The organism is Ruegeria sp. C5, from assembly GCF_056537605.1.
Window position 1 is genome coordinate 112,082 of the sequence record NZ_JBQFRX010000002.1, and the last position, 230,686, is coordinate 342,767.

Annotated in this window: 205 protein-coding genes, 1 tRNA gene, 1 pseudogene and 2 riboswitches (2 of these 209 cut by a window edge); of the genes and pseudogenes, 112 read left to right on the forward strand and 95 right to left on the reverse strand. The window is 56.0% G+C overall.

Annotation, left to right across the window (positions count from 1 at the left end):
• On the forward strand, positions 1-270 hold the 3' portion of the coding sequence (locus tag ACR0AW_RS08515) for an LOG family protein (RefSeq protein ID WP_170732575.1). The gene continues 573 nt to the left of window position 1, outside the view; only the last 270 of its 843 coding nucleotides appear in the window; its start codon lies beyond the left edge, outside the window; it ends in the stop codon at positions 268-270.
• 3 nt (positions 271-273) lie between these two features.
• A complete protein-coding gene (locus ACR0AW_RS08520; RefSeq protein WP_170732576.1) occupies positions 274-1,371 on the forward strand; it encodes a cystathionine gamma-lyase in 1,098 nt (365 codons plus the stop codon).
• Here ACR0AW_RS08520 and ACR0AW_RS08525 read toward each other — a convergent pair whose 3' ends face one another.
• Positions 1,372-1,755 (reverse strand): hypothetical protein, encoded by a 384-nt coding sequence (locus ACR0AW_RS08525; RefSeq protein ID WP_170399056.1) that lies wholly within the window; start codon positions 1,753-1,755, stop codon positions 1,372-1,374.
• 159 nt (positions 1,756-1,914) lie between these two features.
• Between ACR0AW_RS08525 and ACR0AW_RS08530 the strand changes: the two genes are divergently transcribed.
• The 3 genes from ACR0AW_RS08530 (at position 1,915) to ACR0AW_RS08540 (ending at position 4,895) form a co-directional block, all read left to right on the forward strand.
• A complete protein-coding gene (locus ACR0AW_RS08530) occupies positions 1,915-2,832 on the forward strand; it encodes a J domain-containing protein (protein WP_170732577.1) in 918 nt (305 codons plus the stop codon).
• Entirely contained in the window at positions 2,829-3,173 is a 345-nt protein-coding gene (locus ACR0AW_RS08535) for a hypothetical protein (RefSeq protein ID WP_170732578.1), read from the forward strand. Before ACR0AW_RS08530 ends, ACR0AW_RS08535 begins: the two co-directional genes overlap by 4 nt.
• Before the next feature lie 63 nt (positions 3,174-3,236).
• Entirely contained in the window at positions 3,237-4,895 is a 1,659-nt protein-coding gene (locus ACR0AW_RS08540; protein WP_170732579.1) for a U32 family peptidase, read from the forward strand.
• A gap of 3 nt (positions 4,896-4,898) precedes the next feature.
• Here ACR0AW_RS08540 and ACR0AW_RS08545 read toward each other — a convergent pair whose 3' ends face one another.
• The 5 genes from ACR0AW_RS08545 to ACR0AW_RS08565 form a co-directional block, all read right to left on the reverse strand.
• Entirely contained in the window at positions 4,899-5,522 is a 624-nt protein-coding gene (locus ACR0AW_RS08545) for a cytochrome P460 family protein (protein WP_170425939.1), read from the reverse strand.
• Between the two features lie 225 nt (positions 5,523-5,747).
• On the reverse strand, positions 5,748-6,935 hold the full coding sequence (gene rlmN / locus ACR0AW_RS08550; RefSeq protein ID WP_170732580.1) for a dual-specificity RNA methyltransferase RlmN: 1,188 nt from the start codon (positions 6,933-6,935) through the stop codon (positions 5,748-5,750).
• Between the two features lie 77 nt (positions 6,936-7,012).
• Entirely contained in the window at positions 7,013-7,333 is a 321-nt protein-coding gene (locus ACR0AW_RS08555; RefSeq protein WP_480438911.1) for a lysozyme inhibitor LprI family protein, read from the reverse strand.
• Positions 7,334-7,490: 157 nt separating this feature from the next.
• Positions 7,491-7,661, reverse strand: a complete 171-nt coding sequence (locus ACR0AW_RS08560) for a hypothetical protein (protein ID WP_170399076.1) — start codon at positions 7,659-7,661, stop codon at positions 7,491-7,493.
• 176 nt (positions 7,662-7,837) lie between these two features.
• Positions 7,838-8,371 carry an invasion associated locus B family protein gene (locus tag ACR0AW_RS08565; protein WP_170399079.1) on the reverse strand — a complete coding sequence of 178 codons (534 nt, stop codon included), beginning with the start codon at positions 8,369-8,371 and terminating at the stop codon, positions 7,838-7,840.
• A gap of 179 nt (positions 8,372-8,550) precedes the next feature.
• On the opposite strand from ACR0AW_RS08565, the gene ACR0AW_RS08570 reads away from it, so the two are divergent.
• The gene (locus ACR0AW_RS08570) at positions 8,551-9,549 is read left to right on the forward strand and encodes an asparaginase (protein WP_170732581.1); all 999 of its coding nucleotides are present in this window, start codon (positions 8,551-8,553) and stop codon (positions 9,547-9,549) included.
• Positions 9,550-9,552: 3 nt separating this feature from the next.
• Here ACR0AW_RS08570 and ACR0AW_RS08575 read toward each other — a convergent pair whose 3' ends face one another.
• The 8 genes from ACR0AW_RS08575 to hutI all read right to left on the reverse strand — a co-directional run bounded on the left by ACR0AW_RS08575 (position 9,553) and on the right by hutI (position 16,840).
• A complete protein-coding gene (locus tag ACR0AW_RS08575) occupies positions 9,553-9,873 on the reverse strand; it encodes a YciI family protein (RefSeq protein ID WP_170732582.1) in 321 nt (106 codons plus the stop codon).
• A gap of 22 nt (positions 9,874-9,895) precedes the next feature.
• Entirely contained in the window at positions 9,896-10,324 is a 429-nt protein-coding gene (locus ACR0AW_RS08580) for an SRPBCC family protein (RefSeq protein WP_170399086.1), read from the reverse strand.
• The gene (locus ACR0AW_RS08585) at positions 10,312-10,641 is read right to left on the reverse strand and encodes a metalloregulator ArsR/SmtB family transcription factor (protein WP_170732583.1); all 330 of its coding nucleotides are present in this window, start codon (positions 10,639-10,641) and stop codon (positions 10,312-10,314) included. The genes ACR0AW_RS08580 and ACR0AW_RS08585 overlap by 13 nt, the downstream gene beginning before the upstream one ends.
• A gap of 39 nt (positions 10,642-10,680) precedes the next feature.
• A complete protein-coding gene (gene serB / locus ACR0AW_RS08590; protein ID WP_170732584.1) occupies positions 10,681-11,559 on the reverse strand; it encodes a phosphoserine phosphatase SerB in 879 nt (292 codons plus the stop codon).
• 68 nt (positions 11,560-11,627) lie between these two features.
• Entirely contained in the window at positions 11,628-13,310 is a 1,683-nt protein-coding gene (hutU, locus tag ACR0AW_RS08595; protein WP_170399092.1) for a urocanate hydratase, read from the reverse strand.
• Position 13,311: 1 nt separating this feature from the next.
• On the reverse strand, positions 13,312-14,103 hold the full coding sequence (gene hutG, locus ACR0AW_RS08600; protein ID WP_170732585.1) for an N-formylglutamate deformylase: 792 nt from the start codon (positions 14,101-14,103) through the stop codon (positions 13,312-13,314).
• Positions 14,103-15,638 carry a histidine ammonia-lyase gene (hutH, locus tag ACR0AW_RS08605; protein ID WP_170732586.1) on the reverse strand — a complete coding sequence of 512 codons (1,536 nt, stop codon included), beginning with the start codon at positions 15,636-15,638 and terminating at the stop codon, positions 14,103-14,105. Before hutH ends, hutG begins: the two co-directional genes overlap by 1 nt.
• On the reverse strand, positions 15,635-16,840 hold the full coding sequence (gene hutI / locus ACR0AW_RS08610) for an imidazolonepropionase (protein WP_170732587.1): 1,206 nt from the start codon (positions 16,838-16,840) through the stop codon (positions 15,635-15,637). Before hutI ends, hutH begins: the two co-directional genes overlap by 4 nt.
• A gap of 81 nt (positions 16,841-16,921) precedes the next feature.
• On the opposite strand from hutI, the gene ACR0AW_RS08615 reads away from it, so the two are divergent.
• The 3 genes from ACR0AW_RS08615 to ACR0AW_RS08625 all read left to right on the forward strand — a co-directional run bounded on the left by ACR0AW_RS08615 (position 16,922) and on the right by ACR0AW_RS08625 (position 20,584).
• The gene (locus tag ACR0AW_RS08615) at positions 16,922-18,277 is read left to right on the forward strand and encodes a formimidoylglutamate deiminase (protein ID WP_170732588.1); all 1,356 of its coding nucleotides are present in this window, start codon (positions 16,922-16,924) and stop codon (positions 18,275-18,277) included.
• 6 nt (positions 18,278-18,283) lie between these two features.
• The gene (locus tag ACR0AW_RS08620; RefSeq protein ID WP_170732589.1) at positions 18,284-18,988 is read left to right on the forward strand and encodes a GntR family transcriptional regulator; all 705 of its coding nucleotides are present in this window, start codon (positions 18,284-18,286) and stop codon (positions 18,986-18,988) included.
• A gap of 78 nt (positions 18,989-19,066) precedes the next feature.
• Positions 19,067-20,584: a malonate--CoA ligase gene (locus ACR0AW_RS08625; RefSeq protein WP_170732590.1), complete on the forward strand. Its 1,518-nt coding sequence runs from the start codon at positions 19,067-19,069 to the stop codon at positions 20,582-20,584.
• A gap of 3 nt (positions 20,585-20,587) precedes the next feature.
• Here the strand turns inward: ACR0AW_RS08625 and ACR0AW_RS08630 are convergent, their stop codons facing one another.
• The 11 genes from ACR0AW_RS08630 to glyA all read right to left on the reverse strand — a co-directional run bounded on the left by ACR0AW_RS08630 (position 20,588) and on the right by glyA (position 34,409).
• Complete coding sequence (locus ACR0AW_RS08630) at positions 20,588-21,316, reverse strand: metallophosphoesterase family protein (RefSeq protein WP_170732591.1); 729 nt, start codon at positions 21,314-21,316, stop codon at positions 20,588-20,590.
• 124 nt (positions 21,317-21,440) lie between these two features.
• A complete protein-coding gene (gene serA, locus ACR0AW_RS08635; protein ID WP_170399107.1) occupies positions 21,441-23,036 on the reverse strand; it encodes a phosphoglycerate dehydrogenase in 1,596 nt (531 codons plus the stop codon).
• A gap of 58 nt (positions 23,037-23,094) precedes the next feature.
• The gene (locus ACR0AW_RS08640; RefSeq protein ID WP_170732592.1) at positions 23,095-24,249 is read right to left on the reverse strand and encodes a phosphoserine transaminase; all 1,155 of its coding nucleotides are present in this window, start codon (positions 24,247-24,249) and stop codon (positions 23,095-23,097) included.
• Positions 24,250-24,447: 198 nt separating this feature from the next.
• Positions 24,448-27,303: an aminomethyl-transferring glycine dehydrogenase gene (gene gcvP / locus ACR0AW_RS08645; protein ID WP_170776273.1), complete on the reverse strand. Its 2,856-nt coding sequence runs from the start codon at positions 27,301-27,303 to the stop codon at positions 24,448-24,450.
• 111 nt (positions 27,304-27,414) lie between these two features.
• Complete coding sequence (gcvH, locus tag ACR0AW_RS08650) at positions 27,415-27,780, reverse strand: glycine cleavage system protein GcvH (RefSeq protein ID WP_170393732.1); 366 nt, start codon at positions 27,778-27,780, stop codon at positions 27,415-27,417.
• A 17-nt stretch (positions 27,781-27,797) separates the two neighbouring features.
• Positions 27,798-28,892, reverse strand: coding sequence for a glycine cleavage system aminomethyltransferase GcvT (gene gcvT / locus ACR0AW_RS08655; RefSeq protein WP_170732594.1), 1,095 nt, complete (start codon positions 28,890-28,892; stop codon positions 27,798-27,800).
• A 16-nt stretch (positions 28,893-28,908) separates the two neighbouring features.
• Positions 28,909-29,331, reverse strand: coding sequence for a universal stress protein (locus tag ACR0AW_RS08660; RefSeq protein WP_170776276.1), 423 nt, complete (start codon positions 29,329-29,331; stop codon positions 28,909-28,911).
• A gap of 75 nt (positions 29,332-29,406) precedes the next feature.
• Positions 29,407-30,780 (reverse strand): alanine/glycine:cation symporter family protein, encoded by a 1,374-nt coding sequence (locus tag ACR0AW_RS08665; protein ID WP_170393738.1) that lies wholly within the window; start codon positions 30,778-30,780, stop codon positions 29,407-29,409.
• A gap of 25 nt (positions 30,781-30,805) precedes the next feature.
• Positions 30,806-31,750, reverse strand: coding sequence for a lipoyl synthase (lipA, locus tag ACR0AW_RS08670; RefSeq protein ID WP_170732596.1), 945 nt, complete (start codon positions 31,748-31,750; stop codon positions 30,806-30,808).
• Between the two features lie 14 nt (positions 31,751-31,764).
• The gene (lpdA, locus tag ACR0AW_RS08675) at positions 31,765-33,144 is read right to left on the reverse strand and encodes a dihydrolipoyl dehydrogenase (protein ID WP_170732597.1); all 1,380 of its coding nucleotides are present in this window, start codon (positions 33,142-33,144) and stop codon (positions 31,765-31,767) included.
• A gap of 11 nt (positions 33,145-33,155) precedes the next feature.
• Positions 33,156-34,409 (reverse strand): serine hydroxymethyltransferase, encoded by a 1,254-nt coding sequence (gene glyA / locus ACR0AW_RS08680; RefSeq protein WP_170732598.1) that lies wholly within the window; start codon positions 34,407-34,409, stop codon positions 33,156-33,158.
• Positions 34,410-34,556: 147 nt separating this feature from the next.
• Here glyA and ACR0AW_RS08685 point away from each other — a divergent pair, with 147 nt between their 5' ends.
• The 4 genes from ACR0AW_RS08685 to ACR0AW_RS08700 all read left to right on the forward strand — a co-directional run bounded on the left by ACR0AW_RS08685 (position 34,557) and on the right by ACR0AW_RS08700 (position 37,619).
• Positions 34,557-35,159 carry an XRE family transcriptional regulator gene (locus tag ACR0AW_RS08685; protein ID WP_170732599.1) on the forward strand — a complete coding sequence of 201 codons (603 nt, stop codon included), beginning with the start codon at positions 34,557-34,559 and terminating at the stop codon, positions 35,157-35,159.
• Between the two features lie 62 nt (positions 35,160-35,221).
• Positions 35,222-36,181 (forward strand): dihydrodipicolinate synthase family protein, encoded by a 960-nt coding sequence (locus tag ACR0AW_RS08690; RefSeq protein WP_480438916.1) that lies wholly within the window; start codon positions 35,222-35,224, stop codon positions 36,179-36,181.
• A complete protein-coding gene (locus ACR0AW_RS08695; protein WP_170732601.1) occupies positions 36,172-37,104 on the forward strand; it encodes a 4-hydroxyproline epimerase in 933 nt (310 codons plus the stop codon). Before ACR0AW_RS08690 ends, ACR0AW_RS08695 begins: the two co-directional genes overlap by 10 nt.
• A complete protein-coding gene (locus tag ACR0AW_RS08700; RefSeq protein ID WP_170732602.1) occupies positions 37,101-37,619 on the forward strand; it encodes a putative molybdenum carrier protein in 519 nt (172 codons plus the stop codon). The genes ACR0AW_RS08695 and ACR0AW_RS08700 overlap by 4 nt, the downstream gene beginning before the upstream one ends.
• Here the strand turns inward: ACR0AW_RS08700 and ACR0AW_RS08705 are convergent.
• From ACR0AW_RS08705 to thiB, 3 genes are read right to left on the reverse strand one after another with little or no spacing between them, the layout of a single operon-like run.
• Complete coding sequence (locus tag ACR0AW_RS08705) at positions 37,607-38,299, reverse strand: ATP-binding cassette domain-containing protein (RefSeq protein ID WP_170732603.1); 693 nt, start codon at positions 38,297-38,299, stop codon at positions 37,607-37,609. The two genes, ACR0AW_RS08700 and ACR0AW_RS08705, sit on opposite strands and share 13 nt — an antisense overlap.
• The gene (locus ACR0AW_RS08710; protein ID WP_170732604.1) at positions 38,286-39,833 is read right to left on the reverse strand and encodes a thiamine/thiamine pyrophosphate ABC transporter permease ThiP; all 1,548 of its coding nucleotides are present in this window, start codon (positions 39,831-39,833) and stop codon (positions 38,286-38,288) included. Before ACR0AW_RS08710 ends, ACR0AW_RS08705 begins: the two co-directional genes overlap by 14 nt.
• On the reverse strand, positions 39,809-40,789 hold the full coding sequence (thiB, locus tag ACR0AW_RS08715; RefSeq protein ID WP_170732605.1) for a thiamine ABC transporter substrate binding subunit: 981 nt from the start codon (positions 40,787-40,789) through the stop codon (positions 39,809-39,811). Before thiB ends, ACR0AW_RS08710 begins: the two co-directional genes overlap by 25 nt.
• Positions 40,790-40,821: 32 nt before the next feature.
• Positions 40,822-40,927, reverse strand: a riboswitch (TPP riboswitch).
• A 179-nt stretch (positions 40,928-41,106) separates the two neighbouring features.
• Between thiB and ACR0AW_RS08720 the strand changes: the two genes are divergently transcribed.
• Together ACR0AW_RS08720 and ACR0AW_RS08725 are read left to right on the forward strand one after the other, a co-directional pair.
• Positions 41,107-41,337, forward strand: a complete 231-nt coding sequence (locus ACR0AW_RS08720) for a type II toxin-antitoxin system CcdA family antitoxin (protein ID WP_170406922.1) — start codon at positions 41,107-41,109, stop codon at positions 41,335-41,337.
• Entirely contained in the window at positions 41,337-41,636 is a 300-nt protein-coding gene (locus ACR0AW_RS08725) for a CcdB family protein (protein ID WP_170509040.1), read from the forward strand. Before ACR0AW_RS08720 ends, ACR0AW_RS08725 begins: the two co-directional genes overlap by 1 nt.
• Positions 41,637-41,706: 70 nt before the next feature.
• Here the strand turns inward: ACR0AW_RS08725 and ACR0AW_RS08730 are convergent, their stop codons facing one another.
• The 4 genes from ACR0AW_RS08730 to ACR0AW_RS08745 all read right to left on the reverse strand — a co-directional run bounded on the left by ACR0AW_RS08730 (position 41,707) and on the right by ACR0AW_RS08745 (position 45,217).
• Positions 41,707-42,117, reverse strand: coding sequence for a universal stress protein (locus ACR0AW_RS08730; protein WP_170393765.1), 411 nt, complete (start codon positions 42,115-42,117; stop codon positions 41,707-41,709).
• 13 nt (positions 42,118-42,130) lie between these two features.
• On the reverse strand, positions 42,131-43,438 hold the full coding sequence (locus ACR0AW_RS08735) for a TRAP transporter large permease (RefSeq protein WP_170393768.1): 1,308 nt from the start codon (positions 43,436-43,438) through the stop codon (positions 42,131-42,133).
• Between the two features lie 160 nt (positions 43,439-43,598).
• The gene (locus tag ACR0AW_RS08740; protein ID WP_170625728.1) at positions 43,599-44,597 is read right to left on the reverse strand and encodes a TRAP transporter substrate-binding protein DctP; all 999 of its coding nucleotides are present in this window, start codon (positions 44,595-44,597) and stop codon (positions 43,599-43,601) included.
• Positions 44,598-44,716: 119 nt separating this feature from the next.
• Positions 44,717-45,217, reverse strand: coding sequence for a TRAP transporter small permease subunit (locus ACR0AW_RS08745; RefSeq protein ID WP_170393772.1), 501 nt, complete (start codon positions 45,215-45,217; stop codon positions 44,717-44,719).
• Between the two features lie 616 nt (positions 45,218-45,833).
• Between ACR0AW_RS08745 and ACR0AW_RS08750 the strand changes: the two genes are divergently transcribed.
• Positions 45,834-47,315 (forward strand): aminotransferase-like domain-containing protein, encoded by a 1,482-nt coding sequence (locus ACR0AW_RS08750; RefSeq protein ID WP_170732606.1) that lies wholly within the window; start codon positions 45,834-45,836, stop codon positions 47,313-47,315.
• 58 nt (positions 47,316-47,373) lie between these two features.
• Here ACR0AW_RS08750 and ACR0AW_RS08755 read toward each other — a convergent pair whose 3' ends face one another.
• The 8 genes from ACR0AW_RS08755 to ACR0AW_RS08790 form a co-directional block, all read right to left on the reverse strand.
• Positions 47,374-47,589, reverse strand: a complete 216-nt coding sequence (locus ACR0AW_RS08755) for a hypothetical protein (protein ID WP_170732607.1) — start codon at positions 47,587-47,589, stop codon at positions 47,374-47,376.
• Between the two features lie 36 nt (positions 47,590-47,625).
• On the reverse strand, positions 47,626-48,900 hold the full coding sequence (locus ACR0AW_RS08760) for a hypothetical protein (RefSeq protein ID WP_170406931.1): 1,275 nt from the start codon (positions 48,898-48,900) through the stop codon (positions 47,626-47,628).
• 46 nt (positions 48,901-48,946) lie between these two features.
• Complete coding sequence (locus ACR0AW_RS08765) at positions 48,947-49,189, reverse strand: hypothetical protein (protein ID WP_170393778.1); 243 nt, start codon at positions 49,187-49,189, stop codon at positions 48,947-48,949.
• Positions 49,190-49,335: 146 nt separating this feature from the next.
• On the reverse strand, positions 49,336-50,565 hold the full coding sequence (locus ACR0AW_RS08770; RefSeq protein ID WP_170732608.1) for an AGE family epimerase/isomerase: 1,230 nt from the start codon (positions 50,563-50,565) through the stop codon (positions 49,336-49,338).
• A 170-nt stretch (positions 50,566-50,735) separates the two neighbouring features.
• Entirely contained in the window at positions 50,736-51,767 is a 1,032-nt protein-coding gene (locus tag ACR0AW_RS08775; RefSeq protein ID WP_170732609.1) for a putative sulfate exporter family transporter, read from the reverse strand.
• Positions 51,768-51,836: 69 nt separating this feature from the next.
• Complete coding sequence (pta, locus tag ACR0AW_RS08780) at positions 51,837-52,844, reverse strand: phosphate acetyltransferase (protein ID WP_170732610.1); 1,008 nt, start codon at positions 52,842-52,844, stop codon at positions 51,837-51,839.
• 193 nt (positions 52,845-53,037) lie between these two features.
• The gene (locus ACR0AW_RS08785) at positions 53,038-53,748 is read right to left on the reverse strand and encodes an aspartate/glutamate racemase family protein (protein WP_170732611.1); all 711 of its coding nucleotides are present in this window, start codon (positions 53,746-53,748) and stop codon (positions 53,038-53,040) included.
• Positions 53,745-54,449, reverse strand: coding sequence for a GntR family transcriptional regulator (locus tag ACR0AW_RS08790; protein WP_170562158.1), 705 nt, complete (start codon positions 54,447-54,449; stop codon positions 53,745-53,747). The genes ACR0AW_RS08785 and ACR0AW_RS08790 overlap by 4 nt, the downstream gene beginning before the upstream one ends.
• A gap of 111 nt (positions 54,450-54,560) precedes the next feature.
• Between ACR0AW_RS08790 and ACR0AW_RS08795 the strand changes: the two genes are divergently transcribed.
• Entirely contained in the window at positions 54,561-56,255 is a 1,695-nt protein-coding gene (locus ACR0AW_RS08795) for a thiamine pyrophosphate-binding protein (protein ID WP_170732612.1), read from the forward strand.
• Here the strand turns inward: ACR0AW_RS08795 and ACR0AW_RS08800 are convergent.
• On the reverse strand, positions 56,216-57,136 hold the full coding sequence (locus ACR0AW_RS08800) for a LysR family transcriptional regulator (protein WP_170732613.1): 921 nt from the start codon (positions 57,134-57,136) through the stop codon (positions 56,216-56,218). The two genes, ACR0AW_RS08795 and ACR0AW_RS08800, sit on opposite strands and share 40 nt — an antisense overlap.
• A gap of 96 nt (positions 57,137-57,232) precedes the next feature.
• Between ACR0AW_RS08800 and ACR0AW_RS08805 the strand changes: the two genes are divergently transcribed.
• The 6 genes from ACR0AW_RS08805 to ACR0AW_RS08830 all read left to right on the forward strand — a co-directional run bounded on the left by ACR0AW_RS08805 (position 57,233) and on the right by ACR0AW_RS08830 (position 63,501).
• Entirely contained in the window at positions 57,233-58,366 is a 1,134-nt protein-coding gene (locus tag ACR0AW_RS08805; protein ID WP_170732614.1) for an enolase C-terminal domain-like protein, read from the forward strand.
• Positions 58,363-59,613, forward strand: coding sequence for an NAD(P)/FAD-dependent oxidoreductase (locus tag ACR0AW_RS08810; protein ID WP_170732615.1), 1,251 nt, complete (start codon positions 58,363-58,365; stop codon positions 59,611-59,613). The genes ACR0AW_RS08805 and ACR0AW_RS08810 overlap by 4 nt, the downstream gene beginning before the upstream one ends.
• A gap of 52 nt (positions 59,614-59,665) precedes the next feature.
• The gene (locus ACR0AW_RS08815; protein ID WP_170732616.1) at positions 59,666-60,640 is read left to right on the forward strand and encodes a TRAP transporter substrate-binding protein; all 975 of its coding nucleotides are present in this window, start codon (positions 59,666-59,668) and stop codon (positions 60,638-60,640) included.
• 70 nt (positions 60,641-60,710) lie between these two features.
• A complete protein-coding gene (locus ACR0AW_RS08820; RefSeq protein WP_170732617.1) occupies positions 60,711-61,244 on the forward strand; it encodes a TRAP transporter small permease subunit in 534 nt (177 codons plus the stop codon).
• A gap of 4 nt (positions 61,245-61,248) precedes the next feature.
• Positions 61,249-62,562: a TRAP transporter large permease subunit gene (locus tag ACR0AW_RS08825; protein ID WP_170393803.1), complete on the forward strand. Its 1,314-nt coding sequence runs from the start codon at positions 61,249-61,251 to the stop codon at positions 62,560-62,562.
• Positions 62,563-62,688: 126 nt separating this feature from the next.
• Complete coding sequence (locus ACR0AW_RS08830) at positions 62,689-63,501, forward strand: hypothetical protein (RefSeq protein WP_480776497.1); 813 nt, start codon at positions 62,689-62,691, stop codon at positions 63,499-63,501.
• A gap of 30 nt (positions 63,502-63,531) precedes the next feature.
• On the opposite strand, the gene ACR0AW_RS08835 is transcribed toward ACR0AW_RS08830, so the two are convergent.
• Positions 63,532-64,848, reverse strand: coding sequence for a UDP-glucose dehydrogenase family protein (locus ACR0AW_RS08835; RefSeq protein WP_170732618.1), 1,317 nt, complete (start codon positions 64,846-64,848; stop codon positions 63,532-63,534).
• A gap of 581 nt (positions 64,849-65,429) precedes the next feature.
• Here ACR0AW_RS08835 and ACR0AW_RS08840 point away from each other — a divergent pair.
• Entirely contained in the window at positions 65,430-68,432 is a 3,003-nt protein-coding gene (locus ACR0AW_RS08840) for an AAA family ATPase (RefSeq protein WP_170732619.1), read from the forward strand.
• On the opposite strand, the gene ACR0AW_RS08845 is transcribed toward ACR0AW_RS08840, so the two are convergent.
• Together ACR0AW_RS08845 and ACR0AW_RS08850 are read right to left on the reverse strand one after the other, a co-directional pair.
• Positions 68,429-70,090: a peroxidase family protein gene (locus tag ACR0AW_RS08845; protein ID WP_170732620.1), complete on the reverse strand. Its 1,662-nt coding sequence runs from the start codon at positions 70,088-70,090 to the stop codon at positions 68,429-68,431. The genes ACR0AW_RS08840 and ACR0AW_RS08845 overlap by 4 nt on opposite strands.
• An 18-nt stretch (positions 70,091-70,108) precedes the next feature.
• Positions 70,109-71,176, reverse strand: a complete 1,068-nt coding sequence (locus ACR0AW_RS08850; RefSeq protein ID WP_170776281.1) for a catalase family protein — start codon at positions 71,174-71,176, stop codon at positions 70,109-70,111.
• A gap of 258 nt (positions 71,177-71,434) precedes the next feature.
• Positions 71,435-71,642: riboswitch (cobalamin riboswitch) on the forward strand.
• A gap of 102 nt (positions 71,643-71,744) precedes the next feature.
• Here ACR0AW_RS08850 and ACR0AW_RS08855 point away from each other — a divergent pair.
• The 4 genes from ACR0AW_RS08855 to ACR0AW_RS08870 are packed head-to-tail and all read left to right on the forward strand — an operon-like array spanning position 71,745 to position 74,864.
• A complete protein-coding gene (locus tag ACR0AW_RS08855) occupies positions 71,745-72,101 on the forward strand; it encodes a DUF1636 family protein (protein WP_170406981.1) in 357 nt (118 codons plus the stop codon).
• The gene (locus tag ACR0AW_RS08860; protein WP_170732622.1) at positions 72,098-72,883 is read left to right on the forward strand and encodes an ABC transporter ATP-binding protein; all 786 of its coding nucleotides are present in this window, start codon (positions 72,098-72,100) and stop codon (positions 72,881-72,883) included. Before ACR0AW_RS08855 ends, ACR0AW_RS08860 begins: the two co-directional genes overlap by 4 nt.
• An 18-nt stretch (positions 72,884-72,901) precedes the next feature.
• The gene (locus ACR0AW_RS08865) at positions 72,902-73,849 is read left to right on the forward strand and encodes an ABC transporter substrate-binding protein (RefSeq protein WP_170732623.1); all 948 of its coding nucleotides are present in this window, start codon (positions 72,902-72,904) and stop codon (positions 73,847-73,849) included.
• 1 nt (position 73,850) lies between these two features.
• Positions 73,851-74,864, forward strand: a complete 1,014-nt coding sequence (locus tag ACR0AW_RS08870) for an iron ABC transporter permease (RefSeq protein WP_170732624.1) — start codon at positions 73,851-73,853, stop codon at positions 74,862-74,864.
• 54 nt (positions 74,865-74,918) lie between these two features.
• On the opposite strand, the gene ACR0AW_RS08875 is transcribed toward ACR0AW_RS08870, so the two are convergent.
• Positions 74,919-75,812 (reverse strand): LysR substrate-binding domain-containing protein, encoded by an 894-nt coding sequence (locus ACR0AW_RS08875; RefSeq protein ID WP_170732625.1) that lies wholly within the window; start codon positions 75,810-75,812, stop codon positions 74,919-74,921.
• Between the two features lie 255 nt (positions 75,813-76,067).
• Here ACR0AW_RS08875 and ACR0AW_RS08880 point away from each other — a divergent pair, with 255 nt between their 5' ends.
• Genes ACR0AW_RS08880 through ACR0AW_RS08895 form a run of 4 tightly spaced genes read left to right on the forward strand, consistent with a single transcriptional unit; the run spans position 76,068 to position 82,387 of the window.
• A complete protein-coding gene (locus ACR0AW_RS08880) occupies positions 76,068-78,521 on the forward strand; it encodes a GcvT family protein (RefSeq protein WP_170732626.1) in 2,454 nt (817 codons plus the stop codon).
• 15 nt (positions 78,522-78,536) lie between these two features.
• Complete coding sequence (locus tag ACR0AW_RS08885) at positions 78,537-80,057, forward strand: trimethylamine methyltransferase family protein (RefSeq protein ID WP_170732627.1); 1,521 nt, start codon at positions 78,537-78,539, stop codon at positions 80,055-80,057.
• A 60-nt stretch (positions 80,058-80,117) separates the two neighbouring features.
• Positions 80,118-81,131: an Ldh family oxidoreductase gene (locus ACR0AW_RS08890; protein ID WP_170732628.1), complete on the forward strand. Its 1,014-nt coding sequence runs from the start codon at positions 80,118-80,120 to the stop codon at positions 81,129-81,131.
• Between the two features lie 11 nt (positions 81,132-81,142).
• Positions 81,143-82,387: an NAD(P)/FAD-dependent oxidoreductase gene (locus ACR0AW_RS08895; protein WP_170732629.1), complete on the forward strand. Its 1,245-nt coding sequence runs from the start codon at positions 81,143-81,145 to the stop codon at positions 82,385-82,387.
• On the opposite strand, the gene ACR0AW_RS08900 is transcribed toward ACR0AW_RS08895, so the two are convergent.
• Genes ACR0AW_RS08900 through ACR0AW_RS08910 form a run of 3 tightly spaced genes read right to left on the reverse strand, consistent with a single transcriptional unit; the run spans position 82,362 to position 84,940 of the window.
• Positions 82,362-83,750, reverse strand: a complete 1,389-nt coding sequence (locus ACR0AW_RS08900) for an MATE family efflux transporter (protein WP_170732630.1) — start codon at positions 83,748-83,750, stop codon at positions 82,362-82,364. The two genes, ACR0AW_RS08895 and ACR0AW_RS08900, sit on opposite strands and share 26 nt — an antisense overlap.
• 12 nt (positions 83,751-83,762) lie before the next feature.
• Positions 83,763-84,350 carry a helix-turn-helix transcriptional regulator gene (locus ACR0AW_RS08905; protein ID WP_170393837.1) on the reverse strand — a complete coding sequence of 196 codons (588 nt, stop codon included), beginning with the start codon at positions 84,348-84,350 and terminating at the stop codon, positions 83,763-83,765.
• An 11-nt stretch (positions 84,351-84,361) separates the two neighbouring features.
• On the reverse strand, positions 84,362-84,940 hold the full coding sequence (locus tag ACR0AW_RS08910; RefSeq protein ID WP_170393839.1) for a carboxymuconolactone decarboxylase family protein: 579 nt from the start codon (positions 84,938-84,940) through the stop codon (positions 84,362-84,364).
• Positions 84,941-85,209: 269 nt separating this feature from the next.
• On the opposite strand from ACR0AW_RS08910, the gene ACR0AW_RS08915 reads away from it, so the two are divergent.
• The 4 genes from ACR0AW_RS08915 to ACR0AW_RS08930 are packed head-to-tail and all read left to right on the forward strand — an operon-like array spanning position 85,210 to position 88,605.
• Positions 85,210-85,956, forward strand: a complete 747-nt coding sequence (locus tag ACR0AW_RS08915; protein ID WP_304621969.1) for an amino acid ABC transporter ATP-binding protein — start codon at positions 85,210-85,212, stop codon at positions 85,954-85,956.
• A gap of 1 nt (position 85,957) precedes the next feature.
• The gene (locus ACR0AW_RS08920; RefSeq protein WP_170393841.1) at positions 85,958-86,800 is read left to right on the forward strand and encodes an amino acid ABC transporter permease; all 843 of its coding nucleotides are present in this window, start codon (positions 85,958-85,960) and stop codon (positions 86,798-86,800) included.
• A 36-nt stretch (positions 86,801-86,836) separates the two neighbouring features.
• Positions 86,837-87,670, forward strand: coding sequence for a transporter substrate-binding domain-containing protein (locus tag ACR0AW_RS08925; protein ID WP_170393843.1), 834 nt, complete (start codon positions 86,837-86,839; stop codon positions 87,668-87,670).
• 53 nt (positions 87,671-87,723) lie between these two features.
• Positions 87,724-88,605 (forward strand): amino acid ABC transporter permease, encoded by an 882-nt coding sequence (locus tag ACR0AW_RS08930; RefSeq protein WP_170732631.1) that lies wholly within the window; start codon positions 87,724-87,726, stop codon positions 88,603-88,605.
• Positions 88,606-88,612: 7 nt separating this feature from the next.
• On the opposite strand, the gene ACR0AW_RS08935 is transcribed toward ACR0AW_RS08930, so the two are convergent.
• From ACR0AW_RS08935 to ACR0AW_RS08945, 3 genes are all read right to left on the reverse strand, one after another.
• Positions 88,613-88,930 (reverse strand): non-heme iron oxygenase ferredoxin subunit, encoded by a 318-nt coding sequence (locus ACR0AW_RS08935; protein ID WP_170646826.1) that lies wholly within the window; start codon positions 88,928-88,930, stop codon positions 88,613-88,615.
• A gap of 3 nt (positions 88,931-88,933) precedes the next feature.
• A complete protein-coding gene (locus tag ACR0AW_RS08940; RefSeq protein WP_170646827.1) occupies positions 88,934-89,878 on the reverse strand; it encodes a fatty acid desaturase family protein in 945 nt (314 codons plus the stop codon).
• A gap of 154 nt (positions 89,879-90,032) precedes the next feature.
• Positions 90,033-91,142 carry a hypothetical protein gene (locus ACR0AW_RS08945; protein WP_480444187.1) on the reverse strand — a complete coding sequence of 370 codons (1,110 nt, stop codon included), beginning with the start codon at positions 91,140-91,142 and terminating at the stop codon, positions 90,033-90,035.
• A gap of 71 nt (positions 91,143-91,213) precedes the next feature.
• Between ACR0AW_RS08945 and ACR0AW_RS08950 the strand changes: the two genes are divergently transcribed.
• Both ACR0AW_RS08950 and ACR0AW_RS08955 read left to right on the forward strand, forming a co-directional pair.
• Positions 91,214-92,143, forward strand: coding sequence for a LysR substrate-binding domain-containing protein (locus tag ACR0AW_RS08950; RefSeq protein WP_170732632.1), 930 nt, complete (start codon positions 91,214-91,216; stop codon positions 92,141-92,143).
• A gap of 96 nt (positions 92,144-92,239) precedes the next feature.
• A complete protein-coding gene (locus ACR0AW_RS08955; protein ID WP_170732633.1) occupies positions 92,240-93,289 on the forward strand; it encodes an aromatic ring-hydroxylating oxygenase subunit alpha in 1,050 nt (349 codons plus the stop codon).
• A gap of 136 nt (positions 93,290-93,425) precedes the next feature.
• Here ACR0AW_RS08955 and ACR0AW_RS08960 read toward each other — a convergent pair whose 3' ends face one another.
• Complete coding sequence (locus tag ACR0AW_RS08960) at positions 93,426-94,127, reverse strand: phytanoyl-CoA dioxygenase family protein (RefSeq protein WP_480438930.1); 702 nt, start codon at positions 94,125-94,127, stop codon at positions 93,426-93,428.
• A 273-nt stretch (positions 94,128-94,400) separates the two neighbouring features.
• Between ACR0AW_RS08960 and ACR0AW_RS08965 the strand changes: the two genes are divergently transcribed.
• From ACR0AW_RS08965 to ACR0AW_RS08985, 5 genes are all read left to right on the forward strand, one after another.
• On the forward strand, positions 94,401-95,651 hold the full coding sequence (locus tag ACR0AW_RS08965; RefSeq protein WP_170732634.1) for an FAD-dependent oxidoreductase: 1,251 nt from the start codon (positions 94,401-94,403) through the stop codon (positions 95,649-95,651).
• 14 nt (positions 95,652-95,665) lie between these two features.
• Positions 95,666-95,923, forward strand: coding sequence for a sarcosine oxidase subunit delta (locus ACR0AW_RS08970; RefSeq protein WP_170393857.1), 258 nt, complete (start codon positions 95,666-95,668; stop codon positions 95,921-95,923).
• Positions 95,910-98,780: a 2Fe-2S iron-sulfur cluster-binding protein gene (locus ACR0AW_RS08975; RefSeq protein ID WP_170732635.1), complete on the forward strand. Its 2,871-nt coding sequence runs from the start codon at positions 95,910-95,912 to the stop codon at positions 98,778-98,780. Before ACR0AW_RS08970 ends, ACR0AW_RS08975 begins: the two co-directional genes overlap by 14 nt.
• Before the next feature lies 1 nt (position 98,781).
• The gene (locus tag ACR0AW_RS08980) at positions 98,782-99,270 is read left to right on the forward strand and encodes an aminomethyltransferase family protein (RefSeq protein WP_170393861.1); all 489 of its coding nucleotides are present in this window, start codon (positions 98,782-98,784) and stop codon (positions 99,268-99,270) included.
• Positions 99,271-99,561: 291 nt separating this feature from the next.
• Positions 99,562-102,354: a bifunctional aconitate hydratase 2/2-methylisocitrate dehydratase gene (locus ACR0AW_RS08985; protein ID WP_170732636.1), complete on the forward strand. Its 2,793-nt coding sequence runs from the start codon at positions 99,562-99,564 to the stop codon at positions 102,352-102,354.
• A 272-nt stretch (positions 102,355-102,626) separates the two neighbouring features.
• On the opposite strand, the gene ACR0AW_RS08990 is transcribed toward ACR0AW_RS08985, so the two are convergent.
• Positions 102,627-103,388, reverse strand: a complete 762-nt coding sequence (locus ACR0AW_RS08990; RefSeq protein ID WP_170611464.1) for an aldolase/citrate lyase family protein — start codon at positions 103,386-103,388, stop codon at positions 102,627-102,629.
• 201 nt (positions 103,389-103,589) lie between these two features.
• On the opposite strand from ACR0AW_RS08990, the gene ACR0AW_RS08995 reads away from it, so the two are divergent.
• On the forward strand, positions 103,590-104,480 hold the full coding sequence (locus ACR0AW_RS08995; RefSeq protein WP_170732637.1) for an SMP-30/gluconolactonase/LRE family protein: 891 nt from the start codon (positions 103,590-103,592) through the stop codon (positions 104,478-104,480).
• Here ACR0AW_RS08995 and ACR0AW_RS09000 read toward each other — a convergent pair.
• Positions 104,477-105,475 (reverse strand): ester cyclase, encoded by a 999-nt coding sequence (locus tag ACR0AW_RS09000; protein ID WP_170732845.1) that lies wholly within the window; start codon positions 105,473-105,475, stop codon positions 104,477-104,479. The two genes, ACR0AW_RS08995 and ACR0AW_RS09000, sit on opposite strands and share 4 nt — an antisense overlap.
• A gap of 157 nt (positions 105,476-105,632) precedes the next feature.
• Here ACR0AW_RS09000 and ACR0AW_RS09005 point away from each other — a divergent pair, with 157 nt between their 5' ends.
• From ACR0AW_RS09005 to ACR0AW_RS09075, 15 genes are all read left to right on the forward strand, one after another.
• Positions 105,633-106,682, forward strand: a complete 1,050-nt coding sequence (locus ACR0AW_RS09005; RefSeq protein ID WP_170394099.1) for an ABC transporter ATP-binding protein — start codon at positions 105,633-105,635, stop codon at positions 106,680-106,682.
• Between the two features lie 84 nt (positions 106,683-106,766).
• The gene (locus ACR0AW_RS09010; protein ID WP_170394097.1) at positions 106,767-107,993 is read left to right on the forward strand and encodes an extracellular solute-binding protein; all 1,227 of its coding nucleotides are present in this window, start codon (positions 106,767-106,769) and stop codon (positions 107,991-107,993) included.
• Positions 107,994-108,056: 63 nt separating this feature from the next.
• The gene (locus ACR0AW_RS09015) at positions 108,057-109,085 is read left to right on the forward strand and encodes a carbohydrate ABC transporter permease (RefSeq protein ID WP_170394095.1); all 1,029 of its coding nucleotides are present in this window, start codon (positions 108,057-108,059) and stop codon (positions 109,083-109,085) included.
• A gap of 1 nt (position 109,086) precedes the next feature.
• On the forward strand, positions 109,087-109,968 hold the full coding sequence (locus ACR0AW_RS09020; protein WP_170394093.1) for a carbohydrate ABC transporter permease: 882 nt from the start codon (positions 109,087-109,089) through the stop codon (positions 109,966-109,968).
• Positions 109,969-110,146: 178 nt separating this feature from the next.
• Positions 110,147-111,136 carry a nuclear transport factor 2 family protein gene (locus ACR0AW_RS09025; RefSeq protein WP_170732638.1) on the forward strand — a complete coding sequence of 330 codons (990 nt, stop codon included), beginning with the start codon at positions 110,147-110,149 and terminating at the stop codon, positions 111,134-111,136.
• A 132-nt stretch (positions 111,137-111,268) separates the two neighbouring features.
• The gene (locus tag ACR0AW_RS09030; RefSeq protein WP_170732639.1) at positions 111,269-111,805 is read left to right on the forward strand and encodes an ester cyclase; all 537 of its coding nucleotides are present in this window, start codon (positions 111,269-111,271) and stop codon (positions 111,803-111,805) included.
• Between the two features lie 4 nt (positions 111,806-111,809).
• A complete protein-coding gene (gene hisD, locus ACR0AW_RS09035; protein WP_170407060.1) occupies positions 111,810-113,141 on the forward strand; it encodes a histidinol dehydrogenase in 1,332 nt (443 codons plus the stop codon).
• Entirely contained in the window at positions 113,138-114,190 is a 1,053-nt protein-coding gene (locus ACR0AW_RS09040) for an ester cyclase (protein WP_170732640.1), read from the forward strand. Before hisD ends, ACR0AW_RS09040 begins: the two co-directional genes overlap by 4 nt.
• 1 nt (position 114,191) lies before the next feature.
• Entirely contained in the window at positions 114,192-114,959 is a 768-nt protein-coding gene (locus tag ACR0AW_RS09045) for an SDR family oxidoreductase (protein ID WP_170732641.1), read from the forward strand.
• Positions 114,959-115,978, forward strand: a complete 1,020-nt coding sequence (locus tag ACR0AW_RS09050; protein ID WP_170465610.1) for a LacI family DNA-binding transcriptional regulator — start codon at positions 114,959-114,961, stop codon at positions 115,976-115,978. The genes ACR0AW_RS09045 and ACR0AW_RS09050 overlap by 1 nt, the downstream gene beginning before the upstream one ends.
• Positions 115,975-116,964: a nuclear transport factor 2 family protein gene (locus ACR0AW_RS09055; protein ID WP_170611474.1), complete on the forward strand. Its 990-nt coding sequence runs from the start codon at positions 115,975-115,977 to the stop codon at positions 116,962-116,964. The genes ACR0AW_RS09050 and ACR0AW_RS09055 overlap by 4 nt, the downstream gene beginning before the upstream one ends.
• A 152-nt stretch (positions 116,965-117,116) precedes the next feature.
• Positions 117,117-118,079: a cupin domain-containing protein gene (locus ACR0AW_RS09060; protein ID WP_170663400.1), complete on the forward strand. Its 963-nt coding sequence runs from the start codon at positions 117,117-117,119 to the stop codon at positions 118,077-118,079.
• Positions 118,080-118,181: 102 nt separating this feature from the next.
• Positions 118,182-119,306, forward strand: coding sequence for a cobalamin-independent methionine synthase II family protein (locus tag ACR0AW_RS09065; RefSeq protein WP_170732642.1), 1,125 nt, complete (start codon positions 118,182-118,184; stop codon positions 119,304-119,306).
• The gene (locus ACR0AW_RS09070) at positions 119,303-120,007 is read left to right on the forward strand and encodes an alpha/beta fold hydrolase (RefSeq protein WP_170732643.1); all 705 of its coding nucleotides are present in this window, start codon (positions 119,303-119,305) and stop codon (positions 120,005-120,007) included. The genes ACR0AW_RS09065 and ACR0AW_RS09070 overlap by 4 nt, the downstream gene beginning before the upstream one ends.
• A gap of 463 nt (positions 120,008-120,470) precedes the next feature.
• Positions 120,471-121,193, forward strand: coding sequence for a response regulator (locus tag ACR0AW_RS09075; protein ID WP_170561885.1), 723 nt, complete (start codon positions 120,471-120,473; stop codon positions 121,191-121,193).
• Here the strand turns inward: ACR0AW_RS09075 and ACR0AW_RS09080 are convergent.
• Positions 121,172-122,548 carry an ATP-binding protein gene (locus tag ACR0AW_RS09080; protein WP_170732644.1) on the reverse strand — a complete coding sequence of 459 codons (1,377 nt, stop codon included), beginning with the start codon at positions 122,546-122,548 and terminating at the stop codon, positions 121,172-121,174. The two genes, ACR0AW_RS09075 and ACR0AW_RS09080, sit on opposite strands and share 22 nt — an antisense overlap.
• A 300-nt stretch (positions 122,549-122,848) precedes the next feature.
• On the opposite strand from ACR0AW_RS09080, the gene ACR0AW_RS09085 reads away from it, so the two are divergent.
• The 6 genes from ACR0AW_RS09085 to ACR0AW_RS09110 all read left to right on the forward strand — a co-directional run bounded on the left by ACR0AW_RS09085 (position 122,849) and on the right by ACR0AW_RS09110 (position 135,478).
• Positions 122,849-124,624, forward strand: a complete 1,776-nt coding sequence (locus tag ACR0AW_RS09085; protein WP_170732645.1) for a type I secretion system permease/ATPase — start codon at positions 122,849-122,851, stop codon at positions 124,622-124,624.
• Positions 124,625-124,663: 39 nt separating this feature from the next.
• Positions 124,664-125,995, forward strand: coding sequence for an HlyD family type I secretion periplasmic adaptor subunit (locus ACR0AW_RS09090; RefSeq protein ID WP_170732646.1), 1,332 nt, complete (start codon positions 124,664-124,666; stop codon positions 125,993-125,995).
• Positions 125,996-126,316: 321 nt separating this feature from the next.
• On the forward strand, positions 126,317-126,979 hold the full coding sequence (locus ACR0AW_RS09095) for a hypothetical protein (protein WP_170732647.1): 663 nt from the start codon (positions 126,317-126,319) through the stop codon (positions 126,977-126,979).
• Positions 126,980-127,287: 308 nt separating this feature from the next.
• Positions 127,288-130,182, forward strand: coding sequence for a hypothetical protein (locus tag ACR0AW_RS09100; protein WP_170732648.1), 2,895 nt, complete (start codon positions 127,288-127,290; stop codon positions 130,180-130,182).
• A gap of 355 nt (positions 130,183-130,537) precedes the next feature.
• Positions 130,538-133,132, forward strand: a complete 2,595-nt coding sequence (locus ACR0AW_RS09105; RefSeq protein ID WP_480438937.1) for a hypothetical protein — start codon at positions 130,538-130,540, stop codon at positions 133,130-133,132.
• Between the two features lie 432 nt (positions 133,133-133,564).
• Positions 133,565-135,478, forward strand: coding sequence for a heparinase II/III domain-containing protein (locus tag ACR0AW_RS09110; protein WP_480444191.1), 1,914 nt, complete (start codon positions 133,565-133,567; stop codon positions 135,476-135,478).
• Positions 135,479-135,682: 204 nt separating this feature from the next.
• On the opposite strand, the gene ACR0AW_RS09115 is transcribed toward ACR0AW_RS09110, so the two are convergent.
• The 6 genes from ACR0AW_RS09115 to ACR0AW_RS09140 all read right to left on the reverse strand — a co-directional run bounded on the left by ACR0AW_RS09115 (position 135,683) and on the right by ACR0AW_RS09140 (position 142,511).
• Positions 135,683-136,600, reverse strand: a complete 918-nt coding sequence (locus ACR0AW_RS09115; RefSeq protein WP_170732651.1) for a lysylphosphatidylglycerol synthase domain-containing protein — start codon at positions 136,598-136,600, stop codon at positions 135,683-135,685.
• Between the two features lie 4 nt (positions 136,601-136,604).
• Complete coding sequence (locus ACR0AW_RS09120; protein WP_170509141.1) at positions 136,605-137,438, reverse strand: class I SAM-dependent methyltransferase; 834 nt, start codon at positions 137,436-137,438, stop codon at positions 136,605-136,607.
• A gap of 13 nt (positions 137,439-137,451) precedes the next feature.
• On the reverse strand, positions 137,452-138,423 hold the full coding sequence (locus ACR0AW_RS09125; protein WP_170732652.1) for a glycosyltransferase: 972 nt from the start codon (positions 138,421-138,423) through the stop codon (positions 137,452-137,454).
• Between the two features lie 209 nt (positions 138,424-138,632).
• Positions 138,633-140,309: a glycosyltransferase family protein gene (locus ACR0AW_RS09130; protein WP_170732653.1), complete on the reverse strand. Its 1,677-nt coding sequence runs from the start codon at positions 140,307-140,309 to the stop codon at positions 138,633-138,635.
• On the reverse strand, positions 140,302-141,288 hold the full coding sequence (locus tag ACR0AW_RS09135) for a glycosyltransferase family 2 protein (RefSeq protein ID WP_480444193.1): 987 nt from the start codon (positions 141,286-141,288) through the stop codon (positions 140,302-140,304). The genes ACR0AW_RS09130 and ACR0AW_RS09135 overlap by 8 nt, the downstream gene beginning before the upstream one ends.
• A gap of 281 nt (positions 141,289-141,569) precedes the next feature.
• Positions 141,570-142,511 (reverse strand): LysR family transcriptional regulator, encoded by a 942-nt coding sequence (locus tag ACR0AW_RS09140; protein WP_480438941.1) that lies wholly within the window; start codon positions 142,509-142,511, stop codon positions 141,570-141,572.
• A gap of 148 nt (positions 142,512-142,659) precedes the next feature.
• Between ACR0AW_RS09140 and ACR0AW_RS09145 the strand changes: the two genes are divergently transcribed.
• From ACR0AW_RS09145 to ACR0AW_RS09175, 7 genes are all read left to right on the forward strand, one after another.
• Complete coding sequence (locus ACR0AW_RS09145) at positions 142,660-143,667, forward strand: TAXI family TRAP transporter solute-binding subunit (protein WP_170732654.1); 1,008 nt, start codon at positions 142,660-142,662, stop codon at positions 143,665-143,667.
• A gap of 80 nt (positions 143,668-143,747) precedes the next feature.
• A complete protein-coding gene (locus ACR0AW_RS09150; RefSeq protein WP_170732655.1) occupies positions 143,748-145,961 on the forward strand; it encodes a TRAP transporter fused permease subunit in 2,214 nt (737 codons plus the stop codon).
• 4 nt (positions 145,962-145,965) lie between these two features.
• A complete protein-coding gene (locus ACR0AW_RS09155) occupies positions 145,966-147,204 on the forward strand; it encodes an NAD(P)/FAD-dependent oxidoreductase (RefSeq protein ID WP_170732656.1) in 1,239 nt (412 codons plus the stop codon).
• A gap of 24 nt (positions 147,205-147,228) precedes the next feature.
• Complete coding sequence (locus tag ACR0AW_RS09160; protein WP_480438944.1) at positions 147,229-147,978, forward strand: aspartate/glutamate racemase family protein; 750 nt, start codon at positions 147,229-147,231, stop codon at positions 147,976-147,978.
• Positions 147,979-148,054: 76 nt separating this feature from the next.
• On the forward strand, positions 148,055-148,807 hold the full coding sequence (locus tag ACR0AW_RS09165) for a TSUP family transporter (protein WP_170732657.1): 753 nt from the start codon (positions 148,055-148,057) through the stop codon (positions 148,805-148,807).
• Positions 148,808-148,823: 16 nt separating this feature from the next.
• Entirely contained in the window at positions 148,824-149,840 is a 1,017-nt protein-coding gene (locus tag ACR0AW_RS09170; RefSeq protein ID WP_170422665.1) for a D-cysteine desulfhydrase family protein, read from the forward strand.
• A 116-nt stretch (positions 149,841-149,956) separates the two neighbouring features.
• Entirely contained in the window at positions 149,957-150,301 is a 345-nt protein-coding gene (locus ACR0AW_RS09175; protein ID WP_170394035.1) for a RidA family protein, read from the forward strand.
• Positions 150,302-150,747: 446 nt separating this feature from the next.
• On the opposite strand, the gene ACR0AW_RS09180 is transcribed toward ACR0AW_RS09175, so the two are convergent.
• The 11 genes from ACR0AW_RS09180 to ACR0AW_RS09230 all read right to left on the reverse strand — a co-directional run bounded on the left by ACR0AW_RS09180 (position 150,748) and on the right by ACR0AW_RS09230 (position 165,317).
• Positions 150,748-151,836: a ferritin-like domain-containing protein gene (locus tag ACR0AW_RS09180; RefSeq protein ID WP_170732658.1), complete on the reverse strand. Its 1,089-nt coding sequence runs from the start codon at positions 151,834-151,836 to the stop codon at positions 150,748-150,750.
• Positions 151,833-153,737 carry a GMC family oxidoreductase gene (locus ACR0AW_RS09185; protein ID WP_170732659.1) on the reverse strand — a complete coding sequence of 635 codons (1,905 nt, stop codon included), beginning with the start codon at positions 153,735-153,737 and terminating at the stop codon, positions 151,833-151,835. The genes ACR0AW_RS09180 and ACR0AW_RS09185 overlap by 4 nt, the downstream gene beginning before the upstream one ends.
• Positions 153,734-154,210: a hypothetical protein gene (locus ACR0AW_RS09190; RefSeq protein ID WP_170732660.1), complete on the reverse strand. Its 477-nt coding sequence runs from the start codon at positions 154,208-154,210 to the stop codon at positions 153,734-153,736. Before ACR0AW_RS09190 ends, ACR0AW_RS09185 begins: the two co-directional genes overlap by 4 nt.
• Positions 154,197-155,138, reverse strand: coding sequence for a hypothetical protein (locus ACR0AW_RS09195; protein WP_170732661.1), 942 nt, complete (start codon positions 155,136-155,138; stop codon positions 154,197-154,199). Before ACR0AW_RS09195 ends, ACR0AW_RS09190 begins: the two co-directional genes overlap by 14 nt.
• Positions 155,139-155,181: 43 nt before the next feature.
• Entirely contained in the window at positions 155,182-158,541 is a 3,360-nt protein-coding gene (locus tag ACR0AW_RS09200) for an adenylate/guanylate cyclase domain-containing protein (RefSeq protein WP_170732662.1), read from the reverse strand.
• Positions 158,542-158,749: 208 nt separating this feature from the next.
• A complete protein-coding gene (locus tag ACR0AW_RS09205) occupies positions 158,750-159,118 on the reverse strand; it encodes a putative quinol monooxygenase (RefSeq protein WP_170561940.1) in 369 nt (122 codons plus the stop codon).
• Positions 159,119-159,449: 331 nt separating this feature from the next.
• Positions 159,450-160,682, reverse strand: coding sequence for a Tm-1-like ATP-binding domain-containing protein (locus ACR0AW_RS09210; protein ID WP_170732663.1), 1,233 nt, complete (start codon positions 160,680-160,682; stop codon positions 159,450-159,452).
• A 73-nt stretch (positions 160,683-160,755) separates the two neighbouring features.
• The gene (locus ACR0AW_RS09215; RefSeq protein WP_170732664.1) at positions 160,756-162,240 is read right to left on the reverse strand and encodes an aldehyde dehydrogenase; all 1,485 of its coding nucleotides are present in this window, start codon (positions 162,238-162,240) and stop codon (positions 160,756-160,758) included.
• 5 nt (positions 162,241-162,245) lie between these two features.
• Positions 162,246-163,778 (reverse strand): tripartite tricarboxylate transporter permease, encoded by a 1,533-nt coding sequence (locus tag ACR0AW_RS09220; protein ID WP_170407148.1) that lies wholly within the window; start codon positions 163,776-163,778, stop codon positions 162,246-162,248.
• 10 nt (positions 163,779-163,788) lie between these two features.
• Positions 163,789-164,325 (reverse strand): tripartite tricarboxylate transporter TctB family protein, encoded by a 537-nt coding sequence (locus tag ACR0AW_RS09225; protein WP_170732665.1) that lies wholly within the window; start codon positions 164,323-164,325, stop codon positions 163,789-163,791.
• Between the two features lie 62 nt (positions 164,326-164,387).
• The gene (locus tag ACR0AW_RS09230) at positions 164,388-165,317 is read right to left on the reverse strand and encodes a tripartite tricarboxylate transporter substrate binding protein (protein ID WP_170732666.1); all 930 of its coding nucleotides are present in this window, start codon (positions 165,315-165,317) and stop codon (positions 164,388-164,390) included.
• 109 nt (positions 165,318-165,426) lie between these two features.
• Between ACR0AW_RS09230 and ACR0AW_RS09235 the strand changes: the two genes are divergently transcribed.
• Positions 165,427-166,206, forward strand: a complete 780-nt coding sequence (locus ACR0AW_RS09235; RefSeq protein ID WP_170596484.1) for an IclR family transcriptional regulator — start codon at positions 165,427-165,429, stop codon at positions 166,204-166,206.
• Between the two features lie 31 nt (positions 166,207-166,237).
• Positions 166,238-167,590 carry an aminotransferase class III-fold pyridoxal phosphate-dependent enzyme gene (locus ACR0AW_RS09240; RefSeq protein ID WP_170732667.1) on the forward strand — a complete coding sequence of 451 codons (1,353 nt, stop codon included), beginning with the start codon at positions 166,238-166,240 and terminating at the stop codon, positions 167,588-167,590.
• A gap of 34 nt (positions 167,591-167,624) precedes the next feature.
• On the opposite strand, the gene hpaR is transcribed toward ACR0AW_RS09240, so the two are convergent.
• Positions 167,625-168,065, reverse strand: coding sequence for a homoprotocatechuate degradation operon regulator HpaR (gene hpaR / locus ACR0AW_RS09245; RefSeq protein WP_170394006.1), 441 nt, complete (start codon positions 168,063-168,065; stop codon positions 167,625-167,627).
• Positions 168,066-168,187: 122 nt separating this feature from the next.
• Here hpaR and ACR0AW_RS09250 point away from each other — a divergent pair, with 122 nt between their 5' ends.
• The 8 genes and pseudogenes from ACR0AW_RS09250 to ACR0AW_RS09285 all read left to right on the forward strand — a co-directional run.
• On the forward strand, positions 168,188-168,571 hold the full coding sequence (locus tag ACR0AW_RS09250; protein ID WP_170422680.1) for a 5-carboxymethyl-2-hydroxymuconate Delta-isomerase: 384 nt from the start codon (positions 168,188-168,190) through the stop codon (positions 168,569-168,571).
• Positions 168,572-168,573: 2 nt separating this feature from the next.
• A complete protein-coding gene (hpaE, locus tag ACR0AW_RS09255; RefSeq protein ID WP_170422682.1) occupies positions 168,574-170,085 on the forward strand; it encodes a 5-carboxymethyl-2-hydroxymuconate semialdehyde dehydrogenase in 1,512 nt (503 codons plus the stop codon).
• A 51-nt stretch (positions 170,086-170,136) separates the two neighbouring features.
• Complete coding sequence (gene hpaD, locus ACR0AW_RS09260) at positions 170,137-170,988, forward strand: 3,4-dihydroxyphenylacetate 2,3-dioxygenase (RefSeq protein ID WP_170509180.1); 852 nt, start codon at positions 170,137-170,139, stop codon at positions 170,986-170,988.
• Positions 170,989-171,000: 12 nt separating this feature from the next.
• The gene (gene hpaD, locus ACR0AW_RS09265) at positions 171,001-171,984 is read left to right on the forward strand and encodes a 3,4-dihydroxyphenylacetate 2,3-dioxygenase (RefSeq protein ID WP_170625660.1); all 984 of its coding nucleotides are present in this window, start codon (positions 171,001-171,003) and stop codon (positions 171,982-171,984) included.
• 63 nt (positions 171,985-172,047) lie between these two features.
• Entirely contained in the window at positions 172,048-172,902 is an 855-nt protein-coding gene (locus ACR0AW_RS09270) for a fumarylacetoacetate hydrolase family protein (RefSeq protein WP_170393996.1), read from the forward strand.
• Positions 172,899-173,699, forward strand: coding sequence for a 2-oxo-hept-4-ene-1,7-dioate hydratase (gene hpaH, locus ACR0AW_RS09275; RefSeq protein WP_170732668.1), 801 nt, complete (start codon positions 172,899-172,901; stop codon positions 173,697-173,699). Before ACR0AW_RS09270 ends, hpaH begins: the two co-directional genes overlap by 4 nt.
• 12 nt (positions 173,700-173,711) lie before the next feature.
• Positions 173,712-174,770, forward strand: coding sequence for an aldolase/citrate lyase family protein (locus ACR0AW_RS09280; RefSeq protein WP_170732669.1), 1,059 nt, complete (start codon positions 173,712-173,714; stop codon positions 174,768-174,770).
• Between the two features lie 419 nt (positions 174,771-175,189).
• A pseudogene (locus tag ACR0AW_RS09285) lies at positions 175,190-175,360 on the forward strand (IS5/IS1182 family transposase); the annotation flags it as partial.
• A gap of 249 nt (positions 175,361-175,609) precedes the next feature.
• Here ACR0AW_RS09285 and lhgO read toward each other — a convergent pair.
• From lhgO to ACR0AW_RS09310, 5 genes are all read right to left on the reverse strand, one after another.
• Entirely contained in the window at positions 175,610-176,809 is a 1,200-nt protein-coding gene (gene lhgO / locus ACR0AW_RS09290) for an L-2-hydroxyglutarate oxidase (protein WP_170732670.1), read from the reverse strand.
• A 2,200-nt stretch (positions 176,810-179,009) separates the two neighbouring features.
• Complete coding sequence (locus ACR0AW_RS09295; protein ID WP_170732671.1) at positions 179,010-179,792, reverse strand: arginine deiminase family protein; 783 nt, start codon at positions 179,790-179,792, stop codon at positions 179,010-179,012.
• A gap of 3 nt (positions 179,793-179,795) precedes the next feature.
• Positions 179,796-181,400 (reverse strand): 5-guanidino-2-oxopentanoate decarboxylase, encoded by a 1,605-nt coding sequence (locus ACR0AW_RS09300; protein ID WP_170732672.1) that lies wholly within the window; start codon positions 181,398-181,400, stop codon positions 179,796-179,798.
• A complete protein-coding gene (locus tag ACR0AW_RS09305; RefSeq protein WP_170732673.1) occupies positions 181,397-182,581 on the reverse strand; it encodes a pyridoxal phosphate-dependent aminotransferase in 1,185 nt (394 codons plus the stop codon). Before ACR0AW_RS09305 ends, ACR0AW_RS09300 begins: the two co-directional genes overlap by 4 nt.
• A complete protein-coding gene (locus tag ACR0AW_RS09310; protein WP_480438950.1) occupies positions 182,578-183,234 on the reverse strand; it encodes a TetR/AcrR family transcriptional regulator in 657 nt (218 codons plus the stop codon). The genes ACR0AW_RS09305 and ACR0AW_RS09310 overlap by 4 nt, the downstream gene beginning before the upstream one ends.
• A gap of 77 nt (positions 183,235-183,311) precedes the next feature.
• Here ACR0AW_RS09310 and ACR0AW_RS09315 point away from each other — a divergent pair, with 77 nt between their 5' ends.
• The 4 genes from ACR0AW_RS09315 to ACR0AW_RS09330 are packed head-to-tail and all read left to right on the forward strand — an operon-like array spanning position 183,312 to position 186,472.
• Complete coding sequence (locus tag ACR0AW_RS09315) at positions 183,312-184,109, forward strand: ATP-binding cassette domain-containing protein (protein WP_170407522.1); 798 nt, start codon at positions 183,312-183,314, stop codon at positions 184,107-184,109.
• A gap of 42 nt (positions 184,110-184,151) precedes the next feature.
• A complete protein-coding gene (locus ACR0AW_RS09320; protein ID WP_170394204.1) occupies positions 184,152-184,916 on the forward strand; it encodes a transporter substrate-binding domain-containing protein in 765 nt (254 codons plus the stop codon).
• A 9-nt stretch (positions 184,917-184,925) separates the two neighbouring features.
• Positions 184,926-185,678: an ABC transporter permease gene (locus tag ACR0AW_RS09325; protein ID WP_170423024.1), complete on the forward strand. Its 753-nt coding sequence runs from the start codon at positions 184,926-184,928 to the stop codon at positions 185,676-185,678.
• Positions 185,675-186,472 (forward strand): ABC transporter permease, encoded by a 798-nt coding sequence (locus tag ACR0AW_RS09330; protein ID WP_170625582.1) that lies wholly within the window; start codon positions 185,675-185,677, stop codon positions 186,470-186,472. The genes ACR0AW_RS09325 and ACR0AW_RS09330 overlap by 4 nt, the downstream gene beginning before the upstream one ends.
• Before the next feature lie 185 nt (positions 186,473-186,657).
• Here the strand turns inward: ACR0AW_RS09330 and ACR0AW_RS09335 are convergent, their stop codons facing one another.
• From ACR0AW_RS09335 to ACR0AW_RS09355, 5 genes are all read right to left on the reverse strand, one after another.
• The gene (locus ACR0AW_RS09335) at positions 186,658-187,644 is read right to left on the reverse strand and encodes a zinc-dependent alcohol dehydrogenase family protein (RefSeq protein ID WP_170732674.1); all 987 of its coding nucleotides are present in this window, start codon (positions 187,642-187,644) and stop codon (positions 186,658-186,660) included.
• Positions 187,645-187,726: 82 nt separating this feature from the next.
• Entirely contained in the window at positions 187,727-188,572 is an 846-nt protein-coding gene (locus ACR0AW_RS09340) for an enoyl-CoA hydratase/isomerase family protein (protein WP_170394211.1), read from the reverse strand.
• A gap of 91 nt (positions 188,573-188,663) precedes the next feature.
• On the reverse strand, positions 188,664-189,452 hold the full coding sequence (locus tag ACR0AW_RS09345) for an SDR family NAD(P)-dependent oxidoreductase (RefSeq protein ID WP_170509410.1): 789 nt from the start codon (positions 189,450-189,452) through the stop codon (positions 188,664-188,666).
• A 12-nt stretch (positions 189,453-189,464) separates the two neighbouring features.
• Positions 189,465-190,430 (reverse strand): LLM class oxidoreductase, encoded by a 966-nt coding sequence (locus ACR0AW_RS09350; protein WP_170732675.1) that lies wholly within the window; start codon positions 190,428-190,430, stop codon positions 189,465-189,467.
• Positions 190,431-190,443: 13 nt separating this feature from the next.
• Positions 190,444-191,220, reverse strand: a complete 777-nt coding sequence (locus tag ACR0AW_RS09355; protein ID WP_170732676.1) for a CmcJ/NvfI family oxidoreductase — start codon at positions 191,218-191,220, stop codon at positions 190,444-190,446.
• A 107-nt stretch (positions 191,221-191,327) separates the two neighbouring features.
• Between ACR0AW_RS09355 and ACR0AW_RS09360 the strand changes: the two genes are divergently transcribed.
• On the forward strand, positions 191,328-192,239 hold the full coding sequence (locus tag ACR0AW_RS09360; RefSeq protein WP_170509419.1) for a LysR family transcriptional regulator: 912 nt from the start codon (positions 191,328-191,330) through the stop codon (positions 192,237-192,239).
• Between the two features lie 328 nt (positions 192,240-192,567).
• On the opposite strand, the gene ACR0AW_RS09365 is transcribed toward ACR0AW_RS09360, so the two are convergent.
• A tRNA-Pro gene (locus ACR0AW_RS09365) sits at positions 192,568-192,644 on the reverse strand.
• Positions 192,645-192,770: 126 nt separating this feature from the next.
• Positions 192,771-193,886: a THUMP domain-containing protein gene (locus ACR0AW_RS09370; RefSeq protein ID WP_170732677.1), complete on the reverse strand. Its 1,116-nt coding sequence runs from the start codon at positions 193,884-193,886 to the stop codon at positions 192,771-192,773.
• A gap of 299 nt (positions 193,887-194,185) precedes the next feature.
• Between ACR0AW_RS09370 and ACR0AW_RS09375 the strand changes: the two genes are divergently transcribed.
• From ACR0AW_RS09375 to ACR0AW_RS09405, 7 genes are all read left to right on the forward strand, one after another.
• The gene (locus ACR0AW_RS09375; protein ID WP_170732678.1) at positions 194,186-195,529 is read left to right on the forward strand and encodes a Na(+)-translocating NADH-quinone reductase subunit A; all 1,344 of its coding nucleotides are present in this window, start codon (positions 194,186-194,188) and stop codon (positions 195,527-195,529) included.
• A 5-nt stretch (positions 195,530-195,534) separates the two neighbouring features.
• Positions 195,535-196,743: an NADH:ubiquinone reductase (Na(+)-transporting) subunit B gene (locus ACR0AW_RS09380; RefSeq protein WP_170393985.1), complete on the forward strand. Its 1,209-nt coding sequence runs from the start codon at positions 195,535-195,537 to the stop codon at positions 196,741-196,743.
• A complete protein-coding gene (locus ACR0AW_RS09385; RefSeq protein WP_170732679.1) occupies positions 196,736-197,551 on the forward strand; it encodes a Na(+)-translocating NADH-quinone reductase subunit C in 816 nt (271 codons plus the stop codon). Before ACR0AW_RS09380 ends, ACR0AW_RS09385 begins: the two co-directional genes overlap by 8 nt.
• Positions 197,551-198,204 (forward strand): NADH:ubiquinone reductase (Na(+)-transporting) subunit D, encoded by a 654-nt coding sequence (locus ACR0AW_RS09390; protein ID WP_152460184.1) that lies wholly within the window; start codon positions 197,551-197,553, stop codon positions 198,202-198,204. The genes ACR0AW_RS09385 and ACR0AW_RS09390 overlap by 1 nt, the downstream gene beginning before the upstream one ends.
• Positions 198,204-198,812: an NADH:ubiquinone reductase (Na(+)-transporting) subunit E gene (gene nqrE / locus ACR0AW_RS09395; protein WP_050603817.1), complete on the forward strand. Its 609-nt coding sequence runs from the start codon at positions 198,204-198,206 to the stop codon at positions 198,810-198,812. The genes ACR0AW_RS09390 and nqrE overlap by 1 nt, the downstream gene beginning before the upstream one ends.
• A 10-nt stretch (positions 198,813-198,822) precedes the next feature.
• Entirely contained in the window at positions 198,823-200,046 is a 1,224-nt protein-coding gene (gene nqrF / locus ACR0AW_RS09400; protein WP_170393981.1) for an NADH:ubiquinone reductase (Na(+)-transporting) subunit F, read from the forward strand.
• A 134-nt stretch (positions 200,047-200,180) separates the two neighbouring features.
• Positions 200,181-200,960, forward strand: a complete 780-nt coding sequence (locus tag ACR0AW_RS09405) for a metallophosphoesterase (protein ID WP_170732680.1) — start codon at positions 200,181-200,183, stop codon at positions 200,958-200,960.
• A 4-nt stretch (positions 200,961-200,964) separates the two neighbouring features.
• On the opposite strand, the gene ACR0AW_RS09410 is transcribed toward ACR0AW_RS09405, so the two are convergent.
• Positions 200,965-201,489 carry a CBS domain-containing protein gene (locus ACR0AW_RS09410; protein ID WP_170393976.1) on the reverse strand — a complete coding sequence of 175 codons (525 nt, stop codon included), beginning with the start codon at positions 201,487-201,489 and terminating at the stop codon, positions 200,965-200,967.
• Between the two features lie 120 nt (positions 201,490-201,609).
• On the opposite strand from ACR0AW_RS09410, the gene ACR0AW_RS09415 reads away from it, so the two are divergent.
• From ACR0AW_RS09415 to ACR0AW_RS09445, 7 genes are all read left to right on the forward strand, one after another.
• Positions 201,610-201,795: a hypothetical protein gene (locus ACR0AW_RS09415; protein WP_170393974.1), complete on the forward strand. Its 186-nt coding sequence runs from the start codon at positions 201,610-201,612 to the stop codon at positions 201,793-201,795.
• 67 nt (positions 201,796-201,862) lie between these two features.
• On the forward strand, positions 201,863-202,888 hold the full coding sequence (locus tag ACR0AW_RS09420; protein WP_170732681.1) for an FAD:protein FMN transferase: 1,026 nt from the start codon (positions 201,863-201,865) through the stop codon (positions 202,886-202,888).
• A gap of 15 nt (positions 202,889-202,903) precedes the next feature.
• Positions 202,904-203,134, forward strand: coding sequence for a (Na+)-NQR maturation NqrM (gene nqrM / locus ACR0AW_RS09425; protein ID WP_170393970.1), 231 nt, complete (start codon positions 202,904-202,906; stop codon positions 203,132-203,134).
• A 15-nt stretch (positions 203,135-203,149) separates the two neighbouring features.
• The gene (locus ACR0AW_RS09430) at positions 203,150-204,820 is read left to right on the forward strand and encodes a sulfatase-like hydrolase/transferase (RefSeq protein ID WP_170732682.1); all 1,671 of its coding nucleotides are present in this window, start codon (positions 203,150-203,152) and stop codon (positions 204,818-204,820) included.
• Between the two features lie 86 nt (positions 204,821-204,906).
• Positions 204,907-206,424 (forward strand): 2,3-bisphosphoglycerate-independent phosphoglycerate mutase, encoded by a 1,518-nt coding sequence (gene gpmI, locus ACR0AW_RS09435; protein ID WP_170732683.1) that lies wholly within the window; start codon positions 204,907-204,909, stop codon positions 206,422-206,424.
• Positions 206,421-207,554, forward strand: coding sequence for a peptidase M23 (locus tag ACR0AW_RS09440; RefSeq protein WP_170732684.1), 1,134 nt, complete (start codon positions 206,421-206,423; stop codon positions 207,552-207,554). The genes gpmI and ACR0AW_RS09440 overlap by 4 nt, the downstream gene beginning before the upstream one ends.
• Before the next feature lie 6 nt (positions 207,555-207,560).
• Positions 207,561-208,904 (forward strand): S41 family peptidase, encoded by a 1,344-nt coding sequence (locus tag ACR0AW_RS09445; protein ID WP_170393963.1) that lies wholly within the window; start codon positions 207,561-207,563, stop codon positions 208,902-208,904.
• Between the two features lie 48 nt (positions 208,905-208,952).
• Here the strand turns inward: ACR0AW_RS09445 and ACR0AW_RS09450 are convergent, their stop codons facing one another.
• The 3 genes from ACR0AW_RS09450 to ACR0AW_RS09460 all read right to left on the reverse strand — a co-directional run bounded on the left by ACR0AW_RS09450 (position 208,953) and on the right by ACR0AW_RS09460 (position 211,680).
• Positions 208,953-210,479 (reverse strand): MFS transporter, encoded by a 1,527-nt coding sequence (locus ACR0AW_RS09450; RefSeq protein ID WP_170732685.1) that lies wholly within the window; start codon positions 210,477-210,479, stop codon positions 208,953-208,955.
• Positions 210,480-210,542: 63 nt separating this feature from the next.
• Positions 210,543-210,908, reverse strand: coding sequence for a hypothetical protein (locus ACR0AW_RS09455; protein ID WP_170732686.1), 366 nt, complete (start codon positions 210,906-210,908; stop codon positions 210,543-210,545).
• Between the two features lie 10 nt (positions 210,909-210,918).
• Complete coding sequence (locus tag ACR0AW_RS09460; RefSeq protein ID WP_170511855.1) at positions 210,919-211,680, reverse strand: DUF6478 family protein; 762 nt, start codon at positions 211,678-211,680, stop codon at positions 210,919-210,921.
• Between the two features lie 233 nt (positions 211,681-211,913).
• On the opposite strand from ACR0AW_RS09460, the gene ACR0AW_RS09465 reads away from it, so the two are divergent.
• The 4 genes from ACR0AW_RS09465 to ACR0AW_RS09480 are packed head-to-tail and all read left to right on the forward strand — an operon-like array spanning position 211,914 to position 218,161.
• Entirely contained in the window at positions 211,914-215,009 is a 3,096-nt protein-coding gene (locus tag ACR0AW_RS09465; protein ID WP_170732687.1) for an ABC transporter transmembrane domain-containing protein, read from the forward strand.
• Positions 214,999-215,898: a type II CAAX endopeptidase family protein gene (locus tag ACR0AW_RS09470; protein WP_170732688.1), complete on the forward strand. Its 900-nt coding sequence runs from the start codon at positions 214,999-215,001 to the stop codon at positions 215,896-215,898. The genes ACR0AW_RS09465 and ACR0AW_RS09470 overlap by 11 nt, the downstream gene beginning before the upstream one ends.
• A gap of 59 nt (positions 215,899-215,957) precedes the next feature.
• A complete protein-coding gene (gene accD / locus ACR0AW_RS09475; protein ID WP_170393952.1) occupies positions 215,958-216,890 on the forward strand; it encodes an acetyl-CoA carboxylase, carboxyltransferase subunit beta in 933 nt (310 codons plus the stop codon).
• Positions 216,887-218,161, forward strand: a complete 1,275-nt coding sequence (locus ACR0AW_RS09480) for a bifunctional folylpolyglutamate synthase/dihydrofolate synthase (protein WP_170732689.1) — start codon at positions 216,887-216,889, stop codon at positions 218,159-218,161. The genes accD and ACR0AW_RS09480 overlap by 4 nt, the downstream gene beginning before the upstream one ends.
• Before the next feature lie 42 nt (positions 218,162-218,203).
• Here ACR0AW_RS09480 and zapE read toward each other — a convergent pair whose 3' ends face one another.
• Positions 218,204-219,262, reverse strand: a complete 1,059-nt coding sequence (gene zapE, locus ACR0AW_RS09485; RefSeq protein ID WP_170732690.1) for a cell division protein ZapE — start codon at positions 219,260-219,262, stop codon at positions 218,204-218,206.
• Between the two features lie 148 nt (positions 219,263-219,410).
• On the opposite strand from zapE, the gene ACR0AW_RS09490 reads away from it, so the two are divergent.
• On the forward strand, positions 219,411-220,652 hold the full coding sequence (locus ACR0AW_RS09490) for an MFS transporter (RefSeq protein ID WP_170732691.1): 1,242 nt from the start codon (positions 219,411-219,413) through the stop codon (positions 220,650-220,652).
• 1 nt (position 220,653) lies between these two features.
• Here ACR0AW_RS09490 and ACR0AW_RS09495 read toward each other — a convergent pair whose 3' ends face one another.
• From ACR0AW_RS09495 to ACR0AW_RS09515, 5 genes are all read right to left on the reverse strand, one after another.
• Entirely contained in the window at positions 220,654-221,274 is a 621-nt protein-coding gene (locus ACR0AW_RS09495; RefSeq protein WP_170596569.1) for an HAD family hydrolase, read from the reverse strand.
• Between the two features lie 142 nt (positions 221,275-221,416).
• Positions 221,417-221,872, reverse strand: coding sequence for a YaiI/YqxD family protein (locus ACR0AW_RS09500; protein ID WP_170511868.1), 456 nt, complete (start codon positions 221,870-221,872; stop codon positions 221,417-221,419).
• Positions 221,869-223,329, reverse strand: coding sequence for a Si-specific NAD(P)(+) transhydrogenase (sthA, locus tag ACR0AW_RS09505; protein ID WP_170407278.1), 1,461 nt, complete (start codon positions 223,327-223,329; stop codon positions 221,869-221,871). The genes ACR0AW_RS09500 and sthA overlap by 4 nt, the downstream gene beginning before the upstream one ends.
• A 3-nt stretch (positions 223,330-223,332) precedes the next feature.
• Positions 223,333-224,166 carry an S-formylglutathione hydrolase gene (gene fghA / locus ACR0AW_RS09510; protein ID WP_170422726.1) on the reverse strand — a complete coding sequence of 278 codons (834 nt, stop codon included), beginning with the start codon at positions 224,164-224,166 and terminating at the stop codon, positions 223,333-223,335.
• A gap of 102 nt (positions 224,167-224,268) precedes the next feature.
• On the reverse strand, positions 224,269-225,198 hold the full coding sequence (locus ACR0AW_RS09515) for an AEC family transporter (RefSeq protein WP_170732692.1): 930 nt from the start codon (positions 225,196-225,198) through the stop codon (positions 224,269-224,271).
• 161 nt (positions 225,199-225,359) lie between these two features.
• On the opposite strand from ACR0AW_RS09515, the gene ACR0AW_RS09520 reads away from it, so the two are divergent.
• The 6 genes from ACR0AW_RS09520 to ACR0AW_RS09545 form a co-directional block, all read left to right on the forward strand.
• The gene (locus ACR0AW_RS09520; protein ID WP_170732693.1) at positions 225,360-225,977 is read left to right on the forward strand and encodes a TetR/AcrR family transcriptional regulator; all 618 of its coding nucleotides are present in this window, start codon (positions 225,360-225,362) and stop codon (positions 225,975-225,977) included.
• 331 nt (positions 225,978-226,308) lie between these two features.
• Complete coding sequence (locus ACR0AW_RS09525) at positions 226,309-227,724, forward strand: AAA family ATPase (RefSeq protein WP_480776498.1); 1,416 nt, start codon at positions 226,309-226,311, stop codon at positions 227,722-227,724.
• 195 nt (positions 227,725-227,919) lie between these two features.
• On the forward strand, positions 227,920-228,297 hold the full coding sequence (locus ACR0AW_RS09530) for a hypothetical protein (RefSeq protein WP_480438961.1): 378 nt from the start codon (positions 227,920-227,922) through the stop codon (positions 228,295-228,297).
• A 10-nt stretch (positions 228,298-228,307) separates the two neighbouring features.
• Complete coding sequence (locus ACR0AW_RS09535; RefSeq protein WP_480438963.1) at positions 228,308-228,547, forward strand: hypothetical protein; 240 nt, start codon at positions 228,308-228,310, stop codon at positions 228,545-228,547.
• A 209-nt stretch (positions 228,548-228,756) separates the two neighbouring features.
• The gene (locus ACR0AW_RS09540; protein WP_480438965.1) at positions 228,757-229,998 is read left to right on the forward strand and encodes a phage major capsid protein; all 1,242 of its coding nucleotides are present in this window, start codon (positions 228,757-228,759) and stop codon (positions 229,996-229,998) included.
• A 229-nt stretch (positions 229,999-230,227) separates the two neighbouring features.
• Positions 230,228-230,686: the 5' portion of a hypothetical protein gene (locus ACR0AW_RS09545; RefSeq protein WP_480438967.1), read on the forward strand. The gene runs 1,383 nt beyond the window's last position; the window shows 459 of its 1,842 coding nt (coding positions 1-459); its start codon is at positions 230,228-230,230; its stop codon lies off the right edge, out of view.

The window sequence follows — 230,686 nt, forward strand, 5'->3', positions numbered from 1 at the left end:
ACCATCTTCCCCGGCGGCTTCGGCACCATGGATGAGCTCTTCGAATCCCTGACTTTGATCCAGACCGGCCGCATGGATCGCGTCCCTTTCCTGCTGTTCGGGCGTGAGTTCTGGGAGAAGGTCATCAACTGGGAAGCGCTGGCCGATGCAGGCACCATCTCGGACGAGGATCTGGACCTGTTCCGCTTTGTCGACACTGCGCAAGAGGCGGTCGAGATCATCGAGAATTGGGAACCCGCGCCCCCACGCGATGAAATACCGGGGCGCTGAGCCATGAGCCCGAAGACCGGAGAAATGTTGCACTTGCGCGGGAATGCTCTGAACAAGGGCGAGCCTGTGGCCCTGCCGTTGACCCAAAGCAGCATGTACCATCTGCCCGGCGCGCCGGATGGGCATGCCAGCTATGGCCGGGTCGACAACCCGACCTGGGTGCATCTGGAACACGTTCTGTCGCATCTCGAAGATGCACCCTGCCTCAGCTTTCCTTCGGGTATGGGTGCGATTTCGGCGGCCTTGTTTGCGACGGTCCAAGCCGGGTCACGGCTGCTGATCCCGTCCGACGGGTATTATGTGACGCGCCTTTTGGCTGATCGGTTCCTGTCAAATCTGGGCGTCTCGGTTATCGAACGCCCAACCACCGACTTTGCCGAAGGTGGCTTTGATGAATTCGATGTGGTGTTTCTGGAAAGCCCCTCGAACCCCGGTTTGGACATGCTTGATCTGCCAGTAATCGCCGAGGCCGTGCGCGAGGCCGGCGGCATCACCATCGCCGACAACACAACGATGACCCCATTGGGCCAGCGCCCACTGGACCTTGGCGTCGATGTGGTTGTGAGTTCAGATACCAAAGCGATGGGTGGGCATTCGGACCTGTTGATGGGTCATTTAGCCAGCCGCGATCCGCAAATCATGGAGCGAGTTGAGGAATGGCGCCGCGTCTCCGGTGCGATCCCGGGGCCACATGAAGCGTGGTTGCTACATCGGGGTTTGGAGACTCTGGATGTGCGGTTTGATCGGATGTGTAGCTCAGCACAAATACTGGCTGAACGGCTGGCGGCGCACCCGGCCGTGAAACAGATCCGCTATCCCGGACTGACCGATGATCCGGCGCACACATTGGCGACGGCTCAAACCACGCGCTTCGGGTTTCTGCTAAGCATCACGCTTGAGACCGAGACCAAAGCCGAACAGTTCATCAACAGCTGCCCACTGCTGCGTCCGGCTACATCCTTCGGCGGCGTCCACAGTTCGGCCGAGCGGCGCGCCCGTTGGGGGGATGCTGTCGATCCTGCTTTCATCCGCCTGTCCGTGGGGTGCGAACCGGTGGACGAGTTGTGGCAGGCCATCGAGGCCAGTTTAGACGCGATATGACTATTTCTTAGGGTCGCGCAGTTCGGGAAACACGTAGATCGGCAGCACAATACTGCCGATCAGAGCGCCCAACCATACCAGCAAGGTTGCGGCCAACAGATTTGAGATACCGCCAATGGTCAGACCGGATGTGATCAGATCGGTGACCAGAAGGCCAACAAAGGTCACGATCAAGGCAATTCCGCCCTTCAGCGCCGGTGCCTTCTTTTCCCCCAGCTTCAGGATCAGCGGTTCGGCTATCACCTGGACCAGGGTGAACACGACTACCACCACGATGAAGGAAATCGGTCGGATCGCAAACTCTGACAGCAGCAAACTGGCCAACAACAGCCCGATGGCGTTCCCAGCCAGCAATGCCAGCACCGATTTGAGCCTGCGCGTCATGGGGTGATCTCCGTCAATGATCAATCTGAAACATCTTAATATTAGCAGAGCTTGACAGATTTACGAGACAATTTAGCCGCCTCTTCTTTTTTTGACCTGTTGAAATCAATTGATAAAATACCTTCATCAAGGCCAAACCCCACATCGACGAGAGGCAAGATGAGCGACGACCCCTATTCCGTACTTGGCGTCGCCAAAGACGCCAGCGATGCCGAGATCAAGAAAGCCTACCGGAAGATCGCCAAAGAATGCCACCCGGACCTCAAGCCGGGCGATGCCGAGGCAGAGGCCAAGTTCAAAGCCGCTGCTGCTGCTTATGACCTGCTGAAAGACCCCGAGACGCGCCAACGCTACGACAATGGCGAAATTGATGCGTCGGGTCAGGAACGTCCGCAGCAGCAGTATTATCGCGAATATGCCGAGGCTGCTGGCAACCCTTATCGCGGTCACGCGGCTGAACAGGACGATATGTCCGACATCTTTGCCGAATTCATGCGCGGGCGGGGTGGATATGGACAGCGCACGCAGGAGTTCCATGCACCGGGCCACAACCTGAACTACTCGCTGCAGATCAGCTTTCTTGACGCCGTTTTCGGAGCCAGCCAGAAATTGACCCTGCCAGATGGGAACCGGATTGAAGTGAAGATACCTGCGGGTATCACGACCGGGCAAACCATCCGCCTGCGTGGCAAAGGGGCCCCGGGGTACGGCGATGGGCCTCCCGGCGATGCGCTTGTGACGATCTCGGTTGCGGATCACCCGGTGTTCGACCGTCAGGGCGATGACATCCACATCACGCTGCCCATCACCATTGATGAGGCCGTTCTGGGTGGCAAGGTTCCCGCCCCCACCATCGACGGTGGCGTCAATGTCAGTGTCCCAGCGGGGACCAGCAGCGGCAAAACCCTGCGCCTGCGTGGCAAAGGGGTCAAGAAACGCGGCTCGTCCGAGCGGGGCGATCAGTTCATAGAACTGACCGTCGCAATGCCAGACAAGGTAGACGATGAATTGAAGCACTTCATGGAGACATGGCGCGAAACCCACGGCTATGATCCGCGCAAAGGAATGCCGTCATGAGCCGCGCATTGACCGAAGCCGAACTGATCGACGCCATCGCCCGCCTGACTTCGGATCGCCTGACCGAATATCTGGCCGCTGAGATCGTGATCCCCGAGCAATCGGAGCAAGGTCTGCGATATCAGCGCATCGACGTTGCTCGTCTGGAACTGGCATGCGAACTGCATGACCAGTACGACATGGAGGCCGATGCACTGTCGATGATGATCTCTCTGATCGACCAGATGCATGGGCTGCGCGCCGAACTGCGCGAAGTTTTGAACGCGGTCGAGGCGCAACCGGAACCGGTTCGCCAACAACTGATCGAAGTGATCGGAACAGCGCGATTCCGTCGCAGTTAACGGGGTTTTGGGAGCCGGGATTTTGGCGTAGAAGGCGCCCTTGATCCTTAGCCCGGTATCCCCATGACCCAGTCCAGATCCGAATTGCTGATGCCTGCGGGCAATCTGCGTAAGTTGAAACTCGCCATCCTCTATGGCGCGGATGCGGTCTATTTGGGCACACCGGATATGTCGCTGCGCACTAAATCCGAGTTCTCGCTGGAAGAGGTGATAGAGGGAGTCGAGTTTTGCCACAACCATGGCCGGCGCGCGTACCTGACGCTGAACCTGTTCTCGCACAATAAGGACATTCCGAAGCTGGACGAATACATCGACACTGTCCGCAAGGTGAAACCTGACGGGCTGATCATCGCCGACCCCGGAGTGTTCCAATACGTCCGCGAACGCGCGCCGGAACTGCCGCTGCATATCTCGACGCAAGCCAATATCTGTTCGTGGTTGTCGGTGAAGTTCTGGCAGGATCAGGGGGCCGAGCTTGTGGTTCTGGCCCGCGAAGTCTCATACCCCGAATTGGTCGAGATTCGCGAGAAATGCCCCGATATCAAGCTTGAGGCGTTTGTGCACGGGGCCATGTGCATGACCTATTCGGGCCGCTGCCTACTGTCGAACTTCATGGCCGAACGCGGGGCCAATCAGGGCAACTGCGCCAATTCCTGCCGCTGGAACTATGGTCTGAAACTGCGTCTGAAAGATGGAACGCATCAGGAGCTGCGCATTACCGATGAAAACGCCGACCTATTCGAATTCCTGCTGGAAGAAGGCTGTCGCCCCGGTGATTTGATGCCCATCGAAGAGGATGATCGGGGATCCTACATCCTCAATTCCCGCGACCTGTGCATCATGCCCAAGCTGGATGAATACTTGAAGATCGGTGTCGACAGTCTGAAAGTCGAAGGGCGCGGTAAATCGGAGTATTATGCCGCCATCGTCGCGCGCGCCTATCGTATGGCCATCGACGACTATCACGCCGACCCCGAGAACTGGGACCCGAAGCCCTATATGCGTGAACTCGAAACAGTCGGGAACCGCGGCTACACGCTGGCTTTCCACGAAGGCCGCCTGACCAATTATGCACATGATTACGAACACACAGCCTCGATTGCGCAGTGGGAATATGCCGGGATCGTCACCGAGGTAACTGAGGATGCCTTTCTGGTCGAGGTGAAAAACAAGCTGGAACCGGGGGATGTATTGGATTTCGTCTCTCCGATTTCGCGCGAGACGGTTCTGCTGCGGGTCTATGACTTTGAACGCGCTCATGATGGGGCGCGGCTGGACGTTGTGCATGGCAGTACCAAAACCATCATCCGCCTTCCCTTCACCCTGTTCGATCACGAGCATATCGACGATCTGCGCGCCCGTTTCCCGGTCTACTCCGTCCTGCGCAAAGAACGTGCCCTGACCGACGAACACTGGAGTCGCATTCGGTTTGACAAGCTGGTGCAGGGGCTGGAAACCTCAGGTCGCGACAACCCTAAGGCCTATACCCGCCGTCGTGACGAGCTGGTCGAGAAAATCGGCGAAGACGGCAATGAGCGCCGCTTCAAAACCAATCGTATCGGAACCGAGGGATGTTGCGGCAAAGGCTGCAACGGCTGTTTGATCTTCTGGCAGGATGAGAAATACGCGCTCGCCCGCGAGGTCCTATCCAAACGCAAACACGGTGAGCAACTCAGTCGTCAGGAAGCGACCGAGCTGAAGCTGCCTGACCCGGCGGCCTGAAGATCACTCTGCGACACGATACTCTTCGGGTACGTAAAACGTATAGTCCCGGTCCGCGACGGCCTCGTGGCAGACATGGCAGTAATCGACCTCTGACGCGCGAAAGCCCATCGTATCACCGAACAGCGAACCGTCCGGCATCACCATGATATAACGCCAGTCGGCTGTTTCCGGGTTGGTGCCTTCTGGCAGTTTCTCCATCACGAACAGGGCACCGGGATGGATATTGCCCTCATCTGTGACAGTCATACTGTCTTTGGCCAGGACCGAGCCCGCAGGCAGCTCTTCGCCTTCTTGCAATGTGCCGTAATTGTGGGCCATGCGGTTCGCATAGCTGTTGACATAGCGCTGCCCATGCGTGGCCGAGATGTAGGGCGCATCGTTGAACAACGGCCAGTTCTGATAGTTTCGGATCAAGTCCATCTGTGCCGCCGCATAACCCCGCGACATGCGTCGTATCAATGACTGATAGTGTTTCTGCGCTTGCTCCTTGGTCAGATCGGCTGGGTTTTCAATCGCCAAATGCGCATCCTGATCTTTGGTCTGAGCAGATGCCGCGTGGAGAACAAATCCCGAGATCGCCAGAACAGCCGCGATACCCAAGACTTGCCGGTGACTTACAATCATATTGTGGCCTCCCTGACTGATCAGTTCGCCTAAATGCCGCTTTGCTTCAGAAAAATGGTAGCGGCCTTAATTGGTGTTACCAGCACCGCCCCGGCAATCTCACCACCTTGTGTCTGTCGGTGAGTTCCCCATCCAGAGCGGGTCTGCGCCGAAGATACCAAATTTTGAACAAGGAAACAGCACTCAATTCATTAAGTTTTTCGCGTGAAGCCACGGCGCATGCCCTTAGCGGTTTAGCCCGGCTTCAGCCTCGATCTGCTTTCGCGATTTCCGGGCCCGTTCGGTGGCCGATTTTAACTGGCCGCAGGCCGCCATGATATCCTCACCCCGCGTTTTGCGGATGGGTGAGGCATAGCCCGCCTGATAGATGATGTTGGCAAAGGCCCGGATGCGATTGTTCGAGCTGCGCTTGTAGGGCGCGCCCGGCCATTCGTTGAACGGGATCAGGTTGATCTTGGCCGGGATGTTATGGCGCTTGATATGAGCGATCAGACGATGAGCGTCTTCGTCGCTGTCGTTCACGCCATCCAGCATCACGTATTCGAACGTGATCCGTTCAGAATTCGACGCGTTGGGATAGCTGGCCAACGCCTGCAGCAGTTCCTCGATATTCCAGCGCTTGTTGATCGGAACAAGTACGTCGCGAGTTTCATCAGTGGTGGCGTGGAACGAGATCGCCAACAGGCATCCAATTTCTTCAGCCGTGCGCGCGATCTCGGGTACCACACCCGAGGTCGACAGCGTGATGCGGCGACGGGACAGAGAAATCCCCTCGGGGTCCATCGCGATCTTCATTGCGTCACGGACGTTTTCAAAGTTGTAAAGCGGCTCGCCCATACCCATCAGCACGATATTTGACAGCAGGCGTGTTTCATCTTTGGGCGCACCCGGTGTTGGCCATTCCTCAAGGTCGTCACGCGCCATCATGACCTGCCCGACAATTTCGGCCGCTGCCAGGTTGCGCACCAATTTCTGCGTGCCCGTGTGGCAGAAGGAGCAGGTCAGAGTACAGCCCACCTGAGATGAAATGCATAGAGTTCCGCGATCATCTTCAGGGATATAGACAACCTCAACCTCATGCCCGCCCGCGATGCGGCACAGATACTTGCGGGTGCCGTCCTCTGAAACCTGGCGGGTCACGACTTCGGGGATTTCGATTACGAACTGCTCGGCCAGTTGCGTGCGATAGGCCTTGGCCAGATTGGTCATCTCACCAAAATCACGCACACCCCATTGGTAGATCCATTGCCAAATCTGCCCCGTGCGCATCTTCGCCTGCTTTTCGGGCGTGCCGTGTTCAATTAGCGCCTCACGCAATTGATCGCGGGTCAAACCGACAAGGTTCATCTTCCCCTCGGGCAGTTTGCGGGGGATGGTCATGACGTCTTGAGTGATCGGCGCTTTGGGCGACATTGGCGTATCTCGGTGGATTCTGGCTTGGGATGCGCCTCTATATAGGAACACACGTAAAGATCAAAAGAATTCGTGCTTCAATTTGCGTAACGCAACAATTCGTCAACCCGCGCCCGGCCAAGGTCAACCCGACAGGCTGTGATGGCGATCCCCGTACCCGATCCTCCGCCGAACGAAGCACCTACCGCTTCGCACTGCGCATCGCGATAGGCCACCCACGCGTTTTGCGAGGCCTCCAGCGCAGGCACAGCAACGACCCGTCCAGTGACCTCGTCCAGTTCTTGTGCGGAGCCAAGCGCCAGCGAATAGCTGGAGTCTATCGCAGCGTTTACCCGCAATTCCATATCCGAAACACAAGATCCAATTTCCACCTGCGAACCGGCGTCAATACACTCCATAGTTGGATCCGCAATTGCGGATATCGGAAACATCAAAAAAACAAATGCCCATCGCATCCATCAATCCTCCAGACAGAGATATCTGTCTATCACGGATCAAGATGCGCGCCCAATCAAGATGGGCCACTAAAGCAGAAACTTAAGCGGCCCACTGTTGTTAGTTTACTGCGGGCGGGATGTAGCAATCTTCTGCATCCAGGGTCTTTACGGGATCTTCCGGACCACATTGCTCACCCGTTATCGGATAGGTTTCCGATCCTTTCTCACAACCTGCAAGGATCACCGCAGACGCCATCAAGAGCACTGCCAGGTTTTTGCTTAAGTTCATTGCCGACTCCTCAACAAATTCTGAACTAATTAGTTCAGAAAACGGGGACACAGGCTTTGACACGGATCAAGAAACACCGCTCTACGTGGCGTAAATTTCTGAAAACACACTGGATCGGACCAAACAAATAAAACCCCGCCGGAAAGCGGGGTTTCGGAATTTGATCTGCTTGTGGCTTAGTTCGTGCAGCGCGTTTCCGCGTCTTCAATCGCGGCCGTAAAGCCCAGCAACGAGAAGGTGTCTTTGGTCTGCGTACCACGTTCCGAACGGGCGGTCAGCACCGCCTCACTTCCGCGCTTCATCGCTGTGACGATCTTGGCATCGTCCGAGGCGGTCGCAGGCCATGCCCACTCACCATCGGTGAACAGCTCGAACTCGCTGCCATCGACAACCAGATTGACAGTAGAACCAGACGCAAACGGATAGCCGCCGGTAAAGGTCACCTGCCCTTTAACCTCGGCATTCGGACGATAGAACACAAACAGCAGGATATCGCTGCGCCGAACGGAAACGACCCGGCCACCGCGTGTGTTCACGGTCTCTTTCGGGGCAGATACGCTCCAGCATTCGGTTGGGTCGTCCTCGACAAACACGCTCCAGTCCGTTTTTGCAGCGACGCGATTGGTACTGGTTGCCTGCTGAGCAATTGCCGTTGTCGCCATTCCTGCCATGCACAGGCCCGCGATCACGCGGACGAGCTTTAATCCCATCGGTTCAGCCTCCTAGCCCGACCTATTACCTCATACCCATCGGAAATACGTGCGAACTCTGCCGGTTCGTCTGTTCAGTTGCGTATTCCGATGATTGTCGACATACACACACTAACGCAGGTTTCGCCACAGGCGAAAGGGCGATTGGCAGATTTTTGCGCATGATTGATGGGGTGGACATGACACAAGCCGTACCAATGACAGAACTCTGGCGCGGGTCACTGTTAGAAAGCCTGCATATGGGCCATGCAGTGATCTGTGACGATAGTGGTCAGATCGTGCGCAGCTGGGGTGATCCAAACGCGGTGATCTATCCCCGCTCCTCGGCCAAAATGATCCAGGCCCTACCGCTGATCACCTCGGGAGCAGCTGCAAAATACGGTTTGAACAGCGAACATCTGGCCTTGGCCTGCGCTTCACATAACGGGGCGCATATCCATACTGACCGCGTGTCCGCCTGGCTCGATCACCTCGGCCTGTCCGAGCCCGATCTGCGCTGCGGCCCGCAGGAACCTGCCGACATGGCGGCCCGTGACGGGCTGATACTGGCAGATGACACGCCTTGCCAGATTCACAACAACTGCTCAGGCAAGCATTGCGGCTTCCTGACTTTGGCGCAGCATATGGGGGCCGGGCCGGAATACCTGGAAATAGATCATCCTGTTCAGCAGGCCTGCCTGTCTGCCATCGAAGAAACCACAAGCGAAACCAGTCCCACCTACGGAATCGACGGGTGCTCCGCCCCAAATTTTGCGACATCACTGGTAGGGCTTGCGCGATCAATGGCTTGGTTTGCCTCTGCCGCAGACCGTTCGGACCGCTCCAGCGAAGCAGCGGTGCAGCTCACAGAAGCGATGGTGAAACATCCCGAACTTGTCGCAGGTGAAACTCGCGCTTGTACCGAGTTGATGCGAGCGATGAACGGGCGCGTTGCAATCAAGACAGGGGCCGAGGCCGTCTTTGTTGCCATCATCCCTGAAAAGCGCATGGGCGTTGCGCTAAAAATCACTGACGGCACTACCCGCGCCAGCGAATGCGCCATCGCCGCGATTCTAGTGCATTTAGGTGTGCTAGAGGCCGATCACCCGGCCACCCGCAAATTCATGAACGCCACGCAATACAGCCGCCGCGGGCTGGAATGTGGTGTAATCAAACCCTCACCGGGATTCCCCGGCTGAGGCTTACATCTCGATCTCGTGCACCTCGGCCACTTCGACCGAGCCCGAGCCATTCACGACCATCGGGCAGCCTTTGGCCAATTCGGTTGCAGTCTCAATGCTGTCGGCCTTCACCACCGTGAAACCTGAGGCCGGATTTGATCCGCCATTGTCTTCAACCCCTCCGCTGCTGACCGTGTAGGACTGGCCTACAGGATTTCCCGGAATCTCTAATGAGCCGCCGATTTCCTGAAACCAAGCGCCCCAAGCGGCCATGGTCGCCTCGATCTCGGCGGGATCGGTTGGGGTGTGACCCCCGTGATAAACAAACAAATATTGGGGCATATCGCTCCTCCCTGATGAAAACCTATTTGCAAAGTGCTTCGAGTTTGCGCAGCGACGATGTCCAGCCTTCGTTGTGGTTCGTGGCCGATTCGGCATCGACAAGTTCACGGTGATCAACCACCAGCCGTGATCCGCTGTTGGTCGCGGTAACCGAAAAGGTCACATGGCTTTCCGCACCGCGCTGGTCCTGATCGTCATGCCAAGCCCACGTAAATCCAACAGATTTTGGTCGATCGATATGGGTAACGTGACCCGAGACTTTGAACTGCTGACCCTCGCCATTCTGCATAACCGAATACCAGGGACCAATGCGCGAAAAGTCGAGATCATGTTCCGGTACATGCAACCCTTCGGGCCCCCACCACTGCAGAAGCTTCGCACCATCGCTGACCCATGCGAACAGGACCTCGGGACTAACGGGAAAATCTCGTTCCAGTTTCAGGTCGGCCATGAATTTTCCCTTTCAATAAGCTCTTCCAAACGGTCGAGGCTGCTTTCCCAGAACTGCCGTTTGGAAATCGTCCATTCGGCTATCGCGCGCAGCCCCTCGGGCTGCACCGAATACATCCGTTGCGTGCCGTGTACCCGCTGTTGCACCAACCCGGCCTCGCGCAAAACCTTCAAATGGCGCGAGATCGCGGCCCCTGACATGCCCTTGCCTTCTATCAAATTACCGACGGGCAGTTCGCCTTCGTCCATCAGTTGCTCGACAATCGAGAACCGAGTGGCATCAGACAAAGCGGAGAATGTTACCAGAAGCGTATTCATGGCTTTATTTAACACAATAGTTAAATTAAAGGAAGCCCCCTAGAGGCCTTGAAATTCTGACCTGCCATAGCCCTGCAGATACAACAACGCTGTCAGATCGCCGTGATTTATGCGGACATCACATTCGGCAGCGACCGAAGGCTTAGCGTGCAACGCGACACCCGTCCCCGCCCGACCCAACATTCCCAGATCATTCGCTCCATCGCCGACGGCAATCACGTCAACCTCGGAGATACCTAGGCCTGTTGTGATCTGCTCCAATGCCTCTATTTTGGCCTGTCGCCCAAGAATGGGCCGCTTCACGTCGCCGGTAAGCTTGCCATCCTCAGCTAGCAATGTATTCGCCCGGTTCTCATCAAACCCAAGCGCTTCGGCGACCTTAGCCGTAAAAGCCGTGAACCCACCCGACACCAGCGCTGCATAGGCCCCATTCGCGCGCATCGTGGCAAGTAGCACCTTACCACCGGGCATCAATGTGATCCGTTCATCCAGAACCTTGCCGATCACGCTTTCATCCAGCCCTTTCAATAAGCCCACACGCTCAGCCAGCGCACCTTCGAAATCCAGCTCGCCGTTCATTGCGCGCGCGGTGATGTCCTTGACCCGATCACCGACACCAGCCTCATCCGCCAGTTCATCGATGCATTCCTGTTGGATCATGGTGCTGTCCATATCGGCCAGCAGCATCTTTTTCCGGCGACCGTCGGCTTTTTGCACGACCAGGTCCACGCCCATCTGTTGCAACTCGTCCCAGACGTCCCAGCGATTGTCGGGAGTTTCTGGCAGGGAAAACTCGGCCGCCTCATCGAGGCTCAGCCAGTTCGCATCACCCCCGCCCCATGCATTCCGCAACGACTCAACCAGCGTCGCCTCTAAAGAAGGGGCCGCAGGGTTGGTCAGCAGAGTAGCTACATACATGTCAGGCCTCCGATTAGCGCACCTGCGGGATATCGCAGGTGCAGCATTTTCACCAGAGGCAGATTGATCTAACCGAGAATACCAGGCAGGCGCAGCCCATGTTCGCGAGCGCAGTCTTTCGCGATCTCATACCCCGCATCTGCGTGACGCCAGACGCCTGAGGCAGGGTCGTTCCACAGAACGCGCTCCAATCGCCGCGCGGCATCATCGGTCCCATCGGCGCAGATCACAACACCCGCGTGCTGACTAAAGCCCATGCCCACGCCGCCGCCATGATGCAGCGAGACCCAGGTCGCACCGCTGGCCGTATTGATCAGAGCGTTCAACAGCGGCCAATCCGACACTGCATCCGAGCCGTCCAGCATCGCCTCGGTCTCGCGGTTCGGGCTGGCGACCGAGCCCGAGTCCAGATGGTCTCGGCCAATGACAACAGGCGCTTTCAACTCGCCATTGGCAACCATTTCGTTGAAGGCCAACCCCGCGCGGTGGCGATCTCCAAGGCCGATCCAACATATACGTGCGGGCAGACCCTGAAACGCAATGCGTTCCTGCGCCATATCCAGCCAACGATGCAGATGCTCGTTCTCGGGGAACAGCTCCTTCATCTTGGCGTCGGTCTTGTAGATATCCTCGGGGTCACCCGACAATGCACACCAGCGGAACGGGCCGATGCCCTTGCAGAACAGCGGCCGGATATAGGCGGGCACAAAGCCGGGGAAGGCAAAGGCATTCTCCAAGCCTTCATCCTGCGCCACCTGACGGATGTTGTTGCCGTAATCCAGCGTCGGAACGCCCGCGTTCCAGAAATCGACCATTGCAGCGACATGCTGTTTCATTGAGGCACGGGCGGCCTTTTCAACCGCTTTAGGATCAGTTTCGCGCTTGTCCTTCCACTGCGCCATGCTCCAGCCAATCGGCAGATACCCATTGATCGGGTCATGGGCGCTGGTTTGGTCAGTGACGATATCGGGGCGCATGCCACCGGCCTGCATCCGCGCATAAATTTCGGGGAACACCTCAGCCGCATTGCCTAGCAGACCCACAGATTTCGCCTCGCCCGCCTTGGTCCAGCGGTCGATCATCTCAAGCGCTTCGTCGAGAGTCTCGGCTTTTTCGTCCAGATACTTGGTGCGCAGGCGGAAATCGATAGAATCCGGATTGCACTCGACCGCCAAACAACTGGCCCCGGCGAACACTGCCGCCAAAGGCTGTGCGCCACCCATGCCGCCCAGACCGCCAGTCAGAATCCACTTGCCAGTCAAGTCGCCGCCATAGTGCTGACGGCCAGCCTCGGCAAAGGTTTCATAGGTGCCCTGTACGATGCCCTGCGTACCGATATAGATCCACGAACCGGCCGTCATCTGGCCGTACATCATCAGCCCCTTCTTATCGAGCTCGTTGAAGTGATCCCAATTGGCCCAATGAGGCACGATGTTTGAGTTGGCGATCAGAACCCGAGGCGCATCCTTATGGGTGCGGATGATCGCCACCGGTTTGCCCGACTGGACGATCAGGGTTTCATCCTCTTCCAGATCTTTCAGCCCCGCGACGATCCGGTCGAAATCGTTCCATGTCCGCGCCGCGCGACCGATGCCGCCATAAACCACCAGCTCGTGCGGGTTTTCGGCCACATCCGGATGCAGGTTGTTCATCATCATCCGCAACGGCGCTTCGGTCACCCAGCTTTTTGCGTTCAGTTCGGGGCCGGTGGGCGGATAGATATCGCGGGTATTCTTGCGAGGATCGGTCATGTCAAAGCTCCAATGCAGTGTCTTGGATGGCGTCGAGAATATCCACCAACCAGCGACGCAGGCGCTTGGCTTTCGCCTCGTCAAACGCCCACGGAGGGGTTTCGGTGGACAGATAGGTAGATTGCGCCAGCTCCATCTGGATCGCGTGTTGGCCTTCATCAGGACGGCCATAGTGGCGGGTCGTCCAACCCCCTCGGAATCGCCCGTTCAGGACGGTGCTGTAAGGGGAGGAATGCGAAAATTCATAGGCCGCGGCCTCAATGCCGGGGGCACAGGTCGCGCCACCATCGGTGCCGATGTTCATATCTGGCAGGGTGCCTTCAAAGAGGAACGGAATCTTGCTTCGGATCGAGTGGCAGTCAAACAGGATCGCAACACCGTGTATTGCCCGCACCCTTTCAAGCTCTTGCTCAAGCGCGTTGTGATAGGGCGCGTGGTAGGCGGTTCGACGTACCTCGATCTCATCGACTGAGGGCTCCTGCCCCTCGGCCCAGATCGGCTGACCGTCAAAATCGGTCAACGGCACCAGAGTTGTTGTGTTCTGCCCAGGATACAATGATACACCCGCAGGGTCTCGATTAGCGTCAATGACATAGCGGTGGATATGGGATTGCACGACTGTCGCATTGGCCAAGAGCTCATCGTAGAGCTGATTGATATGCCAATCCGTATCCGCCAGAACCTGCCCATTCGCATTCAGTCGCTCGGCAATGTCGTCGGGCACATACGTGCCGCCATGCGGCTGCCCCAGCACGATGGGCCCATCGCCACGCTGAACACTGAAAACCTGCATCACGACAGCTCCGGCATGGGCATTGCAGCTGCCTGCAGAATAGTTCCGCTTTCGACTAGGGACTTCGCGGTTTCCAATTCGGGCGCCAGATAGCGATCATCGCCTAGCGACGGGATATCGTTGCGCAAACGCCCAACCACGCTGGTCAGCGCTTTGCTGGTCGCAAGAGGTGCGCGGAATTCGATGCCTTGCGCGGCGCAGAGCAGTTCGATCCCCAGAATATAGTTCAAATTATCAACCATCCGGCCTAAACGCCGCGCCCCGTGCGCCGCCATCGAGACGTGGTCTTCCTGATTGGCCGATGTAGGTGTGCTGTCGGTCACACATGGGTTGGCCAGATGTTTGTTCTCGCTCATCAACGCAGCCGTCGTGACCTCGGCGATCATCAGACCCGAGTTCAGCCCCGGCTCGGGCGTCAGGAAGGGCGGCAGATCAAAGCTAAGCGCCGGGTCGACCATTAATGCGATCCGACGCTGTGCGATCGCCCCGATCTCTGACAGGGCCAAAGCAATCATATCGGCGGCAAAGCCTACCGGCTCGGCGTGGAAATTCCCGCCCGAGACGATTGCATCCGGATCGGTCAGAACCAGCGGATTATCAGTGGCCGCGTTGGCCTCAGTTACAAGAGTTGCGGACGCCTGCCGGATCACATCCATCGCTGCGCCGGTCACCTGTGGTTGGCAGCGGATGCAATATGGATCCTGCACTCGCGTATCCCCATCACGGTGACTTTCGCGGATCTCAGAGCCCTCCAGAGTGGCCCGCATCGCCGCCGCCGCTTCGATCTGCCCACGATGCCCGCGCAGCGCGTGAATCTCGGGTTGCAGAGGGGCGGTGGATCCCATGATCGCATCAGTTGAAGCCGCCGAAATCACCAGCGCATTTTGTGCTGAACGCCAACCTTCAAACAATCCGGCCAGAGCAAAGGCAGTCGAAAATTGCGTCCCGTTGATGAACGCAAGGCCCTCCTTTGGACCAAGTTGAATCGGCTCTAGCCCAGCTGTTTTCAGAGCCTCTGCACCCGGCATAACAACACCGTTCACCTCTGCCTCGCCCTCACCGATCACCACAGCGGTCATATGGGCCAGTGGCGCAAGATCGCCAGACGCGCCGACTGAACCCTGTGCCGGGATCACAGGTGTCACACCACACGCCAGCATCTGTTGCAGCAATTCGACAAGTTCCCAGCGGACACCCGAAGCACCTCGGCCGAATGACAGCAACTTCAGTGACATCATCAGCCGCGCCAGACGACGCGGCACTGCCGGACCCACCCCGCAACAATGGCTGAGGATCAGATTGCGCTGCAGGGTTGAGGTATCTTTGGCCGCAATCTTGTGACTCGCCAGTTTGCCAAAGCCGGTGTTGACGCCATAGACGGGCTCGGTCCCCTCGGCAGCCTGCGCAATGCGGGCAGCAGCGACCTCAACCTTGGGTCGGCAGGCGGCGTCCAGCGAAATGGCGGCTTCGGTCCAGTAGATCTGGGCAAGCTGATCCAGCGAAACCTGACCGGGGACAAGCAACAGAGGTGTCATTCCTGACCTCCAAAAATACGTTTATGCAGAGGGTTGAAACCGATGCGATAGGACAGTTCTGCAGGGTGAGTAGCATCCCAGACGGCCAGATCAGCGCACAATCCGGGCGCGATCACGCCGGTATCATCCAGACCCAAAGCACGGGCCGCGACGCGGGTAACACCTGCCAATGCTTCCTCAGGCGTCATGCGAAACAAAGTGCACCCCATGTTCATTGTTAGCAGCAGAGAAGTCAGGGGTGAGGACCCCGGATTGCAATCGGTCGCCAGTGCCATGGGAACATTCTTCTGGCGCAACAATTCAATCGGCGGAGCTTGCGTTTCATGCAGCGTATAAAACGCGCCGGGCAGCAGGACCGCGACCGTTCCGGCCCCAGCCATGGCGGTAACGCCGTCGGCGTCCAAATATTCGATATGATCAGCGGATAGCGCTCCGTAAGCTGCCGCCAGCTTAGCCCCACCTAGATTCGAAAGTTGCTCAGCATGCAGCTTCACCGGTAGGCCAAGCTCTTGCGCGACAACAAAAACCCGTTCGATCTGTGTGGGATCAAATGCAATGCCTTCGCAGAACCCATCCACCGCGTCCACCAGCCCTTCGGCATGGGCCGCGCGCAGTGTCGGAATGCAGACCTCGTCAATATAGGCGTCATCCCGACCCGCATATTCTGGCGGAACGGCATGTGCGCCAAGAAAACTGGTATTGACCCGAATAGGGCGCTCCCGCGCAATACGGCGCGCCGCGCGCAACATACGCAGTTCGGTTTCGGCATCGAGCCCATAACCCGACTTCACCTCGATGCAGGACACACCTTCGGCCAGCAATGCGTCCACGCGCGAAAGCGCGCCTGCAAGCAGCTCTTCTTCTGTTGCTGCCCGCGTGCCGTTTACGGTCGACAGGATGCCTCCACCCGCGCGAGCAATTTCTTCGTAGGTCGCGCCCTTCAGGCGCATTTCGAACTCAACCGCACGGTTGCCGCCAAACACAACATGAGTATGAGCATCAATCAGAGCGGGCGTGATCAAGCGGTCACCATAGTCGTTCTGCGGCCACTCGGCATATGACGGCGGCATTGCCGACCGAGCGCCAACCCAAACTATTTCCGACCCATCGATGGCAATCGCACCATCCTCGATCATCCCATAAGGTTGGTCGCCCTCCATGGTGGCTACATGTTTGCTACGAAGAACAGTTTTTTTCGTCATGGCGATTCTTTTGGGCTCCCCCTGCGCTTGATTTTTTCGTATACGGCTAAAAATATAAAGTCTACACAAAATGGAATTACGATGACGGTTCATGCCAAAACGGCCCTGTTAGGCTCTGAGTGGGTGCACAACCTACGAGTCGAAATCGAGGACGGTCGGATCGCTGCGCTGAAATCAGGGACCGAGCCAAAACCCGAAGACACTCGGGTCGACGTGTTGCTGCCCGCTTTGGCGAACCTGCACAGCCATGCCTTTCAACGCGCCATGGCGGGCATGACCGAAACGCGCGTAGCAGGGCGCGAAAGCTTCTGGACCTGGCGTACCTTGATGTACCGATTTCTGGACCGCCTCACTCCTGCACAGATCGAGTCCATTGCTGCATTGGTCTATATGGAGATGCAGGAAGCCGGGTATGCTGCGGTCGGGGAATTCCACTACGTCCACCACCAACCCGGCGGCACGCCTTATGCGCAGTTGTCTGAGCTGAGTCAGCGCATCTTCTTGGCAGTCAGCCAAACCGGGATTGGATTGACACATCTACCGGTGCTCTACACCTATGGCGGCGTCGCGCAAGAGCCTCTGACCGGTGGTCAATTGCGGTTCGGCAATGATGTGGAAAGGTTCCTGCAGCTTGTCGAGGACTGTAAGCCGCTGATGCCTTATGCAGACAGCCAGATTGGCATCGCGCCGCACTCTCTGCGTGCGACCTCGCCTGATGATCTACGGCAAGTGCTGAACGCTACCCCACGAGGCCCGGTGCACATCCACATCTCTGAACAAGAGAAGGAGGTCACGGATGTAGAAGCCGCTCTGGGTCAGCGACCGGTAGATTGGCTGCTGAGCAACGTGGATGTGAACGAACGATGGTGCCTGATCCATGCCACTCATATGACAGACGATGAAACCCGCGCTCTTGCCCGATCCGGGGCTGTGGCCGGTCTGTGCCCGATCACAGAGGCCAATCTGGGGGATGGTATTTTCAATGGTGCCGTCTACAACGAGCAGGGCGGTGCCTTTGGTGTCGGTTCAGACTCGAATGTGCGCATTTCACTGCCCGAGGAATTGCGTACGCTGGAGTATTCTCAACGTCTGCGCGACAAGGCCCGCACTGTGCTGGTACGTGGCGAAGGCTCGGTCGGTCAAACGCTGTATACCGGAGCCGCCCGCGGTGGCGCACAGGCGCTGGGGCGCGACGCCGGAGAGATCGCAGTAGGTCATCTGGCCGATCTGGTTGCGATCGATCGATGTCACCCCACCCTGTGTACTTTGCGCGACGATCAATTGATTGACGGCCTGAGCTTTGCCGCGCCTGACGGAACAGTGACCGACCTTTGGTCTGCCGGGCGACATCAGGTGCGCGGCGGGCGGCATATCGCCCGCGATGCGATCCTGAGCAATTATCGTGCCGCGATAAATGACCTTTTGGAAGACATCTGAGCTGATATGACCCAAACCAGCGACACAACCAGCTACAAAGACATTAAGCAAACCGTCCTGCGCCGCATCCGCTCGGGCGAGTTGCAGCCCGACGCTCTGCTTCCCAATGAGCAAGAATTAGCGGTCGAGTTTTCGTGCACCCGCACCACAGTCAACAGAGCACTGCGGGAACTGGCGGATGAAGGGTTTCTTGAACGGCGCCGAAAGGCAGGCACCCGGGTCCTTAGCGCACCGCAGCGACAGGCGCGCTTCACAATTCCACTGGTCCGAGATGAAATCGAAGCGGCGGGCGGAACCTATCGCTACGCTCTTGTGTCATGTGAAACGCAGATCGCCCCAGACTGGCTGGCGGCCCGGTTGGCCCTACGTGCTGATCAAAGTGTGATGCACGTGCGATGCATGCATTTCTCCGGCAATTCGCCGTTTCAGTTCGAAGACCGCTGGATCGTGATAGACAGCGTACCTCAGGTCACGCAGGCAGATTTCTCTAGCGTCGGACCCAATGACTGGCTGGTGCAAACTGTCCCGTTCACCAATGTCGAGTTGACCTTTCTGGCCAGCCGCGCCGATACCACTTTGGCCGGTTTTCTGGACATTCCCGAGGGTGAACCCGTTTTTACGGCCGAGCGTATCACATGGCTGCAGGGTCAGCCGGTAACGTTTGCCAAGATGTATTTTGCGGCCGGATATCGGATGACGACCGAGTTCTGATTGTCCGGGCTTTACGCTTCCCCAATTCCACGACAGATTTGCCGCAGAATGTGCGCGTCTGCTGGAAAGGATATCGGGATGGGCAACCCGCTTTATGATCGTTTGCTGGGCATCCATGCAGGCAAGGATACGCCATTTTTGCGCCTTCCGGATGGTCAGACTCTGACCCATGCCGCGTTTCTGGACACGGCGGCCCGTCTGGCGAACGCCCTGACTGGTCTTGAGCTGGAACCGGGTGATCGCGTGGCTGTGCAGGTAGAGAAGTCCGCCGAAGCACTGGCGCTTTATGCTGCCTGCGCGCAAGCCGGGCTGATCTTTCTTCCGCTGAACACTGGCTATACGACGCTAGAGCTGAGCTATTTCATAGAAAACAGCGGCGCTTCACTAGTGGTGTGCGATGAGGCAAACGAGGCAGGGCTTGCCGAGATCGTGCAAAAGAACAATGCCCGGCTTGAAACGCTGAACGCCGACGGTTCAGGCAGCCTGATGCGACGCGCCCTAGGCATGCTTCCGGCCTTTCAGCCGGCCCACCGATCCGAAGATGATCTGGCTGCGTTTCTATATACTTCAGGCACGACGGGGCGTTCGAAAGGGGCAATGCTGACGCAGGCGAATCTGCTGTCGAACGCGGAGACCCTTGTGCAGGAATGGCGATTCACAGATGATGACGTGCTGTTGCACGCGCTGCCGATCTTTCACACGCATGGACTGTTTGTTGCGACAAATGTCGTCCTCGCATCGGGCGGGTCGATGATATTTCTGCCGAAGTTCGACCTGGAAGATATGTTACGCCTGATGCCACAGGCAACGGCGATGATGGGGGTGCCGACGTTTTACACCCGCCTGCTAAGCGACGACCGCTTCGCCCAAGATCTGACTCAGGATATGCGGCTGTTCATCTCAGGTTCAGCGCCTTTGCTGGCAGATACCCACGTTCAATTTGAAGACCGCACAGGTCATCGCATTCTGGAACGCTATGGCATGACCGAGACGAACATGAACACTTCTAACCCCTATGACGGCGAACGCCGGGCGGGAACGGTCGGATTTCCCCTGCCGGATGTTGAACTGAAGGTCACAGACCCCAAAACAGGTCAAACCCTAGCAGATGGTGAGATCGGCATCATCGAGGTGCGCGGTCCCAATGTGTTTCAGGGCTACTGGCAAATGCCCGACAAAACCGCCGCAGAACTGCGCGAAGACGGGTTCTTCATCACCGGTGATCTGGGGCGGATCGATGAAGATGGCTATGTCCATATCGTCGGGCGTGGCAAAGACCTGATCATCTCGGGCGGGTATAATATCTACCCCAAAGAGATCGAGCTGCTGCTAGACGAACAACCCGGCGTGCTGGAAAGCGCGGTAATTGGCGTCCCGCATCCGGATTTCGGAGAAACCCCGGTTGGCATTCTGGTCCCTACCCCCGGTCATACGCCAGATATCGAGGCCATCATGGGTGCGGTTCGGGACGCGCTCGCCCGGTTCAAACATCCCCGCCAGTTGATCCTGCTGGACGAGCTCCCCCGCAACACAATGGGCAAGGTGCAAAAGAACATCCTACGTGACCGCTGCAAAGACCTTTTCACCAAGACCTGATCTTCAAGGCAAAAGCGCAACGCGACCCTTGTCCGTCAACAACCAGCAATCCTGTCCTTCGAGCACCGCAACGCCAACCGGACGGCCATACCCTGCGCCGCTATCCAGGTTGATGCGATTGCCGTAATGCGTTGATTGATCCACCGGCGTATGCCCATGGACGATCAGTTTCGGATGCGGACCTCGGTGGTTGTGAAAGGTTTGCCTGATCCAGACCAGATCATTTTCCCGTTGTTCGCTCAGCGGAATACCGGGCCGAATGCCCGCATGGACAAAAGCAATCTCGCGCGTTTGATGCATGGCGATGAGCCCTTGCAGAAATATCCGATGCGCATCGGGAACCGCACCCCGCGCTGTTGCATGCAGATCCTCGAGCCGTGTCTGCTGATCGAAGAACACGCCATAGCTTTGTAGTGTTTCGACACCACCCAACCGCTCGTGCAGCCAATGATACCCGACCAACATATGCGGGTCGTGACGTGGGACATCTTCGAGGAACCATGAAAACATCCGGTCATGGTTGCCCAGCAGAGTGATCCACCGCTTGCCCGCATCGCGACCAGCGATCAGCCTATCCAGAACGCCCCGGCTGTCGGGGCCCCGATCAACGTAATCGCCCAGATACACGATCTCGACATCGGCGCCGCCATCGCGTTCGATCAGCGCCAAGGAGCGCTCGAACTCATCCACGCGGCCGTGCAAATCTCCAATTGCGTAGATCGGATTGGTCATCAGCTTCCCCTCGGGCAATGGTGATTGCCGCACTTCTGGCGCAAAATCAGCACTTTGAAAAGGCGATGCCCACGCTTTGGACAAGCGCGGGCATCAATCTGTCACAGAAGTTCAACAGCGACCGTTAGGCCACGTCGAACTCCAACGGTTTGATCTGAGTAAACAGACCTGTCTCGGCGAGTTTGGCGCGCGCCTCAGCTGGTACCGGTTCATCAACATAAAGCAACGCAATCGCCTCACCGCCGGCTTCGGATCGTCCAAGAGTAAAGTTCGCGATGTTCACATCGTTCTCGCCCATGGTCTGTCCCAAAGCACCAATGATGCCCGGCACGTCTTCGTTAGTCGTATAGAGCATATGCGCCCCGATCTCGGCATCGATATTGATGCCCTTGATCTGAATAAACCGCGGCTTGCCGTCGCTGAACACCGTGCCACCGATTGAGCGTTCACGCTTTTCAGTCACCACAGTGACCTTGATATAGCCTTCGAATGCACCCGATTTGTCCTGATTGGTGGTCGAGATCTGTATACCACGCTCTCGCGCGACAACCGGGGCCGAGACCATGTTCACCTCGGGATTGAATTTCTTCATGATTCCGGCAACGACCGAACAATTCAACGCAGCCAGGTTCATGTTCGCAGCGACACCGTCATAGAGGATGTTGATTGCCTTGATCGGCTCATCCGTCATCTGACCAATGAAGCTGCCCAGATGCCCGGCCAGCTTGATCCACGGCCCCATGACCTTGGCCTCCTCTGCCGTCACACTGGGCATGTTCAGTGCGTTCTCGACCGCTCCGGTCAGCAGGTAATTCGAGATCTGCTCGGCCACTTGCAGCGCCACGTTCTCCTGCGCCTCAGTCGTGGCCGCACCCAAGTGCGGTGTGCAAACCACATTGGGTAGGTTGAACAGGGCGTTCTCCTTGGCCGGTTCCTCACTGAACACGTCAAAGGCCGCACCGGCGACATGACCCGATTGCAACGCCTCGGCCAGCGCGTCCTCGTCGACCAGACCGCCACGGGCGCAGTTGACAATGCGCACGCCTTTCTTGGTCTTGGCCAGATTCTCACGGCTGAGGATATTGCGCGTCTGATCGGTCAGCGGCACGTGCAGAGTGATAAAGTCAGCGCGGGCCAGAAGCTCGTCCAGTTCGACCTTTTCCACACCCATCTGCGCGGCTTTCTCTTCGCCAAGGTAGGGATCATAGGCGACGACCTTCATCTTCAGACCCAAAGCACGCTCGCATACGATGCCACCAATGTTGCCCGCGCCGATCACGCCCAGGGTCTTGTTGGTCAGCTCAATCCCCATGAACTTGGACTTTTCCCACTTACCCGCATGGGTCGAGGTGCTGGCTTCGGGGATCTGCCGCGCCACGGCAAACATCATCGCGATGGCATGCTCGGCGGTGGTGATCATATTGCCGAACGGTGTGTTCATCACGATCACGCCTTTTTTCGAGGCCGCATCCTTGTCGATATTGTCGGTGCCGATCCCGGCACGACCAATGACTTTTAACTTGTCTGCCTTCTCCAGAATGGTTGGCGTGACTTTGGTGGCAGAACGGATGGCGAGGCCGTCATACTGACCGATCACCTCGGCCAGCTTGTCTTTGTCCTTTCCCAGATCGGGCATGAAATCCACGTCGATGCCACGGTCGCGGAAGATTTGTACGGCGGTTTCGCTCAGCTTGTCAGAGACGAGTACTTTGGGAGCCATATTTTTGGTCCTTGAACATTGTGGAAGGTCCGGGCCGGATGCGGCCCGGTAGAAAAGGTCAGGCAGCTTCGGTTTGCGCTGCAATCTCGGCTTCAAAAGCCCATGCAAGCCAGGGCAGCATCGCCTCGATATCTGATGTCTCAACCGTGCCGCCGCACCAGATGCGCAGACCCGCAGGGGCGTCGCGATAGGCACCGATATCAAGCGCAATGTTTTCGGCCTCAAGCCGTTTGGCGACGGCTTTGGCAAAAACGGCACCATCTTGAATGCGCGTATCGGTGAACTTCAGACAGACCGACGTATTTGATTGAGTCGTCGAGTCTTCGGCCAGATTGGCGATCCAGTCATTTTGGTGGCAGAACGCATGAACCGCGCCAGCATTGGCATTCGCACGAGCAATCAGCCCCTGCAAGCCTCCGACTGAACGCGCCCAATCCAACGCGAAAAGGTAATCCTCAACCGCAAGCATTGAGGGTGTGTTGATCGTCGCGCCGGTGAATACCCCATCAATCAGCTTGCCACCTTTGGTCAGGCGGAAGATCTTCGGCAAAGGCCATGACGGGGTGTAACTCTCCAAGCGCTCGACCGCGCGCGGAGACAGGATCAGCATCCCATGAGCCGCCTCTCCGCCTAGAACCTTCTGCCAGCTGAACGTTGTCACATCCAACTTGTCCCATGGCAAGTCCATCGCGAACGCAGCGGATGTCGCGTCACAGATCGTCAGACCCTGACGATCATCAGCAATCCAGTCGCCATCTGGGACCCGCACACCCGAAGTCGTTCCGTTCCATGTGAACACCACATCGTTGGCGAAATCGACGGACGCGAGATCAACGATCTGCCCGTACTCGGCGGTTTTCACTTCAGCGTCGATTTTCAGTTGCTTGACCACATCAGTCACCCAACCCGCGCCAAAGCTTTCCCAGGCCAGCATTTCAACTTTGCGCTCACCTAGCAAAGACCAAAGCGCCATCTCAACCGCACCGGTGTCCGAGGCTGGTACAATGCCGATGCGATAATCCGCCGGTATGCTTAGAATCTCTCGCGTGCCTTCAATGGCCGCCTTCAGCTTGTCCTTGCCGACAGCAGCCCGATGCGAGCGGCCCAAGGCGGCATCCGCCAGTTTGGTCAGATCAAATGTGGGGGGTTTGGCACAGGGGCCCGAGGAAAAACGCGGGTTGGCCGGCCGCGTCGCCGGTTGTTCGATAGTCATGTGTATTACCCTTCCAGATACACGCCCCTCGTTGGGGAGGGGTGTCCCACGCACAGAGGTATGGGTCGTTTGCACCTGCAGCAAGCGTAAAAGACGCTTCATCAGCGGAAAACGACACTGGAAATGGGCTCAGATCGGAACACAGGTTTCCGATGGGCGAAAACCCCCGCCAGTTGGCGGGGGTTTATTGATTGAGGTTTATTCAGCTGCGTCCATGTATTCGGTCATTGGAGGGCATGTGCAGATGAGGTTTCTGTCGCCATATGCGTTGTCGACGCGGTTGACGGGGGACCAGTATTTGTCGACGCCCATGGAGCCTGGGGGGAAGCAGGCCTGTTCACGAGTGTAGGGGCGGTCCCAGTCGCCGACCAGATCGCGCACCGTGTGGGGGGCGTTTTTCAGCGGGTTGTTTTCCGCGTCGATCTTGCCGTCGATGATGTCCTGTGCCTCGGAGCGGATGGACAGCATGGCGTCGCAGAAGCGGTCCAGCTCGTCCATGGGTTCCGATTCCGTGGGCTCGACCATCAGGGTGCCGGCCACCGGCCAGGACATGGTGGGCGCGTGGAAGCCGCTGTCCACCAGACGTTTGGCAATATCATCGACGCTGACATGGGCCGCCTCGTCCAGCGGGCGGGTGTCGAGGATGCATTCATGCGCTACGCGACCCGTTTCCGAGGTGTAGAGGATCGGGTAGGCATCCTTGAGCCGCGCCGCGATGTAGTTAGCGTTCAGGATCGCCACTTTCGTGGCCTGGGTCAGACCCGCGCCGCCCATCAGCAGCACATAGGCCCAGCTAACCGGCAAGATCGAGGGCGACCCAAAGGGCGCCGCCGAGACCGGACCCACGGCAGTGCCGTATTCCGGGTGGCCGGGCAGATGTTCCTCCAGATGCGCCTTGACGCCGATCGGACCCATGCCGGGGCCGCCGCCGCCATGGGGGATGCAGAAGGTCTTGTGCAGGTTCAGGTGGCTGACGTCACCGCCGATGTCTCCGGGACGCGACAGGCCGACCATGGCGTTCATGTTGGCGCCGTCGATATAGACCTGACCGCCGTGATCATGAGTGATCTGGCAGACCTCCTGCACGGTGGTCTCAAACACGCCATGGGTCGAGGGGTAGGTGATCATGCAGGCGGCCAGATGATCGGAGTGCTTTTCAGCCTTGGCGCGGAAGTCATTCAGATCAATGTTGCCATTCTCATCCGCCTGCACAGGCACAACCTGCCAGCCCACCATCTGGGCCGAGGCCGGGTTGGTCCCATGCGCCGAGGTCGGGATCAGGCAGACATTGCGCTGCCCTTCGCCCCGGGCGAAGTGATAGTTGCGGATGGTCAAGAGGCCTGCGTATTCACCCTGCGCGCCCGAGTTGGGCTGCTGGCTGATCGCGTCATAGCCGGTGATCTGGCACAGCTTGTCGTTCAGATCATCGATCATCTCATGATAGCCCTGCGCCTGATCTTCGGGGCAGAACGGGTGCAGGTTGCCGAACTCGGGCCAGGTGACCGGGATCATCTCGATCGTGGCGTTCAGCTTCATGGTGCACGAGCCCAGCGGGATCATCGCCCGGTCCAGCGCCAGGTCGCGGTCGGCCAGACGGCGCATGTAGCGCGTGATCTCGGCCTCGGCCCGGTTCTTGTGGAAGATCGGGTGGGTCAGGTACTCGCTTTCGCGCAGCGCGTAATCCGGCAGGCGATAGGCCACGTTCGAGCTGTCATCCTTGCGGTCGATGCCGAAGGCCCCCCAGACCGCCTCGATGGTCTCGGGGCGGGTCTGTTCGTCCAGGCTGATGCCCACTTTCGTGTCGCCGACCTTACGCAGGTTGACGCCCCGGGCCACAGCGGCCTCCATGACCGTTTTCTGCAGATGGCCAACCTCAACCGTGATCGTGTCGAAGAACACTTCCGGCTCCACAGCAAAGCCTGCCTCTTCCAGACCGGCAGCCATACGCGAGGTCTTGCGGTGCACCGATTGCGCGATGGCCTTGATGCCGTCGGGGCCGTGATACACGGCATACATCGAGGCAATCACCGCCAGCAGCGCCTGCGCGGTGCAAACGTTCGAGTTGGCTTTCTCACGCCGGATGTGCTGTTCGCGGGTCTGCAGCGCCAGGCGGTAAGCCTTGTTGCCCCGGCTGTCGATGCTGACACCGATGATCCGGCCCGGCATCGAGCGCTTCAGCTTGTCGGTGGTCGCCATATACGCGGCGTGCGGGCCACCATAGCCCATCGGCACACCAAAGCGCTGGGTCGAGCCGATGGCGATATCCGCGCCCATCTCACCGGGCGACTTCAGCAGCGCCAGCGACAGGATATCGGCGGCGACGATGGCAATCGCCTTGTGTTCATGCAGCGCCGCAATCTCGGCGGTGAAGTCGCGCACATGGCCATGGGTGCCGGGGTACTGGAAGATGGCGCCAAAGACCGCGCCCGCATCCAGCGTGTCCGGATCAGCCACCTGCACCTCGATGCCCAGAGGCTCGGCGCGCGTTTTAATCACCGCGATGGTCTGCGGGTGGCAGTTCTTGTCGACAAAGAAGGCCGCGTTGTTGGCCTTGGACCGACCGCCGCGCTTGGCCATGGCCATCGCTTCGGCGGCAGCTGTGGCTTCGTCCAGCAAGGACGCGTTGGCCACGTCCAGCCCGGTCAGGTCGCTGACCATGGTCTGGAAGTTCAACAGTGCCTCAAGTCGGCCCTGGCTGATCTCGGGCTGATAAGGCGTGTAGGCCGTGTACCAGGCCGGGTTCTCCAGAATGTTGCGCAGGATCGGCGCCGGCGTGGTGGTGCCATAATAGCCCTGACCGATCAGCGAAGTCAGAACCTTGTTCTTGCTCGCCACTTCTTTCATGTGAAAGAGCGCATCGCGCTCGGTCATCGCCGGACCCCAGTCCAGCGGCTCTTTCTGCCGGATCGCGGGCGGGACGGTGGCGTCGATCAGCTCGTCTAGCGTCTTGAAGCCGATCACCTTGAGCATGTCGCGCATCTCGGTCGGGCTGGGCCCGATATGGCGGCGGTTGGCGAAGTCATAGGCTTCGTAATCGGTCAGTTTGAAGGCCATGTGTGCGCTCCTCAAGGATAGGTCAGGCCCGGCGGAGACGGCAGGAGCCTCCGGCGGAAGTATTTGGAAACAGATGAAGGGGCGGGGCCGCGCACGGACCCGCCGCCTGAGTTAACCGATGAAGGCCTTGTAGCCGGCCTCGTCCATCAGGTCTTCGAGCTGCGAGGCGTCCGCGATCTTGATCTTGTAGATCCAGGCCTCGCCTTCGGGGTCTTCGTTCAGCGCGCCGGGATTGTCGGCCAGCGCCTCGTTCACCTCGGTGATCTCGCCGTCGACCGGTGCGTAAAGCTCGGACGCCGCCTTGACGGATTCAATCACGCCGATCTCGCCGCCTTTTTCGAACTCGTCGCCTGCTTCCTGCTGTTCCACGAACACCACGTCACCCAACTGCTCGGCGGCGTGTTTGGTGATGCCCAGCGTGGCGGTGTCGCCGTCAACGCTCAGCCATTCATGCTCTTCGGAATAATAGGTTGCCATGTCTCTCTCTCCTGACTTCAACGCTTGTAATTCTGTTTGACGAAGGGCAGCGCCACGATCTCAGCCGGTTGCGGCTTGCCCCGGATGATCAGGTTCACCTTCTCGCCCGGCTCGCCATGGCCTTTGCTCACATAGCCCATCGCCACCGGTCCACCCACCGTGGGGCCAAACACGCCCGAGGTGATCTGACCGATGCTGTTGCCCTCAAGGCACCGCACTTCCACACCCTGACGCGCAGGCGCACGGCCTTCGGGCTTGATGCCCACCAGCTTGCGCGCGGGACCTTCGGCCAGTTCCTTTTGCACGCGGGCCGCGCCCGGGAAACCGCCCTCTTCCTTGCGGCGCTTTTGCATCGCCCAGCCCAGCGAGGCCTCGACCGGCGAGGTGCTCTGGTCGATGTCATTGCCATAAAGGCACAGACCTGCCTCAAGCCGCAGGCTGTCGCGCGCGCCCAGACCGGCCGGCTCGCAATCCTCATGCGCCAGAAAGGCTTTGGTGATCTCGATCGCCTTGTCCTCGGGGATCGAGATCTCGTAGCCATCCTCGCCGGTATAGCCCAGCCGCGAGATACGGCACTCAACACCGTTGATATCGGCAACCGTGGTTTCCATGAACTTTAGATCACGCGCGGCGGGGCACAGTTCGCCCACAACGTTTTCCGCCGCAGGGCCCTGAACCGCCACCAGCGCGCGGTCGAAAATCTCGATCACTTCAACGCCTTCAAGGTGCTCACGCATATGCGGAATGTCCTGATGCCGCAGCGCCGCGTTCACCACCACAAAGTAATGATCGCCCGCATTCGACACGATCAGGTCATCCATGATCCCGCCTTCTGCGTTCGTAAAGAACCCGTACCGCGCCTTGCCTTCCTTCAGCGTCGCATAGGCCTGCGGGCAAAGCGCTTCCAGCTTCTCACCCACATTCTCGCCCCGCAAAATCACCTGACCCATATGAGACACATCAAACACCGCCGCCTTCTCACGACACTGCTTATGCTCCCCCATAATCCCCAAAGGATATTGAACAGGCATCTCCCATCCCGCAAAATCAACCAACTTACCCCCCAACTCAACATGCAAAGCGTGAAGAGGCGTGCGTTTTAATTCGGTCATCAACTTAACCTTTCAATCAGCGGGACTGGTCGCGAACAACCGTGACGGTGCAATGCGCGTTGCGTACGACACGGGCCAGGTTCGGGCCAATCTCATAGTTCGGAAAATCGCCTTTGGTCGAAGCCATGACGATCAGATCAAAACCCTCTTTGTAGGCGAGCTTCAGTATCTCACGATAGACGCTGCCTTCTTCGATATGGATCGCCACATCAGATGCACCGTTGTGATCCAGTATGGCCTGCACCGCATTGCGCACGTGGTCTTTTGCGCCTGCGCCATAGTTGGCGGGCAGGTTCGGCAACTGGATGATCTCAGGAATGACGGCAATCGCGTGCAATTCGGCACTGTAGAACTTTGCTTGTTCTTGTGCGAGCGGCAGGGCGTTCTTCCACGAACGGTCGTCGGTGTGATCAATCGGCAGCAGGATTTTCGTGGCCATCACGTCTCTCCTCGAGAAATGGAATTCTGTTTGAAGCCGGGGGGCCGGGATGGCCCCCCGTATTTTCATCCGAGATTATTCGGCGGGTGTGCCGCCTGGCTCTTCGGACTTGCCACCTGAGGCAAAGAACTCTTTCGTCAGTTTGAAGACGATCGGGCTCAGCAGCGCCAGGGCGATCAGGTTCGGAATGGCCATCATCGCGTTCAGCGTATCGGCCAGCAGCCAGATGAAGCCCAGATCCGCTGTTGCGCCAAAATAGATCATGACGATCCACAGGACGCGGTAGGGCATCAGGGATTTCACGCCCAGCAGGAACTCAACACATTTCTCGCCATAGAAGGACCAGCCTAGAATGGTGGTAAAGGCAAAGATCGACAGAGCGATGGCGATCAGATACCCACCGATACCCGGCAGCGACAGTTCGAACGCGTGACTGGTTAATGCTGCACCGGATTCACCCGATGTCCAGGCACCCGACGAGATGATAGCAAGACCGGTGATGGTGCAGACGATGATCGTGTCGATGAACGTACCCAACATCGCGATCAGGCCCTGGTTGACCGGACCTTTGGTCTCGGCTGCGGCGTGTGCGATCGGAGCGGAACCCAGACCGGCTTCGTTCGAGAAGACACCACGTGCCACACCAAAGCGGATCGCGGCCCAAACGGCAGCACCCGCGAAACCACCTTCGGCGGCCGACGGGGTGAAGGCGTAGGTGAAAACAAGCGACAGAGCGGAGCCGATGTTACCGATGTTGATCAGTAGAACCAGCAGGCCTGCGACGATGTAGGCAATCGCCATGAACGGAACCAGTTTACCTGCAACCGCACCGATGCGGGTGATGCCGCCCAGGATCACGGCCGCGGTCAGAACCATCAGGACAACGCCGGTAACCGAAGTGTTCAGGCCGAAGTTCGACTCCAGAACCTGTGCAACACCATTGGCCTGTACACCGTTGCCGATGCCGAACGCCGCGATTGCGCCGAACAGGGCAAATGCAACACCCAGCCAGGCCCATTTCGCGCCGAGGCCGTTTTTGATGTAGTACATCGGGCCGCCGACATAGTTACCAAGCTCGTCTTTTTCGCGGTATTTCACCGCGCAGACAGCTTCGGCATATTTGGTGGCCATGCCCACCAGGGCGGTCATCCACATCCAGAACAAGGCGCCCGGACCGCCCAGGAAGACAGCAGTGGCCACACCAGCGATGTTGCCCGTACCGATAGTCGCAGATAGCGAGGTCATCAGCGCGTTGAACGGGCTGATCTGGCCCTCGCCCTGACCTTCGCGGCCTTTGAACAGCAGGCTGAAGCCTGTTCCAATGCGCAGGATCGGCATGAACTTCAGGCCGACCTGCAGGAAGAAGCCAACGCCGAGAATGAGAACCAGCATCAGCGGCCCCCACACGACGCCATTGATGGCCCCTACGATTGAATTTAACGCTTCCATGGTTTCCCTCCCATTTGCGTTAGGTTTATGCCCTGTTCGCCAAAGCCCGCTGGCGGGCCTGCTTGAGGGCGGCAAAGTCTTCGTCCGCGTGGAACGATGATCGGGTCAGCGGTGTTGCCGACACGTGCAAAAAGCCCTTAGAACGCGCGATCTGTTCCAGTTGGGCAAAATCTTCCGGTGTCCAAAACCGGTCAATCGGATGGTGTTTAGGGGTCGGTTGCAGATATTGGCCGACGGTTAGGAAATCGACATTGGCCGCGCGCAGGTCGTCCATGACCTGACGGACATCGTCCAGACTTTCGCCAAGCCCGACCATCAGGCCAGATTTGGTAAAAAGCTCCGGGTTCGCGCGTTTGGCATCATCCAGCAGACGCAGCGAGGTGTAATAGCGTGCACCAGGTCGCACAGTTGGATAAAGGTGCGGCACAGTTTCCAGATTGTGGTTGAAAACGTCCGGCGCCGCTTCAAATACGACCTCTGAGGCAGTGCCTTTTCCAAGAAAATCGGGTGTCAGAACCTCGACAGTCGTACCGGGGTTCTGATGGCGCACGGCACGGATGGTCTGAGCGATATGCTCGGCCCCGCCATCTGCCAGATCATCACGGTCGACCGATGTGACAACCACATGGCGCAGGCCTAGCTTCTTGACCGCTGCCGCAACACGGCCAGGTTCATACACATCCAGAGCATCCGGGCGACCCGTTGAGACATTGCAGAACGAACAACCCCGCGTGCAAACCTCACCCATGATCATCATGGTGGCGTGGCGCTTGGACCAGCATTCGCCGATATTGGGGCAGGCGGCTTCTTCGCAGACCGTCGCCAGATCATGCTCGCGCATGAGGCGTCGAGTTTCATAGTATTCAGCGCTGTCGCCCTTTTTCTTGCGAATCCACTTGGGCTTGCGCGGGATGACACTGTCGGCCTTTTTGGCTTTTTCCGGGTGGCGAGGACGAAGCTGGATGGTCATCTGGCTGGTCTTCCTTATGCGTGGATCGCGCGGCCCAGGGCGTCGAGGCAGGCTTCTTTGACGGCCTCGCCCATGGCCGGGTGCGCATGGCAGGTTGCAGCGACTTCGGACACCGTTGCGCCCTTTGTCATCGCCAGAACCAGTTCAGCGATCAGATCGCCGCCATGGGCTCCGCAAATATGCGCACCCAGGATCTGGCCGTTCGGGTCTGCCAGAACCTTCACTGCACCGTCTGTTTCACCGGTCGAACGCGCGCGCGAGTTCGCCATGAAGGCGAATTTGCCGACCGAATACTCGGCACCGGATTCTTTCAGTGCTTCTTCGGTCAAACCAACCGAGGCGACTTCGGGGTCGGTGTACACCACGCCGGGAACAGTGTTGTAATCGACGTGGCCAGCTTCGCCTGCCAGCATTTCTACACAGGCGACACCATCTTCTTCGGCCTTGTGCGCCAGCATAGGTCCGGGAACGCAATCACCGATGGCGTAGATGCCCGGGACAGATGTCTGAAATGCGCCATCAACTTCAATGAAACCGCGTTGGTTCACGGCCACGCCCAGCTCTTCCAAACCAAGGCCACGTGTGACTGGGCGGCGACCCACGGCGATCAACACCTTGTCGGCCTCGATCACATCTTCTTTGTCCTTGCCGACGCGGTCCACAGTTAGTGTCAGGCCAGTATCCGTTTTGTCGACGGATTTCAGTGCCCGGCCCAGCTGGAATTTCAGGCCACGTTTTGACAGCGCGCGTTGCGCCAGTTTGGTAATTTCACCATCCATGCCGGGCAGCACGCGGTCTAGATATTCGACGACCGTAACTTTGGCTCCGAGACGCGCCCAAACTTGCCCAAGTTCCAGTCCGATGACACCGGCACCGATCACCACCAGATGCTCGGGCACACTCTCTAGCGCAATCGCGCCCGTCGAACTGAGGATATCTTGCTCGTCAATCTCAATTCCTGGCAACGGAGTAGGTTCGGAACCAGTGGCAATGAGGATGTTCTTGGCCTCATGGACTTCGTTACCCACCTTGACCTGACCAGCGGCCGGAATACTGGCCCACCCTTCGATCAGATCAACGCCGTTTTTCTTGAACAAAAACACAATGCCCTTGGTCAGGTCGCCTACGATCTTGTCCTTGCGTCCCATCATTGCGGGCACATCGATGCTGGCCCCCTCGACCGCAATACCGTGGGAGGAGAGATGTGCAAGTTCGGCATATTTGGCCGAGGAGGTCAGCAACGCTTTGGAGGGTATGCACCCCACATTCAAACAGGTCCCGCCAAGTGCACTGCGGCCTTCAACGCAAGCGACTTTCAGGCCCAGCTGTGCCGCGCGGATCGCGGCGACATAGCCGCCCGGACCGCCCCCGATGACAATAAGATCGTAAGTCATTTGGTCTTCTTTCAGTAGATCGGGTGGCTTGCGCAGAGCGCGCGGACCTTTTCACGGGTTTCCTTTTCGACGGTCTCGTCACCGTCAGACGATTGTGCCAGCGCGTCCAACACATCACCGATCATGTGGCCAATCTGTTTGAACTCTTCTGGTCCAAACCCACGGCTGCAGCCTGCGGCAGTACCAAGACGGATGCCGCTGGTGACAGTGGGCTTTTCGGGATCACCCGGAACGCTGTTTTTGTTGCAGGTGAATCCTGCACGCTCTAGCGCCGCTTCGGCGTCTTTGCCGGTTACGCCGACTGGGCGCAGATCAACCAGCATAAGGTGGTTTTCAGTGCCGCCCGAAACGATGTCGCACCCGCGCGCCATCATCACGTTGGCCAGTGCCGAGGCACTGTCGACAACGCGCTGCATATATTCTTTGAATTCAGGCTGCAGCGCTTCACCAAATGCGACTGCCTTGCCTGCGATCACATGCATCAGGGGGCCGCCCTGCAGACCCGGGAAAACAGCCGAGTTGATCTTTTTTGCCAGCGCTTCATCGTTTGTAAGAATAATCCCACCGCGCGGACCGCGCAGCGTCTTGTGCGTAGTCGACGTAACAATGTGTGCGTGCCCGATGGGCGAGGGGTGCAGGCCGGTCGCAACCAAGCCCGCGATGTGGGCCATGTCTGCCAGAAGCCACGCGCCAACTTCATTGGCAATGGCGCGGAAGCGTTCGAAATCGATCTTTTGCGAATAGGCCGATGCGCCTGCAATGATCAGTTTGGGCTTTTCGGCTTTCGCCAATTCTTCAACCTGATCATAGTCAATCAGCCCGGCCTGGGTCAGGCCATATTGAACCGGACGGAACCACTTGCCGGACTGGGCAGGTTTTGCGCCATGGGTCAGGTGACCCCCAGCATCCAACGACATACCAAGAATCGTGTCACCCGGGCTGAGTAGTGCCAGCTTAACCGCCCCGTTGGCTTGCGCGCCCGAGTGCGGCTGCACGTTTGCATATTCGCAGCCAAACAGCTTCTTCAATCGATCAATGGCTTCGGCCTCAACCTCATCCACATATTCACACCCGCCATAATAGCGGCGACCCGGATAGCCCTCGGCGTATTTGTTTGTAAGTACGGAACCCTGCGCATCGATCACTGCCTGAGAGACGATGTTCTCGGAAGCGATCAGTTCGATCTGTTCAGCCTGGCGTGTGCCCTCGCGTGCGATCGATGCTGCGATGACGGGATCAGCCTCGGTGAGCGGTTTTGTGAACATGATCTCCTCCTGTAATCTCGTTTCCAGTGTACGAAATTTTGTTTCCTATAGTGGAATTAGTGTACGCAAGGCAACAAAAATTTCATCACAGTAAAGTTGTTTGGCTCGGGGGAAATGAGTAAGCTTTGATAAAACAAGGAGATTCCCATGTCTGAGGACAACCTGAAAGATGGTGCCGGACCGGAAGAACAGGACGAGGGGGCGGCTTTGGGTCGGTCGATCCGGGATGCACGCCGCGCAAAAGGCTGGACATTGGAGGAGGCCGGGCGCGAAGCGGGAATCGGTCGATCAACACTTTCAAAGATCGAAAACAACCAGACACGTCCAAGTTTCGAGATCGTGCGGCGGCTGACACAGGCCTTGGACATGAATACGCCACAGCTGTTCTTGCAGTCCGCCCAATCGGGAATTTCGGGGCGACGTGATTTTACGCCGAAAGGGCAAGGCGAGATAAGAACTACGCCGACCTACATGCACGAATTGCTGTGCTCGGACCTGACCAGTAAGCGAATGCTTCCTTATATCGCGACGATAAAAGCGCGTGACATATCAGAATATGAGAACTGGATCAGGCACACAGGCGAAGAATTCATGTACGTTATCAGTGGCGAGTTGATATTCGTATCCGAGCATTACCGCCCCTTACCGATGAAACCCGGAGATTCTCTGTACTACGATAGCGGTATGGGGCATGGCTGTATTTCTACGAGTAAGGAAGACGCCAGGGTCCTGTGGGTTTCGCTGGAATGACACGTCAGGCCACGGCGCTTTCGCGCAGAATACCAATACCAACCTGAGCAAACGGATATCTCATGGACCGGACTATTTTCACTGGAACTATGCCTGCCCTTATGACGCCGTGTAAGGCCGACAGGACACCTGACTTTGACGCGCTGGTCGAAAAGGGCAAAGAGATGATCGCGGCCGGCATGTCCGCTGTCGTCTATTGTGGCTCGATGGGGGATTGGCCGCTTCTGACGGATGCCCAACGGATGGAGGGCGTGGAACGACTGGTCGACGCTGGCTTGCCGGTTGTCGTGGGGACGGGTGCCATCAACTCGAATTCCGCTGTGGCGCACGCAGCACATGCACAGAAGGTCGGCGCGGCAGGGTTGATGGTTATCCCTCGGGTTCTGTCACGAGGCTCATCGGTTGCCGCGCAAAAGAACCACTTCAAGGCTATTCTTTCTGCGGCACCGGACGTGCCTGCGATCATCTACAACAGCCCTGTCTATGGGTTTGCCACCCGTGCGGATTTGTTTTTTGCACTGCGGGCCGAGCATCCGAATTTGGTTGGCTTTAAGGAGTTCGGGGGCAAGAGCGACCTGCGCTATGCCGCCGAACATATTACATCGCAGGACGATCAGGTCACTTTGATGGTAGGCGTCGATACTGAAGTCTACCATGGGTTTGTGAATTGCGGCGCCACCGGATCGATCACCGGGATAGGAACGGCACTGCCCAAAGAGGCATTGTTGCTTGCGGCGCTTTCGAAAAAGGCAGCAGAGGGACATGCAGAAGCACGGTTGCGTGCGCGCGAACTGGACGAGGCATTTGGCGTTCTGGCAAGTTTTGACGAGGGCACAGACCTTGTTCTTTATTACAAGCATTTGCTGGTGCTGAACGGCGAAGAGGAATACCGCCTGCATTTCAATGAAACCGACGTGTTATCCGACGCCCAAAGAAATTACTGCGAGCAACAGTACAATTTGTTTAAGTCGTGGTTTACCGATTGGGTTCGTCAGGGTGGGGTCATTGCGGAATGCATGTGATTGACAGCCATACCGGTGGAATGCCCACACGGGTCATTCTGGAAGGGGGGCCTGATCTGGGTTCAGGATCACTGGCTGAACGCGCCAAGCGACTGGCAACGGAACATGAGCGGTTCTACAAGTCTGTTCTACTGGAGCCGCGCGGCCAGCCCGGCATGGTCGGGGCGCTCCTTGTCGAACCGGTCAGTGCTGAATGCAAAGCGGGCGTGATCTACTTTGACGCGGATGCGGTACTGGGCATGTGCGGCCATGGGACGATCGGGTTGGGCGTAACATTGGCGCATCTTGGACAGATCGAGGTTGGCGCGCACCGAATCGAAACTCCGGTAGGTGAGGTTAAGATTGATCTGCTGGACGCCAACACCGTGCAGGTCACCAACATTGAAAGCCGCCGCGTTCTTCATTCCGTGACGGTCGAGACTGCAGGGTATGGCCCCATCACCGGCGATGTTGCTTATGGCGGCAATTGGTTCTTCATTGTTGAACCAAGCCCGATCCCGATTGCGCCTGAGAACATTCGCCCGCTGACCGACATGGCTATCGCAATTCGCGAAGCCTGCATTGCGCAAGAAGTTGGCGGGGAAAATGGCGAGCCGGTTGATCATGTGATCTTTCAGGGCACCTCACCGAATGCATGTATCCATAGCAGAAACTTTGTTCTGTGCCCCGACGATGACTATGACCGTTCGCCATGCGGCACCGGCAGCTCGGCCCGGCTGGCCTGCCTCGCGGCCAGTCGGCGCTTGTCCGCTGGAGAAGAAATCGTTCAGGAAAGCATCATCGGAAGTTCGTACAGGCTGTCCTATCAGCCGGGGCAGGGCGGAGGCATTGTCCCCAAGCTAACTGGCCAGGCGCATGTGATGGCAGAGGGTAAGCTCTTCTTTGCGCAGAATGATCCGTTTCAATTTGGTATTGCGCGTTGACGCAGGGAGACGAGCAAGACGGAATCCCATTCGGGCGTTGTGTTCAGAAAATCGTATCAGGTGGACAAACCGGCGTAGACACTGCCGCATTGGAGTTTGCCCGCGCAAACGGCATCCCTTACGGCGGCTGGGTGCCGAAGGGCCGAACCAATGAGGATGGGCTGATTCCGGCGCATCTCAGCGGGCTTGTTGAAACGAAGTCTGAAGATGTCGCTGAACGGACAAGGCTCAACGTCTTTGCGAGTGACGCCACGCTTGTTTTTATCGACGGATCAGACAGTCCCGGCACACTGAAAACGGTTGAGTTTGCGGTTGATGCTGAAAAACCGCATCTGGTGGTGGACATCAGAAAAGGAGAGGCCAATTGCGCGCTACAGGTGCGGGATTGGCTGAGCGCCAACCCTGTTACTGTTCTGAACATTGCAGGCCCGCGCGCTTCGGAGGCCCCCGAGATTGGTCCGCGTGTGCACGAGGTGCTGGACGCTTGTCTGGATCAGTTCATTCAGCCCAAATAATCGCGCAGCGCTGGCGGAGGATTGTTGAAGAGTGTCTCGGTCTCAGCAGGTGGATGTGCGATTTGATCCGCAACCAATACGGTTTGGTCGGTTATCCGAAGCGCATCCCGTGGGTCGTGGCTGACCATAAGCAGGGTGGTTTTGGTCTCGGCGACTAATTCAGCGACCAGATCGAGCATCTCTGTTTTCAGGGCAGGGCCAAGGGCGGCGAAAGGTTCGTCGAGCAATAACACCTGACGCTTTTGCACAAGGATCCTCGCCAGCGCCACGCGGCTTTGCTGACCACCTGACAATTCGGCGGGCTTTCTGGCCGCCATTCCCTGCAGGCCAACTCGGCCGAGGGCCGATTGAATGTGGTGTTGGTCGTCTGCGGTCAAACCTCCATTGGGCCTTAGGCCCAGGGCGACATTCTGTTTGGCGCTCAGGTGAGGAAACAGGTTTCCGTCCTGAAACAGCATTGCCATCGGTCGACTGCCTGGTGGTAATGTCGATAGGTCATGATCCTTCCAGTGGATGTGCCCACTTCTCAGGTCTCGAAAACCCGCGATAGTTTCAAGAAGTGTTGATTTTCCTGCCCCCGACGGACCGATGATCGCAACGCTGGATCCGGCCTTGACTTCAAAGTCAGCGCTTAATTGGAAGTCGCCATTTGCAATGATGCAATTGTCAAGCTTCAGCATGCCAGCGACCCCCTCGATCCAGAACCCAGAAAACACTCATCGATAGTATAAGCAGCAGCAGCGCGCCTCCTGCTGCGGCCTGCATCTGGTAGGCGCCCATCAGGCGGTAGATTTGCAGGGGCAGCGTTGCGATCTGCGCATCTGCAAACAGGGCGATCACACCCAGATCACCCATGGACAGTGCCGCCGTCAGGCCCGCGGCAAAACCGATCTGGGGCCGCAGGCGCGGAAGCATGACACGCAGGAAGAAGGACCAGTTGTTCATGTTCAGGGCCAACGCCAACCGCCCGTGCCGTTCCAACACATCGCGCGCTGCGGGAACCAAAATTCGAAGGGCGAAGGGCAAGGCCATGACCGCATTCACAAGCGCGGTTACCGGCAACGCAAGAGTTGTAGGATTGGCCAGCGGGCGGATCAGAATAAAGAGACCCGTACCAATGACCAAGGGCGAGGCGGCGAGGCCAAGAAGTCCGCCAAGTTCGACGATGCCGAACCGGCCTGTCGCGACGGCTGTCGCCATGGGCAGTGCCAGCAGTAATAGGAGCATGGTACTGGCGGCGGCAACACAGATTGAAATTATAGCGGCACGGAACACCAAAACCGGCATCTCAAACAGTCCAGCGATACCCGAAATCGTGACGGATGCCAGAGGTAGCAGCAGGAACGCGGCGGCGGTGATAATCCAAAACGCATCCAGCAGTGGTCCTCGGCCATCCCAGCGCCGGATCTCACGATTCAGGCCGGTACCGAACCCGTCGCCGCGCGAGAACTTTAAGGCTGCCAACGCAGCCGCTGCAGTCAGGACAAGTTGCAAAGCGGATAATAAGGCGGCGCGCCCTAAGTCAAAATCATATGTAAAGGCCTGATAGATCGCGAGTTCAATCGTGGTGGCGCGCGGCCCTCCACCCAGCGTCAGGGCGACCGCAAAACTGGTCAGGCAAATGGCGAAGATCACGGCCAACACTCCGGGCAGAATGCGGCGTAGCATTGGCAGTTCGATCAAACGGAACATTGCCATTCCTTCGCACCCAAGTTGGGCCGTTAGCCGGAAACGCTCGGCAGGGATCTCCTGCCAACCCTGCAAGATCAGGCGTGTTGCCAGAGGTAGATTGAAAAATACGTGGGCCAGAACGACACCGTGCAGCCCATAGATTCGAATGGGCGGCAGACCGAAATAGCCCAACGCGTCCGAGATCCATCCTGCCCGGCCAAAGACCTGAAGCAATCCCAGAATGGCGACGATGACCGGCAGGATGAAAGGTGCGCCCAACAGCGTGATAAGGACGCGCCTACCGGTGAACCGGCGGCGGGCCAGCGCGCGGGCGACCGGAATAGCCAGACCAGCGCTGAACACTGCAGAGAGTGTTGCTTGCAACAGGGTGAAGCGTAAGGCTGCCCAGTCGGCTGGACCAAACCCGCCGCCTGCATCTGCCCGCACCGCCACCATGAACAACGTGCCCAATATCAGTGCGGCAACGATGGCCGCCGCACTGACACCGGGAAGTGGGTTTACTGGCTGAGTGCGCCCAACCATTCCGAAAGCGCCTGTTCCCGCGCAATGGCGGCTTGGTCCTGATCAAACAGCAGAGACTTCTGAGGGATCGTTAGAGTTTCAAAACCTTCGGGCAGACCGGAAGATGGAGTTACGGCAGGGTACATCCAGTTGGTCGTTGGAATGATCGTCTGAAACGCGTCAGACACCATGAATTTCAGAAACTGATCTGCCAGCTCGGGCTGATCGGAATTGGCTAGCTTGGCCGCAACCTCGACCTGCATATAATGGCCTTCGTCAAAGGCTGCCGCTGCTTTGTTGGCATCTTCCTCGGCAATCAGGTGATAGGCTGGCGAGGTCGTATAGCTTAGAACCATGTCGGCCTCACCTTCAAGGAACAAGCCATATGACTCGGACCAGCCCTTGGTCACCGTCACGATATTGTCAGCAAGGTCAGCCCAGATTTCTTGGGCTTCATCGCGATACGCGGCCTTGACCCACAGCAGAAGACCCAGCCCCGGTGTCGATGAACGCGGATCCTGAATGATGATCTTGATGTCACTATCTGCCAACTCTCGGAAGCTGGTAGGAGCGGCAAAATCTGCATTGTGAACAAATGCAAAGTAACCCCAGTCGTAGGGGGCAAAAACTGTGTCGGTCCACTCGATGGGCAGTGCATACTCGGCAGTGACTGAATGAGGTGCAAACAGGCCGGTTTCTTTAGCTGCCGATATCAAGTTGGTATCCAAACCCAATACAATATCGGCGTCGCTGTTTTCGCCTTCCAGCCGGATGCGTGACAGCAGTGCCGCGCCATCTTCGACGCCGACAAGGTTCAGGTCGCATTCGCATTGCGCTTCAAACGCCTCTTCGACCTTCGGGCCGGGGCCCCAGTCCGAAACGAAGCTGTCGTAAGTATATACGGTCAACGTGGGCTTATCGGCTGCCACAGCCGAAGTCGCAGTCAGTATTCCCGCAGCAATTGCCAGATGTTTCATATCATCCTCCAATGCGGCGAGAGGGCAAGGATGGATGAAACCTGTACCTTTCCCTCCGCCGGTTCTAGCCGGTTCAGGTTCAACGGGTTTGCCAATTGGCATCTCAGCGCGGTCTTTAGCGCACCCCGAGGTAGGGTCGTGATTAGGGGGATGAGAGGACGATTTCAACCGAAATCGTTAGGTTCTCGTTCAATAAGCATTGAATGAAATACCATAAGAACGAGCCACGAAGCCAGAGAAGTCCTTTAGGAGATATGCGCATATTTGACGCGCATATAGTATATTGATATTCTCGGGCACATGGAGGCTAAGACAGAATGAACGCTCAACCACGCAAGCCGACCAATCTATCACTTGATAGCGCTTTACTCACCGAGGCCAGAGCGCTGAACGTGAACCTGTCGCGTGCCGCCGAAGAAGGAGTGCGTGCCGCCGTTGCCGCTGCGAAGGCCGCACAGTGGAGGGCCGAAAACGCGGAGGCACTGCAAAGCTCAAACTCGTATGTTGAACGGCACGGGTTGCCCTTGGACCGCTTTCGTCAGTTCTGATGCCAAAATACGATGTGTTCCCCAACCCATCCGGCGATGGCTATCTTCTGGATGTGCAAACCGATCTTCTGAGCGATCTGAATACCCGCATAGTGGTGCCGCTTTTGTCAAAAGCACGTGCGCCGAAACCAGCGACCCGCCTCAACCCTGAGTTCCTGATAGATGGTGAGCAGGTTGTAATGGTGACCCAGTTCATGGCTGCTGTTCCTGTGGGACTCCTCAAATCACCCGTGGGTCATCTGAAAGATGATTTCGAGCAGATCACCGTGGCCGTAGACATGCTGATGCAAGGGTTCTGAACGACAATGGCTGGCCTCATTGGCCAGCCATCTTGCACGCATAACACCTGTCAGGTGTTATGCTTCTGCTCTACTTGTCGCGCAGTACCACGACACTGCAATGTGCATGGCGGACAACACGTGCAGCCGTTGAACCGATCAGATAGTCCGAAAGGCCTGGTTGGTGTGACGCAACCACTATGCAGTCCACTTTGTGTTCCTCGGCCCAATCCAGAATGGAATTTGTTGGATGACCTGTAACAACATGAGTGCCGATCTTCGGAGACTCCATCGATGCGTTCAGTTTGTCCTCAAAATCAGAAACGCTTTTCTGAACCTGCTCGGGTGGAAAGTATGACCCAATATACGAAGGTAGTTCTTCGAGAACGGACAGCACCGATACTGTCCCGCCATCCGATAGCAAGCGGCTTGCTGCATCCAGAGATTTGGCACAGTCGTTGATGTGATCTGGGGCGACTGGAACGAGGATATGGTTATACATCTGTACCTCCGGATTATTTCAGGATGTTGGGCAACCAGGTGGCGATCTGCGGGAAGATGAAGATCAGGGTCAGGCCAACGAACTGGAGTGCCACAAACGGGCCAACCGAATTGTAGACATCCCCCATGCTGACATCTTTGGGCAGAACCCCTTTGATCCAGAACAGCACAAAACCGAACGGAGGTGTCAGGTAAGCGATTTGGATGTTCACGATGAACAGCGCGCCAAACCACAGCTTGTCGATCCCCAATTCGTCGATAATCGGGATGAACAGTGGTGTGCACAGCATGATGATGGCCCAATCATCCATCACCATACCCAGGACGAGGATGATCAGCATCATCATCAGCAGGATGCCGGTTGCACCGCCGGGCATGGAAAGAACCAGATTGGTCAGCAGGTCCTGGCTGCCAAGCGTGTTGAACACATTAAGATAGACGGTGGCACCAATCAGAATCCAAAGCCCCATACCGCTGAGCTTCAAGGTGGACACCAACGATTCCCTCAGCACCTCCCAGGTCAGTTTGCCGTAGATCAGGTTGATGACAAAGGCGCCTGCGGCACCAAATGCGGCAGCTTCCGCCGGCGTCGCGATACCGCCCCAGATGACGCCCAGAACGATGATGATGAGTAAGGCAAACGGCCAGATGCTGAGAACGGCGGTCAGTTTTTCGGTGCGGGTGAATTTCTGATCGGCGGGCAGGGCGGGGCCTAGCTCGGGCTGGATTTTACAACGTACGCCGATATAGATCGTGTAGAAAGTTGCCAGCATCAGGCCGGGCAGCAACCCCGCCATGAACAGGTCACCGATCGAAACCTTGGCCAGCAATCCATAGAAGATGAACGGAACGCTTGGTGGGATCAGCGCACCCAATGCACCGCCTGCCGCGATACAACCGATCGCGATACGGCGATCATATTTGTAGCGCATCATCGAAGGATAGGCGATCTGACCCATTGTGGTGGTCGCCGGTGGTGTGATGCCGGTGATTGCAGCAAAAACAGTACAGACCTGAACTGTACCCATCGCGAGACCACCATGAATGTGGCCGATCAGCTTGTAAACGGCGTCATAGGCCGTTTCGGCTATCCCCGAAAATCTTATGAGTGAGCCCATGAACAAGAACAATGGCACTGTGACCAGTACCGAATTCCAAGGCGTTGAATAGAATGCACTGGGCACGGACAACAGCGCGCGAGGTTCGAAAACCAGGGCAAATAGAACCGCTGTTCCACCCAAGCCGAACGCAACCGGCAGCCCCATGAAAAGGATCCCAAACAGTATTAAGAAATACAGCGCTGTAATTAGTTCGAGGCTCATGATCTTTAGTTTCCCTACCTAGTGGCCGTTCGCGCGGTCTTTGCCGGGTTGTGTGTCAGCAGTGCTTTTAACACTGACATGCGCCCGTCTGGTCCGCTGGCCCGACGATCGGGCCAGCGAAAGAGTTTTAGCTATATTGGAAAGATGACATTGCGCGGGATTATTGCGCGTTCGCCTTGTCTTCCAGGAACCTCTTGAAGATTTCCACGCCTTTGGCGTTGCCCTCGGATGCGGCTGCAACCTGCGGCCACACTTCGGCAATGGATTTCTCGCGCATACGAGCAACTTCTTCATCGCTCAGCTCGATTACTTCACCACCGGCATCGCGCAGGATTTGAAGCGCTTCTTCGACACCTTCCGCATGCATGCGGCTGGTTTCGAAATAGGTTTCTTCGAAAACACCGTTGATCTTTTCGCGCTGCCAGTCGGTCAGGGCGTTCCAGCTCTGCAGGTTGATGAAGATCTCCTGGTGCTGAGCAGGGTTCCAGCCGGGCATGATCGCATAGTCGATAACTTCCTGGAACGACATGTCATCGATGCCGCCTGTATCCCAGTAGGTGCCTTCGATGGTGCCCAGTTTGATTGCGGTGTAAATCTCACCACCGTTCATCGAGACCGGCGCGCCGCCCATGGTCGAGTGGAAGATGGCCTGGGGTCCACCGGCGCGCATCTTGCGGCCTTCCAGATCTTCCAGTTTTTCGACACGGAACTTGGTGAACATTGCGTTCGGTCCCTGGTTGGTCCAGCCTGCCCACTGCAGGTTCCGCGCGTTGGCGGCCTCTTGCACGATGTCACCAACGCGGTAGTCGGGGTTGCCCCACATCACTTCCCACGCTTCTTCGGTGTTGTCGGCGCCCATGGCCATGCCAAACGCCAGCATGCCTTCGGGCATGTCGCCACCATAGACTGAACCCCAGCCCGCGTAGCCATCGGTCAGACCAGCAGCCGCTGCGCCAAAGGCCTCTGCACCACTGACCAGCGCCCCTGCGGGCTCAACACGGATTTTGACCGTGCCTTCAGTCGCTTTTTCAACTGCTTCAACCCAAGGGATCAGGCCATTGTCCCAGCCGGCATCGGTCTGGTCAAATGCGGGCTGGAAGGTCCACTCGGTTACTTCATCCGGCGGCCCATCTTGTGCGACGGCAATGCTTGCGGTCACGGCTATGGCGCCTGCCCACATGGTTGTGTGCACAAACCTGTTTGGTTTCATGTTTATTCCTCCTCGTTAGTGGATCAGTCTATTTTCGTTTGTATTTGCAGGCGCCCAAGCCAGCGTGCCTAACTGCGCCCGAAGATCGTTTGCAGATCGCGGAGCAAGTGTTTCAGGACCACCAAGAGAACCATTGCACCGCTGAGTGGGATCGCAAATTTGATCGGATAAATCGGGATCGGAATGGATGTCGGGGTCTTCTGATTAAGCATCAGAGACAGCGATGCGGCTTCGTAACCCTTCCAGATCAATGCGACCAGAAACAGGATTGCAATCGGTGCCGTCAGGACATCCAAAATCGCTTTTGACCGCTTGCTGGCGTTTGCATAAAACAGGTCGAGTTTGACGAAACTGTCATGCTGCAACGCATAGACGCCGCCGGTGCAGGCCAACAACACCATCGCAGCTTGCAATGTGGTGCCGATCCACTGGGAGGGCGCGTTCAGTACATAGCGCATGAATACGTCCGACACGCCAAACGCCATGCAATACAAGATGAGAAACCAGCCTATGCGGCCCATGACTTCTGAGATTGCGCTTGTCAGCTTTTCCAGACCGCGCATCAGCATGCCAACCTCGTTGTGTTTTTCATGGATCTGGTTCTCCCTCAAAAAATCTGTGCGCTGAATTGATGTACCGGACCCTTCGCGTCGGGGTTCGGAAGGACATCAGAGAAACGTCTGCTGAATCGCTGTTCACAGAGTCGACGCATATCCCACTCCTGCAAAACCATGCGAACGGTCTCCCTCCCTAGTCGCATCGAACGGCCCGGGTGATCCCTAATTTCGACATGGAACTTCCCGGATCGCTACAGCAAACGCGAAGGAGTTCGACTGAGAAAGATACAGTTGTTTGTAATAATGGGTACAGATTTCATCGCGCCAAGTGACTGTTCGATGCTGCGATTCAGTCCCGCGCGTTAAGATGTTTCAAGTTCAACAATGGCAGCGCAGGTTGCTTAAGCACATCTCTGGTCTGTATAAGTACTTTAAAAACATAGCGTTGGCTGAAGTCTCTTTTTTGAGTTATCATCAACCCGCTTTTAGTAAGAGCGCTATTGCTTTCAGCATTGCCAGTACAGAATTGGGGAGTTTAGCGTCGTTTCCACTTTGCATGGAGCACTTGAAAACATGGATACAGTTTGCAAATCGCGTCGCAGAATTTGCGACTAGAGCCCGACAGGACATGACACAACGGTTGAGCATCGACAAAACTCAGTCCAGCGGTTTGCGAGATCAGATCGTCTCGCAGATTTCACGACTCATTTTTGAAGGTTTGATGCCGTCTGGACTAAAGCTTGCCTCATGTCGGGGGTTGGCGCGGGATCTCGATGTTTCGATCAATACGGTCGTCGCGGCTTATCGAAAGCTTGAAGAAGAGCAACTGATCGAGGCCCGGCCCCGCTCGGGTTATTATGTCTGCTCTGACGTGGGGATTCGCACGGACGGTGAAGCGATTGGGCGAACCAGCACCAGACAGCGCACATCGATTGGCCAGAAACTGAACAAACTGCGCCGCACCGAAGAGATCGAAACCATCCAGCGCCCGAATGACTGGTACAAGTACGACTATCCGTTTGTGTGCAACCAAATCGATGATGGCGCATTCCCAGTTGCGGATTGGCGCGAATGCACTCGGTTGGCCATGAATCGAAAGCACCTGAAAATCTGGTCTGCGGACGGGCTGTACGAGGATTGCTTTGAACTTATCGAGCAGGTCCGGCAGCGCATCCTGCCCCGTCGCGGTATTTTTGAACCCAGCGATTCAATCCTGATCACATTGGGTTCGCAAAACGGGTTGTTTATCACCAGCCTGTTGTTCGGCGGGCGCGATAAAACTGCGGTTATGGAGGATCCGGGATATCCGGATGCACGCAAGATCCTTCAGGCAAATTTTGGGAATGTAAGGTTTCAACCCATTGATAGCGAGGGTCTGATCGTCGATGAACGTCTGCGCGAGGCTGACCTGGTTTTCGTAACCCCCAATCGCCAGCACCCAACCACCGTCACGATGTCCGAGCGTCGCCGCAAGGCCTTGCTGCAGGCCGCTGAAGAGTATGATTTTTACATCGTCGAAGACGATTACGAATGCGATGTGGATTACCGGCATTCTACTTTGCTGCCGCTGCGCAGTCTGGATGACACGGATCGATTGATCTATTTGGGCAGCCTTTCCAAAGGTCTTTCACCAGGTTTGCGCCTGGGGTATCTGGCGGCTGCGCCAGAATTTATTGACGCCGCGCGCGATTGCCGGGGAATGATGATGCGCCATCCGCCGATGATTCTTCAGCACACTGCTGCCGCGTTTATTAACTTGGGGTACTATGATGGCTTGTTGCGCAGGGTTCGCCAGAATTATGAGCTGCGCTGGCATCTGGCTGATACGACGATCCGTGAAAAGCTACCCCATTTCCTGAAAACGGGCGAATTTGGCGGAACGGTTTTTGTGCTTTCTGATCCCGAGGCCCGGTTGGATGCCATGACGATATGTCAAGCCGCCCTAAAACGCGGTGTTATTGTGGAGCCGATCGGGCCCTGTTTTTCAAATAAAACCGCAGGGAGATACCACTTTCGTCTTGGCGTCTCGTCAATCCAACCCGGTTCTATCCGAAAAGGGATTGAGCTGTTGTCCGAAGTGATTTCAGACCTACGCGCAACAAACTCGTAATGTACCAGGGCGGGAGGCAAACCAATAGTCCGCAAGCTTAAAAAGATTGATCGATGGTTCAATCTCCGACAGCTGAGTTTTCCCCCCACAGCATATGTGACACCAGGCTGGCTAGAAGGCTCAGGACGTACCAAGTCAGCAGAAAGCCGACGCATTCCAGGGCGAATGACCCCCATTTGTAGAATAGGTCAGCAATAACAAAGGCGATAAGTAGCCAGGGGGCTTCCTGCCGCAAGAATGACTTTACGCCTTGTGATTTAATCGCTCTGTGCATGATGTATATCCCTGAATTATAAATGGTTATAATGTTTTAGACGATAACGGGCGGATGGCGACGTGGTGCGTCATAGCGCTGCTGTGCGAACCAGGTCATGGTTGGTTCGATGTCAGTTTGGGTGTTCCCGCCCTGCAGCGTGTACCCGGCTGCCAGCCAGGTGAAGCCATCATCGGCAACCTCGGCACAGTTGGTGTAGTCGCCCCATTTTCCCAGACCCGGAGTGTCTGTGCCCCGTCGAGCGAGGGCCAGCCGCCAAGTCAGATCGATATCGTCGTATGAGCCAACAACATGGCTCGGATGCAAATTCCCACCACCCGCAAAGACCGAAAGCCCTACATCACCAACCCGGTTTACAGCTGTTGAGGGGTAGGCGAACGCGATCTGACTGTTCCAGATATCCGGTTCGTCAATCAATGACATGGTTGCTTCGTCAATGCGGACGGTCCTGACGAAAGGGAGTGGCCTGTTGGTCTGACGATTAGCTGTCCACATAAAGCCCAGAACGCCGCGTCCCAGCCAACCAGCCATAATGCGTGGATCAGTGCGCGACATCCAGTCGCCACCGGTGGTCTGCGCGGAATAATTGCCTGCGGACCAAGGCGTGACATCGATGTCGAATTCATCTACGTCCGAGGCGTTCTCGGCCCATCTGAATACGCGGATCTGCGAGTTCGTGTTGTGGCTGGCAAAGTACATCGCGCCGCGTGCGCCTTGTACGCAGCGCAGAGAGAAGTTGTCTTCTGTTTCGAATATGTCGAATGATAGCGTTGCCGCGGTCGCCAGTTCGTCCAGTGAAATCCGTAGAATGACAGAGCGGGTAAACTGGTTAGCCCCGGCCGAGAACACATTGGTGCCCGCATACATATAGTTTTCGGACAACGAAACGTGATTATAGTCGAACCACTCATTGTTCCACGCGGGATCAAGCCCGGCGGGGGTGAAATCCCAAATGTTCCATGTGTCGTTCCCCAAGGTGCGCCCTTGTTTGACCGCAACCCGCAGTGTGTTGGTGCCCCCCTGTTCGATATATTGAAGCAGCCAGATAAGCAGATCCCGGCTTGGGTCGTAAATCGTGGTCTGGTCGCAGCAAAACCCCCCGTCAACAGGTGGGAACAACGTGAAAGGGCTCATGTGAGACCAGCTTTGGCCGCCGTCCAGTGACCGACTTGCATACCAGTTGCCAGTGGCCAGAATCTGACCTCCGTTGCTGGAAACTGTCGGCTCGCCCACAGTAGAGGTTTGGCCGTTAGTATCGAAATCCGTAAGGTTTATTGTGTTGAAAATCCTTGGCTGATGGGTCGAGGGCATAGCAGCCTCCGTAATCTACTCATGTCAAAAAAATGTGCGTAATTGATTAGTAATCCAGTTCCGTCGGATCAGCGTCATTGCCGGATTGATCCGAATTATCTTCTTCCAAAGCAGGCCCGCCCTTTTTGCGAGTTTTTGAGACGCGCTCATCGCGTTCGCTCAGCATTTGCGGGGTCATGAGGCCTGACGCCCCGGCCCGTTCGCTCAGGGCGGAATGGGCCGATGGTTGTGGTCTCACCTCAAGTGTGCCCTTTCGGGTCGTTCGCTTTCCACGTGCTTGATTTGCCATTCAACTCTCCTATCCGTTCGTCAAGAAACGCATCCGAATTCGCAGGTCGTCGGATGGTGTTGAATGTATTTAACATAGCAGATTTGCCCCGACTCTTCAATTGAGCCGGCTCGATGCGGGTCTCGCTCTGCTTGAATTCGCGCGCGCTAAAGCGGCACCATCCGAGATAAGCGCCCCGATAGCGGGAACAGGCAAGCCTGCAATGAATGATAGATATCCGGTTTGCCGTCAAAGATGGATGTCACGATGTCACCGGATTCATCCACCGCCGGGAACCAGCCGCCATGTTGGTGATCCACGAACGTTTCATTCGCAAAGGTCCAGAGTTTTCTGTACCAAATTTCATCCTCTTGCCTTTTATCCAGTGCGATCAGGGCTCCAACCGCACCAATGGCTTCAGCTACTGGCCACCAGAACCGCGACGCATTTGCGACCCGACCCCCAAAATCCAGCGTATATGCCATGCCGCCGCCGGGCAGCCACGCATCCTTGAGGGCCTGCTCAATCAATCGTCGCGATGACTCGGGCGCGCCCGAGTTTGGTCGGCCTGATAAATCCCAATGCTGCAGCTGAAGTCGCCCAAGCTCGAACGAATGGCCCGGGGTCGTGCCTGCGGGACGGAACATCGGGTCACCGGCATAGCCCCGGTCAATCTGCCAATCTGAGGTGAAATGCTCGGGCAAGCGCCAGTTTTCAGCAGGTGCGATCCGGCCGATAAAGAAATTCAGAATACGACCGGCGCGGGTAAGATAGATTTCGTCGCCTGTCGCCTCAAAAGCTGCAAGCAGTGCCTCAACTCCGTGCATATTCGCGTTCATTCCGCGATATGTGGAAAACGGCGTCCAATCGCGGTTCCATTCGTCGCGGAACAACCCGGTCTCATCATCCCAGAAATGTGTATCAAGGATATCCCGGACTTCGGTCAGCAGTTTGTCAGCTTCCGGGTGCCCTATCTGTTTTGCGCTTGAGGCAGCGAGCAGAACAAAGACATGCCCGTAGGCAAGTTTGCGATCATCCTTGATGTTGTCGCCATCCAAAGCCCAAAGGTAACCGGCGTGATCCCGGTCTTTGTGGTGGCTGTTGAGGTAGGCCATACCGTGATCGATGATCCGCTCTGCGCCTTGAAATTCAATCAGATGCCCCAGAGCGTAAGAATGCACTAGGCGTGTAGTCGTGTGCAGTTCCTGCAATGTGTTTGGCAGCGGGCTGCCATCATGGTCGAGGATGAAAAATCCTGGCTCGGTCCGACAACTTGCGCTGAAAAACGCCAACTGTCGCATAGCCTGATCTTTCAACCACGTGCGGTGTTCAGATGTATCAAGCCAAAAGCCCGGTTCGGAATGCGGGCCGGGTGGCAGAGGCAAGGTGTTGTCCATATTCTTCATCTCGCTTGAGGGACCATTCGGAATCGAACGAAAAAGCGCTGCAAAGCGCGAGTCGCCAATGAACCAAACACCGCGCACGAAGGCAATCGGCAAACCCGCACCGGACTGTCAGGGGTTGCCGTTCAGCCGTCGCAGTCGGCGGAAAACTCTTGGTAACTGCTTCAGGTTAATAGGTTAATCCCGGCCAGAATTACCACGGCGATGAACAACGTCTCCACTATGATGAGGGCGATTGCGGCTGCACCGACCGACAGGATTTGTTTAAGGTTTGTCTTCATCCCAACAGCTGCGATCGCAACAAGCAACAACCATCGAGAGCATTGGCTTAGAAATTCTGAAATCGCTGGCGGGATCAATCCGAATGAGGATGCCGCAGCGAGAACCAGAAATCCTAACACGAATCCCGGCAACAGCGGTGGGCGTTTCCCGTCTGCGTCCATTTCAGCAAAGCCACGAATAATCAGTGAAGCGACCAAAACCACTGGTGCCAGCATCGCCACGCGGAACAATTTGACCAGCGTCGCTGTATCTCCGGTTTGTTCCGAGATCGAAAATCCCGCGCCGACAACCTGAGCCACATCATGGATGGTGCCACCCAGAAACACACCGCCCGCAACATCGTTCATCCCTAATGAGCGTACGAGGATCGGATAGGCGATCATGGCGATGGTGGACAAAACGGTCACGCCCATGACAGTAAAAATCAGACGCTCTTCCGAGCGTTCGTCCTTGGGCAGGATTGCACTGATCGCCATTGCCGCCGATGCACCGCAAATTGCGACCGAACCGGCGGTCAGAAAGGCAAAGCGCCATTTGTGGCCAAAAAAACGAGCTACGGACAGGCCAAAACCTATGGTCAACAGCACTCCAACGATCACAAGGGCAATCAGGTCCCAGCCCAGACCCAGCATCAGGGTCATCGACACGCGCACACCCAGCAAGGCCACGCCAAGGCGCAGAAGTGTGCGTGCGGCGAATCCGATCCCCTCAACGGTTTTTCCTTCTTCGCCGAGAAAGCTGACCGCAATCCCCAATAGAAGGGCAAGCAGCATGGCCGGGGTAGCATAATGCTCGGACAGGAACTTGGCGGCGACGGCAACGGTTACGGCAATCATGACGCCGGGAAAGAGCGTGCGAACACGCTCCTTGCTCCGCTCGGTGAGGGATAGGTCTGAGGGATCGGCGGACGCCATAACGGATAGTCTTTCGTTTGTAAGGAATGGGTCGCGAGCCCGCACGAAGGGGCAGGCGAGCTGCCGAGTTTAGGGTTCGCGCGCCTGCAGGATGGTCACCGCGATTATCTGCGTCACATCTTCTGCGCTGCATCCGCGCGATAGATCATTGGCCGGTTTGGCGAGCCCCTGCAAAACCGGACCGATCGCCAGATAACCGCCCAGCCGTTGAGTCATCTTGTACCCGATATTTCCGGCATCCAGATTTGGGAAAATCTTGACGTTCGACTGACCCGCGACCGAGGACCCGGGGGATTTTCGCTCACCAATCGACGGCACGAAGGCGGCATCAAATTGCAGCTCTCCATCCACATTCAACTCTGGGTGTTTCGCCCGCAGAATTTCTGTCGCGTTGACGACTTTGTCCACCGCTGGGTGTTGGGCGCTGCCTTTTGTTGAGAAACTCAACATCGCGATCTTTGGCTCTTCCTGCAGCAATGCCCGCGCGGAAACCGCTGAAGCAGCTGCAATGTTTGCCAGTTCTTCGGAGGTCGGATCGATCACCAAGCCGCAGTCAGAATAGAGCATGGCGCGCGCGCCCTCAGCGGCGGCCTCGGGTGGGTACATCAGAAAGAACGAGGATACCATACCAGCATCAGGCTTCATTCCAATAACCTGGATGGCAGTTCTGACCACATCGCCTGTGGTATGGACCGCCCCGCCCACGGTTCCTGTTGCGTGCCCCATTCGCACCAGCATCGCGGCATAGACCAGCGGCGATTCTGCGGCTTTGCGTGCCTTGGCTTCATCGACACCTTTGTGTTTGCGCAGAGAATGATACTCGGCCGCAAAAGCGTCAGTCAGTTCCGAATGCGCAGGATCATGGATGGCGATACCGTCCCCGGTTGAGCCACCCTCTGCCACGAGCGCCGCTTTAACGTCGGCCTCAGGTCCGACGAGAATAATATCTGCCAGACCAGCCTTATGGGCGGCTAATCCTCCGGCAACAATGCGGGGATCGGTGCCTTCGCTCAGCGCTACAACTGGGCGGGTTTCCGAGGCACTGGCCGCCAACAGCTCGATCGGTGTTTTCGTCATGCGTCTCGGTTCCTGAACTGTTGTTAATCGGTGTCGGAACAGGTGCCTTGAGGTCAACGATGATCGTTTCGGCGCTGTTCCGATTTCGTTTCTTGATTGCTTGGTTCTGGTTCACCGTCAAGTTGTTGCCGATAGGTCCAGAATCGCCATCTGGCTATAGGCGGCGGCTACTCTGGACTTACTGTTCACTTGATCAGAACCTTGGCGGGTTTAGTCCGGCCTGAAACCAGTTGATGAAAGTAACAATAGAAAACACTGGCAAACCAGTCGCCTGCTGTATGTCCGCCGCGTAAGGGCACATGTTTGTACATTCCAGTACAATTGCACCAAGGTCGGGATTGCCCGCTTGCAGCGCAAGCGCTGCTTCGACATTGTCGTCGCGGGCTTTGTCCACATCCAGCGTCAATGCGTTTTCGAGAATAGCGGTTGTGAATTCGTTGCCGCCTTCGGTGGTGCCAATTGGAGTTCCGTCGGGGACCTGTGCCTTTCGCAGGTGCTCATTCGTAAGTGTTGAGGCGGAGATGGTTAGAATGCCGGCGCGCATTCCTGCAGGAAGGATACGGTTCACCATATCGACCTGCATCATCGAGGACGTCGCGACCGGAACAGGAACCGCCTCGGCCAGTTCATCCTGAAACAGCGAAAGAAAGCCGCAATTGGTGGTGATCCCGTCTACCCCGTCTTTGACAAGTTCCCGTGCGGCATCGATGAACGCTCCAAGCATTCCTTCAGCACCTTGTCGGACCACAAGATCAGGCGAGGCGTTGCGCACGATGCGGTAGAGCACGGGAAACGGCCATGTCCGAGCGTTGCCCATATCACCGGGAATACGTGGAAACTGTGCGTCCAACATCAGGATGCCGACAGATGCGCCGTATATGGATTTTCCGCCCTGCGCGATCATGACTGCGCCTCCTGAATGATGCGGGTCGAGATATCGTCGGACCCTTCCATATAGATGCTTGATATCCCATGGCGCACCGCGTCCTGCACCTGATCCATCCGCTTGTTGATATGGGTGCCCAAAGCCTGCGCGGCCTCATCAGCGTCGCGGTTCATCAAGGCCTGCATGACGCGCTTATGTTCGTCTTTTGAGCGTTGGACCCGGTCCAGACTCATGGAAATCCATCGGATATAGCGAATGCGCTCATTAATCCGCATCAGGGTTTGCAGCAATTCCATGTTGCCAGACAGCCGGGCGATGCCCAGATGAAACGCTTCATCTCGCGTGACGGCCTCTTCAACGGTAAGCCCGGTGATATCGATACCCGTCGCATAAAGTTCGTCGTGAAGCGCCTGCAGTTGTTCTGTGGTGGCCTTGGTGCACGCTGCGCGGACGGCGGCGGTTTCGATGATTTGGCGCAGCTCGAACAGGTCAAAAATGCTTTGGGCATCCAATGGGCGGCAAAAGAAACCCTGTCCCGGGCGGAAGTCGAACAAACGTTCGGCGACCAGCCGGTTCAGTGCTTCGCGCAAAGGGGTGCGGCTGACGCCCAGCTCCTTCGACAGGGCGACCTCGTTCAAACGATCGCCGGGACGCAGGCGGAATGAAACCGCCATGGCCTTCACCTGATCGTAGATATCATCAACGCGTGGACCTGCCATTGGTACTGCCTTTTGGTCGTTGCCCCACAGGTGCCACAGGCCAGTCTTGAAATCAATATACAAAACTGTATACAGGTCTGTGTGCAGATTAGATTAAGGGAGTCGCCGACCATGACAGGAACGAATTACCTGACCGGAGCCGAGGCAATGGTCCGTATGCTTGAGGCGCATGGCGTGAAGCACATGTTCGGCCTATGTGGTGATACAACCTTGCCATTCTATGATGCGCTATCTCGGATGGATCACGGTATTCAGCACATTCTGACGCGGGATGAACGTCATGCGGCCTACATGGCGGATGGTTATGCAAGGGTGACAGGTAAGCCGGGTGTCTGCGAAGGCCCGTCTGGAGGCGGGGCGACCTATATTCTACCTGGCGTGGTCGAAGCCAACGAAAGCTCGGTTCCTATTCTTGCGATCACCTCGGATGTGGCGACAACCAGCCGGGGAAAGTACCCGCTGACCGAATTGGACCAACCCGCGCTGTTCAAGCCGCTGGCCAAGTGGAATGCGTCGCTGGATGATGCCACGCGATTGCCGGCCATGGTTCGTGCGGCATTCCGTGCAATGACCACCGGTACACCTGGGGCCACACATCTTGCCTTGCCCTTCGATACTCAGAAAGCGCCGGTGGACGAGGCAGAGATCTGGGCGGATGCAAGACATCGCAGCTATCCGGCGGAACGTGCAGGCCCCGACATGGATGCGGTCGAGGCGGCAGCAGAGATACTTTCAAAGTCTAAATCCACCGTAGCCGTTTGTGGCGGTGGACCCGTTCTATCAGGGGCAAACTACGCACTGCGCCGAGTTGCGGGACTGTTGGATATGCCTGTCGCCACGACCGTGTCGGGGCAGGGCTCGATTGCCGAGACAGACCCACTCGCGCTTGGTGTTGTCGGGTCGAATGGCGGGGTGCCTGCCACCCGCGCTGTGGTAGATGCGGCGGATGTCGTTCTGTTCATCGGATGTCGCGCAGGATCCGTCACGACCGAGCGCTGGAGAAGCCCTGCGCGCGATGCCACCATCATTCATATCGACAGTGACCCGATGGTGATCGGAGCCAACTATCCGACCGAAGTCGCTATTTGTGCCGACGCGCGTCTCGCGCTGGAAGCATTGGCGGACGCACTGGCGGCACGCCAAGACCTGCCCAGGCTGGGCGGTGCGGCCAAATCAAACGCGGCATGGGCGGCCAAATTGGCTACGTTTGCCCCGCATGCAGCCAGCCGAGAAACGCCGATCCGGCCCGAGGCTGTCATGGCTTCGCTAATGGACATCCTGGATGACGATGCAATTGTTGTCGCTGATCCCGGCACGCCGTGCCCCTATTTCAGCGCGCACTACCGTTGGCGGACACCTGGGCGGCATTTCATCACCAACCGGGCGCATGGGGCGCTGGGATATTCCTTGGGTGCTGCAATGGGTGCGCATATTGGACGGCCTTCGGTCAAGACCTTGTCGGTGATGGGTGACGGCTCATTCGGCTTTACCTGTGGTGAGTTCGAAACCATGGTGCGGCACAACATGCCGATCACCTCGATAGTATTCTCGAACTCGGTCTTTGGCTGGATCAAGGCCGGACAGGACGCAGGGTTTGGGCAGAGATACTACAATGTTGATTTCAACCGCACCGACCACGCCGCTGTTGCAAGCGCCTTTGGTGTTAAATCATGGACTGTCAAAGATCCCGAAGACCTGTCCAAAGTTCTGAAACAGGCTATCGAGCATGATGGCCCGACATTGGTCGACATTCACTCACAACCGCTTCACGATGCCGCTGCACCGGTTTCGGAATGGGTGGCATAAGAGGCGATCGAAGGGGTTAGCTGAGCCAGAAAATCCTGTGCAATCGTTGATAGGGGTCGCCCTTTGGCGGTGATAATGGCCAGATCAAGCATCACAGCCGGTCGGAAGGGGCGGGTTTGGTACCCGCTCTCGTCGTCAAAGGTGACAGTGAAGGGATCGATCATCGCGACCCCCATGCCCTGCTTGACGAAACTTAGCAGGTTTTCTGACAGATGGGTGTGAATCTGGGTCCGCCAGTTGCGCTCCGCTGATTGGAAGATGTCCCGAGTTCGTCGGTGGGTTTGATGCTCTGGCCCCATCACGATGAATGGTTCGTTTTCAAGAATTTCAGGTGTGAGCACATCATAATCTGCCAAAGGGCTGGTTTCCGGAAAGGTCGCCAGCGTTTCGAACTCAAAGACCTGATAGTTCAGTGTGTCATGCAGAATGGGCATCTCGACAATGCCGATCTCAAACAGGCCAGAGATTACCCATTCTTGAATCTTCGAGGAATACTGCGACTGAAAACTCACCGACAGGTTCGGGCGGCTTTCTGCGAAGCGAGCGATCTCACGCGGCATGAAGCCGAAGGATAGCAGATGTGGTGCGGCGATCTGCAATTGACCCGGATGCTTGTTCTGCAGATCCGTGACCGCCTGCGCCACGTGATCCAGCCCCCGAACAACCGTATCAACCTCGCGGTATAGAAGTTCAGCTTCTGGCGTGGGCAGCAACCGGCCTTTGTTGCGTTCAAACAGCGGCAAACGAGCTTCGCGCTCCAGCTGTGCCAACAGATTGCTGATCCCGGGCTGTGAAATCCCAAGCACCGAGGCCGCACCCGTGACAGTGCCGGTTTCCATGATGGCGTGAAAAGCCTGTAGCTGACGAAATCGCAGGGACATCGCTATAGTATCATTTTTCCTGATGACCTCTAGATAATATAGTATTTGAAATGATATCCCCGTCAAGGCAGGCTTCGGCCATTGGCAGGGGGTGCAATGGGCGATCTGACACAGAAAATCATCGGCTATGATCTCTGGCATCTTGAGTTGCCCGTGACGTCTCGCCGTGATCATGGCATCGGGTCCGTCGAAGGAACATGCGAAGTCGTCGTCCTGCGGCTGAGATCCGAAGACGGCAATGAAGGATTTGGAGAGGCCTCTCCCTGGTCTGTCTTCACGGGCACCCCAGAGGCCACTTATGCAGCCCTTGATCGCTATTTGCGCGCTCTTGTGGTTGGGGCCAGAGTGGGCGATCGTTCAGCGATCATGGCGCAGGCAGCTTATGCCGTGGCTCATTGCACCGAGGCGAAAGCTGCATTGGAAACCGCTTTGCTGGATCTTGCGGGCAGAATCAGCGAGGTTCCTGTTTGGTCTCTGCTGGGCGGGAAGTGCCGAGGAACCATTCCACTCAGTTGCTCAATTGCGAACCCGGATTTTGCTCAGGATGTTGAGCTGCTGGCACAATTGCAGGCCGATGGCGTTCGGATTGTAAAGCTCAAGACCGGGTTCAAGGATCACGCCTTCGATATCATGCGGTTGGAATATCTCGCGCAGAACCATCCGGATTTCAGGGTTCGTGTTGATTACAATCAGGGGCTCAGTATCGAGGACGCACCGGCTCAGGTTCGCGATGTTGCGCAATTCGCTCCGGATTTCATTGAGCAACCTGTCCGCGCTCATCAATTCAGCATGATGGGCAAGTTGCGACAGATGATTGACGTCCCACTTCTGGCTGATGAGAGCGTCTTTGGCCCCGAAGACATGGAGCGGGCAGCGCGTGACGGTATCTGTGACGGGGTTTCAGTGAAAATCATGAAATCCGGTGGCCCGACACGAGGCCAGACTGTGGCCCGTATCGCTGCAGCACATGGTCTGACAGCCTATGGCGGTGATATGTTCGAGGCCGGATTGGCGCATCTGGCGGGCACACATATGATTGCTGCAACACCTGAGATAACGTTGGGCTGCGAATTCTATCAAGCCTCCTACTTCCTGAAAGAGGACATTCTTGAAAGCCCCTTCCAAGTAAGCAGCGGCGAAGTTGTAGTCCCTGACGCACCCGGCCTCGGCAACAGGCCTGATGTAACCAAGCTTGAGCATTATGCAGTGGCCAAGGCGGTGGGGGCATGAGCGAGAAGAAGACAATAGCGATCATCGGCGCTGGGATTGTTGGCGTTTCAGCCGCAATCTGGCTGCAGCGGGATGGTCACGAGGTAATCCTGATCGACAAGGCCGGACCGGGAGAGGGCACCTCGCACGGCAATGGGGGCGTTTTGGCGTCATGCTCGATTGTTCCGGTGACTGTTCCAGGGCTGCTCCGGAAGGCGCCCAAAATGCTGCTCAGCCCGTCACAACCGTTGTTTCTGAGATGGGGGTATCTTCCAAAGCTGATTCCTTGGCTAACCCGCTATCTGAGTCATGCGAATGCATCAGATGTGGAACGCATAGCGTCAGCTTTGACGCCAATTGTTGGCGATAGCCTGAACGACCACAAAGCGCTGGCCGAGGGCACAGGCGCTGAAAAGTGGATCGTGCCGTCTGACTATCTGTTCCTGTACAAGGACCGCGCGCATTTCAATGATGATGCGTTTGGCTGGGACATTCGGCGCAGGAACGGATTCACATGGGAAGAATTGGAAGGCCCGGGCTTTCACGCCTACGACCCGGTCTATAGTGAAGATATCGGTTTTGCGGCGAAACTTTCGGATCATGGCCATATCACGGATCCTGGTCGGTACGTCAAAGATCTGGCGGCGTATGTCGAGGCACATGGGGGCACAATCCTACGTGCAGCGGTCGATGACGTGGTTCAGGAAAATGGTCGCGTAACCGGTATACGGGCGGCAGGCGAAACCATCGCGTGTGATACGGCAATTGTAACTGCGGGCGTTTGGTCGGGACCTTTGGCTAAGCTTTTGGGCATTTCTGTTCCCCTTGAAACCGAACGCGGCTATCATCTTGAATTGGTGGAGCCTTCTGCCATGCCGCGCAGTCCGGTCATGGTGGTTTCCGGCAAATTTGTCGCCACACCGATGGATGGCCGCATTCGTTTGGCTGGCATCGTGGAATTTGGCGGTCTTGATGCGCCACCCTCACGCGCGCCGTTTGAATTGATGCGCAAGAATGCCCGGATGGCCTTCCCGGGTTTGACATGGAAGGAGGAAGTGGAATGGATGGGGCACCGCCCAGCACCAACCGACTCGATCCCGATTATCGGTGAGGCTCCGGGGATTAGCGGTGCGTATATGGGCTTTGGGCACCATCACATTGGCCTGACAGGCGGGCCGAAAACGGGGCGACTTCTGGCCCAAATAATTGCGGGCAGAACACCGAACACTGACATGAGCGTCTACGCGCCCTCGCGTTTCGCAACATAGAAATGACTGGCGAAGAACGCCGGCGTCTCAAAACTCAACAGGGAGAAACATGATGAAACAACTGACAAGCCTTCTGGCAGCAACCGCTCTGACGGCTGCCGCAGCAGCGCCAGTAATGGCAGAGAAATGGGATATGCCGATGGCCTATTCGGCCTCAAACTTCCACTCGGCCACGGGCGCGGAGTTCGCCAAATGTGTGACCACCGGCACAGGTGGTGAGATTGAGATTGTCACGCACCCTTCCGGCTCGCTGTTCAAAGGTGCCGACATCAAGCGTGCGATCCAGACCGGGCAAGCCCCGATTGGTGAGCGTCTGCTGTCTGGGCACCAGAACGAAAACGCGCTGTTCGGCTTTGATTCCATCCCGTTCCTGGCCACGTCATTCGATGATAGCGCCAAGCTGTGGGATGCGGCAAAGCCGTCCATCGAAAAGCTGCTGGCTGAACAGAACCTGACGCTGCTTTACGCCGTGCCTTGGCCGCCTCAAGGGTTGTACTTCAAGGACGAGGTGAACTCGGTCGCGGATATGGCGGGGATCAAGTTCCGCTCCTATAACAACGCCACCTCACGCCTGGCCGAACTGACGGGTATGCTGCCCGTCACCATCGAGGCGGCTGAGATCAGCCAGGCCTTTGCCACCGGAGTAGCGGATTCCATGGTGTCTTCCGGGTCGACCGGCTATGACCGGAAGGTCTGGGAAAGTCTGAACTACTTCTATGAAGTGGATGCCTGGTTGCCGCGCAACTACGTGATGGTCAACTCAGACGTCTGGGCCGGTGTCTCGGATGCGAACAAGAACGTCATCAAAGGCTGTGCGGAACTGGCCGAGTATGCAGGTAACTGGCGTGCCAAGGAATATACCGGCTTTACGCTTCAGGGTCTGCGCGATGGCGGCATGACCGTTGGTCCTGCGTCCGAACAGATGACGAATGAGCTGAAAGAAATCGGCGTCACCATGACCAACGAATGGCTTGAGGCCGCCGGTGACGAAGGCAAAGCCATCGTCGACGCGTTTAACTCTCAATAATCATTCGAATGCGGGCGGCAGTTCATCCTGCCTCCTGCTCCCAATCCACAAAAAGCACAGCGGGGACAGCATGGCGGCGATGCGAGGGCTCAGGTCCGTACTGGATTTCATTTATCTGGCAGCAGGGGTTCTGGCGGCGCTCAGCCTGATTGCCATTCTGGTGCTCATTGTGGTGCAAATGCTGGCCCGTTGGACCGGCGAAGTTTTTCCCGGCGCGCCGGATTATGCTGGATACGCGATGGCCGCTGCGTCTTTTCTGGCCTTCGCCAACGCCCTGAACCGAGGCAGCCATATTAGAGTCTCCATTCTCCTGAATGCGGTTCCCGATGGCTTTCGCAGAATTCTGGAAATCTGGTGCTTTGCGATTGGTTCGGCGGTCATGTGGTATTTCTGCTGGTATGCCTATCGCTTTGTGTACTGGAGCTGGAAGTTCAACGATATCAGCCAGGGGCAAGATAAAACCGCCCTTTGGATACCGCAATCTACCATGCTGATCGGAGCGGTCATTCTGGCCGTCGCGCTGACCGATCACCTGTTCCATGTCCTGTTCAAGGGTGATCACCGCATCACCCGTGATCTGGCCGATCAGAGCCACGGAGAGTAAGAGCATGGAAAATATATCCGTTATTATCCTCTTCCTCTTTGTCCTTTTCACCTTGCTGGGCACCGGTGTCTGGGTCGGGCTGGCCCTGATGGGCGTCGCCTGGGTCGGGATGGAGCTGTTCACGACGCGCCCCGTAGGCGATGTCATGATCACCACGATCTGGTCGGCGTCCTCTTCCTGGACCCTGACTGCCTTGCCTATGTTCATTTGGATGGGCGAGATCCTCTACCGAACCCGATTGTCCGAAGACATGTTCAAAGGCCTGTCGCCGTGGATGGCACCTTTGCCCGGAGGGCTGGTTCACACGAATATCGTAGGCTGTACGGTGTTTGCCGCGGTATCGGGTTCTTCGGCGGCGACGCTGACTACGGTTGGCAAGATGTCGATCCCGGAACTGCGAAAGCGCAACTATCCCGAACGCATGGTCATCGGCACGCTGACCGGCGCGGCAACACTTGGACTAATGATACCACCGTCGCTAACGTTGATCGTGTACGGCGTTACGATCAACGAGTCCATCACCAAGCTGTTCTTTGCAGGCATCCTACCCGGTCTTGTGCTGGCTGCCATGTTCATGGGCTATGTCGCCATCTATTCCAAAGTTGGCAAAGACTGGAACCCCAACGATGAGAGCAAGTTGACCTTTTCCGAAAAGGTTAAGAACTCTCGCTTTCTGTTGCCAGTGATCCTGCTGATCATGGTGGTAATCGGATCGATGTATCTGGGTTATGCTACAGCGACCGAGGCGGCGGCTTTCGGTGTGATTGGCGGACTGCTACTGGCAGCAGGGCAGGGATCGTTGAACTGGAAGACCTTCACTGAAAGTTTGATGGGCGCAACCCGCACCAGTGCGATGATTGCGCTGATCCTAGCGGGTGCTGCGTTCCTGTCATTGTCGATGGGCTTTACCGGCCTGCCGCGCGGGCTTGCGGATTTGATCGCGGGCTGGGAACTGACCCGGTTCGAACTGCTCATGGTTCTGCTGGTTTTCTACGTCATTCTGGGCTGCTTCCTTGATGGGATTTCTTCGGTTGTGCTGACTATGGCTGTTGTCGAGCCTATGATCCGGGACGCCGGGATCGATCTGATCTGGTTCGGGATCTTCATCGTGGTCGTTGTCGAGATGGCGCAGATCACACCTCCTATTGGTTTCAACCTGTTCGTGATGCAGGGCATGACTAACCATGAAATGAGCTATATCGCCCGCGCTGCGATCCCGATGTTCCTGATCATGGTGCTGATGGTGTTCGTTCTGATCTGGTTCCCCGAGTTGGCGACGTGGCTGCCCGAAAACCTGCGTCAAAGCCCCGGTGGGTAGACACCGTTGAACCCGCTTCACCTCGCGGCGCGTCACGGCCCATATGTGTTAGTATCGGGCCTTGCCGCAGGCCTTCTGCTGCCGGGGCTGGCCGCACCGATGCGGCCTCTCTTACCGCCCTTGGTCATGCTCCTGCTGTTTTTGACGCTGCTGCGAATGCAGCCGGGGGCCATTGTGGGTTCGCTGGTTGACCTGCGAAAAGTTGCGGGAACGATTGCCGCCTTTCAATTGGTTTTGCCGTTGTCTGTCGTTGGGATTGGAATTGCCTGCGGATGGACCGGTTCGCCAGTTTTTTTGGCATTGCTTGTCATGGCTGCAGCCCCATCAATATCCGGCAGCCCCAATATGTGCCTGATGATGGGCTATTCTGCGGAACCGGCGATGCGACTGGTCGTGGTTGGAACGGCTGTTTTGCCACTGACCGCGTTACCGATCTTTTGGCTGATGCCGGAATTGGGTGATCTCAGGGCGGTCCTGATGACCGCGCTTCGGCTTTTTCTTACCATCACAATAGCAATTCTCGCGGCTGTCATATTGCGCCGCACGGTGCTGCGCCAACCTTCAAAGTCTACACTTTTGAACGTGGAAGGTGCGGCAACGATTACTCTGTCCGTTTTCGTTGTTGGCCTGATGCCATCATTGAGCGCAACCGCACTTGTGGACCCGCGTGTCGCGCTGTTCTGGATCGCGTTTGCCTGTCTGATCAACTTTGGGGCTCAGGTTGTCTCATTCCAATTCACACGAACTCGAATGCCCGGTGCCGAGGCTACGGCGGTGTCTCTGATCGCCGGAAACCGGAACATCGCGATATTCTTCGTGGCACTGCCACCTGAAGTGACCGCGCCGATCATGGTGTTCATCGGGGCCTATCAGATACCGATGTATCTGACGCCGCTGATCATGCGCCGACTGTATCAGACGGCTGCCACAACCAGTTGATTTGGGCCAGAGGCATTGGCGGTGCCAGCCCTAACGCTGATCCCCAACCCCGACGCCGACATAGGTTTCAAATCCCGATCCCAGAACCATCGTGGACGAGTAGATATTACGCAAGTCGACCATTCGGGGGGATCTCATAGTCTCTGCCAGCTCGCTCAGGTTCAGGGCGCGGAACTCGTTCCATTCTGTCAGCAAGACAACAACGTCCGCATCTTTGGTCGCGGCGTAGGGATCATCCATCCACTCGACGCCAGGAAGCAGCGCTTCCCCCTCGGCACGGCCTTGCGGATCGACAACGCGGACCTGGGCACCGCCGCCGATCAGGGCGGGAACGATGGTCAGGGAAGGTGCGTCGCGCATGTCATCGGTGTTGGGCTTGAAAGTCACACCCAGAACCGCCACGGTCTTGCCATTGAAGCTGTCATCGCAGGCATCCCGGATCTTCTCGATCATCCGCTTCTTGACCTCATCGTTTACACGAATGACGGTTTCGGTGATCTGCATCGGGTGGGCAAAATCCTGTCCGATCCGGGCAAGTGCAGCGGTGTCTTTCGGAAAACACGAGCCGCCATAGCCAGGGCCTGCGTGCAGAAACTTGTTGCCGATCCGCCCATCCAGACCAATACCGCGCGCCACCTCTTTGACATCGCCGCCTGCCCGCTCGCAAAGACCGGCGATTTCATTGATGAACGTGATTTTGGTCGCCAGGAATGCGTTCGCCGCGTATTTGATCATCTCGGCGCTTTCTAGATCAGTGGTCAGGATTGGAAAGTCACGCAGATAAAGCGGGCGGTAAATCTCGGCCATGACATCCGCCGCTCGTTCGCTTTCGACCCCTACGACAACACGGTCCGGGCGCATAAAATCATCTATTGCTGCGCCCTCGCGCAGGAATTCGGGGTTCGATGCGACGTCGAATTCCGCCTTCGGATTTGCACCCGAGACAACTTCATGAACCTTGCGGTTGGTGCCGACCGGGACAGTCGATTTGGTTACGACAACCGTATAGCCGGTGATGGCATGAGCGATTTCTTCGGCGGCGGCCATCACATAAGTCAGATCAGCGTGCCCGTCCCCGCGTCTCGTAGGTGTGCCCACCGCGATGAACACCGCGTCCGCGCCGTCGACCGCAGCGGCCAGGTCGGTGGTAAAGGTCAGGCGGCCAGCAGCCACGTTCTTGGCCATGAGCACATCAAGGCCCGGCTCGTAAATCGGCACCTCTCCATTCTGAAGCATCTTGATCTTGCGATCGGATTTATCGACGCAAATCACATCATGGCCAAAGTCCGAAAAGCAAACCCCGGACACCAAACCGACATATCCGGTGCCAATCATCGCAATGCGCATTTATCGAATTCCTTCTTTTGGGTTTCGCCAATGGCGCATTTCCTGGTCTCTTTCAACCGCTGAACTAAGAGCTTTTGGGGCTCGATAATTACAACCGCCTAGGCATTGCCGGCTTGCTTTCGACAACAGCTCGGCACTTCTGAGGTGTTGCGGGCGATAGGGCAAAATCATCAGACTGTCTCTTGGCGACCGAATATGCTTGTTGTGGTGAATTGTTCAAGTGCTGTTCGTGGCTTGCGTTGAACTGGCTATCTGGTCTCGGCGAAGAACGGCGTGTTGCGATCAAGATTCGTTGCCAGATCGGATTTTCGACGATGGCATTCGTTCGACCGCTGGCGCGCATTCTCAATCCTACATGTAATATCAGGCACTTCTTCGCTTCAGCAGGCGTTGGGCATAGCCAGAATGCGAAGCTTCATATAGTCTCACAATCAGTTTTCGTGGTGTCGAGCGGCGGTGCGAGCAATCTGTTAATTATTTTAAGGCTTCGCGATGGGGGGCATGTTCTCGTTATTGGGTTCCGGGGAAGGCGTTGGCCTTAAATCTCCACGCCGCATGAGCGCCGGTCGCGGAGCGCGCTGATGGTGCTGCACCCCACCGGCCCGGAAACTGATCTTGGCGCGATGGAGCACCGCCATCTGACTGTCATGATGGTGGATCTTGTCGAGTCCACGGTATTGGCTCAAATGCTTGAGCCCGAAGATTTGCTGTCTACGACATTACGTTATCATAAACTGGTCGAACAAATTGCCGTTGAGTTCGGGGGCAGGGTGCTGCAGATCGTGGGCGACGGTATCCTCGTCGCCTTTGGTTGGCCTGCTGCGTCTGAAAATAATGCCGAGCGCGCTCTACGCGCTGCGCTGCGCATCCATACTGATCTGCCCGCAATGGCGGGTCCGCTCGATCTCAGGTGCCGGATTGGGATCGCATCCGGCGTAGTTCTTGTCGGGGACATCGCGCTTGGGACCAATATTCAGCCGGACGCGATTTTTGGATCGACGCTAAATCTTGCGGCACGTCTTCAGTCGTTGGCGACCCCCGGTGGAACAATGGTTTCTGCGGCAACACGAGCGCTTGGGGCCGAACAAATGGAGTTCGAGCCGCAAGGCGTTCAGAACCTCGCGGGGTTCGACCGGCCTGTTCCAGTTTATCGATTGACCGGTGAAGGCAAGGATCAGGCACGCCGCCATAACCGCACCCCGTTGCTTGGCCGCAAAGCCGAACGCGGACAACTCCGCCGCGCGTGGAAAGATGTGGAAGCCGGAAGAGGGCGGGTGATTCACATTTTGGGTGAGGCAGGGATTGGCAAATCGCACCTGATCCGTGATCTGCGTTCGTCGGTCGGGCCGCAGGCATGGGTGACCTATCACTGCAGTCCGTTCCATGTCAGCACACCGTTCTTTCCCTTCATATCACAGGTCGAACGGTGGTGCGGCATCCACAATCAGGACGATATTGCCGCGCGTCGCAACCGGTTGTCAGAACATCTGAGCGATATTCTGGACGACGCGCAACTTCGCACGCTGTATTTCATTCTTGCCCCGGGCCCTGGCGACAGCGGGACGACCAGTGAGGACGAACTGCGCGCGCAACTGAGTGACATATTCATCCGCGTCTACCAAAAACTCAGCCGAGAGGGGCCGGTGCTTGTCGTGGTTGAGGATATGCAATGGGTCGACCCATCGACCCTTTCGGTGCTGCGCGACGTGGCCGAGCATCTGACATCACTTCCCGTCCTGATGTTGATGGTTTCGCGGATGCCGGCGCCATCAGCGATCAAAGAGAGCATACCGTCTCTTGAGCAATTGTCGCTTCCACCGCTCGATGATGCGACATCGTCAGAACTGGCCAAGGCGGCCTCGGGTGAGCGCCTTGACGACCGCACTACGGCGCAGATTTTGGCGCGGGGCAATGGAGTGCCCCTTTTCATCAAGGAGTGCTCTGCCGCCATCGCTGCGTCGCCTGAACGTATCGTGGACAACATTCCCGCCACGTTGCATGACCTCCTGGCGCAACAGGTGGACGAGGTCGGAGAACTCCGACGTGCCGCGATCGAGGCCGCTGTTATAGGTGGTGCCTTTGGGGCACCTTTGCTGGCTCAGATCAGTGAACTGACTGAAGACGAGTCCGAAGACGCGATCTTTGGGCTCGTCGCCACGGGTATATTGCAACATCTGCCCGGCGCGAATGACGACGCAGAAATGATCTGGCGGTTCCGCCATGAATTGGTGCGTGAGGCGGCATATCAAAGCCTTGTGCGGGACCGTCGCATTCATTTGCACCGACGCACGGCAGAAGCCCTTGCCGCCCAACCGGAAGCCGCCCGACAGCCTGAACAAATAGCGCGGCACTGGGAACTGGCCGGTGAAACAACGAAGGCGGTGGCCGCCTGGTCGGAGGCCGCGCGGCTGAACCTGAGGCGCCACGCAAATCGCGAAGGGGCTCAGCATGCCCGAAACGGATTGCGGCTGTTGGACGAGTTGCCCGCAGACCAACGCGATAAAGCTGAATTGAACTTGCAATTCCTTCTGGCCGCTGCCGAACGCGTGCATGTCGGTTATGGTGCCGAGCCCGCAATCGATGCCTTTGGGCGCAGTTTTGAACTGGCTGAAAAGCTGGGCGACAGACGTACTCTTGTTCGCGCGGGCAGGGGTCTGTTTACCGCTGCAATGGTCAAAGGTGATTACCAGAACGCCGAGCAATGGGGGCAAGCGATCATCGATGCGTATGACGATCACCACACCCGAATGGTCGGAAACTACATCTGTGGGGCCGCGCTATCCCCGCGCGGTCGGTTTCAGGATGCGGCAGCAGCTCTGGAACAAGCGGCGTCTCATGCGGATGCGCATCGCGCCGAAGCTGGAAACAGCCCCGATATTGCAGCCGTGATACAAATCGAGAGTATGAGCGCGCTGGTTGACAGCTTTCAGGGCAAAACTGAGGCGGCACTCGCCAAAGCCAAGCGGGCAGTTGACGCCGCGATGGCGTCGGGCCAGCCCTTGATCATCGCAAATGCAATGCATTGGTTGACCGAAATCCACATGCAGATGGACCACCCGGATTATGCGCATATGGCCAAGGCGCTGAGCGCGGCTGTTCAGGACAAGGGCGGCCCTTATTACCAAGCTGTTGCGACGGCCCATCTTGCCGGGGCTGCCATCAGAACCGGCGAGGCCACAGAGGGCGTGGCCATGCTGCAGGCCGCTTGGGGAAGGATGCACGCAACGGGTGCCGAGGCGGCTGGCGTGCTCGTCAACGCCGAGCTCGCACGGGGCTATCTTGCTCTGGGTGAGATTCAGAAAGGGTTGGATGCGGTGGAGGCTGGTCTGACATGTGCAGAAAACACTGACGAGCGGAACTATGAGGCTGAAATCCACCGGATAAAGGCGGCTCTTCTACTGGAACAAGGTAGTCCGTTCGATGCGGCTGAGGCGGCTTTGCGTGAAGCTATAGCCGTGGCAAATGATCAGGGCGCGGCGCTGTATGAATTGCGCGCGCTGAGTGATCTTGCCTGCATCCGGCCAGCCGATACGGAAGTTGCCGCGCGGATTGCTGAGCTGGAAGAGCGCGCGGTCGCGTCTTAGGTCCCGCCGGGACGTCGACCTAAAGTGCAGTCTTCGGGTTGCAGGTCCAAGCCAACAAAACGCGCCACCTGCGAGAATGACGAAGTTTTCTTCAACAACTGAAAACCTTTCTCTGAAAAAGTCTCAGCCGAGTACAAGTTTTTGGACACCATCGGGTTGTTCATAAGCTGCGTGATTGCGTCATACGCCACCATCGATGTCATCAGATCGCCCATGATCACATCGCCCTTGTGCTGTTCCGCAAAGAGACCAGGGAACAACTCGACCCTATTGACGTCGCAATAAAGCCGGCTCAGGTCGGCAATCAATTCGTCCGCAAACGGCTGATCACCAACCATCTCAGTAAAGCTTGAATGCGGTTTGCGGCAGAAATGATGACGATAAGTGTTCAGCGACGGAAGACGCGCCTTACGCGTCAGGGCAATTGTAGCTTCGACAGGGGCAGGAGCACCGGGCGCAGGCCTTTGGAACAGGAAATCGGGCGTGTTGCGCAGCGACATGCGGGCCGCAGGTTGGCGCGACAATGATCGGATCATTTCCGCCAATCCCGTTTGTTCGACCAGTCGTGGATTGAATCTGAACCCCTCCGGGCCAACCTGTGCGCCGTCGATTATGAATCGCTCGGGGATCATCGAATGCCAGCGGTAGAGCAAATTGAACTCAATCGCGATCTGGTTGGAATGATGCCACGGTTGCCAGCGATTGACGCCAACAGGCAGTTTGAATGGCATATTGGCGATGTGGGCGATGTAGTCCTCAAGCACAAGCTTGATCAGCAATGCGATCAAGGTGCAGCGTGTGGTCTGGAACACACGCTCTTTGTCCCAGCCTGATATGCCGCGCTTTTCGCGCCACAACAGATCGGCAAAGGTGTTATGGGCGCGCAACATCAGTGTATTGATCGCGATATAGCCTATGGTACCATTGCCATTATCGAGCCCGGTTGCATGAAAATCGAGCAGTAGCTGGTCAATCGCGTGATCGCTGAGACCCGGATGTGCCCGTTTCACCGCATTCCACAACTTGCATGGATCGTGCAGGGGCTTTCCGCAATTCTCGCCAGTGGCAAGACTGCCATCAAAGGGGGGCGCAAGCTTAACACCACCGCTTTGGTTCTTTTGAAACAGCTTCGGGGCCCACATCTCTCCTTGTGTATCCAGACGAAAGGCCAACCGGTGGGTTAATTCATTGGTTTCGGGATCGCGTTCGCGCAGCATGTCGGTCTGAAAATCGTTCAGCCCGTAGATTTGGCATAGATCGACCTCGTGGTTCGAATCCGTCTGATCAACCGGTCCTTTCGCCCCAAAGGTGCGCAGGAAACTGTCGGTAAACCATTGTGCGGCCGAGATAAACAAAAGTGTCGATCCTTGCGGGCACATCAAGGTAAGCGGGCTGCCATCCATTTGTGTCCGTCGGCGAAAGAGATCAGCAACTTCGCTTTCCGACGGCAGGACGGGTGAGAGGTCTTCTGGCGTTGTATGCCGACCGATCCAGCGATGGGAAAACACGCCGGGCCATGTCGTGTAGTCTGCGCCCATCGTATAGGGCCGCGGTCGGTGGATCTTCGCGGCGTTTGCAAGCCTGATCGCGGCTAAATAGCTCGTAACGGGTGGGGAGATCTTGAATCCGAGTTTGATCAGATCATCAACGTCCAGCATCAATACATCTCCGTTTGGTCATCGATTCGGGAACCGGGCGCGGGCCAGGCTCAGATAGGTTCTGAGCCGGATCGCATTAATCGGTCCTAAAGGTTCGTGATCTGCCGTGACACGCCAGGGCGAGAAGCTCATCGCGTCGCCATTCTGCGGATCAAATTCTGCACCTTTGGGAATCGTGATATCCGCCACGGGCGTGACGGTATGATGGTACGGATCAAGAGGTGCATCTGGTTGCGGATCGCATGCCCACCGGATGCGATTGTCTAGCACATCGAATTCGTCGGCCGGGCGCGGGGGCTCAATCACACACAGCTCGAAGTGATTATCTCCATCGGCCACGTCTTGCCGCAAACACTGCCCGATCCCATCTGGGTCGTCTACCGGATGTGCCGGAATTTTTGGTTTAGCGCTGCGGGCTAGGTATCGGACTGTTAGATCGGGGCCCAGCCGATACGGTGTTGTCGACCAGAAATGGACCTCAAAAGGCGAGTGCATATAGTTCGAGGCAAAATCACTCGCGACGCGAAACTGACGCTTGCCTTCACGAGTGAGGAAGGCTCGAAATCCTGCGCGCAGCCCTTTGATGATCAACCTAAGGCTCCATTTTCGTCGCCCTTTGATCGCGTGCTGGACCGCTTGTAATGTGGCGACAAGCCTGCCCAATCGCTCATATTCATCGGGGACATAGCTGGGAAACACATCCTGATCGACCAATACAAAATCGAACTCGTCGCTGAGTTGTGTGGTCCCCAGATGTGCAAGTGCTTCGGCGTCGATCAGCTTGGGGCCTGGCACGTCAAAAAGCTTGATCGCCATCCCGTGGGCATCCGATTTCCGGTCATCCAGATGCGCGCCGTTGGAAAAGCGAAGTGCGGCTGTATAGTCTGCGGGCTGTTCAAACAGGCCGTGACGGAACTGTTCTGGTAGATCGTTTCTGACGGTGAATGTTGCAGCCACGCACCCGTGACTGCGCCCATGCTGAGCCCTTAAGCGATGGCCTTTCCACCGTGCAACGGCCTCGAGATTGTGGTCAATGACATCATCAACAATATCCGGCGGCAATGCGTTTTGCGAAACATGCGTCAAAGAACCGTCTCCTTGGATAAACCCAGGCAATGATCAAACAGGGGTAAGGCGCTGACAAAGCTAAACCTCTAAATTTGTTCAGCTTACCTCAGATTGTCTAATTTCCAAACACACCAACTATGGACAGCCGTGGCCAGACAAATTCGGCGCGCAGCCCAACCCATTCGGTTGGTGCTACGGACACGTGGTTGCCCGCGCTCGATCCTCGACCAGAGTTGGGCGCCTTCGACTTTATCATTGACGTGTCCGGTGTTCTCGGGCACTCAATCGATTGATGGTTCCCGGTGGTGTTGCCGCGGGATGAAAAGGGAATACGGTGAGGTTTGCCAAAAGGTGCCAATTCCGTAACTGCCCCCGCAACTGTAAGCGGTGAGCAAGGCCAAACAGCCACTGGTCCACAGGGTCGGGAAGGTTGGCCGAGCGCGGACCCGCAAGTCAGGAGACCTGCCATCAGATGTTTAACCAACTCGGGGCGGGGCGTCCTGGAAGGAGGCTTTGATGGCGCGTCAATCGCGTGTTTACATTGTCGGCAGCTTCCGCATGCGCTTGGAAACAAGTGGAGTGGACCATGCCAGATACGCCTGATCATTTCATTCTAGTCTGCGAAAGCTGCACTGAAGGGCTGCCCCTTGATGAAATTTGCGATGCGTTGACTGGGAAATTACATCGCAGTTTTGCGATCCGCGCGTCGTCTTGCATGGCAGGCTGCGATAGTCCCAGAACGGTTGGGTTCCAGGCCGTAGGAAAGGCGCAATACCTTTTTGGTGGCATTCAGACCGCGGATGAGGTGCAGGCGCTGGCTGAGTTTGCAGCGCAGTATCGTGAAAGCCCGGATGGCTGGACAAATGCCACTGATCGCCCGCAGGCGTTGTTCAATAAAACCCTCTCGCGCATGCCGCGGATCGAACAGGGGGCATCGCAATGACGTTGCCACCCTTTCTGATTGCCGAAAACCTTGAGTATTATGCCCTTACCGGAGATGTCCTGTTGCAGGGCGTCTCGTTCGAGTTGTACGAGGGTTCCATTCTAGCCATCGCCGGCCCGAACGGGGCGGGGAAAACGACGCTTCTCAATCTGTTGTGCGGCGCTGAGCCGCTGGCACTTGGTGATGTTCGGATCAAAGGACGCAGTCTGAAAAAGCTCACGGCCAAAGAGCGTGCGCGCATGATTGCAGTGGTAGGTCAGCAGGAACTGCCCGATGGACGCTTGGCGTTACGCGATTATGTTGCGCTGGGGCAAATACCCATCCGTGCGGACCGCTCTGCCGAAGGCCACGCGCAAGAGCTGGACCGGATTTTAGACCTGACCGGTCTCGCCAATCTCGCGGACAAGCGCATGGCCCAACTGTCCGGAGGCGAACGTCAGCGTGCCCATATCGCACGTGCTTTGGCGCAGAACCCTTCGTTGCTGTTTCTGGACGAACCGACCAACCATCTGGATCCTGATGCAAAAGGGCGGATGCTGTCTTTGGTCGCCGAGCTTGGGATCACCGTGGTCATGATCGTACACGATCTGGTCATGATCCCCGAATTCGCCACACACGTGGCGCTGATGAAATCGACCCGCATGATCGAGTTTGGATCGGTGGACAAGGTGCTGACACCCGAAAGAGTCCGCGAAACTTTTGGCGTTGATTTCCTCTGCTTTCTCCACGAAGGCCGCGTGATCCCGGCGCTTGATATTCGAAGAACCACAATCTCAACTTAGTCGAAGGAACACACTGAGATGAAATACATCTGGCCCGTGGCGTTGGCCACCGCCATGGCAAGCGGTGCTGCTGCGCAAGAAGTCACCGTAGACAACTGCGGCGAACCGCTGGTTTTTGATACCGCGCCCGAGCGCCTGGTTGTGCATGACATGAACATGACCGATATGGCTTTTGCATTGGGTCTGCAGGACAAGATCGTCGGCCTGACCGGCATCACCGGCTGGTACAAGACCAGCCCTGATTTTGATGCCCTGCGCGGCGACATCCCCGAGCTTGCGCCGAAATATCCGACCGTCGAAAACTTGGTGGCGGTTGAACCCGACCTGTTCTTTGCCGGTTGGTACTATGGCATGAAGCCGGGTGGTGATGTGACCCCAGATACATTGGAACCGTTCGGAATCAAGACCTTGGTTCTAACGGAAAGCTGTGTCCATCTGGACAAGGATCGCCCCGAAGCCAGCATGGATCTTCTGTTTGGCGATGTGTTGCGCTTGGGCAAGGTGATGCAAGTCGAAGACAAGGCCGAGGCTCTGGTCTCGGGCTGGAAAGAGCAGCTGGCAGCGATCGAAGCCAAGACTGCTGAACTGCCCAAGCCCCGCGTCTTTCTTCTGGATGGTCCTGCAGATGCTCCGTTTACCGCCGGTAAATTCGCGATTCCCGACGCGATGATCACAGCCGCCGGTGGTGAAAACGTCACTCATGACATGGACACGAGCTGGGGCCGCACTTCGTGGGAGGCCGTTGCTGCATCGAACCCGGAATTCCTGGTTTTGTTGGATTATCAGACCGGCAATGGTGCCGAGGACACCTTCAAGTTCCTGCAGGAACATCCCGTCATGTCGCAGACTGATGCCGTCAAGAACGAACGCTGGATCGGATTGCGCTACGAAGAGCTAACGCCGGGACCGGCAAATATCGAAGCGATCTCGAAGATGGCGCGCGCGATGCATTCGGGTCAGAGCTAATATGGGCCGACTGGGCCTGACGTTGTTGCTGGGGGCGGTCGTTCTGACCGCCCTTTTGCTGATTTCCACGATCTACGGCACAACCTCGATTCCTTTGTCCGACACCTTCACCGCGATATTGCGCGGTACCGGGTTGCAGGACGGAGAGATGTCGCCGCTGCATAGGATCGTATTCGACCTGCGATTGCCCCGCGCGTTGTTTGCAGCCGTGATCGGTGCTGGGCTGGGCATCGTTGGCGTGGTGCTGCAAACGACCACACGTAATGACCTTGCCGATCCATTTCTGTTCGGCCTGTCCTCGGGTGCGGCAGCGGGGGCGGTGTTTGTAATTACCGTGACCGGAGATATTCTGGGTTTCTGGACTCTGCCTCTGGCTGCCTTTTGCGGCGGTCTTGTGGCGTCGGGCATCGTGCTGGCGCTGGTTCATGGGCTTCGCACCAGCGCACCGGAAAAGCTGATCCTTGCGGGTCTGGCTGTGTCGTTTTTGTTTTCGGCCATAACCAACTATCTGATTTTCGCCGGCGATAGCCGCGCCGCCCATTCTGTCATCTTCTGGATGCTGGGGGGGCTGGGCCTGGCCCGTTGGGAGACGTTCCCGCTGGTGTGCATCGGTCTGCTGCTGATCCTGAGCTATTCGCTTTATCGCAGCCGCTGGTTGGATGCGCTGCTGACCGGGGATTTGACTGCCGCTACTCTGGGTGTGCCGGTTCGGGGTCTGCGGTTCAGCATGTTTTTCACCGCAGCGTTGGCAACGGCCGTGTTTGTTTCCGTAGCCGGGGTGATTGGTTTTGTCGGTCTGATGGTGCCGCATATTGCACGCGGGATCGCAGGTCCCCTGCACAAAAACCTTCTACCTACCGCCGCTATGGTTGGTGCTGCCTTGTTGACCGGCTCTGACATTCTCAGCAGGCTTATGCTGGCTCCGCAGGAATTGCCGGTGGGGATCGTCACAACTTCAATCGGATCGGTGTTTGTATTCTTGCTTTTATTCAGGACTGCGAGAAATCAACGGTAAGGCCCTCGATCTTCGCTCACAAGATATTTCGTCCTGATCAGGTCTGAGCCGAGTTTAAACCTTTCCGTCAGCCGCTTGGCCGAGCCACTTGAACACAAGCTTGGCGCGGTCGGATGAGGTGTTGTGTAGTTTCACGTAGAAATCCAGTTGCGATGAGATGGTTTGCGGCAACAGTCTGACCAGTTTTCCGGATGCGGTCAGCTCCGAGGTCAGTCCCTCCCATCCCAGCACTGCGCCCATATCGTCCTGAGCGGCCTGAAGCGCGATCGTGTAATTGTTGACCCGATGCGCGGAATTCAGCGGGCCTTCATAGCCGAGTTTCTGGGTCCAGGCACGCCAGTCGGTCCAGCCGGTATCCGGAGCGTCGAGATGAATGAGGGGGACCCTGGCAATATCTTCAACGCGTTCGATGGGATTTTGTTGCGCAAACCTTGGGCTGCAAAGCGCCATAATCTTGTCGTGAAATAGTGTCTTGAAGATGCCCGTTTCGCGACTGGAATCGCCGTAATGGATACTTAGGTCGCATTTTGACGTGTCGATGCCGAGGTCAGTCACGACCTGCGTCACGGAAACGTGCCCGTATTGCTTCCAGAACTGCGCAAGGCGCGGGGTGAGCCAAAGTGAACTGACAGCCGTGGTTGAGCGGATCGTCACACCTTTTCTGTCATATTGACGCCGCAACTGCCCAAGTGCTTCGCTGATGCCTTCCAGACCACGTTGAAGGGCAACAAGAAGATAAGCGCCGCTTTCAGTAAGTTCCACGCCGCGATGATGGCGCAGAAACAGCGCGCATTGCAGCTCGTTCTCCAGCGCTTTGACCTGATGGCTGATTGCGGCCGGCGTGACGTTCAGCTCTTCTGCGGCGGTCTTGAAGCTTACATGCCGCGCAGCAGCCTCAAAGCTGATAAGTGAACTTACAGGTGGAAGATCGTAGGGCCTGTTGAGCAAGGTGATTTGACCTGTGATGGTTTGTACATCCAATATTATATAAGCACTATCCGAAGATCAGGCTTAGCTGATCTTATTCAAAGTGAATCTTTTTGCAATTGCCCGCCAGCGGTTCACGGTGAAAATTCGCCACAACCGTTTGAGACATGATCAATGGATGTATCAAAGGTCCTCAAAACTCTTGGCGTTCATATCGATCTTTCCTCATGCAATGCGACCCCCGGTTGGTCGTGCACAAGTTGAAGGAGTTGCAGTATGCAGTCACATGCAAAAGTCGTGGTTGTCGGTGGCGGATGCGTCGGGGCGTCAATTCTATATGGGCTGACCGAACATGGATGCTCTGATGCCGTTATGCTGGAACGCACCACACTGACCTCGGGTTCGACGTGGCATGCGGCTGGTTTGCTAGTAACCTTTGTGCGGTCGCACAACGTGTCGAAGATGACGATGGAAACCATCCGCATCTACACCGAGGTGGAAGAGAAGATGGGCAGTTCGGTCGGACTGCGTAAGGTAGGACAGCTGCGGGTCGCCAATACCGAAAAGCGCTGGGATGAGTTCCAGTCCTATATCTCGATTGCCGAAGCTGCAGGCGTGCCCTGCCAACTGCTGACGCCAGAGGAGATTGCCGAGATTCATCCCTTGCTGAATCAAAGTTCAGATATTCGGGGTGGTATTCTGCACACGGAAGACGGCTATGTGAATCCCGCGGACATTACCATGGCATTGGCCAAGCTCGCGCGGGATGCCGGCGCCAAGGTATACCAGAACACCGAAGCGCAGGCTTATGAGAAGCTGGACAATGGCCACTGGAAAGTGACCACCAATCAGGGTGAGATCACCTGCGAGCATCTGATCTTTGCCACCGGAAACTACGCCCGCGAAAATGCGCGCCGCGTGGGGCTGGACCTGCCATGTATCCCGATCGTTCACCAGTATTGGACGACCGAGACGGTGCCGCTGTTGAAAGAGCGCCGAACGCAAGGCTTGCCCGAATTCCCAATCCTGCGGGATGAGGACTACGGCGCTTATCTGCGCGAAGATGTGGGCGGGATCCAGTTCGGGCCGTATGAATTCACCAAAGACCTCAAACTGTTTGCCGAGGATCGTGTCCCGCCCGAGTTCGGAGCCGATCTGTTGCCCGAGGATTTTGATGCCGTGGAAACCCAATGGGAACGCGCCATCGAACGGGTGCCAACCTTGGGTGAGGTTGGGATCAAGGCCAACACCCGTGGCCCGTTCCAGATGACCCCGGACGAGCTGCCTCTGGCCGGACCCGCACCGGGGCATGAGAACCTTTGGCTGGCCGAAGGCATGCCAGGTGGCATCCTCTGGGGCGGCACCGTTGGTAACCGTTTGGCCAAATGGATCGTCGATGGCGATCCGGGCATGGATATGTCGGAGCTCGACCCGCGTCGATTCTCGGACTACGCCTCAAAACGTTGGACCATGGATAAGGTGCGCGAGACATGGGGCACCCATATGGATGCGCATGTTCCGGGTGAGGACTTCCCGGATGCGCGCCCGATGAAGACCGTGGGCAGCTATGATCTGTTGACGGCTCAAGGTGCGGTTTGGACCAGCTTTAACGGCTACGAATTTCCTCGCTGGTTTGCCAAATCGCCCGAAGAGGCGATCCCCGAACACAGTTTCCGCCGCACCAACCATATGGAGCGTGTTCAGGAAGAGGTGCGCACCACCCGTGAAGAGGCTGGCTTCATCGAAATGTCGCCGATGACCAAGTTCACAGTGCGTGGACCGGGTGCAGCCAAATGGCTGGATAGCCTGATGGCCAACAAGCTGCCCAAGGTGGGCCGCATGACCTTGTCGCTGATGTTGAACGACAAGGGCGGCATGGATGCGGAGTACACAATCGTGCGCTATGCCGACGACGATTTCTACCTGATATCGACGCCGAACTGGCGAGCCTACAATTGGGATCAATTACAGCGCGTGCTGCCAGGTGATGGCTCGGTGGTGATCGAGGATATCTCAGAACAGCTGGGCGTGATCGCACTGGCCGGGCCCAAGGCACGGGACATCCTGCAACCATTGACCGATAATGATTTGTCGAACGAAGCATTCCCATGGCTGTCGGCACAGATGGGCGAGGTGGGCTATGCCAAAGGTGTGCACTTGTTGCGCGTCTCCTACACCGGTGAGTTGGGATGGGAACTGCACCACCCGGTCGGATACAATCGCCACCTCGTTGATCTGCTGCTGAAATCGGGTGTGAAACCCTTCGGGCTTGAAGCGTTGGAGTCGATGCGGCTTGAGAAATCCTATCGCGCGATCAACCGCGAAATCTGCAAGGACCTGACCCCATATGAGGCCGATTTGGGCCGTTTCGTTGCAATGACCGAGAAGATCGGCGGGCAGGTGGCCGAACGTGATTTCATCGGCAAAGCCGCGTTGCAACAGCAGCAGGAGCAGGGTGGATACAACACACTGGTCACACTGAAGCTGCCGTTCTGCGACACCTCGGTGATGTTTGACGAAGGCGTCTATGCCGATGGCAAGCTGATCGGACGCGTCACTTCGGGCGGATTCTCGTATTACTGCAACCACGACATTGCGATGGCGCTGGTTCCATACGAGATGACGGCGCCCGGCACCAAAATGCAGGTGCTCATCCACAATGAAATGCGCGAGGCCGAAGTGATCGATACCTGCGCCGTTGATCCCACCAGCGCCCGCGCGCGCGCCTGATCCGGAGGATTTGAGATGGCAGAAGTCAAAGCACGCTCGGGCCGTGGCGGTGGACGTGCCGCGCGGGTCAAGGCTCGTACCAACCCGCCCCCTGTCTACTTGTCGACGCTGAACCGCAAAGTTGGCCCGATTGATCTGCTTGGTCCCGAAGGCGTTGAGAAAATCCACAATGCGGCCATGACTATACTTGAAACCACAGGGATTGAGTTCCGCGATCCGGTGGCATTAGCGGATTGGAAGAAGTACGGTGCGGATGCGCAGGGTGAGCGGGTGCGCATCGGACGCGAGATGCTGATGGACCTGATCTCGGCCGTTCCCTCGGAATGGGGCTATGCCGCGCGCAACCCGGAACGCTCGCTGCGGGTGGGCAATCGGCATTCGGTCTTTGCCAATGCGTATGGCGCGCCATTTGTCTATGGTCTGGATGGTGTGCGCCGCCCTTCGATGCTGGAGGATGCGCATAACTTCTTCAAACTCAGTCAGATGAGTCAGTCGATGATGGTACCGGGTATTTTGCCGGTCGAGCCGCAGGACGTACCCGTGCCGCAACGCCACTTGGAGCTGGTTCATGCCGCACTGACGCTGACCGACAAACCGATCAAGGGTTCAGTTCTATCCGAACAGGCGGCGTTGGACTCGGTAGAGATGACTCGCATCGTGTTTGGTGAGGAGTTTGTTGACAACAATGTGGTGATGGCAGCCCTGCTGAACTGCAACACACCGTTGGTCTGGGATGAGACCATGTTGCAGAGCCTGCGCGTCTATGCCGCCGCCAACCAGCCCTGCCTGCTGTCGCCCTTTGTTCTTGCCGGGGCGAGCACACCTGCAAGCCCGCAGGGTGGTGTCGCGCTGCTGATTGCAGAATCTCTGGCCGGTATGGCCTACAGCCAGATCATCCGGCGCGGAGCCCCGATGGTGCTGGGGGTAGCAATCATGGGCGTTTCGATGAAGACAGGTGCACCGATGATGGGCTCTCCGGAACCCGGGCTGATGAACCTTCTGGTGGGTCAGATGGCTCGGTTTTATGGTGTGCCATGGCGGACCTGTACCATGTGGACCGGATCGAAATCCCCGGATATGCAGGCTGCGTTCGACACCGCAAACACCATGTGGCCGGTACTGCTGGGCGGTGCAAACTACATCGTACACTCAGCAGGCTTCCTTGAAGGCGCGCTTGGGGTCAGCTACTCTAAATGGGTGCAGGACGCGTTGCAGTTGGAAAACTTCCACCGTTTCTTCAGCGGCCTGCAAGAGGAAAATCTGGACACGTTGCTGGGCGACATTGACAAAATCGGACCGGGTGGGCACTTCCTTGGTACTGACCATACGCGCGAAAACCCAATGCATATGAACCACTTGCAAAACAATGACAGTTTTGAACAGTGGGAAGCAGAAGGTGCTAAAACCGCAGAAACCGTTGGCACGGAAGAGGCGCAGCGTATGCTGAACACCTACGTCCAGCCACCAATGCCGGACGATCAGCGCGGGGCGTTGGATGAATTCGTCGCTAAGAAGCGGGTGGAATACAGCGCCTAAACAGATCTGCAAGCGGGCACTTATGTGCCCGTTTCCTCAACCAACGACAGGATTAGGCACATGGCCGATAACTCGACGATCGCTCTCTCACTCGACGAAGTAGAGGAATTGGCAAAATCTGTCCTTGTGGCTGCAGGCATGGATGAACATGGCAGCACGGTTCTGGCCGGGCTTGTGCGGATGAGCGAGCGCGACGGCCCGCGTAGCCATGGGTTAAGGATGTTGCCTGTTTATGCGCAGAGCTTTTCTTCGGGATATGCCAACCCCGAGGCCGACCCGAGTGTCGAACGGATCGCACCGGGGGTTCTGCGCGGAGATGGTGACAATGGCTATTACCAGATCGTGGCCGCCAAAGCGCGAGACGAGCTTATTGAAATGGCGCGCGCGAATGGTATTGCCGCGTTTACTTGTGCCAATTGCCACCATCTGGGGGCACTACGTTTCGATACAGGTCCGCTGGCGGACGCTGGGCTGGTAGCGCTAGGTGTTGTGAACTCGCTCTCGATGGTGGTGCCGCAAGGCGGCACCCGCCCTGTTTTTGGCACCAATCCGATGTCCTTTGCTTGCCCGCGACCGGGTCGTGCGCCGGTTGTTTGGGATCAGGCCTCGTCAATGGTTGCGCTGATGGACATCCGGATGGCCGCGGCCGAAGGGCACGAATTGCCGCGCCCTGCGGGGCTTGACCCGAACGGTCAGCCAACCAGCGATCCCAACGCGATTTTGGAGACCCGCAGTCTGTTGCCGTTTGGCGAGCACAAAGGCGCTGCGATTGCCTTCTTGATCGAAGTTCTCGGCGCGGCACTGGCCGGTGGAACATTGTCCGTGGACAATGCCAACCGCGAAGCTCACGGTGCCTTGAATATCAAGGGCGGTTCAACGTTGATCGCGATTGATCCGGCGCGTTTCGGGAATGCCGCATTTGAAGACTATGTCCAACGCATCTGCGCTGAGATTGAAGGCAACGGGGATGCCCGCGTTCCCGGAGATGGCCGCTTGAAGAACCGTGCTGCGGCCGAAGCGGATGGTGTTCGCGTCACGGCGGACTTGATGAAGCAACTTCGCGAACTTCTGTAGGGGTCCCAGTAATGGCACGGGTGGTTGTAATTGGCGGCGGCATCGTCGGAATATCCTGTGCGCTGAAATTGCAGTCGCAGGGCCACGAGGTCACCATCGTAGAACCGGGTCCGGTTGGTGAGGGCGCGAGTTGGGCTTCCTGCGGGTGTATCGCAGTGGGTGAGATCGTGCCGTTGTCGCAGCCGGGGATGCTGATGAAAGTGCCGGGCTGGTTGCTGGATGCCGAGGCCCCGTTGACACTGCGCCCGGCTTCAGCAGTGAAGCTGCTGCCGTGGTTTGCACGGTTTACCGCCAATGCGCGACGCTCGAAAATGCGCACAATCGCCTCCGATCTGGCAAGACTTACGTTTGCTGCAACAGCGGATTTCAAGGCTCAGCTTTTAGATGTAGGCCATCCTGAGCTTTTGGTCGAACGGCCGGTAATCAAGTTGTTTGACGACGACAATGACCTTGCGACCATGCGCCCAGCTTTTGAGTTGGCGCGTGAGTTGGGCTGCACGATTGATCAAGTTACAGGTCAGGAAGCGCATGAAATCGATCCTGCAATAGCATCTGATTTCAAACATGCAGCTTTGCTTAGAGACTGGAGTTTTGTGACGGACCCTAAGGTATTGGTTGAAACGCTGACGCAGAGTTTTAGCAGCCGCGGCGGGGCAGTCGTCGCAGGAAGAGCAATCGGTTTTACGCAGGACGGACAACATGTGAAAAGCGTGAAGCTGAGCGATGGGCGATCGATCAGCGCAGATGATTTCGTCATCGCTGCGGGAACGCCGTCTAGAATCTTGGCCAAGACGCTGGGCGTTCAACTGAGGATGGAAGGGGTGATCGGATATTCGACTGCGTTGAAAGATAGCGGGGTCGAGCTCCGCCATACGGTGTTTTATGCCAAAGGCGGGTTTGGCATTACACCGTATCAGCAGGCGCTGGCAGTGGCCGGTACCGCAGAATTTGCCGACCTGAACGCGCAGCCGAATTGGAACCGAGCCGATGTGCTGGTCAGGCGTGCATTCCGCGTATTACCGGGTTTGAAGACCGATAATGCGGAACGCCGGATGGGTCGCCGCCCGTTTACACCGGACACACGTCCGATCATTGGCCGCAGCAGGCGACTGGCTAACGTCGCCTTTGCGACGGGTCACGGACAGCTTGGCCTGACACTAGGCGCGACGACGGCGCGTATAATCGCAGATGTAATTGCTGGCAGATCACCGGACATCGATATAGAAGCCTTCAGTCCAGATCGGTTCTCGTCCTGAGCCAAAGCCCGCCCAGCTCTTTTTGAGCCACATGGGACGTCATCAGCAACGCGATCATCCAGCCAGTCACCACGGCACCTGCGGTGCCGAACCAGACACCAATTTCGTTAAAGCCGAGCAGGCCGACGAAAATCCAGACAAAAAAGGCGACGCCAAATCCCTGACGATATAGGCTGATCCACACGGTCCAGATCGGTCGCTTCAAGGCTTGCAATAGCGAGTTGATGGAAAACAGCATCATGTAGATCGGGAGGATCAGACTATCGACACGTAGATAGCTAAGTCCGACGCGGATCACTTCGGGATCGTCGGTGAAAAAGCCCATCATAAGGCGGCCAAATATCCACAATATGGGGGCTGCGATGGCGGTCATGATGAACCCGACTTTCCAGCAATAAAACAGTGCCTCGCGTACCCTTTCATAGTCGCGGGCACCGAAATTCTGGGACGCGATGGGCAGCAGTGCCCCCGTGACCCCCAGCACCGGCAAAAGCAAAATCTGCTCAAGCCGAATGGCAATGCCAAAGCCAGCGATTGCGTGCTCTCCAAAGATTTTCAGGGCGAACTGCATGACGAAACCTGACAGCAGCATCACGAAGAAAGATGTCGCTGTGGGAAGTACCTGAACCGAGATCTCCTTGAACTTCTGTAGGCGCGGAATGAAGTTTCGGGGGCGCATGCGCCTCATCCTGCGGCGTCTGAGGACCTGACGGATCAGAAACACCATCACACCGGTCTGGCTGATCACCGTCGATACAGCGAGGCCATCAAATCCGATGCCCGGGATCATGCCCGGAATGCCGTAGATCAAGAGGGGGTTCAGACCGATATTGGCAAAAAACGCCACCATGAGGGCGCGTTGCATCGATACCGCGTCACCATGTGCCTGGAGAATGCCATTGCAACCGAAGGCCAGTAGAAATCCGGGCAAGGCCAATAGGAGCCAGTGGAAATAACGTAAACCTGCATCGCGATAAGGTCCCGGTTCCGAAACCAGAGTTATCAGCGCAGGGCCGTACCAGAGACCAGCCGCCGCCAGAACACAGGCTGCAATGAAGCCATAGATCATTCCCTGTGCCGCAAACCGCCGCGCTGCTCGAGTGTCTCCAGCGCCTAATGCGTTGCCGACCAGCGCGCTCATCGCGGCACCCAACCCGACCCCGACCGAAATGGCAATGAAAAAGGCCTGAAAACCTAGTGCCAATCCTGCCTGCGCGCTGGTCGAGAGAAGGCCGGCGAAGAACATGTCGACAACGTTGTAGAGAGTGTTGAACAACATCCCGATTGCGCCCGGGATCGCCAGGGTTCGGAAATGGGTCGAGATTGGCCCGCGCGTCAGATCAATTTCAGTTGGGATGGCCATATCAACTGGCCACTACGGACGTTCGGCCTGAACGGTCAGGAAGACGAACTCGGGGGTCAGTACCTCTTCGAAGCCGTGATTCAGCTCTGCATCGACGCTGATGCTGTCTCCTGCTGAAAGAGTAAATCGGGCCTCGCCGTAGCGATAGATGGCCTGCCCTTCGAGAACCTGCACAAACACGACGCCATGGCCGACATAAGTGGGCGGCTGCCCCTCGTCGCGCAACAACGTGACACGACGGGCCTGAAAGCGCAGGTCCTTCCGGGAATGCAGCGCAAGGTTGACGTATTCGTGCGAATGGCCGCCCGCCAGTCGCGTAGACTTTAGCCCTTCGCCATGGCGAACCAGCGTATAGTCGGTGTGATCTGTCCGCGCTTCGCGAAACAGCGATACGATTGGTACTTCCAACGCCTCGGCAAGTGCAGCCAGCGTATCGATTGACGGAGAGACCAACCCGTTTTCGATACGGCTGACCATTGCAGCCGAGATACCAGACTGTTCTGCCAACCGACGGGCGGATTGCTTGCGGCTTTGGCGCAGCTCCCTGAGCGAGGCACCAATAGCGCGATCAATCTGTCTTCCCGGCGTGTCATCGTGCATGATTCAATCCGTCAATCCTCGGCGTAGTAGCCCACCACGTCCCCTTCCGTTGTGACACCCAGACCATTCAGCAATCGGTTGGCATAATTGAAATATCCGACGATCTGGTTGATCTCGAGAATCTCTCCGTCTTCCCAGCCGGCATCTTTCAATGCGCGAACTTCGGATTCCTCCATTGCACCCGGCGACAGGGTCAGCTTTTGCGCATAGATCAGCGCGGCCAACTGCGCACCTTCAAATGCGTCCTGCGGACGATGGGCCTTTAACGCGGCCTCGATTGCGTCGGCGCGTGCGTCGTCACCGATCAGATGTCGGGCGTTTGCCCAATGGTTGGCATAAGAATAGGGGCAGGTGTTCAACGTCGATACGTAAGAGCTGATGACTTCCTGAAACCACATGGGTATGGAATTGGCTTCATCATGCAGGCACGCGCGATACAGAATGACGTGACCTTTCATGGTGTTGGGACGCAGTGAATGCACGCGCATCACGTTGTCCACGGTCCCGTGTGGTGTGCGCGCCAGATCCAGAGTCGCTCTCAGGTGCTCGTCGGCATCTTCGTCAGATATCATCCGAATCCAGGCGGACATTCACGTTTCCTCTCGTGTTTTCTGTTTCTATTTTCGCGGCGTGTGCCGTTCGGCTGAGTTTTTTATTGACGAATATTGCACATTAAGCAACCATATTGAACAGCGCGCAACGAATTTGAGGATTCTGAGGCTTTGCCAGATCTCTCCACTCTGCCTGAATCGCCGCGAATGACTTCGTGCGCATGCGTGCATGACCTCATGTTGCGATCGCACTACCACAGCGTCATAGATCAGCGACGCCAACTGATCCGCATCTTCACAGGTTCGGCATGACACAGCTCTCCCCCATGATCGAAGTGACCAATCTGGATAAGTTCTATGGGACTTTCCATGCGCTCAAGAACATCGATCTGACCGTTCATCAAGGTGAGAAGGTGGTAATCTGCGGCCCGTCCGGATCGGGAAAGTCCACCCTGATCCGCTGTTTCAACGGGTTAGAGTGGCATAATTCCGGGCGTCTCGTGATCGATGGGATCGAAGTCTATGAAGGTGCCAAGGAAATCCGTGAACTGCGACAGGAAGTCGGCATGGTCTTCCAGCAGTTCAACTTGTTTCCGCACCTGACTGTGCTTGAAAACCTGATGATCGGACCGATGAAGGTGCGCAAGCTATCCAAGGCGCAGGCCGAGGAAACCGCGCGCAATTATCTCGACCGCGTTCATATTCCTGAGCAGGCCGATAAGTACCCGGCGCAATTGTCGGGGGGGCAGCAACAGCGCGTCGCTATCGCGCGGTCCTTGTGCATGGAAACACGGATCATGCTATTTGATGAACCAACATCCGCGCTTGATCCCGAAATGATCAACGAGGTGCTGGATGTGATGGTTGAACTGGCCGATACGGGCATGACCATGGTGGTTGTCACGCATGAGATGGGGTTTGCGCGCAAGGTCGCCGACACGATGGTCTTTATGGAGGCGGGGCAGATCGTTGAAATCTCGCCGCCCGATCAGTTCTTCACCAACCCGTCAAGCGAGCGCTGCCGTCTATTCCTGAACCAGATATTGGAACACTAACGTGACCGATCTGGGCATATCACAGGGACGCGGGCAAGCGCTGCCGAAGCCGCCACTATACAAGCGGTTCTTTGGCTCGGTGTTAGTGTCCGTCGTGATCTATGCGGTTATTGTCGGTTTGATCGCCTACGGGTCATATGTTGGCGCGCAGGGTATGGGCTATAATTGGCAGTGGTATCGCGTGCCCCAATTCCTGTACCGCAACACCGAGATTGGGTTCGAGTGGGGCGAAATCCCCATCGGACTGGTTGCCACGATCAAGCTGTCAGTTACCTCGTTTCTGCTGGCCACAGCTATCGGGTTGCTAGTGGCGTTACTGCGCTTGTCCGGCTTGGTAGTTGGCACTGCTGTCGCGGTTGCCTACCTTGAACTGATCCGCAATATCCCTCTGCTGGTTCTGCTTTACCTGTTCTATTATGTCCTGGGTCCTATCTTTGGATTTGATCGATATACCGCCAGCATCCTGACTTTGGCGGTGTTTCATTCAGCCTTGATTTCAGAAATCCTACGGGCGGGGATCAACGCCATCCCATCTGGTCAGTGGGAGGCGGCCAAGTCTATCGGTATGACCCCCTATCAGACCTACAGATATATCATTCTGCCGCAATCTGTTCGCTTTATGCTACCGCCCATGACGGGCGAGGTCGTCCACTTGATCAAATCCTCGGCTATTGTCAGCGTCATTGCCGTGGCCGAACTCACCACCTTCGGGCGCAACATTATATCCGACACGTATATGAGTTTTGAAATCTGGTTCACTATCGCGCTGGTCTATCTGGTGGTGACCCTGATCCTGTCGATTGGCGTTAGCTATCTGGAGAAGAAATATGCCGTCGACCAATAACCACAAGAACTTAACCGGACAACAAGGAGAACCAAGATGAAGCTATCTCGCAGAATGCTCGGGGCGGCCCTGGGCGCGGTCGTGGCAACAGGCATGGCGACCTCAGGCTGGGCGCAAAGCGCGACTCAGGAACTGTCCCGCGAAAGTGTGATTGAAACGATCAAACAGGATGGAGTGATCCGGATTGGTCTGTCGCTGTTCGTGCCGTGGTCGATGCGCGACAAGAATGGTGATCTGATCGGGTTCGAACTGGATGTCGGTCGCAAGCTGGCCGAGGACATGGGTGTAGAGGTCGAGTTTGTACCGACCGCCTGGGATGGCATCATCCCGGCGCTCGTATCCGGCAATTTCGACGTGATCATCTCGGGCATGTCGGTGACTGCGCAGCGAAACTTGACGATCAACTTCACCGATCCTTACGCGTATTCGGGCCTGGCTATTATGGCTAACAAACAGTTGACCGATGGTATGTCTTTGGAAGATTTCAATAAACCTGAGGTCACCTTTGCCGCTCGTCGCGGTGCGACACCAGCTACGGTGATCGCGGAAAACTTCCCCAACGCGACGCTGCTGTTGTTTGATGAAGACGGTGCATCAACGCAAGAAGTGCTGAACGGAAACGCGCATGCCTCAATGGCGGCCCAACCCACACCGAACCGCGAGGCCGGTCGTCATCCGGAAACTCTGACCGTTCCGTTCGATAACCTCTATGATCCGCGTGGCGAAGCGTTCGGAGTACGCAAGGGCGATCCGGACGCCATGAATTTTTTCAACAATTGGATCGCTCAGAACTGGCGGTCGGGTTGGTTGGAAGAGCGTCACAACTATTGGTTCGCAACTGAAGAGTGGGCAGACCAGGTTGCCCAGTAACCAATTAGCCGGGGGCGGATCAGCCGCCCTCGGGCCTGAAGCGGAGCGCCCAGGTGCCTGAATTTCTTAGAAAACTCAGATGGCCAGATTATCTGATCGTAGCGGTATTGATCACCTTCTTCGGATATATCTGGCTGTCGATCGAAGGTACGCTGAACTATAAGTGGCGGTGGGAATTGATCCCCAGCTACATCGTCGGCTGGCATACTGGGCGAGAAGAGTATTTTGCCAATCTATTGCTGCAAGGCTTGGTGGCGACGGTTCGTATCAGCATCTATTCCGGCATTTTGGCGCTCATTCTGGGTACAATTCTGGGGATCGCGCGCTGTTCTGCCAACCTGACCATACGCATGCTGGCACGCACTTATCTTGAATTTCTGCGTAATGTGCCACCGGTTGTTGTTGTCTTTATTTTCTTTTTCTTCCTTTCGCAGCAACTGATCGACGCACTAAACCTTGAACGCTGGGCGCGTGGAATTGCGCGGCAGGAAGACAACCAGATCTGGACATTTTTCTTTGGTGAGATGCGGCGCTTTCCGTCGCTTGTCTCAGGTGTCATCGTTCTGGCGCTGTTTGAAAGCGCATTTGTCGGCGAAATTGTCCGAGCAGGTATCCAGTCGATCCCGAAAGGTCAGCGCGAAGCTGCACGCTCGATCGGTATGAGCCGCATACAGGAATTGCGCTATGTCGTTCTCCCGCAGGCGATGAAAAAGGTTGTGCCACCGTTAGCGAACCAGTTCATCTCATTGATCAAGGACAGCTCAATCCTGTCGCTGATCTCGGTTCAGGAACTGACCTACAAGACCGTCGAACTAGTCGCCTCGTCTCGAATGATCTTCGAGGCATGGATCACAACGGCGGCATTCTACTTCGTTGTTTGTTTCGGTCTTAGCCGTATTTTCGCGCGGCTCGAAAAACGATCAGATAAGCGCTAGGTTCTGGTCACATACGGACCTGAACCATCCCGTCTATTATGCGCGTTTCGAATACGCGCATGGCTCGGGTCGCAGGTGCAGAAACAGGCTTGCCTTCCCGAACGTCGAACGCGCCCTGATGCAAGGGGCATTCGATGACATGGCCGTCAAAATAACCATCGCAGAGATCTGCGCCACCGTGATTGCACAATGCCAGTGAGGCGTAGACACCGCTGGGTGTGTCATATACCGCAATCAATCGTCGCCCGACTGCGACCCGCGTGACCCAGTTTTTTTCCAGTTTAGATGCCTCGATCAGATCGCGCCATGGTTTGTCTGCCTGCATCGCTCAGGTCCTCGCTTTGCGCTGCATGATCTGGCGCAGAATGTCGCGATGCGCGGCAAGATATCCGCCCTTTTCGACAAAGATATGATCCTTCAGCTTCTCATGCAGCCGGGGCAGGGCGTGGAATGGGACCGAGGCGACATAATGATGTTCAGCATGATAGTTCATATTCCAGCACAGAAAGGACATCGGTTTTGACACCAGATTGGTGCGTGTATTCTCTGACATCTGAGCCACGGTTGGCCGCCCAACATGTTCGGTCATGCGCACAAATCGCATCACGGGCTCGCCCAGAAACAATGGTATGATCCAGTACCAGATCAGGCCCCACCACCCGGTGATCGCCATAGCAACAAAGACAACCGCGTAGATGGCAAGCATACGACGCGCGTCCCAATAGACCGATTGGTGTTCTTCCTTGGGAATAAAGCGCAGTTCTGCCGCACTGAGTTTGCCAAATGCATGGCGAAACAGCTCGGTAAACTTGGCGCGCCAGTAGGGCAAGGCGGACAGATACAGAAGATACTCGCCAAGCGTTTTGGGTAGCGGGATCAGTTCGGGGTCTTCGCCAGTCAGTTGGGTATAGGTATGGTGATCGCAATGCTCATACCGAAAGAACCGATGCGGCAAGATAATGATCAGCCCGCAAATCTGGCCAACCAGATCATTCAGCCAACGGGTGCGAAACACAGTATAGTGCACACATTCATGTTGCAGTGAGAAATGGTGCACCAGAACGGTGCCTTGCAGGAACATCGCGGGCCAGATCAGCCAGCTGTTCCAGGCTAGAGTGATCAGCGTTGTCGTGCAGGCCAGAACCAGAAACCAAAGCGCCAAATGGCGCAATCCGGGCCCGTTCGAGCGTTGCATGAATCCTTTAAGCTCTTCGCGTGTCAGTTTTCCTTCGGCCAGAGCCTGAGTCAGCGGCGTGACGATAGCTTTTGACATTTGATTTCCATGATTTTGCCGGAGCGGGGGTCTTGCCCTCTGCGCATATTCCGGCACCGGAGACGGGAGTGCTCCGCACCATAGGGCCAACTCGAACAGACCCTATTATCAAAGAGTATTTCCACAGCTTGTGATTCGATCAAGCCGCTATTGATCAGCCAACTGCACGCAGACCGATATCCGGATCGGGATGGGCGAACAGGGCGGCCGCGCAGGGGTGCCGATCCAGGATTGATTGACCGCAAGGCAACCGTTCGGCATGGAATGTACCTCGGTCCCAATAAGTTACGCCATCGATTTCGATGGAAGGATCAATAATGTTCCAGCTGATTTCACCGGGGGCGTACGCCCCGCAGGTGTGGAAATGCAGGATGCGTGGATTTCCGAAAGCGGAGCCGCCCCAGCGTTCATAGTTTTCGCGCATATCCCAGGGGTAGCCGCAGCCCGGATGGATACCTGCGTGCCAAGAGTGCACGAAATTGCGATCAATTCCCAACTGATTGGCTACCCGATCATAATGCGCCTCGGCCCGTGCGGCATTGGCGGGATCGCCGTCAAAACGCTGCAGCCGCCCATTCTCCATCATCGCAAAGACGGGGCGGTCGAATTCGATGGTGTAGTCATCGTAATACTTCGACCCCGTTCCCGTCAGAAAACTGATCGCCACACGGCCCGAGAAACTGTGGGCAGGAACCGGGGTAAAGACTGACATCGGAAAGCGCAGGATCGAGGTGTCGCCCGAGGGTTGCAGGTTCATCACCGGCCGACCGCTTACATCAGTGCCCAACGGGCAAGTGATCCGCACCTCGCTGGCCGCGTCCAAGACCGCGTTGATATCGGCCTTAAGCTCCATGAACGCATCGTGGTGGCCGTTGGAGAAACCAGATCCCAGCATTTCTTTGGTTAAAGCGAAGCTAACGATGACTTTCTTACCCTTCGGCATGTCCGAGAACCGCAACTGATCCCCAAGACGGGCCAGAAATAGAATGATGTCTGCCGCTTCGAACCGGGCAAGCAGATCGGGCGATAATTGCGGATTGTCCGGATTGAAGCCCACATCAATCGTGTCGACCCCCAGCCCAAGTTGACGGGCCGCCTGACTGACAACATTCACGCTGTCGGCGTCGAAATATCCAAACTCTGCAGGTTCATAGGCAATCAGCAGCCTTTCACCCGCCGCCGCGCGGGCGCAATTGACCAGCAGATTGTAAGCGCCCCGCTCTGGCGTCATGTCGGACATCGACATCTCCTGATTACTTGACATTATCAACTTACGGCCTAAGGCCGCCGGCAATCCATTTGAAAGTGATAATGGCTGACATTAGGATGACTAATATGATCTTGAATCTGCCATACTCCGCGCTGCGAGCCTTTGAGGCAGTTGTACGCCATTCCGGCTTTTCACCCGCCGCCGAGGAACTGGGGGTCAGCCAAAGTGCCGTCAGCCAGCACGTCAGATCGCTCGAGGAATGGCTTGGGCGGGATTTGCTGGTGCGCGGTGCGCGGCAATCGCGACCTACCCGCGAAGGTGAGCAATTGGCGCAGGCAATCTCGGATGGGCTGGGCCGCATTTCAGATGTGTGTGCGCAACTTCGCGATCGAACGCGTGCGGACCGGACCATCGTGATTTCATGCTTGCCGGGGTTTGCATTCAACTGGCTGTTTCCAAGGCTTCTGCACTTTGATTTGGCCCACCCGGACCTGTCTATTTCGATCGCGACTGATACGGGATACTATCCGTTTTCCGGCGCAGATTCCGATATCGGCATTCGATATGGTCTTGGTGAATATCCCGGGTTTGAAGTGGATTTGCTTATGCCGGAAAGGCTGTTTCCCGTCTGCGCGCCCGCGCTGTTGCCAGAACTGAAGCGCATTGAAGATTTGTCACAGCACACACTGCTCGTAGATGAAAATCTGCACCATGGTACGTCCAGCCCAACATGGGAGTTCTGGGCGCGGCAATCCAATCTGACATTGCCGTCTGGAGTGCGCACGCGCCGATTGGGCCAATCAAACATGGTCATACAGGCAGCGATTGAGGGGCTGGGGGTGGCGCTTGGGCGCGAACCGCTGGTGATTGATGCCTTGTGCGATGGCCGTCTGGTGCGACCGTTTCAGCAACTGACTCAATCGCCACTTTCCTATTGGCTCGTCCGGCGCCCTGATAGCAAAGACAGCCAAAAAGTCAGCGAGTTCCTGAACTGGATCAAGGCCGAAGTTGCTTCGCAGCCCGATCTGCCCCCGTCGGTTATGCTGCCGAATTAGCTTGCCTTATATGTATCATTACAAATCCAGAATGGTGTATTGCACTGACGCTGCCATAATGGCGCTAAGCCAACTGATCAAATTGGAGAGCAAACCATGTACCTCAGAAATTGCTGGTATGTTGCCGCCTGGAGCAAGGATATCGGGCGCGAACTGAAAGCTGAGACATATCTGGGTGAGAACATTGTGCTCTATCGTCAGCAGGATGGGACGCCCGTTGCGCTTGAGAATGCCTGCCCGCATCGCAAGCTCCCGCTATCCGATGGCAATCTGAAAGGGGATCTGGTCGAATGCGGCTACCACGGGCTGACATTCGATTGTTCGGGCAAATGTACGGACAGCCCAACGCAGCGGGGGATGACGCCTCGGCGCGCGGTGGTGAAGTCTTATCCAGTTGTCGACCGCTATCGCCTGCTCTGGATCTGGATGGGCGATCCTGAACTGGCTGATCCGGGCCTGATTTTCCCAATCGAAAACTTTGATGACACGAGCTGGGGCCTAACCGATGGCGGGGTGATGGATATCGATTGCCATTATCTTTGGGTTTGCGACAACCTGCTTGATCCCAGCCACGTGGCCTGGGTACATGTCTCGTCATTCGCCGGCGCGGGAACGGATGAAGAGCCTCTGGACGTCAAAAAGACAGATCGCGGCGTGATTGTCTCGCGCTGGATCGAAAACAAACCACCATCGCCTTACTATGCCAAACTGGTCTCGTTCGACGGCGATTGCGACCGCTTGCAGCATTACGAAATGTGCATGCCCGCAATCGGGCTGAATAAGTCCATCTATACTCCGGTTGGCACGGGTGGATATGACAAAGATCCTGTCGATGAGACATTCATCAACATCTCTTACAACTTCATGACGCCAATCAACGAGGATCAGACCAGGTATTTCTGGTTCCAGCATCGCAACTCTGATCCGGACAATGCCGAGGTTTCAAAGTTCATGAATGACGGTGCCCGGATGGCGTTTCTTGAAGACAAAGATGTGCTGGAAAAAGTGCACAAGGGCATGAAAAATGCTCAGACACCGCATATTGATCTGGGTTTGGATGCCGGGGCAAAAACATACCGACGCGTGCTCGACCGAGCGATCGAGGCCGAGGCCGCTGTGCCAGAGGGTGCAATTCGGCAAGCCTGAAACCTGAACAGAGGCCAGTTCCCGGCCCCTTATCTTAGGTATTGCTATAGATGACAGGGAAGCGCCCACCGGCAAAGGGAGCACCCGGTTTCAGGTCGTCATCATGCAGCCATTCAGTGACGCTATCGCGCGGTTCCTAGGTGGCACCTTCAACGGCAAAACGTACCGCATATCCACGCCTGCGACGGGTCGAGGTTCGGTTGCCCATCGCCGAATGCACAGTCATTCCATCGAAGGCCAGTGCATCGCCAGGTTCCATCTGTTCATGGTGGAATATGTCATATTTAGTGCGATCCGCCTCGAAATCGGGCATGTCGATATAGTCCGGGTTATCCTCTTCCAGATAGTGAAGAAACTTGCCAAGCTGGTCAGTTTTGAAAGGCCGGTATTTTGCGCCCCAAGCGTGCGAGCCACGGACAAATTCCAGCGCTCCATTGTCTGGGTCGACAGGATCAAGTGCGATCCACATTGTCATGATGGGACCGGCCACAGGCCAATAGGGCTGATCTGTATGCCAGCCGGTCTGGGTGCGTGTGCCAGGTTCTTTCACGAAAATTTGGTCATAGATCAACGATGTCCAGGGGCTGCCCGCCACCTCGGCCACTCGCTTTCCAATATCTGAGTTCAGACAATAGTCCTGAAAGACACTCGGTTTTTCACGCATATTTTTATAGGCAAAATACCGGTCACCCTTTTTAACCTCTTCGTCCACGGCATCACGCAACTTGTTTAACCAATCGTCCCTGAGGAGGTTTCTCAATAAAACGACGCCGTCGCGCGCATACGCTTGCTGAACAGTATCTGTATCCGGTGTGTTAATCATAGTTCTTCCATCCATAGCTTCCGCCTCATTTCCCGGCGGGTTTGAATTCAGGCGCAAAGCGCCACGGTCTGCATGGAGTCAGAGAGAGGGTGAACTGCGGCAGTTTATGATGAAGCAGGGCCAGCGGGATCGGGCCGACCATTTGCCAGCAAGATTCCGATGAAACTGTTCAATTTTGAAGGTCATGCGCCATGGTAGCCCCCGACCTTTGATTGCCCAAGCAGCTTTTGCGTAATGGTAAATATATTTATTGAAGATATATTTTTTCTGATAAATATTGTGCTTGTTATGCAAAAATATTCGGCATTTTCACTCGCCCGTAACGCGATTTCTGGTCATAAGAACTGGTCCCGAGCCTGGCGGAGCCCGCCGCTCAAAGACCGGTACGAGGTGGTGGTGATCGGGGCAGGGGGTCACGGGCTGGCCACGGCTTACTATCTGGCCAAAGAGTTTGGCATAACCGACGTCGCCGTGCTGGAACGGGGCTGGTTGGGTGGCGGAAACATAGCGCGCAACACGGTTACGATCCGGTCAAATTACATGCGTGACGAGTCGATCCCGTTCTACGTCAAATCCGTCGAGATGTACGAAAGGCTGACGCAAGAGCTGAACTTCAACATGATGCATTCCAAGCGCACCATGGTGGATGTGGTGCAGACCTGGCCCAAACTGCGAGAGTTGCGGCGTCGGCAATTGGTCATGGACATTCATGGCTCGACATATGAACAGATCACGACAGACGAATTGCGCAAACGCATACCTGCTCTGACAGGCGGTGGGCCAGATGCGCGCCTGCCGATCATCTGCGGAATGGTCCACACAGATGCGGGTGTAAACCGTCATGATGCGGTGGCCTGGGGCTATGCCCGCGCGGCGGATGCAATGGGGGTGGAGATGCACCAACAGACCGCCGTGCAAGCATTGATCCGTGGCGCTGATGGGCGCATCGAAGGTGTCGAGACCAATCGCGGCACCGTGCGGGCGAAAAAGGTTGTGGTGGCGGTGTCGGGCCATACCACGACATTGACCGAGACAGCGGGGCTCAAGCTGCCATTGCGCACGATGAACCTGACGGCCTTTGTGTCCGAGCCTGTGAAGCCCTTGGTGGATGTCATCGTAAATTGCCCGGACAGTGGGTTCTATTTCAGCCAGTCTAACAAGGGCGAGATGGTGATCGGCGGCGCTCCTGATATGGGGCAAAGCTTTCGTCGCGACATCAAGCAACATGTGTTCGAAGACACTGTGACCGCGATGCTGTCGCTTTTCCCGAGCTTCAAGAAACTCAAACTAATGCGCCAATGGGGTGGGCATCTTGATATTGCCCATGATGCCTCGCCCATCATGGATCAGACTGAGGTACCGGGGCTGTTCGTGACCGCTGGCTGGTGGGGCGGATACAAAGCCATTCCTGCGGGCGGACTGACGCTTGCGCATCTGGTCGCCAAAGGCGAGCCGCATCCGCTGATGGCCTCGTTCACTTTGGACCGCTTCCGCCATCTAGAGTTTGTGATGGAAGCCGGCACCACAACGGCGAGATAGGAAGGGACAGGATCATGATGCTCATCCCCTGCCCATTCTGTGGCAAGCGCAATGAAAGCGAGTTCGTCTATGGCGGCCCGGTCGGAGCTGCTCGACCCGATACCAACGCCGTCAGCGATGCTGATTGGGTCGAATACCTGACCATAACGCCCAACCCGATGGGGCCTGTGCAAGAGCGGTGGTGGCACGCACGGGGCTGCGGCGAGTGGCTGACAATCTGGCGGGATACCGTGACACATGACATTGTGGAGGTGCCCGATGGCTCAGATTAATCGCCGCGCGGTGGGTGGTCGTGTTGATCGAAGCCGCCCTCTGACGTTCCAGTTCAATGGGAAAACTTACGAAGGGTTCGAAGGGGACACTCTGGCCTCGGCCTTGCTGGCAAACGGGGTGCGAGTAACAGCCCGTAGTTTCAAGTACCACCGCCCACGCGGCATTGTCGGACACGGGCCTGAAGAGCCGGGAACCCTTGTGGAGCTGGAAGGCGAGGACGCCTCGGGCAACCGTCCAGCGGCCACGGTTCCATTGCGCGAAGGGCTGAACGCACGCTCGGTCAATTGTTGGCCTTCACCCGAGTTTGATCTGGGTGGGATCAATCAACTGCTGAGCCGTTTCATTCCTGCGGGCTTCTACTACAAAACTTTCAAATGGCCTAACTGGCATCTGTTTGAACCGTCTATTCGCAAGGCAGCGGGGCTGGCCGCAGCGCCTGCGCACCCGCCGTCATCGGGGCATTTCGAAGCGCGCTACGCGCATGCAGATGTCTTGATTGCAGGTGCAGGTCCCGCTGGCCTGCAAGCTGCACTTGAGGCTGGTCGGGCGGGCAAGCGTGTCTTCCTCGCAGACGAGGGAACCGAAGCGGGCGGCAGCCTCGTGAACCGCACCCTGACCATTGGCGGGCGTCCGGCGATGGATTGGGTGGGCGAAGCGGTTCAAGAACTAAGCCAAATGGCAAACGTCACCCATCTTCAGAACGCGACCGTATGGGCCTATCGCGAACACAACCTAGTGATCGTCAATGAACGCGAGCCGGAACAGGCCAGCATTCTAGAACGCAACTGGCGGGTCCGTGTTGCTGAGGTGGTGATTGCCACCGGGGCCACGGAACGGTCGATGGTGTTTGCCAATAATGACAGGCCGGGCGTCATGTTGGCCTCATCCGTGCAGGCCTATGTTAATCGTTGGGGCGTGACACCCGGTCAGAGTGTGGTTCTGTTCACCAACAACAACAGCGCTTACGCAGTGGCCGCCGATCTGGTCGCAGCTGAGGTAACGGTTAACGCGATCCTCGATAGCCGCGACACGGTTCCAAGGGAAGCTCTTGATCTGGTGTCGGGGATAACCGTCCATGCCGGAACAGTAGCCGCCGATATCCGAGGGTACAAAAGCATCCGTGCTGTCGAGGCCGTTCCCAAGTCCGGAGGCGCAGGCACCTGGATCGACTGCGACTTGTTGGCTCATTCCGGCGGTTGGAATCCGACGGTGCACCTGTGGTCTCAGTCCCGTAGCACACTTCGGTTTGATGAAGAACTCGCTGCGTTTTTGCCCGATCAACCGATTCAATCCTGTCGGGCCGTCGGCGCGGCGGCGGGGGATCTCACACTGGATCGGATCATCGATGACGGTTCAGAGCTGCCTTATTCGATTGAACCGTTATGGCGCGTAGATGTGCCAGGGCAACGCGGAAAGGCATTCCTGGATTTTCAGAACGATGTTGCGGTCAGCGATGTGCATCTGGCGCTGCGTGAAGGATATGACAACGTGGAACATGTCAAACGCTACACCACTGGCGGGATGGGCATAGATCAGGGCAAGACGGGCAATATCAACATTATTGGCACCGTTGCTCTGCAAAAGGGCGTTCCATTGCAAGATGTTGGCACGACGACATTCCGCTCTCCCTACACGCCGGTCTCATTCGGTGCGATTGGGGGGCTGCGTGAGGACTCGGTGTTGTTCCCCTACCGGCACACGCCGGTGACCCAATGGAACAAGGATTATGGCGCAGTGATGTATGAGGCTGGTGCCCGATGGCGCCGTCCGGGGTTTTTTCCCAAACCCGGTGAGGGCCTGCAAGAGGCGGTGAACCGGGAATGCCGCGCGGTGCGTGAAGGCGTTGGCGTATACGACGGTTCGCCGCTCGGCACGTTCGAGCTTAAAGGGCGCGATGTTCCGCGCTTTCTGGATTTTCTGTATTCGAACATCATGTCCAGCCTGAAGCCCGGCGATGGTCGCTATGGTCTTATGTTGTCGGATGACGGTCTGATCATAGATGACGGGGTGGCCTTTCGGCTGGATCAGCACCGCTGGATGATCTCGACCTCAACAGGTCACGCGGACGCCATCAACCAGCACATGGAAAAGCTGCTTCAGACCGAGTTTCCTGACTGGCAAGTCATGATCACAACTGTGACAAGCCAGTGGAACAACGCCACCATTTGTGGTCCCCGCGCGCGCGATGTCATGCACGCGCTGTGTACGGATATCGATCTTTCGCCCGAGGCATTCCCCTTCATGTCGTTCCGGGACGGTACGGTTGCGGGGTTCCCTGCGCGGGTTGTGCGCGTCAGTTTCACCGGTGAGCTATCCTATGAGGTCAACGTTGCCCCACGCCACATGGCCGCCTTGTGGGACAAGGTGATGGAGGCTGGTGCACCCTTTGGTATCCTGCCTGTAGGATCGGAATCCAGCCATGTCTTGCGTGTGGAAAAAGGCTTTCTTTCGCTGGGGCACGAGGTCGACGGTACCGTGGACGCCTATGACCTGGGCATGGGCTGGGCAATGTCGAAGAAAAAGCCCGACTACCTAGGCAAGCGCTCGGTCCACTTGCGCCGTGAAGCGGAAGGGAAACGCCGGGAATTGGTCGGCATCTTGCCCGAAGACCCTGACAAGCAAGTGCCCGAAGGCGCGCCACTGACCCCTGAAGGTCGCAAAGAAGCGACCGAAGGATTGGTTACCGCCTGCGTCTGGAGCGTCGTCAACAATCGCTGGGTTGGCCTGGCGTTGCTGAAGAACGGGCAGGAGCGACACGGGCAAACCGCGCATGTTCGGCTGAAAGACGAGGTGATCCCGGTGACCATCACAAAGCCTGTATTCCATGACCCCGAGGGTCAGCGCCTGAGGTCCTGAGATGAGCTACGACGTCAAGATCGAACGCCAAACCCTGAATGCGCTGTTTGACCTCAAAGGGGATCCCGAGGTCGTTCAAAATTGGGCCGAATTTTCTCTGCCAAACCGCCCCAACACAAGGGCGATGCAGGAAGCGTTTGAGGTATATCACATTGGACGCAATCACTGGATTGTACGTGCTTCGCTGGAACTGGAAGAGGCACTGGAAGCACAGCTCAAACCAACGGATTGCCCTGCGGACATCAGTATAGTGCGGATATCGGACACCCTTACCTTCTTTAGTGTCGCCGGACCCCAAGCCGCTGAAGTGATGGCTATTGCCTGCCCGCTTGATCTGCATGTCACTGCTTTTGATGAAGACGCAGTAACCTATTCCGAGTTGTTTGGCCTAAAAGCACTTGTGATGCGCTGCGAGGCTGGTTTTGAGTTTGCGGTTGAACAGAGTTTTGGCGACATGGTTCAGGATTATCTGACCCGAGCAACTGCCTGACGCAATTCGAAGCAGGGGCGGTTTACGCCTTATGGCTATTCATTACCTCGCCGGTCTATATGCATATCGTCCAGGAACAGGGTTCAGATAAGGACATAGCGGACTTATCGAAAGTCATTGGCTGGCACAAAATCCTTTGTGAAGTGTTGCTTTTAGACGGGACATCGCGCCACAGGTGCAAGGCTTGCAAGTTCCGGTCATTTAGTATACCGCCGCATACAATTAGGATCCTCGGGCGTTCATAACGTCTTTGAGCCCCTGCTAATCGAGCCACATATACCGGAACGAGCCATGAGCCTTTACACCAACTACCTCGAGAAAATTGAAGCCCGCAAAGCGCAGGGTCTGCATCCGAAACCGATTGATGACGGCGCGCTTGTCAAAGAGCTTGTTACGCAGATCAAGGACGTCGATCATGCGCATCGTGCGGATTCTCTAAACTATTTCATCTATAATACGCTGCCCGGCACGACCAGCGCCGCTGGCGAGAAGGCACGTTTTTTGAAAGAGATCATTCAGGGCGAAGCGCTGGTTGACGAAATTTCAGTACCCTTTGCCTTTGAACTGCTGTCGCACATGAAAGGCGGTCCTTCGGTTGAGGTTCTTCTTGATCTGGCTTTGGGTGGTGATCCCGAGATCGCAGGGCAGGCGGCTGAAGTGCTGAAAACACAGGTCTTCCTATATGAGGCTGATACGGATCGTTTGAAGGAGGCGTTTTCTGCCGGAAATCCGGTCGCACGCGACATTCTTGAAAGCTATGCGCGGGCCGAGTTCTTCACCAAGCTGCCCGATATCGAGGAAGAGATCAAAGTTGTCACGTATATCGCTGCCGAGGGCGATATTTCGACTGACTTGCTGTCGCCGGGCAACCAGGCACACTCGCGCTCGGATCGGGAGCTGCATGGCAAGTGCTTAATCTCGCAGCAAGCGCAAGACGAGATTCAAGAATTACAGCGCCAGCACCCAGATAAACGCGTGATGCTGATTGCTGAGAAAGGGACAATGGGCGTTGGCTCGTCCCGGATGTCGGGTGTCAACAACGTTGCGCTTTGGACAGGCAAGCAGGCCAGCCCATATGTGCCATTCGTAAACATTGCCCCGATCGTGGCCGGCACGAACGGTATCTCTCCGATCTTTCTGACCACCGTTGGTGTGACGGGCGGGATTGGTATCGACCTGAAAAACTGGGTCAAAAAAGTCGATTCCGAGGGGAATCCGATCCTCAACAATGACGACAGCCCTATCCTGGAGCAAAAGTACTCGGTCGAAACCGGGACAGTGCTCACGATCAATACGAAAGACAAAAAGCTTTATGACGCCGATGGCGCCAATGAGCTTGTTGATATTGCCTCGTCCTTCACTCCGCAAAAGCAGGAGTTCATGAAGGCCGGCGGATCCTACGCCATCGTGTTCGGCAAGAAGTTGCAAACATTTGCAGCACAGACACTGGGAGTCGAGCTGAAGTCGGCATTTGCGCAGTCGAAAGAGATCAGCCGAGATGGACAGGGCCTGACCGCGGTTGAAAAGATCTTTAACCGCAACGCTTTGGGAGTAGCGGAAGGCACGGTCTTGCACGCCGGGTCGGACGTACGGGTCAAGGTCAACATCGTAGGATCGCAGGACACCACTGGCCTGATGACCTCGCAAGAGCTTGAGGCGATGGCGGCGACCGTGATTTCTCCAACCGTCGATGGTGCGTATCAGTCCGGTTGCCACACCGCCTCGGTCTGGGACAAGAAGGCGCAAGCCAACATCCCCAAACTGATGGCGTTTATGAACAATTTCGGCCTGATCACAGGGCGCGATCCCAAGGGTGAATATCACTCGATGACTGACGTGATCCACAAGGTTCTGAACGATATCACCGTGGATGATCGCGCCATCATCATTGGGGGCGACTCGCACACGCGCATGTCCAAAGGTGTGGCTTTCGGGGCGGATTCGGGCACCGTTGCCTTGGCACTGGCCACGGGCGAAGCAACCATGCCCATTCCGGAATCCGTGAAGGTGACGTTCAAAGGCAAAATGGCCGATCACATGGATTTCCGCGACGTGGTCCACGCGACACAGGCTCAGATGCTGAAGGCATTCGGCGATAACGTGTTCCAGGGGCGTATTATCGAAGTTCATATCGGAACCCTGCTGGCGGATCAGGCTTTTACCTTCACCGACTGGACGGCCGAGATGAAGGCGAAGGCTTCGATCTGTATTTCCGAAGACGAGACCCTGATCGAGTCACTGGAAATCGCCAAAGGTCGGATTCAGATCATGATCGACAAGGGAATGGAGAATGAGGCACGGACCCTGAAAGGCCTGATCGACAAAGCCGACGCACGTATAGCCGAGATCAGATCCGGCGCAGTTCCAGCCCTGAGGCCGGATGAAAATGCCGAGTATTTTGCCGAGCTGGTCGTTGATCTGGACGAGATCAACGAGCCCATGATCGCCGACCCTGATGTGAACAACGCGGATGTCTCCAAGCGTTATACGCACGATACGATCCGGCCTGTTTCCTACTACAAAGGGGAAAAGAAAGTGGATCTGGGATTTGTCGGATCTTGCATGGTCCACAAGGGTGATCTGATCATCGTATCGCAGATGCTTAAGAACCTTGAGAAGAAGGAGGGCAAGATTGAATTCAAGGCCCCTCTGGTCGTCGCGGCGCCAACCTACAACATCGTTGATGAGTTAAAGGAAGAAGGTGAGTGGAGCATTCTTCAGGAATATTCCGGTTTCGAATTCGACGATCTTTTCCCCAAGACATCAGCGCGAACCGAATATGAAAATACGCTGTATCTTGAGCGTCCGGGCTGCAACCTTTGCATGGGTAATCAGGAAAAGGCTGAGAAAGGTGATACTGTTCTGGCGACATCTACCCGCTTGTTCCAAGGGCGTGTTGTCGAGGACTCGGAAGATAAGAAAGGTGAATCCCTTCTGGCTTCCACACCGGTAGTTGTACTGTCTGCCATCCTCGGGCGAACTCCGAAAATCGAGGAATACAAGGCCGCTGTCGAAGGGATCGACCTGACCCGCTTTGCACCTCCGGTCGCCAAGCCCGCAAATTCCAATTCGGCACATTTCTGATTGGAGAAGGCCGGTCGCCGTTAAGGCGCACCGGCCTTATGCTGTTTAACAGGATCCACTCTGAATCAATAAGCCTAGCAATACTGGTTTTGCGGTATGAGATTTTGGCCCCCTTAGGTAGAGTACCACGCTGGAAATCTAAGACTATACAATGCGAATAATCCGCAATCGCGCATCGCCTTTCTAGCAAAGAAAGTACTGTCGTCGCAGCATTTACCAGCCCGCGGACATTTCGACCCCAAGGCCCTTTCCACTAAAAAGCCCTGTGCGTTTCACGTCCTCGCGGTGCCATGGAAGTTCTCCGCTTCCGCGTTTGCAGCGCGAAGCATGAAGGCGTGTTCCGAAGCGACGAAGATCATTGTCACCCCATAGTCGCGCAGCTTGAGTCCGGCTTCTGCGCTTGCTGCAAAGGTCATCAGCGTCTTTCCATGTGCTTTGGCTGCATCGCCCGAGCGTCGCATTGCATCAAGAACCTGTGGGTCGGACTGATCAGTCACGCCGTAGCACACCGCAAGATCCGCAGGCCCTACAAAAATCCCGTCGATGCCCTCGGTCGCGGCGATATCATCGACTTCTGCGACGCCTTCTGGTTCTTCGATTTGGGCAATGATAATTGTCTCTTCTTCGCTTTGCTTGAGGACATCAGCCATGGATCGAGTCGCAAACCCTGCCCACCGGGTTGATCCGGCATAGCCGCGACCACCATGGCCAAAACGACCCTCGCGCGCAATGCGACGGGCCTTTTCGGCGCTGTCAACATGCGGCACAACAATACCTGTCGCGCCACTGTCGAGCGCCTTGAGAATCTCGTCCGCCGACCCAGTCGGCACCCGCACCAACGTCGGCAACCCCAGAGCCCGGGCGACGGCGAGGCAAACATCCAACCGACCCCGGTCAAAGGGTGCGTGTTCCGCATCCAGGCACAAGAAGTCCAGTTTTGACTTGGCAATTATCTCGACCAGTTCATGGGCTGGTGTCTTGAGAAACGTTCCGACGAGAGGCTCGCCAGAAAGCATGCGTTGTTTGAAATTCATGGGAAAGTCCTGACGGTTTTGTTTGGGCGGCACATGGCAATTGGCAGCCAAGCGGTTTGGAAACATCGGCCATAGCGTAGAGCATTGACGTTGGCAGGGCCAGACTATCGAACAGTCGTTATTGCGTTTTCACCCGAAACGCTGTTCTTGTCGAGGCTTGCCGGTAGTGTTGGCAGGCGCAACTCTGAAAAAGGTGTTCTCATGGTATTCGATATCCGTTCCAAACGCTTCACAGATCTGGTGCACCCTGACGCTCAACTGGAAGAAATCGCTAGCGGTCTGGGGTTTACCGAAGGGCCAATATGGCACCCCGAAGAGCATTGGCTGGTATTCTCGGACATTCAGGAGAGTCATCAATACAAGTGGAGCGAGGGTGAGGGAGTTCGCGTTTTTCGCACCCCATCCAACCAAGCAAACGGAAATTGCTTCGACAAAAGCGGGGCAGTGATCTCTTGCGAGCACGCCAGTTCGCATTTGGTACGCCATGATCACGGCGGCAAGCGGGTTACTTCGATCGCCACGCATTTTGATGGCAAAGAACTAAACAGCCCCAACGATGTTATCTGCGACTCGCACGGTCGGATTTGGTTCACTGATCCCAGTTTTGGTCGTATCCGAGAGGATCTTGGCATTCTGAGAGAGCAAGAACTGCCGGTGCAAGGCGTGTTCCGGCTGGATCCCGACGGCACGTTACACCTTGTCGCGGATGATTTTCAGCAACCCAACGGGTTGTGTTTGTCAGCTGACGAAACAAGGCTGTTTGTCAATGACAGTTGGGGTGGCCATATCCGCGTCTTTGATGTCGCCGCTGATGGCTCGCTGACCGGTGGGGTGGTCTGGGCCGATGTTGTTGGCGATGGGGCAGGGGTACCGGACGGTATGAAGTGCACCCGCGACGGCCAGATTTTGTGCAATGGTCCCGGCGGTGTACATCTATTTGATGCCCAAGCGCACTGCCTTGGTGTCATTCTGACGCCGCAGAAATCTACCAACTTCTGCTTTGGTGGAGCCGAGTTCAGCATGCTGTACATCACTGCCAGCACGTCCGTTTACCGTATTCCGACCAAAATGATCGGCCTGCCTATGATCTAAGAACCACCGTGGGTCATGCGGTCCAGAATATCGACACCCTGTTGCTTCCAGAAATGAAGCAGATCGATGAAAATCCAGTTCTCGGCCAGTTTATCACCTTTGCGACGATAAATGTCTATCACCCGGAACTCACCGGCTTTTTCAGTGGCAGGCATCCCCATGAACCCGCCGGTTGGTCGGGCGGTAAAGTTCGGCCAGCCAAAAAAGCCGCCATAGTGGCCCTCGGCCATGCGGCAGATATGGTTGGTTTTTGACCGGTCGGCAAACCCAGCACGGAACGGGCCAGCGTGTTGTTTGGCGTAACGTTCGATTGTGTAGGTCGCACCGATACCGGATGGCCCCCACCAGATCATGTCTTCGCACCATGTGCGGCGCAACTCATCTTCAAGGCTGAGCCCGCTGTCCCACCGCCCAAGATCGGAGATCATCGCGTTGATAGCGGCCAATGTCTTTTGGCCGTCTTCGGCGGGTTGAGGCGTGAACATCAGGCCGTCATGGGTCATGGGCCCGGGCTGGACAAGTTGTGCGGCGGTCTGCGGCGGGAAGGGCTGCAACCCGGCCTGAATCATGAAATGCGGGATGTCGAAATACATCGCGGTTTCGACAATCTTACCGCGCTCAATCCTGTTGAACTCGCAATAGCGCAGCAAGGCCATTTTTCCGGTTGGCGCAATGCCCAGCCAGTCCCTGTCGAACAGCCCCATGAGATGGCCCATCGAAACAACCCAGACTGAATTGAACCCGTCGATTTCATTTTGACCAGCCATGAACACGTCCATCCGACGCTGCAAGTTAGTTAGGCTGTGATTCAGCGGCTGCCAGAATTTTTGCGCCACGTTGCTAGCGCCACGCAGCTCGTTGAACGGGTGAAAGCCGCGCCACAGGAGGTCTTCGGCGCAATACTCAGCGATCACATCAGAGTGGGCTGATTCCTCTGCATCGCTCAGAGCTTTGTAGAAGTTCAGGACAATTTCTTTCTCGGCTTCGTAAGACATATCTTTTACTTTCAATGCTTTGCCCGGAGGGAAGCGTCAGTCTTTAGCAAGATTGCGGGCGCTTTTGCATTCGCTTGCAAAAAATACTTGCCAGATGTTCCTTTGGATGTCTATGCTTTTGCAAACGTATGCACTCAGGTGCAACTGGGAGGACAGTATGGCCGAGATTCAACTGCGCAATGTTGGAAAACGTTGGGGTTCGTTTGTTGGAGTGGACAATTTCGACCTGACAATATCCGACAAGGAATTTCTGGTGCTTCTCGGCCCGTCGGGTTGTGGCAAGACCACTACGATGCGCATGATCGCAGGTTTGGAAGACGCAAGCGAGGGTGATATTCTGATCGACGGTACCCGCGTCAACGATATGGAGCCAAAAGACCGCGACGTCGCGATGGTGTTCCAGTCTTACGCTTTGTATCCGAACATGAACGTCTACGAGAACATTCGTTTCCCGCTGAGGGTACGTGGCATCGACGCTTCCACCCATGACGAAAAAGTGCGCCGTGCGTCGGCGATGGTAGAGTTGGACGACTTTCTGCATCGCAAGCCGGCAGAGCTGTCAGGTGGTCAACGTCAGCGGGTGGCACTGGCGCGCGCGATTGTACGCGAGCCCAACGTGTTCCTGATGGATGAGCCGTTGTCCAACCTTGACGCAAAACTGCGTGTTTCGACTCGCGCGCAGATCAAGAACCTCAGCCATGAACTAGCCGTGACTACGATTTATGTGACACATGACCAGATCGAGGCGATGACACTGGCCGATCGCGTGGTGATCATGAAGCAGGGTGTTGTCCAGCAGGTTGGCTCTCCGACGGCGATCTACGACGAGCCTGCGAACACGTTTGTCGCCAGCTTTATCGGCAACCCGGCGATGAACCTGGTTGATGGCGATGTTCAGGGCGGTGTGTTCCGCGCGCAGAATACCGAAGTGCATGGTCTGAATGCTCCGGATGGCCCAATAACTTTGGGTTTCCGCGCCGAGGACGCCAATGTCGTAGAAAGCGGGGGCGAGATTAACGCGCCCATCTATACGCAGGAATTGCTGGGCGACAGCACCATGGTCTCGGTTCGGATCGGCGGAGCGCTGGTCTCGGTCAAGGCCGACAAAACCTATCGTGCTGAAATCGACGATCAGGTGTCGATTCATATCCATACCGATCACTGTCACCTGTTCGATGCGCAAACCGGCGCGCGCCTTGAGATCTGAGAGACGAAAACCAATCCCGCAATGACGGGACAATCTCGGGTGCAGGCTTCGAAGATGCACCCAATCACCTAGGGAGGAATCAAAATGTTTCTAAAGAAAATCGCATTGGCCGGGTCACTGACCGCCTTTGCTGCGAGCGCGGGTTATGCCTGCGAGATCACGGATCGGGTCAACATCGTCGGCAACGAATTTGCCGCCATTCAGGCTGTGGCCGCTGCTGCAAAGGAATGCACGGGCGCATCTGTTGAATCCAACCTGACATCCGAACACCAAACCATCAACGTCGCCGGTCTGTCGGGTAATCCGTCGGAATACACCTCAGCCATCATCGCCAACAGCTCGATTGTGGCGTTGATGAATGAAGACGTTATCCGACCGCTCAATGACCTGGTCGAAAAACATGGTCAGAACCTGCAGCCGGGACAGTTGATCAAGATCGGCGATGACATCATGGCCATCGCCTTCATGGCCAACGCTCAGCACCTGATGTACCGCAAGGACGTTCTGGAACAGGCAGGCGTCGAAGTTCCAACCACGTATGAAGAACTGCTCGAGGCGGCCGAAGCCATTCGCGCGCAGGGCATAATGCAAAACCCGGTTGGTGGTGCTTACGCTGCGGGATGGAATCTGGCGCAGGAATTCAACAACATGTTCCTTGGCTATGGAGGTACTCATTTCAAGCCCGGCAGCGCAGAGCCCAACGTCAATACCGAGGCCGGTGTCAAAGCGCTGAACATGATGAAGGCTTTGTCCGAGTATATGAACCCCGACTTTCTGACCCATGATTCCAATGCCACCAACGCGGAATACCGCGCGGGCAATGTGGCGATCATGAATATGTGGGGGTCACGGGCGTCACAGCAGACCACAACCGAAGGTGTCTTGCAGGAAGTAATCGATGGCCATGCCATTGCAGCGCCGCTGACCGTGGGTGGGGGCACGACTCCGGCCTCGACCCTTTGGTGGGACGGATGGACCGTCGGCAAGAACATCTCGGATGAAGAGGCTGAGGCGACTTTTGTCGCGATGACGCATGGCGTCCGCCCCGAAATGTTGAACGATGAAACCACGCCGCTGGCAGTCTGGTTGATCGAAGGGTACGAACCTGCAGACGACGCGCAGGGTGTATTTGACGCTGCCAAAATGGGCACGACGCCTTATCCGATGCTGCCCTACATGGGTTTGATGCACAGTGCACTTGGCAATGAACTTGCCGATTTCATGCAGGGCAAGGAAAGCGCTGAACAGGCGCTGGCCGATGTCGAGGCCGCCTATCGCGCCGCGGCAATCGAACAGGGCTTCCTACAGTAAAACGCCCCTCGCGGGTGCCCAATTCGGGCACCCGCCCAATCAAGCCGACACGGGAATTGCGACATGCGCCATAAGACATTCCTTTGGTTTTTTCTGCCCACAGGACTTGCAATGCTGCTGTTCATTGCAATGCCCATCGTCTCGGTGGTGATCCAATCCATTTATGCCCCACACCCGGCGGTTCTGGTGGAAGTCGAAAACTGTACTCCGCTTGTCGGATGCACAACCGAGACCACCATCGATCAGGAAGCCACCGCAGCGCTTCGTGCCGAACAACCATTGGGCAGATTTGTCGGGCTGGATATCTACTTTGATCGCGGCCACCTGGCGATACAGGAGGTTGGCGAAATCTGGGCGGCGAGTGACACGTGGGGTGACCTCTTCTCAGAGGTCGGAAACTTGCCCTTCTATCGGGCCATGGCCTTTACGCTGACCTTCACATTCATTGTGACACCCCTCACGATCATTCTGGGGCTGGTGATTGCGCTGGCGGTCAACTCACTGCACCGGCACCTCAAGGGTTTGATGATCTTCTTCTCGCTCTTGCCCATGATTGTGACACCGCTGATCGGCTCGCTCATTCTGTTTTGGATGATTGACAGTCGTGGCGTCATCGGCAACGCCCTTGTAAACTTGGCCGGAGATCCGGATTTCAGTCTAAAGGCTTCGACCGGGCTGATGTGGGTGGCGCTGATGGTTTATGGCGTCTGGAGCTCGGCCCCCTTTGCCTTCGTGGTGTTCTATGCCGGTTTGCAAACTTTGCCCAAAGATCAGATCGAGGCGGCCCAGATCGATGGGGCAACCCGCTGGCAACAGGTCAAATTCGTGGTTGTTCCCCATCTCATGCCCCTGGTTACGTTTGTTGCGCTGATCCAGTTGATGGATAATTTCAAGGTGTTTGAACCGATTATCGGCTTCAGCGCCGGTGCCCATGCGCAATCGCTCAGTACTTTCATCTTCAACGACCTCGGCGGTGAAACGCGACAACTGTCCTCTGCAGCCGCTACGTCTGTGATCACGATTATCGGGGTCGCCATTCTGTTGTCGCCCGTGCTTGTCCGCACCTGGCGTGACTTCAAAGGAGCAAGATAACATGGCCAGTCGTGCGCAAAGAATGCCCAAAAGCCTTCGGATTGCTTCGTCGCTTTTTGTGATCCTTTGGTTCATCCTGGCCGCTTTCCCGTTCCTCTGGACGGTTTGGGGGTCGTTCAAGGTAGAGCTGGATTTCTTCTCGATCGCCGATTGGACCAACGCTCTAACCGGCGCGCGGACCGAGGCAGTTTATGGCTCACCCTTTACCACCACCGGTTACGAAGGGGCTTGGATTCAGGAAGAATTTTGGCGGAATGTTCTGAATACGGGGATCGTTTGCGTCTTTGTGGTCGCCATCTCGCTGACCATCGGAACGCTGGGGGGCTACGCGCTTTCGCGGTCGAGCTATAACTACACATTCTGGCTTTTGATCACGGCGCTGATCTTCCGCGCAATGCCGCCGATCACGTTGGTTTCGGGTTATCTGTTGCCCTTCTTTGAATGGAATATCTGGGGGATACTGCCGACGACAATTATCGTACTTGTCGCGATCAACCAGCCGTTCACCCTGTGGATGCTACACGCCTTCTTCAAGAACATCCCCAGCGAGCTTGACGAAAGCGCAAAGGTCGACGGCTGCAACCAGTTTCAGGCCTTCCGCCGTGTGATCATTCCGGTGATGTGGCCGGGTGTGATCACCACGGGGCTGTTCTCGTTTCTTCTGGCCTATAACGACTTTGCCGTTGGGGCGATGCTGTTGTCAGAAAGCAACCGCACAATGGTTCCAGCCATCGCCGCGTTCCTTGGTACAACGCAAACCGAGGGCAACGTAATGTTCGCTGTTGCGGCCGTGGTTTCTGCGACGGTTCCGCTGTTCATCTTGGTGATGTTCTTCCAGCGTCAGATTGTGGGCGGTTTGACCGCCGGGGCTGTGAAAGGCTGACGCTGATGGGACGCACGCATCCTCAGTCCGTATTTGCCCATGCGCACGCAGCCAGCCTGAACATGGCTGCGTGCCGGGCAAGGCGACCAGGGCGAATTCCCTTTGCTTTGATGCGCGCAGGGCCTTGCGGGACGTTTCTCCGCAGACGCCTTGAACAGATCCTATAGAGACAAAGTTAATGGAACGCCCCGACCGTAAACCCTTTCTGAAATTCACCGCCGCGCAACGCCATCCAGGCAATTTCCGGCCAGCCTATGAGAGGTTCTTCGCCCCCGGCGCACATGTCAACGTGGTGCATCCTTTCAACGAGGTCGTGGGCGGCCTCGGGCTGCACGATCACGTCATCGCACCGCTTGCAGCCTCCTTTGACGGACTTTTTCGTCGCGATGATATCGTCATGGCCGGTATATTTGATGGACAGGGCTGGATCAGCGCCACCGGCTATTTCGTCGGTCGGTTCTCGCGCGACTGGCTTGGTATCCGCGCCACAGGTGAGCTTGCCTATCTGCGCTTCGGCGAGTTCCACCGCATGCAGGATGGCAAGGCGGTGGAGAGCTATGTCTTCTTCGATATCCCAGAACTGATGCTGGCTGCAGGGCAATGGCCGATCACCGATAGCCCGGGCAAGACCCGTGGCTTCACCGGGATGATTCAGGGTCCAGCAAGCCATGATGGCATCTTGACCACGCCGCAAGACCCAGTCGAGGGGGCCAAGAGCTATCGTATGGTCACAGAAATGCTGGCCAAGCTTGCCACCAAGAACGAGGCCTGGCGCCCGTTTTGGCATGACAACATGGTCTGGTACGGCCCCGGCGCCTTCGGTTCTTTCGTCGGGCTCGAGAGTTTTGCAAGCTTCCAGGTGCCTTTCGAGGCCACCTTCGAAGGTTGGTCCGGCGGCAGTGCGGGAAATGGCATGACTGCGCATTTCACCCGCTTCGGCGAAGGCAATTACGTATGCTCGGGCGGCTGGCCTTCCTTGACTGGTGTCCAGGTGAAACCCTTCCTCGACCAGCCCGCAGGCGGAAAACGCGTCTTCATGCGGGTCTGCGACTGGTGGCGTCGAGAGGACGATCTGTTGGTCGAAAACTGGGTTTTCGTCGACATCCCGCATGTGTTGTTGCAGCTGGGATATGACCTTTTTGCCGACATCGCCGAGCAAGCCGCATGAGCAGCTCTGCAAGACATAACGCCGTTGGCCGCCACCCGGCGCTCAACCGGATGCCGAGGGATTTTCTGTCAGCTGATTGAGCTACCCGATGAAGACAGAATTTCTATTGGCACCAATACAAGGATGAGAAAGATGAAGGGTTCCCGCCCGGAACAGGCCGTGCTGACACGTGATACGGACCTCGACAAAACAGAAGACACCCGCCGTGTGATTGAAAACATGGTGGATGGTCTGAACGATCACCGTATCGATGACATCGGCGAATTCTTCTCGGAAGGCTTCCGCTGGATGGGCAATCAGGGCTGTGGCACAAAAACTGGCCTGAAACAGTTTCAGGACAATTGGCAACGCCCGTTTCAGGCGGCTTTTTCGGACAAGACATGCATCGACGAAGCGCGCCTTTACATGGGCGAGTGGGCGGCTGCGTTTGGCCGACAGGAAGCAACCCATTCGGGTGAGTTCCTGGGGATCGCCCCCACCGGAAAGCGGGTCGAGATCCGATATATGGATTTCTGGAAAGTGGTCGACGGCAAGATCGTCGACAATTGGGTGAATGTGGATTTCGCCCATGTAGCGGCACAGCTGGGTGTCGATCTGTTTAACGGCGAAGGCTGGGAAGCATTTGACCGGGGTGAGAAGTCTCCGCCCCGGCCTGAAACTAAGGATTAGGACAATGACAATCGAGTATCTGAAACGTGGTAAGTCCGATGCTGACCGGGCCGAGGATGACGCCAAAACACGCGCTGTCGTCGAAGCGACGCTGAAAGACATCGAAACACGTGGCGATGCTGCGGTACGCGAGCTAAGCGAGAAGTTCGATAACTATTCGCCAGCATCGTTTCGGTTGTCTCAAGACCAGATCGAAGACCTGATCAATCAGCTGACGGATCGAGAGCTGGCGGACATCAAATTCGCGCAGGAACAAGTGCGCAACTTTGCACAAGCTCAGCGCGACTCGATGCTGGATATCGAAGTTGAGACTTTGCCGGGCGTCATTTTGGGCCACAAGAACATCCCCGTACAATCGGTGGGCTGTTATGTGCCCGGTGGCAAATTCCCGATGGTGGCCTCGGCGCATATGTCGGTGGCGACCGCCTCGGTGGCGGGCGTACCACGCATCATCGCCTGCACCCCTCCGTTTCAGGGCAAACCCAATGCAGCGGTGATCGCCGCCATGTATTTGGGTGGGGCGCATGAGATTTACGTGATGGGCGGCATTCAGGCTATCGGCGCCATGGCGTTGGGGACCGAGACGATTGATCCGGTTCATATGCTTGTCGGTCCGGGCAACGCGTTTGTCGCAGAAGCCAAGCGACAGCTTTTCGGCCGCGTCGGTATCGACCTGTTCGCCGGCCCGACCGAGACCATGGTAATCGCAGATGAGACCGCCGCTGATGCCGAGCTATGCGCGACCGATCTTCTGGGTCAGGCCGAACATGGTTATAACAGCCCCTGCGTTTTGCTGACCAACTCGCGCAAACTGGCCGAGGACACGATGGCCGAGGTCGACCGGCTGCTGGGCATTCTGCCGACAGCGGGCACTGCAAAAGTGTCGTGGGAGGAATATGGCGAAGTGATCGTCTGCGATACGTATGACGAGATGCTGCAGGTCGCCGATGACATTGCATCTGAACATGTGCAGGTCATGACCGATCGCGACGACTGGTTCCTTGAGAACATGACTTGTTATGGCGCATTGTTCCTTGGACCGCGTACCAATGTCTCGAACGGTGATAAGGTTATTGGCACCAATCACACGCTACCTACCAAAAAAGCTGGCCGCTATACTGGTGGTCTATGGGTGGGTAAATATCTGAAAACACATAGCTATCAAAAGGTTCTGACTGATGAGGCGGCAACCTTGATCGGCGAATATGGCTCGCGCCTATGTATGCTCGAAGGTTTTGTGGGGCACGCCGAGCAATGTAACGTCCGCGTACGGCGTTACGGCGGCATCAATGTCCCCTACGGCGCGCCTGCACCTTACAGGGACGCCGCAGAATGAGTGACAGGCATACTGAGCACAAGACCCTGATCGCACAGATCAGGGCTGCGATGTATGACTTTACCGAAGCCGGTGTCCGGCAGGCGTTGGATCAGATTTGTTCTCCCGACGCTGTGTTCCATCTGAGCTATCCGTTTGGTGACACCAATGGGAGTAGTGCTTATTACGATTGTTGCTATCGCGATCTTCTGACCGCATGGCCCGATCTTGAGCGCCGCGATTATATCGTCATGGCTGGACCTGATGAATTCGGGGCTGATTGGGTTGGATGCGGCGGGTACTATACCGGCACTTTCGCGGGGCCATGGCTGGAGATTCCGCCGACAGGCCATCAGGTCACCATGCGGTTTCACGAGTTTTACCGGATCGAAAATGGCAAAGTCGCCGAGGTGCAGGCGCTTTGGGATATCCCCGAAGTGATGATGCAAGCGCAGGCCTGGCCCATGGCACCCGGTTTGGGGCGGGAATGGCATGTTCCGGGACCAGCGACGCAGGACGGGCTGGTGCCCGGCCCGTATGACAAGGCCAAGGGCAAAGAGACCAGCCAGCACATTGTCGACATGCTGGATCATCTGACCAAACATCCCGCAGAAGGTGGTCCGGAGGTGATGGAGTTGGAGCGGTTCTGGCATCCTCGGATGAACTGGTACGGCCCCTCGGGGATCGGCACAGGGCGGGGTATTGCGGGGTTCCGTAATTGGCATCAGATTCCATTCCTCAACGCAATGCCGGATCGCGGGCAGGATGTAGATGACATCACCTGTCATTTCTTTGGCGACGGTGACTATGCGGCTGTTACGGGTTGGCCCAACATGATCCAGACTGTCACCAATGATGGCTGGATGGGGATCGCACCGTCGGGCAAGAAGATCACGCTGCGCAGCCTCGATTTCTGGCGGCTTGAAAATGGCAAGATTCGCGAGAACTGGGTTCTGGTTGATCTGCTGGATACCTATCGCCAGCTTGGTGTTGACGTCTTTGCCCGTTTGCGAGAGTTCAACAAGGCGCGCGCTCCGGGCCGCATTCCATTTCCGGTTGGCGAGGTCTGATATGTCCCAATTTCCCAGCACCCCAAGTTTCAATCTTAACGGCAAACGCGCATTAGTCGCGGGCGCGTCGACCGGTATCGGCATGGCCTGTGCCGTAGCGCTGGCAGAGCATGGTGCCGAAGTGACACTGGCGGCGCGGCGCAAGGATGCGTTGCAGGATCTGGCAACAGAGATGAACGCTCGGGGATGGTTGGCGAATATACTTGAACTGGATGTTTCTGACGTTGCAGGCACTGCTGATGCTGTGGCGCAAAACGGGCCGTTTGATATCCTGCTGAACTCAGCCGGTCTGGCCCGACACAGCAGGGCCGTGGACACACGGCCCGAGGATTTTGATGCGGTAATGGATGTCAATGTCCGAGGGGCCTATTTTCTGACCCAAGCGGTGGCAAAAGGATTGTTAGAAGCTGGGCGCCCCGGATCACTGATGAACATCTCCAGCCAGATGGGCCATGTGGGCGGGCGGGAAAGGGCGGTCTATTGCGCGTCAAAATTCGCGGTCGAAGGCTTTTCCAAGGCGATGGCGCTGGAGTTCGGCCCTGCAAAAATTCGGGTCAACACGATCTGCCCAACTTTTATTCTGACCGATTTGACCAAGTCGACTTTTGATGACCCGGACAAGCGCGCATGGATATTGGACAAGATCAAGTTGGGCCGTCCGGGCGAGATCGAAGACATCATGGGGGCAGTGGTTTATCTTGCCTCGGATGCATCGGCTTTGGTGACGGGCACCGCGTTGATGATAGACGGAGGTTGGACAGCAGACTGATGGCGGCGCAAAAAGTTACATCCATGGAGGTCGCCCGCCTTGCCGGGGTCAGCCAGTCTGCCGTTAGCCGTGTGTTCACTCCGGGGGCTTCAGCCTCGAAGAAGACGATTGAAAAGGTTCGTCAGGCCGCCAAGCAACTGGGGTATCGGCCGAACGTCCTTGCGCGTGCCGTAGTGTCCGGCAAAAGCCGGATCATTGGGCTTGTTGTGGCGTATCTGAATAATCAGTTTTATCCTGAAGCACTGGAAAGGTTGACGAATACGCTGCAGGAGCGCGGCTACCATGTGATGATATTCATGGCGTCGAACCAGGCCGAAAACGTCGATAGCGTGGTCGAGGAATTGCTCGACTTTCAAGTCGACGGCATAATCGCGGCATCGGTGGCCCTGTCGTCGACCTTGTATGAACGTTGTCGGACCGTTGGCGTGCCGATGGTGTTGTTCAATCGGGCACAGGATGACCTCACTATGTCATCGGTTACATCCGACAATGTCGCCGGTGGCCGAAAGGCAGCCGAGTTTCTGCTGGCTGGCGGTCATGAGAAGATCGGATATATCGCCGGATGGGAGGGCGCTTCGACCCAACGCGATCGCGAAGCGGGATTCGTAGCGGCCCTGCAAGAGGCGGGTGTCAAACTGCACGCCCGTGGAGCCGGAAACTTCATCGCTGAACAGGCGCGTGAGGCAACGCTACGCATGTTCGCGTCCGATCCACCGGACGCTGTGTTCGTGGCCAATGATCATATGGCGATCTCTGTGATGGACACGCTGCGGTTCGAGTTGGGCCTGCAAATTCCGGCCGACGTCTCGGTTCTGGGATATGACGATGTCGCCGTTGCCTCTTGGCCAGCCTACAATCTGACAACTATTCGTCAGCCTGCCAATCGGATGGTTGCCGAAACCGTCGATATTCTACTTAGCAAGATCGAAAATCCCGCTGCTGCGCCGCGCCGCACCGAGATTGACGGACCTTTGATCGTTCGCGGCTCCGCCCGCATACCTGAAGGATGGAAGACATGAAGGGATTTGATCCCAAATTCAAAGATTTCCCGGATTATATCATCGGCATCACCAAAGAGATTTGGGAAGACCGTGGCATTGCGACTCTGCATCAATATTACAGCCCAGACATCGTCGTCCGCTCGCCCGGTTCGGTTGTGTTGGGTAACCAGAATGTCATTGGTGCAACAATGGCCACGTTGGCCGAGTTCCCCGACCGTCAGCTGCTGGGCGAGGATGTGATCTGGTCGGGCACCCCGGAAGAAGGCATGCTGAGCTCGCATCGTATCCTGTCGACCGCCACGCATCGGGGCAATGGTGTCTATGGCAAAGCCACCGGAACACGCTTGCGATACCGAATTCTGGCCGACTGCCACGCCATCGACAACATGATCGATGACGAATGGCTGATCCGAGATCAGGGTGCGATTGTCCGGCAAATGGGCTGGGATCCCAAGGAATATGCCGCCGATCTGATAGCGCGTGAAGGTGGGGCCGAGGCCAGTGTGAAGCCTCTGTCACCCAAGATCGACATCGAAGGCCCCTACAAGGGGTACGGCAATGACAATGAATGGGGACACCGCCACGCGGATCTGCTGACACGGATAATGAATGCAGATATGGGCGCGATTGAACGAGAGTATGACCGAGGCGTGCAGACCGAATATCCCGGCGGTGTCACGGGCCATGGCTGGGATTCGGCTGATCGGTTCTGGATGTCTTTGCGTGCCGCCATGCCAAGCGCAACCTTCACCATCCATCATCAGATCGGGCGCGATGATCCGAATATGCCACCCCGCTCGGCCCTGCGCTGGAGCTTGCATGGCAAGCATGACGGTTGGGGCGTGTTCGGCAAACCCACAGGCGCTGAGTTGTATGTGTTGGGGATCAGCCATGCCGAATGGGGCGAGTTGGTTGGAGGCGACATCAGGCTGCGACGCGAATGGACCTTGTTCGATGAAACCGCGGTCTGGAAACAGCTTCTGTTGGAAACCGGGGATCTCTGATGCCTCAAACGCGCGTCGCATTGGATGCCAGTGAAGGAACCCGGCGGTACCACGGCCACCGGGCGTCCTTGCGGGCGCGGCGGCTGAATAATCGCCCTCCGGGTGCATGAGGATCGAGACCTCTTGTACCAATTCAATGAACGGAGACTATTATGAGCACGATCCAACAACGCATTGTCCGCTACGGCGAACTGCAGCCTTGTAAAACCGCATTTATTGACGCGCACACGCCCGGTTCGGACCAGAAGGAAAACTTTACCATCGTAGGCGGTGGCGTATCCGAAAGCCCCGATCAGCATGTCCACATCACCGACAAAATCGGCTTCAATATTGGCGCGGCGGGGCAACCTCCGAAATGCCGGAATTCGCTGCACAGCCACACCACGGCCGAGGTGTTCTTTGTCGCCAAAGGACGTTGGCGGTTCTTCTGGGGTCGCTATGGCACTGCGGGCGAGTTTATTGCCGAGGAAGGTGACATATTTAACATTCCAACTGGCATCTTTCGCGGTTTCGAAAATGTCGGGCAGGATTATGGGATGATCATGTCGATCCTGGGCGGCGATGATGCGGGTGGCGGTGTCACCTGGGCACCACAGGTGATCGAAGACGCGCAGGCGCATGGGCTGATGCTGGGCGACAATGGCGTGCTGTATGACAGCAAGAAGGGTCAGGAACTGCCCCACAACGTGCGCCCCATGCCGCTGCTGACCGAAGAAGAGCTTAAGAGCTATCCGGAAGTTCCGGTCGAAAATGTTATCGGCAAATATGTGGCACGCTATTGGGATCTGATGGCGCTTTCCGCTAACAAGCCAGCCAAAGTGATTGGCGAAGATGCCCTGATCACGGATAAGCCGGGGTTTGAGGTCGATTTCCTCGGACGCGGCTCTTGTTTGAACGAACCCGTCGCGGCGCATATGCCCGTCGTCCTCATGCCTGCGAGTGGTCATTGGCGGATTACAGTCGATGGCTATGAAACAACTTTGTCCGCAGGCGATACAGCGCTGGTTCTGTCAGGTGAAAGCTACAGTATCGTGCCCTCAATGACCGGAGAGGCCGGTCTGTATCGTATCACGGCAACGGACGATCCCGCCGGTGCTACCTGGACCGGTGCATAAAGGCAAAGTTGCGCGCTCCGATCTTTTTCGGGGCGCGCAGTATGTGACCCGTGCTTCACTTTGGACTCGGCACAGGGAAGTAATTGAATTGGAGATGACAAGATGACCCGAATTTCAACCACCCATGTGGGAAGTCTGCCGCGCAGTCAGGAAGTCGTCGATTTCATCTTCGCGCGTGAGCGGGAGGAACCGTTCGATCAGTCAGATTTTGATGCCTGCATGACGAACGCGGTGTCCGAGACCGTAGGCAAACAGGCTGCAGCGGGGATCGATATTGTATCGGATGGCGAGACTTCGAAAATCTCTTACGCGACCTACGTCAAGGACCGCTACACCGGGTTTGCAGGCGACAGCCCGCGCAACGCTCCGGCTGATCTGAAGATGTTTCCGGGCTTTCTTCAACGTTTGGCGAATGATGGCGGAACTCCGCAATACGCGCGGCCCATGTGCGTAGGCGATGTGCGCTCGAAAGGGCAGGGCGAGTTGCAGAAGGATATCGACAACCTCAAAAGAGCCATGGTTGAGCACGGGATTGAGCGCGGATTTATGAATGCTGCCAGCCCGGGTGTGATCTCTCTCTTTCTGCAGAACGACTATTACCCGACGCGCGAGGCGTATCTGGCCGCGCTGGCCGATGCGATGAAATCCGAATATGAAACCATCGTCGCGGCGGGCCTGGATATTCAATTGGATTGTCCCGATCTTGCCCTGTCGCGCCATATGCTGTTCACCGATCTTTCTGACGAGGAATTTGTCAGTATTGCCGAAATGCATGTCGAAGCGCTGAACCATGCATTGCAGGATGTGCCCGCCGACAAGGTTCGGGTTCACATCTGCTGGGGCAATTACGAAGGTCCGCATTGCTGCGATATCGGAATGGACAAGGTGTTCTCGACTTTGATGTCAACCAAGTCGCGCTATGTGCTGTTTGAAACCTCGAACCCGCGCCATGCACATGAATGGACGGTGTTCCGCGACCGCAAGTCCGAGATACCGGATGACAAGGTACTTGTGCCGGGTGTGGTCGATACCACCACAAACTTTGTGGAACACCCCGAACTGGTCGTGCAACGTCTTGAGCGGTTCGTGAACATCGTGGGAGCGGAGCGGGTGATCGGCGGATCGGATTGCGGTTTCGGCACCTTTGCGGGGTTTGGCGCTGTCGATCCTGATATCGCCTATGCCAAACTGGGTGCGCTGGCCGAAGGGGCTGCTCTGGTCAAATGACACCACTTGTCCTTTTGCCGGGCATGATGTGCGATGCTCGGCTATTCTCGCCGCAAATTGGTGCATTGTCTGGCAGATATCCGATATTTGTCGCCCCCATTGGTGCACATGATACGATGCAGGCTCTGGCCGCCGAGGTTTTAAGTCATGCGCCCGACCGGTTCGCCTTGGCCGGTCTTTCCATGGGAGGCATTGTTGCGATGGAAATACTGCGGCAAGCACCGGGGCGTGTAGCGGGGATGGCGTTGATGGACACCAACCCGCTGGCAGAGGTGGATCAGGTCAAGGCGAGGCGTGAGCCCCAGATTGAGGCGGTTAAAAACGGTCGGCTACGCGATGTGATGGCCGAGGAAATGAAGCCCAACTATCTGACCGATGGCCCTGATCGACAGGCAATTCTGGACCTATGCATGGATATGGCTATGGCCTTGGGGCCGGAGATTTTTGTTAACCAATCCAAGGCCCTACGAGATCGCCCGGATCAAAGTCACACATTGCGCGCTTTCAAGGGATCTGCGCTGGTCCTTTGCGGTCGTCATGACGCGTTATGCCCAGTCGAACGCCACGAATTGATGCATGACCTGTTGCCGCAAAGCCGGTTGGAAGTCATCGAACACGCGGGGCATTTGCCAACTCTGGAACAACCGCGGCAAACCACGGCGGCGCTGCAGCGCTGGCTGGAGACAATCGAAACAATCTAAGCCGGATTTCCGCAAGGCCGTAGATAGCCCTGGTGGAAACTGACTACGATATTACTCTGTCGGACTTGGAGCCCCTATCGTAGCATGGACGCAGCAGTAACGATTTAGAGTTTCTGAAGCACCCAAATCTGGTTCAGAGCCTGCTGTCGCGATCAAAACTGCACTTAAGTCGGGGCACACGCGATACACTAAATTCAAGGCCTGCTACCAAGTCTCTGACGAAGATTGCTTCGTTGCACTCAGCCACCTGCGGAAAGTGGTGGAAGGGGGAGGAATTTGCTGTTTGGCGTGATAAACTTTTCAATCGCCCGGAATGCCTCGGTGGATGATTGTCTGGTTTAGCCATGAGTGGCGATTGCGGTCGCTGCGGACCGGACAGTTTGATCGTCCTCTGCAACATTGACAGTTTCGAATAGCAAATGTTGTTATCGTAATGACAGGCATCGTCCCGAGGAGAAGAGCTATGCAAGACGTCGCGGATCAATCCGCTGGCTATGATGAGCACATTCTGATTTGTGACGATGACATCGAGTTTGCTCAGGGTGTTTGTGCATTTCTGACTGATAAAGGGTACAAAATCGAACACGCGCAAGATGTACCCGCTGCGCGGTTGATGATGGCTGATGAAACCTACAGCTTGTTTCTGCTGGACCTCGTGATGCCAGGAACTAGTGGTAAGGTGTTATGTCACGAGATCGCTTCGCGCATAGATGCCGGGATCATCATGATCAGTTCGATTGATGACGACGCCGAGCGGATTTCCCTGCTGGAACTGGGCGCGGATGATTACATCATTAAACCATTCAACGAGTTGGAACTCCTCGCGCGCGTGCGTGCTGTGCTGCGCAGGCGTGCTGGTGGAACGCAGGGAAAATCCCGGGTTACCCGGTTCGGAGAATGGGAGCTTGTTGAAAACGAGCGGCATCTCAAAAGCGAGGATGGTCGGCTCATCACCCTCACCTCAAGTGAAGTGCGCGTCATGCGGTTTTTTGCTGAAAATCCGGACGTGTTGTGCACCCGGGAAGACCTACTTGCCGTCGCTCGAACGCGGCAGCATGGCGGAGCAGGGGACAGGAGCGTTGATGCTCTGATCAAACGGTTGCGGTCGAAGATCGAGAACGATCCATCAAATCCGGAATATATTCGAACGGTCTGGGGGCAGGGTTACATCTTTCGTCCAGGCTGAACTCCGGAATCAAGCGGCAAAAGCACATTAGCCCTAAGGCCCCCGCTAGGGCGGTTTTCAAGCGTAACAGTGCCCCCCTGATCGACAACAATCGCCCGGACAATAGCAAGGCCGAGGCCTGTGCCGGGTTCGGTGGCTCCAAGTCTCTGGAAAGGCTCAAACGCTGTTTCAAGTTGTTCGGCTGGGATACCTGGTCCTTCATCGTCTATGTGAATTGCGGCCAAATCGTTCGACGCGGTCAAAGAGACATTTGTTCGACCCCCGTATTTGACCGCATTCTCCAACAAGTTTCTAAGAACCCGGGTAAGCGCGTTATGTCTTCCTTTGACCACCGCAGATTGTTCGATTGTGCAGGTCACATCGCGACCCGCCTCAACCTGTTCATCTACAAGCGCCTCAACCAGTGAGCGCAAATCCAGGCGTGCAAGCTCTCCATCGTGATGCGTTTCGCGGTTGAGGTTGGTGACGGAGTTTACAATATCGCTGATGGTTTCCAACCGCTTGAGCAGTTGCTCTTTGGGTGCTGTTGGTTCCAATTTCTGGATCGCATCGTGCATCCGTGCAATCGGTCCCTTCAGGTCATGCCCGAGGCTACGAAGCAAGGTTGTCTTGTACTCAAGCGCCAGAACAATCCGGGCTTCCATGCGATTGAACGCAATAATTGTGTGGCGGATATCAATGGCACCCGCCTCGACGAGTGGGCCGACCTCTTCGCCCCGGCCGATCAACTCGGCATTGACGGCCATCGCGCTCAGCGGTCGCATCACTTTCTGAATAAGAAACGCAAGTGCGCAAAGCAGGGTAAGCGCGACCAGACTGTCGATTGAGCCAACGATGACCAAAGGTACGATGTTCTTGTTTTTCATGAGCAAATAGCAGTTCAGCCATTCGTCATCATCCTTGAGCCGGACCGAAAAAACGCTCACCAGAAACGCGTCAACGCTTTCTGCATCGATAGGTTCGCCCGAGTGGCTCTTGAACAGTTGCAACAGCGCGCTTTGGTCGTGTTTGGCGTCAACGACCGTGTCTGCCACGGACAGTTCCGCGACGGCGATCCCGCGGTGTTCCAGCCGCGCCGTCAGCCAGTTAGCCAGATTCGGGCGGTCGCGGCCATTGGCCAAAGTGGTTGCTGCATCCTGCGTGCCGACCCTGACACTCCATTCTGCAGGAAAGAAACCAAGCGCTGCTTCGGAGCGGCTGTCAGGAGGCACGCGGGCCAGGGTTGAAACCACCTGCGCAAGAAAGGCATCGCCCCTGTTTCGGATCTCTTCAGCGCGAGAGTTTCGGATCTGGACCACGTCGGTGACTACCGAGAACACGCCGACAATCGTCCAGCTGATAAGCACGATGCTCATAACTTGTGTTCGAAGTGTCAGATCATTCCAGCGCATTGCGCGTAGGCTCCCTGTCCCATCCCCCTGACTTGGGACGCTAATTCAAATACCGCCGCATTCCCAAGCGGAAATTGCAACCGCCATGCCGCTGATGATGCAAAGGGGTTTCACCCACCGGTACCGCATTTCGGGGCACCCGGCTTCGTCAGCTCGGTAAACAACCGGCCAAATTCGTCAATTGAATCAAAGTGTGACAAGCCCTTGGGGCATCGGCGGCTGGTCTCCAAGTATCACCCACAGAGTTTTTATTGGGAGCCAGCTATGTCAAAGCATTCATCCGTTCATCCACAACTTGCCAGCGCCCGGCGCGCGCTGAGGGGCAATCTGATTGCCACCGGCGTTTTCAGCGGTGTTGTGAACCTATTGATGCTGACAGGGCCGATTTTCATGCTTCAGATCTATGATCGCGTGATGTCTAGCCAAAGCGTGAATACGCTTGTCGCGCTCAGCACACTTGTCGCCGGTCTGTACTTGTTCATGGCCTTGATTGACGGCGCGCGGACCCGTGTGCTGGTTGCCATGGGGCATCGCTTTGAACAAAGGCTCGCCCGCACAGCGTTTGATTGCACTTTGTCCGAGCCGTCGCGCAACCGTCCGGGTGGCAACCCTGCGGCGGCAATTCAAGATGTCGAAAAAATTCGCGGTTTCCTGTCGGGTCAGGGTGCCGGAGCTTTGTTCGATCTGCCGTGGATCCCGGTCTATCTGGGATTGGTTTTTGCCATGCACATGTGGCTGGGTATGGTCGGTGTAATTGGCGCGCTGGCATTGGTTGCCATTGCCATCGTTACGGATATCAAGGTCCGCGCTGCCGCGTGCGTTCAGTCTGAGCATTCAGCCAAGCGCAATCGTCTGGCAGAAGCCGGCCGCCGGAATGCCGAAATGGTTCGCGCGATGGGGATGCAGTCCAATCTTGGCAAGACCTGGCAAGATGTGAATGATCTCCACCTTGGTGCGAGTGCTAAGGCGGCCACTACTGTCGGAGTGTCTGGTAGCTTTACCAAGGTGTTCCGCCTGGCACTTCAGTCCGCCGTTCTTGCGGTCGCCGCTTATCTTGCCATCCATGGACATATATCGGCTGGCTCAATCGTTGCGGCATCGGTCATCATGTCCCGTGGCTTGCAGCCTATCGAGACTCTGGTCGGTAGTTGGCGCAATCTGGTTGCTGCCCGGCAAGCATGGGCTCAGCTGAAGCAAACTCTTTCTGGTGACGAAGCTGACCGTCGTATTTCCATGCCCAAGGCACAGAAGTCGCTGACCGTTGACGGCCTGATCGCTGCCCCTCCGATGGCCACTGCCGCTGTTCTCAAAGGTGTTGGTTTCGATATGAAAGCAGGCGAGGCACTGGCTGTGATTGGGACGACCGGCAGCGGAAAATCAACCTTGGCGCGCACACTTGTTGGTGCATGGTCGGCGGCCAAAGGCAGCATCAGTCTCGACGGTGTGCCGATCGACCAGTACCTGCCTGAGGAGCTTGGCCCCCAGATCGGCTTTCTGCCGCAGGATGTTGAGCTCTTTGACGGAACGATCGCCCAGAATATCGCGCGTTTTGATCCCGAGGCGACGGACGAGTTGGTGATTGCCGCCGCCAAGGCAGCGGGTGTTCACGAACTGATCGCTAGCTTCAAAGACGGCTATGCCACCTCGGTTGGCGAGCGTGGCGCGGCCTTGTCCGGTGGTCAGCGACAGCGTGTTGCCCTTGCACGCGCGCTTTATGGTGATCCATTTCTGGTGGTTCTGGATGAGCCCAACTCGAATCTGGATGCCGTGGGCGAGGCTGCACTGAACCATGCCATTCTCGCCGCCAAGGCACGCGGGGCAATTGTGATCGTCATCGCGCACCGGGCGAGCGTGCTGGGTTCAGTCGACAAGATTCTGATTATGGAAGACGGTCGCGCCGGAGATTTTGGTCCTCGTACAGAAGTGATGGAGCGGTTGCGTCAACGCAATCAGGCCGCCGCCGGAGCTGCACAGCCTGCCGCTGAACAGAAGACCGTCGAACAACCCCAACAAACAGAAATCGTTGCCGCCACGGGCTGACCCAGGCCGGCGCTGTAAACAGAATGAATGGAGGAAGTCATGAATACCAACAAGAATTCCAACACGAAGACCGAAGGGTTTAGGGATCGTTCTGCCCGATCCATCGGCTTTGGTCTGGTCGCAATTGCAGTGCTCGCCATAGGATTCGGTGGTTGGGCGATGAAAGCCCCGATGTCCGGGGCGGTCGTGACGGCTGGTAGTGTGGTGGTCTCGTCCGACCTCAGAGCTGTGCAACATCCCGACGGAGGTATTGTCGGCGCCATTCACGTCAAAAACGGAGATAGGGTTGAGGCTGGCGATGTTGTTCTGACACTTGATGATCAGCTGTTGTCAGGCAGCCAAGCCTTGGTCGATGACAGGCTCGTGGCGCTTGAAGCGCAGTTAGTTCGTCTGACGGCCGAGCGCGATGGTCTGGACGATCTCGTACTGTCCGAGGAGCTTGCGGCCCGAAAAGACGAAGACAAAGTTGACCGCGCACTCGCAACGCAGCGCGCGGTGATGGAAGCACGTCGTCTGTCGCAGGATGGTGAAGTCGCGGCCTTGGAAGAGAAAATTGAACAGGCAGAGCAGGAAATTGTGGGCCTGGAGGCGCAGCGCGAAGCTTCCGAAGAAGAGATCAAACTGATCGACAGCGAATTGGAGGGTCTGACGCAGCTCTTTGAAAAGGGTTTAGTACCTGGTGCCCGGGTGACGACTTTGCAGCGTCAAAGAAGCAGTCTTGTCGGTAATAGTGGCGGCCTGACCTCTCGGATCGCAGTCGCCCGTGGTCGTATCAGCGAGACGCGTATCCATATCCTGCAACTGGAAAAGACCTTCCGCGAGCAGGTGATGAACGAGATCTCCTCGCTGGAGGTCGAACTGGATGGCTTGAAAGAACGTCGGAGCGCGGCCGCGTTGCAGTTGGCGCGGGTTGACCTTCGGGCTCCGGCGGATGGCATCGTGCATGAATTGGGGGTGCATACAGTCGGCGGCGTAGTGTCTCCGGGCGAAACGCTGATGCAGATCGTGCCCGAGGATGACGGGTTGGTGGTGACCGCTAGTGTCATGCCACAGGACATCAACAATGTCGCCTTGGGCCAGGCTGCGAGCGTGATGATCGGGGCGTTCGATCAACATGTTGCCCCTCGGTTGGATGGGCACGTTGAGTTTGTCTCGGCTGATTTGAAAACAGATCAGATGACTGGCTTACCCTACTACGAGGCGCGGGTTGCTCTAAGCGAGGAGGCTGTCGGACTTTTGTCTGACCGCCAGTTGAGCCTGCTGCCGGGTATGCCGGCTGACGTCTTCATCGAAACCGGCGAACGGACACTGTTACAGTACCTTCTTGATCCTCTCAGTAAGCAAATCCGGACCACGTTCCGGGAGGTCTGATCGATCCCATGATGTGAGCTGCCCAATAGGAAGAAACAGCTAAAACCAGCGCCAGAAATGGCGCTGGTTTTTTCGATCCTGAAGGCGAGGAGGGGCGTTGGTGGTACCTGAGCGGGTGCTGGTTAACATCTTGGAGGCGCTCCTGTGTGAAAAGAGATGATGCCCGGCTTAAGAGCCTATTTTTGTCATACTTTGTAACAATTTAACCCCTTTTTCGCGTTGTAATGAAGGGGCCGGATAACCACCTTTTTGTTATACCCGAGGAGGAAGTTTCTAAGATTTTTTGGGTGCTAAACAAAGTGTGTAACAAGGAGAAATACAATGAAACATGTAACCGCTACGAGCTTCGAGAAAGCCAACGACGATGTCATCGCCGTGCCCCCGATTCAGCCTTTTCCAAAGTGCGGAACCGAGGTGCCAAACGATGGTGAAGACCTGGTGGCTGTAAATCCGTTGCCGATTGATCCGCTGGTTGCCGATCCCATCGAAGATCTGGTTGCCGTGAACCCGCTGCCTTATGGTGCGGTTCCTGCCGGTGAAGGTGACGACGTCACCGCAGTTTCCCCGATCATGCCTGACCCCCGGTGTGGTACCGAGGTTCCGCAGGATGGTGAAGACCTGATCGCAGTAGCCCCGCTGCCTTATGGTGCGGTTCCTGCTGGTGAAGGTGACGATGTGACCGCAGTTTCCCCGATCATGCCTGATCCCCGTTGCGGCACCGAAGTGCCTCAGGACGGTGAAGATCTGGTTGCAGTGAACCCGCTGCCCTTTGATCCGATCGTTCTGGATCAGGGTGATGACGTCATCGCTGTACCCCCGATCCTGCCGCTGCCCAAATGCGGCACCGAAGTACCGGAGGATGAGTATGACCTGACGGAAATGGCGCCTCCGCCGCTGTGCGAAATCGTACCGACTGCAGGCGGCGAAGACATCTGCGGAACCCCCGTTCCGACCGACAGCTTCTTTGTCGATATGGTTGCCTAAGTGGGGCGAAAACTCAGCGATCATCTATCGCTGCACAACCAAAATCCGGGCGTCTTAGTTCCTGTTGAAACGGACGCCCGGGCAAACAAAGGGAAAACCAAACTCACCGGCTGGGGCCTGAAACAGGCGCTAGCCGGATTGCTGGTTTTCTCAGGCCGTGGATTCCATTTTTGTCATACTTTGTAACAACTTAACTGGCTTTCACCTGTTGAGATCAACAGCCTGAAAAACCACATCTTTCCTATGATCTGTGATGCGTATGGGCCCGAACCTCGGGTGTCGACCATCCAGGAAACAGGAGGAAAGACATGAAACATGTTAGCAAATCAAAATTCCAGCCCAACTCGGCGAGCACGCTCAAAATATCGGTTGGTCTTGGTGAAACGGATGACGATCCTATCGTGATCCCGCCGGTTAGTCTGCTGTCGGAAGAAAGCAGCGAATTGCAGGACTACGTCTGGGAAGATTCAGCCTCGGACGACGAGACTGTGGCCAGCAACAAACCTGATATTCCCGTCTGGACCGGTGGTAAATCACCTGGCGATGGCCACAGCGGTTGGTGGGATAAATATGGGACCCATCTGCATGACACCAGCGGCACCTATGTCGGCCGCGATGTCAAAGCCCGTGGTGAATACAATATGGCCGATGGTGAAGTGAGTTTTGAAAACCTGATGAGCCGCATCTCAAGCGGGCCAAGCAAGGGCACATATATCTACACCCGTATCGAGGGGAATGATGGAGATAACGTCATCCACGGTTGGAACCCCGAAAACTGGGATAACTATGATGGCGGCACCTCGATCAAGAATTACTATTCCAACTATCATCATCGGGACAATATCTCGGGCGGTGACGGAGATGACATCATCATCGCCTACCGTGGGAACGACCAGTTGTTCGGTGATGGCGGTAATGATGTCATCTATGGTGGCGGTGGCCACGACTACATCGATGGAGGTGAAGGTGATGATCAGCTGTTCGGCGAATCCGGCAACGACAAGACCATTGGCGGCGGAGGCAAGAACATCCTTGTTGGCGGCGAAGGCGATGACATCCTGATTGCCGGGAATGAAGGCGACAAACTGTACGGTGGTACTGGTAACGACCTTCTTGTCGGCGGTGACGGTGATGATGTCCTGTTTACCGGGCATATCGACGAAACCTCTGCCGACACGCTATACGGTGGAAAAGGGGCCGACACGTTCGTTATTGGCTCTGTGCCTGAACCAACAACTCATGATCCCAACCATAACCAATCGAATGGTCTGGGCGAAGAGTGGCTGGAAGAGACAGGTAATCTGGCACTCGCCAAGATGCTGCCGGGCGCGAAGCTGTTCATCAACCTTGCCAGAGGCCTGATCGACGGGATCAAGAACATGTTCAAGACCGAGGAGCAGGTTGTCGAAACCGTCAACCCGCCGAAGGTGTCTCTGGTCGAGATCCTCGACTTCAACCCGCTTGAAGACAAGATCATTGTACCAGTCAACGTGGAGGGGCCAGTAACGCTGGACCTGCAGGCATCGATCGTTGATGGCGCGGCATTCGATCTGGTCGCGCTTGATCCGGCCGACAACAAGTTCAAGGTGATTACAACCTTCTATTGGGATGAGGCGTCGAACATCTTTCCGGGCGCAACAAGTATCTCGCAGCAGAACACAGATGCCTTCATTCAACGGTTGAAAGAAACTGCTCTGATCACGGGGCCGGATGGTGCGCATTATGGCTTGGGCCAAAAGATCGACCTTGGCCTGAGCAGTGAAGACCTTGCAGGTCTTGGAACCAGCAAGTTCGTCACATTCGGGGCGTTCGGCGGTGTTTCGATGGTCGGCTTTCATGACGAGGATCGTCAGTTGGGAACAAACCACAACGACGTTCTGCAAGCCTATACGTCCGAGCGCGATACCCACGGCGGAAACGAGGCCGAAATCCGCAATGACGGCAATGATGTTCTCTACGGCTTTGGCGGTGACGATATCATGGCTGGCGGTGGCGGCTTTAATAAGCTGTATGGTGGAGAAGGCAATGACACGGCCTGGTATGGTGACAGTCTGAGCGGCATCTATGTCGACATGAACAACAAGGCGGAAGATGCCAGCGGTGAGTATTACTGGGCCTGGCATGGCAACAGCGCCAATCCGTTCGATCTCAATGACGAGATTCGCGACAAGGAAGGCTATGATCTGCTCTGGAGCGTCGAGAACATCTATGGCAGCGACCATGATGATGTGATCATCGGCGACGACGGCGATAACGTCTTCACCTCGGGTGATGGCAAAGACGTGCTGACCGGTAACGGAGGAGCTGACACCTTCATTCTGAACGGCGGCGAGAACACGATCACCGATTTCGATGCCAATGAAGGCGATCGGATCGAGATCGATCTAGACGCTTATGGGATGACCGGTTGGTTTGATCTGGATCACCGCATCGAAAACGGCCAGATCGTGCTGTTCAACAAGCTGACAGACGAGATCATCGTGCGCTATGACGATGACGGGAACGGATTTGACCCGTCATACATCGACCTGCGCAGCTTGGTTGGCAACGATGAAGAAGGCTATCAGGTTGTCTACGAACCGCCCTTTGGTGCAAACACGCTGGAGTGGTTCGAGAAGTATGGCAACCGGATTGATGCCGAGGTCGGCGAAGAGCTCGTTACCGTAGATGGCACCGATAGTTGGGACTACATGATCGGCGACACCGGCAGTGGTGGATTGACCCTGAATGGTGGTGCTGGTGATGACTACATTGTTGGCGGTGCGCTCAATCAGTTCGCTACTCTGAACGGCGGCGACGGCAATGACACCATCGTGATCCGCAAAGGCGCGATGATCACCAATGCAAATGGTGGAGACGGCGACGACGTCATCATCCTTGATGCAGACCAGTCTTCAGAAGCCGGGTTTGCCAATATGTTCGGTGGCGAAGGCAGCGATACTTTTGTCATCACCGGCCCGGGCAGCCAGTATGGTGGTCAGGTGATCCGGGATTTTGAGGCTGACGACTCGATTGTTATCGATCTGGAAGGGTTCGGGATCTCGTCTCTGGATCAACTTCAGATCGAATGGCGTTCCAGCACTCACTGGGTCACGGCAAATGGCCAAAAGGTGATCAGCGTACAGGGTGTTGATGAGCATTTCGATGTCATGCAGCACATCAGCGAGCTGACGGCTCAGCAATCACAGGATTGGGGTCTCTGATCATCGCCTGATTACCAAAAAAACGCCTCAGCCGGTCTGGATCGGCTGAGGCTTTCTTAACATTTCGATCTGGCAATGATGCAAAGTTAATTATTGCGACATTCCAAATTTGGCGAAGACACGCGCAACTGCACCGATCTTTTGCTCAAACCCCGCTATAACCTACTGACGTACAGCGTTTTTTAGCGCATCAAAGGGTTGGCCTAGGCCCGCATCCGCTCAGATTAATTCGTTAATGAACTCTTAACGTATCCTGAACTTCTGACTTGTTACGCAAGTTGGGCCTGAATTCATCGGGCTAATAAAGCCGAAATACTTGGGCTGAAACAACGACAAGATGGGAGTCTGTTTCAAGATGAGTAATGGAACATATGAAGAATTTCGCGACGCTTTGCGCGCATTTGAATCTGGTTGGGATCGAGATCGATACGACGCAGGAATCATTCAGGATTGGCAGCTGAACCAATGGGCCGGAGGGGCCGTTGCTGACTTCTATCCAAGCTATTCCAGCTGGTCTGATCTAAGCAGTGATGAATGGGACGCGATGTCCTATCGCTCGATGAACTCGCTTGGTTTTGTTGGATATCAGTTCGGCGAGGCGCTGTTAATTGACCTCGGGTATTACACCGATGATGTCTATTATGGGAATGGCGCGGCTTCGAACACCTGGGATGGCACATGGACCGGTAAGAACGGGGTGAATTCGCTGGCAGAGTTCACAACCGCCGAAGCGCAGGAGCGCGCGATTCAAGAAGCGTTTGGCTACAATCTTCAAGTCATCGAAACCGGGCTGGGCTATCAGGGAGAGAGCCTGTCCGACTATCTCGGCACGATACGCACTTATCTGGACAATGGCCAGGCCGTCTCTGTCACGCTCAGTCTCACTGGCATAATGGCCGCCGCGCACCTGCGGGGGGCATGGGGTACGTTGGCTCTGCTTCAGGGTGGAAGTGTATCCACCGATGAATACGGTACTTCGATCCTGCGGTATGTCTCGCAATTCGGCGCTTTTGACGCGCCAAGTATCGAAGACGCTATCAAGGTATACACCGACGGTGTCTTGCCCACGGATACAAATGGCGGCACCGATAACGGGAATACGTCGCCGCCCGTTGTCCCACCGGTGATACATCCGGAACCCATGGCACCGACCGGCAACGGGACTGCTGACGCCACAAAAGATACTGCGGATGTGGTGATTAACTGGGCTTGGGGCACGAATGCAACGATCCCGGATTTCGACCCTACGACCGATACGATCTTCATCGCATGGGTCGGTGCAGACGCGTTGGAGGTTGCCGAGGTTGATGGCGCGGTTGTGTTCTCGATCCCGTCCAATAACCAGGCCACGACCCTCAGCGGTGTGACACTTGCTGAGCTGAGCCCGGCAAACTTCACTATTCTGGACAATACCGCCGCAGCTGAAGTGCTTGGTCAGATAGGCACTGATGGTTCAATGCCGACCGGCGGTGGTGATGGTGGCGGAGATGGTGGTGGCGGTGGCCATAGCCACCAACATATGCACGTTATGCTGGGCCTTGCCAGCGAGGCACAGACGGTCGAAGGCTTCCTGCCCGCGATGGGAGATGTCATTGAAATCGGACCGGACATTGGGGCTGATAACTTCTCGATTTTCGAAGAGAGTGGGGACGCCCTGGGGCAGACCGTTAGAATTGAGCTGACATCGGGCAATGTAACCAAGCAGGTCGTATTCACGGGCTTTGGCCTGTCTGATCTTTCGCTTAGCAATTTCTCTATCACGGATCAGACGGTGTTGAACGAAGTGTCCACAGCTTTGGGGCAAGTTATCGTCTCGCCGGGAGACGGAGAGGGCTATGACCTCAGTTATGATGCAGACGGGTCAAACCCGCCCGCGATTACCGGCAATACAGACACGGGCGGGGTGAAATACCGGGCCGATAGCAACGCTGACGACATAACCGGATTCCGCCCCGGTGTGGACGAGTTGGACTTTGGCGGTACGTCGGTTCACGGCATGATCGTCACCAAATCCAAGGCCGGCGAGATTGTTATCGACAGCCCATGGTCGGACGCGGCGCAAATCGTGCAAGGTGTCACCTTCCAGGACGTGACCATCGACAGCTTTGGTGTGGTCGGCAACGAACACCTCCGTCAGGATATGGGCGGCGTTCTTAGTTGGGAGCAGGGCGTAGGACCTCGCGATGCTGACACAGTCTATGTTCGCAGCCACGAATATGGCGTGCACGAAGTTATTGACGGTTTTGATCCTTCAACGATGAAGATCAGCTTTCTGTATTTCGGAACCCGCGAGCGGCTTAGCGTCGAGGACAGTGGCGATGGTCTGGTGATCTCATCCTTGCCGACCGGACAAAGCATCACGCTGACCGGCGTGACCAAGGCTGACCTGATCCCGGGTCTGGTCGAATTCCATTTTGATCAGGTGATGGAAGACAATCTCGAGGTGCCATTTGGCTTTGACCAGAACGATGTGACGTTGGTTGATCGCACCATACTGCTGACCCCACAGGCTTCTGTCGGGGCGACGACAGACGGTTATCAGACACGGGTCGGAGATCTGACAGGGGGATCGACCCAACCAGATATCGGTAGTGGAACCAACGAACCCGGAAACAGCCACACACCAGGAGTTGTGACCTTCGGCGCTGAAGCGGATGTGGCAGAGCTTACCTGGAACTGGGGGGTAAAGACCCAGATTATCGGTTTTAATGCCGATGAAGATATCATCGATTTCAACGCTTTGAGCGAAAGCGATGTGTCGGTCACCGAAATCGATGGCGATCTTATCTTTGAAGTTGTCGGAAATGGCGGCCATACCGTTACACTTCAGGATGTTCAGGCCGAGGATCTGGATCTTGGCAACCTGACGGCTGATGACTGGAACAGTGTTGCCGAAGCAGAAAGCGCCCTGACAGACCAACTTGAAGCGCTCGGCATGTCCATCGCCTGAGGCACTCCAATAAGTGGTTCCCGGTCTGCGCTAGGCCGGGAACGAAAACAAACACATGAAAATCGATGGGCACTGGCCTCGTTTCCGGTTCGGTTCCGTGATCAAGCCATGCGACCATAATATTAATGCTCGGATCGCTTGCGCTAGGTTCTCGTGGCTGGCTTTTTTATCGTTTTTCCTTCCGGCTCTACTTAAACAGTACTCCAATAGGCTGCCGGGCGGAGCGTTTAGCATATCAATTTGCTAAGCCAAACTAATCGGATGTCTTTGACAGAAATTGGCCACCGCTGCAGAGTCGGGTTGCAGGCGTTTCCAGTGCGGAAGAAACCCATGATCGCAACCGTTAGAAGTGTGAATCCGATTAAAGCCTTCTTTTTGTTCGTTTTGTCCTTCGCTTGTTTTTGCGCTACAAGCGCTTTGTCCCAAAACTCAGTGCCGCAAGTCGTTCTAACGGATGAGATCGTCCAGCGCATAGAAACACAGCGCGCAGCCGATCAGGTGTTCGCGGCTGACTATCAGGCAATGATTGACAGTGCAGAAGCGCATTTGCAGTCGCCTACTATTGTTGAGGCAGTTCGGAATGGAGATGGTCAGCTTCACGAAGCTTTTCGTGGATTTGGACAACGTCCGGTCGAACGCCTCACCACACTGGCTTTGGCTTGGCGATTGACCGGTGACAGTCGCTATGCCGATCGCGCCAGAACCGAGCTCTTGCAGTTTTCGGAACTGGAAACATGGCAGCCCGCACACTTTCTGGGATTAAGCCGTGTCACATTGGCGGTGTCGCTCGGATACAGTTGGATTAGTGACAATCTGGACGAAGAGGATCATCAGACTATTCGATCGGCACTTGTTGAGAAGGGGCTGAAAGAAGCCGCAAAAATCTACGATCTGGATACGCTCTATTATGATAAGGGTTGGATCGCCCCCCAACGCTGGGTGAACCCAGTGTCTGTTCCCGCGTCGCTTCCTGATGGGACGGCTACCGCAGATATCGCCTGGCCCGTTGCTTCCTTCAACTGGAACATCGTTTGCAATGCAGGAATGATCGTCGCTGCTCTGGTTGTGTCAGAAACAGAACCGGAACTGGCTGATCATATTATTGAGCAGGCTCAGGTTTCACTTAGAAATGGGTTGGCAATGTTTGCTCCGGATGGTGCATGGCCAGAAGGACCGATGTACGGGGCTTTGTCCGCCCGGGACGCGGCAGTATCGTTTGATGCGCTTGTTTCCGTCCTCGGGCACGATTTTGATCTTTCGCGAATGGTAGGTTTGGAGGAATTCGGGGAGTTTCTGATCCATGCGTCTGGACCAACTGGCATGCTGTTTAACTTTGGAGACAGCGATACAAGCACTGACCTTGTTGTGTTGACCTGGTTGGCGTCGCGGTTCAATCGCCCGGGCTACGACATTAAAATGAATAGCAAAATGCGGTCTTCCCATCCAGCATTCGAGCTGATCTGGCAGCAGCGACGCAATAGTGAACCAATCACTGCCCGATCAACATCCTATTGGTCTGGAGGGCTTGGGATCGTAACCATGCGGTCTGGTTGGAATGACCCTACGGCCAGCTATATCGGCCTCAAGGCTGGGCCGCTTAGCAGCCATCACAATGACCTTGATGCGGGCACCTTTGTGCTTGAAGCCGACGGTGTACGTTGGGGGGTGGATCTTGGGCTCGGAAATTACCAATTGCCCGGCTACTTTACTGACAAACGTTTTGACTATTATCGAACGGCCACGATCGGGCAGAATACACTGACCTTTGACATGGCAAATCAAATCGAAACGGGGCGGGCCTATGTTGAGGAGTTGGCGCAGTTTCCAGGTTTCGATTTTGCAATCGCCGATCTTTCAGACGCCTATGGAAAGCCCAAGGGAACGGTCAGACGAGGCATAGCTCTTGTCGATGGAACGACAGTGTTGGTTCAGGACGAAATTAGCCCTGATCAACGGGGGCGGGCGGCGTGGGCAATGCATACCGAAGCGCAGGTAACAGTTGATGGCTCCAAGGCCACGTTGCGTCAGGATGGGAAAGAACTAACCGCGCGCATACTGTCGCCGCCAAACGCCAACTTCTCTCAACTTTCAGCCAATCCTTGCGAAACGGCATTCAATTCTGAATGTGCGATGCAGAATCCGAATTCAAGCGTTACACGGCTCATGATCCAACTTGATCTTGATGAAAGCGACAAGCGTGAAACCATTGTCGTTACTTTTGAACCTGACGCACAGGCCGCAAACAAGCCGGTCATCCCGTTAGGTGAGTGGCGACTGAACGCGACCCTCTCGAACGATGTTGAAAAAAAGCACATTGATCGGTTGCCTGCTGAAAACTCACGATAGGTTTGGGTCAAACTTGAACGACCTCAACCCTGGCTTTAGGCGATGCTGGGTGCGCTCAAGGAATGTAGTACGCACCAGAAGTCGCACTATGTTTGGAAACGAATTGAAGACGGCACCCTAGCGCCTGAGACAGCGCATGGCGACCTTCAGATACGATAGACTCCGCTGCAAATTGTCTGGCTGACCCGATCCAAATTTTTAAACCTATACAGCTTCGTGCTCACCACTGCTTAGATATCGGCGCAGGGTTACGCCAAGCCCAAACACAGCTACATCCCCCAGAACCGAGATCGCGCGATGCGCGATCGCAGCGCTTAGACCGGCTCCTTGATCAGTGAAAAGGCCAAGTCCGAGAGCAATAATTCCATCTCGAATACCGATACCACCGGGTGCGCCTGGCATCAGGAAACCGATGACCCAGGCTGTTGAAAAGATTGCGATGCATTGCAATATACCGGCACCACCCTGAGGGTAGATCGCCCGTGCGACACACCAAAGTGACAAACCCAGCATCAAAAAGTTGAAGCTATGCAGAAACAACAGGATCAGGCATTTTGAAAATGTAAGTTTCGGTTTTCCCGCTTTGCGCCAAATCACAATCTGGCCAATCATTATGCAGGCCAGAATTCCGAAGAAGATGATTGTCATCTGTCCATCGAGCCAGGATCCTGGAAGGTCTGCAATTACTGCGGCGACAAGATCGGGCATGGTCAGGAGCACAATTCCGACGACCAGAGCACCGCTGGCGAGCAGAAAACCGATCTCGAGCAACAGAGATGACGCAATAATTGCGGATGGCACTCCATCACTCCGTGCGAGGGCGAAACGTCCCAAAAGGTGGGCAACATTGCCGGGGATGTATTTCCCGATCTGCGATACCATTAACTGACTTTCAGCGCGTGTGCGCGTTAGGGCAACGTCATAGATGTTTAGCGTCACCCCCCAAGCCACAGCACCTACGAGCTGCGACAGCACATAAAGGGTAAACCCACCTAGCAGTGCATAACGGGCGCGGCCTGACCCGAGGTCGAGCACTGCAATGTCTCCTGCGTGTCGAACCAGAATGATTCCGATGAAGATCAGGGCAGCAGCGGTGCCGATATAGCGCAGGGCGGTAGCCATGTGTTTACGTTTTGCGCGCCACTACAAGAAAACCATTTCCAAATTCGGTGTTAAGGAACGGGCGTTGTAGCTGGAAAAAAAGCCGCATGACCGTGACTGCGGGTATGGAAGAAAACACAGGCCAGAAGCGCCGCTCAATGGAACGATCGCTACCGCTCTCGTTGGTAAGGTCGTTCGCTGTTTTACCAGATTTGGCGTTGGTTTCTAATATCTGTCCATAGGCCCGAGCACGCCAATACTCCATAATATTGGCCAAAGGAAAACCGTAGCACTCAACAGTTTCGACGGTGAAGCCGGCGTCCTGAACCGAATGTACTAAAAGTTCTTTACTGTAGCGTCGAACATGCCCTGCCCAAACGTCGGCCGCATTCCAGCGGGATGGGTGCGCAGGCGTCGACAAGATCATTGTTCCACCGGGTTTCAGATAAGTTTGCCATTCTCTCATGGCCTCAATATCTTGCTCCAAGTGCTCAATCACTTCAAATGACATGATCAGGTCGAAGGAGTTTTTCCAGTCCGGGTCAAGCTCGGCAAAGAGTGTCATAGGGCTGGCTTGAGTGTTGAGTTTATCTGCCAGTTCAAGGGCCTGCTGCGAACGATCTACGCCATAAGCTTCAAAACCCTGTTCTGCCAGTTCTGACAATAGCGCAGCCGGTCCGCACCCGATGTCAAGCACTCTGCAAGGCATCAGATTTTTGAGATGCCGCATAACCCGATCACGCCTTAGAAGATACCGCGGCGCGGGCACCCAATTGGATTGCGGCAGTGCCGGGCCAAAGTGCCTGTGATAGATGGCAGAAGCACTATGCTCTGCGGAATTAATGGCGGTATCAGTCATGTCGACCACAGTTTTATCCGGCTTGAGGTGCACAATGAAACAAGTATCCGCAAAGAGTCCGCGCGATCTCATGCGGCTGGGCCATTTTCAGTTTGTCTTCAGGCATTACCGGATAGCCCTCGTGCCTCAATTCAGCGATGGCATCCAGCAGCGCTTCGGGATTTGAATGAGGGATAAGCTTCACCCCGAGAGCTTCGGTGCCGAAAGTTTCGATCATGGCAGGCGAGCTCCGGGTGATCACTGAACGCCCTGACAACAGCGCCTGATAAACCTTGTTCGGCACCACTGACGCAGCCTTGCCAGAGGCGCCAAAAATGCCGAGGCAAATGTCGGCATTTGAAATTGCCTCGGTCAGTTCCTCATAGGGAACCCACTTCTGCCAGGAGATATGCTTATGCTCCGCATCCACCAGAGCTGTCTCGAGCAATAGGCGCTCTTGCCCGGTGCCAATCAGGTGCCAATTGATATCGCGACCTCGACCCGAGGTAGCTGCCGTCAATATCGTTTTAAGCCCATGCAGCGGGATGAGCTGTCCATAAAACAACACTCTAGTGGGACCGTCGTGGCGCGCAGGAGGAGGCAGACGCTGGAAGGATCCCGGCTCAGCTCCCACCAGCACTGCTCCAATCCTGGATTCAGGCAAATTGAAGATCCGTGCAATATGCTCGGCATGCGCCTTCGTATCGAGCAAGACATGATGCGCTGCCCGGCAGGCCAGCCATTCAGTGACCCAAAGCATCCGGCCCGGCAGTGACTTGGCCCCAACCATACTTCGATCGTTAACGACAGTGTCGTAAAGCGAAAGGAACATGTCCCAGGTGATCTGCCGCCGACGTAGCAGGGCAAAGGGCCACAACACCAATGTATCGAGCGCGCCAAGATAGGGAACCATCACTGCATCATGACGAGGCGCACGCAAATAATGCAGGATCAGAAGCGGATAGGCCAAGAGCGCGCTGAACAACACTCGGATCATTACAGCCATGTTCAACTGGCTTTTATCCGCGTGTTTGGGCCAAATCTCTGTGTGGATTTCAATTACTTCTACGCCGAGCTCTTGCAATCCAGTTCGGAGAATTCGAGTACGCGGTTTGCTGAGATCATATGTTCCCCAAAAAATCACCCGCTTGTTGCCGGGCTCAGATGGTATCGGAGTGGTGCTGACCACCGGAGGGGAAAGAGGCATATCGGCATTCATGGCGAAAGCATCCGGAAGCCGGTATAAACCTCTCGATCCAAGCTTTCTGGCGCAACCGGAGCCACACCAGTATCCCAGATCAGCCTGACAGCAACACGTTTCGGTCCGTTGATTGTTACTGCCTTGGCCCCAATGCTAAGAATGTCTCCAGATGCGACGGCACTTGTATCAATCTGTACTGGCTGGCTGGTTTCGACCCGATACCTCCCGGGGAACGGAAGTGCCAATTCAACCGGTTCGCCGGTCAGCGTCATTGATCCTCCGGCAAGCCAAATCGATCCCGAATAGTGCACATATGACTCGCGTAATATCTTGTGGTCCTCAGGCAGCAGCACAGGCTCGGCTCCATTGGCCGAACTTGGGTCCATCGTCAGCGTCAGAGCAGTTTTGTTGGCGATAAGTAGAGGTGGCTGCTGTTCTGCGATGATTCTGGCAAATACGGGCTGGCCCGCCGCCTGATAGCGTGCAACGCCCCAGCCTGACATGAAGAAACCAGGATTCGGGAAACTTGCGATCATGTGGCTGTCATCAATATAGGCGACCTGATCTGGGAACAGGCGATGAATTTCCGCAATAGTGGCGCGTTGGTTTCCTGCACGATCTTGCAGTGCTAGGGCTGCCTGGACAAAAAGCCCCGCAAGCATCACCATCACCAGTTGTGCCGAGCGTCGTGATGATCCAAGCCTCTGTGCTCCGATCGCGACGGCTACCATCAGGAGTGGGGTAGCGAAGGGGTAAAAATAGACAAAGGCATTGCGATAGATCACCACCGAGAGGAGCGGTGCAGCAAAGAGCGCAATCAACAGAACCCGCCGAGCATTCCGACCGGCACACAGTCCGATCCCCACAAGAATGATCTGTGGGAGACTGAGCATAGCCCAACTCATGAATTCAGTTGATCGTGGGAATATGCCGCTTCTTAAAAGCGTCGTATTCAGCGCGTCCTTTGCATTGTTTGCCGTCTGGTTGCCTTCGGCGACGCGGAGGCCAGACGCATGCCAGAGGTAGAATGACACGCAAATGCCAGCCGCCAAGATACCCGTGATAATGATGCGCCGTACCGCTATTCGATCTTCGATCCTCCATATCAGCACGGCCAGAAATGCGGGCAGATAGAGTGCCGATTTGATCGTAACCAGTACGGCCAGAGCGCTCAGAAGCGCTGCCGCCAGTGTTTGCCAGACAGACAGGCGCGTGGTCAGCAAGATTGCAATCGAAGAAGTCAGTAACGCCGCAGCAATGGGATCGGCACGGAAACTGGCGCCATAGGCCAAAACGTAGCCCGAAGTCAGGAAACCCAGAGCAGCGATATCGGCAAATCGCTGTTCGGTAAAATACAGGGCGATACGGTGCACAGAAATTGTGGTCAGCCCGACGCATGCAACCATCACAAGCCGGGCTGCAAATATCTGTTCCATCTCATGACCCGGCAGCGCATCGAGCCATGTGAAACCATGCACGAAGAAGGTCTGCATTGGACGGTCCAATCGACCGTCGAGGAAGGCATGGACATGTGACAGGAAATAGAATTCGTCCCAATTCACATTGTGAGTATACGCCAGCACCAGCATAAACACGAAGACAACGACAATGCTCGCTCGTACCACTCGATCAAGAGTGATAGCCCCTACCAATCCGGCGTTTCGCTGATCGCCTAGCGCCGGATTATCCATTCTCTACCGCCCTGACCGGGTCGAGGGAAATTACTTCAGTAGGTCTAATCGGCGCGCGCAGCAACTCTCGGGCCCGGATGTCTTCCAGCAGACTACGGTTGGTGGCGATAAGATCGGCCAGGATACCAACGGCGAACAGTATCGTGGCCATTGCCAGCAGCACACCGGACAGAACCAGCGACTGAACATGCCCGGCCCCCCCGTCTGTCGCGTAATAATAGAGAAATCGCCCAACCCCGATTAAGCCAGGCAAGGCGAATACTGCCGAAAGCGTCAGGAAGAACTTCAATGGCGCGTAGATCACAAAAACGCGCAGAATAGTTCTTGCTGAGCGGGTGACATACTCTCCGATACCTCTGAACAGACGAGACGGGCGTGTTACCTTGTTGACCCGAACAGGCACCGAGGTCATCGGGATATGTTTGCGTCCGGCCTGAATGATGGTTTCCAGAGTGTAGGTATAAGTGTTGACAACACAGAGTCGGGCAGCGGCATCTCGGGAATAGGCGCGAAATCCGCTGGGCGCATCAGGGATTTCTGACTTGCTAGCCAGTCGCACGACCCAACTGCCCAGCCGTTGAAGGGTTTTCTTCAACGGCGAGAAGCCCTCGATCTCTCTGATCGGGCGAGCGCCGACCACGATTTGTGCCTTACGCTTCAGTATCGGATCAATCAGGGCGGGAATGTCGTCAGCGCAATACTGATTGTCTGCATCGGTGTTGACGATCACATCCGCGCCCAATGAAAGTGCATACTCGATGCCGGCACTGAACGCACGGGCGAGGCCGACATGGCTGCTCATTTCCAGAACGTGATCAGCTTTGGCGTTCCAGGCGACTTCAACGGTCCGATCGGTGGAGCCGTCGTCGATGACCAGTACTTCAACTTTACTGACGCCAGGAATCGATCGGGGAATTGCCGCGATCGCTTCGGCAAGGGTTTCCTCCTCGTTAAGCGCCGGTATTTGGACGACAAGCATCATGATCATGCCACATTGATAACTATTGAGTGCAATTACATTTTATTTTGGGACAAAATTGTGTCCAAAAGGGGTAATTGTTGAGCCATCTGAAACGGTTGAAACGCTCCTTTGAAACAATTCGTATGAATACTCGATGGTTGGTGCGTTATCGGTGTCGACCGAAAACTGCGTTACTCTAAATCCGTGAATTGCGACCAGCCGTCTTTCTTCTCAAATCAACTTGACGCTGTAAATCGCTTCGAGCGATCAAGAGATCAACTCATTGGGGCCGATCAGTTTTACTCACGCCCGGCCTGGAAAATCCATTCTGTGTGAGGATTCGCCTTCACGTCTTCCAACATTTTTAAGACCTCGGCTTTCCATCCAGCTTTGATCTTTAAAGCCAGTTGAGACGGCGGCCGGTGGTTGGGTTCAAGGATCGCGTATTCATATCTGAGCGGTTTCTTGAATGGCAAAAAAGCGACCTTTCCGTCGGACAGGTTCAATTCTTGCTCGGTCACGACGGTCAGCGGATCAACGATGCTGCAACATTGCCCGGAGCTGACGAAGGGGATGAGCGGCTGAAAATACTGGCAGGTCACTGTCGGATTGTACGCAGCACCGACCTCCTCGAATTCCTGCCGGATTTTGCGCTGGAATGGGTGTGACGCATGCAAGCCGCCCATGGGCGTATCGTTCAGATCAGACAGTGTCAGGCTCTTACGCGAAGCAAGTGGGTGGGTGCGGTCAATGGCACAGAAGCAATCTGCTTTGATTAGTTCGGCAGAGTACTGCGGTTCTTTGCCCGCTGAATGTTCGAAATCAGCAAATCCGAAGTCGATGTTCTGGGTCCCTGCAAGCTCCATAATCTGAGGTGAACTGCGGGTGGAAAGAGTGATGCGAATATCGGGGTTTTCTCCGACCGACTGGCTGATAAAACGCGGGAACAAAAAGGCGGACGGTCCGGGCATCGTTGCGATGTTCAGGCTGCCTGCATGCCCTTTGATCAACCCTTCCATTGTGCTGGAGATGGTGGCGAGACGGTCCAGAATGCCTGTGGTTTCGGCCAGAAGGTAGTGCGCTTCAGGAACCGGAACCAGGCGTCTTCCCTTGCGTTCAAACAGGGTCAGTCCCAGCGTTTTTTCCAGGTTTTTCAACGCAAGGCTAATCGCCGGCTGAGTGCGATTCAGTTTCTTGGCAGTTTGCGAGATAGAGCCGGTCTCCATCACTTCGCGAAACACTGTGAGCTGCATAAGGTTCATGGTTAATGTATAAATAAAACCTTAGTTTTGTGAAGTATAAAAAATTTGCATTTATGCGAATCGTCTCTACGCTGAGAAGATCGAATTCGGGAAAACCGAATCCAGCGATCCAACAACGGAGATGATTATGAAATTCGTGAAATGTTTGACCGGACTGGCCTTGGCAGGCGCGCTTGCCGCCCCTGCGCTGGCGCAGGATCCAACATTCTTCCGCATCGGGACCGGTGGCGCAGGCGGAACCTACTTCCCCATCGGCGGCACCATCGCCAACGGAATTTCCGCCCCTCCGGGATCGCGTCCATGTGAAGAAGGCGGCCAATGTGGCGTTCCGGGCCTGATCGCGATTGCGCAATCCACAACAGCGTCTGTATTCAACAACGCCGCAGTGCAGAATGGTGAGCTTGAGGCCGGTCTGGCCGCGGCTGATGTGACCCGATCGATGTATCTGGGTGAAGGCAAGTTCGAGGGTAAACCTCATCCCAACCTCCGCATCGTTGCAAATCTGTTCCCCGAGGACCTGCATCTCGTGCTGCCCGCCGGTCAGACGATCAACGACCTGGGCGATCTGGAAGGCAAACGCGTCGGTATCGCACAGGCCGGATCGGGTACGCAGGTTGCTGTTCTGCAGATGCTCGACGCCTGGGGTGTAAACCGCGACAATATGGATGAAGCCGAACTGAACAACAGTCAAAGCGCCGAGCGTTTGGCTGACGGTCAGTTAGACGCCTATTTCTACGCTGCGGGCTGGCCAGTTGCCGCGATGGTACAACTGTCGTCAACCAAAGGCATGAACCTGCATTCGTTCAGCGATGAAGATCTGGCCAAGATCAACGAGATCATTCCGGCCTATATTCCTTCGGCCATTCCGGGTGGTGTCTATGAAGGCATAGACGCGGAAACCAAGACCCCTGCGGTCAGTGCTATGCTGGTTGTGTCCTCGGATCTGTCCGAAGATATTGTATATCAGCTGACCAAAGCCCTGTGGAACGACAACACCCGCAAGCTACTGGACAACGGCCATGCCAAGGGTAAGCAGATCACGCTCGATACCGCGCTGGACGGTGTAGAGGCATTGGGTGTTCCACTGCATCCGGGTGCCGAGAAGTTCTACAAAGAAGCCGGACTTCTTCAGTAAACGTAACAGACTGAACTGTATCGTCGGTGCCCCTATGTGGGGCACCGCACACTGGAACTATGCGAAATCGGGAGGCCATCATGTCCGAGACCCAGAAACTTGATGACCACGAATTGACAGCCGAGGAACTAGCGGCCATCGAGGAACAGTTCGATGAAGGTGCCGCCGTCCGGCAGGTGACGCCTACCACAGGAAAAGTTCTCCGTGTTGTGGCCCTGATTTTAGCGTTCTACGAATTCTTCACGGCCGGATTCGGCCTGCCCGCAGACCACTGGCACATGGGCATCTACCTCGCCCTGCTGTTCATTCTGGTCTACGCCACAATCCCGATTGTCGGGGCCAAAAGCCTTTATGCCCTTAAGGTCAGCCGGTTCCGCATCGGTAACATCCCGCTCTATGATCTGGTTTTCATGGCGCTTGGCATCATTGCCGCGCTTTATGTCGGCGTCGCCTGGCGCGGCATTCCGTTCCTTGGGATCGAGGAACAGACGTTCCGGATGGGCAACCCCAACAACTATGATGTGTTTCTGGGCGTCGTCATCATCCTTTTGGTGCTGGACATTGCGCGGCGCACGCTGGGCTGGGTGCTGCCCCTTATCATCTGTGTTTTCATCTCATACGCCCTGCTGGGGCCGTACTTCCCCGGACTGCTGCAGCATCCCGGCGTGAATTTCAAAACCTTCGTATCGTCGATGTATTTTCCGCAGGAAGGTATCTACGGCGTCACGCTCTGGGTGGTTTCGACTATCGTCTTTCACTTTGTTTTGTTCGGCGTCATCGCGCAACGCACCGGTCTGGGGCAGCTGTTCATCGACAACGCGACTATACTTGCGGGCCGTTATACTGGCGGTCCGGCAAAGGTATCAGTGGTGTCCTCGGCTTTCTTTGGCACGATCTCGGGCTCATCGGTGGCCAACACCGTATCGACTGGTGCGCTGACCATCCCCAATATGAAACGCCTCGGATACCCGGGCCATTTTGCGGGCGGGGTTGAGGCTGCGTCTTCTGCTGGCGGCCAGATCACTCCGCCGATCATGGGCGCTGCGGCCTTCATCATGGCCGAGTTCCTAGAGGTCCCCTACACCACCATTGTGATCGCGGCCATTTTCCCGGCGATCCTGCACTATGTAGGTGTGTTCGCCGTGGTGCACCTGATGGCGCGCAAGCTGAACCTGAAAGGTCTGGCGAAAGAGCAACTGCCGCAACTCAAAGCCGTATGGGCGGAAGGTTGGGCCAATATCGTGCCGCTGATCGGTCTGCTGGTGGTGCTGTTTACGGGCTACACGCCATTCATGTCCGCTTTCTGCGGTATTTCGCTAGCGGTCATCGCTGGCATGTCGCGGATCAAACAGCCACCAACGCTGATCTATGCCGCGGCTTTCCTGGCTTTTGTGCTTTGGAAATTCTCAGATGGCGGTTTCGACCTGACGATGACCGCAATCCTCTGTGGCCTGTCGGTTATTGCCACGCTGAATCCACAGAAACGGATTGAAGTGCCCGAGATGCTGCAGGCGGTCGAACTGGGCGTAAAGTACTCGCTGGCCGTTGGTGCCGCAGCGGCTGCGGTTGGCATCGTGGTCGGAGTGATCAACACCACTGGCATCGGCTTTCGCATTGGCTTCATGGTGACACAGGGCGCGGGCAATCTGGCGTCAGATCTCTACAACATGATCTCGTTCGGCAGCTTCCAGCTGTTTGCCATGGAAGACCTGCAGCTTTTCATCTCGCTGGTCTTCATCGCCATCGTCTGTATCCTGATGGGCGCAGGTATCCCGACCACAGCGTTGTACATCATGCTGGTATCGGTCGCACAGCCTGCTTTGGCGCAGCTCGGCGTTCCTCCCATCGCCAGCCACCTGTTCGTGCTCTATTACGGCGTGGTGTCAGAAATCACACCCCCGGTCTGTACGTCGGCCTACGCGGCTGCTGCAATTGCCAACTCGAATCCGTTCCGCACTGGCCTGTCGGCATTCACTCTTGGATTGGGCAAGGTGATTGCGCCGATGGCTTTCGTATATGCGCCAGTTCTGCTGTTCGTATCCTCAACCGGCTTCAATTTCTGGGAGTTCACTTACACCGCCGCCAGCTGTATCGCCGGGGTCATCGCCCTGTCGGCTGCGGTTGTGGGCTACTGGCTGAAACCGATGAATGTTGCGGCGCGGATTCTGATGGCCCTTGCGGGGATTATCTTTGTCGCGCCCAGCCTGACGGCAGACCTGATCGCGCTGGCCGTTGCCTCGCCTGTCATCGTCACCCAATTGATCGCGCGCAACCGCAGTCAATCTCCGGCCTGAACTGATGACAGAACAAGTGACCATCATCGGCGCAGGAATCGTCGGCATCTGTTGCGCTTTGTCGCTGCAGGAACGGGGCATTCAGGTTCGGCTGATCGATCGAGGTGAGCCGGGTCAGGAAACCTCGTTCGGGAATGCTGGTGTGGTTTCGCCTTGGTCGATCATTCCGCAAGCAATGCCCGGTATCTGGAAAATGCTGCCCAAAATGCTGCTTGACCCAAAGAGCGCGCTGTCAGTTAGGCTCAGCTTCTGGCCCAAAATGATTCCTTGGGGGTTGCGATTTCTCGGAAACTCAGGAGAAAAAACTGTTCGCGAAGTCTCGGACGCGATGGAGGTTCTTTGTCGCCCCTCCGTCGATCTGTACCGGCGTCATTTACATGGTACCGGGCACGAGAACCTGATCACCGATAGCTATTACATCCACGCCTTTCGCCGACCAGAACAGGCTGATCTGGACGGGCTTGGATATCTTATCCGCCGAGAAAAAGGCGGCGATCTGGAACGCGTCGACGGTGACGAACTGCGCCGATTGGAGCCCGCTATGTCCGAAGCGTTCAAAGGTGCGATCGTGATCAAAGGGCAAGCGCGTGTAACCGCTCCGGGACGTGTGGGAGCGGTTTTGGCCGAAAAGGCGCAAGTGCAAGGTGCTGAGATTGTGCAAACCGAAGTCACCAAGCTTACCCCCGCAGAAGAGGGTGGTTGGCAGATTGCAACTGCGCAGGATACGCTAACCGCCAGCCATGTTGTTCTTGCGGCAGGCGTATGGTCTGCCGACCTGTTGAAACCATTGAGATTGCCTATGCCTCTCGTGGCCGAAAGGGGATATCATGTCGAATTCCCAACCCCTGCGGTCGAACTGAACAACTCGGTCATGGATGTGGATGCAAAGGTGGTCGCAAGTTCGATGCTTGGGGGGCTTAGGGTCGCCGGTACAGCCGAATTCGGCAGCGCCGATGCACCCGCTGACCCACGGAAGAAGAAAATCCTGTCCCAACAGGCCAAGGCTATGATGCCCGAGCTTGATACAGGTGAGGCGCGGTTTTGGATGGGTCGGCGCCCGTCATTCCCGGACAGCTTGCCCGCAATCGGGCAAGTAAAAGACCAAGAGGGACTCTATGCAGCGTTCGGGCATTCTCATTACGGGCTGATGATGGCCCCGAAAACCGGCGAGCTAGTGGCGGATATCGTCTCGGATCGCATCCCGAATATCGATGTAGCACCGTATACACCAACCCGGTTTTGAACTTTCAAATCAAAAAAGGACCTGATGACAATGCCAATTTATCAAGGCGGCCAGAATATCTGCGGGGCCTCAATCGGTGTGCTTTGCCTTGAAAGCTATTTCCCAAAGCCACCGGGCCATATCAAGAATCCGTCCAGCCTGCCATTTCCGGTTCTGTATGAAATGATCGACGGGGTGACTGTCCCGACACTTCTGAACAACCCAACGCCGGAATTGCTTGAACCCTTCATCGAAGGTGCCAAACGGCTTGAGGCCGAAGGCGTGCGCGCCATTACCGGCAGCTGTGGCTTTCTTGCGCTGTTTCAAAAAGAACTGGCTGCAGCGGTTTCAGTTCCGGTGTTTGCTTCCAGCCTAATCCAGGTGCCGCTGGCTTATCACATGACCGGCGCGAACGCTCCGGTGGGTGTTTTGACTGCAGACGCGTCTGCTTTGACCGCCCGGCATTTTGAAGGCGTCGGTGCCGCCGGTGTTCCGGTGGCGGTGAAGGGACTGGAGGACACTAGTGAATTTGCAGAAGTGATCTTGCGGAATACCCGCACCCGTATGGACACAGACCTGATCGAGGCTGAGGTCCTGAACGCAGCCCGTAGCCTGATGCTTGAGGCCCCTGATATCCGCTCACTGGTTTTGGAGTGTACAGACCTGCCGCCCTACGCATCGCGCCTTCAGGAAGAACTGCGCCTTCCCGTGTATGATCTGACGACACTTGCGCAAATGGCACATTCCGTAGCGGCCCGCGAGCTATACTCTGGATTGATGCCCTGGCAGCGTTAGTGCGTGCCAATCAATTCGAATGAAGGAATGACATGGACCATGGCCGTAACCTCAGGATATCTGAGGTCTCGCAAAAATGCCAAAGCTGCAGGAGTGCTATGTGACCATTGATCTGTCCATTTTGATGGCCGCCATTTGCCTCGGGGCAATGCTGCAGGTTGGCGTGGGCATCGGTTTCAGTATCATCGCGGGTCCCCCGATGATGATCCTGCTCGGCACCTCGACGGCAGTTCCCATATTGCTGTTGCTGAATACCCTTGTGTCGATAGTCGCGACGGACCGTCATGTACTAAAGAACAACAAGCCACTCATTCTTAATGCGATCATCGCATGTTGTGTCGGTGTAGCTGCCGGTCTTACTGTTTATCCGTTGTTGAACGAGGCGTTTGTTCTGGCCTTGACGGCCTGCTTGTTGTTGATCGGTTTAATCACCACCCTGCTTCCCTTGCGCGGCACAATCGGGCGTTTTGGGTTTTCAGCCATTACAGGACTGTCCGGGCTTGCGACCGTCTGGGCTGCAACACCGGGCCCACTTATGGTGTTTGGTTTGATCGCAAAGGGCCGTTCAGCAAAAGAGGTGGCCAAGCTGGTGCAACCCATCGCGCTGGTGGCTTATGGCATTGCATTCCTGTTGCACAGCCTGTCCGAAACGCAGGCCATCACATACGGGCCGCAACTGCTCGGCTTTGTCATAATCACGCTGGTAGGCAGCCTGCTTGGACGGGCAGGGGGCCCTTACTTGCCGCAATCGGTCGTCATAGCCGCGATCCGCGTGGTTTCTTTCATCGCTTGCTGTGTCCTGTTCCAGCGCGCCTATATGATTGCATAATCCCGGGAGGTACACGATGCAACGAAACGACAATCTGGAGAGATTTCCTCGCGCCCGGCTTATGTCGGGCCCGACACCTCTGGAACGTTTGGACAGGTTGTCGGCGGAATTGGGGATCGATCTCTGGCTCAAGCGCGATGATCTGACGGAGCTTGTGTTTGGCGGCAATAAAACACGGCAGCTCGAATTCTACCTCGGCGATGCTCAGCAACAAGGTGCCGATACCATTCTAATCACCGGTGCTGTTCAGTCCAATTTTGTCCGATCTGCAGCTGCGGCGGCCGCTAAGCTGGGGATGCAATCCGTGCTTCAATTAGAAGAGCGTGTCCCAGATATGGACGAAGAGTATTACAGGTCCGGGAACGTATTTTTGGCACAGATTCTGGGTGCCGAGCATATGAGCTATCCCGAGGGCGAAGACGAAGCTGGGGCCGACGCGGCATTGCACGCGCGTGCTGACGAATTGAAGGCCCAAGGCCGCACGCCATACGTCATTCATCTGGGCTTGAATCATCCACCTCTGGGGGCGTTGGGCTATGTCGTTGGCGGACAGGAATTGTGCGCCCAGATGCCCAATTTCGATGCGGTGGTTGTGCCGTCAGGCAGTGGTGCTACGCATGGCGGTTTGCTAACCGGTCTAGCACTGGAAGGCAGCACGGCCCCGGTATTTGGAATATGCGTGCGCAGAGATCGCGAGAAGCAACACGCCCGCATGATGATCGTTCTACAGAAACTTGCAAACTTGCTGGATGTTGATGCCGCTCAATTGCAGGCGCGGATCGATGTCTATGACGATGCATTGCCGCCAGGTTACGGCAAAGTGAACGCGAGAACGCGTGCCGCACTGGAAAAAATGGCACGGACCGAAGGGGTTTTCCTCGACCCGGTTTATTCCGCCAAGACATTCGCCGGTTTGATGCATCTGGTTGAAAGCCAGAAGATTAAACCGGGTCAGAAGGTCATTCTGCTGCACACCGGCGGGCTGCCGGCCCTTTTTGGATATCAAAATGAACTGGCGGACAATCTGACTTGAATGAACCTCGGCCTCGTAATGCCGGCTTCTGATCTATGGCTCCCATTGGCATTTCAACGCTTGTGCCGTGGGCAGCTCAAATCACTGCTAAATTCAACAATGAGAAAGTACAAGTTATGACAATCACCCGCATCGAAACCGGTCAGCGCATGAGCCGGATCGTCAAACACAACGGCGTTGCCTACCTGTGCGGTCAGACTTCGGACGCGCCGACCGTGGCAGATCAGACGCAGGACATTCTGGCCAAGGTTGAGGATCTTTTGCAAAAGGCGGGCAGCGACAAGACCCGCATCCTAAAATGCGAAATCTGGTTGGCGGATATGGCAGACTTTGCCGAGATGAATGCCGTTTGGGACGCTTGGGTGCCCGAAGGCCACGCGCCCGCCCGCGCCTGCGGAGAATCCAAGCTCGCCCGTGATGTATTGAAGGTCGAAATGATCGTGACGGCAGCTTACGACTGAGCGGCGGCTGATTGCGGTTAATAGGGTAGGTTTTCTGGACCTTTGCAAGTCCAGTCCCTCGGAGATTGAGCTATTCACGGTCCAGAAAACACCCTAGGTCTTCGCTTCTGCGTTCGCGTGCCCACATTTGCGTCTCTGAAAGCGATTGCTGACGGGAGATGACGGCGATGCGTTAGTTTCGCAGTTTCACCACCAACTGGCATGTGATGCGCGCCCGGTGGGTTCATATCGATTGACCGAAGTCATCGTCGTGGAATCAAATCCTCACGCATCCTGGGTGAGTCAAGAAACAACGCACGATAAATAGCGCTATTCGAGTGCTATCTCAGATCATTTTGGCCGATTCAGGACTGCGCTATGCTGCTGTTAATACAGCAAATTATTGCTTTCCGAATTTGACCAAATAGCTGCGGCGCGTATTCATCGACTTGCAACGAAACGAGCGATCAACTCTTTGTCTTTGCAAGATACGTCCAGGTTGGCCCGGCAGTTTCCCCTGATCCATCCGGCAAAGGAATACGCATCAATTTCTGCGCCAGAGACTTGATGTCATACATTGCTGGGACCAATGACCTTAGCGCAGTCTTGTCCGTGTTGAACGCAATGTGCAGACCATCAAGCAGGCCGGACCAGGCCGCGTTAAATTCGGCAGATATTTCTGCGATCTCTGGCGCGTTCTTGAAGTCCTTTTCGGACGGATCATCCCGCATCGGGGATACCGCGCTCCAATCGACGATGAGGTCGCCACCGGTGGGCGGGCCGTCTATGCTATCATCTGGCTTATAATACCGGCTGTGCAGGATTTCGTTGAACTTGAAATAGTGCGCAACATCCTCGCGGTGGTCAGGGCCAGGGATGATGTCTTTGTCGCCAGCTCTGTGACCAAGGTCTGCGCCTTCCCCTTCATCCATGATCTTCTTTATCGCCTTCAGCGCGGCCTTACGGCGCTGCGACGGGGTACCAATCACCTCGATCACCTCACCTCCAGCTCCGAAATAGTCGGCGTTGGTGATTTGTCGTACCTCATTACCGGTAAAAATCGCGGCATCCCCATAAGTATGACAGGCTTTGCGCAACCTTTCCCGGATGTAGATGTAAAAACCTCCGATCGTATGATAATCACCGCTCTTCGCAGCTCTTTCATCTTTTGGTGCCGTTTCAACCGCACGAAAGCTCTTGATTTGGTCTGGCGTAAACCTGCGCAGATAAACAGTTGGACCGCGGCCGTTTAGCAGTGGCTGGGGGTATTTGGGCAGCAGCTTAGGATTGTTCAGCTCCGGAGTTCCGCCTATCGAATTCATGACATTCGCCGCAAGAACCATGTGGAGCATTTCTTCGACCATAACCTGCCGGATCACTTCGATGGGTTCGGCGTTTACGATTGTTGGCTCAGACCGGTCATACTGGCCTTGTTCGAGGATCGAATAACACGCGGTCGCATAGGGAGGAATGGTAGTGAGTTCAAGAATAAGCGCGTCCTGAAACAGTTTACACAGTGTCGCGCGCTCTTTCTCCAGTTTGTCTTTCGAGGTCATTTTGCACCCCCTTTCCGAACAGCATCCGATATTGCTCTGGAGGCTCGGTAAGCCATTGCCGACATCGTGAGTGTCGGGTTCGATGTTGCGATTGTTGGCATCGATCCGGCGCCTACCATCCACAAATTGTCGTGATCCCAGGTTCGCATTACGTCATTAGTCACCGAATTGCGCGGGTGCGTTCCGATCCGATGGGTTCCGACAAGATGACCTGCGCCAAAGAACGTGTATCCCCGGCCGTCATAGGTGAAATATCCGGCGTCAGATGGGTTGTAGGCCGTGTGGTTTCGAATACCCAGGCGCTGAAAAATCTGGGTGCAAGTGTCATAGGCAGTTGCCAAACCGGCCCGCGAATAGTCATCCAGATCATAGCTGATCACAGGGCGATATTCACCCATCGGTGTGCGATAGGCGGGATCAATCGTGACTCGGTTGGTCGCGCGGGGCAGTTGTTCGACCATCGTGCCGATGCGAACCTGTCTTTGAACATCGTGATATAATTTGTCACGAAGCGCTTTGCCAAAGAGGTTCTCCTGTTCAACAAAGCGCGCCACATCCGTGTTTGGGGCCCCGGTGGCAAAGTTCCAGCCCCAGTTTCCGATCTCGAGCCTATGCGCGGCAGTTCTGTCACGAAAGGTCCCGTCCCGGAAATTGGCGTAGCTTGACGTCGATCCCGGCCCACGAAACGGACCAACCGGCTCGGGCGCGGAACCCCAAGTCATCATGTAGGGATGATCCATCAGGTTGCGGCCCAATTCGCCGCTGGTCCGACAAATCTCGGAAGCCAGCGCGAGTGTCACGTTTTCCACCGCACCACCGGCAAGGACGTATTGTTTGCCTTTGGCCCGGCGCAATTCGTATTGCGCGACACCGGGGAACGGGTATTTCTTGTAGACGATACCCGAAACCCGACCGCTTTCGGCAAGCTCGACCTTGGACGCCACGGCTTGCGTGATGGTCTTCATGTGATGTTTGCGAATGTGCTTGGCATCTTCCAGCGTCTTCATCGCATTGTATTTTGCCTGGATTGGGCAGATCGGGATGCAGCTTGAGTTGCCCTCGCATCGTTGGCCCATATAAGCAAATGGACCGGTCGATCCTCGCGGGCGAAACTGATGCCGCATCTTGCGGCCCACGGGTATGCCATTGGCATTCTTTGGCTTACGCGGGGTTGAGTTGCGGCCTTGCGGCGTGCGTGAGACTTTCAGTTTGACCATGTCTTTAGGGTCTTCGCCAATTTCAATGGGCATGCCGTCTGCCCGGGCAAAGAACCCGTCGATATAAGACGAGGGTATCGAGTGCATGGGGAAGTCATATCCTTTAGCAAAGTACCCCCGGTTATCATGCTTGCCCGAGGTCTTTATTCCCAATGCTCTGGGTGTCTGTTCCTCGGCGTCCGCAGAGACGCCGATTTCCCACTCGGCTCTTTCATAGTCGGATCGAATATCCTTGTAGCCAAATGGCCAATCGACCCCTTGGCCGAACCTGCTCTGCATTTCGAAATCTGCGGGCATCATCCGAAGGCTGGTGCCCAGCCAATGCAAGGAGGTTCCGCCATAGGCACGCAGATAGTTGCTGCCGAAGGGCAACGGGCCACGTTGAACAAAGTACCCGTTCGTGTCCGGTTCGGTGCCGCGAACCGCCGTAATGTCCAGCACCGAAGGTGACGGCAAAGTCGGCAGATCCGGATAGGGTGAGTTCGGTGTTTTCGCCAACGAGAGGTAGTACTGATCCAGATAGGATCGGTAGGTCTCCCACGTTTTACCGTGATCTGCACCGGCCTCGAGGATCAGAACTGTATGCCCTGCTGACACAAGCTCTTTCGCCAGAATGGCACCAGAAAATCCTGCCCCTACAATGACCACATCATAGGTTCTGTCGTCGTCTGTAATCGCGTTCATTGGCCCGCCTCCCGTTTCCGGGGAGGTTCAAGCGCCCAAGCACCAAAACCCTGCTGCTTTGCCCCCATGGGATGGGCACCGATGGCGTCCCAGACCAATCCCTCCTTGTACGAGCGTGTCGAGATGATCTTGACCACATCAAAGCGAGAAGCGCCGTAGCTTTCGCGCCATTCTTGCGAAAGCGGAACCCACTGACCCGTGTACCAAAGCTGAATCAGCGAACGCGCAATCGGGCCAAGGCACCTGTCCGACAGATAAGTTTGGCGGATAATCTGATCATCGTCCCCTTGCCCGAGGGATTGAGCGTGAGACAGAAACCGGTTCAAAATCTCTTCTGGTAGAACCTGTCGGAATTGATGCCAGTATTCCCCGGTGCACCCGGTCCCTTGCAACTCGGCACTATTGTAACCCGTCAATGCCGCGCTGACCGTCAGGAAGGCCTGATGGGCGGGACTGTTGTCATGCTGTGACATGGCGGTCTCCATCAATGGCATCCACGTAGAACCCGCGCGGCTCGAAGCAGGCGGGGGGGCTTTCAAAAACCTGTACGGCGACAGGGGTGAAGTCGGTGAACAACCGATGCATGTCCCGTGTCATCGGGAAATCGTTGTTGCCGAGTTTCAGTTTGAATGTCTTGGCGATGCGCTTGCCGTCCTTGTTGTCCAGCATTGCAGTTTCGAAGAGGCCCGAGATTGTCCAGCGGGTCCAAACAGTGCGGCCAAGACCGGTCGCGAATTCTGGGATCGGAGTGCAATTTGTTGTCGTCCACTGATTGCCGCTGAGCTTTCCCAAATCGGCGGTCAAATCGTAGACGATGGTTTGCGGGTCGTCGGGGTTGACCAATTGAATCCACCAGGATTTCGGAGAGATTGGCGGATGGCCTTTCATCTTGGCGTTCAGCGACGGCACCTTGTAATTGAACTGCCCCAGAAACTTGGGCTCACCAAAGGCCTGACGCCCAGCTTTGACAGCAACCGCATTGTCTGCGGCTACGTGTATTCGCAGATGCCCGATGGTCTTGGTCTGATCGCGGCCGTGCAGATACTCGGTCAGGGACATCTTCGGAACGCCGGGCACCCGGTTCGAAGGGTAAGCCAGAAGGTTAAATTCAACCTCGTTCACAAAGCCCAAGGAATTGTCATAGTGGGCGGTGTAGCGTTGAAAATTCAATAGAATGACAGCTTTGTTCTTTCCATTTTCATCGGGGAACTCCGCCACGCACAATCCTGTACCCTTGACGAAGGGTTTGGCGGCTTCGACCGAGGTATACCAATACATCCATTGGCATTGCAGAGAGGCATAATAGAAGGGAAACGTATCAAACTGCTTGGGCAGTTTTGGCATGACACCGGTGACATTCGTCTGATAGCAGCGGTCACCTTTTGATTTCTTCTTAGTCATAATGGCTATGTCCTCCCGACTGGCTTTGACTATCTCGTATTTTTTAAATGTCCTGTGATGAGCTCTCCGTTTTTGCAGTTCCAAGTTTACTCAGAATAGCGCGTGTCTCGGCCAAATCCGGACCATCGAACCCGGCGACTTCTTCAACCGCTTTTTTGATCCGGTTCAGGCAATCGGGGGTTGGATCAAGCTTTGCCAGCTCTTTGATCGTACGCAGCAGCGGACCAAAATGCCCGCGGTCCAGCGCCAAACTGACAGCCTGCTCGAAATGATCGATACACGCTTCTTCATGACCTTGGGCAAGCGCCAGACGTCCTCTTAGCCGGGTCAAACCGACAATCCAGAATTGTTCCCCCCCACCCAACGTGATCTGCTCGGCTTCGTCCAAAAGCTCTTCTGCGAGTTCGAGATGTCCGTGCAGGATGGCCGCGTCTGCATAAAGATACAGAAAGAAACTCAACCCCAGCCGGCAGCCGGTATCCCGCCATTCCTGAAGACCAAGTTCGATTTCCTTCAGCGCGCCGTCGCCCAACTCGTTCCGGCGTGCCCATCCGTTCATGATCCGCGCCCATCCACGCCAGAACTGAAACGAGTACTCCTCTGAAAGCGCAATCAGATTGGCCGAGCTTTCCAGTACAAGGTCTTCATCACCGCGGAACTGCGAGATCCAACCCAGAAATGCATTTGCAAAGGATTGACTGAAGGGATGCGCTGTTTCTTCCGCGTGAAGCACGGCCTTTTCGATCGCTTCCAAAGCGCTTTTCGTGTCGCCTGACAACCAGCAAGACAGCGCACGATATCCCTGAAGCGCGACGGATAGATCAACGACGTCAAAATCCAGCCCCATGAACCGGTGCTCAAGCGACAGATTGACATCAATCCCTGCCTGCAAATGCGTTAGGGCGTCCTGCGGCTGGCCAAGATATGTCTGCAGCGAGCCAAGTGATCTCTCGGCGGATACAATAGCAAGAGGGCTTTTCAGATCCTGACAAAGCGACACCAGGCGATCCGCATTCTGTTTCGATACAGCATATTCGCCCCCCAGCATTGTCGATCGGAACTGGCCATAGACGACTTTGAACAACCGCTCTGTTTCGCCGTATTCACGACACAAGGTTTGTGCCCGGGCATATGCGGAAAGGACCGAATTGTGTGCGTATCCTCGTACAAACGCCAAAGGAACCGCGATGGTGATTTGCAGATCAATCTCGCGCCGGTCGCGGTCTTGCGACGCAGGCAGTTCCTGCAGACATTCCAGGGCGTGCTGCAGATGGGTGATGGCCTCAACATTTGCAGAATGATCCAATGCCTGGCGCGCGGCCCGCATAAGGTTGAGCTCGGCCGCCAAATAATCACCGGCCCGCCAATAGTGATGGCCCAGAATCTCTGGCTCGTGTTTAACAATTTCCTTGTAGTTCTCTTCAAGAACCGCCGCGATTTGACCGTGCCATCTGGACGCTGTCGAACGCAGCATGGATTGATACGCCGCATCCTGTACCAAGGCGTGACGGAACCGATATGTGTCTTCCACGCCTCTCAGCCCGGCGGGAACAATCAACTCTGTTTCAAGTAGCTGCTCCAGCGCTCTGGTGATTTCCTGGTCGCTCCATTTCAAAACGTGGCTAAGCAGGTTTCTTTCAAAGTTGCGCCCGATAGCAGCAGCGACCTGCACGATTTCGCGGCTGGCGGATAATCGGTCCAGCCTGGCCATCAAGGAATCCTGCAGAGACTCCGGAATCGCCATGGACAACTCGGCCTTACTTTGCCCCCGGCTTGCCAGCAGACCGGATTCCATTGCCATTTTGGTCAGTTCTTCGACAAACAGCGGCACGCCATCGGTTCGGTCTGCCAACTGGGTCAGAACCTCATCCGAAGGCCGGATCCCCGAAATGCTTTCAACCAGTTTGAAGATATCGCGCCGGACCAGACGGTTCAGCTCCAAGGTGGTGACATGTGACTGGTTTCGCCAGGGTGACTGGAATTCACTGCGGGCGGTCATCAAGACCAGGCAGCGTCTACTTGACAGTTGCTCAACCCATCCGTCGACAAACTCAAGCGTGGAAGCATCGAACCAGTGCACATCATCCAGCAGCAACATCAGCGGTGAAGATTGCTCTAAGCTTGCACAAAGCCGCAGCAATGCATCGATCAGAGCACCTTTTTCCCGTTCAGGTGCCATTGGTTCAGCTGGAATCGAAGTGTCTTCCAGCGCCACCAGGCGCAGAATGGGCGTCGCGCAGTCTGGATCATCAAGACCGAGTTCAGACAAAAACCCGATGACTTTTGCCCGGCTCTGTTCCGATGACTCATCAGGTGTCATTCCGGTCAACGCCGTAAGCGCATTTTTTATCGGATAAAATGCGCTGCTTTGATGAAGTGGTGAGCCGAACAGAATGAATCGGGATGCATCTTCGTCGGCCAGGTCATCGCTTAGCCCAAAGGCGATCTTGGATTTTCCGACACCGGCGTCACCGGTCAGCAACAGCACTTGCCCTTCACCTTCCAGCGCACCCTCCCACCGAGATCGGACCAAGGCAATTTCCGCCGTTCGACCGATGGTTGGTGTTTTGTCGTGTGAAAAGTCTTTGCGCCCCGTTTCGAACCCCAAAACCTTCTGCCGGGCCTCAAACAGCTCTAGCGGAGCGCTAATCCCTGCCAATTGCGGCGCGCCCAAAGACACAAAGTCGAGCCGTTCACCAATCAAGCGTCGTGTTACTTCGGAAATCACGACTTGCCCAACTTCGGCAACTGACTGAATGCGCGCGGCCACGTTTGGTGTATCTCCGAACAACCACATCTTTTCGTCCAATGACGAGCTGTTGGCGGTGCCAACAACAACGGGTCCGGTATGCATTCCGATGCGAACGTTGGTCGCAACCGGCTGGCTGGAAAATCCGACTTCAATACCCTCTGCCATCTGAGTAATTTCAAGCGCGCACAGCGCGGCCGAATAGTGACTCGCCTCTTGCGCGACGGGGTAACCAAACACAGCCACAACACCATCACCCGCATAGTTTGCGATCTCACCGCCAAAATTCGCAACCGTGCTACCGACCAGATCGCGATATTGGGTGATAAGCTCACGATAGTCTTCGGGATCAAATTTTTCGGACAACGCGGTAGAACCAACCAGATCGCAGAACATGACGGTCAGTTGCCGCCGTTCCGCAACATTTTCGGATGCAGGCGTTAGTGGCGGTGAATTGTCTGGCTCTGAGTTTTTGACCGACGCTGATCCGACCAAAGACGCGCCGCAGGCCGTGCAGAACTTTGCCTTTTGCAAAGCTGGGGCTCCGCACGCTGTACACGTAAGGGACAGGGCGTTTCCACAGCTTTGGCAATACTTCGATCCGGCAGGATTGGCCGAACCACAATTTGGGCAATTAACGTCAGGACTTACCAAAATGGTCGCCTTCGTAAGTTTAGATAGATCAGGTCAAAATTAGAAACGATAGAACGAAATCACGGCTTCTTATAACATAATATCAACAATGCGTCGCCCAACAATTCCTGATGGATGAACCAGGCTGCAACTTTACCCGGCGCAAAGCCCCGTGGATCAACAAAATTACAGGGTTTCCTTGGGGCGGCCGGGATCGCCCGACCTACCTTTAGCCGTTGCTCGACCCAGCTTCGGGGCGCACGAATCCCTGAATGCGATCCACGTTCATGACCTGAAAGAATGGGCTCTTGCTCCCTGGGGCAGAAAGAAAAAGGTGACCACTTTTTTTCAGGAACTTCGAAAAATCCGATCCTTTGCTCAGGTGTTTTTTGAATGCCTTTTCGTTTTTGTAGATTTCCACGAACACAATCTTATCGTCATCGCATGGCGGGACCGAGTCCGCGCCACCTGAGTGCACAAGGTAACCCCAGGTATCAGGTTCGTTTTTCTTGACGTCCCTAGCAAGCCGCCGGAGTGCAGCAATACCTTCGGACCGGGTTTCTGGGTTCAGATACCAAATCGCAATCGTGGTTAGCATTTCCTCGCTCCTTTCATGGGTTGGACCGATCGTCTAAATGCGGGTCCAACGGTTTGGTTGCCGCTCAATATTGGCAACGTCACCGGCGGAACGGGTCGCTAATCCTGGGCATTTGTTGAGTTCAATTCTTCACTTACTGCGCAGGTCTTTGGCCACCTTGAACCGGTGACACGGTTCCGCCGAAAAATAGTCTTTAACAAGTATCCAAGCGGTGATGGTTATGCATCCAACTGCAAGTCGGCCGCACGTAGAAGAATGCGCCCGAACTCACGCCCACCGAGGCTGAGTTTGACCTGCGTGTATATCATAAAGACGGGCGTAAATCCCGAATTTATGTTGCGACCACGCCTTCTGCGACCCATTCGTCGAACTGGGCCAATACATGATCGCAAAACGCGGCATCGTTGATATGTGCGTCTATTTCGGTCATAGGAACGCGCCCGGGCATGACTTTACGGGCCTCATCCATCATCTCGGCCAGGGCTTCGGGATCATACGCCTCTTCACCCTCCTTGTCCCAGGCTTCGACCCCGTGAACGGGCAGAAAAAAGTGAACCGGGCCAGTTGCGGCCTCCAATCGGTTGGCAAGCTCCCGCACCCAGGCACGGCGTTCATCGCCATTGAAGACCGAGCTTTTTATCAGGCGGTTGTGTTCATGAAATGGACGGTCGGCATACTGGTCAGGGATGTCCTGCCATCCGGCAAAGTCCAAAAGGTCCAGCGCGCCTGGCGCAACCAGCTGTGGTGTGCCCACACGCCCGGCATTTGTCACGCGATCCTCACCGCTGGAGACCACGGAACCCGCCATCAGGTTCCCGAATTCCTGCATGCAGAAGTCCATGACGCAGGCAAACGCCCCTTCACCCGCCAGTTTTTCGAATGCCATGCCGCCCATTCCGGTGGAATGAAAAACGGCAACCTCGAACCCGCGCTCTTCCAGCGCTGGTTTGAGCGTTTTCATATAGCGCAGACACGAGGACCCAAGGCTGGTCATCCCGATCAGCGGTTTGCTGCGATCCGGTATTGTGGCAGCTTTTGTGGCACCAACAACAGCGCCGGCCGCTTGCGCAAGCGAAGATTGGCAGATCGAATTCATACCGTAGAGCCCCCCGGCCCACAGGATCATCTGAATGTCCGGAGCCAGTCGGTGCGGCGGGATCAACGGAGAAAAACTGACGGTAGACACGATGTATTTCGGCACCCCCATTGGCAAGGCCTGCGCACAATCCAGGGCCAGATCGGTACCCATGGTCCCTCCAGTAGCCAGCATCCCATCAAATCGGCCATCCGCATAGGCTTGGGCCACGGTCTTCGAGGCACCATCTGACATCACGCGAAAGGCTTTGTTCTCGTCCCCTTGTGCGATGACATCTTCGATGGTCATTCCAGCCGCTTGGGCGACGTCGTGCTTGGAGATGTCGGTTGGCTCCAAAGGGTCGCCCAATACCGAGACATCCATCGTCAACACATCCGCGCCCTGCGCCTTGATCGCCTGTTCGATGAACCGCATCTCGGGTTCTTTCGTGTCGTAGGTCCCAATCAGCAGGATTGTCTTTGTGGTCATTGGTTCCTCCTATTCATGCGACCTATGGGCCCCAGACAAAGCGGTGAAAACATGTCGTACAGACACCCCGCAGTCAGAGCTTTATCCAGGCGGTTTTCAATTCAAAGTACTTCTCAAGCGCGTGCAAAGATTTGTCATGCCCGTTCCCGGATTGACCCACGCCCCCAAGCGGAACGGTCAGGTCCGAGCCGCCATAGGTGTTCACATGCATGACCCCGGTCCGCACTTCGGCCACCATGCGATGCGCGCGACTGAGGTTCGAAGTCCAGACTGCGCCTGCGAGCCCATAGACTGTGGCATTGGCAAGCCGGATCGCCTCGGCTTCGTCATTGAACGGGGTCACGGCCAAGACTGGGCCGAAGACTTCGTTCTGAAACAGATGATCCGTTTCTTTGACACCTGCCATTACTGTAGGGGACATATAGTAGCCCCCGGTTTCGGGCAGAATGCGGTTTCCGCCCGTACGACGTTCGGCACCTTCAGCTTCGGCCTTGGTAACGAACTCCAAATTGGCCTCTAGCTCGGGCAGGCTATGCACGGCACCAATCTGGCTGTTCAGGTTCAACGGATCACCAACGCGAAAGGCTGCGGCGTAGCGCGTGATCTCGGCGACAAAATCCTCGTAGATGTCCTGCTGCACCAGCAGGCGCGAGCCCGCGATACAGACCTGTCCGGAGTTGCGGAAAATCCCGGCGGCCGAGACCTTTGCAGCTTCCGCCAAATCGGGCGCGTCAGCGAAAACAATATTTGGAGACTTGCCACCCAATTCCAGATAGCAGCGTTTCAGATTGGACCGCGCCGAGTATTCCAGCAGTCGCCGACCTGTCGCGCCGGATCCCGTGAAGACCATGATGTCCACATCCATCGACAAGGCCAAAGCTTCGCCCGCGACCGAACCACGCCCGGTCACCACATTGAAGACGCCATCCGGAACTCCGGCTTCGGCAGCCAGTTCAGCGATTTTCAACAGGCTGAGCGATGCGCTTTCTGCCGGTTTCAAGACGATGGAGTTGCCCGCTGCAAGGGCAGGGGCGATTTTCCAGCTGCCGATCATCAGCGGGAAGTTCCAGGGCACAATCGCCCCGACAACACCGACAGGCGCATGATGCACGAGGCCCAGAACGTCATGGCTGGTCGGGGCAATCTGCCCGTAAATCTTGTCGATGGCTTCGGCATAGTAGCGGAAAGTGGCCGCAGCCGAGAGCGCCTCGGCCTTATAGGCCATATTGATCTCGGTTCCGTTGTCACGTACGCCCAGCACCGCGATCTCGAGCGCGCGGGATTTGATCAGATCCGCCAGTTTCAGCAGAACCTTCTTGCGTCCTGCAGGGGCCATGCGCGACCACCGGCCATCCTCAAACGCGGTCCGCGCGGCGCGCACCGCTGCATTCACATCCGCCGGGCTGCCCTCGGCGATTTGAGCGAGAGGCTGGCCGTCGATGGGCGACAGCACCTCATGCAGGGCGCCAGTTTCACCGGCACGGAAATCGCCATTGATAAAGTGTCCGCGTGTGGCAATCTCCTGCACGCGCAAGGCATCGATGGAAGACTGATCCATGAAAGCTATCCTTGTTGGTTCGGGTGGTCGGAATCCACGGCTGGGACATGGGGTTCGGGGCGCAGCTTGTTTTTGAACTCGTAGTACAGCGTGCGGAAATGCAGGATCAGGATCAGCACAATCAGGCCGAACAGAATGGCTGCGATGGGCCGGTCGATGAAGTCCAGCGGCGTCTTGACCCGAGCCATTGCGCTGCGAAGCTTGGTTTCCATGATTCCACCCAATACCATGCCCAGGATGATCGGGACGATCGGCAGATCAAGCCGTTTGAGGATCAGACCAAAGACGCCAAACCCCGCAGCGATCGCGCAATCGGTGATCGAATTGCGCAGGCTGTATACTCCGACAAAAGCAAGGATCAGGATCATCACGCCGAGGAAGCGTGTGGGGATTTGAATGATCTTTAACAGCAGGTTTGTCGAAAACAGCAGAAAGACCAGAACGATCACATTCAGCAGGATCAGCGCCATATATAGGGCCATGACGAAATCCATCTGGTTCTCAAACAGTTGCGGGCCGGGGATCACGTTGTGAACATAGAAGACCGACAGCATCATCGCCGTAAGCGCTTCGCCGGGTATACCGAGGGCGAGTAGGGGGATCATCGCTGCCCCCGGCACGGCGTTGTTCGCGGCTTCGGATGCCACCAACCCTTCGGGCGAGCCATCGCCGAATTTGTCGGGATTTTTCGAGCTTTTCTGAGCATAGGTGTAGGACAGAAACTGCGAAGTGAACTCACCCGTTCCCGGCACCATGCCCATGAATACCCCGATGCTTGAAGAAACGGTAGCGATCCGTTTCAGGCCCAACAGTTCCTTCAAGCCTGCAAAGATATTCCCGCTGACATGGGTGTCCTCTGGAGCGTGGTTCTTTTCCAACAGCAAAAGAAAAGCCTGGCTGAGCGCAAACAGGCCCAGCACAACCACGATCAGGTCAACGCCTGACGCCAGCCAACTTTGATCGAATGTATAGCGGCGCGTATATTTGACGGGCTCCAGTCCGACCGTGTTCAAAAAGACGCCAAATGCAGCAAGCATACCTGCTGCAAAGATCTGTCCTCGATGGGCTAAAACGACCAGAACAATACCTAGCAACGCGGCCAAAAAAATCTCGCGGCTGCCAAAATGCGGGGCGATCATGGCCAACACGGGCGAGAGGACCATCAGGCAGATGATGGCAAAGACTCCCCCGAAGAATGAAGCTGAATAAGCCAGCGATAACGCCCTGTGGCCTTGGCCGCGCTTGGTCATTGGATAGCCATCATAGGTCGTCAGCGCATTGACCGCCGTGCCGGGCGTGTTGATCAGGATGGCCGGGATCGCGCCGCCATACATGGATGATCCGTAAATCCCCAACAACAAGGTCAGACCGACGATGGGCTCAAAGGCAAAGGTTGCGGGCAACAGGATGGCGATGGCAACGGCAGCGCCCACACCGGGCAGCGCGCCGATGATGACACCACCGATCGAGCCGATGAACAAGGCCACGATGACCTGCCATTGCAGCAGGATTGAAACACCGGACAGAAGGGTATCCATACGTGCCTCCCTACAAATATGTCAGCGCAAAGGCGCGGATCGAGTCGGGAAGGTATTCATAGACAGCCCCTGCCGGGATTTTGACTTGCAGAAACGCTCGGAACACGATGGTGACGACGAAGCCGAACAGGGCTGCGATGCCGATCGCGCCCGAGCCTCGAAACCCTGAGCGCAGCGTCAGAAACACCGCGAACAACATGGTGGACGGCAGATAGCCAAGCTGTGGCACCAGTAGGACATAAATCAGGAAATAAGCCACATATTCCAGAGACCGGACCCAAAACCCGACCTCGGCCCAACGACCATCGATCCGATCGGATAAGGCAGAGCTGAGCCAATGTAAAAAGCTGAACAAGACCATGCACCACACGGCAACGGTGGGCCACAGACCGGGTTGAGCAAACCATTTGGTCCGCTTGACGACCTGCGTCTGCTCCCCAAGCTGAGACAGCAGAAACACCGAGAAAGCCAGGAACAATGCGGCAAAGACAATATCACCCGGACGGCGATACCGTTTGAACATGTCCTGAAGCGTTCTTGCGATCATTTCATCCTCCCAGCCCTATGAAGAAGGCGCGGAAATCACTGCCCGCGCCTCGATCCGGGGTGTTACTCGCCTAGAATCTCTTCTATTTTGGCGAATGACGCTTTATCTTGCTCGATCTGGGCATTCGAAGCATCGGGATCCTGCCAATAGATCAGCGCACCGGTTTCTTCGGCAAGCTTTTTAGCCTTGTCCGATTGCAGTGCTTTTTGGGCTGCGGCGGTGATTTTTTCGCGAACCTCGGGCGGCGTGTCTTTGTGAACAAACAATCCGTTCCACAGCGCCAATGGCAGGTCTGGGTTAAGCTCAACCACTGTCGGCGTATCCGGTACCAGAGCGATCCGGTCGCCGCCGATGCTGGCCAGCACGTTCACTTCATCCAGACAGGGCAGAATAAGCTGGAGCGTGGTGTTGATGACATCAACGTCACCGGACGCCAAGGTGTTGCAGTCCAGCGCATCGAACGCGGCTTCGCTGGCAAAGTCGAAACCGCTGCTGACAGCGGCGGCAAAAGTAACCTGCGTGGGTGGCAGAACCGAGCCAAAGTGGCCGAGTGCCACGTCGTTTGACTTGCCGTGTTCCACCAACTCATCCCAGCTTTGGAACGGGGCGTCTTTGCTCGACGCGATTACGAACGGGTAGGTCAGGAAGATGCCGATCGGTTCAAACGGGTTCGGGTTCAATTCAGGAATACCAATCTCGGGCCCGATGACCGGAACACCAATCACAAACGACCCGATCGTATAGCCATCCGCCGGTGCTGTGGCGACTTCGACTGCGCCGGGGAAAGGACCACCACCGCCGCCGGGCTTGTTCACAACAGCTGCCGGTACCCCGTACATCGCCTGAAATTCATCTGCGATCATTCTGGTCAGGACGTCTTCAAGATCACCCGGAGGCCAAGGAACCACAAAGGATACGGGCTTTTCGGGGTATTCTGCCAAAGCGGCCGTTGCAGAGGCGGCCATCACGGCTGCCGCAATAAACTTTTTCATTTACACCTCCCAGTGTATGGTTCATTATTTGAACCGTGTTAACAATAATAATCTTGCTTTGTTAAGTTCATTCTGTCAAGGATAACATCAACGGAAGGAGGCAAAACACATGGGTGCCGCACTTAATGCGCTAAAAATGCTGGACTTATTCTCAAACACGATGGCCGAAATCGGCCTGAGTCAGGCCGCGCGCCTGTCAGGATTGAACAAGGCTACAGCCCTGCGTCACCTACGAGCGCTTGAAGAATTCGGGTTGATCGAACAAAACCCGCAGTCAAAGACATATACCATCGGACCAGCTGCGCTGCGGCTTGCGGCACTGCGCGAGATTGCCAAACCCGGCCTTGAAGGCGCGCGCCAAAAAATGCACTTGGCCATGCAGGAGGTTGGCGAAAGCCTGCACCTAACGCTGCTGGAACAGGGCAGCCTGCAAACCGCCATCGTGGTTGAGACAACCAAGCACAGCGTTCGCGTCAGCCTTGATCCAAGCGAGATAATCCCGGTCAACGCGACTGCGGCGGGTCTATGTATGCTCAGCTTTGGCCCACCTTTCCTGCTGGATCGTCTGGATCAGGAAGCGCAGGTACGTTTCACCGAATCCACCCTGACAGACCCGGATCTGATCAAGGAAAAAGTTGCTCTGATCCAGCGGGCTGGCTGGGCCAACAGCAACGGCAGCTACGAAGAAGGTGTTTTTGGTTTTGCAACGCCAATCTTTGGCATCGATCAAATCGCCCTTGGAACCATTTCGATCGCCGTGCCCGAGATTAGAGCCACTTATGAGCGCCTGCCCTTGATCCTGAAATCCCTTCAATCCCTCTCGCGCGATCTGACCGCAAATTTCGGCGGCCAAATGCCCGAGGCCTTTCCAACCGAGTTCCACCCATGAGCGAAAGTGGACAACCCCGGAGAACCGCAACATGAAAGACTCCAACTTTCTTAAGGAGAACAACGCCCGCCATTTCTGGCATCCGATGGCGCACCCGGCCGACAGCCGGAACAACCCTCCGACCATTCTGACCGGCGGGGAAGGAGTTAGCATCATCGATGTGGACGGGCACAAGGCCATCGACGCCGTAGGTGGCCTTTGGAACGTCAACCTGGGCTATTCTTGCGATCCGGTGAAACAGGCGATCGCCGACCAGCTATACGCCCTGCCTTATTATTCGACCTTCCGGGGTACGAGCAACGACAAGGCGATCGAGCTGTCTTACGAGTTGGCACAGTTCTTTGCTCCTGATGGGCTGACACGCGCCTTTTTCACCTCGGGCGGATCGGATTCTGTGGAAATCGCACTAAAGCTTGCGCGTCAGTTCCACAAAGTTCGGGGTGAGGCCGGTCGCACCAAGTTCATTAGTCTCAAGCAGGGATACCACGGCACCCATTTCGCTGCCGCTTCGGTTAACGGCAATCAGAAGTTCCGCGCCGTGTATGAACCCATGATGCCAGGCTGTTTTCATGTGCCTGCGCCTTGGACCTATCGCAACCCGTTTGACGAAACCGACCCTGAACGCCTGGCTCAGCTTTGCGTCAAAGCGCTTGAAGCCGAGATTGCGTTCCAGGGGGCCAACACGGTTGCCGCCTTCATCATGGAGCCGATTTTGGGCGCTGGCGGTGTAATTCCGCCGCACAAAAGCTTTATGCCCATGGTGCGTGAGGTTTGTTCGAAGAACGGTATTCTGCTGATTTCAGACGAAATCATCACGGCGTTTGGTCGAACCGGTAGTGAAAGCGGAGCGAGACATTGGGGCGTCCAGCCTGACATCATGACGACGGCCAAGGCGATCACCAATGGCTATTTCCCGTTTGGCGCCGCGATGATCTCGGGGGCAGTTGCCGAGGTATTTGAAAATGACACAACCGGGTTGGCATCCGTTGATCAGGGATACACCTATTCCGGTCACCCCGTCGGCGCGGCGGCGGCACTGGCGGCTCTTTCAGAAATCAATCGTCTGCGGATTTGGGAAAACGCTGCAGCACGCGGGGATGAGCTGTTCGAGGGCTTGAAGAAACTGGCTGAAAAGCACGAGGTGATCGGTGACGTACGAGGGGGCGAGGGCCTTATGTGCGCGCTGGAGCTGGTCTCGGACCGCGCAAGCAAGGCGCCGATTGCCAAACAACTGCCAATACAGGTGCAAAAGGCAGCTTATGAGGATGGTGTGATGGTGCGCGTATCTGGCAACAACATCATCATTTCGCCACCTCTGATTGTCACATCCGACGATGTTGCGAAGATCCTGTCAGCGCTGGATACAGGATTGTCGAGTTTGTAGTCGTCGCGCAGACCCCGCTTGCCAACTGGCGGGGTCAAACCTTAACAGCTTGCAGCTCTTCAAGCAGGTCCAGTAGCTCATCAAGCTTCTCTCGCCCCATCTGCGCCTCAATACTATTTGAAATGGCCAATGACGCTTGCAGGTTGTCTTTCAAAATCTGCCGACCCGCATCAGTAATCATCACCATCGTCCGCCTTTTATCCTGGCTGTCCTGACGGCGCGTGACCTGTCCATCGGCTTCCATGCTGCGCAATATTCGCGTCAGGCTGGGCAGCAACAGACAAGCTTCTTTGGCGATAGCGCTTTGCTCGACCTCGCCAAGCTCATCCAGTACGCGCAGGACGCGCCATTTTTGCTCGGATATCTGTATATCCTGCAGCATGTCCCTGATGGGGGCCATGATCGTTTCGCGGGCGCGCAATAATGCAATGGGAAGCGACCTTGAGGTGCTCTTGGTATGGCTTTGAGTGTTCATGCCGCCTTCTAGTGTGCTGCCCCAGGAAATGCAAAGATTAACAACGCAACTTCTTGACGACATAAGCTCATTGACGACATAAGCTCATAATGGTAAACATGTTAATTAATAACGGAGGAATCATGCCGCATTTTCACGTCGAATATTCCGGGAATCTGGAAGACAGGATCGACATGGGCGGTCTGTGCGATTGCATCCGTGCAACGGCCGCTGAGGTTGACACCTTTCCGCTAGCAGGCATTCGCGTCCGAGCGATCCGTGTTGATCACTATGCCATCGCAGACGGAAATCCAAAGCATGGGTTCATCGATATTTCGATCCGGCTGCGGGCCGGTCGTTCGCAGGCCGACAAGAAGGACGCAACGCAGCGCATCTTCGAGGCGGCCCGAACCTATCTGGAGCCCGCCATGAGCCAGCATTCCATCGCGCTGTCGCTTGAGATGCGCGACATCGATCCCGACCTCTCCCCCAAAACCGGCACGATCCGCGACCATCTGGAGGCCTGACCATGAGTGACCTGCACAAGAATATTGAACGGCTTGATGGTTTCCTTGCCCGTTTCAAGAAGACCGGGATCAAGAACCGGATCGCAGGAGAAGATCAAGATGGGTCAGCAGGGGTGTTTCAGACGATCTCTCCGGTGGATAAATCGGTGATCTGCGACGTCGCCCATGGCACTACGGAAGATGTCGATACAGCAGCACAGGCCGCGCATGAGGCCTTTGCAGATTGGCGCGACATGCCCGCCCCGGAGCGCCGCCGGATATTGCTGAATGTTGCAGATGCGATTGAGGCAAGAGCCGAAGAGATCGCGCTGTGCGAATGCTGGGATACCGGCCAGACCCTGCGCTTTATGTCCAAAGCCGCCCTGCGAGGGGCTGAGAATTTTCGCTATTTTGCCGATCAGGTGGTTCAGGCGCGGGATGGTCAACACCTGAAATCACCGACACTGATGAACATAACCACCCGCGTCCCAATCGGGCCCGTTGGTGTCATCACGCCGTGGAACACCCCGTTCATGCTTTCGACATGGAAGATCGCTCCGGCACTGGCCGCTGGCTGTACGGTCGTCCACAAACCAGCTGAAGATTCACCGCTGTCTGCGCGGCTATTGGTCGAAATCGCGGAAGAAGCCGGTCTGCCCAAGGGTGTGCTGAACACTGTCAACGGTTTTGGTCCAGACGCAGGTAAGCGGCTGACCGAACATCCATTGATCAAAGCCATTGCCTTTGTCGGTGAAAGCCGTACGGGCAGCATCATTACCAAGCAAGGCGCAGATACGCTTAAACGGATGCATCTGGAGTTGGGCGGTAAGAACCCGGTCATCGTCTTTGACGACGCCGACTTGGATCGCGCGCTGGATGCGGTGATCTTCATGATCTATTCGATCAACGGCGAACGCTGCACGTCTTCTTCGCGGCTGCTGGTACAGGATACGATCAAGGAAGAGTTCGAAGCCAAGCTGATCGAGCGCGTGAACAATATCAAGGTCGGCCACCCGTTGGACCCTGCAACCGAGATTGGCCCTCTTGTAACGGAAGAGCATTACAACAAGGTCACTTCATACTTCGACATCGCCAAGGAAGACGGCGCGACTGTCGCGGCCGGTGGCGTCAAGGTGGGCGAAGAGGGGTACTTCGTACGGCCCACCCTGTTTACTAACGCTAACAATCAAATGCGCATCGCACGCGAGGAAATCTTTGGCCCTGTCCTGACCGTGATCCCGTTCTCGACTGAGGAGGAGGCGCTGCAGATCGCAAATGACACGCAATATGGTCTGACCGGCTATGTCTGGACCAACGATCTGACCCGCGCGTTACGTTTCACGGACAAGCTTGAGGCCGGAATGATCTGGGTGAACTCGGAAAACGTGCGCCATCTGCCCACACCGTTTGGCGGGGTCAAAGCGTCCGGCATCGGTCGCGATGGCGGCGACTGGAGCTTTGAGTTCTATATGGAACAAAAGCATGTCGGCTTTGCCACAGGCCAGCACAAGATCATGCAACTGGGCAAGCTCTAGCGGCCCCTCAGACGACAATCGCGCGAAAAACCTTAACTCCAGGAGCAGACCATGGGAGAAATCGTTCTTGCCGCCAAAATGACCCATGTGCCGACGCTGCTCATGTCTGAGCAGGAAGGCCCGGTGAAAGGTAAACGCCAGCCTGCCATTGATGGCCACCGCGAGATCGCGCGCCGCGCCAGAGCATTGGGGGCGACCACGGTGATCATCTGTGACACCCATTGGGTGATCAATGCCGGGTTCCACATCAACGCCAATGAGAAGTTCGAAGGCCTGTTCACGTCGAACGAGTTCCCGCAATTCATTCAGGACCTGCCGTATTCCTATACGGGCAATCCTGAAATGGGCGACGCCATTGCTAAGATAGCTTCAGAAAAGGGCGCCTATACTTTGGCGCATCACCTGGACAGCCTCGAACTGGAATACGGCACACTGGTGCCGCTGCGGTTCATGAGCCGCGAGCATGATATGAAGGTTGTCTCGGTCGCGGCCTGGGCCACGGTGCATAGCCATGAAGAAAGCCGAATTGTCGGCGAGGCCATCCGTGAAGCGGTTGAGGCCAGTGACGAAAAGGTGCTGCTGGTCGCGTCAGGCTCGCTGTCGCACAAAATCTGGGCCAACAAGGACTATGCCGCCAACAACGGCACTTTCACCATCAGTTCGGAATTCAACCGTCAGATGGACCTGCATGTGCTTGAGATGTGGAAGAACGGCGATCATGCCACGTTCCTGAAGATGCTGGGCGATTATGCCAATTTCTGCTGCGGCGAAGGCTCGATGCACGACACGTCGATGCTTTACGGCGCGCTGGGGTGGGATACCTATGACAAGAAATGCGAGGTTGTGACTGAGTATTTCCCAAGCTCCGGCACCGGCCAGACAAACGTCATCTTCCCCGTATAACAGGAGGTTAAAATGCCCGTTCCAGCCCCCAACCTGTATCCCGACTTCAACACAATCCGGCTGAGCCATGTTTGCCTGAACGTCAGCGATTTGTCAGCTTCGCGTAAATTCTACTCGGAGGTTCTGGGTTTGCAGGTCACGGACGAAAGCGACACACATGTCTACCTGCGCGCTATGGAGGAACGTGGACATCATTGTGTGATCCTGCAGAATTCCGATCAGCCGGCGACTGTCGAGGTCATGGGTTTCAAAACCTTCGACGAAGAGGATCTGGATCGGGCCGAGGCGTATTTTCAATCCAAAGGCCGACCGACCTCATGGGTTGATCGCCCCTATCAGGGCCGGACTCTGTTAACCTCGGACAATTTGGGCATACCGCTGGAGTTCTATCACAAGATGGATCGCCTGGAGCCGATCCATCAGAAATACGCGCTCTATCGTGGTGTGAAACCGCTGCGGATCGATCACTTCAACTGCTTCTCAACCAATGTCGATGACAGTGTCGCATTCTACAGTGATTTCGGGTTCCGCGTGACCGAGTATACGGAAGACGAAGACAGCAAGAAACTGTGGGCCGCGTGGATGCACCGCAAGGGTGGGGTGCATGATATGGCCTTCACCAATGGCAAAGGCCCACGGATGCACCACGTGGCCTTCTGGGTGCCAACACCGCTGAACATCATCGATTTGCTCGATCTAATGGCCACCACCGGCTATGTGGACAACATCGAACGCGGCCCGGGGCGACATGGTATTTCGAATGCTTTCTTCCTGTATATTCTCGATCCCGACGGACACCGGATTGAGATTTATTGCTCGGATTATCAGACCGTTGACCCCGATCTGGAGCCGATCAAATGGGACCTGAAGGACCCGCAGCGTCAGACGCTCTGGGGCGCTCCGGCACCGCGCAGTTGGTTTGAACACGGCACATCCTTTGTCGGTGTGGATGTAAACGAGCCAGACCTGTCTGCGTCTCCCATCATCGCACCGTAAGCAAAGTATGCTTGATCTAAAACATCTTAGTATGGGCGGGTTCCATAACGCCGAGGAGGCCTGATGCGCATTGCAACCTACACTGCCAACGGTGAAACATTTTTTGGTGCGATCACTGATGAAGGCGCGGTCGCACTAAACAGCGAATTTGCCGAGTTCAAAAGCCTCTACGAGGTTGTCGCCGCTGGTGCGTTTGGCCAATTGGCCGAGGCTGCCGAAGGAAAGCCGGTAACCCATACGGATTTCACCTTTGAGATGGTGATGCCGGATGTCCGTCGCATTCTGTGCGTTGGTGTGAACTTTCCAGATCGCAACGCGGAATACAAAGATGGCAGTGCCCAGCCGAAATACATGTCGCTGTTTCCGCGCTTCGCCAGTGGATTTACCGGCCATAATCGCCCTCTGATCCGCCCGCCCGAAAATCACACGCTGGATTACGAGGGTGAAGTGGCCATCGTGATCGGCAAAGCAGGCCGCCGGATTTCGCAGGACGATGCTTATGGCCATATCGCAGCCTTGACCCTGTGCAACGAAGGGACAATCCGCGATTGGGTTCGGCACGCCAAGTTCAACGTCACGCAAGGCAAGAACTGGGACAATTCGGGTGCCATCGGCCCTTGGCTGGTCCCTTTCACTGGCGCTGCCCAGTTGGATGACGCCCGCATTCAGACTCATGTGAATGGTGAATTGCGTCAGGACGATACGTTGAACCGAATGATGTTCCCGATCCGGCGCGAGATCGAATACATCTCGACCTTTATGACCCTTCATCCGGGCGATATCATCGTCACCGGCACCCCAACTGGTGCAGGTGCACGATTTGATCCGCCAAAATACCTGGCTCCCGGCGATGTGGTTGAGGTATCCGTCGATGGGATAGGCACCCTGTGCAACACCATCGAGGACGAGCAGATATGACCCCGGAAGACCACGCGCGCGCTGCCGCCGATCTGCTGAACGCGGAAAGGACGCGACAGCAGATCGGTCTACTGACATTGCGGTATCCCGAAATGGCGATGGATGACGCTTATGAGGTGCAGAATGCCATCTATCGTGCCAAATTGGCGGAAGGGCGCAAGGTCATCGGCTGGAAGATCGGGCTGACCTCGAAAGCGATGCAATATGCGTTGAATATCGACATTCCTGACAGTGGTATCCTGTTTGACAACATGGCCTTTGAAAATGGCGGGACCGTTCCCGCAGGTCGTTTCATCCAACCCCGGATCGAAGCCGAGATCGCCTTTGTCATGAAGGAAGCCATTGGCGGCGCCGATGTGAGCCGCGATCAGGTTTTGCAGGCGACCGACTATGTTACTCCGTCCATTGAAATCCTCGACACTCGTATAAAGCGGGCAGACCCTGAGACTGGAAAGTCACGCACTGTATTCGACACGATCAGCGACAACGCCGCAAATGCCGGCATTGTACTAGGGGCGGAACGCCGCCCAGCGGATGCATTTGACCTGCGATGGGTAGGGGCCCTAACCTTCCGCAACGGCGAAATCGAGGAAACCGGCCTGGGTGCGGGCGTATTGAATGATCCGGTCGAAAGTGTGGTCTGGCTTGCCCGTCGCATGGCGCAATACGGCCAGAGGATTGAACCCGGCCACGTGATTCTGTCCGGCAGCTTCATTCGCCCGATCGAATGCCCATCGGGTGCGGAAATCCACGCCGATTTCGGATCGTTCGGATCCGTCGACATCAGTTTTGCCTAAAGGAGCAGCGACATGCCCGCACCAAAGAACACCTTTAAGGCTGCATTGAAGGCTGGAAAGCCTCAGGTCGGGTGCTGGATCGGAATGGCCGACGCATATGCAGCAGAAATTTCCGCGACCGCAGGGTTCGATTGGTTGTTGGTCGATGGCGAACACGCACCAAACGACCTGCGCTCGACCCTTGAACAGGTGCGAGTGATTGAAAGTTCGGGCAGCGCGCCAGTTGCACGTCTACCGATTGGTGAGACATGGATGATCAAGCAATATCTCGATGCGGGTGTTCAGAGTATTCTGGTGCCGATGGTCGAAAGCGCTGATCAGGCGCGCGAACTGGTGCGCGCGGTGCAATACCCCCCACGCGGCGTCCGAGGTGTGGGATCATCCCTTGCGCGGGCTTCGCAATTTGCCAAAATCCCGGACTACCTCGATACGGCGGATGAGCAGATTTGTCTGCTGCTGCAGGTTGAGAACAACGCGGGCATGGCCGCTCTGGACGACATTCTGACGATTGATGGAGTAGACGGAGTTTTTATCGGACCTGCAGATCTGGCCGCCGACATGGGTCATATCGGCAACGCCGGGCATCCAGATGTTGTGGAGGCCATTGAAGACGCGCTGACCCGCATCGTCGCGGCAGGTAAAGCCGCGGGTATCCTAACACTGGACCCAGCAATGCAGCGTAGGTGCCTTGAGATCGGCGTGACCTTTCTGGCCACTGAAATTGACGTCACCCTTTTCGCAAAAAGCATGCGCGCCAAAGCGCAAAACGGCCTCGCGCTTTTGCCGCGGCAGAACGCAATCGGATCGGCGACAACAGAAAATGCCAGCAAGTACTTACAGCAATTATGCAAACATTGGTCACATAAGGGACAGGTCGAGTTCGATGCAGATACTGGAACCGTTTCTTTTGGCAGTGGCAATGCCGTTGAACTAAAGGCTACGCCAGTAGCACTGGAAGTTTGCGCCTCGGCGCAACAACGCGGTGACCTAGACAGTTGGAAGACGGTGATTTCCGATCACCTAAAACGGTTTGCCTTTCGCGAAGAGCTTGAACTGAACTGGGATGACTAGCGACTTTTGTTTTGCTGGAAATAGTATGGGTTTTTCTAAGCGTTCCTGCCTGCTCGCGTGTTTACAACTCGTTTGTTGTCAGTAATAGGGCGCCGTTGCGATGTCAGAGTATGCGCCAAGATCACTTAGGCAAGCATCTATTTCTAAGGTTATCTGAACACTTGCTCATGGATTACTCCCTAGAATGTTGTGGACGGCACTGCGGCGAGTTTGCAAGAAACCAACAGACCCGTCGAGGTGAATTGATGCGGTCAACTTGTCCAAGATCATCTTATAAGCAATTGAGTTTTATCTGTAAATTCCCAAGAACAAATAAAAGTCTCCTTCTTTTTGTTCTCATTGTTCAGCCGTATAAGAAAAAGAACCGGCTGTTACGTGGTGCAGCAGGGTCATCTAATTGAAAGACCCGCCGGTAGGATATCTCGATGAAGCTGCGGAAGAAGAACGAAACGCTCTTCGCTCACTTCAAACGCGTACTTGGGTTAGGACGGCTCCGATTTTGTGGCCCGTATGGCGCAAATTAAAAATTAACCCTCACTGCCACCGCCCAGAACATACACAAATGGGTCAATATCTTTACCGCACCGTAACAAACACGCAAAGCCTAATCGGGAAGGCGTTTTTTGCCGTGTTCAGATCATTGCATTCTGCGCGCGTAACACTTTGTTTTTGAACAAAACCAGTCGCTTTCTGCCCATTACTCTGGAAGCATCCCAAACCGGCCTTTCAAGCACGCTGTCGCGCCCGACCAATTTCTACGATCAAAAACTTGCACCAACTACAACGCCAACAGCGGGAACCTCTGTTGGCGCGGTGACCATCGATTTATCTGCAACTAGCTATTGGCTCAGTACTCGATCGCATATTTCCTGAGCGATTGGCATAGCGCTTGTTGCTGCCGGCGAAGGCGCATTTAATACGAACGTCATACGATCCTGAGATCTGAATAGAAAATCGTCTTCAAGTCGCCCGTCAGGATGAACGATCTGGGCACGATGGCCTGCCACGTAGTGACACAAATCCGGCAATTCAACTTTTGGACAGTATTTCTGAACTTGTTTGAGATAGTAACGCTTTGACACCGCGCTTCGAATTTCATTGGCTATGGCGCAAGGATGCTTGGCAAGAGATCGCCAAAAGCCTGCGAACAAGGCCATTTCACGAAAGTCTGCTGAGCTGAATGACACCTTGGAGTATCTTTCGCGTGCCAATGATATGATGGCATTCGGACCGACATTGATCGATCCATCAATCATAGGCGTCAAATGGATACCTAGAAACGGTAGGTTGGGGTCAGGCACAGGATAAATCAGATGCTTGACCAGTTTGGATTTTCGTTTTGGAAGACGATAATATTCCCCCCGAAACGGTACGACTTTGGCATCGCACGCAAGTCCCGCCATGCGAATTATACGGTCGGATTGCAAACCTCCACAAACAACAAGATGCTCACACCCGATCATACCCTTAAGTGTGATGAGCGCGGTTTTTCCATAACTGTTATCGATGCCTACCAAAGGGGTGGAATATAGAAATGTCCCTCCATTAGCCACGAAGTCCTCAAGGAGTGACCGAGCTATTTGGGAGTAGTCTACAATCGCGGTGTCTGGTAGCCGAACAGCGGCGCACCCCGCTACGTTGGGTTCCAAGGAAGTTAGGTCGGCCAAAGACAGGTCTTGAACTGTTACGCCGTTCTGACGCGCGCGATCCGCCAGGTCGCCAAGTCGAGCTTTCTCTTGATCGTTCGTGGCGACTAAGAGCTTCCCGCGTGTCTCGTACTTCAAGCCCTTTGTCTCGCAATAGTGCTTCGTTCTAAGCAGTCCTTCACGACAAAATCGCGCCTTTTTACTGCCCGGCTTGTAGTAGGCACCAGTATGGACCACACCGCTGTTACGGCCGGTTTGGTGACGTGCTGGAGCATCTTCTTTTTCGATTAGCAATATCCGCGCTTTGGGCGCTCGTCTGGAAAGCTCCAGCGCGGTAGCTACTCCGACAATCCCGGCGCCTACTACTGCATAATCGTAAGTTCCGAGATCCATAAACTCTCCTGTATTTTGAGCCCTTGATGTGCTGGGCATAGATCAAATTACGAGGCGGTTTATGAAGTGGCAATACCCGCCGGTCAGCTTCGCTTTTTCTGATGTTGGTTAAGTTATTACAAGTTTTTATGCGCCAGAGAGCCTTAGGAAGGCTCAAACGGGACTAGACTTCAAAGGCAACAACATGTCTGAACTGCAAGGCAATCGACCGGATGTCCGCTACCCATGATGTTGTACCGTTCGTGGTATTCGAAAGTATAGCTGGGGCAATGAAAAACGCCAAAACAAGCGAGATTATGTGGCAGAGATAATCTTATCTAAAGCCTCAGTTTTATACAGACGGTCTGAGATCGACAAGGTCGATCTGAAACAGTTTATGACCCCACCGAACTCGCAGAAAACTCGCCTCAGATTTCTGCTATATGATCCTGCCGCATCGCCTAACGGCAGGCTGCTCATCAATGCCAGCGCACGGAAGTGATCGCTGACCTGCCCGGCGGTCTCAAACAGGTTTATTTGGCTCTCGAGGCTGTTGCAGATCGCGTACAGATTTGTGTTCATTTCGACCTTGGTTCTGCCAATCAGGCGCCCGCGCTCCCTTTATCATCGAAAGACTGAACGCCGTGCGACTGACTCCGAGATATGTTGCGTCAACCATCATGCTCATTTCCTCACCGTTAATCAGCGGCCAACTCTATCAAACTCGGCGCAAAGATGCCTTTATCGCTCCGGTGCTGCCAACGGTTATGTAACGAATTGCGAAGACCGCGTACGCTGGGCGCATCTTGTAGATCTGAGTGACCTTGGTTCTCTCATTGAACGGGTTCCTTAGGCGCTGGCTTTGCGGCCGATCGATCTGACTCGATGATCTAACACTGACCACCTTCAGCCTCATCAGATCGCAGCCGCGCAACTTGCTATCGATTACCATGTTGAAGAGCGCTAGATCTCGATGATTTTCGGCGAGCTCGTGGAGCATTTGGATCGCCCAAACGTGTTTTGGTTTAAGCGGGCGCTGTTAACCTGCAATACGCCTTTCGTTCCAGACTGGACGAAGTGAGCGTATAGCAGTTAAGTTTGGCGTTTCCATGGCTGATGTTCCGATCCGCCATGCCCGCCAACAACGACAGCTCGGCGTTGATGCAATACAAAATCACAGGATGCAGCATTTGCTCCGATGGCCGCTGTGGAGCCAAAAGTGACTGACAAGGCAAATTGCGCCAATGTCGGAAATGCGCTTTTCTATTATCTTAACCGCCGTTGGAGCAGAAGCTTTAGGTCGTTACGCGATTACAATTGGTTGAGGCGAGTTTGTTGTCGGGCATATGGATATCACATGCAGTTCGGCTCAGTTTTCTAAGTATGGTTGATGGCAGTCATATTCTCGGTCCAATCTATAAAGGCAAACCTCGAAACGAGCGGTAGCTTCCTTGTTGATGCTGGTATCATAATTACGCCCGAAAAGAACGATCTTCGCCTTTAGGAGCGTCCGAACCGTCTGGTGATAATTGACGACGAACGTGTCAATCAAGTGATCCGAGATATTGTTGAAACAATTGAAACCGCGGTTAGTTCGCCATCTGGAGCGGAGTTTCTTAGCGAGGTTATGTTTCAAAAACTTCCAAAAGGGCTTGGCGCGGGATAGCAGCCAATGTCAGTGCTGATAGAAAGGGTGGACTTTCAGGACGCAATATCCATCTGAACCTTGTTGATGCGTTCGTTCTCCAAACTAACATCGTTTCGGTCGTGGCCAGCAGGTTGACGGTTGCAATGATTAACGGGCTTTGGGGTATGTCATCCAATGACAACCAGGCCATGCTGAAGGAAGGCGGTAGTTAGTGTTCCCATTCAATCAGATCCATAAATGGCGTCAAGTATGGCGCATCGATATCGGTTTTACCTAACCAGCGTTCGAGCTAGCTGAGGATTGTCTTTTGGATGAGATTTCTCATTCGCTGGGCCCACTAAAGGATATGCAAGGTTCACCCGTTTTTTTGTATCTCGTTCATTGAACAAGGAAGGAGCGTCAATGGAGTACTGCCAATCTTGCTCAGAATGCAGTTTATACAAGCTTCGCCGCATAATCCTTACTATTTTTAGTACCTTGGAGGGCAATCACAAATTAGCTGTCGGTTAAAAAGCTTGATATTCATTCTCCAACTAAGAGACCGCCGATGACCAAAAGTTGGCGAATAACCCTTCAAAGTCTTAGCGAGAGACATGACATGCCGCCATCCAGCTTGGCGCAATCGGTGTTGTCAATTTCTACGATCTCATACCCTTCACGATCCAACATGTCTGCTGTGCGCGAGAAGCCTGCGGCCATCAGCACCAGATTGTTGAAGCGGATCGCGTTGGCAGCAGCTTCTTCCCCATCAGCAACATGAAGCACTCGGTAGCCCTCAAAGCAGCCTGATGCATCAAGTCTTCGGGTAGACAGGATTGTTTCGGCATCCATCAGTGAACAATCTGTCTTAAAGTGCAAAACGCCTTCCGGTGTAAACACTTCGCGCAGTTTGTGGCCCCACGCGGAGGTGATTTTAGACAGCTCGGCGACACCTTCAGCGTCCGTGCGGTCTGATCTGCCCACCAAAATTTCGCGACCGGTTACAAGAATATCTCCGCCCTCGATATGGCCGGGGCCGTTGATTTCCAGAACCGTCTCGTAGCAAGCGCGAAGATTTGGCGCCATTTCTGCCACCTCACCCATCCGCGATGGTGCGCCTGGCCGCATCAGCACAGCGCCTTGCGGCAGGCAAAGGGCCGTATCCTCGACAAACTGCGCGTCGGGGAACGCGTCGAGGGGATCAAGTTCGATTACTTCAGCCCGGGTGCTTTTCAGTGCAGCCACGTAAGCCTTATGTGCCGCCATCATCCCTTCGAAATCGGGGTTTCCAATATCCTTTGCACGCAAACCGCCGGCAATGGTCGCAGCCGGGCGGCGGGTGATTGCGCGGGAGAACTCAAAGGTCGGGTCTGACATGTTTCAATCTTTCTGAGGTTCACATTTCGGAGCGATGACTTCGATCATTGCAGGCCCATCTAAAGCGACAGTTTCGCGCAACGCCTGCGCGACAGCCTGTGGTTCGGCCGGAACCTTGGTGAATGGAATGCCAAAAGACTTGGCTGATGCAGAAAAATTCGGGGGCGAAGGATCACAACCTATGACGGTCACACCCACATCCCGCATCGACGCGGCAATTTCCTGATATCCATGATTGTTCCAGATCACGAAGGTGACCGGCAGGTTTTCATCTGCTGCGGCCATGATTTCAGGCAATGAAAACTGTGCACCTCCATCGCCGACAATGCAGATCGCCCTTGCTGTCGGATCGGCGATCGACGCGCCGATGGCAGCGGGTATCCCGTAGCCGAGCGCGCCATATCCCGTTGCTGCGTTGAACCAACCTCCGGCCCGGTCGTGGTCGTAGAAAAGATTGCCGGCATAAATTGGTTGGGTTGAGTCTCCGACCATCAATGCATTCGGAACTGCCGAGCGAATGGCGTTCAGGATTTCGACCTGATGGCGATAGTCCGGACCAATTTCCTCCCAGGCGGCGCGGCGTGTTTTGCTGGCGCGTTCGGCACCGTCGTCTTGCTTTGCCTCATTGGACAATGCCCCAAACAGCGCCGGTACAACCAAATTGACGTCACCTTGAATGGTAAGCGCTGCCTCATGTCGCGCCAGTTGATCGCTGCAGCGATCCACCCGGATCAGGCCTGACCTTCCTGCAAATTGTTCGGTGGCGTACATGTCATAGTCGGTTGGCCCCAATTCGGTTCCCAAAGCCAAAACGCAATCAGCGCTTTCTATCAGCTCGCGTACTGCTTTGAGGCTGGGGCTGGCCGGAACGGTCAGTGGATGTCCGTGCATCAGGCCCCGTGCGTTGACGGTTTGCACGACGGGGGCATCGAGAGTTTCAGCCAATGTCTGTAAATCGGTTTCCGCTTTTTTCGCGCCACCACCCGCCAGAATGACAACTCTATTTGCTTCAGCCAGTTGCCTTGCCGCTTGTGAGATTAAGTCTGGATTGACCGGGGGTGCTGGATCGAGCGTCTCGACTGGTGTTTTTTGATATTTTTCTGCTGCTACATCCAACGGGACCTCTATATGCACCGGCCCTGGGCGACCGTTGGTAAGGTCGTGAAAAACACGGTCCAAGACCGGGTCCAGAGCGTTGGAGTCGGGAACTTGTTCTGACACCAACGCAACTGTTCTGGCCAGCCCCAGTTGGTCTGGCAATTCATGCAGATGTCCCAAGCCCTTGCCAAGTGAAGCGGTTTTATTGACACCAGAGACCACCAACATCGGAATTGAATCAGCGCGCGCCTGCGCCATCGGTGTCAAGGTGTTGGTCAATCCGGGGCCGGTGATCACAAAGGTCACACCCGGTTTCCCCGAAACACGCGCGTAGCCATCAGCCATGAAACCAGCACCCTGTTCATGCCTGGGCGTGATATGACGAATGCCCGAAGCCGCAAGACCGCGGTAAAGTTCGACCGTGTGAACGCCCGGAATTCCGAAGACGCAGGTCACATCTCTTTGGCGAAGCTTGGCAACCAAAGCTTCACCGATTGTCATTCCGCTCATGCAACCTCGCGTGATTTGCTGTTGGCGTGATCAATGATGCGAGAAACCGCTTTGGCAAAATCGGCGTCACTAATCGTCAGCGCGACCCGGACCCAGTCTTTCAGACCGTTGCCAAAGGCGGACCCTGGCATGACAGCCACCCCGGCCTGCAACAGATCCCACGCATAATCTTCGCCATCAAACCCGGTGGCAGAAACGTTGATGAGGGCGAACATTCCCGCCTCTGGGCGATGAACCGTCATATCCGTTTCTGCTTCAAGACGATCGGCCAGCAGGGTGGCGCGGCCAGAGAAGCGAGCGGCCATGCCGGGGGCAACCTCGGACCCGTCGCGGATTGCCTTTTCGGTCATGTCCGCGATGAAGGGCTGATTGCCAAAGAGCATTGTTTCGGAATACGGCAGCAGCGCTTCACAAAACGCTGCTGGTCCGACACACCAACCGCTACGAAACCCTGGGGCAGCATGTGATTTCGAGATGGATGATACACCTATGACACGATCCGCCAGTTTCGGGTCTGCCAATGGTGAAGCAAATTCGGCCTCGTCAAAGATCAGTTCTTCATAGACCTCGTCCGAGATGATCCATAAATCGTGCGCCATGGCGAGCTGCCCGATTTCGGCAATTTCCGCGGTAGTCAGAATTGCACCTGTCGGGTTGTGTGGCGTTGTCAGAAGAATGGCGCGGCTGCGTGGAGTGATGCGTGCAGCAATATCTTCGGCTTGCATGCGAAACCCGTGCTCTGGCCGAAGCGGCACAGGCACCATATCCGCCCCGGATGCACGCACGACTCCTTCGTATGTCGCGTACATCGGATCACCAACCAAAACCTCGTCTCCGGCCTCTGCAATCCCGGACATCACTGCGAAAAGGGCGGTTTGCGTCCCGGGAAAGCACAAAAAGTTCTTGGGTCCGAAGGGCCGCCCACGAGAGGCTGAATAGCGAGAAGCAAGCGCGTCAAGCAGTCCGGCTTCACCGCGCCCGTTGGAATACCCTGTCCGTTGTGCCCGCAAGGAGGTTACGGTGGCTTCTACCAATGCGGCTGGCACGGGCACATCCGGTTCTCCAATCGTCATTTCGACGATATCCGCTCCGGCTTTGATAAGGTCACGTGCTTTCAGGTGTACACCCCATTTGGCACCACCCAACCCCGCTAAACGCACAGTCACAGATGTTGTCTTCATGGCTGCTCCGCCTCTTTGTTTAATGGTATCCCCAGGATGGCGCTCACGGAGTCCAAGCCGATCCGCGCCAGTTGCCCTTCGGAAAACGCGTCCGGAAGCGCACCGCCTTCCAGCCAAAGGCCGTCGATTACCGCGTTGCAAGCAATGGCCAGTTGCGTTGCCTCCGTTGCAGCAACTGAACGTCCGGTTTCCAGCAATGCGGCGACGATCAGCTCCTCGAGGTGACCCCGGAAATAGTTATAGGTCTGCTGGTGAATGCGCTGCATTTTTGAATCATGTTGCACCTTGTTCAGAAAGCTGGCCCACAACGCCACGGCGCTTGGATCAACGATTGGTGGTCGTAGCGACGCGTCAACGAAGTTGGTCAACTGAGATACTGCGCTGCCCGTTCCTGACGAAGCTGCTGTCTGATCGGTTAGCGTATTCATGTGGTGCTCATACGCCGCCTGGACCAACTCTTCCTTTGAAGAGAAATAATGACGGATCAACCCTTGGGTCACGTTCGCGCGGGCTGCAATCTCACGCACCGTGGCACCGCGGACGCCCATCTCGGCGATCAGGTCCAAAGTCGCCAATATTAGCGCCTCGCGCCGAAACTCAGCAGACTCACGTTTAAATTTGCGGCTGTCGTCCTGCACGTCAGTGTCATCCATGGCATGGAGTTATTATACACTTGCATAATTGCGAGATTCGAGGCTTACTGCAAGCTGAAATCAGAAGATTGTTAGATATGGACACAGCCGAAGCAGCATCACCCACACCCGAAGCCACTGCGTCCATTGAGGCGATAAAGATTGAGGACCTGCACAAATCCTTTGGTGCGCTAGAGGTCCTGAAGGGTGTCTCCCTGACTGCCAACAAGGGGGACGTTGTCGCAATCATCGGGGGGTCAGGCTCGGGCAAATCCACCATGCTGCGCTGTATCAACTTCTTGGAAACGCCGAGCTCGGGAAAAATCACCATAGGCGGTGAATTGGTTGAAATGCACGCCGATGGTAGCCCCGCGAACCGCCGCCAGATCGAGCGTATCCGAACGCGGCTGGCAATGGTTTTTCAGCAGTTCAATCTGTGGACGCATCGCACGCTTCTGGAGAACGTGATCGAAGTGCCGATACATGTCCTAAAGGTGCCAAAGGCAGAGGCTATCTCGCGGGCGCACGACCTGTTGAAAAGGGTAGGGCTTGGTGACAAGGCCGACACCTTTCCGGCCTATCTATCTGGCGGTCAGCAACAGCGCGCCGCCATTGCCCGTGCGCTTGCCGTAGATCCTTCGGTGATGCTTTTCGATGAGCCCACATCGGCGCTGGACCCCGAGTTGGTCGGCGAAGTTTTGAACGTGATCCGTGATCTCGCTGGTGAAGGACGCACCATGCTGCTCGTCACCCATGAAATGAAATTTGCGCGCGAAGTTGCCAGCCACGTTGTCTATCTTTTCGAAGGCCGCATTGAAGAGCAGGGTCCACCTGCCGAGGTCTTCGGTAATCCAAAATCAGAGCGGTTGAGGCAGTTCCTCAGCTCGGTCGCCTGATTCAGTCAAAACAAACTAATGAACCAAAAAGGGAGTAACAAAATGAACCTTAAGAAACTGCTTGCGTCCGGAGTTGCCGCCGCCATCCTTTCAGTTGGTGTCGCCAGTGCCGAAGAGGTCAAGATCGGTATCGCGGCTGAACCTTATCCACCATTCGCTTCGCTTGACAGCTCAGGCAACTGGGTTGGATGGGAGATCGATGTTATCAATGCTGTCTGTGCCGCTGCCGAACTGGACTGTGTTATAACGCCTGTAGCCTGGGATGGTATCATCCCATCGCTGACCGGGCAGCAAATCGACGCCATCATGGCCTCTATGTCGATCACCGAGGAGCGGCTGAAAACCATTGATTTCAGCGATCCTTACTACAACACACCCGCTGTGATCGTTGCGGACAAATCGATGGATATCGAAGCGACACCAGAGTCGCTGGCGGGTAAAGTTGTCGGCATTCAGGCTTCGACCATCCACCAGGCCTATGCGCAGGAATATTTCAAGGATGCTGAACTGCGGGTTTATCAGACACAGGATGAGGCCAATCAGGACCTGTTCGCAGGCCGTATTGATGCAACTCAAGCAGACAGCATCGCCATGGCCGACTTTGTAAACTCGGATGCGGGCGCTTGCTGTGAAATTAAAGGCGCCGTTGCAGATGATCCCGCTATTCTGGGACGCGGCGTTGGGGCTGGCGTGCGCAAAGGGCAAGATGACCTGCGTGAGGCGCTGAACAAAGGCATCGCCGCAATTCTTGCCGATGGCACGCACGAGAAGATCACATCGAACTATTTCTCGGCCAGCATTTACTAAGCCGCTACTGTGAACGGACTGTTGGATTCACTTGGATTGGCGCAGAGCGCAGAGCTTTTGTCGCTCTCGCCGCCGGGATGGGGGGCCAATCTGCTGCGCGGATTGTCCCACTCATTGCAGATTGCTTTCGGCGCTTACGCCCTCGGACTCGTGATCGGATTGTTCGGAGCTTACGGCAAACTCTATGGCGGGAAGGTCACGCGCGATCTTCTCGCCATCTACACGACGGTGATCCGGGCCGTGCCCGAGCTGGTCCTGATCCTGATCCTGTATTACGTGGGATCTGACATCATAAACAAAATCTCCGCCGCAATGGGCGGGGGTCGGGTTGAGGTCAGTGGTGTTGGCGCAGGCATATGGGTGCTGGGTGTTGTCCAGGGCGCTTACGCGACCGAGATTTTGCGCGGCGCAATTCAGGCGGTTCCGCCCGGTCAGATCGAAGCCGCCAAATCCTACGGGATGCCCGCCTTCATGACCATGCGCCGCGTGACAATCCCGGCCATGATGAGCTTCGCCGTGCCAGGTCTTGCCAACCTGTGGCTGATTGCAACCAAAGATACCGCGTTGCTCGCTGTTGTGGGTTTCAACGAGCTGACACTGGAAACCCGCCAGGCTGCAAGCAGTACACGCGCCTATTTTACTTTCTTTCTGGCAGCGGGATTTCTTTATCTCATGGTTACGCTGTGTTCGGGCGGCATCTTCGCTCGGATTGAGAAATGGGCGCGTCGCGGCCAACCCTCTCTGAAGGGAGGGGGCAGATGATTGATTTCAGATCTTTGATGCAACCACATCGCATTGTGATGATGCTGATATTCGCTGGAATCGTTGTCTGGTGCGCCGTCTCTCTTCAGTGGGACTGGATCCCGAAATATGCGCCGCTCGCCCTTCAGGGCATTTGGACGACAATCTGGCTGTTGGTGGTCACCGTAGTTTTGGGTTTCCTACTCGCCGTTCCTCTTGGATTGGCACAGGCGGTTGGGCCTTGGTATCTTGCCGCCCCGGCCAAGGCATTTTGCACTATCATCCGCGGCACACCGCTGCTGCTGCAACTCTGGTTATTGTATTATGGGCTTGGGTCTTTGTTTCCGCAGTTCCCCTGGATACGCTCTTCCGAGTTGTGGCCCTATTTGCGACAGGCCTGGCCATATGCAGTACTGGCGCTGACGTTGTCCTATGCCGGCTACGAAGGAGAGGTGATGCGCGGTGCCTTCAAAGGGGTCGCCAAGGGTCAGCTTGAGGCAGCCAAGGCATTTGGCATGCCACGTTTCACCATGTTTCGCCGTATCTGGTTGCCGCAGGCTATCCGCAACGTCCTGCCGACATTGGGCGGTGAAACCATATTACAACTCAAAGCAACTCCTTTGGTTGCGACGATCACTGTCGTCGACATTTACGCCGTGTCTTCACGTGTGCGCTCCGACACTTTCATTATTTACGAGCCGCTCATCCTGTTGGCCGTATTCTATATTCTCGTCGCGGGCGTGATCGCATTTGGTTTCCACTGGCTGGAAGTAAAGGTTCTTGGTACTGGAAACCGCAATGGCGGTATCAGTTAGTATTGCCAGCAGCGGATGGGGATCCATGTGCTGAAAGTCGGCTCCGACAAATGCTTCGAGCTCAAAGCACTCTGTGCTGCAACTTGCGTTCAGGTTAGCTGAGTTCTGATGGCTGACATCAATATCAGGCCATACTGGAATGGTGCGCAATTATATCTCTGCGCACCAATCCCGGCCGGTTCCGTTCACAGCTCTACAACAACTTTTCCGACCGCCGCTCCGTTTGTCAGGTGCTCATAGGCTGCATCGACATTGGTCCACCCAAGCCTCTGTTCGTCAACAATTGGTTTGAGTTGGCACGCATCCGCCATTTCCGCCAGAGTTTTCAGGATGTCACCATGGGATTTACGCCCGACATCATGCATCATCGGGATCAGCATGAAGACGACGTGCAGAGACAGACCTTTGAAATGCACAGGTGTCAGATCAATCTCGACCATCGCGACGGTTGAGGCGACTTGGCCATTGAGCTTGGCCGCTTCGAACGAGTTCGTCATGTTAGGCCCACCCACGCTATCAAACACCACATCGAAGCCCACGCCATCAGTGTGTTCGGCCACGTAGTCCTCGACCTTTTGGGTTGTGAAATCCAACGGGCGCGCACCGAGACCCTCGATGAGGGCTAACTGATCCGCTCCACGACCTGTTGCCGACACGGTTGCGCCAAGGTGGCGCGCAACTTGAACGGCAACATGACCAACGCCACCGGCACCGCCTTGAACCAGAACGGTCTGCCCTTCGCCGACACCGGCGCGGGTCAATCCTTCGTAGGCGGTGATGCCTACGAGAGGCAGCGCCGCGGCCTCTCGCATGCTCAGCGTCTTGGGTTTGTGTGCAATCAGGCGGGCATCCGCCTTGATGTACTCGGCTAGCGAACCATGGAGGTCCATCAAACCACCAGCGCAGCCATACACTTCATCACCTATGGAAAAACCTCTAACACCTTCGCCAACGGCGGTGATTGTGCCAGCAAAATCCATGCCAAGGACCGCGGGCAAATTGGGGGACAGAGGTAGATCCGCGCCCATGCTTCGGATCATTGTATCGACGGTATTGACGCTGGCCGCGGCCACTTTGACGACTACATGCCCAGACGTTGCGACCGGGTCGGGCATTTCCACAAGCTCGAACGGTGCATCGGGTCCGTAGGCGTTCAGAACCATAGCTTTCATTGGGATATTCCTTTTTTAGCGAAGTGTCAGGCGCGGCTTTGAACAGCGCACGCCTGACGTGATCATTGTGTTGGAGGACGGATCAGTTGATATCCTGAACCTGCATAACCAGATCGCCCCACTTGCGCTGGTTTTCGATGTCGTGTTCCAGACCCTGTTCATCCGCGATGGTGAACCGTTTGACCGCCGGGGTTTTGCTTGTGGCCTGATACAGCCAATAGGCTTCGGCCTTCAGCGCTTCATCAATGGGTTTGTCGATGGATTCATAGACCATCTGCTTGCAGGCATTGATCGACTCTGCCGGGAATTTTGCGATCCGCTCGGCGAGCGCTGTCACATACGGGCCAATCTCATCTGGCTCCAAAGCCTTGTTTATGGTGCCCAGACGTTCTGCATCATCCGCATCGTAGTCTTGTGCGCTCAGGATGATCTCAAGCGCTTTTCCAAGGCCGGTTTGACGTGCCATGCGCGAAGCACCGCCGCCGCAAGGCAGGATGCCCATTCCAACTTCCATCTGCATGAACTTGTACTTACCCCGCGCCGCAAATCGCATGTCGAGCGCCAACGCCAACTCGTGTCCGCCACCACGTGCGAACCCTTCCAGCTTTGCGATGGTGGCTTGTGGCACCTTGCTGATCCGCTCGCAGACCGATTGAAGGTCCAAAAGCTGTGCGTCCTCCCGGGATACGGCCTCAGTCGACATATCCTTGAGCAGCTCGGTATCGTAGTGGCAGACCCAGATTTCCGGGTTGGCGGACTGAAAGATCACGACCTTGGTTTCGCGGTCTCGCTCTAGCCGCATGGCCAGACTGTTGAGGTCGGCCAGCATTTCCTGGCCTTGCACGTTTACGGTGCCAAAGTTGAATGTGACTGTTGCGATGCCGTTTTCAACAGCAACGTCAAAGGTTTGAAAGTTCTCATATTTCATCAGACAGTCCTTTCTTGGGCCTCGACGCGGCACACGCGAGGGGTAAGGGAGGTTAAAGTTGGAAGCGCGTCTGGATTTAGTGCAGCGCGGGTCAGTTGGTCTGGTTAATCAAACCTCTGATCGAGTTCATGACGTCGGCAACATGTGCTTTGTCCAGTGCTGCGGCATGTGGATTCGCGAAGGCACCGCTGTCATTGTCAAAATAGGCACCTGACGCATCAGCGAACCGATCACCCAATGCTGCGTCAATCAGGATATCAGCGCCGATGTTCATATCGTTCCCGGCTAGGCCGAATCCTTCTTTCACCATCTTTGAGGCCAACAGCGATCCCGGATTTACCGCGACCATGACGGGTGCATCGGACAGAGATTTGGCCCATTCCCGGGTCCAGATGGTGATCGCCAGCTTGCTTTGCGCATAAGCCTCCATATCAGCCAGCGGGACACTACCCTCCAGTGCATTAATATTCACCGGGGCCTGCGCTGCCGATGACAGGTTCACGACGCGCCCGGCGGCGGGAATGATCGGCATCAGCAATTCTGTGAGCAGATAGGGTGCGAGTGTGTTGACGACAAAGCGGATGTCCTGCCCATTCGCAAGCACGGTTTGCGGAGCTTTCAGCACACCTGCATTGTTGATCAACACGTCCAGTTTGTCATGTTTGGCCTTTACGCTCTCAGCCAGTTCTCGCACTGCGGACAGATCGCTCAGATCAGCGCTATAAGTTTCGACATCGCCGCCGACTTCGGAGGCCGCGCTGTCCAATTTGGAGGTACTGCGTCCATGCAGAAGTACTTTGTGTCCATCGGCGGCCAGCTTCTTTGCCGTGAGCAAACCAATGCCGTCGGTTGAACCTGTAATGAGTATAGTCTTGGTCATTGATCTGATCCTTTAGGAAAAGTCGGGCAGTACGGTATCTGCCAAGTGTTCGAGGGTCGTATCGATGGGCGCTTGATTGAACCGTAGGTTCAGTGCAACGTGATTGACCCCAAGCGTTTCTATTTCACGTAGATAGCTACGCAGGAAATCGGTGCCAGACTGAAACCCAAGATGGATCGGGCGCGGTGGTGCGGCGTGATTGGCAACGACATCGATATACAGGGATTGCATGACTGGCTTGTCTGGCTGGCCCGCTTCCTTCCCGCGCCTCCGATAGTCCGCAATAACCTGCCTCTGGGCAGTCGCATTGCGCGGATAGGTCATCCAACCATCGCCGTTCTGCGCCACCCAATCGGGGGATTGCTGGCTACCACCCGTAATGATCATCGGCAGGCGGGTCCCATGCGGCTTTGGCAGCAGGTCAATCCCGCCAGACAGCGTACCCTGAGCACTTTCACGCTCGGGATAATCCGATCCAACGGCGCGGATGTAGTCAAAGCTGTCGCGGAAACGTGCCCCGCGGTCATCATAGCTCTGGTTCATAGCCGGATACTCCTCAGGCCGGTCCCCGGAGGCTACACCCAAGAGCAACCGTCCGCCCGAGAGCACATCCGCGCTCGCCGCCGCCTTGGCTACATGAGCGGGGTGACGCAATGGCAGGATCACGCTCGCCGTTCCAAGGGCAATTCGGTCCGTTACCGCAGCAAGCGCACCCAGATAGACAAATGGATCGAAAATCTGTCCTGCATCACCAAAGCTTGGAACGTTGAATGGCACGTCGCGCAGCCAAAGTGATGCAAACCCGAGGTTCTCCGCTTTCCGAGCCGCTTCCAGATGATCCCGAAGCGTCGGCTCTGCACCGACTGCATATGCTTCGAGCGGCAACACTAGGCCAACGCTCAGCCGTCCCGGTCGAAATACCCGATTATAGGCCACGTTGATTTGGGCAAAATCAGCAGGCTGCATTTTATCCAACATGTCCGGCTCTCCTTTAAAAGCGCACCAATGTGCGGCTCTCGATGCTTTTGCGAATGGTGTTGACGTTTGAATCTTCGACCATATCCAGCGCACTATGCGCGATCGACGGAGCACCTCGATTGTCATAGATGTTGAAGATCGCGACCTCATCCGGCGTCATCTTCGATTGATAAATCCACTCATGCCTGGGGTTTCCTACCAGCCCCATTATTTGCCCATTGCGGTCGGGATAGATCAGGTCCAGTAAGATCCAGTCAGACGGTTCAACTGATGACGGGCGAACAAAGCCCAGGGGTGCTGAGTTGATAGGATGATTCACAGGGCGCCACACATTAACAAAAGCATAGTGACCGCGCGCCCACTCCGCTGCGGCCTCGGCACCCAAAAGATCGACAAGCCGCTGTTCGGCTCCGTCCTTGCTATAGTCACTGTGGACGTTGCGCGCGGGTTTGCGCGTCGCTCCTGGGTCATCTATCCGAACCGTGTGATCAAAAACCACAACCTCGCGCGCACCTAACTTGTTCGAGAGCATTGCCGTTAGCTCCGCATCGTATGTCGGTTTCCAGACCTCGCCGGTAAAATCTTGTATCTGCGTTTCCAGCAGCGCGAACTCAACAGCATCAGACGCGAATGTAACTGTGTTGCTCGTGGTGCGGGCATCTGTCAATGCAACAGCCGTGCTGGCCAGTTCGGGCGAAATCAAATTACCAGCAATCCCGCCTGCATCTAGTTCAAAGGCTTGCCGCCAGGGCTTGTGAACGTGGTAGTTGACAGTGGCTGTCCGCGTCATCTGCGTCTCCTTCCCATGCCGAGTTGCATCCATGAAGGGGATTTAACGCTAATCTATTTGCGTATAAACTGCCCATTCATGGATTGAAAATTCGGGTTTGCGATATAATGGGGCTTGATACAGACGCGCTGAGATTGTTTGTAGCGGCGGCAGAAAGGCTGAACATCAGTGCGGCGGGGCGCGCTTTGGGCATGGCTCCAGCTGTCTCGAGCGCAAAGCTTGCCAAGTTGGAGCAAAGCCTGGGTTCCGAACTGTTACATCGCACAACGCGCAAGGTGTCGCTGTCTGTTGAAGGTGCCGATTTCCTGCCCTTCGCCCGAGAGATTATTGCGCAGGAAGAGGCAGCACTTACGGCGTTGGGCAAACAAACAGCGACCATCCGCGGTACATTGCGCTTCGCTGCGCCCAGCACCTTTGCTCAGCTCTACATTGCTCCAATCCTGCCGAAATTTCTTCAACAGCACCCCGATCTGACGCTCGATTTGCGCCTGTCGGATGTGCAGTTCGATCTTATCGAGGGGAGCTACGACCTTGCACTAAGAAATGCGCCGCTTGTCGACACCAGCCTGAAAGGCCGAAAATTGGCTGATGACCGACGCATACTGTGCGCTGCGCCGCACTATCTTGACACATACGGCACACCCAAAACACCTGCCGATCTGAAAAGCCACCACCTGATCGCTTTCCAAAATCGCCAATTGCGCACGCTAACGGGAAAGGCAGGTGAGAAAGCCGGATTTGACCCAGCGATGGCTAAGGGTCAATTGATCATAGACGACGGCCAAAGCCAGGTCTGCGCCACTCTGGCCGGCGCCGGAATATCCCTAAACGCACTATGGAGCGTGTATGATCACCTGAAATCGGGCCGGTTGTTGCAAATTCTGCCAGACTTTGAGGCTACGGAAGACAATGTTTTATGGCTTATCTATCCCAAGTCCAACGTATTATCCCCCAAAGTTCGGGTATTCATGGATTTTCTGATCGCAGAGATTGGCTCAAATCCACCTTGGGAAACATGATCCCAATATTGGTCAAGCGCGCCTTAAGACATCACGGCACTAGTTTCGAGAAATGCACGGGCAGGACATGCCTTGTACAATAGCAATAGCAAGGTTTGCCCAGCGGTTAATGAGTTCGCGTGAACGCGGCCAACGCGCTTGTAGCGAGTGACATGAACGACGAGCTGCATCGGAGCATCTTGACGGTTTGCCCAAGACTGGTTCAGGTCATTTTATTGAAAATTCGAAATAGCAGAAATTCAAACCGCCGCAGGCAACATTAGTTAGTAGAAAGGTAATATCCACGGTCAAAACGCAATACACCGTTGCATTTGACACTTGATTTTATTGGTCGGAGTGAGAGGATTCGAACCTCCGACCCCTGCCTCCCGAAGACAGTGCTCTACCAGGCTGAGCTACACTCCGACCGTGGCGCGTGATCTATACCTCGTCATATCGATGTGCAAGAGGGATTTTGGGCGTACACACATATGTCGTCGCTGGATTCGAGGGGTGGTTTTAACCCTTCGCCTGATCTGCGATTTCGCTGAGTTACTGCAACGGATTTGTTCGATACAGTCGGATTTTTGTTCCCCCGTGATCAACGATTGGGCCGGGGGGAAGCATTGGCAATCGCGTTGCGCGGGCAAGTCCGGGTGTGGTGGTGATGATGCCCACACGCCATCGTTGGAAACGACTGGATAATACCTTGCCTAAACTGCCATAGAGCGACCGCAGGCGCTTTTCATCACCGATGCGTGCCCCGTAGGGCGGATTGACGATGACCAGCCCAGCTGGGCCTTCTGGTGGTTTGATGTCACTAACCGAGCAGTGCTGAAATCGGGTGGCATGATCCACATGTGCTTGCTGGGCGTTGGAGCGGGAAGCCTCAATCGCGCCTGCATTACGATCTGAGCCATAGAACCTGAGCTCTGTTTCGGGCGGATCGGTTTGGGCGCGCATATCTTGCCAGACATCAGGATCGAAGCTTGCCAAATCTTCGAACGCGAACTGACGTGAACGGCCTGGGCGCAAGCCAAGAGCGATTTCAGCCGCTTCGATAACGAATGTTCCAGAGCCACACATCGGGTCTAGAACCGGTTCAGACCCGTCAAACCCACACTCACGCAGGAACATCGCGGCCATTGTTTCCCGCATCGGGGCCTTGGCGACTGCAGGCTTATGACCGCGCTTGTGCAAGAGCTCGCCGGATGTGTCGACGGAGATCGTGCATATGTCTTTTTCGATTCGTAGCAGCACGCGGACTTTGCCATCGAGTGAGATTGAGGTGCCGAGCCCCTCGGATATGGCTTGTTCGATGCGCTGTCGCGCCGCTCCTGCATGATAGATACGAGATTTACGGCAGGTTGCTTCGACCTTCACGGGAATGTCTGGCCTGAGATAACTCGCCCACGGGAATTTTCGGGCGCGCTTGTCCAATTGCGCCAAATGCACGGCGGGGAAACTGCCCAGTCGCACCAGAACCTTGTTGGCACCGCGCAATTCCAGATTGGCGCGCCAGACTTCCGGCCAATCGCCACGGCACACGACACCACCTGGAACGATCCTGGCGCCTGAGAATCCGCGCTCGATGGCCTCGGCACACAAAGGCGTTTCGAGCCCTGGAGTGGCAATCAGAAAAATCTCGAATTTATCATTGTTGTCCATTGTGGTTGCTTACACCGGTTGATCAGCCTGTGCGACACGCAAATTAAATGGGCAAATTGTTCTGAACGACCGTAAGCTCAAAAGAATGTGACATTCCTTTTCGATTTTGGGCGGTAACAGGTTTGCGTTTGCACTCATCCCCGCGTAAAGGACCCGTGATCGGAAATACGCCTGCGGATTCTGGTCGGATAATGGCGCTTTCGCGACCGGACAGACGGGAAATTTCGTGTTATTTCCTGGCATCATTGTAAGATGGCGCGCAGCAGGCGCAGGACAAAGGCTTGGAAGAACGTAGCAACATGCAAACTTTCAAACTAAAAAAAGGGTTGGATTTGCCGGTTGAAGGCGCGCCCGAACAGAAAATCCAGCCGGGGCCTGAATTCTCGTCGGTTGCCGTTCTGGGCAGTGATTATATCGGATTAAAGCCCAAGATGCTGGTGCAAGAGGGCGACGCGGTCCAGCGAGGAACGCCGTTGTTCTGCCACAAGGATGCGCCCGACGCGATGATGGTCGCGCCGCTGACCGGCAAGGTCGTGGCAATTAATCGCGGGGCGCGACGCGTATTGCAAAGCGTGGTGATAGAGGTCTCGGATGCCAATGACGCCGGCATAGATTTCTCGGGCACCGGCGATGCCGAGACTGCCGAAGGTGTTACGGCTAAGCTCTGCGCGGCCGGGCTGTGGACTTCTTTCCGGACACGTCCTTATTCAAAGATGCCCGAACCAGGCTCCAAGCCTACGGCAATCTTCGTGACAGCCATGGACAGCGATCCACTGGCAGGTGATGCGGCATTGGTTATTGCGGATGCGGGCGAGGCATTTGCGGCTGGTCTCGCAGCTGTCTCAAACCTGACCGACGGCAAGACTTATCTGTGCCAGCAAGAGGGGGCATCCATCCCCGGTTCCGATCTGCCAGGTATAGAAGCGGCTGCGTTTTCCGGCCCACACCCCTCGGGCCTTGCCGGAACTCATATTCACTTCCTTGAGCCGCTGGGAGGGGACAAGCAGGTTTGGACCATTGGCTACCAGGACGTGATCGCGATCGGTCGTCTGATGCAGACCGGTCATCTGGATACAAACATCGTGATTGCTCTGTCTGGACCGGGCGCGCGCCAACCGCGCCTGATCCGCACCGTGATGGGCGCGTCGACGGATGACCTGACCCGGGATGAAGTGAACGTCGACGGGATCGCGCGGATCATCTCGGGGTCGATCTTGTCGGGGCAGCATGCCGATGGTCCGACCTCCTATCTGGGCCGTTTTGCGCGCCAGATCAGCATTATTCGCGAAGATCATGATCAGCACACACTGGGCTGGATTCTTCCTATGCCTTCGAAATATGCGGTACAGCCTGTTTTGGGATCGGCTTTTGCCAAGAAGCTCTATTCATTCACGTCTAACCTGAATGGTGGTCGCCGCGCGATGGTGCCGACGGGTGTATTCGAAGAGCTTATGCCCCAGGATTATCTGCCGACGCAATTGCTGCGGGCGCTATTGGTGATGGACACCGACACCGCGCAGGCGCTGGGTGCACTGGAACTGGACGAAGAAGACCTGGGCCTTGTGGGCTTTGCCTGCCCTGCGAAATATGAATATGGGCTGGCGCTGCGCGACTGCCTCACCAAGATTGAAAAGGAGGGCTGATCCACATGGGTTTGCGCAGCTTCTTCGATCGGATCGAGCCGAACTTTACCAAGGGCGGCAAGTACGAAAAATATTTCCCCATCTACGAGATGGTGGAAAGTTTTATCTACACTCCGAAAACCGTCACGACCGTCGCGCCGCATGCGCGCTCTTACGTGGATATGAAGCGGATCATGACCTATGTCGTGATTGCTACGATCCCCGCAATCCTCTGGGGGATGTATAACACTGGCTATCAGGCAAACTCGGCCATCGCTACGTTGGGACCGGATTCGGCAACAGGCTGGCGGATTGCGATCCTGCAGGTGTTCGGCATCTCGCTGAACCCTGACAGCATTTTCGCCAATGTGATGCATGGATTGATGTATTTCCTTCCGATCTACATCACCACACTGGTTGCGGGCGGTATTTTTGAGGTCATCTTCGCCACTGTACGCGGCCATGAGGTCAACGAGGGTTTTCTAGTAACCTCGATGCTTTACACCCTGATTATGCCTGCGACAGCGCCCTTGTGGCAGGTCGCGTTAGGCATCATTTTCGGTGTCGTGATCGGTAAGGAAGTATTTGGTGGCACGGGCAAGAACTTCCTCAACCCCGCGCTGGTCGGGCGTGCTTTCCTATATTTCGCCTATCCCGCGCAAATGTCGGGGGATTCAGTCTGGACCCCGGTGGACGGATTTTCCGGTGCGACTGCATTGGGCATCTCCGCTGCTGAAGGCGTTCAGGCACTGGCGGCCGACGGGATCACCTGGGCCAATGCGTTCTTCGGGCAAATTCAGGGTAGCTTTGGAGAGACATCGACGCTGGCTTGCATGATCGGCCTGGCCTTCCTGCTGACGACCAAGATTGCCAATTATCGCCTGATTGTGGGCTGTCTTGCGGGCACCATAGGCTTCACGCTTCTGCTGAATCTGATCGGATCGGACACAAATCCGATGTTCGCGATGCCTTGGTACTGGCATATCGTTCTTGGGGGCTACGCCTTTGGTCTGGCGTTCATGGTAACTGAGCCCGTTTCGGCCAGCCACACCAATATGGGCCGCTACATCTATGGCGCGCTGATTGGTATCATGGTTGTGATGATCCGCGTCATTAACCCCGCTTTCCCAGAAGGTATGATGCTGGCAATCTTGTTCGGAAACGTTTTTGCGCCGCTGATCGACTATTTCGTCGTCCAGGCAAACATCAAACGGAGGGCGCGTCGCCATGTCTGATACGCAATCCAATGAACCCAAGGGAGCGATTGCCAAGTTTCTGGCTGCTTCGCCGGATTCGGTTGGCAAGACTATCTTTGTTGCCGTTGCCGTCTGCCTTGTAGCCTCGATGGTCGTGTCTGCTGCTGCGGTCAGCCTGCGCCCGGTGCAGGAAATCAACCGTTTGAAGGATAAGCAAGTCAACGTTCTGCAAGTTGCCGGCATTTACGAACCAGGCATTGATGTGACCGAGGCATTCGCTGCGTTTGAACCGCATGTACTGGAATTGTCTACAGGTGAATTCGTTGACGATCAGTTCGACGCGACCACCTTCGATGATATCGCTGCTGCCAGCGATCCAGAACTGAGCGTCGCTTTGAACGATGACCCGGCTGGGATCGGGCGCAAGTCCAAGTACCGCGTGATCTATCTGCTGCGTGATGATGCCGGGGCGCTCGACAAGGTAATCCTGCCGCTTCACGGTTATGGCCTGTGGTCTACGCTTTATGGTTTCATCGCGCTGGAAAACAACGGCAACGATATCTACGGCCTGCAGTTCTATCAGCACGGTGAGACACCGGGCCTTGGCGCCGAAGTGGACAATCCTCGCTGGAAGGCGCTGTGGAATGGCAAAAAGCTGCGCGATGATGCAGGCGATCTGCAAATCACCGTCGCCAAGTCGCAACCCGCAGCAGGTCCTGATTTCTATGTCGATGCGCTGGCAGGCGCCACGCTGACTTCGGTTGGTGTCGACAACCTGGTGAAATTCTGGATGGGCGACGCGGGCTACGCTCCGTTCCTGGCCAAACTGCAAGCAGGAGAGCTTTGATGTCTCAGACCAAGAAAGAGATGCTGGTCGACCCGCTTGTCGACAACAACCCGATCACGCTGCAGGTGCTGGGCATCTGTTCGGCGCTGGCGGTGACCTCGTCACTGCAGGTGTCTATGGTGATGGCGCTGGCGGTGATCTTCGTGACCTCGTTCTCGTCTTTCTTCATCTCGTGCCTGCGCAACCAGATCCCGGGTTCGATCCGGATCATCGTACAGATGGTTATCATTGCCTCACTGGTGATCCTGGTGGACCAGATTCTCAAGGCTTATGCGTTTGAGATTTCAAAAACACTGTCGGTCTTTGTCGGCTTGATCATCACCAACTGTATCGTGATGGGCCGGGCCGAAGCGTTTGCCATGAAGAACCCCCCGGTCGCGTCCTTTATCGACGGTATGGGCAACGGCATGGGCTATGGTCTGATCCTGCTGCTGGTAGGTTTCATTCGTGAGCTGTTTGGCGCCGGGTCACTGTTCGGTGTCACCATTCTGGAGACCGTCAACAATGGCGGCTGGTATGTGCCCAACGGCATGCTGCTACTGCCGCCGTCGGCTTTCTTCATCATCGGTCTGATCATCTGGGCCTTCCGCACATGGAAGCCGAACCAGGTGGAAGAGCGTGAATACAAAATCCAGCAGGTAGAGGCCCACTGATGGAAGGTCTGATTTCACTGGCCGTAAAGGCCATCTTTGTCGAAAACCTTGCGCTCAGCTTCTTTCTGGGGATGTGTACCTTCATCGCTGTTTCGAAGAAGATTTCAACTGCGCTGGGTCTGGGCATCTCGGTCATGGTGGTGCAAGCCATCACCGTGCCGGCGAATAATCTGCTGCTGAACTATCTGCTGAAACCGGGTGCGCTGGCTTGGGCGGGTTTCCCGGATGTGGACCTGACCTTCCTTGGACTGATCTCGTATATCGGCGTGATTGCGGCGATGGTTCAGATCCTAGAGATGGTGCTGGATAAGTACTTCCCCCCGCTCTACAACGCGCTGGGGATTTTCCTGCCGCTGATCACTGTAAACTGCGCCATTTTGGGTGGTTCACTGTTCATGGTGGAACGCGACTACAATTTTGCCGAAGCGGCGACTTACGGTCTGTCCTCTGGCTTTGGCTGGGCTCTGGCGATTACTGCGATGGCGGGTGTTCGGGAAAAGCTGAAGTATTCGGACATTCCCGATGGTCTGCAAGGCCTGGGCATCACTTTCATCACCGCTGGACTGATGGCGATGGCCTTCATGTCCTTCTCGGGCGTGAAACTGTAAGGAGGGCGGAATGGAAACCTTTGGCTTAGGTGTAGCCCTTTTCACCGTTATCGTTCTTGGTTTGGTTGCCATCATCATGGCGGCGCGGTCCAAGCTGGTTTCAACCGGTAACGTGAACATCACCATCAATGGTGAGAAAACAATCTCGGTCCCGGCGGGTGGCAAACTGCTGCAGACGCTTGCGGCAGAGAAGCTATTCGTGCCCTCCGCTTGTGGTGGTGGCGGCACCTGCGCGCAATGTCGCGTGCGCGTGCATTCCGGCGGTGGCTCGATCCTGCCGACCGAGGAAAGCCATATCACCAAGCGCGAGGCGTCTTGTGGTGACCGGCTATCCTGTCAGGTTGCAGTCAAGCAGGATATGGACATCGAAGTTCCCGAAGAGGTCTTCGGCGTCAAAAAATGGGAATGCACGGTGCGTTCGAACGAGAACGTAGCGACCTTCATTAAGGCTCTAACGCTGGACCTGCCTGAAGGCGAAGATGTGAACTTCCGCGCCGGTGGTTACATCCAGATCGAAGCGCCTGCGCACCAGTTGGCCTATACGGATTTCGACGTCGAAGAAGAATACCGCGAGGATTGGGATCGCTTCAATCTATGGCAGTACAAATCCGTCGTCGCCGAACCGATCGAACGCGCCTATTCCATGGCAAACTATCCGGATGAAAAAGGCATGATCATGCTGAACGTCCGCGTGGCTTCGCCCCCTCCTGGATCCGAAGGCATTCCTCCGGGTCAGATGTCGTCGTATATTTTCAACCTGAAACCGGGCGACAAGGTCACAATCTCAGGTCCTTTTGGCGAGTTCTTTGCTCGAGAGACAGAAAAAGAGATGGTCTTCATCGGTGGTGGTGCTGGTATGGCCCCAATGCGTAGCCATATCTTTGACCAGCTCAAACGCCTTGAAAACCGCAACCGCAAGATCAGCTTCTGGTATGGAGCGCGGTCGAAGAAAGAGATGTTCTTTGTCGAAGATTTCGACACGCTGGCCAAGGAATTTGACAATTTCGAATGGCACGTTGCGTTGTCGGACGCCCAGCCCGAGGATGACTGGAAAGGCTACACTGGCTTTATTCACAACGTTCTGTTCGAGGAATATCTGAAGAACCACCCCGCACCCGAGGATTGCGAATACTACATGTGTGGTCCGCCAATCATGAACCAGTCGGTCATCAACATGCTGCTGGATCTGGGCGTGGACCGCGAAGACATCATGCTCGACGATTTCGGCGGATAAACAGAATCGGTCGGTTCCAACCCTTGGGGCCGACCATTTTCATTTTTGGGTCTGATGTTGGGCAGGCTTCCAATATCAACGTCTGCATTTGGCGAATTCCGTTTCATATTTTGCCGCATTGGACAGCAGGTCTTATGTTAACCGGATGGATCAAAAGGCTTATCGCATCTCAAACACCGCCTGATCAGACGGTGATTCTGCATTCATTGGCGCCTACAGAAAAATTCTACGCAATCGGAGACATACATGGGAGGTTGGATCTTTTACAACGGCTCCTGCCTGCGCTGGATAACGACTGTCCGGTGGTGTTTGTAGGCGACTATGTTGACCGGGGCGGATACAGCGCGCAGGTGTTGCGTCAGCTACATCACCTCGACACGAACCCCGAAACGCGGGCGATCTGCCTGAAAGGCAATCACGAAGATATGCTGCTTGGGTTTTTGTCCGATCCAACACGGATGGAGCGTGTCTGGCTGTATAATGGCGGTGCTCAGACTTTGGCTTCGTTTGGGCTTGCGGATATTGACCGGTCCAACCCGCAAGCCGTTGCCGAACAACTGCAGCAAGCGATGGGACAACCGCTTCTGGACTGGTTACAAGATCGGCCGCTGACCTGGACGAGCGGGAATGTAACGGTTGTTCATGCCGCGCTTGACCCTTCGCAGCCGGTCGATCGGCAACAGGACAGAACTTGCCTTTGGGGGCATCCTCATTTCCGCAAGAAACGCCGGAAAGACGAGCAATGGGTGGTGCATGGCCATACCATCGTCGACGAAGCTCGGGTCGAGCATGATGTCATTTCGATTGATACAGGTGCGTTCATCACCGATCAGTTGACGGCTGCGGAAATCTCGCCTGGTTCTGTCCGATTTATCTCGACCGCGCACACCGGAATCGCGCGCGTATCAGCGTAAGTCGCTAGCCGACGATCATTTGCTTCATTCTAAGTGCTTCGTATTCCAGTTCTTTCAAGCGGAAATGAACCACATCGCCAATGGTGATCACCCCGCGCAGATTTCCATCACTCAGTACGGGCATATGCCGGAACCGGCCTTCGGTCATGGTTTTCAGCACGTCGTTCAGATAATCTTCGGGGCTGCAGGTTTTAACCTCGGTCGTCATAAGATCAGCCACGGATTGGGGTAGGGTCTGGCCGGGCGTTTCCGCCATACGGCGCACAATGTCACGTTCGGACAGGATACCCTGCAGGGCACCATTCTGATCCGTCACAACAACGGCCCCGATGCGTTTTTCGCGCAAGATATCCACGACCGAGTGAATCGTGTCGTTGGGCCGCACCGAAAAAACGGCATCCCCTTTGCCTTCCATCAGTTTCGCAACCGTTGTCTGGGTATGCGACAGATTGGTCTCAACTGATTGACTGCGGGTTGTCGCCGCGGCCTTGTCGCCGCGTGTCGGAGGCTGGTAAGAGCTTGGGGCCATGGGCGGTCTCCTCTTTCACCGGTATTGTCCTTACAACCTACCTTACCGCAGGGACCGGCCCTGTATAGGGTGCAATTTCGAAAACCGGCGTAACTTGGCCACTTCAAAAGGAAATTGCTTGTGAGCAACCTGTATCTGACGCCACCAGTTGCCGCGCTGATATTCTTTATCGTGGTGGTCTGCGGCCATAATTTTCGCATGGCTTGGAAACAGCAACCGGAAGGTTGGCAAAAGCGCGCTTGGCTGTTTGGCGTCCCGGCAGCAATCGGGCTTTTTACATTGGCGTTTTTGCCGCTCAAGATTTGAGGCCGGTTTGACTCTGAACAGGCTCACTGGCATATGCCGGGCAAGAACACTCCCGGGAGATTGCACCATGCGCCCACTGATCGCACTGGCCTTACTTTTGACTGTTTCGGCCTGCTTGTTTGGCAAAGAGCCTGACGTGGTACGCCTGTCCGGCGAGACGATGGGCACCACGTTCAACATCACCGCAATCGGCGATGATTTGGACGAAGCAGCGCTGGGGCAAGCGGTTCAGGAGACCCTGGCGCAGGTCAATGCCAAGATGTCCAACTGGGACCCGAAATCCGAGGTCTCGACCTTCTCGGCCTCAGGCAGCACGGACCCCATGCAAGTGTCAGACGAATTTGCCTTCGTCATCGAGGCCGCAAATGAGGTTCACGAGAAATCCGGTGGTACGTTTGATGTTACCCTTGGTCCGCTGATCGAATTGTGGGGGTTTGGACCGCGAAAACCTGAAGACCCAATTCCGGCAGATGACGAGATCGCGACAGCGCTTGGGCAAGTGGGACAAGCGCGGTTGTTAGAATTGGATCGCGGAGCGGGCACTTTGACCAAGTCAGAGGCCGGAGTCGGAATCAACCTGTCTGCGATTGCCAAAGGCTATGGCATCGATGCGGTTGCCGCACAGCTGCGCGAGGCCGGGATCGAGAACTATATGGTCGAGATCGGTGGTGATCTGGTGACCATGGGCGAGAATGATAAAGGCGAAAGCTGGCGGATCGGGATCGAAAAACCCGAGACTGGCGCGCAATCAATCCAGTTGATCGTGCCGCTCGACAATCTGGGAATGGCGACCTCGGGTGATTACAAGAACTTCTTCGAACAGGACGGGGTGCGCTATTCGCATATCATTGACCCGACGACGGGCCGCCCGATTACTCATCGCACCACTTCGGTTACTGTTATAGCAGACAACGCCATGATGGCGGATGCGTGGGCAACGGCGATGCTGGCATTGGGTCTGGAAAAGGGTCTGGAACTGGCCGAAGAGCATAAACTTGCCGTGTTCTTCATCTCGCGGGATGTGACAAGCGGAGAAGAAGCCTATATCACCGTACAAAGCAGCGCCTTCAAGGATGCGCTGGGGACCAACTGACCGGTAGGAACCGCTATGAGCACCTTTATTCTGGCCTTTTTCCTGTTGCTGATCGTCATGGTTGGCATGGCGCTGGGTGTGATGTTGATGGGCAAAACCATCAAAGGCAGCTGCGGTGGCCTGAACGCGATCTCGGGTGCCGATAAATGTGTGGTCTGCCAAAAGGATATCGATCCCGACAGCCCTCTGCGCGACCAGTTGCAGTGCAAGCGTGCGAAAAAGATGCTGCAACAGATGGAAGGCTAGGATAACCCTCTTGGCATGAACAAAGCCAAGAACGTCCTCTTCATCATGTTCGACCAATTGCGCTGGGACTATCTCAGCTGCTACGGGCATCCACATCTGCATACGCCAAATATTGACCGTCTCGCCTCGATGGGTGTGCGGTTCACGCGGGCCTACATCCAGTCTCCGATCTGCGGCAGTTCCCGTATGTCGACCTATACCGGCCGCTATGTGCATTCGCACGGCGCGTCATGGAACGGAATCCCGCTGAAAGTTGGTGAGGTCACCATGGGCGATCACTTGCGCAAGGCAGGGATGGATTGCTGGTTGGTTGGCAAGACTCATATGCGCGCAGACGCCGAGGGCATGGCTCGTTTGGGGCTTGAGCCCGACAGCCTGATCGGGGCACGCGTCGCTGAATGCGGGTTTGATGTCTTTGAGCGCGATGACGGGATGCGCCCCGAAGGGCCGGATGGGTTTTATGACCCGGATGGCGCCAAAAGGTACAACGAGTATCTGAAAGACAAAGGCTATGAGAGTGACAACCCCTGGCACGACTTCGCCAATTCGGGGCTGGATGAAGAGGGCAATGTACTTTCGGGTTGGTTCCTGAAGAATTCGTCAGAGGCCGCGAATATCGCCGAGGAAGACAGCGAAACGCCTTATCTCACCTCTCGCGCCATGGAGTTCATGGAAAACCATGACGGGCCGTGGTGCTGCCACCTTAGCTATATCAAACCGCATTGGCCCTATATTGTGCCGGAACCCTACGCCTCGATGTATGGTCCCGAACATATTCTGCCTGTCATTCGGTCCGAAGCTGAACGGCAGAACGCTCATCCGGTGCTGAAAGCGTTCATGGATACGAAAATCGGCCAGACCTTCTCGCGTCAGGATGTACGCGAGGCCGTGATCCCAGCCTATATGGGCCTGATCAAGCAGGCTGACGACCAAATGGGGCGGCTGTTTGACTGGATGGATCAGACCGGACGAATGCAGGACACGATGATCGTGCTGACCTCGGATCACGGGGATTTTCTGGGCGATCACTGGATGGGAGAGAAGACCTTCTTCCATGACGCCTCGACCAAAATGCCGCTGATCATCTTTGATCCATCGCCCGAGGCTGATGCCACGCGCGGCACCACATGCGATGAATTGGTCGAATCCATCGATCTAGCGCCCACGTTTCTGGATGTTGCAGGCGGTGAACCCGCAGGGCACATTCTGGAAGGGCATTCGTTGCTGCCCATCCTGCACGCTCAGGCTGACAGCACCCCGCGCGATGTAGTGATTTGTGAATATGACTACTCTGCATCTCCCATAGCGCAGACACTGAACGCCTCGGTTCGGGATGCGGTCATGTTCATGGTTGCAAACGAGAAATGGAAGCTGATCCATTGTGAAGGGGGCTATCGCCCGCTTTTGTTTGATCTAGAGAATGATCCGAATGAGCTGACGGACCTGGGCGAAAGCGATGAACATGCAGACATCATCGCCGAGATGTATGATCACCTGTTCACCTGGACGCGGCGCCAGTCGCAGCGCACGACCCGGTCGGAAGAACAACTGCAAAACATGCGTGGATCAAGCCGAGGAACAGGCGTGGTGATCGGTATTTACGACGAAAACGAGATGCCGCTTGAGCTGACCGTTAAATACCGCAACCGCAAAGCGCGACCCTTTGGGGACTACAAGACAGATTAATTCTTCATTCGCGGCCCTAATGACGGTTCAACCTTGAGCGGGCAGGGGGTAGAAGACAGCAACGCCGCCTCAATCGGAGAGCTTTCATGACCGCCCCAAAGCCCGTTGTCCTTTGTATCCTTGATGGTTGGGGCCTATCCGACGACACCAAGGCCAATGCGGTTTATCTGGCAAATACGCCAACCTTTGATGCTCTCATGGCTGAAGGTCCTCATGCGCAACTGATGACGCACGGGCCGGATGTGGGTCTACCTAGTGGTCAGATGGGTAATTCCGAGGTTGGTCACACCAATATCGGGGCTGGGCGCGTGGTTGCGATGGATCTGGGGCAGATTGACCTAGCCATAGAAGACGGTTCTTTCTTTCACAATGAGGCGCTGCAGAGCTTCATCGCTAAGGTGAAAGCTGCAGGCGGGACAGCACATCTGATGGGGCTGGTATCGGATGGGGGCGTGCACGGGCACCTGGATCACATCGTGGCTGCCGCCAAAGCGGTTACCGATGCGGGTGTGCCTGTGGCGCTACATGCGATCACCGACGGGCGCGATGTGGCCCCGAAATCGGCCTTTACCTATATCGCCGAACTCGAAGACCGGTTGCCCGATGGCGCGAAGGTCGTCACCGTCTGTGGGCGCTACTTTGCCATGGACCGCGATAATCGCTGGGAACGCGTTTCCGAGGCTTATGACGCAATAGTCAAAGGTCAGGGGCGCACCGTGGCCTCGGCCCATGAGGCCGTCGACCATGCCTACGCCCAATCCGAAACCGACGAGTTTATCGCGCCCACGGTTCTTGCTGGTTATTCCGGTATTAAGGACGGTGACGGGTTCTTTTGCCTGAACTTCCGCGCCGACCGTGCCCGAGAAATCCTGCGGGCAATTGGGGAGCCCGGTTTTGCTGAGTTCGACACCGGTCCGCGTCCGCAGTTGTCGGCGTTACTTGGCATGGTTGAGTATTCCGATGGCCACAACGATTATATGACGACCGTATTTCCCAAGCGGGATATCGTGAACACGCTGGGCGAATGGGTTGCTAAGCAAGGCCTGCGCCAGTTCCGGCTGGCCGAGACCGAGAAGTACCCTCATGTCACTTTCTTCCTGAACGGTGGCAAAGAGCAGCCTGAGGGTGGCGAGGATCGCTTCATGCCCAAATCGCCCAAAGTGGCGACATATGATTTGCAGCCCGAGATGTCCTCGGCCGAAGTGACAGAAAAGTTCGTCGAGGCGATCCACGGCGGATATGATCTGATCGTCACCAACTACGCCAATCCCGATATGGTTGGCCATACCGGTGATCTGAAAGCTGCGATCAAGGCCTGTGAGGCTGTTGATCAAGGTCTGGGGCAGGTGGTTGCAGCGCTGAAGCAGGTCGGGGGTGCGATGATCGTGACCGCAGATCATGGTAACTGCGAAATGATGGTCGATCCGGAGACGGGCGGTCCACATACGGCCCATACGCTGAACCCCGTGCCTGTCGTTCTGGCCGGCGGCCCCGAAGGTTCAAGCCTGCGCGATGGGCGCTTGGCCGATCTTGCTCCAACTTTGTTGCAGCTTATGGAATTGCCGAAACCCGTTGAAATGACAGGGGAAAGCTTGCTGACATGAGATTGCGCCCGATCGTTGCTGCAGCGCTGATTTGGGCCACCCCTGTCGTCGCCCAAACCAGCCCGTCAAAGGCGGCACTAGAAGCGGCCGAGATGCTGGAGCAAGCCTCGATCGCGTTGACTGAGGCCGAATCTGCCCGCGACCGGGTCAAAGCTCTGACCGAAACCATAAAAGCCTATGAGGCCGGTCTGAGCGCCATGCGCGACGGCCTGCGCCGCGCGGCCTTGCGCGAGGCGCAATTGACTGCAGAATTGCAGGTACAAGAGCAGGAGGTGGCGCAGCTTTTAGGTGTTCTGCAGACGATCGAAACCACCGCGCCTCCGGTACTTATGCTGCACCCGTCCGGCCCACTTGGGGCCGCGCGCACTGGTATGATGTTGTCCGAAGTTACGCCTGGGTTGAACGCGCAGGCTCAGGCGCTAGCAAACGAATTGCAAGAGGTACAGACACTGCGACAGCTTCAACAAAACGCTGCCAATACGCTGACCGAAGGGTTGGAGGGTGTTCAGGATGCCCGCACGCAGCTTAGTGAGGCGATAGCGGACCGGACCGATCTGCCTCGCCGTTTCGTAGAAGATCCTGTGCGTACAGCGATCCTGATATCCTCGACCGAAACGCTGGATGGGTTTGCCAGTGGGTTATCCGAGATCACCGATGGTGAGATTGAAGATACAAATGCAGATGTCTCGGGCCGGAAAGGTCAAATCGCCTTGCCCGCACAAGGGGTCATGCTGCACTGGGCGGGCGAAACGGACGCAGCGGGGGTAACGCGCCCCGGGCTGGTGCTGGGCACGCGACCCCGCGCATTGGTCACCGCGCCAACGGCTGCCACGATCCGTTACCGCGGGCCCTTGCTGGATCTCGGGAATCTTGTGATCCTTGAACCCCAGCCCGGATTGCTATTCGTGTTCTCAGGTCTGCAAGAGGTATATGGTCTGACCGGGGAAGTGATACCCGAGGGTACTCCGGTAGGTTTGATGCCGGGTGAAACTCCGGAAATCGGCGCTATTATGTCAACAAGCGGTGATGGCACTGGAACTGACTGGTCAGAAACGCTCTATATAGAAGTAAGACAGGATAACAGCCCAGTGGACCCGGAATCATGGTTCCGGACGGACAAGGATGGATAAACGAGTATGAAGAAATTTGTGATGGCCGGACTGGCCGGCACCGTGGCAGGGATAGTCGCAACAACACAGATCGCAGGCCCTCTGCTTGCGCAAGAGGCCGAGAACAAGGCAAGTGTTTACGAACAACTTGATCTGTTCGGTGACATTTTCGAACGTATTCGCGCCCAGTATGTCGAAGAGGTAGAAACCGACGAGCTGATCGAGGCTGCGATTGACGGGATGCTGACCTCGCTAGACCCACATTCCAGCTACCTGTCGCCTGATGATGCCGAGCAGATGCGCGTGCAGACACGTGGCGAATTTGGCGGGCTCGGTATCGAAGTCACGCAGGAAGAAGGCTTTGTCAAAGTTGTATCGCCCATCGATGACACCCCAGCGGATGCTGCTGGTATCGAAGCGGGCGATTTCATCACTCATGTGGATGGCGAGAGCATTTTGGGGCTGACGCTGGATAAAGCCGTGGACCTGATGCGCGGCCCGGTGGGATCGGAAATCGTGATCACAGTCGTGCGTGAAGGCGAGCAGGAGCCATTCGACGTAACGATCGTTCGCGACACGATCAAGCTGACCGCAGTTCGTGCACGTACCGAAGGTACAAGTGTCGTGTTGCGTGTCACGACCTTCAATGACCAAACCTATCCGAACCTTAAGGAAGGACTGGAAGAACAGATTGAAGAGGCCGGGGGCATCGAAAACGTCAATGGCATCGTTCTGGATCTGCGTAACAATCCCGGCGGGCTGTTGACTCAGGCCATTAAGGTCTCTGACGCGTTCCTGGATGAGGGCGAAATCGTCTCGACCCGGGGTCGCAATCTTGAAGATGGTGAGCGATTCAACGCAACACCCGGCGATCTGACCGGAGGCAAGCCCATCGTTGTGCTGATCAACGGTGGTTCGGCCTCGGCGTCGGAAATTGTCGCGGGCGCCTTGCAGGATCACAATCGCGCCATCGTGGTTGGCACTAAGAGCTTCGGCAAGGGATCGGTGCAGACGGTCATGCCGCTTCGGGGTGACGGGGCTATGCGTCTGACAACCTCTCGCTACTACACGCCCTCGGGTCGTTCGATTCAGGCGCTTGGCGTCAGCCCGGACATCATCGTCGAGCAACCGCGCAACAACCCGGTTGACGAGGAAGAGGAAGATACAAACACTCGCACCCGGTCCGAGGCCGATCTGCGCGGCAGCCTGAATAATGACAGCCTCAGCGAGGACGAGATTCGCCAGATCGAAGAAGATCGCGCCAAGGCCGAAGCCACGGCGGAGCTGCGGGAAGAGGATTATCAACTGGCCTATGCCATTGATATTCTCAAAGGCCTGTCCGCGTTCAATCCGACCGGGCCGTCACAATAAAGGGGAGGGGGGCCGCCATCTGCGGCCCTATACTCGCACCCTGAAGTGTTACCCTTCGACCTTGTGCAGTTTCTTCTCATCCAGCATCAGCGCCAAGACGATTCCAGCAGCGACTGAGATCGTGGCGAATACAAAAGCCATATTCATTCCGGTATCAAAGGCCGCCGCAATGGCGGCCTGAACCTTTTCAGTTTCACCTGAATTCAACTTTTCAAGCACTGCTTTTGCCGAGTCTGTGTTCAGCGTTCCACCATTGATCGCTTTCTGATCAGCGTCGGACATGTTGATGCCTGACGCGGCCAATCGGGTTTTCAGGCTGGACAGGCTTGTCACATACATGACCGCCGTCGCACAGGCGACCGCGATTGCCCCATAGACAAGATGGGTCATGAAACTCAGGCCGCCAACCAGTCCGGCGCGTTCCGGCTTGACCGCGCATACAGCGGCTGTTCCCGAAGGCCCGACCGTCAGCGTTGCGCCCAAACCAATCAGCGCCATTCCGGGCAGAATCTGAAAATATCCGGTCCCGGAAGGCATGATGACAACGCTTGCCGCCCCGACTGTGGCGCAAATATATCCCCAAAACAGCAGTCGCTTGGGCCCAAAATCGTTATACAGCGTACCCGAGACGATCGATCCGACCGCTAGCAACACCGTCAGCGGTGCCAAACCCAGCGCCGATTGGAACACAGACCATCCCAAGACTTTTTGCATATACTGCGGAAAATATAGCAGCCCGACAAAAGCTGCCGAGACGTTGAACATATTCAGACCCAAGGTAATCAGAAACTCTCGGTTCTGCATCAACTGAGGCATTAGCAAGGGTTCCTTGACCCTCTTTTCGACTTTCGGAAACAGGAAGAACAAAACGGCGCTGACAAAAAACAGCAGCAAAAGCGGCAGCGAAGTCCAGCCCCAATCGGCACCAACATCCAAACCGTAAAGCAAGAGCAAAACTGCAAAAGACAGGATGCCCATCCCGGCAAAGTCGATGTGTTCACCTTTCTTATGCTCGGTCTCACGCTCCATCAGCAGGATCGCAGTCGTCATCGAAATGCTGGAAAACACCACATTGGCGAGGAAAAACAACCGCCAATCACCCAGATTGACCACCGCGCCGCTAATCATCGGTCCAAAGACATTACCCGTGGTGACACCCGCCAGTATCAGCCCCATCACCAATGCGCGGTGTTCTTCTTTCGACACTTTGGTGGCTCCAAATGCCAGTGTGCAGGGCCACACGCATCCCGCCCCGATCCCCTGCAAGGCGCGTGCGCCGATCAGGTAGTCCAGACCGGGTGAGACAAAGCATAAAACCGACGCAAACAGAAAGATCGAAAGACCGATGATCATCATCTTGCGATGACCATACATGTCACCCAGGCGACCTCCGGCCACCATCGTCATTGCAAAGAACAGAGCGTAAATATTCAGAACCCACTGGGTGCTGGTGATGTCGGCGTCAAAGCTGTTTTCGATTGCCGGGACCAGCATCAGGGCACCGGTAAAATCGATCCCGATCCCGAAACCCGTCACCATCAGCGCGATGACCTTTATGATGCTGTTGCGATCCATAGGCCAATCCAATGATGCACGTATGGACCTGAAAAGATAGGGACAATCCTATCGGTACTGTGGTCAGGTTTCGCTTTGAGATGCCTGAGAGCGGCGGAACGCGCGCTTTAACATGTCCAACTCGGCGCGCAACAAAGCGACTTCGGCCCTCAGATCATCTGCGGCGGGTGAACCGGCGATGATGGTGAAATCCCCCAGCTTATGGCCTGTTGTTCCATCGTGAATCACGACAGTATGGACACCTTCCGACAGGGCGGCGGGCGGCACTGGGATGCGCAAGGCCCAGCCATCTTTTGCTGGTTCCAACTCCACATCAGTCAAAGTCTCACCAAGAAACAGCACCTTGATCTGAGGGGGGCTTTCGCTGGTCAAATGGCCTTCCCACAGGCCGTTTTCGAAGCGGATTGGTGTCAGGGTGGTATGAGACATTGAGTACCCTTTACAGATCGGCCCGGTGGTAACGGCAGAATGTCAGGTCACGAAACACCACACGGTTCATCGCGGGTTGATCAATGATCAGATCCAGCCAGAGTTTCTCAATTCGACGCTCATTCACGTTCAGATGGGCCAGATCAAAATCTACAGTCGCCGCAGGTGTTGAAAGATCAAGTTCGCGCAGAACCTGCTCGGTATTTGGGCCATGCTGAATGTTCAGGCGGGCGAAGACAACGGTAGAACGCTCGCACTCAACCAGAGTGTCGACCCTCATCAGATGCTGGCGGGACAGATTTATGGCGGCATCCGTGGGCAGATCAATGGAAAGCGACAGGAAAGATCCCTGAAAATCAAATACCTCAACGGCCAGACTGAAAGGCGCCAAATCCTTGTCTCGCCGATTTCGGATTTGCTGCAGCCCGATCTCGACCTGGCTGCAATCGTGAAACAGGATGACCTGCCCATCCATCCGCGCTTTGCGCGGGGCCGAGGCTATACCTTTGCGGATCAGTGGCGTCCGCCACAGGTCCGGTCGCCACGACCAATCCGTTCCCAGGGGTTTTGGAAACTGCGTCGCCCCAATCAAGGGTTGGATCAGGCGAGCATCAGCTTTTTGAATTGCTTGTTCAAGTTTGCCGCGCAACCGCCGGGCGTCATCACGTTGCCGGCGAAGCTCAGGCAGTGCGAGGTGGTCAGACTGCTGCGCGGCACGCTGCCAGCGCCCGAGAGCCTTTAGTTGAACATATCGATCCAGTAATCTGCCCATCGCCCCATCTTTCAAGACAGCCCCTCTTTAGTCAAAGTCGGGGCAGGGGACAAACCAGTCTTACTTGATTAGCGGATAAATCTTCCCGAATCCTAAATGTGATCTCCTATCCAGCTGGTTTCTGCGTCGCAAAGAGCCGCCATTCTTGCAATAGCTCGGGCCGAGGCTTACCGTCGGCGCTCGGGCAATCGGCATTTGTCCCGGATCATACAGGCTCATCATGAGGCAGGGGAATGGAACCCACCCTATTTTCATTCATATGGAAGCATTCGAAAAAACAGCAATTGGTCCTACTATTGCTGACCGTTCTGTCATTTCCGTTCCTTTACGCTTCGTTGGAGCTTCCTAAGCAGATCATCAACGACGCGATTGGTGCGCCCGCAGACACCGTGACAGTACTCGGTATCACCGTGACACAGGTGCAGTACCTGCTGATTCTGTGCTTTGCCTTTTTGGCAACTGTCATCGCCAGTGGCGTGATGAAAATGCGCATCAATACCATGAAAGGCATTCTCTCTGAACGGATGTTGCGTCGCCTTCGCTTTACCTTGATCAGCCGCTCGATGCGCTTTCCCAAATCCTATTTCGCCACCACCAGCCAGGGTGAACTGGTATCGATGATCACGTCCGAGGCCGAACCCATGGGCGGGTTGATGGGAGATGCCATCGCGCAGCCCGTTTTTCAGTTCGGCCAGATGATGACGATCGTCACGTTTCTTTTCATGCAAAGCGTGTGGTTTGGTCTGGCCAGTATTGCATTGATCCCTTTGCAGGCTTGGCTGATTCCCAAGTTGCAGCGTCAGATCAACCTTCTGAACAAGGATCGCATTCAGGAGGTCCGGCGGCTGAGCTCTGAGATTGGCGAAAGCGCTGCTGGTATCAGCGATCTGCGCACCAATGGCGGCTGGCGCTATCGTCTGGCGCAATTCAGCCATCGGCTAGGAACCTTGTTCGAGATCCGCTTTAAGATCTACAACAAGAAGTTCTTCATGAAGTTCCTCAACAATCTGATCACTCAGATGACACCCTTCCTATTCTATTCAGTAGGCGGCTATCTGGCGATCACGGGCGAGGTGACAGTGGGCGCATTGGTCGCCGCGTTGGGTGCATATAAAGACCTCAGCGGCCCTTGGAAGGATCTTCTGACCTACTACAACCAGGTACAGGACATGTCACTGCGCTGGGAAATTGTGACCGAACGGTTTGCCCCATCGAATATGATACCCGAACAGTTGTTTGAGGGCGTCCCCGAGGCAATCCCGCACCTGACCGGCGATATCGAGCTGCGCAACGTGACCGTTCGTGATGATGACGGCAAGACCATACTTGAGGATATTGATCTTACCATTCCCCAAGGCGCTCGGGTTGCGATTCAGTCGAAACACGCTTCGGAACGCAGTGCGCTTGCGCAGTTGCTGACGCGCGAAGTGCTGCCGGTTCAAGGCGAGGTTCTGATGGCTGGCCACAACCTCAACAGCCTGCATCAGGCGGTGATTGCGGCGCGGATCGGCTATGCCTATTCACGCCCTTACCTGTTCGACGGAACATTGGGTGATAACCTGCTAATGCCGCTGCGCACGCATCCTCAACACGAAAGTGGTGCATTGCAGGCCCCCTCACGCCGCCAGATCGAAGCCGTGCGCGCCGGGAACCCACCCGATTCATTGTCCGATGAATGGATCGATCCAAGCCTCGCGGGTCTTGATGACATCGAGGATATTCGTGATTGGTGGTTCCAGCTTGTCGAAGCGATGGGCATTGATGAATTTATGTTCCGGCGCACTTTGCGCTCTCAGTTCGACCCGGAAGTACACCCGGTGCTGGCGAAAGAAATAGTCGATCTGCGAGATACCGTTGCTACACGCCTGCAAGAGCGCGGTTTGGACAAGTATGTCTATCGGTTCGATCCTGACCAGTTCAATCCCGCCGTGCCCTTGGGCGGGAACCTGCTGTTCGCTTCACCGACGCATGATATCGCACCGGACATTCTGGCGGGGGACCACCGGTTTCTGTCGTTGCTTACGGGCAATGGCCTTGATGATGACGCGCTCAGCATCGCTCAGGCCGTTCTGGAAACCCTAAACCAGACTTTCGGGCGAGATGGGGCCGATCACCCGTTGTTCTTGCGGCTTGGCATGTCAAAAGACATGTACCACCGTCTGCTCGATATCGAAGAGCGCCGCAAAACCAAGGGCGAAGAAGCCATCGGCGATCAGGAACGTGCGCTGCTGTTGACCGTCCCATTCATGCTGACCGCTGAACAAATCGGCCCGAGTTTCCCTGAGGAGTACAAGGACAAAATCCTTTCCATTCGTCACAGTCAGGCCGAACGGCTGCGGGGCGCTATGGGTGCGATGTTCGTGCCGGTGTCACCGGACGTCTACGTTCCCCGCCTGACAGCAATGGAAAACGCTCTGTATGGTCGGGTATCCATCATGGCTGGTGCCCATGCAGAAGAGATCGAAGATCTGGTCGCGGAGGTTCTGAACGAGGCCGGGCTGCGCCGAAGGGCCGCCGCGATCATCTACGACCTGCCGTCCGGGTTAGGTGGGAATAACCTTCCGACAGTGTTTCAGGAGCGTGCTGCCTTTTCTCGTGCTGGGATCAAACGCCCCGATATCCTGATACTCGACAAGGCACTGGCCAGCCACGACTCTGAAAGCCGCCTGCGGACCCGTCTGAAGCTGCGCGAGTTATTACCCGACTCGATCATGATTTTTATGGAGGATCATTTTGCCCATCCGGAAGCCTATGATTTGTTTGTTGAAATAAAGGACGGTCGGATCGATGGTGTCTCACGCGTGTCCACCGATGCCGAAGACACCGGGACGGACGACCTGAGCCGGAAACTCAAGATCATTTCTTCTACCGAGTTGTTTTCACGAGTCGATGGGCGCAACCAGCGTCTTCTGGCGTTTTCGGCCCAATGGTACGAGGTCGCGGCAGGTCAAACCATTTTCGCACGCGGCCAGGCTCCCGACGCGGCATATTTGTGTATTTCAGGTTCGGCGAGCCTGAATTGGCTGAATGAACACGGTGAAATGCGTTCGCTCTCGATAGTAGAACCCGGGCGCCTTATCGGCGATCTTGCGATTATCACCAATGAGCCGCGACAATTGGATTTGGTGGCCCTCACGGATTGCTCGTTCCTGCGGATCGGCGCGGAGGAATTGCGTGCTGTGATTGAAAGTGACGCGGGCGTTGCGATGAGGTTGCTTGAAACCGTGGCCGGATATTTGTCCACGGTGTCCGAGCGGTTGCGTGACCCCAACACTCCAATTGGGGATGACCTGCCTTCTGTAAATGCTGAGCAATCCGATGAGCACTAACGAAAGGCAGGGTGCCTATTCAAGTCATCAGCAATTGCTAGGTGCCGCCCGCAGATATCCCGAGATATGGCGCTTGTTGGCTGGTCTTGCGCTAGTCTCAGTGGTTGTGGTCACGCTCAATTCAATCTTGTTCGCAATCGTTGCCAGTCTTGGCTCATCAGGGTCGGCGGTCACATTCTTGAATGGATCGTCGCCAACAGCGCTCCTTATTGTGCTCTCCAGCTTTATTTTTGTCACTATTGGCGTGGCGTTGGGGGCACGATTATTTCAGCACCGGTCACTTGCCTCGGTCCTGGGCGAACAATCCATCGCAATCTGGCAGTTTTGGCGCGTTGTTCGCGCATTGCTTCTGCTGGGTGCAGTCATATTCATACTCCCCCCCTATGACCTTGGTGCACCATTGGTGGCGAATCTCGCGTTAACCAAATGGCTTATGCTGCTTCCCTTATCCGCTGTTGCGGTGCTGATTCAGACCAGCGCCGAGGAAATCCTGTTCCGAGGCTATATGCAACAGGGCCTGGCCGCGCGGTTTCGGTCTCCGCTGATCTGGATGGGTCTGCCATCAATCTTGTTCGCAGCTGGCCACTACAGCCCCGCGACGGTCGGAGACAATGCGGTCTTGATTGCCATCTGGGCGCTGACATTTGGGCTTTTGACCGCCGATCTGACCGCGCGAGCGGGCACGCTGGGCCCCGCCATTGCGCTGCATTTTTTCAATAACATCGCGGCTCTGCTTGTCATTTCGCTTCCCGACAACCTTGGTGGCCTGGCCTTGTTCCATCTTCCTTATGAGGCATCGGACGCCGAAGCGTTGCGACCTTGGTTGCTAGTCGACTTTGCGCTGATGATCGTGGGGTGGCTCACCGCAAGATTGGTCCTTAGGCGCTGATTGCATTTCCCGGCATTGCGTCTTATTTGACTTCAACGCCGAATTATCAAGGTTCCGACATGAACTGGATCACAAACTACGTCCGCCCCCGGATCAATTCGATCTTCTCGCGCCGCGAAGTGCCCGAAAACCTTTGGCACAAGTGTGATGAGTGTGGAACCATGCTGTTCCACCGCGAATTGGCGGAAAACCAGAATGTCTGCACCCAGTGCGACCATCACATGGCAATCACGCCGCGCGATCGGTTCCAACATCTGTTTGATGGCGGTATTTTTTCCGAGGTTGATGTCCCGGCACCGAAAGACGATCCCCTGCAGTTTCGGGATCAGAAAAAATACCCTGACCGTATGAAGGCGGCCCAGAAAAAGACCGGCGAGAAAGAAGCGATGCTGGTCGCCGTTGGCGAAATCGGCCGTACCCCGATCGTGGCTGCCGCGCAGGATTTTTCGTTCATGGGCGGATCGATGGGCATGTATGTAGGCAATGCCATCATTGCTGCAGCACAGGAGGCTGTTAGGCTACAGCGGCCCCTGATCCTGTTTTCGGCAGCCGGCGGCGCGCGGATGCAGGAAGGCATTCTGAGCCTGATGCAAATGCCGCGTACGACGGTCGCAGTGGAGATGCTCAAAGAAGCAAACCTGCCCTATATTGTTGTCCTGACCCACCCGACTACAGGTGGCGTTACAGCCTCGTACGCGATGCTGGGTGACGTTCATATTTCGGAACCCAATGCCCTGATCTGTTTCGCCGGACCCCGTGTGATCGAACAGACCATTCGTGAGAAACTGCCCGAAGGATTCCAGCGCGCTGAATATCTGCTGGATCACGGGATGCTCGACCGAGTGACCAAACGCACCGAGATGCGGGATGAGCTGATCACCATCACCCGAATGCTGATGAAGCAGCCCCCTGCGGTCAAAGGCGACCTTCCTGCGCCCGAGCCGGAAGAAGCCCCAACCGAGGCACCCACCGAGGACGCGGTCGAAAAATGACCTCCCCATCTTCGGATGCCATCCTAGACCGGATGATGGCGCTGCACCCCAAGATCATCGACCTGACCTTGGACAGGGTATGGCGTTTGCTGGCGGCACTAGACAATCCTCAGGTTAAGCTGCCTCCGGTCATTCATATCGCTGGAACCAATGGCAAGGGCTCGACCCAGGCCATGATCCGGGCGGGGCTTGAAGGGGCAGGGCATGCGGTCCATGCCTATACCTCACCTCATCTGGCCCGGTTTCACGAGCGAATCCGACTGGCAGGTGAGCTGATTTCCGAACCCGACCTTACCGCCGTGCTGGATGAGTGTTACGCCGCCAATGGCGGTGAGAACATCACCTATTTTGAAATCACCACCTGCGCCGCGCTGCTGGCATTTTCCCGCACCAAAGCTGACTATACGCTGCTCGAAGTCGGGCTGGGCGGGCGGCTGGACGCCACCAACGTGATCGAACGGCCCGAGTTGACGGTCATCACCCCCGTTTCGATCGACCATGAGCAGTTCCTGGGCGACACTTTGGGCAAGATCGCCGCTGAAAAAGCCGGAGTCATCAAGCCGGGCGTTCCCTGCATCGTCGGCCCGCAGCAGGATGAGGCGCTGGAAGTCATCGAATATACCGCAGCCCGTCTGGGCGCTCCGCTAATGGTCCACGGGCAGCACTGGCATGTTCATACTGAGAACGGTCGCCTTATTTATCAGGACGAAACCGGTTTGCGCGATCTGCCTATGCCAAACCTACTGGGTGCTCATCAGATCAAAAATGCAGGCGCGGCTTTGGCTGCGTTGCGCCACCTGCAAATGGGCGATGATGCCTATGAGGCCGCTGTGGCCAAGGCCGAATGGCCCGCGCGCATGCAGCGGCTAAAAACCGGTCCTCTGGTCGAGCAGGCCCCTCAAGCTGAGTTGTGGTTGGATGGCGGTCACAACGCGGCTGCAGGCACTGCTTTGGCCGAGGTTTTAGCGTCACTACCAGAACGTCCCACGCATTTGATTTGTGGTATGCTGAATACCAAAGATGTCACCGGTTATCTCGCGCCATTGGCCCAAAGGGCAGACAGCCTGACGGCCGTATCGATCCCGGGTGAGCAGAATACACTGAGCGCGGCCGAAACCGCCGCCGCTGCTGCTAAGGTGAATCTGGCCGCCACAACAGCAGACAGCGTCACAGACGCGCTCGCCGCAATCACCGCTCAAACCCCTGATGCACGCATTCTGATCTGCGGGTCGCTTTATCTTGCGGGAAACATCCTTAGAGAAAACGCCTGATCCTCCGCCAGATGAAAAGATCCTGCGCCAGGGCAGCGCCCCCTATCTGCCCCAATCCTTGTCTTGCATCTCCCGCAGGCGCGAGGCCGTACGCTCAAACTCAAAAGTTCCTTCCCCTTCGACATAGAGCATCTCAGGCTCTGCGGCGGCGGAACAAATCAGCCGAACTTTCGCCTCATAAAGCGCATCGATCAGGGTGACGAAGCGCTTGGCCTCATTGAAATTATTGCGTGACAAACGCGGGATGTCTTCAAGAACCAGTACCTTCAGCGCTTCTGCGATGGCCAGGTAGTCTCCCGGACCCAACATTCGTCCGCAGAGGTCATAAAACGAGGCCCGTGCAACGCCGTTGCGAAAGGCGGGCAGGACAACTTCGCGACCCTTCACCTGAAGGGCCAGCTCTTCTGCCGGTCCACCCGACAGATCATTCCACACCTCACGAATCTTTTCCCGCGCTTCGGGCCCGATGGGGGTGAAGTAAACCGGCGAGCCTTCAAGTCGGTTCTGCCGGTAATCCGTGGGTGAAACCAACTCCCACACTTCCAGTTGCTCTTTGATATGCTGAATGAAAGGCAGAAAAAGCTGCCGGTTCAACCCATCCTTATATAGATCATCCGGATGTCTGTTCGAAGTCGTAACGATAACGACACCACCCTTGTAGAGCAGATCAAATAACCGCCCCACGATCATCGCGTCGGTGATATCGACGATCTGCATCTCATCAAAGGCCAGCACCCGCGCCGATTTGATGACTGCATCGGCCACAGGGACCAGAGCGTCCTCAACGCCGTCTTCACGCGCCTTGTGCAGACCGGAATGGATTTCCTGCATGAACGCATGAAAATGCACCCGTCGAACTGGGATTTCACCCAATGTCTCGACAAACATGTCCATCAACATCGACTTGCCGCGCCCAACACCTCCCCAAAGATACAAACCCTTGGGTGGCGGCGGCGCTTTGCGGAAAAATCCACGCTTAACCGGTTCGGCCAAGGCTGCTCGAATGCGCTCAAACCGGGGCAGCACAGCCTCTTGCGCGTCGTCCCGGGTCAGTGTCCTATCAGCAATAAGATCTTCATAGTGTGAAATTAGATCCGTCATGAGTTGAGCCATACCGATCGCTTCGTGGGTTGAAAAGAAACCTTTTTTCCAGACACATCAATTTTGCTGAACTGGCGTCACAAAACTCCTGAATTGACGCGCCGAGTTGTACCGCTAACGTCTGCTGGAACCAATCTTCGGAGCCTTAATGTCGCAATCCACCCGTTTGCTGAACCCGATCCTGATCGTCGGCTGCATCGTAATTACAGTCAGTTTTGCTGTACGCGCCTCTTTTGGTGTGTTCCAGATACCGATTGCGGATGAGTTCGGCTGGCTACGCAGCGATTTTTCGATGGCGATCGCCATACAAAACCTGGCTTGGGGGATCGGCCAGCCGATCTTTGGTGCCATAGCGGAAAAGATAGGTGATCGGCGCGCCATCGTTCTGGGCGCTCTGACCTATACGGCGGGAATGGTCCTGACGGCATGGTCCGTTACCCCGTTTGAACATCAGATGTATGCCTGGCTCGTGGGTTTCGGGATCGCTGGGACGGGGTTTGGCGTGGTCCTTGCGGTCGTAGGTCGTGCCTCATCGGATGCGAACCGCTCGATGTCATTGGCGATTGTCACCGCAGCGGGCAGTTTCGGGCAAGTCATTGGCGCACCCACAGCAGAGTGGTTGCTGACTTTCTTACCCTGGCAGCAAGTGTTTCTGATCTTTGCGGTGGCTATCCTTGCATTGATCCTGACATTGCCATTCATGCGCGCGCCTCAGCCCATCAGCAGGACGGAGCTAGAGGAGAGTATGGGGCAGATCCTGTCCAAGGCATTCCGCGACCCGTCTTATTCGCTGATTGCGATCGGCTTTTTCAGTTGTGGCTATCAACTGGGCTTTGTCACAGCCCATTTCCCCGCCTTCGTCACCGAGATGTGCGGCCCGATCCAACCTGGAGGCCTCTTACATTCGATGGGGATCACCACAACTTCAGCCTTGGGGGCGATTGCGATTTCGTTGATTGGGTTGGCCAATATCGGCGGAACCCTTTTGGCCGGATGGGCTGGAAATCACTTTCCGAAGAAGTACCTGCTCGCGGCGGTTTACACCGGCCGAACGCTTGCCGCAGGTGCCTTCATCGTGTTCCCAATCACGCCCTTGTCCGTGATCGCATTCTCGCTTGTGATGGGGTCGCTCTGGTTGGCGACCGTACCGCTAACATCTGGCCTTGTCGCACATCTCTACGGCCTGCGGTACATGGGCACGCTCTACGGGATCGTATTCCTGAGCCATCAGATCGGCAGTTTTCTGGGCATCTGGTTAGGCGGGCGCATGTACGACCAATTCGGTGATTACACCATGGTTTGGTGGATCGGCGTCGCTATCGGAGCGTTCAGCGCCATCATTCACCTGCCCATCCGCGAAAATCGCTCACCAACCGGCGTGACAGCCTGAGCTATGCGGCCTCTTCAGCGGTCAGCAGCCCCTCAGAAACCAATCGATCCGCCCAACCCTGCGGATCGATGAAGTGATGCGTTTGCCATCCGCGCGCCCTTGCTGTTTCGATATTCTCGATCCTGTCATCTGCAAACAAAAGCGCCGAGGGAGGGATGCCGCAATCGGCCTCAACCATTTCGTAAATTGGCATATGAGGTTTGACCGTCTTCATCCGACCCGAGACGTATTGACGATCAAACTCATTCAGAAACGGATAAACGGTAGTGGCATAGTCAAAATTCTGAACCCCAAAATTCGTCAGGGCAAAGACCGGGATCTTCTTGGTCCGCAACGCGCGCAGCAGTCGCGCTGAATGTGGGATCTCGGGCGCGGCCAGTTCGATCCAGTTGTCATGCCACATTCGGATTTCATCGCGCCATTCCGGGTACTTGTCCGCCCAATTGTAAATCGTATCCGTGAAATGATGGCCCTGATCTACCAGATCATTCATCCCATGCAGATCGACCTCGTCAAACATGGCGCGACGACGATCCTCGCCGATTATTCGATCATAATAGCGCTCGGGCTGCCACTCGATCAGCACATTTCCGATGTCAAATATGACGGCTTCAACGGCCATGACTTAATCCCATACCAGTTCAATCACCACCGACTGAACCAAGCGCAAGTCAGAGATGCAAGCGCCAACCGCCGCGCGGCCCGCGCTGCCCAGCCCAACGGGAGGATACGCATCTTTGATGCGTCTCTGACCGGCGGGAGCACTACCTGCGAAGGGCAGCGCGTATCTCGCGCTCAAGCGCATCTAGAAAACGCGACCGGTCGGCTTTGCTAAATGGTTTTCCCCCGCCACCTGTCCCCAGCGGGTTCGCCGCGCGAAGGTCCGCCATCAGATCGCGCATTGCCAATTGCTGGCCGATATTGGCCGCGGTGAAAGCCTCACCACTGGGCCGAAGCACGCGTGCTTCGGCTTCAATACACTTGGCGGCCAGCGGTATATCAGAGGTAACGACAATATCGCCGGTGCCGCAGCGTTCGGCAATCCACTTATCCGCCTCATCTGCTCCCGAGGCGACGATCACTACCTGCACCAACGGGTTGGCGGAGGGGCGTAGCCCTCCGTTTGAGACCAGAACCATCGGCACCTTGTGCCGGGTTGCCACCCGTTCAGCCTCGGCCTTGACCGGGCAGGCATCCCCGTCGATGTAAAGCGTCGTCACGCCTCTTTGACCTTTGGGGCTGACTTCGCCTTTGGCGTCGATTTGCGCACCTTGAATTCGTCCGGAATGGGCATCCGGTTAAAGGCATCCAGCCCCGCGATTTTGTAAGCTTCGGCAAGGGTCGGATAGTTGAACGTGTTCTGCACGAAGTAGTCCACCGTGCCTTTCAGGTTCAGCACCGCCTGCGCAATATGGATCAGCTCGGTTGCCCCTTCGCCAACGATTTGCACACCTAGAACCCGCCGGGTCTTGAGCGAAAATAGCATTTTCAGCATGCCATGCTCCAACCCCATGATGTGCCCGCGTGAGGTTTCGCGGAAACGGGCCACGCCCACTTCGTAGGGAATACCACGCTCCTGCAGTTCTTCCTCGGACATCCCGCAGGTTGAGATTTCGGGGACCGAGTAGATCCCATACGGATACCAGGGGCTTTCCGGCAGGGTTGGAGTCTCCAGCGCATGACAGGCCGCGACCCGCCCTTGTTGCAACGAAGTTGAGGCCAACGACGGATGCCCGATGACGTCTCCGGTGGCATAGATATGCGGCGCCGAGGTCTGATAGGTCTTGCGGTCCACACTGATACGATCGCGATGATCCGTTTCAATGCCAACCGTATCCAGGTTCAGCGCCGAGGTTGCCCCCATCCGCCCGGCTGCAAACAGCAGCATCTCGGCCCGGACGTGCCGCCCATTGTCCAGCGTGATCTCAACATGGCTACTGGCGTCTTCTATTTTCTCGACGGCTGCACCCAACCGCAGATCGACGCCATTTTCACGGATCTGATGTGTGAAATCGTGGATCAGTGTCTTGTCGATGAAATCCAGAAACGTCTCGCGCGGTTCGATCAACGTCACCCGGACATCAAGCGCCGAGAACATGGTTGCATATTCAACGCCGATCACGCCCGCACCGATCACGCAGAGCGAACGCGGGATTTCCTCCATCTCAAGGAAATCATCCCCATCGACGACAGTTTTGCCATTGAAAGGCACGTAATCTGGCCGGTAGGTCTTGGTGCCGGTGGCGATCAGGAATTTGGCTGCTGTCAGACGCGTGGATTCGCCTGCATCCGTAGCCACCTCGATCTCGTGTGGCCCCGTGAACGTCGCCAACCCGTTCAGCGTTTCAACATGGTTGCGGTTGAACTGATGCTCCAGCACATCGACCTCGTGATCGAGTGTCATGTGCAGCCGTGCTTTCAGATCCTCTGCGCTGATCTGATCCTTGACCCGGTAAGAACGCCCGTAAAAACTGCGCTCGCGCCAGCCTGACAGGTTCAGCACCGTCTCTCGCAAGGTTTTCGATGGGATCGTGCCGGTATGTACCGAAACGCCACCAAAACGGTCTTTGCGGTCAATCACCAGCACCCGGCGTTGCAATTTGCCTGCCTGAATCGCCGCTGCCCGGCCTGAAGGGCCCGAGCCGATGATGATCAGGTCATAGTCATATTTGCTCATGCCTCAGTCCCCATACAGCGCTTCGGCGTGGAAGGTGATGTGATCCTCCATAAAGGTGGACACGAAATAGTAGGAATGGTCATAGCCGGGCTGCAGTCGGTAAGTGGCCTGCTGGCGACGCTCGGCAATTGCCTGCGCCAGTGCCTCCGGGCGCAACAGATCCATAAACTGATCGTTTGCACCGGTGTCGATCAGGATCGGTCCGTCAAAGCCTGTGCTTTTCATCATCGCCGACGCGTCATGCTTGGCCCATGCGGTCTCATCATCGCCCAGATACGCGCTGAGTTGCTTGCGGCCCCAATCCGCCCCCATGGGGTTCGAGATCGGCGAGAAGGCCGAAACAGAGCGGTAACGCCCGGGCAGGTTCATCGCCAGCGTCAATGCGCCATGCCCACCCATCGAATGTCCTGTGATGGCCTGACGATCAGGATCAATCGCAAAGTTCTTGGCCAGAAGGGCCGGCAACTCTTCGGCAACATAATCCCACATGTTGAAGTGAGGCGTCCAAGGGCCTTGCGTGGCATTGACATAGAACCCTGCACCTTGGCCAAGGTCATAGTCCTCGTGATCCGCCACACCTTCGCCGCGTGGCGAGGTATCGGGGAATACCAGAGCAATGCCTTGTTCGGCCGCCCAGCCCTGGGCACCCGCCTTCGTCATGGCATTTTCATGGGTGCAGGTCAGGCCCGACAGGTACCACAGAACAGGAACGGGGCCGTCCTTGGCTTCGGCTGGAAGAAACAGGCCAAATGTCATATCACATTTGCAGGCCGAGGAAGCATGGCGATAAACGCCCTGCACACCACCAAAACAGGCATTTTCCGAAAGGGTTTCCATCAAGCTGATCCTTACGTTGTTTCCGGGCCATGGCTACCGGTCTGCAGCGTCGGCGTAAAGTGCAGCCACCTCTGGAAAGCTCATTTTTCGAAAAGGTGAAGATCAGAATCCGCTGACCCATCCTATCGCCAGCGGGACGGTCAGAATGCTGGCGATGGTAGATAACAGGATGGCAGCAGATGCCCGTTGCGGGGCCACACCGTAGTGCGCGGCCAGCATGTAAACATTGCCTGCAACTGGTAAAGACGCCGCCGCGATTGCGACCATCGCAGGGAATGAGGCAACCGGGATCAGCCAAATCACCATAAGTGCCACGAAAAACGGATGCAGCACCAGTTTGCAAAAACTCAACCAGCCCGCGATCTGGATGCGCTCGGCCGATTTGTCTGCCAGCGACGCCCCGATGGCAAACAGCGCCCCCGGCGTAGCCGCACCGCCCAGAATTGTCAGAAAATCATTAAGCGGGGCTGGTACAGGCACCTCTAACGCAGACCAGAGCAATCCGGCGGAGATTGACAAGATCATGGGGTTTCTCAGCAGGCCAATCCCGATCAGGCGCATCGTCCCCAGGCTGAGCCGACCATCGCGGCCACCGTTGATCAGAATCACGATCAATGAGGAAAACACAACCAGATCAACTGTCAGCACCAACATCACTGGACCTATGGCAGCTTCGGAGAATAAAAGCGCAAGCATGGGCAGGCCCAGAAACCCAACATTGCCAATAGCAGCACATTGCGCCTCGACCGCGGCGGTGGGGATGTCCAGCCCTCGGAGATAAGCGATAGCCGTCGCCAGCGCATAGACGCCAGCAGTGCCGATCAGATACCCGAGAACCAGCCGACCGTTGAAAATTTCGGCAAAAGGCAGGGTGGCGGCAAACCGGAATAGCATAGCCGACAAAGCAAAGAAAAACACGAACTTGGTTAGATATGCTGTCGCCTCGGGAGGGAAAAACCGGCTGCGTCCGGCCCAGAACCCCAGGCCGATGATTGCGAAAAAGGGGAGAGTGCGCAGAAATATCTCGACCATGGCAACGTGTTAACATGGCTGGTCAGGCTCGCAAGGTTGACGCACGGTCGGCGGTACGATTGAAGCCGTAACGTTGTGCCAAAACCGCTATCGGAGTGAAAAGCGTTGAAACTGAACCGAACGGTTTATAGTGTTGCAGGATATCGCAATTCGGAGACATCATGACCCAAGCCGCCACCATCCTGCGTACAGGCCGTAAATTCGACCAGGTGTTACGTGGGGCCCGAGAGGTTTTCATGGCGGATGGGTTTGAAGGCGCAAGCGTCGATGACATCGCGCGTGCGGCGGGTGTTTCGAAGGCAACGCTATACAGCTATTTCCCCGACAAGCGACTGTTGTTCACCGAGGTTGCCCAGACCGAATGTCGCCTGATGTCTGAACGCATCCTTTCGATGATCGATGAGACCAAGCCAGCCCGCGAGGTGCTGACGATAGCAGCCACTCAACTTACGGCTTTTCTCGTCTCGGACTTCGCGCAGCAAGTCTTTCGCATATGTGTGGCCGAGCGCGACCGATTCCCCGAGCTTGGTAAAGCGTTTTATGAAGCAGGGCCGAAGAACGGCCAACGCCAGATGGCCGAATATCTGACCAAGGCGGTTGGTAAAGGTGAGTTGGCGGTTGAAGACGTCAACATCGCGGCCGAGCAGTTTTCTGAACTGTGCAAAGTCCGACTATGGGGCCGCGCGGCGTTCGGTATCCAAAATCGATTTGACCAGAACGAGATAGACGAGATTGCATTACAGGCCGTCGACATGTTTATGGCCCGCTACGGCGTTTGAACTGCGTAAGTTCGCCAGCGATCAATCACATTGATGGTAAGAAGTCGTATTGGTGCGGGTGGAGGGACTTGAACCCCCACGCCTTGCGGCGCCAGAACCTAAATTTAACGAACATAAAGCAGATTCAAAGTCTTGGCGATTTCATTTCGCAGGACAATGCGCGAACAGGTCGTGAATCTGCGAAACACCTGATCAGCGATCCCCCAATAGAAAACGCCCCGTCCGTTGCAGCGGACAAGGGCGTTTGGAAGGGAAACGAAGTAAGCCAACTTCACCACGACCATAACATTCCCGGCCCAATTATCACAAGACATTGGGGGGTGGCGTCGTGATGAGGGACTTTCTTGAAGAGGCACCGCCAGCCGATACTTCAGGAGATGATAAAACCATCTGGTTCACCACTGATGAGGATACTTTTGGCTGCCACCCGAACGAAGACTACATCGATCGCAACAACGGCAAAAACTGTCGGGTGATTGCAGGACTGCGGCCTGGCAAGTGGTGCGAACGTACTGACAATTTGGTTGATTGCCCTGAGTCCGAAATGAGCGGCTTTCAGTTCGCCAAAATTCAATACGACGACGGCACACAGGCAAATATTCATCCTGATAAGATTGGCTACTACCTGACGGAAGCAGAGTATCTGGATAAGCCAAAGCTAAACTTCCTGTCCTATGACGACATGCTGGCCATGCCAGATCCGCTCTGGCTGGTCGATGGGGTTCTTCACGACGCAACATCCGCTCTGCTATTCGGTAAGTCCAACGCGTTCAAATCGTTTCTCGGCATTGATCTGGCGTGTTCGATCGCCACGGGAAAGGACTGGCACGGCCACGCTGTCTGCTATCCGGCACCTGTTCTCTACGTCGCCACAGAGGGATCACGCGGCGTTGGCAAGCAGCGCATACCAGGCTGGATGCAGGCGCACGAAATCGCAGAGCCGCTACGCCGCAACATCCAAATGCACAAAGATGAGATCGCCTTGGACGATGAACGGGCGATTGATGACGTTCTGCAGTCCTGCGCGAATTGGAAAGCCCATTGCACGATAGCTGCTGGCGGGCGTGTCACCGACGAAACCGACGCTTCCAATTCCGTCGCACTGATCGTGATCGACATCTTCGGCTCTTCCATGATGGGCCCAGAAACCACGGACGAAACCGCCAGAGCGTGGGTGAAGAACGTCAATCGTCTCATGGGCGAAACCGGCTGTGCCGTCCTGGCGATTGCTCACACCGGCTGGGCAGACGACACCCGCGCCAGAATGCACACGCATTTCTGGGGCAGCTTCGACACCCGTTTGAAAGCAGAAGGCGACAAAGACAGCAAGACATGCGTTCTGCGTGTCGATCGACATAAGGACGCTGACAGCGAAGGTGAATGGGGTTTCCGGCTGGAAGAGGTAACAACGCCTTCCAACGGCACGACACTGGTCCCTCGAATGAGCGAAGAAGTTGAGACCAGGCAAAAACGTCGTGTGTCCGGCAAGCCCGCTGTCGCGCTGCAGGCGCTATCCGAAGCTTTGATCGAGCATGGCAGAACCATTGCCGGCCCAAACTACCCAACCTGCCCAGTGGTCGGCATCGATGAGTGGAAGGCGATGTGCAGCCGCCATGGGCTGACCGATAGCGACAATCCTGAAACGGCACGAAAGGCGTTTAACAGAGCCAAAACCACGCTGATCGACAAGGGTTTGATCAAGCAGTTCGACAACAACGTTTGGAAGGTTTCGAGCAATGAAAAGTAGCGGGACAAATTGGGACATGCCCGGGACATTGCCGGACTGTCCCGGGCGGGACGGACAGGGACATCCCCCTATAAGGGATGTCCCGTGTCCCGGGGCGGTGTCCGGGGGTAATCCGGTTTTCAGAGATATAGAAACTCGGTACCGGCGGGTGACCCTGAATTTTCACATCCACAAAACCTACAATGGGGGTCAGTAATGCCCAGACAGAAAACACCAAACGAAATCGCCGACATCACTGGGGCCAAAAAAAAGAACCCGCAGCGATATTCGGGCGAGACGGTGTACAAGCTTGCACCCGTCGGCTTGCCGCCTGCTCGGTTGAATGAAGATGAACAGCAAGCTTGGCGAGAATTCGCATCAGACCTGCCATGGCTGGCAAAGTCAGACCGATTGATGCTCGAGCTCACATGTCGGCTGACAGCGCGTCTCAGAGCCGATCCTGAAATGGGGATCAACGCGTTGGCTCAACTGAGGCTTTGCCTGACTTCTTTGGGCGCAACCCCGACCACTCGCGGCAAGACGGTGGCACCAGAAGGTGTTTCGGATGACCCGGCAGATGAATTCCTAAACTGAGGACCTGAAAATGAGCAACGACCGAGAGCAGCAGTTTTTAATTGAGAATGACCGATCGATGGTCGTCTTGGAACAGGCCATCAAGACGATGCACGACTTCGGTGGCGACATTAACCTGTTCGCCTTCACCATGCTTCGCGCCAGTGTGCACCTCTTTTCGAAAGTGCACGGGCAGGCGGAGTTAGAAAAGTTCGTTTCGCACCTGGTTGTGGAAGAACAAAAACGGCACCAGCCAACCGGAAGGGCTTGATTCAAAGTGGTTTTTGACGCAATATGTCCATAGCCTATGGCTGCTGAGAGACCGCAGCTTGTTCGCCGCAAAATCGGTGAGAACCTGGCCAACATGGCACAGAGAGGCAGACCCCGAGCTTGGGGATCGCTTCCGTGTGACCGTTTCCCAAGTAAATGAAATACCGCCCCGTCGTGAGACGCGGTTGGCCCTTTGATGGAGACTTAAAAATGAATGTACTCGAAAAGCGTGCCCGTCAGCGCGAAATCTCGGCGGAGGCACGTAGCCTCAATGCGCTGATTACGGACCAGACCACCGAGAAAGAAGCAACCAAAATCCAAGGTCGTTTTGATGCGCTGATGATGGAGCACGATCAGCTTCAGACTGAAATAGAAGCAGAACAACGTGAAGCCGAAGAGAACGCGAGTATTCGGCGCAACTACCCCAGAGGGATAAACGCGCGCGTCAGCGGTGCCGATAGTGGCCCTGATGACCACACTTCCGCCTTTAAGTCGTGGCTGCGGACGCCGGACTCTCGTCGTGCTCAGAACCAGCTTGATCAGGCTGAAACCAGATCTGCAAACAGCCTGACTGATGGAGCGGGTGGCTACATCGTTCCTGAAACTATCGCCGGTCCTCTTCTCTCGCGGGCACGTGACGTTAACCCATTGCGCAGTCTTATCCGGGTTGTGCCGGTAAACACTGGTGACGTTGTTATCCCGCTTTCGAACAATGACGCGACAAGTGGCTGGGTTGGCGAGACGGATACGCGATCAGAAACCACAGAACCCACGCTCGACGGCAAGCGGCCAACATTCGGCACGAATTACAGCTATGTGAAAATGTCCGAAGAATTGGCAAACGATGCGCTTTACGACATCGGCGATTGGTTCATCCGGGAAGCAGGGTCCGTTATCGGTGAAGCTGAAATGAACTCGATCGTCTCCGGCAACGGCACGAACAAGCCGACTGGCCTGCTGAACACGGCACCAGAAGCCGGTGCCGATGGTTCACGCACTGCCGACGCCTTCAAGTACCTGGAGGCCGCATCTGCTTCGGCTTTCACCGGCGATGAGCTGCTCGACTTGGTCTATGACCTGAAGGCGCGTTACCGCGCAAACGGTCACTGGCTCATGAACTCGGCAACCACGGCGCTTGCGCGTAAACTGAAGGACGGTAATGGCGCTTACCTTTGGCAAGATAGCCTCATGGCAGGCCAGCCCAGCACGTTGTCCGGGTATCCGGTCACCATCTGCGAGGCCATGCCTGACATTGGCGCTGATGCGCATCCAATCGCGTTTGGCGACTTCGATGCGGCCTACGTTTTGTGCACCATCGGCGGCTTCACGGTCACCAACTATGACCGGAATGTCACTGAGCCAGGCTTCCATAAGCTTTACATCCGGCAGCGGATTGGCGGCTGCGTCTATGACGAGAACGCCCTTCGCTTCCTGAAGATGGCGTCAAGCTAATGCTGCGCAGGGTGCGTTTGTTCGAACTGGCGCACCCGCTCCCAGCGGGCGGTGGAGTGTTCTGCAAACACCCGCAGCCGAAGCGTGGCTATCCAATGTCGCGGCTTCGGCCCCCCCACCGGGGCCTTGATCTTCACGGCCTTTGGCTTCGGGATCGGCGGCTCCAGTCGCTTGAGCAACGTTCAGACAAAAAAAGTTTGGGCAAGAGAAAAAAATCTGAGGAACTGTCATGACAGCAACTGTTGAAGATAAGCTTGTCGTTCGAATGGAGGCTTCTCTCGCGAAGTTTGAACGCCAAATGGAGCGAGGCAGGAAAGCCGCAGAAAAGGCTGCCGTCGGGTCCGAGCAAAACTGGAAACGGGCAGGCGATCGAATATCGGCGAATGCAAACAAAGCGGCAACCGGACTGCAACGATTGTCAAATGTATCAGGGCGCGGTCGATTTGTACTTCAGAACACAGCCAACCAAATCGGCGATATCGCGGTCCAAATGGGAAGCGGGACTTCTGCCAGCCGAGCGCTAGGTCAACAGCTTCCGCAGTTGTTTGGCGGCTTTGGTGCGCTGGGTGGCTCTCTGGGCCTTCTGGCCCCTCTACTGGGCACCGTGGCCGCTTTGACGATCCCTCTGGGTGCTGCTTTCCTCGGGGCATCCGGTGACGCGGATACCATGTCTGATGCCATGAGCGAT

Coding starts and splice junctions, on each gene's coding strand:
- ACR0AW_RS08705 (WP_170732603.1), bottom strand. CDS start 38,299: ATGCTGAAGCTTGACAATTGCATCATTGCAAATGGCGACTTCCAATTA.
- ACR0AW_RS08855 (WP_170406981.1), top strand. CDS start 71,745: ATGCCAGATACGCCTGATCATTTCATTCTAGTCTGCGAAAGCTGCACT.
- ACR0AW_RS08585 (WP_170732583.1), bottom strand. CDS start 10,641: ATGAATACGCTTCTGGTAACATTCTCCGCTTTGTCTGATGCCACTCGG.
- ACR0AW_RS08660 (WP_170776276.1), bottom strand. CDS start 29,331: ATGGCCACGAAAATCCTGCTGCCGATTGATCACACCGACGACCGTTCG.
- ACR0AW_RS09280 (WP_170732669.1), top strand. CDS start 173,712: ATGCCCGCACCAAAGAACACCTTTAAGGCTGCATTGAAGGCTGGAAAG.
- ACR0AW_RS09420 (WP_170732681.1), top strand. CDS start 201,863: ATGCGCCCACTGATCGCACTGGCCTTACTTTTGACTGTTTCGGCCTGC.
- ACR0AW_RS09025 (WP_170732638.1), top strand. CDS start 110,147: ATGGAACGCCCCGACCGTAAACCCTTTCTGAAATTCACCGCCGCGCAA.
- ACR0AW_RS09300 (WP_170732672.1), bottom strand. CDS start 181,400: ATGAGCGGAATGACAATCGGTGAAGCTTTGGTTGCCAAGCTTCGCCAA.
- ACR0AW_RS09085 (WP_170732645.1), top strand. CDS start 122,849: ATGTCAAAGCATTCATCCGTTCATCCACAACTTGCCAGCGCCCGGCGC.
- serA (WP_170399107.1), bottom strand. CDS start 23,036: ATGGCTCCCAAAGTACTCGTCTCTGACAAGCTGAGCGAAACCGCCGTA.
- ACR0AW_RS08785 (WP_170732611.1), bottom strand. CDS start 53,748: ATGATCGCGCAGGGCGGAAAATCCATATACGGCGCATCTGTCGGCATC.
- ACR0AW_RS09155 (WP_170732656.1), top strand. CDS start 145,966: ATGACAGAACAAGTGACCATCATCGGCGCAGGAATCGTCGGCATCTGT.
- gcvT (WP_170732594.1), bottom strand. CDS start 28,892: ATGACCGAATTAAAACGCACGCCTCTTCACGCTTTGCATGTTGAGTTG.
- ACR0AW_RS09055 (WP_170611474.1), top strand. CDS start 115,975: ATGAAGGGATTTGATCCCAAATTCAAAGATTTCCCGGATTATATCATC.
- ACR0AW_RS09460 (WP_170511855.1), bottom strand. CDS start 211,680: ATGGGCAGATTACTGGATCGATATGTTCAACTAAAGGCTCTCGGGCGC.
- ACR0AW_RS09530 (WP_480438961.1), top strand. CDS start 227,920: ATGCCCAGACAGAAAACACCAAACGAAATCGCCGACATCACTGGGGCC.
- zapE (WP_170732690.1), bottom strand. CDS start 219,262: ATGACGGATCTAATTTCACACTATGAAGATCTTATTGCTGATAGGACA.
- ACR0AW_RS09205 (WP_170561940.1), bottom strand. CDS start 159,118: ATGCTAACCACGATTGCGATTTGGTATCTGAACCCAGAAACCCGGTCC.
- ACR0AW_RS09450 (WP_170732685.1), bottom strand. CDS start 210,479: ATGGATCGCAACAGCATCATAAAGGTCATCGCGCTGATGGTGACGGGT.
- hutI (WP_170732587.1), bottom strand. CDS start 16,840: ATGACGAAAAAAACTGTTCTTCGTAGCAAACATGTAGCCACCATGGAG.
- ACR0AW_RS08525 (WP_170399056.1), bottom strand. CDS start 1,755: ATGACGCGCAGGCTCAAATCGGTGCTGGCATTGCTGGCTGGGAACGCC.
- ACR0AW_RS08545 (WP_170425939.1), bottom strand. CDS start 5,522: ATGATTGTAAGTCACCGGCAAGTCTTGGGTATCGCGGCTGTTCTGGCG.
- ACR0AW_RS08730 (WP_170393765.1), bottom strand. CDS start 42,117: ATGTATAACCATATCCTCGTTCCAGTCGCCCCAGATCACATCAACGAC.
- ACR0AW_RS08735 (WP_170393768.1), bottom strand. CDS start 43,438: ATGAGCCTCGAACTAATTACAGCGCTGTATTTCTTAATACTGTTTGGG.
- ACR0AW_RS08880 (WP_170732626.1), top strand. CDS start 76,068: ATGCAGTCACATGCAAAAGTCGTGGTTGTCGGTGGCGGATGCGTCGGG.
- ACR0AW_RS08945 (WP_480444187.1), bottom strand. CDS start 91,142: ATGTCAAGTAATCAGGAGATGTCGATGTCCGACATGACGCCAGAGCGG.
- pta (WP_170732610.1), bottom strand. CDS start 52,844: ATGACGAAAACACCGATCGAGCTGTTGGCGGCCAGTGCCTCGGAAACC.
- ACR0AW_RS08910 (WP_170393839.1), bottom strand. CDS start 84,940: ATGTCCGCCTGGATTCGGATGATATCTGACGAAGATGCCGACGAGCAC.
- ACR0AW_RS08620 (WP_170732589.1), top strand. CDS start 18,284: ATGACCCAAACCAGCGACACAACCAGCTACAAAGACATTAAGCAAACC.
- ACR0AW_RS08710 (WP_170732604.1), bottom strand. CDS start 39,833: ATGGTTGGGCGCACTCAGCCAGTAAACCCACTTCCCGGTGTCAGTGCG.
- ACR0AW_RS08890 (WP_170732628.1), top strand. CDS start 80,118: ATGGCCGATAACTCGACGATCGCTCTCTCACTCGACGAAGTAGAGGAA.
- ACR0AW_RS09515 (WP_170732692.1), bottom strand. CDS start 225,198: ATGGTCGAGATATTTCTGCGCACTCTCCCCTTTTTCGCAATCATCGGC.
- ACR0AW_RS08815 (WP_170732616.1), top strand. CDS start 59,666: ATGAAACAACTGACAAGCCTTCTGGCAGCAACCGCTCTGACGGCTGCC.
- ACR0AW_RS08980 (WP_170393861.1), top strand. CDS start 98,782: ATGAGCTACGACGTCAAGATCGAACGCCAAACCCTGAATGCGCTGTTT.
- ACR0AW_RS09160 (WP_480438944.1), top strand. CDS start 147,229: ATGACAATGCCAATTTATCAAGGCGGCCAGAATATCTGCGGGGCCTCA.
- ACR0AW_RS09490 (WP_170732691.1), top strand. CDS start 219,411: ATGTCGCAATCCACCCGTTTGCTGAACCCGATCCTGATCGTCGGCTGC.
- ACR0AW_RS09250 (WP_170422680.1), top strand. CDS start 168,188: ATGCCGCATTTTCACGTCGAATATTCCGGGAATCTGGAAGACAGGATC.
- ACR0AW_RS09470 (WP_170732688.1), top strand. CDS start 214,999: ATGAGCACTAACGAAAGGCAGGGTGCCTATTCAAGTCATCAGCAATTG.
- ACR0AW_RS09065 (WP_170732642.1), top strand. CDS start 118,182: ATGACCCGAATTTCAACCACCCATGTGGGAAGTCTGCCGCGCAGTCAG.
- ACR0AW_RS09135 (WP_480444193.1), bottom strand. CDS start 141,288: ATGCTTGTCGTCCAAATACCGGCGCTTAACGAGGAGGAAACCCTTGCC.
- lipA (WP_170732596.1), bottom strand. CDS start 31,750: ATGACCATCCAGCTTCGTCCTCGCCACCCGGAAAAAGCCAAAAAGGCC.
- ACR0AW_RS08555 (WP_480438911.1), bottom strand. CDS start 7,333: ATGGAGTGTATTGACGCCGGTTCGCAGGTGGAAATTGGATCTTGTGTT.
- ACR0AW_RS09090 (WP_170732646.1), top strand. CDS start 124,664: ATGAATACCAACAAGAATTCCAACACGAAGACCGAAGGGTTTAGGGAT.
- ACR0AW_RS09380 (WP_170393985.1), top strand. CDS start 195,535: ATGGGTTTGCGCAGCTTCTTCGATCGGATCGAGCCGAACTTTACCAAG.
- ACR0AW_RS08760 (WP_170406931.1), bottom strand. CDS start 48,900: ATGCCCTCGACCCATCAGCCAAGGATTTTCAACACAATAAACCTTACG.
- hpaR (WP_170394006.1), bottom strand. CDS start 168,065: ATGAACACTCAAAGCCATACCAAGAGCACCTCAAGGTCGCTTCCCATT.
- ACR0AW_RS09180 (WP_170732658.1), bottom strand. CDS start 151,836: ATGACCTCGAAAGACAAACTGGAGAAAGAGCGCGCGACACTGTGTAAA.
- hpaD (WP_170625660.1), top strand. CDS start 171,001: ATGCCCGTTCCAGCCCCCAACCTGTATCCCGACTTCAACACAATCCGG.
- ACR0AW_RS08970 (WP_170393857.1), top strand. CDS start 95,666: ATGATGCTCATCCCCTGCCCATTCTGTGGCAAGCGCAATGAAAGCGAG.
- ACR0AW_RS08540 (WP_170732579.1), top strand. CDS start 3,237: ATGACCCAGTCCAGATCCGAATTGCTGATGCCTGCGGGCAATCTGCGT.
- ACR0AW_RS09040 (WP_170732640.1), top strand. CDS start 113,138: ATGAGTGACAGGCATACTGAGCACAAGACCCTGATCGCACAGATCAGG.
- glyA (WP_170732598.1), bottom strand. CDS start 34,409: ATGTTCACAAAACCGCTCACCGAGGCTGATCCCGTCATCGCAGCATCG.
- ACR0AW_RS09335 (WP_170732674.1), bottom strand. CDS start 187,644: ATGAAAGCTATGGTTCTGAACGCCTACGGACCCGATGCACCGTTCGAG.
- nqrE (WP_050603817.1), top strand. CDS start 198,204: ATGGAAGGTCTGATTTCACTGGCCGTAAAGGCCATCTTTGTCGAAAAC.
- accD (WP_170393952.1), top strand. CDS start 215,958: ATGAACTGGATCACAAACTACGTCCGCCCCCGGATCAATTCGATCTTC.
- ACR0AW_RS09465 (WP_170732687.1), top strand. CDS start 211,914: ATGGAACCCACCCTATTTTCATTCATATGGAAGCATTCGAAAAAACAG.
- serB (WP_170732584.1), bottom strand. CDS start 11,559: ATGTATGTAGCTACTCTGCTGACCAACCCTGCGGCCCCTTCTTTAGAG.
- ACR0AW_RS08750 (WP_170732606.1), top strand. CDS start 45,834: ATGACACAACGGTTGAGCATCGACAAAACTCAGTCCAGCGGTTTGCGA.
- ACR0AW_RS08935 (WP_170646826.1), bottom strand. CDS start 88,930: ATGCAGGCAGACAAACCATGGCGCGATCTGATCGAGGCATCTAAACTG.
- gcvP (WP_170776273.1), bottom strand. CDS start 27,303: ATGGCCTTCAAACTGACCGATTACGAAGCCTATGACTTCGCCAACCGC.
- ACR0AW_RS09185 (WP_170732659.1), bottom strand. CDS start 153,737: ATGAACGCGATTACAGACGACGACAGAACCTATGATGTGGTCATTGTA.
- ACR0AW_RS09190 (WP_170732660.1), bottom strand. CDS start 154,210: ATGTCACAGCATGACAACAGTCCCGCCCATCAGGCCTTCCTGACGGTC.
- ACR0AW_RS09305 (WP_170732673.1), bottom strand. CDS start 182,581: ATGAAGACAACATCTGTGACTGTGCGTTTAGCGGGGTTGGGTGGTGCC.
- ACR0AW_RS08990 (WP_170611464.1), bottom strand. CDS start 103,388: ATGAATTTCAAACAACGCATGCTTTCTGGCGAGCCTCTCGTCGGAACG.
- ACR0AW_RS08825 (WP_170393803.1), top strand. CDS start 61,249: ATGGAAAATATATCCGTTATTATCCTCTTCCTCTTTGTCCTTTTCACC.
- ACR0AW_RS08625 (WP_170732590.1), top strand. CDS start 19,067: ATGGGCAACCCGCTTTATGATCGTTTGCTGGGCATCCATGCAGGCAAG.
- ACR0AW_RS08765 (WP_170393778.1), bottom strand. CDS start 49,189: ATGGCAAATCAAGCACGTGGAAAGCGAACGACCCGAAAGGGCACACTT.
- hutU (WP_170399092.1), bottom strand. CDS start 13,310: ATGACCGATCCTCGCAAGAATACCCGCGATATCTATCCGCCCACCGGC.
- ACR0AW_RS09000 (WP_170732845.1), bottom strand. CDS start 105,475: ATGTCTTACGAAGCCGAGAAAGAAATTGTCCTGAACTTCTACAAAGCT.
- ACR0AW_RS09220 (WP_170407148.1), bottom strand. CDS start 163,778: ATGGATACCCTTCTGTCCGGTGTTTCAATCCTGCTGCAATGGCAGGTC.
- ACR0AW_RS08940 (WP_170646827.1), bottom strand. CDS start 89,878: ATGTCAAAAGCTATCGTCACGCCGCTGACTCAGGCTCTGGCCGAAGGA.
- ACR0AW_RS09525 (WP_480776498.1), top strand. CDS start 226,309: ATGAGGGACTTTCTTGAAGAGGCACCGCCAGCCGATACTTCAGGAGAT.
- ACR0AW_RS08885 (WP_170732627.1), top strand. CDS start 78,537: ATGGCAGAAGTCAAAGCACGCTCGGGCCGTGGCGGTGGACGTGCCGCG.
- ACR0AW_RS09130 (WP_170732653.1), bottom strand. CDS start 140,309: ATGGATAATCCGGCGCTAGGCGATCAGCGAAACGCCGGATTGGTAGGG.
- ACR0AW_RS09080 (WP_170732644.1), bottom strand. CDS start 122,548: ATGAGCATCGTGCTTATCAGCTGGACGATTGTCGGCGTGTTCTCGGTA.
- ACR0AW_RS08725 (WP_170509040.1), top strand. CDS start 41,337: ATGCCAAAATACGATGTGTTCCCCAACCCATCCGGCGATGGCTATCTT.
- ACR0AW_RS08665 (WP_170393738.1), bottom strand. CDS start 30,780: ATGGAAGCGTTAAATTCAATCGTAGGGGCCATCAATGGCGTCGTGTGG.
- rlmN (WP_170732580.1), bottom strand. CDS start 6,935: ATGTCGCCCAAAGCGCCGATCACTCAAGACGTCATGACCATCCCCCGC.
- ACR0AW_RS08865 (WP_170732623.1), top strand. CDS start 72,902: ATGAAATACATCTGGCCCGTGGCGTTGGCCACCGCCATGGCAAGCGGT.
- fghA (WP_170422726.1), bottom strand. CDS start 224,166: ATGGAAACCCTTTCGGAAAATGCCTGTTTTGGTGGTGTGCAGGGCGTT.
- hutH (WP_170732586.1), bottom strand. CDS start 15,638: ATGACACCTCTGTTGCTTGTCCCCGGTCAGGTTTCGCTGGATCAGCTT.
- ACR0AW_RS08860 (WP_170732622.1), top strand. CDS start 72,098: ATGACGTTGCCACCCTTTCTGATTGCCGAAAACCTTGAGTATTATGCC.
- ACR0AW_RS09445 (WP_170393963.1), top strand. CDS start 207,561: ATGAAGAAATTTGTGATGGCCGGACTGGCCGGCACCGTGGCAGGGATA.
- gpmI (WP_170732683.1), top strand. CDS start 204,907: ATGACCGCCCCAAAGCCCGTTGTCCTTTGTATCCTTGATGGTTGGGGC.
- ACR0AW_RS09270 (WP_170393996.1), top strand. CDS start 172,048: ATGCGCATTGCAACCTACACTGCCAACGGTGAAACATTTTTTGGTGCG.
- ACR0AW_RS08580 (WP_170399086.1), bottom strand. CDS start 10,324: ATGGCCGACCTGAAACTGGAACGAGATTTTCCCGTTAGTCCCGAGGTC.
- hpaE (WP_170422682.1), top strand. CDS start 168,574: ATGAGTGACCTGCACAAGAATATTGAACGGCTTGATGGTTTCCTTGCC.
- ACR0AW_RS09385 (WP_170732679.1), top strand. CDS start 196,736: ATGTCTGATACGCAATCCAATGAACCCAAGGGAGCGATTGCCAAGTTT.
- ACR0AW_RS09170 (WP_170422665.1), top strand. CDS start 148,824: ATGCAACGAAACGACAATCTGGAGAGATTTCCTCGCGCCCGGCTTATG.
- ACR0AW_RS08960 (WP_480438930.1), bottom strand. CDS start 94,127: ATGGATGGAAGAACTATGATTAACACACCGGATACAGATACTGTTCAG.
- ACR0AW_RS09005 (WP_170394099.1), top strand. CDS start 105,633: ATGGCCGAGATTCAACTGCGCAATGTTGGAAAACGTTGGGGTTCGTTT.
- ACR0AW_RS09030 (WP_170732639.1), top strand. CDS start 111,269: ATGAAGGGTTCCCGCCCGGAACAGGCCGTGCTGACACGTGATACGGAC.
- ACR0AW_RS08820 (WP_170732617.1), top strand. CDS start 60,711: ATGGCGGCGATGCGAGGGCTCAGGTCCGTACTGGATTTCATTTATCTG.
- ACR0AW_RS08575 (WP_170732582.1), bottom strand. CDS start 9,873: ATGCCCCAATATTTGTTTGTTTATCACGGGGGTCACACCCCAACCGAT.
- ACR0AW_RS08615 (WP_170732588.1), top strand. CDS start 16,922: ATGACGGTTCATGCCAAAACGGCCCTGTTAGGCTCTGAGTGGGTGCAC.
- ACR0AW_RS08995 (WP_170732637.1), top strand. CDS start 103,590: ATGGTATTCGATATCCGTTCCAAACGCTTCACAGATCTGGTGCACCCT.
- ACR0AW_RS09405 (WP_170732680.1), top strand. CDS start 200,181: ATGTTAACCGGATGGATCAAAAGGCTTATCGCATCTCAAACACCGCCT.
- ACR0AW_RS09370 (WP_170732677.1), bottom strand. CDS start 193,886: ATGGACAACAATGATAAATTCGAGATTTTTCTGATTGCCACTCCAGGG.
- ACR0AW_RS08530 (WP_170732577.1), top strand. CDS start 1,915: ATGAGCGACGACCCCTATTCCGTACTTGGCGTCGCCAAAGACGCCAGC.
- ACR0AW_RS08900 (WP_170732630.1), bottom strand. CDS start 83,750: ATGGCCATCCCAACTGAAATTGATCTGACGCGCGGGCCAATCTCGACC.
- ACR0AW_RS08560 (WP_170399076.1), bottom strand. CDS start 7,661: ATGAACTTAAGCAAAAACCTGGCAGTGCTCTTGATGGCGTCTGCGGTG.
- ACR0AW_RS09410 (WP_170393976.1), bottom strand. CDS start 201,489: ATGGCCCCAAGCTCTTACCAGCCTCCGACACGCGGCGACAAGGCCGCG.
- ACR0AW_RS09315 (WP_170407522.1), top strand. CDS start 183,312: ATGGACACAGCCGAAGCAGCATCACCCACACCCGAAGCCACTGCGTCC.
- ACR0AW_RS09125 (WP_170732652.1), bottom strand. CDS start 138,423: ATGGCTGTAATGATCCGAGTGTTGTTCAGCGCGCTCTTGGCCTATCCG.
- ACR0AW_RS08790 (WP_170562158.1), bottom strand. CDS start 54,449: ATGGCAGGTCCACGCGTTGATGATATCTACGATCAGGTGAAGGCCATG.
- ACR0AW_RS08800 (WP_170732613.1), bottom strand. CDS start 57,136: ATGTCCCTGCGATTTCGTCAGCTACAGGCTTTTCACGCCATCATGGAA.
- ACR0AW_RS09195 (WP_170732661.1), bottom strand. CDS start 155,138: ATGACTAAGAAGAAATCAAAAGGTGACCGCTGCTATCAGACGAATGTC.
- ACR0AW_RS09045 (WP_170732641.1), top strand. CDS start 114,192: ATGTCCCAATTTCCCAGCACCCCAAGTTTCAATCTTAACGGCAAACGC.
- ACR0AW_RS08810 (WP_170732615.1), top strand. CDS start 58,363: ATGAGCGAGAAGAAGACAATAGCGATCATCGGCGCTGGGATTGTTGGC.
- ACR0AW_RS09210 (WP_170732663.1), bottom strand. CDS start 160,682: ATGACCACAAAGACAATCCTGCTGATTGGGACCTACGACACGAAAGAA.
- nqrM (WP_170393970.1), top strand. CDS start 202,904: ATGAGCACCTTTATTCTGGCCTTTTTCCTGTTGCTGATCGTCATGGTT.
- ACR0AW_RS09105 (WP_480438937.1), top strand. CDS start 130,538: ATGAGTAATGGAACATATGAAGAATTTCGCGACGCTTTGCGCGCATTT.
- nqrF (WP_170393981.1), top strand. CDS start 198,823: ATGGAAACCTTTGGCTTAGGTGTAGCCCTTTTCACCGTTATCGTTCTT.
- ACR0AW_RS09070 (WP_170732643.1), top strand. CDS start 119,303: ATGACACCACTTGTCCTTTTGCCGGGCATGATGTGCGATGCTCGGCTA.
- ACR0AW_RS09060 (WP_170663400.1), top strand. CDS start 117,117: ATGAGCACGATCCAACAACGCATTGTCCGCTACGGCGAACTGCAGCCT.
- ACR0AW_RS08690 (WP_480438916.1), top strand. CDS start 35,222: ATGGACCGGACTATTTTCACTGGAACTATGCCTGCCCTTATGACGCCG.
- ACR0AW_RS09120 (WP_170509141.1), bottom strand. CDS start 137,438: ATGACTGATACCGCCATTAATTCCGCAGAGCATAGTGCTTCTGCCATC.
- ACR0AW_RS08640 (WP_170732592.1), bottom strand. CDS start 24,249: ATGACTATCGAACAACCGGCGACGCGGCCGGCCAACCCGCGTTTTTCC.
- ACR0AW_RS09430 (WP_170732682.1), top strand. CDS start 203,150: ATGAACAAAGCCAAGAACGTCCTCTTCATCATGTTCGACCAATTGCGC.
- ACR0AW_RS09340 (WP_170394211.1), bottom strand. CDS start 188,572: ATGAAATATGAGAACTTTCAAACCTTTGACGTTGCTGTTGAAAACGGC.
- ACR0AW_RS09100 (WP_170732648.1), top strand. CDS start 127,288: ATGAAACATGTTAGCAAATCAAAATTCCAGCCCAACTCGGCGAGCACG.
- ACR0AW_RS08955 (WP_170732633.1), top strand. CDS start 92,240: ATGTACCTCAGAAATTGCTGGTATGTTGCCGCCTGGAGCAAGGATATC.
- ACR0AW_RS08965 (WP_170732634.1), top strand. CDS start 94,401: ATGCAAAAATATTCGGCATTTTCACTCGCCCGTAACGCGATTTCTGGT.
- ACR0AW_RS09015 (WP_170394095.1), top strand. CDS start 108,057: ATGCGCCATAAGACATTCCTTTGGTTTTTTCTGCCCACAGGACTTGCA.
- ACR0AW_RS08745 (WP_170393772.1), bottom strand. CDS start 45,217: ATGCTGATGCGCGGTCTGGAAAAGCTGACAAGCGCAATCTCAGAAGTC.
- ACR0AW_RS08570 (WP_170732581.1), top strand. CDS start 8,551: ATGACACAAGCCGTACCAATGACAGAACTCTGGCGCGGGTCACTGTTA.
- ACR0AW_RS09240 (WP_170732667.1), top strand. CDS start 166,238: ATGAAAGACTCCAACTTTCTTAAGGAGAACAACGCCCGCCATTTCTGG.
- sthA (WP_170407278.1), bottom strand. CDS start 223,329: ATGAGCAAATATGACTATGACCTGATCATCATCGGCTCGGGCCCTTCA.
- ACR0AW_RS08720 (WP_170406922.1), top strand. CDS start 41,107: ATGAACGCTCAACCACGCAAGCCGACCAATCTATCACTTGATAGCGCT.
- ACR0AW_RS09345 (WP_170509410.1), bottom strand. CDS start 189,452: ATGACCAAGACTATACTCATTACAGGTTCAACCGACGGCATTGGTTTG.
- ACR0AW_RS08985 (WP_170732636.1), top strand. CDS start 99,562: ATGAGCCTTTACACCAACTACCTCGAGAAAATTGAAGCCCGCAAAGCG.
- ACR0AW_RS08795 (WP_170732612.1), top strand. CDS start 54,561: ATGACAGGAACGAATTACCTGACCGGAGCCGAGGCAATGGTCCGTATG.
- ACR0AW_RS08565 (WP_170399079.1), bottom strand. CDS start 8,371: ATGGGATTAAAGCTCGTCCGCGTGATCGCGGGCCTGTGCATGGCAGGA.
- ACR0AW_RS09535 (WP_480438963.1), top strand. CDS start 228,308: ATGAGCAACGACCGAGAGCAGCAGTTTTTAATTGAGAATGACCGATCG.
- ACR0AW_RS09235 (WP_170596484.1), top strand. CDS start 165,427: ATGGGTGCCGCACTTAATGCGCTAAAAATGCTGGACTTATTCTCAAAC.
- ACR0AW_RS08950 (WP_170732632.1), top strand. CDS start 91,214: ATGATCTTGAATCTGCCATACTCCGCGCTGCGAGCCTTTGAGGCAGTT.
- ACR0AW_RS08975 (WP_170732635.1), top strand. CDS start 95,910: ATGGCTCAGATTAATCGCCGCGCGGTGGGTGGTCGTGTTGATCGAAGC.
- ACR0AW_RS08630 (WP_170732591.1), bottom strand. CDS start 21,316: ATGACCAATCCGATCTACGCAATTGGAGATTTGCACGGCCGCGTGGAT.
- hutG (WP_170732585.1), bottom strand. CDS start 14,103: ATGCAGGTTTTCAGTGTTCAGCGTGGCGATGGGCCCATCGTGCTGGGG.
- ACR0AW_RS08845 (WP_170732620.1), bottom strand. CDS start 70,090: ATGCTGGACGTTGATGATCTGATCAAACTCGGATTCAAGATCTCCCCA.
- ACR0AW_RS09020 (WP_170394093.1), top strand. CDS start 109,087: ATGGCCAGTCGTGCGCAAAGAATGCCCAAAAGCCTTCGGATTGCTTCG.
- ACR0AW_RS09480 (WP_170732689.1), top strand. CDS start 216,887: ATGACCTCCCCATCTTCGGATGCCATCCTAGACCGGATGATGGCGCTG.
- lpdA (WP_170732597.1), bottom strand. CDS start 33,144: ATGACTTACGATCTTATTGTCATCGGGGGCGGTCCGGGCGGCTATGTC.
- hisD (WP_170407060.1), top strand. CDS start 111,810: ATGACAATCGAGTATCTGAAACGTGGTAAGTCCGATGCTGACCGGGCC.
- lhgO (WP_170732670.1), bottom strand. CDS start 176,809: ATGGATCTCGGAACTTACGATTATGCAGTAGTAGGCGCCGGGATTGTC.
- ACR0AW_RS09165 (WP_170732657.1), top strand. CDS start 148,055: ATGCCAAAGCTGCAGGAGTGCTATGTGACCATTGATCTGTCCATTTTG.
- ACR0AW_RS09350 (WP_170732675.1), bottom strand. CDS start 190,430: ATGTTGGATAAAATGCAGCCTGCTGATTTTGCCCAAATCAACGTGGCC.
- ACR0AW_RS08775 (WP_170732609.1), bottom strand. CDS start 51,767: ATGGCGTCCGCCGATCCCTCAGACCTATCCCTCACCGAGCGGAGCAAG.
- ACR0AW_RS08520 (WP_170732576.1), top strand. CDS start 274: ATGAGCCCGAAGACCGGAGAAATGTTGCACTTGCGCGGGAATGCTCTG.
- hpaH (WP_170732668.1), top strand. CDS start 172,899: ATGACCCCGGAAGACCACGCGCGCGCTGCCGCCGATCTGCTGAACGCG.
- ACR0AW_RS08830 (WP_480776497.1), top strand. CDS start 62,689: ATGCTCCTGCTGTTTTTGACGCTGCTGCGAATGCAGCCGGGGGCCATT.
- ACR0AW_RS08685 (WP_170732599.1), top strand. CDS start 34,557: ATGTCTGAGGACAACCTGAAAGATGGTGCCGGACCGGAAGAACAGGAC.
- ACR0AW_RS09440 (WP_170732684.1), top strand. CDS start 206,421: ATGAGATTGCGCCCGATCGTTGCTGCAGCGCTGATTTGGGCCACCCCT.
- ACR0AW_RS08805 (WP_170732614.1), top strand. CDS start 57,233: ATGGGCGATCTGACACAGAAAATCATCGGCTATGATCTCTGGCATCTT.
- gcvH (WP_170393732.1), bottom strand. CDS start 27,780: ATGGCAACCTATTATTCCGAAGAGCATGAATGGCTGAGCGTTGACGGC.
- ACR0AW_RS09520 (WP_170732693.1), top strand. CDS start 225,360: ATGACCCAAGCCGCCACCATCCTGCGTACAGGCCGTAAATTCGACCAG.
- ACR0AW_RS09355 (WP_170732676.1), bottom strand. CDS start 191,220: ATGACGCGGACAGCCACTGTCAACTACCACGTTCACAAGCCCTGGCGG.
- ACR0AW_RS09310 (WP_480438950.1), bottom strand. CDS start 183,234: ATGGATGACACTGACGTGCAGGACGACAGCCGCAAATTTAAACGTGAG.
- ACR0AW_RS08925 (WP_170393843.1), top strand. CDS start 86,837: ATGAAGCTATCTCGCAGAATGCTCGGGGCGGCCCTGGGCGCGGTCGTG.
- ACR0AW_RS09295 (WP_170732671.1), bottom strand. CDS start 179,792: ATGTCAGACCCGACCTTTGAGTTCTCCCGCGCAATCACCCGCCGCCCG.
- ACR0AW_RS09010 (WP_170394097.1), top strand. CDS start 106,767: ATGTTTCTAAAGAAAATCGCATTGGCCGGGTCACTGACCGCCTTTGCT.
- ACR0AW_RS09455 (WP_170732686.1), bottom strand. CDS start 210,908: ATGTCTCATACCACCCTGACACCAATCCGCTTCGAAAACGGCCTGTGG.
- ACR0AW_RS08835 (WP_170732618.1), bottom strand. CDS start 64,848: ATGCGCATTGCGATGATTGGCACCGGATATGTCGGTTTGGTGTCCGGG.
- thiB (WP_170732605.1), bottom strand. CDS start 40,789: ATGAAACATCTGGCAATTGCTGCGGGAATACTGACTGCGACTTCGGCT.
- ACR0AW_RS09375 (WP_170732678.1), top strand. CDS start 194,186: ATGCAAACTTTCAAACTAAAAAAAGGGTTGGATTTGCCGGTTGAAGGC.
- ACR0AW_RS08755 (WP_170732607.1), bottom strand. CDS start 47,589: ATGCACAGAGCGATTAAATCACAAGGCGTAAAGTCATTCTTGCGGCAG.
- ACR0AW_RS08905 (WP_170393837.1), bottom strand. CDS start 84,350: ATGCACGATGACACGCCGGGAAGACAGATTGATCGCGCTATTGGTGCC.
- ACR0AW_RS09145 (WP_170732654.1), top strand. CDS start 142,660: ATGAAATTCGTGAAATGTTTGACCGGACTGGCCTTGGCAGGCGCGCTT.
- ACR0AW_RS09330 (WP_170625582.1), top strand. CDS start 185,675: ATGATTGATTTCAGATCTTTGATGCAACCACATCGCATTGTGATGATG.
- hpaD (WP_170509180.1), top strand. CDS start 170,137: ATGGGAGAAATCGTTCTTGCCGCCAAAATGACCCATGTGCCGACGCTG.
- ACR0AW_RS09050 (WP_170465610.1), top strand. CDS start 114,959: ATGGCGGCGCAAAAAGTTACATCCATGGAGGTCGCCCGCCTTGCCGGG.
- ACR0AW_RS09540 (WP_480438965.1), top strand. CDS start 228,757: ATGAATGTACTCGAAAAGCGTGCCCGTCAGCGCGAAATCTCGGCGGAG.
- ACR0AW_RS09360 (WP_170509419.1), top strand. CDS start 191,328: ATGGGGCTTGATACAGACGCGCTGAGATTGTTTGTAGCGGCGGCAGAA.
- ACR0AW_RS09075 (WP_170561885.1), top strand. CDS start 120,471: ATGCAAGACGTCGCGGATCAATCCGCTGGCTATGATGAGCACATTCTG.
- ACR0AW_RS09095 (WP_170732647.1), top strand. CDS start 126,317: ATGAAACATGTAACCGCTACGAGCTTCGAGAAAGCCAACGACGATGTC.
- ACR0AW_RS08535 (WP_170732578.1), top strand. CDS start 2,829: ATGAGCCGCGCATTGACCGAAGCCGAACTGATCGACGCCATCGCCCGC.
- ACR0AW_RS08895 (WP_170732629.1), top strand. CDS start 81,143: ATGGCACGGGTGGTTGTAATTGGCGGCGGCATCGTCGGAATATCCTGT.
- ACR0AW_RS08695 (WP_170732601.1), top strand. CDS start 36,172: ATGCATGTGATTGACAGCCATACCGGTGGAATGCCCACACGGGTCATT.
- ACR0AW_RS09115 (WP_170732651.1), bottom strand. CDS start 136,600: ATGGCTACCGCCCTGCGCTATATCGGCACCGCTGCTGCCCTGATCTTC.
- ACR0AW_RS09215 (WP_170732664.1), bottom strand. CDS start 162,240: ATGGATCAGTCTTCCATCGATGCCTTGCGCGTGCAGGAGATTGCCACA.
- ACR0AW_RS09150 (WP_170732655.1), top strand. CDS start 143,748: ATGTCCGAGACCCAGAAACTTGATGACCACGAATTGACAGCCGAGGAA.
- ACR0AW_RS09230 (WP_170732666.1), bottom strand. CDS start 165,317: ATGAAAAAGTTTATTGCGGCAGCCGTGATGGCCGCCTCTGCAACGGCC.
- ACR0AW_RS08870 (WP_170732624.1), top strand. CDS start 73,851: ATGGGCCGACTGGGCCTGACGTTGTTGCTGGGGGCGGTCGTTCTGACC.
- ACR0AW_RS09320 (WP_170394204.1), top strand. CDS start 184,152: ATGAACCTTAAGAAACTGCTTGCGTCCGGAGTTGCCGCCGCCATCCTT.
- ACR0AW_RS09175 (WP_170394035.1), top strand. CDS start 149,957: ATGACAATCACCCGCATCGAAACCGGTCAGCGCATGAGCCGGATCGTC.
- ACR0AW_RS09225 (WP_170732665.1), bottom strand. CDS start 164,325: ATGATCGCAAGAACGCTTCAGGACATGTTCAAACGGTATCGCCGTCCG.
- ACR0AW_RS09495 (WP_170596569.1), bottom strand. CDS start 221,274: ATGGCCGTTGAAGCCGTCATATTTGACATCGGAAATGTGCTGATCGAG.
- ACR0AW_RS09390 (WP_152460184.1), top strand. CDS start 197,551: ATGTCTCAGACCAAGAAAGAGATGCTGGTCGACCCGCTTGTCGACAAC.
- ACR0AW_RS08770 (WP_170732608.1), bottom strand. CDS start 50,565: ATGGACAACACCTTGCCTCTGCCACCCGGCCCGCATTCCGAACCGGGC.
- ACR0AW_RS08840 (WP_170732619.1), top strand. CDS start 65,430: ATGGTGCTGCACCCCACCGGCCCGGAAACTGATCTTGGCGCGATGGAG.
- ACR0AW_RS08915 (WP_304621969.1), top strand. CDS start 85,210: ATGACACAGCTCTCCCCCATGATCGAAGTGACCAATCTGGATAAGTTC.